A 230686-nucleotide genomic window follows, 5' to 3' on the forward strand; every position below is an offset into this window, starting at 1 on the left:
GTTGGCATCACAGAGCTCCAAACTTGTTTCAAAATTAAGCGAATCCAACCAGCTCCTGATATCAGTTGGATTGGATGTGGCCTTTTCATCCAGCTTTCTTGCTGAATCGTAAGATGTCCAGATGGTGGCTACCGGTACGTTTATGACATATTTACTCAATGCTGACTCCTCCTTTGACTTGTACATTACTGATTCCTAATCCATGGGCATCCGGGAAGCTTATAATACGTCCGTTATAAATGATTCCGCCTTTTACGATATCCTCGGCCAGCATGAGTGGGGCATCGAAATCATATCGTGTGATATTGCTTTTACTGGCGGCAAAATGTGCTGCAGCCGTGATGCCAAGCCTTGTTTCAATCATGCTTCCTACCATGCATTCGACTCCGAAGGCTTCCGCGATACTATTAATCTTCTCCGCCTGGAAAATGCCCCCTGACTTCATAAGCTTGATATTGATCAGGTCTGCACTGCGCGTTTTGAGCACCTGAAGTGCCTGTTCGGCTGTAAAGACACTCTCATCCGCCATGATTGGGGTCTCCACTTCATCTGTTACTTGTTTCAAACCTTCCATATCGTGCGCGATAACCGGCTGTTCCACAAGTTCAATGTTCAATCCCAAGTCTTCCATCTTACGAATGCCACGTATTGCTTCCTTGGCGGTCCAACCCTGGTTGGCATCAAGTCGAATTTCTACAGAATCTCCCACCCGGTTCCTGATTTCTCTTATTCTAGCAATATCATTTGCCATATCGTCTTTTCCGACTTTTACCTTGAGTACTTGGAAACCTCTTTCTAGATAAAGCAATGCGTCCTCCCCCATTTCCTTCGGGGAATTGACACTGACCGTGAAGTCGGTTTCAAGCTGGCTTTTGGCCCCTCCCAAATATTGATAAAGAGGAAGCCTACTTTGCTGGGCCAAACAGTCATAGATTGCCATATCCACCGCAGCCTTTGCACTGAAATTGCGTACAAGGGATTTATGTAATTTTTGCATTAGAGGCTCATAGTTCAGAAGATTTTCGTTTAGTAGAATTGGTTTGAAAATTTGTTGAATGGCGTATTCCACACTATCCAGGCTGTCACCCGTGATCACATGGGTTGGTGGCGCTTCTCCCCATCCTATCATTCCATTGTCACAGGTGATTTTCACTACTATCGCTTCTGCAACATACACCGTACGCAACGCCGTCTTAAATGGTTTGGTAAGAGGCACTGTGGTACGAAAAGTTTCGACTTGTTGTATGTTCATGCTTCCCGCTCCTTTCATTCCACTCCGGCTTGAATGGTTAATTTCTTGTTGTAAGTATTGAGTTCCGCTTTCGCTCCATGCGGAATGGCGATGTTTGGAGAGCAGTGCCCGAATTGGAAGCCGCTCATGGTCGGTTTGCCTGCATCTTTTACATGCTGAGTGATGACCTCCTCCAAGGTCAATGAGGCTTTCCCTTCATCCGGTACACAGTTATGGAAATTGCCGATGACAATTCCTTCTGCATCCGCGAATTTCCCTGCCATTTTCAGCTGGTTGAGCATTCTGTCCACTTTGTAAGGTTGTTCGTCAATGTCTTCAAAAAAGAGGATCTTTCCTTTGGTCTGCAATTCAAAAGGGGTACCAAGCGAACTCACAAGCAAGGTTAGGTTTCCGCCAACCAACTCTCCGGTTGCAACGCCCTCGTTCATCACACCAAGTTGGGAAAGTTCTTCTGTATAAACTATTTCAGTTGGGTAAAACAGCTGCTGAAAATAGGCTTTTGATAGAGGGTGGATGCTATCAAGTCCGATATCCGAGCTCAGCATCGGACCATGGAAAGAAGTTAAATCAGCCTGTTGATAGAATGCCTGATGTAAAAAAGTGATATCGCTGTACCCCCAAAAGATCTTGGGGTTATTTTTAATAATGTCATAATCTATGGCGGAGGCGATTCTTGCTGTTCCAAATCCGCCACACGCACAGAAAATTGCCTTTACTTCTTTATCAAGAAACATCGCATGAAGATCTTCCAGTTTCTCCTCATCCTTGGACGCAAGGTAGCCGTATGGAGCATCCACATACTTGCCCATCTTAATTTTCAAGCCTAGTTCTTCTTCTAAAAAAGGTAATGCTAGTTTCAGCTTTTCCTGTTTAGGGGGACTTGCAGGTGCGATGACGCCAACCGTGTCTCCTTTTTTCAAACGTAGTGGCTTCATTCTTCGCCACTCCTCTCCTGTAAAGTTTCCGTCAAAATATGTATATGTATGGTCATGCTTGCTCAATATGTATTCTATTTCAATGAAAAGGGTGTTCAGTGAACACCCTTCTCCAGTTCAAGCTCTATTGTTCTATTACTCTTTGTCCGCCCATTTAAGCTCGATGTAGCCAACCGGGTGACGGACGATTCCTTTTACCGCTTCATTTTGAAGGTAAACGTGGTTGTAGAAATACAATGGAATGATCGGCATTTCTTCAAATAATACCTTTTCCGCATCATACATGTACTCAAATCGTTTTGCTTCATCTGCCTCGTTAAGAGCATTTTGGATCAGTTCATCATATTTGGAATTTGTCCAGCCAGTACGGTTCATAGAATGACCAGTCTGGAAATTCTCCAGGAAGTTAATTGGATCTGCATAGTCAGCCAAGAAAGAGCTGCGGGAGAATTGGAATTCAAGGTTTCTCTGCGCATCAAGGAATACGTTCCATTCCATGTTTGCAAGCTTCACATCTACTCCCAAATTGTCTTTAAACATTTGTTGAAGTGTTTCAGCAATACGCTTATGCTCATCACTTGTGTTATACGTCAACGTTACTTCAGGTAATGTTTCATACCCTTCTTCTTCCATCCCTTTTTCCAGTAGCGTTTTTGCTTCTTCTGCATTAAAAGTTACAAGGTCTCCGTTTGTTTCGCGGAAGTCATTGCCGGATGGATCAGTAAATCCAGCGGAAACAAAACCTTTTGCAGGTTCTTCATCTCTTTTTGTAATATAGTCGACAATATCTTGCTGGTTTACAGCCATTGCGAATGCTTTACGGATGTTGGCATTTTGGAATGGCTCTTGATCCACACCGAAACGGAAGAAGTATGTTCCCGCTTGCTCCCCAACATTTACTTTCCCTTCGTCGAATAACTTCTCACTAACATCAGCAGGAACTCCTGAAGTATCCAGGTCCCCTGTTTGGTACATTTGGTATTCCGTATTGGAATCATTCACCATTGCCCAGTGAACTTTATCAAGTTTCACTGCGTCAGCATCCCAATATTGGTCGTTCTTTGCCATAACAAAGTGGCTTTCATGCTCCCACTCATCCAGGTTGAATGGTCCATTACCTACAAAGGACTCTGCTTCTGTAAACCATTCAGGATTTTCTGTAGCTACCTTCTCATTGATCGGGAAGAAGGCCGGGTTTGTGATAACACTCAAGAAATATGTTTGTGGAGCTACAAGTGTAACTTCCAACGTTTTTTCGTCAACTGCCGTTACCTTCACGTCATCAGCAGAGCCTTCACCGTTGTTAAATGCTTCTCCACCCTCGATAAAGTAACCAAGGAATGCAGCAGGAGATGCTGTGTCAGGGTTTAAAAGACGCTTCCAGGCAAATTCGAAGTCACCTGCAGTTACAGCATCCCCATTGGACCATTTTGCATTGTCACGAATGTAGAACGTGTACGTTTTTCCATCTTCGGAAACATCCCATTTCTCAGCAGTAGCTTCTTGAGGCAGGTGCTCGTCATTCAAGCGAGTCAATCCTTCCATCAGGTTGTTTAAGGCGTTCCAGGAATAAGAGTCAAAGCCGATTGGCGGATCTAATGAAGTCGGTTCAGATCCGTTGTTCAGTCGAAGGACCTTTTCTCCTGATGCGTTATCGTTGTTGTTTGAGCCTTCGCTCGTGTCGGTGCCTGCATTGTTGCTTGCCGTACATGCTGCAAGTACAAATATTAGCATTGCCGCCATTAGTAATGACATTACCTTTTTCATGTGTTACTCCCCCTTTTTCATATTTGAAATTGTAAGACGCCGCTGTTGATTTCCGCACTGGGCTTCTATCAACAGCTAGGGCATCTGTATACAAACTCTATTTCACTATAAGTCTTACCTTATAGTAGAAATCACTGTTTTTACTGGTTTAGGGGCTCTTGGGTCCTGAAGCCAGCAATCTACATGATGTTCCTCAGACAAGGTCGTCTTCATCGGATATACGCGCTCACAAACCTCCATGGCATAATCGCATCTTGCTGCAAATGCACATCCTATCGGTGGCGAAAACAGATCGGGAGGAGAGCCGACAATAGGTACTAGCTCTTCATCTTCCAAATCAAGACGCGGGACAGAATTTAATAATCCCTTCGTATATGGGTGCTCTCCCCTGTAGAAGATTTCTCTTCTGTTTCCGGATTCCACGATTCTTCCCGCATACATAACAGCGACACGATCCGCCACTTGTGCTACCACTCCAAGGTCATGCGTGATAATGATGATGGAAACCCCTGTTTTCTTTTGAATATCTTTGAAAAGATTTAAGATCTGAGCTTGAATCGTCACATCGAGTGCTGTTGTCGGTTCGTCTGCAATCAACACTTCCGGCTGGCAGACAAGGGACATCGCAATGACAATACGTTGCCTCATGCCTCCACTGAACTGGTGCGGATATTGCTTCAGACGTTCTGTCGGACTTGGAATCCCCACAAGGTTCAGCATTTCAATAGCCTGTTTTTTCGCTTCCGCTTTGGATACCTTCTTATGTTGGATAATCCCCTCCATAATCTGATCCCCGACTGTTAGCGTAGGATTCAACGCTGTCATCGGATCTTGGAAAATCATTGAAATATCCGCACCACGAATTTTTCTCATTTCCGGCTCGGACACTTTCGTGAGATCTTTGCCTTTAAAAAGGACCGACCCTTGGGTAATACGGCCTGGCGGTTCTGGAATCAAACGCATGATACTTTGGGACGTTACACTTTTCCCGCAACCTGACTCCCCTACGATTGCAAGCGTTTCCCCTTTATGAAGGTCAAAACTTACGCCGCGGACAGCCTTTACTTCCCCTCCGTATGTTGTAAAGGAAACATGTAAGTCTTTTACTTGTAGTACTTTTTCCATGATGTCACTTACCTCCTCAGCTTTGGATCTAGTGCGTCTTGTAAGCCGTCTCCAAGCACGTTAAACGCAAACATGGTCATGGAGATGAAGAATGCCGGGAAGAATAAGCGCCACCAATGACCGGAAATGATTGTAGACAATCCATCATTGGCCATTACACCCCAACTAGCATAAGGAGCTTGTACCCCTAGACCCAGAAAGCTTAAAAATGCTTCCGCAAAGATTGCTGCTGGAACCGTCAATGTCATTTGAACAATAATGGGTCCCATCGTATTTGGAAGGAGATTTTTTCTGATAATCCGAGCTGTCTTCGTTCCAAATGTTTTGGATGCAAGCACAAACTCATAATTTTTTATTTGCAATACTTGTCCCCTTACTATCCTGGCCATACCGACCCATCCGGTTACGGTAAGGGCAATGATGATGGTCAGTAAGCCAGGTCCCATTACTACCATTAATAAAATCACGACTAGTAGATAAGGAAGGCCGTATAATACTTCCACCACACGCATCATCGCATTATCAGTTCTGCCGCCTTTATAGCCGGCAATCCCCCCGTAGATAACACCGATGATAAAATCAATCAATGCGGCCATTAAACCGACAAATAAGGAGATTCTTGCACCATACCAGGTACGCGTGAAAACATCTCTCCCCAGCTCATCCGTACCGAAAAGATGGGTCGATGACGGCGACTGGTTCTGATTGGGCAGATTTGTCTGCGTTACACTGTGTGAGGAAAAGATCGGACCGAAGATGGCCATGATGGTCAAGAAGATCAGAAAGACCAGCCCTGCCATTGCCAATTTATTCTTAACGAGCCTGCGCCAAGCATCCTGCCAATAGGAAAGGCTCGGTCGAACAACAGCTTCTGCCTCTCCCTTATTTTTATCAACGGGGGTGAACCATTCATCAGGGACAGTGTTCGACTGATTTTCTTGAAGTTTACGATGTGCCATATCAGTTCCCCTCCTTTTTATAAAGCTTGATCCGAGGGTCTAATATCCCATAAGCAATATCTACAAGAAAAAGCATCATGATCAAGAAAGCACTATAAAATACCGTCGTACCCATTATGACCGGATAATCACGAGTATTGATGCTTTCTACGAAGTATTTCCCCATGCCTGGAATGGCAAAGATCTTCTCGATAACAAACGTCCCGGTCAAAATTCCTGCGGCAAGAGTCCCCAAGATTGTGACTACCGGCAGCAACGCATTTCTAAGCGCGTGCTTAAATACTATTTTCACAGGGGATAACCCCTTTGCTTTCGCAGTTCGTATGTAATCTTGCGTCAGTACTTCCATCATGCTTGACCTTGTTAATCTCGCAATGATCGCCATCGGTCCGGTTGCAAGTGCTAATGTAGGCAAAATCATATGCTTCCAGCTCGACCAAGTGGCAGGCGGGAGCAAGCCCCAAGTAACTGCAATCTGCTGTATGAGCATTGTTGCAAGGACAAAGTTCGGAATGGATATCCCGAACACAGCAAATGTCATGGCCATATAATCAATAACACCGTTTCGTTTCAGTGCAGCAATCACTCCTAAAAAGATTCCTGAAATAACTGCAATCGCCAAGGTAATCATGCCTAGTTCGAACGAAATCGGAAAGCCTCGCCCCAACATATCATTTACCGTCTGGGACGGCTGTTTGATAGATGGTCCAAAGTCCAATGTGGCTAATGTCTTTAAATACATCACATATTGCACAGGTATCGGCTTGTCCAAATGATAGTGCGCTTCCAGGTTACGCTGTACCACATCACTTGTGGAGCGCTCTTCATTAAGTGGTGAACCCGGTATGGCATGCATCAAGAAGAAGGTCAATGTGATGATGACCCATAAAGTTATGAGCATTGCTAGTAATCGTTTTGCTATAAAAGTTCCCATTCTCCCACTCACACTTTCTTCACTATAGGGTTTTTATGTAAGGCTGTTTTCTAAAAGATTGTTGTTATTGACTATAAAGTTTGACCGTTCCTTTTCGCTGCAGTCACTCGCTTTCCGCGGGGCGATGCTTGAGCCTCCTCACAACGCTTCAGGGGTCTCAAGTCTACCGCTACCTCCCGCCGGAGTCGAGTGCCTTCCGCTCCAATCCACTCGTTTTTTATATTTTTCTAAAAGGAACAAACTTTGTTAAACAGCCTTATGTAATTTCCAAAAAAATTTATCAGCAAAAAGTCGTTCTCATCGCCAATTCTGTCATCACAAGCATAGCTTGATAGGCTTCTTTGATATCTTTGGCCTGAAACCTGACAATGGTTGTCCCAGGCTCTATTTCCGTTCCGGGCATAAGGTTTGCATATTCCGCTTGGCCGTAATTAGCAAACTCAATGCGAAGCGTCGGGTGATCAGGTGGTACTAACGGTTTAACAGTATGTATGTCATCCAATGCCTTGGAGGTCTGTTCTTTAATAAGCTCTTGCGCTTTGATCGGAGTCAATGATTTCGCAGCGGACCGTGATGCTGCCTCCTTTACCACCGCACAATGTATGCCAGGAATGAGACTTTCCGCCTCCAATGCTGTCTGGTCATCTCCAGCCACCATGATTACAGGTACTCCATAATAACCTGCTACATAGGCATTAAACCCTAATTCTCCAACTTGCACATCATTAATGTACATATTTCTCACACCGAAAATCATAGAGTGGGTCATGACTCCTTTCATGGAAGCCCTAGCATGATATCCGACAAAAATAGCAGCATCAAAGCTTTCATCCAATCCCTGCACCATGGAGAACGGTTTCACATCACCTGTGATTAACTTGGTATCGGGATGCAGGTCCTCAATCAGTATGTTATTCATTTTTGAATGGCTGTCATTTACAACAACCTCCTTGAATCCTTTTTCAAAAGCTGTGGTCACGACCGCATTCGCTTCCTGTGTCATTATTTTACGACCACGCTCATAGTTATGTAGTCTTGAATCGACATGGGTATGATCTACCAGACCACTAATCCCTTCCATATCCACCGAAATATATAAATTCATCCATTTCCCTCCTTTCGTGTTACAATTTTCTTAATATTATAACAGTATTATGTTTATGATTCAATCAAACTAGGAAAATATGAGTCTAATTATTCACACTATTTATATATATGTAAAAAACCCTAATGAAACCAAGTATTATTCGAAATAGTCAACTATTTTTATACGAAATTATGGATAAATATTATAAATTGGCCTATAGAAAAAACGTATTCCAATAAAACTTTTTAGTATATTTTGGAATTTTGTTTCACAAAAAAAGATCCAGGTTGGAGTTTTACTCCTTTACTGGATCTTTCAACTTATTATTATTGGTTGTTTTCGTAAACTTTGTTGCTTTTTTGAGAAAAGAGCCTTATTATTACATTTCTATTTCAAAAGTTTCAGCGACTCTCTGATAAATGCTGGAATGTCATCTGGGGTTCTACTAGAAACCAGTTGGTCATGGCATACCACCACTTCCTTGTCGTGGAAATGTGCCCCTGCATTTTGCAGATCGACCTTGATGGATGTAAATCCTGTAATATCTCGTCCTTTAAGAGCTTCTGCCGTGATAAGTAATTGGGGACCATGGCAGATGGCAAAAACCGGTTTCCTGTCATCCATGAATGCTTTCGTAAACGAAACAAATCGGTCGTCCGCTCTGAGAATATCAGGTGAGAATCCTCCCGGAATCAGTAATGCGTCGAAATCCTTAGGGCTGACATCATCAATTCCTGCGTCAGTGGTAACCTGCACTCCATCTGTTTTTCCTTTGACGGTTTCCCCCTTGGACTTCTCAATCACCGTCAGCTGGTGACCGGCCTCCTCAAAGGCTTTGGCAGGCTCCGTGTACTCTGAGTCTTCAAATTCATTGGTTAATAGTACTGCGATTTTTTTACTCATTATAGAACGACTCCTTCTTTATATTTGTTGAAGTTACATAAATTAAAATACCCGTCATCAGACAAACTAAACGTCCCGTTAAACATCGGGCATGAATTGCTGAAAAATGGTATCCTTCTGAATAGGATAAACCTCCCTACCTGCCAAATCATTGATAATCGTTTGATTTCGCATGACTGCCAAGCTTAAATTGGTGGCTGCGGTACCATGTGAATGTTCCAGGTTGGTGGAGATATAAAGGTGATTCTTCTTTTCTTCCTTCCAGACCAACCTAAACTTCTCATCAACTTTAAATTCTTTTTCACTCTCCCATACGATTTCATCTTTTTTATCCCAGATCCACTGGGGAATATGAGGCTTGTAGCCAGTTGCGAGCACCACTTTATCCGCATGGACCTTAAACTCCTCTTCTTTTTCCCATTGCTTACAGGACACGATCAAGGAGCCGTTTTCCTCCTTTATGGAATTCACTTCAGTTAGGGGCTGGATGGTAATTTTTCTGTCTCGCCCTTCGACAGAACGGTTATATAGAAGGTCATAGATCTTGATTAACGTTTCTTTATCCACTCCATTGCGGACCGAATCCAATCTTTCCAAGGCTTCTTTACGCTTTTCGTATGAAAGTCCATGAAAATAGTGTACATAATCTGGTGAAAACACTTCCTGACCAAGTTTCGCACTTTCTAGTTGAGAAAAAATGGCGGACCGTGTGTACCATGTAAGGGAATATTGATTGTGTTTCTGGTCTTCCAGTAGTTCATAGAATACCTCTGCCGCACTCTGACCGGAGCCTACGACAATGACTGATGTGGAATCTTTGATAGTTTTTGCATCTCGCAAATATTCACTCGTATGCACCACGTGTTCACTTTTTTCAATGCTATCTGGTATAAACGGGACACTTCCCGTCCCAACAACAAGATGCTTTGCAAGATAAGTAAAGACTTCCTTTGTCGCTGTTTGCTTCACCTTTACTTCATAGGTATCGCCATCATAGGAAACTGCCACTACCTCTGATTGAAATCGGCAGTTCCGAAGTTTCTCTGAGACCCACTTTGCATATAGGTTATATTCTCTTCTCGGAATATCAAAGCGACGATAAAAGAAAAATTGGAACAATCTGTTCTGTTTATGTACATAGTTCAGAAAACTGTATTTGCTTGTCGGGTCTGCAAATGTAACCAAATCTGCGATGAAGGGAACTTGCAAATCGGACTGTTCAATAAGCATACCGGGATGCCAATTGAATTCTTCCTCTTTATCAAAGAAGATGGACGTAATATTCGGCTGATCATCCATCAATGCCGCCAATCCTAAATTAAAAGGGCCAACCCCTATTCCAATAAGGTCAAACATTCTACTTTCTGACATCTTACTCCCCCATTTATATCTATAATGTCTTATTTATACCCTTATTACCCTTATTTCCGAAAATTACTTCCCCATTTTATAAAGGCTGTCATGAAATCTATCATCTTTGATCAACTGTTGATTATATAGAACGCACGAAAAAAGGACAGAGAAGAATCTCTGTCCAAATTATCCCGTGTGTACGAAAGGAGAAGGAAGCTGTACACGATATATTTTATGCATAAATCTATGAACTGCTTGGACATCCATCTTCTATCAAACGCACATTTTTACTGAGTTGGTAAGACGATAGTGACCGTTGTTCCGTTGCCTTCTTCACTTTCAATTTTCAGCTGCCCTTTATGTTCCTGTATAATTTTTTTGGTAATTGTCAAGCCAAGCCCCATCCCTTTTTCCTTTGATGTAAAGAAGGGATCTCCAAGTTTTTCAAGATTGGAATAGCTGATACCAGTTCCGCCATCTTTGATTTTGACATTCACACCTTCAACAGGATCATGCCCTCCGCTTATTTCTATTTTTCCACCTGCTGGCATTGCCTCCATCGAATTTTTGATAAGGTTTATGAATACCTGCTTAAGATTGTTTTTATCCCCTCTTATCAACATATCCTCTTCCATATTGTTTATTACTATGGTGATATTATTACTACGGGCTTCGTTACCTACCAGGTTAATAACATATTGAACGATGTCCAAAATTGGAATAAGAGTGAGTTCTTTATTTTGTGGCTTGGAGAGCACCAGCAGTTCCGTGACGATTTCATTGATTCTATCAATTTCGGACAGCACCAACTCTACATGATGCTGGTTTGTTTTTCCGGTCTTTTGAATTAGTTGAATAAAACCTTTAATTGAAGTCAATGGATTTTTTATTTCATGGGCAATACCTGCGGATAATTCCCCTACAACTGATAGCTTTTCTTTGGTGACCAGCAGCTGTTCCGTCTTTTTCAAGGAGGAAATATCCCTACCAATAGTAACAAGCGCTCTCCTGCGCCCATCCACTTGGAATAACGGTACTTTAATTACATCAAACGTCTTCCATTCTCCATCCGCCAAACAGAATGACTCTTCCGCACGGGTGGACTTACCTTCCTCCCATGTCTGTCTGTCAGTTTCTGTACAGTATTCAAATGCTTCTTTAAAATAAGGCGAGTACTCAGCCAGCTCCAGATCCGTCTTTCCTTTATAATCGACCGCCTGTAAATCATAGAGTGCCAGGCCATAGTCATTAGTCTGAAGCCACCTGCCCTCTCCATCCTTGAAACAGACAAAATCAGGCATGTTATTTATCAGTGTGGAAAGTTCCTGTTCCTTTTGTTCCAGTTCTTTCAGTGCCTCGTGTTTCTTCAGCATCATATACAACAATATTGTTGTAATGAGAATAAACAGCCAGCCTTTCAGTAAATTGATATATTCCGCTATAACGAAATAGTTATTTTGTTTTAAGACATATAACCAATAATCCGTAAGGGCTACCCATACAATTCCAAATAACAGATAGATTAAAGGTATTAACTTAAGCCATTTCTTTTTCATAAAAATACCTCATACATCTTTAAAAATCATTTTTTCATTGAGAAATTAAACATCACTTTGTTTGTTTATAATTAGGCTGTTTTCGTAAACTTTGTTGCTTTATCGTATTTATAAACCAACCGTTATATTCCTTGCTATCGTGCTCTTTTCTTGGCTATACGGGATAGACTGCATGCCTAGTTTAGAGTAGATAAGCGTTAAAAAGTCCAATTGCCGACTTTTTACTGGTGAATAGCAACATTCTTTCAGAAAAGAGCCTTATATTATTATATCTTTTTATTCTTGATATAGATACAAAGTCCCACTTGGGAAAGTTGTTCATGTTTTTACTGAATTATACCGTTTTTCCATTATACACTTTCCTGAACCAAGATTTCTACTTACTTTTGTAGTATAGCGCTTTCTTTTCACAAGAATGAATTATGTTTATGCCGCAATCAAAAGGGTATATATTCGGTAAATAAAGAAATCTCCAGGAGGTATTAACATGGAAGATAAGGATGTTAGAGTAGAAAAAAGGGAGACAAAAGAAGATAGAGGAATGGTTGCATCCACTTTTATTAAATATACTGCTTATCTGATCATATTTTTTGGAATTATCTGGTTCATCATTAGCTACTTACTGCCAATGCTTCAATAAAAGGTAGTTTCTCTAAAAAGGAAGCTGGGCCCTTGTCAAATGGACTTGGGCCCAGCTTTTTATTTTAGTTCGACTGTTCCTCCATTTAGAGAATTGTCCCGGAGAATTGTGGCATCTGTAAAGTAATTGACTGAATCTGTTCCCCGTCAATGTCCACCGCCCACAGCTTATAATTCGGCTTGCCTCTAAGCCAGCTCTGATCTTGAATAAACAATACCCGGTTCTTTTCACGGAAAAATACCGGTTCTGTAATCAATGTGCGAAAGCTTGTTAGTGGTTGCACTTCTTTTCCAGCCGTGTCCATCTTGTACATTTCGTAAATAAATTGAGATTTCTTACGAGGATTTTCACTTGCTGCTGAGAAAGCTACAATGTCACCTTCAGGCGATAATTTTGCACTATAGATTATATTTTTTTCAAACTCGAAGTTTGGGTTAATGTACTCTTTTTCAATTGATTTGGTATCCATTATGACAAATGAAGAAGTCAGACCATCCTCTTCATCCAAGCTCCATTCCACAAAACCAAGCTTAGTGCCATCTTCGGCAAGGGAAAGACTTCTCTTCTTTATACTTTCATCGTGAGTAAGCCGTTCTTTATTTTCTCCTGTAGCAGAAATGGAATATAGATCGATGTTAGCCGGTCCAGCATCCAAGTCGTCCCCTTCTAAGTAGTTTTGCGCTGCGAAATAGTAGATAGATTGGTCATCTTCGGAAAATACTGCGTCAGTAATAAGCTCATCATCTTCTGATAGCCTGACCAGATTACTTCCATCACTCTTCATGATATATAAGGATTGCTTTAATGTTCCTTCCCCTTTTTCTTGTGAAAGAAAGAGTATTTTCTCTCCATTTGAAGAGTATCTTGGATGCACATGACTCTCCGCCTGTCTTGGAAACGTCAATTGATTTACATCGCTTCCATCTACATTGGCCTTATAAAGTGCTCCGTCCCCACTTTGATAGAACGGGAATACAATAGATTGGTCATCCGGCGACAAAGTGACAGTCTCTCCAAATCCATTATCAATTGGCAGCCAAGAGCGGGTAAATCGTTCAGAAAAGAAATATAAAAGGACTGATATGATGATGACAAATCCTATGAGTGTTATGGTGAACAATTTTAATGTTTGTTTTTTCATCGTATTCGGCCTCTTTCTTTCGTTTTGATAGGAATCATTATTACTTTAGTTTACCCCAAATGGGAAATTTTACTTACAAAAAAGTCCCTTTTGATGGCACTTGAGATGATTATGGAAAACAGAAAAAGCAACCTAGTCAAATAGATTGCTTTCTTTGAACTATTTTGTAGCTTTCATGATTTCTTGCAGAATGATATCCAATGTGTTTGGCGCACTATCTTGAGACATCTTACTTTTAAGTTGTTCTTTATCCGCTTTTAGAGATTCCAGTTGATTACGCAATGTTTCACTTGTTAATTCTTCCTCAAATAAAACCTTAGCAAATCCTTTTTTCTCGAAGGACTGTGCATTCAAAATCTGGTCTCCCCTACTAGCATTGCGGGAAAGTGGAATCAACAACATCGGCTTGCGCAATGCAAGAAATTCAAATATAGAGTTAGCTCCTGCCCGCGAGATAATATATTCTGATGCGGCAAGCACATCCGGAAGTTGTTGATTGATATATTCAAACTGTTTATAGCCTTTTACACCTTGAAGAGAACTGTCCACATTCCCTTTGCCACAAATATGAACAATCTGGAACTGCTCCGTTAATTCATTCAAGATCTGACGTAGGGTTTCATTGATTTTTTTTGCACCGAGGCTTCCACCCATAATTGTCAGAATCGGTTTTTTCTCATGAAATCCGAGCAAAGCCCTACCTTCCTGCTCTTTTCCAGCAAACAACTCTTCTCTGATAGGAGATCCTGTAAAAAGGACTTTATCCGCTGGAAAGTGCTTTAAGGTTTCATCAAATGTAACAAAAACTTTTGTCGCAAACTTTGTGGCGATTTTATTTGCAAGCCCAGGTGTTATATCCGATTCATGAATGATAACCGGTATTTTCAGCATTTTGGCAGCCATCACAACAGGTACCGTAACAAATCCACCTTTGGAGAAAACGACGCTCGGCTTTTCTTTTTTTAAGATAAACAATGCCTCCATTGCACCCTTAATGATGCGCAAAGGATCAGAGAAGTTCTTCCAGTCAAAATATCGACGTAGCTTTCCACTAGATATTCCACGGAAAGGTATCTTCTCATTACCTATAATTTCTTCCTCAATTCCATTTCTGGAACCGATATATGTAATATCCCAACCTGTCGCCTTCAATTTGTTCATGATTGCGATATTTGGTGTGACGTGGCCTGCGGAGCCTCCGCCTGTGAACACGATCTTTTTGTTAGTCATGGTATCATCATCCTTCATGTCATTCTCTCTACTCTATATTATTATCGAAATATGGTAGAAAGGCAAAAATTTTATTGTTACCTTTAATTTTTGGCAGCTTGGTACAACCAAATGTATTCATTCTTTGACGTTAACACAACCAACCTATAAAAAAACAGGCTAATGAACTATTTTCCTGTTCATTAGCCCTCCCTCTTCCTATATTTTCATTTGTAAAAGATAAAATATATGTGTTAATTCCACAATTATTTTATTCCCCTTGAAGGCAGTGACTGTTTAGATAATTGATAGGGAAGCTGTTGCAACGATTTAGTTACATTCTCCAACTTTTGTTCGATGCGATGCAACAAGTAAAACGTGACCACAATCGGGAACCCTACTTCGCTTATCCATGTCCACCACTGGTCCATATGCTATTCCTCCTTTCTATTGAAAAAAAGGTCTACCACGATAAGTAGACCTTTCCTGAGTGCTTTAAGCTATTTCAAAATCTGTTACGTTCCGTTCAATGATTCTTGCACCATCTTTTTCGACAAAGTTTCCACCTTTGGATGTGAAGACATCCGCAGCAATGATAGTATCCATCGCCTGTTCGATCTCCACAGGTGTTAGATCCGTTTTTGGATCATCTACAGAAATCTTCACGGTTGACCCTTCTTCATTCAAGAACAGCAATTCCAATGTAAACATGCATTTTCCTCCTTTCTAATGGATTTTACCAGTCAGCTTCTGTTATCCCAGGAAGTGCAACTCACTGCGTCTAACATTCGATACTGGTGTGGTTTGTAAACCCGAAATTGCCCCCGCTGCTTGTAAAAGTTCTGCTGCCTCTGCATCCACCTTTACGTTGTTATAGTTTTTCGTACGGTACATCAACTTCCCCTTGTCATCCTCTCCAAGTTCATACATAAGACGGAGTTGGACATTTTCCACTGCGTAATCTGCCATGTTCTCACCCCCTTTCACCTTCTATATAAAGAAAATAAGGAAAAAGGTAGTGAAGAGTTTGAAAAAAATAAAAAAACATTTCAGCCATTGATTCTTGCCGAAATGTTCTTGAGATTACTATGATTATTATTTTATTATGAAACGGATTTCTTTAAATCCAGCGCTGGTTTTTGTCTGGATAATTTCTGTAATGAGGATTCGTTATAGCCAACAATCAGTTTTTTTCCACTTGTAATAATTGGTCTTCTTAACAGTTTTGGCTCTTCAATGATGAGCTTAATCAGTTCGGACAGGGTCAGTTCGTTTACATCGATTCCAAGGTCCTTGAATGTCTGGCTTCTTGTTGCCAAAATTTCATCTATTCCCTCTGTAGTTAAGGATAGAATCTTCATCATTTCATCATGGTTCGGAGTTTCTCTAAAAATATGCTTTTCCCGGAACTTGATGTTATTGCTCTTTAACCACTTTTTTGTTTTTCTACATGAAGTACAACTTGGGTAACTGTAAAAAATGATTTCATTCATCATGCTTACCTCCCCGTTCATATTAGGTTTTTAACTCAGGTTATTTGATATTTTTATTGTACATTATTTGTATAACTTTTGTATAGTCAAATGATATTTATTTTTTGACAAAAAAACGACAACTTTTTGTTTCATGTCAAAAATGGAGGACGGATGTTTAACATTGCATTATAATGGAAATATGTATGATAGAAAAATAGCTGTATAATCTGCATGCAGCTGGAGAAAAATGTACTTATCATGCAATCGTCACAAACTAGAAACAAACGCTTATTTACAAGTAAAGTATTGGTACATTATAATAGGAAAGTGACATGCATAAGGATTAGTGCGTAAGGAGGGGATACATATGGATCGTATGTACCGTGTAATGGGTTTCTGGACTGGGATTTTTGCAGTTATGTTCTATCTTGGCCACATGACTCAAACGTCTTTACTTTTCTTCGGACAAACGGTATTCTTCATTTTATTAAGTTATCTTAAGTTATCTGAACGTATGTACATCTATATTTTCGGAGCATATTTAACAGTTTTCTTTGTTGCCTTTTCGTATTGGACAACATTCATGATGGTGCCTGGATCTGGTGGTCATTAAACATACGTGGATACACAATAAAAAGCGATGACATTTGTCATCGCTTTTTATTGTTGGTTCAAAACAATAAATGGGGTTGTCTAAATAACTCCCTGTTTCCTTTCGTTTCAGGTGTTCGCTTTCCGCGGGGCGGTGCTTGAGCCTCCTCACTCCGTTGCGGGGTCTCAAGTCTACCGCTACCTTCCGCTGGAGTTCTCACCTTGCACTTCAGTCAACAGGGGAGATTCTGTTATATATACCTGTTCAGCCTCCCTGTTTCCTTTCTTTCCAGGTGTTCGCTTTCCGCGGGATTAAAACTTGTCACCTATTAATTTATGCCACACTTTTGTCTGCTTTTCATGTACTATTACATGGAATGAGTTGCTCCAGCTACTGTCCATAATAAGAGTTCTGATTGCTCTGTTCTGTTTACTTTTCTCAGAGAAAGGATTCGGGTCCTGGTTTTCCTGCAGGTAATCAAGTATTCCAGCTTCCACAAGGAATTCCCCTTGTCTCATCGTACAAATGTGGTTGAACCCCTTAGCGTTGAAGCTCTCTTCTAAGGAGTCGAGATGTACATGTGCCGTTAAATCCATCTTGGCAGGATATTTCAACGGGTCCGTCACCATTTGATGCTGATAATACCCTCTTATACTGCCATCTTTTAGCTCCTGATTGATTAATTCGGAAAACCGGTATCCATAATCAACCGTTAAGATTGCACCTGAGAGCAGCCACTCTGCAAGTATTTCGGCATAGTCCATCATAGCTAATGGCACTTCCATTCGTTGACCTTCAGTAAAGGTCAACTTGTTGTCCGATATGTACGCAAGAATGTCTGGATTTTCAAGAGGACAGACTCGTTCTGTCAGATTTCCGTTCACATCTAAGGCAATAAATATTTCATGGAAGGTCCCTTTAGAATATTCAATAACATGGACAGGCAGTGCATCAAACAATTCATTAGAGAAAAGGACACCATTCCTAAGGTTCTTAGGCACATCTTCCATTGAAGTGAAATAATACATTTGTGGCCTATTTCCAAGCGTGCTTTTTTGAAGTTCAATATGATAAGGGCTCATTTCCACCATTATGTATTTGATTGTATCGTAAAGTGTTTTATCCAAAGTTTCCACTTCTGCCAATAGCTGTTTTGCAAAGCGGCCGTTTCCGCCACCTATCTCGATAAATACGGGCGAGATTCCAGATTCATAAAAGTAGTGAACTAATAATTTTGCGAAGAGCTTTCCGTATATAGTGTGGACGTTACTCGATGTTAGGAAATCACCTCTCTGTCCCACCTTTTCCCTTGCTTTCATGTAATATCCTTCTGAAGGGTGATAGAGCACCGACGTCATGTATTCGGAGAAATCAATTTTCCCTCCTGGAGCATTCTCTATTTTTTCTTGTAGAAACGTAGGAATCATTCATTAAAACCCGGTAAGAAACGGATTGCTGTCCATTTCCTTTTCAATGGTTGTCGTCATTCCATGTCCTGATAGGACGGTCGTTTCTTCTGGCAGAACAAGAAGCTTGTTGTGTATGCTTTGTATAAGTTGGTCGTGATTCCCTCCTGGCAGATCTGTTCTTCCGATGCTTCCTGCAAATAGTGCATCTCCAGAAAAAACCACTTTGCTCGGTTCATGATAAAAGCTTACACTTCCTGGTGAGTGGCCTGGTGTAAACAGCACATCAAGCTTAAAGTTAGAGATGACGATTTTTTCTTCTGATTGTATAAGTCGGTCTGCCTGGTTAGCTGTAATAGGTCCAAGTTGAAAAAATTGAGAACCATTTAGGCTTGGGTCAGTTAACCAATTCTTTTCTTTCTTATGTACATAAACAGGTATATTCCAATGACTACGTACCGAATCAACTGCACCGATATGATCAAAATGAGCATGTGTTAATAAAATAGCCAAAGGTTTAAGGCCTTTCTCTTCCAGATAGGAATTAAAAGCATCCCCTTCACTACCCGGGTCGAAAATGATACATTCTTTTTTGTCATTAATAAGCAGGTAAGCATTTGTTTGTAATGGTCCTAGAGGCAATTGAGTCCATTTCATTTTCTTTCCACACCTTCCTTGAAGTATCTATCCATCTATTTTACACTAAGAAAGAGAACTTGAGAAACGAAAGGAAACTGCCGATGAAGTCGATGTTTGGTTTAGAAATACAATGTGCCGATGACAAACCGCAATACTTTCAAAATCTCTTGCTGCAGTTAAAAGAGATAACAAGTGTTTTTGACGTGGATGATAATCTTCTTATTGCCGATTCCGCCCTAGAAGCGAAAGTTGTTAAAAACATGCTTGCCAATCGTTATATCCTTGAGGAAACATACACCCTGTCTTTACTGGAAAGTCCGATAGCCAGTCCCCTATTCACCGATTATGGCTTTGTAACTAAAAAGAACAATCATTTTCTATATCAGGATATGGTCTCTATTTTCCGAATTGAAAGCGGTAAACAGGAAGATATTCATATGTTTCTTTTCCAGTTGGAGGAATCCATCATTGCAATTGAAGAACAATACAAAAAGTCGTATATTATTGATAAAGAAAATAAAGAATATATTATAAAAGTGGCCAAGGCATATGACATAGAAGTGTCATTTTTTGACCTCGACAAATAGTGCGAAAACATTTAAAATGTAATTGGAGTGTAATGTGCAATTACATACTTTATTTTTCGGGATTTCTTTCAATTAGTAATGATCTCTGAAAGGGGCGTTAACCTTGCCATTAGTTATTATCTTTGGACTCGTAACAATTTTATGTGTACTAGGACTTGTCCGTTCCCTGAAAGAAAAAAACTTCCTAGGAGTTCTTTTCGCTTTCGGAACAGTTGCGGTATTCGGTTGGTTTACAGTAATGACTTTAATCCGTTCCGGCTTCCCGGTAGCACACTAACTTAAACATGGAGCGCCCTGCGCTTGCACAAAAAAGTATTCCTTCCCAAGTGGAAGGAATACTTTTTTTGTGTTTGTAGGGAAACAGTCTTTTGTAATAATAAGCAAATTGGCACATCGGGGAATATACTGAATTAAATCAATGGTTAGGATGTTATTTGCAGATAGATTTGGTGATAATAAAGCTAGTATCCATTTGCTTGGAGGTTGATATGGAATGGCACTAAAAACTTTATGCGGCACTTGCAATGGTTCAGGGAGAAAAAAGCTCTTCATCCTCCCCTTCTACAAAAAGTGTACAAAGTGTAATGGGCAAGGAAGGATTACGAAAGGATTTTTCATGTAAGCTCTTTTCTCACTGAATGTTGCTATTCGTTAGTGTCTTTTACAAAACACCTTCATGTAAAGCAAATGCCAAGCAACTGGTTGCTTGGCATACTTTATCTCATAGTGAATTTGACCGTTTGGACTCCACAGCACGTAACTTATCATCCATCTGGACACTCTTGTCCCGACGATCATCTATTCTGATATTGGTTGCCACCCGATGCAAGCCCTTTTGAAAAGGTGCTTCATGGATGACCTGAATTACATGCATCAGGGTTGGAAGTTCCCCTTCAATGATCGTACTCATCGGAGTTAATTGATAGTTGATTTTCCCTTCTTCTTTAAATCCCTCTAAAATTTCCTGGATATCTGCTACGTAGTCACTTACACTTGGTCCGTTTGTTCCAATCGGAATCACAGTAACATCGACAATCGCCATTTCTATCGCTCCTCACCCTAGAATAGATCTACAAGATCCAATTTTTCTTCCGTTGATGGTATTATTATTTGCTCTAACTGGTATCCATATAAACTTAAAAGTCCATTCGGGGAAAATTTTAACGGTTTATTTTCCACATTTTCAAAGATGACTTTTTTCGTTCCATCTTCAACATCGATCATTATAAATTGAAAACCAGCTGAGTATGAATCGATACTTCCTCCATTTAATGCTTCAAAAATATAAAATTTTTCTGCGCTATTTACGTAAGCAAAGTATGGAATGAAGTAATTGGAATACATTGTTAAAAGCGGCGCTTCGTATGAATGGACTTCCTTCAAATCTGGAAGACGACGAAAAGAAAAGACAGCCATATCTTCATCCTTAATATTTCCTACCGTAAATAGTAGGTTGTGATAGGTTTGGAACGTTACTACACTATCCAATAACTCCACGGTTTCATTTGTTGCAAGATCAAATGTGTACAACGGTGCTTCCAATATAGGCATTTCTTGATTCCAATTAATATACCCCAGCTTTTCTTCAGATAGCCATTGGACAAATGGGTCGTCCACATCTTGTTTTACCATATTCTTTGTTGGTACATCAAGGAGAAAGCTATCGTAGGACCAATCCTCCTTGAAAGAAGAAACCATAAGCTGATTCCCGGTGAATGGATTCCAGGTAGAGACAAGATCAATGGAGTCATCAAATTTCCACTCCGCTTTTAATTCTCCACTTTCAGAAAGAACACTCAACTTCCCCTCTGTGTAAGATGGTGCTGAACGAACTAAAAAGAGATCAAAATCCTTATTGGCAGTTACAGAAATAACAGGTTCCTCTGATTCAAAAAATATTTCCGTTACACCAGTAAACAGATCAAAAGAAAGTACTTTTGAACCATCTCCATCATTTGCTATATATAAAATGGTTTCGTCATTCAACCATTCAGCGACAGTGCTAAATTGCTCAGCAGGAATCGAAAGCTTTTCATACGATTCATTATGAAAGAATAAGGGATTGAAAGGTTTTGGTTTAGCATGATTAGATAGTAAAGGTGCATTGCTAACTTCCTTGGGGGTTGGAGGAGATTGACATCCAGACAACAAGCAAAAAATTATCGTACCTATAAAAAAGATTTTCTTCATTGCACCCCTCCTTTTTGCCTATCTTAATAACGATTATGAGGCAGGAAAGGTTTCAATACAAGCAAAAAAAAATAAATATTCCTAAAGTAATATTTATCTATTCAAACAGTATGGATATGTTACCTTTCAAAAGAGACCAACACTTAAAGTAATTGGATTTACAGGGCGACAGGAGGGCTATCCTAGGCATTTACACCTCGGTGCCCCACTGTACCCATTCCCACTAGAAATCTTATGGTTGTTTCACCTTCCAAAGATTTCATTACATATAAAGGGATGCCAAAAAGATGCCCAATGTTTTTGGGTAAATCGTATCATATTGTGATAATGGCAGAGGATTGATTCCTTTTCCCAGTTCAAGAGTAAATCCCGGTTTATTAAATTCTTGGATGAACCAATCTTTGAACCCTGCATGGCTATCTATATATTGCACATTTTTATAGGTACTGACTCTTTCGAATTCGAGGGCTATTCTCTTACTCTCTAAAGGTTCCAGTCCTTCATAGCCCCAATAGAATTCTTCTCCTTGGGTATGAACGGCAATCACCCTGTCAAAGTGCTTTCCTGCTGCAAGTTTACTCATTGCAAGTGCTTCAGGCTCCGTTAGAGGAGTATCACCAGGGTAGTCGCGAGGTGAAGGGACCTTTTCCTCTTTACGGGTTTTTTCCACCATCCAATTAGCAGGAAAATGCTTGTTCAGGTCCACTCCCCTAATGTTCGCTTTCCATCCCATGAAATCTGCCCGTTCTTGATTTATCTTCACTACCGTTTGTCTAAACGGCTCTAAATTAGGTGGCCCATTAAGCACCAGATCTACACCATCCGGATTTACCATAGGTACGATGGACAGTTCCGTTTGTTCATACAATGGCAAGCATGGTAAGCCTCTCAGTTGGTTACCATTTGTAAGGGCAAGTAGATAATCATTAAGTAAATTCATAATTACAGCACTAGTTATCCATTCATTAGCATGGAAGCTTCCGTTCCAGTGGATCTTTTTGGGGCCATTTCCTATTCTTACATGATGGAGTGGTTTGCCCATTACGGATTGTCCAATAGAGGTGCAGTCCATAAACGGATAGATCACTTTCAATCTGTTAAGGTCATGAACCAATGTATGGTAATCATACTTTTTCTTTGGGGTCACTATCTTATTTAGGACTTTATCTGGTAATCGGATTACCTCTCCTACTTTCAATCGGGAAAGTTTCTTCTCTTGATTCATCAAGGAAATACAGTCCATCGGGATCCTTCTTTGATGAATAATTGATTGAAGCGTGTCACCGTTTTTAACTTCATATGAAGATTGGATATAACCTGGTATGAATATTGTTTTTCCTTTATTTAGAATGTGTCCATTTGATAGATCCTTATTTGAATCAACAACCAATTGAAGAGGAATATCGAATATTTGACTGAAATACCATAACGTATCCCCTCTCCTGCTCACTACCTTCAAAGTATAACCACCACCCAGTAAACGCGTCTATACATAAAACTTATGGTTGTTAAGAAAGTTTTAGAACGTTTGTCAGGGAGGTGTGGTGGAAATGAATAAGATAAACCGGGCAGAAACCGCCCGCTCCCTTTTAAAGCTAAAAATTTTAGTTGTTCGGTTAATCACCGCTGTTCCTTTACGCAAATGGCTGCGCTTTCCACGGGGCGACCTTGAGCCTCCTCACAACGCTTGCGGGTCTCAAGATTGTCGCTTCTCCCCCGTAGGACAAGGAAGGCTACGGCAGCGATACATCACACGCAGAAAATGCTCGCATTTTCAAGGAGTCTCCGCCATTTGCTCCAATCCAAAGCTAAGTAAGTTCGGTTAATGGCTACTTTTGTCACTTAGTAGAGAGGATTTTCGTTCTTCTAACGGTGAATGAAATTACATAGTTGATTGAAGTGGAAGGTGCGCAGACTCCCGCGGGAGGAAGGGACAGGTAAGACCCCGCAACGGAGTGAGGAGGCTTACGGACCGCCCGCAGGAAAGCGAAGCGCCTGAAACGGAAATCAACAGAATTATATACTTTCTTGTTCTTCCACAGAAAAAAGCTGCCATAAAGATCTTTGGGATCCTCATGACAGCTTTACATTAATTACTCATCAAGTTTGCTTTCGTCAACTTGAATGGATGTTCCATCATAAAAGCGAAGCAAGTCTCCGTACACAATTTTATCAGAGTACTGCAGCTCTTTCTTAGCTTTTTCCATATATGGTTCACACGCTTCTTGCTCTACTTCTTCTTTTGTTTCTTTGTCAAAGCAAGCATTTTTTGTATAAACTACTTCTTCTGTTACAAAGCTACCATCACGGAATACAACAAAATCATTTCGTTCCTCGGAGAATAAATCTTCACCAAATTGAATGTCATTCTTTGTTTCCATGCCAAGCAAATGCTTGATGGTAGGCTTAAGGTCGATCTGACCTCCAACTGTATCAAATTCCTTAGGGTTTTTATCTGTTACACCAGGAATATGAACGATCATTGGAACACGTTGAAGCTGTGCGTTTTCAAATGGAGTGATCTCTTTACCTAAATACTGGCTCATCGCTTCGTTATGGTTTTCTGAAATACCATAATGGTCACCATAAAGGATGATGATGGAATCTTCATATAGACCTGATTTTTTCAGTTCGTCAAATAATACTTTTACAGATTCATCACTATATCTTGCTGTTGGGAAGTAACGGTTTAATGTACGACTATTGGAGTCGAACTCTTCCACAAACTTATCTTCTTCATCCAGCACGAATGGGAAGTGGTTGGTTAATGTGATGAATTTAGCATAAAAAGGTTTTTCTAATTCTTGCATATAAGGGATGGATTGCTCGAAGAATTCAATATCTTTCAAGCCCCAACCTACAGAATTTTCTTCATTTACGTCATAGCTCTCAATATCAAAGAACTTATCATATCCCAATGATTTATACATTACATCACGGTTCCAGAAACTCTTGTTGTTTGCATGGAATGTGACAGGTGTGTAACCTTCTTCTTTGACTGCATTAGGGGTAGCCGTATGGAAGTCGTTAGTTCCATGCGTAAAGAACACGGCACCCCGACCAACAGGATAAAGAGAATTATCTAATAAGAACTCAGAGTCGGACGTCTTCCCTTGCCCGGTCTGGTGGTAGAAATTACTGAAATAGTAACTTTGGTCTTTCAATTCGTTCAGGAATGGGGTAATAGGCTCTCCATTAATTTCATTGTCGATTACAAAGCTTTGCATCGATTCGAGTTTCACTACTATGACATTCTTACCTTTTGCAACGCCATATAAGTCATCATTCGGAGCTTTATAGCTGGCATTAATGTAGTTCTGAATCTCGGCAAGTTCACTTCCGTCTGCCATTGCACGCTGAGCACGTGTTTTGGATTGCAGTACTGCATCGTACACGTGATAGTTATAAGTCCCTAAATTTTTCACAAGAATTTCCCGGTCAAAAGTTCGGGTCAATAATTGCGGTCTTTCTGTTTCCGCTAATCCCAAGTTGAATAGGAATATACCTATGATGGACAAGAAGTACATTTTACGTACTTTAGGTCTCCAAGTAGACATACTAACAAATGCAGGTGTCCACTTAGCTATTGCAATAAGGATTACTACGTCGGTAAACATCAATAAATCCATCGGAGACATTAGCTCTGTGATACTTCCGCCAAGATCACTCATGTTACCTGATTGGAAAAGTAACGGGATCGTGATGAAATCATTGAAGAAACGGTAGTACACCGCGTTTGCATAAAGCACAAAAGAAACGATAAAACTTGTAATGATTAAATATCGTTTCATGCCCTTTTCCTTAAAGAATAGGGCCAACCCGGCAATAAGCAATATAAAACTCAACGGGTTAATGAAAAGGATAAATTCTTGTTTTACTGATTCAATTGTAATGTTAAAACTTGTTTTATAAACAATGTAGGTTTTTACCCAAAGCAGTACCACTGCTATAAGGATAAAAGGCACTTTTGATTTAAAGGCTTGCTTCATCTTTTTAACCTCCTTAAAGCGAAAGACAGGGAAGCTCTTTATTTTATTTATTATTATTGATAAATATCCTGATTAGATGTATCCACAACCTAAATTTAGCATTCAAAAATTTCGGCTACGACATATCTTAAAACTTTTTTTACAAAAAATCAATGGATAATTAATACTGCATTTACAACGAAGAAGTAGAATAGTAGTCTTGGGTGCTTTGTGCAACTATATATAATAGACGATGTACAAGCAAAAAAGTTTCATAAAAATAAGAAGTTGTTAAATTTTGAATAGTCAAACAAAAAGAGACTCCCGTGTAAGAAGCCTCCATTACGCACTATGTTGCTTCTTTCTACCTTTTTACCCCAGTGGCAGAAAGAATAAACCATACACTTTTTTACAATTTTGTTTTTGCGAGATATGCAGCCCCAATAACGCCAGCATCATTCCCGAGTGTAGCTTCTGCAATTTTCACTCCAACCTTTGTTCTAGGGAAGAGATGCTTAACAAAATGTTCACGAACAGGATTTAATAGTTTGTCCCCCGCTTTGGAAACTCCTCCGCCAATAACGATCTTCTCCGGGTTCATTGCATTAGCCAGATTGGCAAGTGCAATCCCCAGGTATGACGAAACTTTGTTCACCACATATAGAGACACTTCTTCACCTGCATCGGCCTGTTCAAAAACCAGTTTTGCAGTCAATCCTTCTATTTGAGCCACTTCTTCCAACCTGCTACCTGGATTCTCCTCCATTGCTTCCTTGGCAAGTCGAACAATCCCAGTAGCAGATGCAATCGTTTCCAGACAGCCCGTTTTTCCACAATTGCACTGCGCGCCGCCTTCCGCGAGTACAGTAATATGTCCAATTTCTCCTCCGGCACCATTTATACCGTGGACAATTTCCCCATTTGTGATAATGCCACCACCGACTCCTGTTCCAAGTGTTACGCAGATCAGATCCTTGGACCCCTCTCCTGCACCTTTCCACATCTCGCCAATAGCAGCAAGGTTCGCATCGTTATCCACTACTACAGGTAGTCTTGTTTCTACTTCCAGCAGATCCTTTAGAGGATAGTTTTCCCATCCAAGATTGACTGCTTCATATATTAATCCTGTTGCCATATTGACCGGACCTGGCGCACCCATGCCGAGCGCTTTCAATTTGGACTTTGTTTCCCCAAGTTCCTCCAATTTTCTATCGATAGCTTTGGCAATATCGGTTGTAATATATTTTCCCTTTTCACTTATATTTGTAACGATTTCCCACTTGTGAGCGATTTCACCATACTGTGTAATGAACGCCATTTTTATTGTGGTACCGCCTAGATCAACACCAACTAACCATTTGTTTTCCATTTCCATTCACCTTTTCTTTATCTAAATTTGGACAGCTCTCCTCGTAAAATAATCATGGCAGACTGGAAAAGTCCAGCATCCAAAACGCCTGAGCGGTAAAGCTCCCTTATCTCATCTTCCATCATTTCGATGTCCGCTATCTTGTCACCTGTATAGATGAAGGTCCCATAATTCTTCAGTAGCTGTCTTACATCATACATTGTTTTCATAACTTCACCTTTTCTTCATTACTACGTAAAAGGGTATGTACTTCATTTTTAGTATAAAGGAATCACTTGCAACGTCAAGCAAGAAAAATACGTATAAAAAACGGATGAGAAAAAGTCCCATCCGTTTTTTAAATTCTCTATATAAATCAAACTCATCTGTCTGGGTCTTCCGGATGCAAAATCGTCGGCCTTCTATTTTTCAAAGGGATTGGTGATCGTATCAATACGTCACGGAATCCACGGTAATTGAATGGAATGAACGGCCATAGATATGGTACGTTATACGATTTCATCATCATCAGGAAGAGAATGAGCAGAAGAAGTCCTGCCATAAATCCTACCACGCCAAACATAAAGGTTAATAACAGCAGGACAATCCTGATCAGTCTGTTTGCAAGGCTTAGCTCATAACTCGGAGTCGAAAATGTTCCGATGGCGGCAATCGCCAGATATAGGATTATTTCCGGAACAAACAAGCCTACCTTTACAGCTACATCCCCAATAAGGATAGCTGCTACAAGCCCAAGAGCAGTACCTAGTGAGGTTGGTGTATGTATGGCTGCCATCCTCAGCATATCCATTCCTACCTCAATAATGAGGATTTGGGCAATCAATGGAACAGCACCTGGTTCGCTCGGACCGATGTAGGATAACTGCTCAGGCAAAAGCTGTGTATTGGTAGCAAGCAGATACCATAATGGCAGTATAAAAATGGATGCCCATACTGCAAGAAATCTTACTAGCCTCAAGTAGGCCCCGACAACCGGCTTGTTTCTGTACTCCTCGGCATGTTGCAAATGATGCCAAAATGTAGCCGGAGTTATGATGACACTTGGTGAGTTATCCACAATCACCAATACATGCCCTTCATATAAATGTGCGGCCGCAGTGTCCGGCCTTTCTGTGTACCTTACAGTCGGATAGGGGTTCCAATGCCTGCCTCCGACAAATTCCTCCAAGGTCTTCTCTGCCATAGGTAAACCGTCTGTATCGATTTTCTCCAGGGACTCCTTTATTTCCTTTACTAGATCGGGATCTGCCAATTCGTCTAGGTAACATAAACTGATATCCGTCTTTGACCTTCTTCCTACCTGCATATATTCCATTCTGAGTGAGCTGTCTCTCACTCTTCGACGAATCAATGCACAGTTAAAGATCAATGTCTCGACAAACCCATCTCTCGACCCCCGGACAACCCTTTCCATATCCGGTTCTTCCGGCCCTCGGACAGGGTATGTTCTTGAGTCGATGATGACGGCTTCCTGAAGGCCTTCCACAATCATGACTGTAGGTCCGGCAAGCACCTGATCGACGACTGTTTCTAAATCATCCGTTTTATCAATTTCTACATAAGGTATGTAAGTTTTTAAAAGCTTTTCCAGCGGTTGCTCCTCAAGGTCCTCCGGTACCAGATCGGATAGGAACTTCATCAGGAACAGCATGATATCATCTTTACCGAACCCGTCCACCAGGAACATTGCTATTCTTCTCCCAGCATATTGGAGGTCAAGGAATATCAGATCAAAGCTCTTGTCCACGGCCATTCTTTCTTTTAAATACTTAACATCCTTTTCAAAATCTCCTGACATTATTTTCGTCGGTTTATGCCAAGTCAAAGTTCCTTCCTCCTAAAGAGTGACTTGTTGATATCTTCACTATCCATCTTTTCATTTTTTGCCAATACCTTAAAAAAAATTCAGTATATCTTTCTTGGAAATAAAAAAACAGCAGTAGGAACAATAATTCCTCTAGTCAAGGAATGTCGTTACCGCTGCTATTTGTTATAGATTATAGTTAAATTTTACTCATCTTCTAAAAGGCGATTGATTTCGGTTCGTAAATTGATATAGTTCTCTCCTGTGGAATCTAGCTCAACCGCTTTATTAATAGAAGCGGATGCTTTTTCCGTTTCATCAAGTTCCAAATAGACAAGTGCAAGATTATAATGTGCTTCATGGAATTCCGGGGCAATGGAAGTCAGTTTTTCCAATTGTTCTCTTGCTTCCTCTATTCTACCTTCCTTTATATTGATAAAAGAAAGGTAGAAAAGCACTTCGGGAAATTCTCTTTCCCTATCTTCCAACTTAGTGAGCAGACTGCGTGCATCCTCAAACTCTTCTTGTTGAATCATCGTTTCCGCTTGATTCAGGAGCATATGTGGGTTATCACTGTTAAACCCTTGAACGAGCAGAAAATATGTCAGACCTACAGCAGCCCCAAAACCCAATATCCTTGGAATAGGTTTTGTGTGCTTTGGCAAATGGACAATTGCCGATGCCAGGAACCCACCTATCAACCCTCCAATATGCCCGGCGTTATCAATTCCGGGAATTGTAAATCCAATAGCCAGGTTAATACCGATTAGCACGAGGATGTTCATACCCATCGTACGGAAAAACAATTTTGGATAGGTAATACCTACAAACAAAAGAGCACCAAAACAACCAAATATCGCTCCTGATGCTCCTGCTGAAAGGGAGGATGTGAACACAAAGCTTGCAAGGGAGCCAGCAAAACCGGCAAATAAATAGATAAGCAGGAAGCGTGCATTTCCGTAGATCCTCTCTACCGCGGTACCTAAGTAAAATAAAGCCATCGTGTTAAGTAGAAGATGCAAAAAACCAATATGGAGAACAATCGGTGTGAAAAAACGCCACCATTCCCCCTCCAATATAGCCGGATTATACTTTGCTCCATATTGCATCAGTGTCTCCGGATTCTGACTTCCCCCGTTTGTTTCTAGTAAATAAAACATGACAAGATGCAGAATGATAAACAGATACGTAAAGAAAGGTTTTCCATGCTGAAAGATGGACCTTTCCATGTTCACTCTTTGGGAAGAGGCATTCAGTACACTTTGTTTAAGATGATAAAGTCCCAAGTCATCCATTACTATGTTCTCGTCTACCGGTACTTCATAACCCGTGAAATTTGATATTGTTTCAATTGCTACATGTAGATTCCCCTCATGAACCACTACTGAATGAAGCTCAGCCTTTTTATTTACCAAGGGTTCTTCAATTCGGAACTCCCAATCATCTACTGGAGGATAGGAGGAGACGTATATGTTTAAAGCACGTAAACTGCGTTTTCGTAATTGATTTTTAAAATTCACTACATGATGAGAGGCATTCTCCATATCCCGCTGGAGCCAGGTGCTCCAATCAAGATCATGCCGATAAAGCCTGATGATTGGTGCCTTTTTATGAATCAACCCTTCAAGCCAAACCTCCATCTGATCTGGAGATATATGTAATATTCTATACTCTTTTTTTACAACAAAGTGTTGTACGAGCTGCCAAAAAACGATATCCTGCTTCAATTCCTCACCTCCTCGTTCTTTTATTTTATATGGTAGGTCCAGAAAAGTAAAAATATAACTGTGAGGCTCAATTTTCAAATTACGAAAACAGCAACTATAAAGACTATAAAAAGACAGCACCAGAAACCGGTACTGTCTAATAAAATGACTTTCCTATCAAAAGCGGTGAGTTCTCCCGTTTTCATCCACGGAAAACGGTCTGCAAGAAGCGGTCTCGGACAAATGGTAAATCCATCCCGAATGCCACTACAAACCTTCTGATACTACTTATTCCCAGAACATAGTTCAGAATTTTATAGCGACTTTGATAAATCGCATATGTACCGACAACAATCAGAAAAATCCTTAGTAAGAATCCCATCTTCATCCCTCCTACTCTTATTTTGCTTAAAAATAGAAAAAACATGCCTCATAAGAGACATGTTTTCGTGGTTTAATGATAAGTAATTATTAAAATACTTTATCCTTTATTTCTGTCAGCACTTTAACAGAGTGTCGGAACTGCTCGTTCTCTTTTTCACTCAGATCCAGCTGACGAATCTCTCTGATGCCATTCCGGTTTACTATGGCAGGTACACCAATGTAAATATCTTCACTGTCATATTCTCCATCCAAATAGGCAGAAACCGTCAAAATAGAGTTTTCATTCTGGAGAATGGCTTTAGTAAGCCTCACCAACCCCATGGCTATCCCGTAATAAGTTGCACCCTTCCTTTCAATAATATGATAGGCTGCATCTCTTACACTCACAAACAATTCATTCAAATCTTCCTCTTTGTACTTTTCCTGTTTCGCCATCAGCTCAAGAATCGGCTTTCCGCCTATATCCGCTTTACTCCAAACAGGCAATTCCGTATCTCCGTGCTCTCCTATTATATAGGCGTGTACATTACGTGCATCCACTTGAAAGTAATCACCAAGAACATAACGGAATCTCGCAGTATCCAGAATTGTTCCCGATCCAATCACCCGCTCTTTCGGCAACCCTGAGAATTTCCAAGTAGCATATGTTAATATATCAACCGGATTTGTAGCAACCAGGAAAATGCCATCAAATCCATTGCCCATAACTTCATCCACAATACTCTTGAATATTTTTGTATTCTTTTCCACCAGATCCAGTCTTGTTTCACCAGGCTTCTGGTTGGCACCTGCACATATCACCACAATGTCCGCATCCTGACAATCCTTGTAATCGCCATACCAGATCTTTGTTGGTGTTGGCGCAAATGCAATTCCATGATTAAGATCCATTGCATCGCCTTCTGATTTTTCCTTGTTCAAATCAATCAATACGAGCTCTTCTGTTACTCCTTGATTCAATAAGGCAAAGGCATAACTCGAACCGACAAACCCTGTTCCTATTAAAGCAACACGACTAATTCCGTTTCTCATGGTATCTCCTCTTTTCACCTTGGTTACTGTTACAGTATTAGTATATCAGAAAAGATTGTGAAATATTGAGCAATATTCGTATATATTGTTACATCACAAAACGCTTATAAGGAAGATTAACACCGTGGCAATGACGATGGATGAAATATTCACCACATCATTGTTTACGAAAGCCATACCTTTCACTAATGTAGTAGGCTGATGACAGTGGACCTTTTTTTCCACCAGTTTGCCGCACACTTTACAGCGAAAGGCTGACTGTATAGTTGCTCCCAAAATGGTATCTATAAAACAGCCAACCACACCCATTGTAATAATCAATAAAACTGGCATTATCGTTAATTCTTCCCATAAAAAATAGGAAGCAACTCCAATTAAAGCCGATCCGGCAATTGCTGCAAGGGTTCCTAAGAAGGATATCGCCCCTGATGTTCCCGGCTCCACTTTTTCCATCCGAAAGACGGAAAACGGCCGTTTTCTGCTAAGCGTCCCTATTTCCGATGCCCACGTATCGGAATTCGCTACAGCGATAGATGTAACAAACCCATAAATCCAATATTCTGCGGGGAACAAGTAGGCAATCATCCCTATTAGTGCTGGCACCCCACCATTTGAAAGTACCTGCACAATATCACGTTGTGAACCTTTTTCATGCATATCGTTTAAGTTTTCTTTTTTCTTCCGGTTGTATTTACTCCAGAAGCTAGAGGTTACAAAGAACAAGCCTATCAGTAAAAGTCCATACCCTTTAAATCCCAAAGCGATGAGAATACCAACCAAAAACGTACCCACAGCTCCTGAGAAGGTCAATGACTTCAGCTTAAATCCTCCCCAAGCTAATACTATAATTCCTACTATTAATAAAATTTCATTTTCTAATAGTGTCGACATACTCATCCTCATTTGTCACTATTTTATGTACCGGTATATCAAAACTATCCGTCGGGACCTTATTAACTAGTTGCTGTGAAAATGCCAAAGATAACTTTTCCCCCAGAAAATCTACTAGATAACGGTCGTAATATCCTCCACCAAATCCAATCCTGTAACCCTTCTTATCAAAAAGCAAACCCGGAACCAGCATCAAATCCATTTCTTGCTTTGGACAAGGGGTAACTATTGAAACAATCGGCTCTTTCAACCCGAAATACACGGTTTCAAGTTGGTCGAAGTCTTCAAGAAAATAGAATTGCATACTTTTATCCTTCGGGAAACATTTAGGCACTGCTACTTTTTTCCCCTCATTCCACGCACGGGTAATGAGGGCTTCTGTGTCCACTTCCGGAAAACGGGAAATGGTAGCTCCGATGGTTTGTGCCTTTTTCCATTCCGTTGAAGCGAACAGCTTTTCATGAATCAGCGTGCACCATGTTTCATAGCTGGAGCGATCCAGTCCACCTAATAACGTTTTCATCTCATCCCTTAACATACCCTTATCCTTCACACTCTCCACTCCTATCCATCCTTCTCTACTATTACCATACCAAATTACTTGCTTTTCAACACAGAGAAAAATCTCAAAATGGCAATTTTCCCGTATGAAGGAAGAAAGATATACCTTGAAGTGGCAAACATATCAGTCAAACCTATCTCCCCTGTTGTCTGCAGTGCAGGGTGTGAGACTCCAGCGGGAGGTAGCGGTAGACTTGAGACCCCCGAGCGTTGTGAGGAGGCTCAAGCACCGCCCCGCGGAAAGCGAACACCCGGAACGGAAGACAACAGGGAGTTCACAACAGACCAAAACTATATTTCCCTCTAACCCGAAAAAAAACTGGCATTCTAAAAAAAATAGTGATATTATAGTAAGGTCTGAATTGAATGCACTATATGTTTGGAGGGATAACGATGCGCGTAAACGTAACTTTAGCTTGTACTGAAACTGGTGATCGTAACTATATCACTACTAAAAATAAACGTAACAACCCAGATCGTCTTGAGCTTAAAAAATACAGCCCAAGATTGAAAAAAGTAACTGTACACCGTGAAACAAAATAAGCAGCAGGATTTTCCTGTCTGCTTATTTTTTTTGCCATTATCCTGCTTCCACAGGGCTGATATTCTTTTTATTTTTCACCTTCACCGATGTGCCTACCTTATATCCCTCACTAATCTGGTATCTTGGAGCAACGGTAACATTTCTTATGGCAGATTGAGGGGTATGGTCAATCGTCACATCATCCCAGACAATGCTCCTGCTTAATTTACAGTCCTTTGTAATTCTGGAGCTTTTACCGATAATCGTATATTTACCTATCACAACCTGGTCCCCAAGATAAGAGTCGTTACCGATATACGCTGGTCGATTGATGGTCACATTGCTCTCCATTTTGACATTAGAGCCCACCCACAAATTCGGAAGCACTTCTTCCCCTGGAATGTTGACCTGCACTTTTTTATCGAGCATATCGTACTGGGCTTGACGGTAATCTTCGTGACTGCCTATGTCCTTCCAATAACCATTTGCGTGAAATCCATAGAGACTCATGCCGTTTTTGATCAGTCTTGGGAAAATGTCTTTGCTGAAATCATACTCTTTTCCTTTTTCCATCATACATAGAACAAACGGGTCCACCACGTATATCCCCGTATTCACCACTTTACTGAATTCCTGGTCCTTCATTGGTTTTTCCACGAACCTTCTGATGTGCCCTTCCTCATCCGTATCAATAATTCCGAACTTGTTCGGCTTCTTTACTTCTTTCATAAAGATAGTGAATAAGGAGTGTTTTTGCACATGGTAGTCGACTCCAGCTAACAAGTTGAAATCTGTTAGTGCATCTCCACTTATGACCAGGAAAGGTTCATCTAGTAAATGTTCGGCATTTTTTACACTTCCCGCAGTGCCGAGTGGGATATTTTCCTGTAGATATGTTATCTGAACTCCCCATTGAGATCCATCTCCGAAGTAGTTTCTGATTTTATCGCTCAAATATTGGAGAGTGATGATGATTTCTGTAATCCCATGCTCCTTCAAGAGTTCAATACTGTATTCCATTACAGGTTTATTTAGAAGTGGTACAAGTGGCTTCGGGAGTTTTTGGGTTAAGGGCAACAGCCGGGTACCTTTCCCCCCTGCTAAAATGACCGCTTTCATATGCTTTATCCCTCCTACTGGACGGAAGAAGTAGTAACTGTTGTCTCATAAACCGCCTCTGTCTGATCTCTTACATCTTCCCAGTTGTATTTTTGCTTCACTTCTTTCATTGCTTTTTCTCCTAGGGTTGCACAAACAGATGGATTTCCAAGCGAAAATTTAATCTTTTCACTCAGATCCAATCCATCTCCCGGGTTAAACAACAACCCAGTTTCTTCATCCTCAATAATAGAAGAAAGCCCTCCTGTCATCGCAGCAATAACAGGTTTTCCGGCTGCCATTCCTTCTATGGCCACTATTCCGAATGGCTCATAAAGGCTTGGTACCACCAATATGTCACACTGTTGTAGCATCGTCGCTTTTTCAACTTCATTCAAGAAACCGATAAATAAAATGTTTTCTTCAAGCCCCAAGTTCAGAACCTTCGCTTTGTACTCCGACAAGAAGGGGCCTTTCCCTCCTATGACAAATAGACATTCAGGGTGCTTTTCAAGTATTTTCCTTGCAGCCTCGATCAAAGTGGTGATTCCTTTTTCAGGTACCATTCTCCCTAAAAATAGAACAAGATGGGAATATGATTTTCTGTTTAAAAAGTCCATTATACTTTCACTAGTTCCATGGGAAAGTTGGACACCATTCGGGATTATATGAATCGCTTTTTTGTCGCGAATTTTCTTTTCTACTTCCTTCTTCATAAAAGGGCTACAAACAATTAGTACATCCGAATCATTAATCAGTGCCACTTCCCATTTATTTGTTCGTTGTTGTATGGATAATTCAAGATTGCTTCTACCTTCTTCTAGTGCATGAATGGTTGATACAATAGGAATGGCTAAGCTTTTTTTTAGAGCCCTTGCTGCAAACCCCACAAGCCAATCATGAGCATGGATAATGTCCAGCCTATACTGATCAGATAGTGCTCGCACTCTTTCCGCCAAGTTCATATTAGTTTGTGCGACAAAGAGGTGAAAATCATCATAGGAGCTTTCCACTTCCTTGGCCCGATATACCGTAACACCTTCCACCGTTTCCATCTGAGGAGCCCCCAAGGTATGTGGCGTCACCACCATTACTTGATGACCGACCTGAGCCAGTTGTCTGGACAATTCCCAAACATGCTGCCCAAGCCCTCCAATTATAGCTGGAGGAAACTCCCAAGCTAACATGACAATATGATATTTACGTTTATTTTCTTCTTGTAACAAATGATTATGTGATTGATTTACAGAATAGAATACATCAGAAGTAACTGTTTGCTGAAATGGACCAGAAACTAACTGGTATAATGTTTGTTGCGAAGAATGAGAGCTGCGGCTGTTTGTGGTTGGATCATTTACAGTGCCTTTTGAGAAGATGGTGTGATTTATATCCTTTTCAACTATTCCTTTCACCTTCCCGTCACTCCCGTTTTTTCATAATATGTGTATGAGGCAGACAAGGATTGCCACTTTCGCTTGTCAATCAGGTTTAATGGTGTCCATTCAACAGATGAAGACCCTACATGATGTTGATGACTCCACTCCACTCTCATATCGTTACTTAGAAAGAAAGGGAAAAATGCACTTCCTGCTCCCACCCCGATTTCCGCACGAATGATAGTATATTCACTGACTTCCGGGAGTACCAGGCTACCACGATCTTTGTCTGTCATTATATCCAAGAAGTAGGCTTCTTTTCTACGAGGTTGTAAGCTTGTTTTCCAACCTATCAGTCTGAGTATCAGAGTTTCCGCTGCAATTTGCTGATACACTTTAACAAAATCTTTCCTCCATTGATGAACTTGCCATTCGGCTTGCAGTTTTCCATTATCGTTCAAAACAAGATGAAGAAATTCCTTTTTTAGTTCTTTGTTGCTCATGTTTCAAACCTCTTCCCCCATAAATCTATCTTTGTTTCAATTTTATCATGTGAAAATTCTTTTCCACAACAGCCGGTTTTTGTCGTCTTTTGTGAAAAAGTGTTAAATTTTTATGTCCGTTGCCATAAAACGTTCACAAAACTGTCAAATGTTTCTGAGGAATTTGTCGAAAGGCTATTTTTCCATCTCTACACCTGTGATATAAAAAAGAGAGAAACTTTTATTGAGGTGACAAAATGTTAATTGCAAGTATAATTTTGATCGTTATTGCAGTCGCAGTGATTGTGATTTCCTTTTTTGTGGATGATAAATTTTCCAATCTTGAAAAGGAAATGGAACAATTATCTTTCGATGTTGTTCAGGACAAGTATAAGCTTGAAAGAAAGATGAAGGTATTAGAAGAAGAGTTGCTAGGCGGATCCACTCCTATACATAAGAGCAAGACAAAAAAGGTATCCAGCCATCAGAACGTCAGCGAGGAAGATGTCACTATCTCCCTTTACCAAAAAGGGTACACCCCTTCACAAATCTCTCAATTCACTTCCACCTCTATGGATAAAGTGGAAAAGATTCTCCAATCTGCAAACCTTAAAGGGAATGTAGCCAATGAAAACTAATTTAAGGGCTTTCGCAATCGGGATACTATTTGCTACAGGAGTTATGGGAGTTGCCTATTCAGTCGTAAGTGCTGGAGCGACTAGCTTAAATGAAGAGTCGATAAAGGCTTATGCAGAGGAAAATGAACTGTACCTGTTAACTAAAACAGAATATAACGAGTTATTGCCCGCTATAGAGCCAGCTGAAGACTTAAAAGAAGAGCCTAAAGAAGAAGTGACGGAAGAGACCAAAGACGAAGATGGTAAAAAAGAAGAAGTGGAAGAAAAAGAAAAAGAAGAATCCAACGAGCCATTCGAGATTGTGATTCCTGATGGAATGGCAACCTACGAGATTACAGCTCTACTAGCAAGAGAAGGCATCATTGAGGATGACAAGGAATTCGATGAGTACCTTGAAGACCGTAACATTGCAACAAAGGTGCGTTCCGGTACCTTCACCATGAAAAAAGGCATGAGCTATAAAGAAGCAGCAGAAGTCTTGATAAGATAGGCTGTTTTCGTTGAAAAAGCACCACCCGCATGGGTAGTGCTTTTTTTAAGTCAATTTCTGTATTTTTCTATTCCTGCTTATCTTTAACTTTTAAAAGTCTCAAACTATTTAAGGTTACGAGCAATGTCGCTCCCATATCGGCAAATATGGCAATCCATAAGGTAAGCCAACCTGGAATGACCAGTAGAAGCGCCAATATCTTCAGACCCAATGAAAAAGCGATGTTTTGCTTGATGATGGTTAATGCTTTGCGGCTCAGTCTGATGGTAAATGGAAGCTTCCGGAGGTCATCTCCCATCAACGCCACATCCGCCGTTTCCAGCGCGGTATCCGTTCCCGCTCCTCCCATCGCCACACCGACAGAGGAGGCTGCAAGGGCAGGGGCGTCATTGATGCCATCCCCGACCATCATCATAGCACCATGTTTATCTCTGAGTTCTTTTATATAACGAAGCTTATCCTCTGGAAGTAGGCTCGATTTGACATGATCGATTTCCACCTCGTGTCCGATAGCTTCGGCAGTCCTTCCGTTGTCCCCTGTCAGCATATATAAATGAGGGATTCCCATCTCTTTCAATTCTTTTACACTTGCAGAACTACTTTCTCTAATTTCATCACGGATACCAAGAAAACCTATAATCTTATCCGAGGTCCCAATTACTATAACGGTTTTCCCTGTATTCTGAAGTTGATGAATCTTTTCAGCAAAATTCTCCATATCAGGATGCTTTTCATTCAAGAACCAATTCGGACTTCCCGCTTTATAAACGATACCTTCGATGGAAGCCTTTATTCCTTTCCCGGCAACAGATTCAAAATCCTCCATGGTATAGACACTGTCGGCTACTCCAACTTCCTCTGCTTTTTGGAGGATTGCAGACGCTAACGGATGGGTGGATCCACCTTCTAGCGTTGCAATGATTCTTAGCAACTCTTCCTCTGTATGCTGAAATGTCTGAACATCCGTCACTTCCGGTGCTCCCCGAGTGAGGGTTCCCGTCTTGTCGAAGGCAATCGCCTTGATCCGCCCTACTTCCTCTAAGAAGACACCACCTTTGATAAGTACGCCATTCCGTGCAGCATTTCCGATTGCAGTAACGATGGCAATAGGAGTGGAGATGACGAGCGCACATGGACATCCGACCACAAGTACGGCAAGCCCCTGATAAATCCAAGTGTTCCAACCCAAGCCAAGAAACAATGGAGGAACGGTGGCAACAAGAAATGCTATGATGACGATAAGCGGCGTATAATATTTCGCAAACTTATCTACAAATGCCTGGGAAGGTGCCCTTTCCGCCTGGGCCTCTTCGACGAGATGAATAATTTTGGCAATAGTCGTGTCCTCTATCCTCTTGGTAACCTCCACTTCCAACAGTCCATCTTCATTGAATGTACCGGCAAACACTTCATCATGTACACTTCTGGCAACAGGAATGCTTTCACCTGTAATCGCAGCTTCACTGATTGATGCAGCACCTTTCAATATCGTACCGTCCATTGCTATCTTCTGGCCTGGCTTTACAAGCATCCTGTCTCCAATCTGTATATCCTTAACAGCTAATTGCTGTTCTTTTCCTTCTATTAATATAGTCGCTTGTTTAGGTGATACATTCATGAGTGACCGGATCGAGGCTCTCGCTTTCTCCATGGAGTAAGATTCCAATGCTTCACTTATGGCAAAAAGGATGACAACAGTGGCACCTTCTCCCCATTCTCCAATTATCGCAGCTCCGATAATCGCGATGGTCATCAATGTCTTCATGTCAAATTGCAGTCGGACCAGATTATTTAATCCGGTGAAAAATAACCTGTATCCCCCTACCACAATAGAGGTTGCAAAAAGGAATGTGGTGAAAATATGATTTTCTCCCTGCTGAAAGAATGCTACCCAACCTGCTATCAAGAAAACAAACGATAGTAAAACTGTCGCATGTTTTTTATAAAATGGCACTGGAATTTCGTCAGGTATCTCCTCTTGTTCAGGGAAAACCTTTATTTTATCGAAAGCTCCAGCTTTCTCAATATCACTTATACTCGCAGCACCAGATACAGAAACTTTTGATGCACCGAAATTCACTTTTGCATCGGTAACTCCACTAATCTTTTTAACATTATTTTCGAATTTTTGTGCGCAATTGGCGCAAGTTAATCCTTGAATACGGTAAACATAATCCTCTTGGTTATTTTTCTTCACGATGCTTCACCTCTTTTTGATGGGTAAAGGCGATGTCTATCAATTGCCTGACGTGATTATCATCCAATGAATAATAGACAAGCTTACCTTCTTTTCTGAATTTTGCCAGTCCCAGGTCCCGCAATAGCCTTAAATGGTGGGAGGCTGTTGCAACAGTCGATTCGGTAATGGTGGCAACATCATGAACACAAAGCTCATCCGCAAGATTCAGAGCCTGAGCTATTTTCAACCTAGTCGGGTCGGATAAGGCACGATATATTCTAGCAACGTCATTTGTCATCAAATCATCTATCTGCTCTTTTACTTCATTTACTTTTATTTCATCTGAACAATCTTCCAGACACTTTACTATATTTGATTTTGTCGACACGGAAAGCTCCCCTTTACATTCAAACGTTCATTTGAATATTAGTATATGCTATGCTCCAGAGAATAGTCAACACATCAGAGCTAATTCATACGAAAAACCGGGCAGAAACCGCCCGGGCAATTAATGCTAAATATAGAGTTAGCCTCCGCTGTTCCTTTCCGCAAATGGCTGCGCTTTCCACGGGGCGACCTTGAGCCTCCTCACAACGTTTGAGGGGTCTCAAGATTGTCGCTTCTCCCCCGTAGGAGTCTCCGCCATTTGCTCCAATCCACAGCTATAAATCTTAATTAGTTTGGTTAATGGCTACTTCAGTCACTTTTTTAGTAGAGATGATTTTCGTTCTTCTAACGGGGAATGAAACCACCTAGTTGATTGTAGTGGAGGCGCGCAGACTCCCGCGGGAGGAAAGCGAAGCGCCTGGAACGGAAATCAACCGAATTATATACTTATTCATTTTAAAAAAGCAAATCGGCAAATCTAAGCCAACCTGCTTTTCCTCTTCTTTAAACTTGCATTAAATAAGATAAAACAGGAACCCTGAAATCGTGGACATACATATAACCGAAACAACAAAAGCCGCCACAAGTTTTTTCTTAAATATACTATTCAATAATGCGACCTCTGGAAGGCTCGCACCAGCAGAACTGATAAGCAACGCCATGACCGGTCCCAAGGCCATTCCTTTAGCAATCATCATCTGGGAAATCGGAATCATGGTAGAAAGTCGAATATATAAAGGAATCCCGATGATTGCTGCAATTGGAACGAGCCACCAATTGTCTCCTCCAAGGTACTGTGTGATAAAGGATGTTGGTACAGCTCCGTGAATTAGCGCACCGATAGCGGCGCCGATTAATAAGAAAGGATAAACGGTTTTCATAAGCGTAAGCGTTTCTACTACTGATCTTTTTACATTAATCCCTTTAGTCTCCGGCTGATAGTTTTTCAGCAATACATTTTTCAATTGCTTCTCAAAACCTAATTTACCTAGCGACAACCCAATTAGAATAGATAGAACAGTCGTGGTAACTGTATAGATAAGCGCCACCTTCCACCCAAGCAAAGCTGTCATGATAGTTAGAATGGTCGGGTCCAGTACAGGTGATGCAAAAAGGAAAACCATCACAATCCCAAAAGGTATCTTCTTTCTCAATAATGTGACCACCATCGGTATGGTGGAACAGGAACAGAACGGTGTAATAAAAGCGAACACGACAGCCAATAAAGCGCTAAGAAGCGTATTGCCCTGGTTGAGCCACTTCTCCATTTTATGAAACGGGACCACTGATTGGATGATGGAAACCAGAAAGGTAATGAGGACAAACAGGACCGTTAACTCCATGGCGATGTACAAAAAGCTTGTGATTATTTCTTTCCACATAAAGATCACTCCTATTATTTATTTGTATTTTGCAAGTATTAATTCTAGAAAAAAGCAAGCTTTGAAACTTGCTCAATATAATGGCTTACAGCACATACTACTTTTGCTCATCGCACCATTCAATACCTTTAAAGACTCTACCACTTCAACGCTCTCTTTTTCACTTAAATTAGAAAAAACGTTTGTTAAGTAATGAAGCATCTGTTGATGGATTTCATCTTCCAATTTCTTGCCTTTTTCAGTGAGGTATAAGTGGTACATTCGTTTGTCTTCACTGGATTGTCTTTTTTCCACCAGTTCCATTTTTACCAATGTTTGAATCTGCCTGCTGAATGTTGTAATATCCATCCCGATTGTTTCAGCCACTTGCTGCATGGAAGGACCTTCCGTTCTTGCCAGTTCATACAGAATATGGCTTTGTACCTGTGAAATATCATGATTATCTACAGAGCAGCAGTTCTTATTCAACATACCAAATCGTCGCATTGTAATCTGAAGTATTCCTCTTACATCTTCCATTATTTTCACCTCTTACTTCTATTATAGTATTTTATTTGCATTTTGCAACTATTATACAAAAAATTTTTCCTAATCAGCGCCAATCGCTTAGATTAGCGCTGTCAGGATTGATTATTCTTCTTCCGGCAATAACACAATTTTCCCTAACTTTCGTTTTCACTTATTACCATAAATTTAGTTAGCAAATTTAAAAATTTATATTGGATGAACGACTTATTAATGATTTTTGTTGCAACTATGTTACACTATTTTTATATCACTGATCGGAGAGAATTTATAATGAAAAAAATTACAGGAACCAACATTTCCATCTTTGCTCTTGGAGGATTAGGGGAAATAGGTAAAAACACGTATGTTATAGAATATCAGGATGAAATTATACTCATTGATGCTGGTATTAAATTCCCCACTGATGAGCTTTTTGGAATAGATTATGTAATACCAGATTATACATATCTCATACAAAACAAGGAAAAGATCAAAGGGGTGTTTATTACCCACGGACATGAAGATCATATTGGTGGCATCCCCTACTTACTGAAAGAAATAGATGCCCCCATCTATGCGGGAAGACTTGCATTGGAACTTATCAAAGAACGATTGAAAGAGCACGGTCTATTAAAACAAGCAAAATTAATTGAAATTGAAGAGGACAAAATTGTTTCCTTCGAACATTTAGCCGTGGATTTTTTCCGGACCACTCACAGCATTCCAGACTCTTATGGAATTTGTGTAAAAACACCATATGGTAATATTGTTCATACAGGGGATTTCAAATTCGACCTGACACCGATTGGCCCGATTTCGAATATGTCAAAGATAGCGGATATAGGTAAAGAGGGCGTATTATGTCTTCTATCTGATAGTACAAATAGTGAGATTCCAGGTTATTCTCTTTCCGAAAATAAGATAAGCAGAACGATTCATGACTTATTTGGTCAAATTAAAGGAAGAATTATTTTTGCTACATTCGCATCTAACATGTATCGATTTAAACAGGCCATTGAAGCGGCTGCTTTACATAACAGGAAGATTGTTGTACTTGGAAGAAGTCTTCTAAGAGCAGTAAGAATTGGCTCTGAGCTTGGCTACTTGAAAATTCCTAAGGAGTCACTCATAGACGCTTCAGCTGTAAATGATTATCCGGATGATCAAATACTAGTAATATGTACCGGAAGCCAAGGCGAACCATTTGCAGCATTATCTAGGATTGCTTATAACAAGCATCCTCAACTTTCCATTCAGAAAAAGGATACCGTTATCTTTTCTTCCTCTCCTATTCCGGGAAATACCTTAAGTATCAATCGGATTATTGACCAGCTTAGTCGTGCTGGGGCAAACGTGTTACATCACAAACTTAAGAAAATTCACACATCCGGTCACGGGGCACAGGAAGAACTGAAGCTGATGATCAGTTTATTGAAACCTAAATATTTTGTACCGATTCACGGAGAATATAAAATGCTGAAAAAGCATGTGAGCTTAGCAGAAGAATGCGGTGTACCTCTTGACCACTCCTTCATCATGGATAATGGTACTATCTTAGAAGTTAATGAGGATGAAGCAAGTATTACAGGGAATGTTCCCGCTAATGCAGTTTATGTGGATGGAGAAGGTATTGGGGACATCGGAACAATTGTATTAAGGGATAGAAAAATATTTTCTGAATCCGGTATTTTACTTGTAGTAGTGGCGATTGATTTCCGGGCAAAGAAAATAATTTCAGGTCCTCAGATTATTTCAAGAGGCTTTGTTTTCATCCGAGAATCCGAACAGCTGATGGGCAAGTTAAGAGAAATTGCATACACAGCAACGACACAATCACTTGAATCCGGGAACAGAAGATGGAATGACGTCCGATCCGATATACTAGACCAGGTGGAACCATACATTTATAAAATAACTAAACGACGTCCAATGATCCTCCCAATTTTAATGGACGTGTCTAAAAGGTAATAGTACAAGCAAAAGAAGCTCCCATTTCAAGGGAGCTTCTTTTTATTTCAATTTCTAAAAGGAGGATACCTTCTTTTGTACTATATCCATTTCTTTTTTTGGCTTTTGGGAAATTAAAGCAAAAAACATTCCGATTAACGGGAAAATCATCATCATTACTAAAATTTCTTGATAGCTTCCAAATTGATCATATGCCAGTGCAAATGGGAGGGGGCCAAAAGCAGATCCCACTACCATAACTGTAGAAGAAACTCCTTTAATACTACCTATATTAGCCCTTCCAAAATAGTTCGGCCAAATGATTCCTAAACTGATGGCCTCAAATCCCCCCACTATCCCTCTGGCAACTCCAAAAAGAATAGCAGCAGAGTAAGAGTCTGTCACCACGAGCATTCCCATTATTCCAATCTGCCCAAGAAAAGCAATAGCAATAATGTAGTTAACCTTTATTCTCTCCACAATAAACCCTGCTATAAATGTTATTGGAAAAGAAACAATGGCCATGATGCTTAATATGAACGCCGCTTCGGTTATCCCTATGTCACTTTCAGCCATAATCGGTACAAAGTGAAAGACTATTCCAGTGTTGACCATGGCTGGTACAGCCACACAAAATAACAATAACCAGAATTGTTTCGTTTTCATTGCTTCTTTAACTGTCCACGCTTCTTCATGAATGGACGTTTTACTTACATCATTTCTTTTAAGATCTTCTTTCGACAAGTTGTCCGGGAGAAGCCCCACATCTTCTGGTCTGTTTCTAACTAAAACGAACGCAGTGGGCAAAAATATAACAAGCAATAACCCTGCCCATATTAGCCAGGACGCCTGCCACCCCATCTGATCAATTAACCAAGCATTAAATGGTGGTAATGCAGCGGCACTCATAAAGCTTCCAAATGCCAAGAGACTCATCGCCCTCCCCCTCTTCCCCACAAACCATTGAGGAATCAGGGTTCCAGGTATCAAAGTCAAAGACCCTTGGCCAAATAACCGTAGCATAAAGAATCCGATAAACAGCATAGTTGGTCCTATTAGAAATGCATTAAATATACAAGCTACCCCAAGTAGAGCTGCGACTGTAACTGTCATACGCCTTTGCCCATATTTATCAACCAGTCTGCCGACCAGAAATAGAAGCAGCCCTGCAAATAACGTTGCAAATAAATACATCGTGGATACGAGCGTACTACTCCATCCAAAATGATCTAAATATGCAGCGATAAAAATGGAAATGGAATAGGTCTGACCTGGTCCGGAAAAGAAAACAGACATTGCAGCTATCGCAACAATGACCCAGCCGTAAAAAAATGGAGGTTTAAACGGAAGTCGATTCTTATTATTTTCTCTCATAGATGTACTCCTTAAAAACACTTTTATTTCGCCAGTCTAAATATCCATGTCTTACTATACCAAATTTAAATAAATGCGTAAACAAGGTTGCAAACTAAAGTTGGATAACATGAATTAAAAGATTTAGACCATTCTAAATAGCAAAGGAGGAAATCCAATGGAACAGACAAACTATTACTCATCCTGGTTCAGCAATATAAAAGGAGACGTTCTCTCAGGTATCGTTGTTGCACTTGCTTTAATACCTGAAGCCATCGCTTTTTCAATTATCGCAGGTGTCGATCCGATGGTAGGATTATATGCGTCTTTCACCATATGTGTAGTAATCGCATTTATCGGTGGAAGACCAGGAATGATTTCCGGTGCGACCGGAGCAATGGCATTATTATTTATTCATTTAGTTGCTGAGCACGGATACCATTATCTATTAGCGGCAACGATACTTACTGGAATTCTTCAAATTGTCTTCGGGCTCTTAAAGCTATCCAGATATATGAAATTCATACCAAGATCCGTGATGGTGGGCTTCGTAAATGCCTTGGCGGTCTTGATCTTCACTTCGCAACTGGATCATTTTGTTGGGGAATCCTGGATTATGTACGGACTTGTAGCTTTAACTTTACTAATCATTTACCTGTTTCCATATCTGAACAAAGCCATTCCCTCAACACTGGTTGCGATTGTCATTGTCACTGCAATAGCAATCATTTATAACACTGGAGTCAGAAACGTGGGAAGCATGGGAAACATTGCTCGATCATTGCCTTCTTTCTTCTTTCCCGACATCCCCCTGAATATGGAAACATTGCTTATTATTTTGCCATATTCCTTCGCTTTGACTATTGTAGGAATATTGGAGTCTTTACTTACAGCATCCATTGTTGATGATATGACAGATACACCAAGTAACAAAGATACGGAAAGCAAGGGGCAGGGAATAGCCAATATCGTGACAGGTTTCTTTGGAGGCATGGCTGGATGTGCCATGATTGGACAATCCATCATCAATGTCAGTTCAGGAGGACGTGGAAGATTATCCTCTCTAGTAGCTGGAGTATTTCTCATCTTTCTGATTGTGGTTCTTGGCGATATTGTAATACAAATCCCTATGGCCGCTTTAGCAGGTGTAATGATTATGGTTGCAATCAGTACTTTTGACTGGAATTCAATCAAAACATTACACATTATTCCAAAAACGGATGCAGTCGTAATGATTGTGACCGTTCTGACCGTTGTGTTCACACATAACTTAGCTATAGGTGTATTTACAGGCATACTTCTCAGTGCAATATTCTTTGTTTCCAAAATATCAAAAGTGAGTGTAGAATCCAGGAGGGAAGGACATAAAAGGATATATAAGTTAAGAGGCCAACTTTTCTTCGCCTCTGTAACAGAACTGATTCCAAAATTCGATTATAAAGAGGATATTGGTGCCGTTGAAATTAACCTGAGCAGGGCACATTTATGGGATGATTCAGCAGTTGCTGCCATCGATAGAATTGTCCACAAATTCGAAGAGAATGGAAAAACTGTGACATTAAATGGGTTAAACGAGGTTAGCTCAGAATTAATAGATAAATTAGCGAACAAATTAGGCTCACATTAAAGAAGGAGGATGAAGTATGTTTCAAAGAATCCTGCTTGCTTCAGATGGTTCGGACCATTCCAAACGAGCTGCTGAGAAAGCAATCGAAATAGCGAAATGCAACAAAGATTCCATCCTAGAAATTGTATATGTAATTGATGGCGACCAGGCAAAATCTGATGTACTCCAGAACTGGAATAAAGCAGATCTTGATGAAAAGAGAAAAAACAAGATGCAATGGGTGGAAGCAAGAGCGAAAGAGGCACAAATATCCTTTGGATTCAAAACCCTTACAGGCGACCCAGGCCCATCCATCGTAAAGTATGCAAACGAACAGGATTTTGATCTGGTGGTTATCGGTAGCAGAGGGCTCAATACTCTTCAAGAGTTCGTGCTAGGAAGTGTAAGTCATAAAATAGCAAAAAGAGCCAGTTGCCCTGTGATGATTGTAAAATAATGAGAATGAGCCCATTCGCTCATTCTCGTTTAAAACTCCCCTGTGCACTTCCCCCAAAAATTATTACCAGCATTCCCCCAACTATTCCTTTTAACCAGATTATAAATGGTTATATTTAAAGGTATAAAAAAGAGCCTATTTTATACTAAATTATAACTTGTCATAATAAATATATATATGGATGACATGGAGGGATATAAGGAAATGACCCCAGAGATTATGACCATTTCACAAGTGGCAGAATATCTTCAAATAAGTGAAATAACGACCTATAAATTAGTACAAGAAGGAAAAATACCGGGATTTAAGATTCAGAATATTGTTATTGAAAACCCAATCAATGGGGAAATCAGAATCGCTGTCGTAATAGACGGCAGACTTTATACGCTAGCATTTAAGAAGCGAGAAGAGAACTGGTATCTTTTTGTCAGCAATCTCGAGCTCATTTCCTTTCCACAACACACCAAAGGTATACTTAATCTAGTATGTACACAGCTGGAGGTACAGAAATTCATGGCAAAGCATGGGATTAAGCATACCGATCTGGAAAAAATGCCAACCATACATGATCCGCATTTTTTCACTCATTATTCTTTACTAATTGACTCCTGACCAACTAAAGGAGTGACAACATGGCAATCAAGACAGTGTGTGTCCGCAATCAATTTGATTATAGGCAGAGTGAAGAAACAAAAGAATAATGATAAAAACAGCAAATCCCCACTCTTACGGGATTTGCTGTTTTTATTTTTTTCAATTGTTAACAACAATCGCTATCCTTCATCCCCAACAATACAAGGCCTTTTCCTTGCGGAGTTTCCTGAACATCTAGGACAAGATCCGTTGTCATGCTTTCGATTTTCGGATCGATTGCTACTTTTATTGTATTTAATGTTTCCACTTTATCTTCTGCTTTTGCCTCATCCAGAGACAATCCTAATTGTGGGCTTCCTCAGCCCCAGCCTGCAAAGTGTACACGGATGTTGTTTGCCCCGTTTTCACGCAGTACATCTGTCAGAACGTCTCTTGCTTCGTTTGAAACCTTCACGGCCAGTCACCTACCTTTTTAACTTATTTTAGATTTGCTATTAGTTTTTTTCGTACATGTTTTGTAGCACTTCTTTTAATTCCGGTTTCACATTAATGACAGGACGGATGGAAGTTGCAAGCCTTTCCGCTTCTTCCACAGTAGTAGCTTTCCCCATGTGAAGGAGGGTACCCATTGCAACCGTTCCTGTTCTGTTCCGCCCACCGGAGCAATGGAAGTACACTTTCTTTCCTTCCTGTTGAGCCTTCACCACGTACTCGATGGCAGCTTTCACTGATTCATCCTGTTTTGCTGCATCGTCAACGATTGGCATATGGATTCTAGGAAGATTGTCTTCCACGTTTTCTGTTTCAGCACGCAAGTCTATGATAACATCCAGGTCTTCATTTGTGTGTGCTTCTTTTACCTGATCCGCTCCTCCGATAAAAACGTTTTCTATTAATGATTGATAGCTTTTCTCGTTTTTCATGGTATTTCACTCCTTATAGCAGGTTCTCTTTTTCCCATGGTAGAATGGCGCACTTCTCTTTCGTAGTCTTTACTCGCTCTATCCATGGCAGCTCATGTTTCCCTCTACCTGATAACAATTGGTCTTTTGTTTTTGTAAGAGCAAAGCTCTGATTGATGATCCACCAACGTGGAGTTATGGATGCACGATCCAGGTCAGCATGTAATCTTTCCGCCTCGAGTACCGGGGTTGCTTCCGGGAGTGTCACAATGAGCACCGCTGTCTCTTCGGGATTTCTGAGGCGTGGAAGAAGGTTTGAAACTTCTTTTGAAACTTCACCAGTGGAACGAAGTAATTCCTTTTGATACGATTGAGCCGCGTCCAGGAGTAACAATGTGTGACCTGTCGGCGCTGTATCGATGATAACCACTTCCTCGTCCGCCTGGCCAACTATCCTCGCAAACTTCTGGAATACCGCTATTTCCTCGGTACATGGTGAATTGAGGTCTTCCTCCAGGTATGCAAGTTGCTCCTCACTGAGACCGTCTCCAGCCTGTTTTAGCACGTTGTTTTTATATGATTCCACTTCTGCCTTGGGATCCACTTTACTGACCGTTAAATGGTCCTTGAACGTTCTGTCTTTAAGAGCATGCTCCAAATGGGCTGCAGGGTCAGTCGTAGTGAGATGAACCTTTATGCCTTTGTCTGCAAGCTTCATCGCTAATTTGGCTGCCAGTGTTGTTTTCCCTACGCCTCCTTTCCCCATTGTAAATATCACACGAAGATTCTGGTTTACAATTTCCTCAGCTACTTGATTAAAATCAGCTAGTTCAGTAAGTATTTCAGGGTTTACTTTACCAGGTTCCTCAACTTGTACCGTTTCCCCTTTTAACCATGCCTTTAAAGGTTTGATTCCCGTTAATGAATACGATATAAATGGGAGATATGTCATCGGTATATCATTAAATACATTCATGGAAATACTCATGGCTTTCTGCTGCTTTTCAAAAAATGCCAAGGATACTTCATCGTCCATAACAGGCTTTTCCATTAAACCATTCACAATAAGTTGTTGGTTATGGAGCCCTATTTCTCGCAATTCCTTAGAAGCTCGTGCGGCTTCCAGAATAGGTGATTCATCAGGACGCGTTACGAGAAACAATTGAGTCTGTGATGGATCTGACAGTGCCTTCACGGTCCGTTCATACAGCTCCTTTTTGGCACCAAGCCCTGAAAGCGGTCCTAAGCAGGAAGCTCCATGAGTACTCTCCTCCAGAAAATTGTTCCACGCTGACGGCAAGGAAAGCAACCTGAGTGTATGACCAGTTGGAGCTGTATCAAACACAATCACATCATACTGCCCGGTTATCTCTTTTTGTGTAAGTAATGTGGAAAATTGATCAAAGGCAGCGATTTCAACCGTGCATGCCCCTGATAACTGTTCCTCCATCGTTGCTAATACCGATTCAGGAAGTTTTCCTTTATAAGGACCAATTACACTTTCGCGATATTCTCTTGCCGCTTCCTCAGGGTCGAGATTGCAAGCATAAAGCCCTTTGACACCTGGTATTTCGGAGATATCATTCGTCAGTTCAGTCTCAAACACATCCTGCAGATTGGATGCAGGATCGGTGCTTACAATCAGCACCCGCTTGCCTTCTTCTGCAAGTGCGATGGAAGTGGCACATGCTGTGGACGTCTTACCTACTCCACCTTTACCTGTAAAAAATAGATATGGGGTTTGGATGTCTGTACTGGGTTGGAATGTTGGGAGCATAAAGCCACCCTCCTAATTAATTGAGTTTAATGTGATATTAAGCTTTTTCTTCGGTTTTTCATGCGCCAGTTCCTCTTCTTTCACACCGGTCCATTCAGCAAATTCTTCATTTGTAGGATACTCTGCCATCTTCTTCACTTCACCATCCACCATTACAACCGGAAGGCATTCTGGTCCTTTTTCCATCAATAGCCCATTCACCTTTTGATTCGTTACAAACGGTTCAGGTTCCGAGCCTAAATTGTAGCGAGAGATTTCCATCCCTTTTTGTTGCAAGGAAAATACAGCACTTGCCACTCTTGTAAGTTCTGGGTCTACACTTGGTCCACATACTCCTGTTGCACAGCACATTGCCGGATCAAAAATTTCAATTTTAGCCATCCTTTATCTCTCCTTTCGGTATAGAAAAAATAGCCGAGTTATATCGCTCGGCCATCTTTGATATTTTTACTTTCCTGTCTCAGCAAATGTTTTGATTCGGCCGCCAATTTCGTCACGGACACGTTGGAAAAACTTCCACTTTTCTTCTTCCGTTCCTTCCGCCTTGGCAGGATCATCAAATCCCCAGTGTACTCTCTCTTTGTTCGGAGGTGTTGCCGGGCAAACATCTGCAGCATGTCCGCAAAGCGTTACGACAAGGTCTGCTTTTTTCAGGATTTCAGTATCAATTGTGTCAGAAGTTTGGTTGGTGATGTCCACGTCCACTTCATTCATTGCTTTTACTGCATTTGGGTTTACACCGTGTGCTTCTATACCTGCTGAGTACACGTCCCACTCGTCGCTTAAGTATTTTTTCCCCCAGCCTTCTGCCATTTGGCTGCGGCAAGAGTTACCTGTGCATAGGAAGTAGATTGTTTTTTTAGTCATGTTGAAAACTCCTTTATATTATATTTATTAACCAATAATGAGTAGCCAGAAATAGAGGCCAAGTAAAGTGATGAATAGGGTTGGGATAGTTAAGATGATACCTACTTTGAAGTAGTATCCCCAACTGATCTTTACACCTTTCAGGCTTAATACATGGAGCCATAGAAGCGTTGCCAAGGAACCGATTGGCGTTATCTTTGGACCAAGGTCGGATCCGATGATATTGGCATAGATTAAGGCTTCCCTGATGGTTCCGGTTGTTGCTGTATCTTTGATTGCAATTGCATCAATCATGACAGTCGGCATGTTGTTCATAAAGGATGAAAGAATTGCTGCAATAAAGCCCATGGAGATGGTTGCAACGAAAAGTCCTTCATCAGCTGCCATTTGGATGACGTCTGTTAACACACTCGTCAATCCTACATTTCTTAGGCCATATACCACCACATACATTCCAATCGAGAAGAATACGATTGCCCATGGTGCGCCTTTCAAAATTTGTTTCGTGTGAATGACCGGGCTGTTTCTGCTTATTAAAAGAAAAATGATAGCTACAGATGCTGCTACGAACGAAACAGGAATACCGGCAAATTCACTTGCAAAGTACCCTACAAGAAGGACCGCTAGTACAATCCATGATAAGTTGAAAAGCTTCACATCTTTAATTGCTTCTCTTGGCTTCTTTAATACAGACATATCATAGTTCTCCGGAATGCTCTTTCGGAAGAACAAGTAAAGCACTACAATACTTGCGCCAAGAGCGAAGAAGTTCGGAACAATCATTCGTGAAGCATATTCTACGAAACCAATGTCAAAAAAGTCAGCCGACACGATGTTCACCAGGTTACTTACTACCAGTGGTAGCGAAGTGGTGTCCGCAATGAACCCACTAGCCATGATAAACGGCAAGATCATCTTCTCTTTGAACTGCAGGTTCCTCACCATTGCTAGCACAATAGGTGTCAGGATAAGTGCCGCACCGTCATTTGCGAAGAATGCAGCAACCAATGCACCAAGTAAAGTAATATAGATGAACATTCTTACTCCGCTTCCTTTAGCGAATCGGGCCATGTGCAGTGCCGACCATTCAAAGAAACCTACTTCATCTAATATGAGGGAGATGATGATTAAAGCTACAAACGTCAATGTTGCATTCCATACGATGCTTGTAACGTCAATAACGTCGGTAAAGGTGACAACACCAAAGAGTAATGCTAGTAGCGCCCCTCCACATGCTGACCAGCCGATGGATAATCCTTTAGGCTGCCAGATAACAAAAACTAAAGTAAGTAAAAAAATCACAGATGCCAAAATAATATCCAGCAAAAATATCCCCCCTTAACAACAAGTAATTCTAAGTCCTTTTTCCTCTAGCTCTTTCATCTTCTCTTCGAGTGAAGGAACATGCACCAGAATAGATGTGATCAAACCATAGTGTGGATGTTCTGTATTTATGGAATACATAATCCACTGACCTTTTCTCGATTCTTTTACAAGGCCTACTTCTTTCAGCTTTTTCACATGCTGACTGATGGAAGGTTGACTCATCTGAAAGATTTCAACAAACTCACAAACGCAGCAATCATGATCCTGCAGGAGAGCCACCATAGCCAATCTTGTTTTATCTCCTAAGATCTTCAATGTGACTGCTGCTTCATCCATTTTCAATAACTGTTGCATACCAACACCTGCCTTTGGAAAAGATAACTAATATAATCAAACACTTATATAACAATCTGCTTATATAATAAAACACTTATATATTTGGTGCAACCATTCTTTTGTAAAGAAATTGTGAAGATTAATTGCAGAATTATCTGCCAATTGGTATAATAATCTCAAGAAAGCGCTTCCAATATCATATGAGTGGGAAAGGTGATGCTGTGTTATGATGGACTATCAGTACAGACGACGAGCTTTTCAAAACCTACATGTGGAAAAAGAAGAAGCAATAACAGATATTAAAGATAAAGTTAAAAAATCCAAATCAATGATGGCTTCTATAGCCGCATTCTTTTCATTTTTTCATCACACTTCTTAGGGGCCTTAATGGTCCCTTTTTATTATGTCTTGAATTTTCAAAAGATAGTATAATGACTGTAGGGAGTGATTTGTTTGATAAAAAAGATCTTAATAGCACTTGATGGTTCCAAGCACGCCCAACATGCTGCAAGAAAGGCAGCCGAATTAGCTATGCAGTTGAAGGAAATAACCTTAACTATTATCCATGTAGTTGAGGAAGCCCCTCCAAAGAGCAAACTTGTTTTAGCGAACTTTGACGTTGAGAAAGTTCTGAGAAATGATGCTTACGAAAAGCTCATACATACTATTCGTGCTTTTACGGAGAAAAATTTAGAATTCGAGCTTGAAGTTGCTATCGGTGAACCCGCTGAGGAGATAGTCCGGGTTTCAAAAGAAAAACAGATGGATTTGATTATCATTGGTAGCAGGGGGCTGACAACGTTTGGGGAGGTCATCTTCGGGAGCGTCAGTCACCAGGTTCTTCATGACGCTAAGTGCCCTGTAATGGTGGTAAAATAAAAAAAAGTCTAAGACGATAAGTCTCAGACTTTTTTATATTAATGTCCTGACGGAGCAGATAATCCAACTCTATTTACGAGTGCTTCACTTTCTTCATTTAACCCAACTATGGTAACTTTTTTACCTAGTCGCTGGTATTTCAGAACAGTCTTGGCAATTGCAGTAACTGCCGATTGATCCCAAACATGAGTGTTGCTGAAGTCAATGACTACTTCTTTCGGGTCGTTGTTATAGTCGAACAAGTCAACAAAGTGACTCATAGTTCCAAAAAACATTTGACCGGAAATTCTGTAGTGCATTGCATCTTCTTTCAATGTCATTGTGGCTTTGATTTTGGCCATCTTCCATCCAAAAATTAGTGCGCTTAGTACAACCCCTGCCGCTACACCTTTTGCAAGGTCATGTGTGTAAACAACAATCACAACTGTTACAATCATGACAACTGCATCGGCGCGAGGGATTTTGTGAATTTCACGTAATGACTGCCAATCAAATGTGCCAATTGCAACCATGAACATAACTCCCACTAGAGCTGCCATTGGAATTTGGACAACAACATCTCCAAGTACCATGATAAGGAATAATAAGAATACACCTGCTACAAATGCCGAAAGCCTGCCACGTCCACCTGATTTTACATTGATAACCGACTGTCCGATCATCGCACAACCAGCCATACCACCGAAGAAACCAGTTACGACGTTTGCAATACCCTGACCCTTCATTTCACGGTTTTTGTTACTTTTTGTATCTGTCATCTCATCAACGATTGTTGCAGTTAATAGTGACTCGAGGTTACCTACGATTGCAAGTGTGAATGCATAAGGCAGGATGATCATGAATGTTTCCCAGGATAACTCAACCATAGGTATATTGAAGATCGGTAAAGCTCTTGTAATCTCCCCTTGATCCCCAACAGTTGCAAGTCCAAATCCTCCACCAAATACAACAACAGCAGTTATAACGACAATTGCAAATAATGCGGAAGGAATTGCTTTAGTAAAACGAGGTAAAATATATATAATAGCTAGTGTTGCTGCTACAAAAGCATACATTACCCATGTTACTCCAATGAATTGCTCTAACTGAGCCGTGAAAATCAAAATTGCTAAAGCATTAACAAATCCGATAATTACCGCTTGAGGTAAGAAGGATAAATATTTACCCAGCTTAAAGATACCCATCAATATTTGAATGATACCGGTAAGAATGGTGGCAGCGAATAGATACTGCACCCCATGATCGGCAACCAATGTAATCATCAGTAAAGCCATCGCTCCGGTTGCAGCTGAAATCATTCCTGGTCGTCCACCAGTGAAAGCGATAACCACCGCAATACAGAAGGACGCATATAAACCTACCATCGGATCAACACCCGCAATGATAGAGAATGCGATAGCTTCTGGAATGAGGGCTAATGCTACGGTCATACCGGCAAGTACGTCACCACGCACGTTACCAAACCATTCTTGTTTTAAGTTTGCTACGTTCATAGCACACCTCTTTCTTTTTTATTTAGTTTTGTGACTCTCTACTCTCAAGAAAGTCGGGTCCGTTTGCAACAGAAAGAATCATACCATATATTTCGAAACCTGAAAATTAGCTTGAAAACGGAAACATACGAATTTATCTCTCTCAATCTCTTATTTTCTCTACTTATCTATTATTTTCGTATATTCTTCAAAAAATAGACATATTCTTGAAGTCTTTTTATTCTGACAATACACCCTTAAGATTCTTGTACATCCGAGCATTAAAGAGAGCTCTGTTCACTAAGAACAAAGCTCACTTCATCAGTCATTCAATTCATAGTGTCTACCTTTCACAAGATAGAGGATATTCTCTGAGATATTAGTCGTGTGGTCAGCCATCCGTTCAATATAACGGCAGATGAAGCTTAGTTGTGTGATTTCAGGAATCATATCCGGGTAATCCTTTGTAATCTGCAACAGTTCACGGATGTTTTTACCGTACAGCTCGTCCACCTGGTCATCCATGTCAGCTACCTGTTTAGCTAATACAATATCCTCATCATAATAAGCTTTTAAAGACAGTGATAGCATTTCGGTAGCAATGCTGTGCATTTTCTCGATTTTCTCAATCGGTAAAAGAGACTGATCACTTTTTCCGATACGGATGGTGGACTTAGCAATGTTCACGGCAAAGTCAGCTATTCTTTCCACATCTGTTGAAATTTTTATGGCAACAAATATTCTTCTTAAATCAATCGCTACAGGCTGCTGCTTGGCAATTAACAGGATGGCAAAATCATTGATTTCCTCATCCAGCCGATCCGCTTTGTTATCTTCTTCAATGATTTGAAGCGCAAGGTCTATATCCTTGTTGGTTAAGGCTGTGATGGATTTACCCATTGCCACTTCCGCCAAGCTCCCTAATTCGAGTAATTTATCTCTTAACGTTTCTAAGTCTACATGAAATTGACGTAATACCACCTAACTCTTCCTCTCTGTCTTTAGATTAACCGAAACGTCCAGTGATATAGTCTTCCGTCCGCTTGTCCGTTGGGTTGGAGAACAGCTTGTCTGTTGCGCTATATTCCACTACTTCCCCATTTAAGAAAAAGGCCGTTCTGTCTGAAATACGGGCAGCTTGTTGCATGTTGTGTGTAACAATGACGATGCTGTAGTCTTTTTTTAATTCCTGTACTAATTCTTCCACCTTCAATGTTGAAATCGGATCAAGCGCGGAAGTTGGTTCGTCCATAAGAATAACGTCCGGTTCAATCGCTAGGCATCTTGCAATACATAAACGTTGTTGCTGTCCACCAGAAAGTCCATAGGCATTTTCCTTCAAGCGGTCCTTGACCTCATCCCAGATAGCAGCACCCCGCAAGCTTTTTTCTACGATTTCATCAAGTATTTTCTTGTTACGGATTCCGTGGATTCTAGGTCCGTAAGCAATATTGTCATAGATGGACTTTGGGAACGGGTTAGGCTTTTGGAATACCATGCCTACACTTGTTCTTAACTCTTCCACTTTAAAAGATTTTGCAAGGATGTTTTTCTCCCGATAAAGAATATCTCCTGACACTTTAACACTTGGTACCATCTCTACCATACGGTTCAATGTTTTGATATAAGTGGACTTACCGCAACCGGATGGACCAATGATTGCCGTCACTTCATTCTCATAAATCGGCAGGTTAATGTTTTTCAATGCCAGGTTTTCTCCGTACCACAGGTTTAAATCTTTTGTATGATAAACTATATTCTTTTCAGTTGGATTGATGGTTATAGAAGAAGGATTGTTCTTCGTTTCACGTTCAGGTATCGCAATTTGCATAGATGATTCCTCCTATGATTAAAATCTTCTTTGGAATTTATTTCGAATGATAACCGCAATGGAATTCATGACAAGTAATATGAAAAGTAGTACCACAATAGTAGCTGCTGCAAGGTTCGCGTATTCTGCCACAAGAGCTGCATCAATGGTCCAGTAGTAAATTTGCATTGGAAGCACCGTGAATTTGTCAAAAATCCCTTCAGGTAACGGGATCAATAATGCCGGAATACCCAATACAACTAGTGGAGCAGTTTCCCCGATAGCACGGGATAACGCAAGGATGACGCCTGTTAAAATTCCTGGTAATGATGCTGGCAACACAATATTCTTGATTGTCTGCCATTTCGTCGCACCCATTCCGTAGGATGCTTCTCTCAAATAGCCAGGCACAGATCGAATCGCTTCTTGACTTGCTACTACAACAATAGGAAGAACTAATAGTGCCATTGTAAGACCACCGGCTAAAACAATGTTTCCAAGTCCAGCTGCTCTTACAAAAATAGTTAGTCCCAAGATACCGAATACAATGGAAGGTACACCAGCCAAGTTAGAGATGTTCATTTGTAAAAAACGTTGCAGGCGTCCTTTTTTTGCATACTCTTCTAAATAGATAGCCGTTCCAACTCCCAGAAATAGGGTGATAGGTGCTACCACCAGCATCAGCCACAGCGTCCCCATGATGGCACCCATGATTCCGGCTCTATCGGCCATGGTAGACAGCTTATTCGTAATAAATTGAAGGTCAATCCAGCCCATACTCTGGGAAATAACACGGTAAAATAATATGACAAGAACTACAAGACCGATTAATGTAGCTATTAAGAATAATGATTTCGCTATGTTATTGACGGTCAATCTTGAGTTCATTTTCTTTTGTACTTGCACTGCATCAACATACTTCATCTTAATATTCCTCCCTATATTTGCGAGAGATATACTGAGCGATCAGGTTCATGATGAGTGTGAATACGAACAACGTCATCGCTACAGCATACAAACTATAATATAAAGTTGAACCAGCTGGTGCATCTCCACCGGTTACTTCCACAATGTATGCAGTCATCGTTTGCATAGATTGCGTTACATCAAACGTGAAATTCTTTGTACTTCCGCTTGCAATCGTAACAATCATTGTTTCACCGATTGCACGGGAAATCCCTAGAACAAAGGAAGCGATAATTCCCGACATAGCTGCTGGAACAACAACCTTCCAAGCTACCTCCAACTTGGTAGACCCTAGTGCTAATGCTCCTTCTCTCATTGCATTAGGAACAGAACTCATTGCATCTTCCGATAAGGAGGCAACCATTGGAATAATCATGATTCCCATCACTATCCCGGGACTGAGGATATTGGTTGGTTCCAATCCAGGAATGATGGCTCTTAATATTGGTGTTACAAAGGTAAATGCAAAGAATCCATATACAATTGTAGGGATACCAGCAAGAACCTCTAAGATTGGTTTTAATATTCTTCTAACTCTATCAGAAGCATATTCACTTAAGAAAATGGCAGACATCAATCCGATTGGAATAGCAACAGCCATTGCAATCAAAGAGGAAATCAGTGTACCAGTCAACAACGGGAGCACGCCGAATTGAGCATTTTCCCCTAATGGTTTTAATACTGTGCCTGTAAAGAATTCTACAAAAGGTACCCTTTTAAAGAACTCCACTGTTTCAAATAATAAAGTAAAAATAATGCCAAGCGTTGTAAAAATCGATATTGTAGCTATTACCAGCAAAAACTTTGGCACGAAAGCTTCAATAAATCTATTTATGTTAAGAGTGGTTTTTTTCTCATTGATCAACTCTCTTACATTGATGCTGTCTTTCTGATTAGCCAATTTGAAATCCCCTTTCATCCTTCACCCTATAACAAGGACCATCCAAGACCTATTAGTTGATATACATAGAGGAAGATGAGCAGCCATCAGCTCCTCATCTTCTGCTAGTTACTTACTTTAATCCTTCAAGCTCTTCTACTGCCGTTTTGATTTCTTCATCTGTCAAAGGAGCAAATCCTGTTTCACTCGCAATAGTTTGGGCATTTTGCATGGTGAAGATTGCATAGTCCAAAACTTGTGGCTTTTCTTTTGCCATGTCTTTATTCAAATATGTGAATACTGGACGAGTGAAGTTTGCATAGTCGCCATCTTCAGCAATTGTGTCAAGTGATGGTTCTACAGATCCGTTACCAAAGTCAACATTCACAGCAGTCAATTTGTCCGTGTTGCTTGCATAATAACCGTAACCGAAGAATCCGATTGCGTTTTTATCTTTAGAAACAAGATCTACAAGTGTAGAGTATTCTTGTTGTAAATTTGTACCTTCTGCTAAATCTTTTTCTTCAAGGATAGTTTCCCAGAAGAATTCATATGTTCCGTGGTTTTCGTTTGGTCCGTAAGTTTTGATTTCTTCATCCGGGAATTCAGGACGTACGTCAGACCATTTTTTCTTATTTCCTTCTGCTAAGAAGATATCGATGATTTCTTGTTCTGTAAGTTCTTTAGCCCAGTCGTTTTCTGGGTTGATTACAATTGTTAATCCATCAAGAGCGACTTTCATTTCATGAACATCAAGGCCAAGTTCATCCGCTTGTGCTTTCTCTTCGTCCTTGATGTGGCGAGAAGCATTGTTAAAGTCTGTACCATTTTCCGCTAGGAATTTTTTGAATCCTGCAGATGTACCAGCTCGACTTACTTCAACAGAAACACCTTCTTGAGCTTCTGTCATGTATTTCTCCGCCATAACGGACATGAAAGGATATACCGTACCAGATCCATCAATAACTACACTACCTTCAAGTTCTTCTCCACCTTCAGCTGATGCTCCGTCTGAAGATCCGTTGTTTGAGCTCCCACAAGCTGCAGCGAATACTGCAAGTGATGCAACGATAGATAGTAATAAAAAACGTTTGAAGCTTTTCATTTCTTAATTCCCCCTAAGGTTTCTGTTTTGTTGATGTTTCTGTTTGTCTTGCCCTACGAGTAATAGAATATAACTTGTGTGTTAACTGGGTATGAATCATGTGTAAAGGTTTTGTAAATGTCGATTTTTGCGGGTGTTTTTGGGGAAAGATAGGGGTTTTTAGTTGTTGTTTCCTATAGCATATTCAGAATAATGTCTTTTAGACACGAAAAAGCACTCCATTCTGGAGTGCTTTTTTACTATTATTCTGTTTCTTCTTCGTTTTCCTGTTGATTCTCTTCTTCTTCCGTCTGCTCCTCAAGTGTCGGTTGTCCCTGAGCACGCTTTTGCTTAAGATCAAAATAAGCTTCCATTACGGCATCGCCTATTTCAGTAGTAACACCACCGGTTACACTGAAGTTTGTGGATGCCTTTGGAACGACGATGGCAAAAGCCATTTCCGGATTGTCATATGGTGCATATCCAACAAGATTGAAGTTCAAGGTTTCAACTTTATCATAAATCGGATTACCATCTGCATCTTGACCAACTATATTAAAAATTGGGGATTCGGCTGTACCGGATTTACCTGCAGGTTTATATTCTTTAACCTTTGAGCCTTTGGCAGTTCCGGCTATACCGTGGTAAACACGAATAAATCCTTCCTGCACCCGTTTGATCTGGTCATCCGTCATTTCAAGTCGGTTCAACACTTCAGGCTTGAATCCTCTTGCAACAGCACCAAGTCCTTCTTCCTGAGAAGGTTCACGGATCTCTCTTACAAGCTGAGGCTTCATTCGGTATCCTCCATTAGCTATAGTCGATACATATTGAGCCAATTGGAGGGTGGTATAGTTATCGTACTGACCAATCGATAAATCCAAGTATTTACCAGGCAGGCTTATGTCAGTACCTATTACACCTGCTGATTCCCTTGGAAGATCTATTCCGGTTTCCACACCAAGCCCGAACTGTGCTAGTGATTTTCTGAACACATCATAGGCAGCAGGGTCAATGAATAATGGATTGTATGGTCTGTATTTTGCTTTCGCTATGTCCAAAGCAATATTGAACATGTATACGTTGGAGGACCTTTCTAGAGCAGTAAGCTCATTGATTGTTCCCATATTGACATAGGAGGCTTTACGAGTGAAATTTTCCCGTGACCCGATATACACAGGAGCATCATGGTAGTACTTGTTATTATGCACTACTCCATGTTCCATACCTGCAAGAACACTCGCTCCCTTGACAGTGGAACCTGGTTCGTATGCTTCCTGGAATGTTCCAAGCGCATTATCCAGCACTTCATACTTTCCATCTTCCAGGACTATTTGCTTCCCGGCAAGGGAGAGGACTTCTCCGGTTTTCGGGTTCATGACAACCACAAACGCCCTGTCCAGATATTTCGCTTCCGCCTTCGGTTTCGTTCTTAACAATGCATCTGTTAAAATCTCCTCCACTTTTTGCTGAAATTCCATATCAATGGATAGAACAAGATCTTTTCCTCTTGAACCATCAAATACTTTCTCTTGATGAAGAAGATTTCCTGCAGTATCTGTTACATTACGGACTCGGGCTTTTTGTCCCTGCAATACACTTTCATATTGTGCTTCAATTTGACTTATGCCGATACGGTCATTCCTACTATAGCCTTTAGCAAGGAATTCGTCGATCCGTTCACTTGGGATTCCGGTTTCCGAAGTGGATACTTTTCCGAAAATGGATCTTAACGTGTTGCCGTACACATGATCTCTGACAAAGTCTGTCGTAATATCCACACCAGGAAGACTGGAGAGCATTTCACTAACCATAGCAAATTCTTTTGCCGTCACATCCTGATTTTTAACAATTTGTGGAGTGAGTGAATATCCTTTGTTAAATTCGCGGAAGATGGCCAGTACCTCTTCATCTTCCTGGGTGAGCTCCGCTAATTGACTTTTTGATATCCTATCCAATTGAAGTTTGTATAGGTCACTTTCTTCCATTTCTCCATCTGCAACCTTTTTACGATCTTCATCTGTGATAAGCGCAGCCGCTTCATCAGGACGGGTAAGGATCCAATAATCCTTCCTGTCACGCTCCTGAATTTTCTTCTTATCCATTGTGATGATTTCGGAGAGCTTCTTTGCAACTTCCAGCTGTTCCTTTGCACTGGTTGATTGCATTCTTGTATATGTAATGGCATTCAGCGGGGTGTTGTCAACCACCACATTTTCATAGCGATCAAATATTTTACCTCTTGGGGCTAGCGTGTTAACAGTAACATTTTCCGTTCGATCCACTTCTTTGCGATAATCCTCACCGAATACGATCTGTACGAATCCCAGTCTTAGGATCAAAGCTGAGAAAAGTATGAATACCGCAAAAAACAAAAGGTTCAATCGGGATGGGACATAATTCTTCTTTTTCTTTTTTTGTTTTTGATTGGTCATTCCCTACACCTTTTCGTTTTATTTTTAATGGCTCTTTTTAGGTTTTGCTTTATAGATAGACCGTTACTTTCCGCTGCAGGCACTCGCTTTCCGCGGGGAGGGCCGGGAGCCTCCTCGGCAAGCCTGCGGGGTCTCCCGTTTCCCTCTACCTCCCGCCTGAGTCGAGTGCCTTTCGCTTCAATCCACTCTATAGCTAAACTTAAGAGCCTTTTCATAAAAAATCAAGAGACACCTATCTTTTGCTTGGCTAGGTGTCTGGGTCTCTTCTTATTGTATAGGAAATTGCATGGAATTTCTATTAATAAATATTCTTAGGGTGTCGATTCTCCTTCTCCGTCTCGCAAAGTTGTCACAATTGGATGAGGCTCTTCTTCCGAAGACGGAGGATCCAGTTCCACTTTACGGACAAACGGATAGATTAGTGCATGCCCAGCCCCAAGAATACACAATAGCACAGGAATACTTTTGTCTGTATCGAAAAAAATTACGGCAATCAAAAAAAGAATGATAGAGGCAGCTCGTCCCATGTTCAGAAAGACTTCTCTAACGACAATATACTCAATGCGCATTTCCCCCGCTTTCCATCCACGTCCAATTACATCATAGGTTAACGAAACATACGGCACCAGAAGAAGTGGGTAAGCGATGGCAATTGTCACTGCATAAAATAGAAGCTTCGTATAGGTTAAATCAAAAATGAGAAAGAAAATCGCTCCGTACAGAATCAGTCCTCCAACCAAAATCGCTTTTTTTCTGTACTCTTTTTTGATCAGCCTTGTTGCTAGGTAATAGCATACAAAGGCAACCGCTGAATTAAGAAGTCCGAACGTTCCGAGTGCCATCTCACTGTTCGTCGTAATAAACACCAGAACAGATACTGCAAAGAGAAATGTCCCTTCCCGTAATCCTTGAAAAAAATGTGCATTTGTTATGTATCTCCAATTATCATTGTTCTTTCTTTCTTGAAAAATGCGGCGAAGTTCATATCTCCCTTCTGCTCCACGCCTTTTCAGAAATAGGCTTAAAATTACTGCCACAAAGAACAGAAAAAGAGAAATGGTGAAAATAACCGTGTACCCTGTGAACTTTTCCAAGGTGGAAATGATATAACCTGCAGCAAACGGACCGATCATTCCCCCTACTGAAGTTAAAATACCTAGAAAGCCATTAAAGAAATCCCTTGTTTCAGGTTCTGTAATTTCAAAGGTCAACACATTAAAAGCCAGCCAGTAAAATCCATATCCTATTCCGAGTAACGCCCCGAGCATCAGTAGGTATGTCGATGCCTTGTCGGCGATAAATAAAACAAACAAATAAAAAAGTGCTAAGAATACAACACCTAAACGTAGCACAATGACTCGATCGATTTTTTTCGCCCATCTTCCCGCAAGAATAAATGTCAATGGCTGGAACACAACAATTGCTAAATTGTAGAAGCCCAGATCACTGAATTCCCCTGACTGCTTCCATAAGTAAACATTTACAAATGTATTGGATAAGGCGATGCTCAGCGAATAAAGTCCGCCAATGATTAAGAGTAACAACAGATCTTTGTTGACTTCTACATCACCAATTAGTTTTTTTAAAGCTGCCATCATTACCCCGCTCCTTTATCTACGTTTATTGTGGCTTAAAGGAGTGGGAGTTATGTACTTTGATTTTTTGGTTGGGTGAATCCACATGAAAGGGACTGCAGTACACCGCTGATGCTTTCCGCAAAAGGCTTCGCTTTCCGCGGGACGATGCTTGAGCCTCCTCACAACGCTTGCGGGTCTCAAGCAACCGTTACTCCCCCGCAGGAGTCTTCGCCTTTTGCTCCAATCATCAGCTATAAATCAATTTAAAAATAAAAACTCCCATCCATTTAAGGATGAGAGTTTTGGTTAAATTATTTAGCTTCGTTGTAAAGCTTTCCAACTACATCCCAGTTAATTACGTTAAAGAATGCGTTGATGTAGTCAGGGCGACGGTTTTGGTAGTTTAGGTAGTAAGCATGCTCCCAAACATCAAGGCCAAGAACCGGAGTCTTACCTTCCATTAATGGAGAGTCCTGGTTTGGTGTGCTTGTGATTTCAAGTTCACCGTTGTTTACAACTAACCAAGCCCAACCGGATCCGAAACGAGTAGCTGCAGCTTTTGCAAACTCATCTTTGAAGTTGTCAAAGCTTCCAAACTTGCTTGTTAAAGCGTCAGCCAATTCGCCGTTTGGAGAAGTAGCGCCACCTGGAGTCAGAATGTTCCAGAATAGGCTGTGATTCGCGTGGCCACCACCGTGGTTGCGAACTGGAGTTTTGATGTTTTCAGGAACAGCGTCCATGTTGGATATTAACTCTTCAACACTTTTGCCTTGAAGTTCCGCTTGACCTTCCAAAGCAGCGTTGATACCTGTAACGTAAGTATTGTGGTGCTTCGTGTGGTGAATGTTCATTGTTTCTTTGTCGATGTGAGGCTCCAATGCGTCGTATGCATAAGGTAATTGTGGTAGTTCGTATGCCATAATTATCTCCTCCTAATTTTTATGTATTAAAATTGAACCAAAAAAGTTGTACCTTTTTGATCCGTTAGTTTCAGATTACCAAAACTTGTACAATCTTTCAATTAATCTGCTTGCACTGTTGCAAATATTTATACTACTCATCAAATAATAATTCGTCTGATGAAATTATATGGATAGCTCCTGCGACAATCTGTACATACTCTCATCAATCTTATGCGGCATCGAAAAGACCTCATCAAAGGAATAGTCCACAATCTGATTCTTCTCCATTCCCACAGCTCTTCCAGCTTTCCCCTCCATCAGCAGTTCAACAGCACGGCCACCTAGCCGGCTTGAAAGGACACGGTCGAATGCAGTTGGTGTTCCGCCTCTTTGTATATGACCAAGTACAGATACTCGTGTTTCCAATTGTGTTTCTTTTTCAATCAGTTTGGCAAAATCCATTCCGCTGCTTACGCCTTCCGCCAACACGATGATGGTATGCTTTTTCCCACGCTTTTGACCGCTCTTAATTCGACCAACCACGTCTTCGAGCTTGAAGTCGATCTCCGGAATGAGGATGGTTTCCGCTCCACCTGCAAGCCCTGCCCATAATGCGATATCACCAGCATGGCGCCCCATTACTTCTATAATAAAGGTACGTTCATGAGAGGTTGCTGTGTCTCTTATTTTATCGATTGCGTCAATAACCGTATGAAGCGCTGTATTAAAACCTATAGTATAGTCAGTTCCGGCAATATCATTATCAATGGTGCCCGGAAGCCCGATGCAAGGAAAACCATGTTCTGTCAGCTTCTGTGCCCCACGGTAAGAGCCATCTCCTCCGATAATAACCAGACCTTCAATACCATGTTTTTTCAGCTGTTCAATACCTTGTTTCTGACCCTCAATCGTCTTGAACTCTTCACTTCTGGCAGTATATAGGACAGTTCCTCCACGGTGAATGATATCACCTACAGAGCCAAGCTCCAATTTTTTAATATTACCTGCCATGAGACCTGCGTACCCCTGGTAGATACCATAGACATTCAAATTGTGATAAATCGCCTTTCTTACGACTGCACGAACAGCTGCATTCATTCCAGGCGAGTCGCCTCCACTAGTTAAGACACCAATCGTTTTCAATCAAAGCCCTCCTTTTTATGTATCAATCATTGCTATTTCACTCAAACACCCATTTGAAACACTTTTAGTATATCCTTATTAAACCATTCCATTACCGCTCTAATCCAATGATATGCAAAAATGATCAGATGAAAATAAAGAAAACGATAATCATAACGGCCTGGATGATACCTTTCACAAGCGCACTGCTAAATAAACCTACTACCGAGCCGAAACCTGCTTTCACCGAAGCTTTCCAATTATTTCTTTTAAACAGAAGCTCTCCAATGATAGCACCCAGAAACGGACCAAGGATGATACCTGCTACCGGAATGACAAAAGGACCTATCAATAATCCTATTGTGCTTCCCCAGATGGAGGCATTGCTACCTCCAAATTTTTTCACCCCTAAGAGATTGGCAAAATAATCGGCTAAAAACAACAATATGACAAATAGGATGGTAATGGCCCAAAATAGAAAAGTTAGTTCTTCAAAAGAGAAAAATACACCATATAACAAAAATCCTCCTACGAGAAACAGAACACTAGGGATAATCGGATAGACGAGTCCTACAAATGAAATGACAAATAATGCAATGATAATAATCCAATAAACTATTTCCATCAGTTAACCTCCCTATTTCAAAAAAACCAGACCCTTAAAGAGTCTGGTTCTAATTATACGCTGTTCTTTCTTATAAAGTTCCGTGATCTTCGCCCAATACCGCTTCTGCAATATTTACTGCGTGGTCACCAATACGCTCCAGGTTACTTACAATATCGACAAATACGATACCTGCTTGACCTGTACATAACCCTTCATTTAATCGAAGGATATGTTTTTTGCGTAGGGTACGTTCCATCTTATCGATACGGTCCTCTTTAAGTTTTACGTCATTTGCAAGCTCTTTATTGTTTGTTCGTAAAGATTCAATCGCTTCTTTTACAGCAGTAACTGTGAGTGTGTACATTTCATCCAGATCTTCATCTGCGGAATCAGTCAGCTTTACTTTATTGGAGATTTGATAGTCCACCAATTCAACAATATTTTCGAAGTGGTCTCCAATTCTCTCGATATCCCTTACAGAATCCATCAAGGATGAATGTTCTTCCGACTCATTATCGGATAAGGAACTTGAAGATAGTTTCACTAAGTAGTCTGTAATTTTTCGATCCAGGTTATTTACAGCATCTTCTAGTTGATAAGCAACTTCCGAATGCTTTGGTGTTCCGGTCTTCAAATATTTATGTGTTTCCTCAAGTCCAACAATAGCAAGTTCACCCATTCTGAGTACTTCTTCTTTCGCTTGGCTTAGTGCCAGAGAAGGAGATTGTTGGATGAATATAGGGTCTAGATGTTTTGCTTTGTATTCAATTGCACTATCATTACCCGGAATTAGCTTGGTAACAATTATCGCTAACAAGGCAATGAACGGAAATTGGATAAACACGTTGGAAACGTTGAATATACCATGTGCGAAGGCAATCGTCATTTCCGGATTCAAACCTAGAGAGTCCTGAATGTATGCAATCAAATTTGTAAAAGGTACGATAATAATCAAAATTATTGTTGCACCAATCAGGTTGAAGATTACATGTGTTAGTGCTGCTCTTCTTGCTGCTACTGACGCACCAATGGACGCAAGGACGGCCGTAATCGTTGTTCCAATATTATCGCCAAACAATACTGGTAATGCTGCCTTTAAAGATAGTGCCCCTTGCCCAAACAGTTCCTGAAGCACCCCTATAGTTGCACTTGAACTCTGTACTACCACTGTAAATACTGTTCCGATAACTACCCCAAGAATTGGATTTTCACTCATAGATACTGTCAGATCATAAAACGCTTGTAAACCTGTTAATGGTTTCAAGCCATCACCCATGATTTTTAGTCCTAAGAACAAAGCACCGAAACCAAAGATAACCTGTCCTATATAATATGCCTTTTTACTCTTAAAGAAGAACAAGAGCACTGCACCGACCGCTATGATGGGAAGTGCATAATCGGAAATCTTAATTCCGATAATAAAGGCTGTAACTGTTGTACCAATATTTGCTCCCATGATAACTCCGATAGCCTGGCGAAGGGTCATGAAACCTGCATTTACAAGGCCAATTGTTAGAACCGTCGTTCCTGTACTGGTTTGTAAAAGTATCGTAACAAATATACCTGCCAAAACACCCATAAATGGATTCGTTGTAAATCTATCCAAGATATCCCTCAGCTTTTCACCAGCTGATTTTTGCAGTCCGTCACCCATGTATTTAATCCCGAAAAGGAAAATACCCAGACCACCTATAAATTCAAATATGACCTTTTGAACATCCAAGTCCAATACTTCCAACCCCTTAATCAAAAGACTTAATAATATCGACAAAAATCTACAAAACCAAGTACAATTATTAACCTAAAAGCGTTCTATTGTAAATAGTCTTTCTGATAAATTTACATTATCTTTACAAACTGTAACTTGAAATTTACAAACACATCTATTAGGTAACTTAATATTGTTTACATACCCAAAATAAGGTAACATGAAATTGGCATATTACATCAATAAAAGGACTGATAGGATTGAACATTTTCTCACAATTTGTAAAAAGCCTTTACTCCCCGAAAGCTATGGCCTCCTTCCGCTTTCAAGGAATAGGTAAAACCATCCTGTACGTATTTTTGCTCGTTCTCATTACTTCTATTCCCTTGTTTGTCACTTTTGGAACAAGTGCAGTGAATTTAGTGAAAAGTACGGATGAATTCCTGCAGAACGAAACTCCGGACTTCTATATTCAAAACGGCGAATTCTTTGCAGATATAGAAGACCCATTTATTTCAGAAGAGGGTGGCTTTACCATCATTTTGGACCCGGACAACGAATTGTCTTTGAATGAGATCAGTTCCTATGAAGAAGTTATCGCGATCCAATCAAAAGAGATCATCTTCAAAGGAGCAGGTACAACAGACTTTGTCCCATTAAGTGATTTCCAAGGAACGGAAGTAACAAAAGATGACCTGATTTCATTCATGGATTCAGTTGGCACTTCGTTTCCGATTATCATTACCATTCTCCTTCTATTAGGATATTTGTTCTTCACTGCTACCAAGTTTATTCAAATTACCATATTGGCCTTATTCGGATTGTTTCTCAAAAACACACTTAAACGAAACAAATTACAATATCGTCATACTTGGATTTTATCGGCCTATGCTGTTACCCTTCCAACTTTAATATTTGCGATTTTACAAGCATCTAGAATCACTTTGCCTTTATCAACATTGTTAAGTTTTGGAGTTAGCCTCTTTATGCTCTACCTGATCATCAAGGAAGTGAAAGTGAAGAAACCTGTACCTCCACAAACAGATAATTAATCTTACTAAAACACCGACACCCTTTTGCAAATATTGTCGGTGTTTTTTTGTCATACTCTTCTTGAACAGTCATATAGTGATAGAAAGCTTGGACATATCAAGGAGGAAGAAAAATGATCCGTCTATTCGTTGTAGCATTAATCTTCATCACCATATACAGCATCTATTACGACTTATCCGCAGGCACCATTCCAGAACCTGCCACTCCTGCAACAGCAGTTGTTCCTACAACGGACCATACAGAAACCGAAACGGAAACCTTTAATCAAAGTTCCAGTGACAAAATGTACATAGAAGTGGAAGTCAAGGCCGGCGATACCGTTTTGACGATAGCAGAGAAAATTGCCAATAAGCCAATACCTGTTTCCATTACACAGCTGGTGGTGGACTTCGAGCAAATGAATGAAGGAATGAAACCGGAGAAAATTCAAATAGGTAAAACCTACAAGTTTCCTGTCTACTGAGTAACAGGAAACTTTTTCACTTGTCAGAAGTAGTGACGATTGTTAAAATATGTTGGGAGTTAGTGGATAATGCTAGCTTTTTCTTTGATTTAAAGTTAATCTGATGAAAGAAAGATGTTTTGATCTGTAGATCATTCCTAAAGGAGCGATTCACTCGTGAATGAAATTATACATCGTACAAAAACTCGTCCTGTAAAGGTTGGAGAACTGACTATCGGCGGAAGCAATGAATTATTTATCCAAAGTATGACTACCACGAAGACTCATGATGTGGAGGCAACAGTTGCAGAGATCAAACGTTTGGAAGAGGCCGGATGCCAGGTTATCCGTGTTGCATGTCCTGACGAACGTGCTGCTAATGCCATCGCTGATATAAAACGACAAATCAATATCCCACTTGTAGTGGACATTCATTTTGACTATAAGTTAGCTTTGAAGGCTATTGAAGGTGGAGCTGACAAAATCCGAATCAATCCGGGGAATATCGGTCGCCGCGAGAAAGTGGAAGCGGTGGTTAGAGCGTGTAAGGAAAAAGGCATTCCGATCCGTATTGGAGTGAACGCTGGCTCCCTTGAGAAGCGAATTATCGAGAAATACGGCTATCCAACAGCTGATGGAATGGTGGAAAGTGCACTTCACCATATTAAAATATTGGAGGACCTTGATTTCCACGATATTATCGTGTCGATGAAGGCATCTGATGTAAATTTAGCCATTGAAGCATATGAAAAAGCGGCAAAAGCTTTTGATTATCCATTACATTTAGGCATTACCGAGTCAGGTACCCTTTTCGCCGGTACGGTTAAAAGTGCTGCAGGTTTAGGAGCGGTTTTAAGCAAAGGAATCGGAAATACACTGCGTATTTCCTTAAGTGCCGACCCTGTTGAGGAAGTGAAAGTCGCACGTGAGCTACTGAAATCATTCGGTTTATCTTCAAATGCGGCAACGTTGATTTCCTGCCCTACATGTGGACGTATTGAAATCGACCTGATTAGTATTGCTAATGAAGTGGAAGAATACATTTCCACCATAAAAGCACCAATCAAAGTAGCTGTACTTGGTTGTGCGGTAAACGGTCCGGGAGAAGCTCGTGAAGCGGATATCGGTATCGCCGGTGCCCGAAATGAAGGATTGCTATTCCGAAAAGGTGAAATTGTACGTAAAGTACCGGAAGCAACCATGGTTGAAGAATTAAAAAAAGAAATTGATAAGATTGCAGAAGAATACTTTGCAAATCAAGCAGCAGAAGCAGAAAAAGCAAAGGCTTGACACCAATTGGTGCCAAGCTTTTTTCTTTTCACTTTGCTTTGTTAATGTTGGTTTTTGATTATGACTAGTTTCTAGCTGCTGATTGTAGCAAAAGGCGTAGACTCCAGCGGGGGGGGTAGCGACAATCTTGAGACCCCGCAGTGAAACGAGGAGGCTCAAGGTCGCCCTCTGGATAAGCGAAGCCTATTGCGGAAATCAGCAGCGGCGTTTAAAAGAGCCTTTTCAAACAATGAAACTGGTGAGGTTGCCCTCACCAGTCCTTGGTGGTGTTAAAACAATGGAAGAACAAAAATCCCAACAACGATGGAAACGATACCGATTCCGATCGCCCATGCTCCTAACCCTGCTGCCCCACGTTTACGGGCAATAAAACCGACGATAATACCGGCAGCTCCCATAATGATTGGCAGAAAGAACAAGGAAAGGATGGATAAGGCTAACCCCAGAATCCCTAATCCTCGTCCACTCATACCCATTACGTCACTGCGCTCTTCTTCAAAAATCGCTTCTCTTTCCCTGCTTCTATCCGATTTTACAACAGGAGGCACTGCAGCCACTTCAGCAGCATGCTCTTCTAAAAAGTCCCGATGTCCCTTCGCTCTAGAAACATGAGGTTCTTCATAAGCCAAGTCTGAATCAAAACGGTCAAGTTTCTCTTCGTTTTTCTCAAATTCACTTGCCATTCGTATCCCTCGCTTTCGTAGGAAGTTAGGAGCATTTATTAGTATGAACAAGCAAACCGAAAATAATGGGTGTCAAACTTTGTTAAGTTTTGCCCCCCATTTCCCAAAAACTAGCTCCAAAAATATCTGAAATCTGGACAAAATATGATAAAATGAAACAATGACTCGGACGACTGGAGGCAATTATGCGAAAAAGATTTGGAATCGACATTGACGGGACATTAACTTGCCCCACAACTTTTGTACCTTTTATTAACAAGACGTTAAATAAAAACATTACGCTCGAAGATATGACGCAATATGACCTTACCCCTTTAATGGGATTGGATGAAGATGGTTTCTGGAAATGGATGGACGAAATGGAACCCATCATCTACAAAGATGCACCTCTTGCAAAAGGGGCCAAAGAGGTTGTCCAGAGGTGGAAAAATGAATTTGACCTCTACTTTATCAGCGCACGCAGAAATCACCTTATGGATGTAACCAGTAACTGGTTTGCACAGCAGAAAATTGACTATGACCATCTCGAATTGATTGGAACCCATAATAAAATTGCCGCAGTCAAAAAACATGAAATTGAGCTGTTTTTCGAAGACAAGCACGATAACGCCTGTGATATCAGCGAAGAATGTGGGATTCCCGTTATTTTGTTTGATACACCATATAACAGAGAACCTGTCCCTTCCAATGTACACAGAGTTTCCAACTGGTTGGAAGCAGACCACAAAGTGCAATTATTGCTTCAAAAAATAAGTGTTACATAGATGAATAAGAAAGAGGCTGCCCGGAAATCTATGGTTCATGATTCCGGACAGCCTCTTTTTCTATTTAGATCTTGCCATTGCACGCAACAGATGCAACTCAATAGCCTTCACAAAGTCCTCTGTGCTGATATCTTTCTTGTTTGTTCCCATATCTTTGACCAGTTTCATTATGTCTACAAGTTCTTCTCTTCTTAACGTGGAAAGCTGTTCACTCTCTGCTGTCATCTCATACACCCTTACGCAACTTTTAGAACATGGTTCGTGTACAACCATCCATTTTCAGAGGGCACACAAAGAAAATAGGTGGTAATACCTATATATATGGGATAATCAGAAAATTGTTACTTAGACACACTCCGGACATTTGCCATAGATTTCAAACTTGTGTCCTGTTACGTCATAACCTTTCAAGTCTTCTTCCAAATTCTGCATTGGACAAGTCTCTATTTCCTTTGTCTTTCCGCACAGCATGCAAATGAAATGATGATGGTGGTGCTTGGTTGAACATGTAAAGCGGAAGTGCTTTTCACCGGATAGTTCTGTACTTTCCAATATACCCAAATCCACAAACACGGCAAGATTACGGTAAATAGTATCAAAGCTTAACCCAGGATAGTTATCCTTCATCGAGTCCAAAACGTCTTTTGCCGTCAAATACTTATCCTCAGTAGCGAACAGCTCGAGCATTTCCTGCCTTTTACCTGTGTACTTATACCCCTTGTTTTTCATTAGAGTCAATGCCTGTGAAACATTCATTTATTTCCACCCCTAACTTTATTCCAAAGAATGGTGATGACCAAAATCAGCACCGAGATGATGACAATTGTTCCTCCCGGAGCCAGATCCAGATAGAACGAGGAAATCAAACCTCCAATCACGGCTATTTCTCCGAACAGAATCGCTAATAGAATGGTTTGTTTGAATCCCCTGCTCAATCTCATGCTAGCTGCAACCGGCAGAGTCATAAGAGAAGAAACGAGAAGAATTCCCACAATTCGCATCGATGCTGCAATGACGAGGGCCACCATGACGATAAATATCAAATGAAACAAACGTGCATTCACACCTGAAACCTTTGCATGTTCTTCATCAAAAGACAGAACGAATAACTCCTTATAAAAAATTACTATTGTGATGATCACTCCGACCGAGACAATTAGCACAGTCCAGAAATCAGCTCTTGTAACGGCACTGACACTTCCGAAAAGGAAATTGAATAAGTCTGTATTAAATCCATCCGCCAATGAAATGAAAATTACCCCTAACCCAATCCCGGAGGAAAGGATTATCGGTATCGCCAATTCTTGATAGTGTTTATAGACACCGCGCAACTTTTCAATAAAAAGGGCACCTGTCACAGAAAAGGCCATCCCGAAATAAATCGGGCTCACACCGACCATCAAACCGAACCTCTTCTCAACAAGCAGGCTCGCCGCTATCCCCGCCAAAGTGACATGGCTTAAAGCATCTGCAATAAGGGAAAGTCTTCTTACCACGACAAATACTCCTAGCAAAGGTGCAAGAAATCCGATAAGAATTCCTGTATAAAACGCATTTCTTAAAAACTCGAATTGCATAAAAGCTGAAATCATCACATATGCCCTCCATCATGGTGATGGTGATCATGACTTAAAACGTGCACATCATGTCCGTAAAATTGGGAAAGGTCATTTGTACGCAACTTTTCAAATTCATCTGTCACACCGTGGAAATGTAGATTTTTATTCAAGCAAGCTACATGTGTCACTTTTTCGGTAATTGTCCCAACATCATGGGTAACCAATATCAGGGTGATACCTAGCCTTTTATTTAAGTGAGCCAGCATCGAATAGAAATTCTGTACATTCTTGATATCCACTCCTACAGTTGGCTCATCCAGGATAAGAAGTTGAGGTTCACTGACTAGAGCACGTGCAATAAAGACACGCTGCTGTTGTCCACCGGATAGGTCCCCAATATTCCTATCCGTGAAATCCTCCATTCCTACCGACTTGATCGCTTCCAATACCTGCATTTTATGCTGTTTATTGAAGAATCGGAACAAGCCTACCTTTGAAACAAGTCCTGTTGATACAACTTCAAAGACTGTAGCAGGAAAGCCGGAATTGAAGCTATTGGCTTTTTGTGAGACAAATCCGATTTTATTCCTCTCCTTAAACTTTCGAATATCTTTACCGAAAAGCTCAATGGTTCCCCTTTGTGGACGCAAAAGCCCAAGAATACACTTCAATAGTGTAGACTTGCCTGAGCCATTCGGTCCTACCAGTCCTAGGAACGCACCTTTTGGGATGACCAAATTAATATTTTCGATAACATTTTCTTTTTCATATTTAAACGAAAGACCTTTGATTTCCAATACATTTTCCATGTTCATCACACCTTAAAAGATAAGAATCATTACGATTTTATAACAATAGATTAGTATACATCAGCCTGGAGCAAAAGTAAATATAAGCGCACTGTCTGAAGGTAGTGTTTCATACGGAAATCAACGGCTTTTTAAAACAAAAAAGCCCTATTCAGGCTTTTCCTCAAGTAGTGGTAATCGATAACAAAAGGTCGACCCTTCTCCCACTTTACTATCAATAAATAATTCCCCATCATGGTCTTCAATGATTTTTTTACAAAGCGGAATCCCAAGGCCATTCCCTTTCTCCTTAGTCGTAAAGAAAGGTTTTCCTACACGTTCTAATATATCCTCAGCCATCCCCTTCCCGTTATCAATGACCGTTATTTCATAAAAAGAATCAACTTTCTTGGCTCGTAGCAGAAACAGCTTGTTCCTCTGTTCTGCATGATAAGCCTCGATAGCATTACGCAGGAAGTTTAGCATGACCTGTTTGATCATGGCTTCATTGACGTTTACATATTTATCTACATCATCAATTTCAAAGTCAAAATCTATATTATGTAAGAGACATTCGGATTGAAAAATATATACCAATGATTGCAAAATGGCTTGTGGCTGTATGAGCTGTTTTTTCACTTTTTTTCTGGAAACAGATAAAAAATCCTCAATGATGGAATTCATCCGATTTATTTCCGCCATAATCGTATCGTAGTATTTGCTCCAGTTGTTTGTAATTTGGGAAAGCTGAATGAAACCCTTGATGACAGACAATGGATTCCTTAACTCATGTGCCATCCCAGCAGAAATCTGGGAAACGGACTCCATCTGTTGTTTGTAGATGAGAAGGTTCTCAAACTTCTGTTGATAGGAACGGTCATGGATAATAAAGAATACCTTCTCAGAACGTTCAAAATGAATTCCTTGGATCTGATAAAGCATTTCATCATCATAGCAGATACGCTCTTTGAACTTTTTGTTGGCCAATACCTCTTCATAAATTTCAAATAATTTTTCCTTCAAGAAGACGGGAGTAATTATTTCATCGAAATCAAGATTTAGGTAGTCTTCATCCACATCCAACTCCAATAAAGTCAAGCAGCGCTTATTGATATACTCTATTTTCCCACCCTTTGTTATTACTAATATGGCAATGTCCAATGAATGGGTCATAAATTCATTGACCTTTAAGGATTGTTCAATGGTCCCATAATGCAGTGGGAGGACAACGGAAGTGTCGTTGTTTTCAATGACATGACCTAATAGGTAGATTCGCTCTCCAGAAAGTACACCGGTATAAACCACTTCAAAGTAGCTGCCATTTATTCGATGAAAGAGTATTCTCTTTACAATTTTCCCTTCTGCTTCCGTAATATCCTGCAGATATGTATAAACCTCATGGCGATAGCTCGATGAAAAACCAAGAAAAAAAGAACGGTCTTCCTCCAGTGATGAAAGAAACGTGCTTGCCCTTTCATTCCATTCTTCAATAAAACCATTCGCATTAACTATAATCCTTAGATCTGAATTTAAATGTTGAAAAATATCCTGTTCTTTCTCATCTATTATAAACGACAAGGTGACTCCCCCTTGTTACCCCTTTGAATATCATTCGTTTATGGAATATTTCAATTATACAATAATTTCCCAACCTTTGTCATATTATTTCGTAAAGGTAGCCTTTTTGTTTTTTTATCATAGGCTACTATGGGAGGGATAATATGATGAATATCTATCAGCAAATCGTCAATAAAAAGCTCCATAACATTTCAGCAGATGAGTTAATGAAGTACAGTGGGGAGTATAATATTTCATTGACACCCGATCAAGCAAAAAAAATCTCTACACTGTTGCAATCCAAAAAAGTGAATGTATTCAACACATCCGAAAGGATCCAGTTGATGAAGGAAGTCGCAAAGATTACTGGACATGAAACGGCCAAAAAAGTGAATCAGCTCTTTTTGGAATTTACCAAGTAAAAAAAAGAAGTCAGGAGCCTGCTTCCTGGCTTCTGACTTTTAGTCGTTCGTAATCTTATTTAACAATTCCTCATCAAACTGCTTGCTTTTTAGCATGGAAATTTCGTGCTTATATGGCGGCTTTCGATCTTTTTTATCTTCCCCGACATAAGGCGTCTCCAATATTTTAGGAATATGCTTTAGTTGATCATGATGGATAATGTAATTGATGGCATCAAATCCGATATGACCAAATCCGATGTTCTCGTGACGGTCTTTACCAGCACCGCATACGTTTTTACTGTCATTGATATGAAGGACTTTCAGACGATCCAATCCGATGATGTCATCAAACTGTTTCAGTACCCCATCAAAATCATTCACAATATCATACCCTGCATCATGAACGTGACATGTATCCAAGCATATTGAAAGCTTTTCGTTCAGGTGTACCCCATCAATGATAGCAGCCAACTCTTCAAAGGTACGGCCACATTCCGAACCCTTCCCTGCCATTGTTTCCAATGCAATCTGGACATTCTGCTCTTTCGTCAGCGCTTCGTTCAATCCTTTGATGATTTGCGGTATGCCGACTTCCGTACCAGCACCTACATGGGCACCAGGATGCAAGACAATCTGCTTTGCACCTATCGCCTCTGTCCTTCTGACTTCTTCAGCCAGGAAATTCACACCAAGCTCGAATGTTTCCGGCTTTTGTGAATTGCCTATGTTGATGATATATGGAGCGTGTACAATTATTTCCTTTAGTCCATGCTCTTTCATATGTGCAAGGCCCGCTTCGATATTCAGGTCTTCGATTTTTTTTCTTCGTGTATTCTGAGGGGCACCTGTGTAGATCATGAATACGTTCGATCCGTAAGATGCCGCCTCTTCACTCGCTGCCAATAGCATCTTTTTTCCACTCATTGATACATGAGAGCCAATCAGTAAGTTTTCCACAACATCACCTCTTTTAAAATCAGTCTTTATTTTAACATAAGGATGCCGTGAAAGGTTATCCAAGTGCTCTTATTATCTCTTTTTCAGGCGGCGTTGTCTTTTCTTGAATTGCTCTACCTCGTATTTGTGTTTCTTTTTATATCCAGGCTTTACTTTTGATGATTTTTTAACGGACGTTTTTGCTGCTACATCAATCTCGTTGATCTGTTTTTTGCGGTTTTGACGTTTGTTACGCGGACCAATTTCCACGAGTTCACCGTTCTTCAGATCCATTTGAGTGAATTCAATGCCTAATTTTTCAATCTGAGCCAAAGCATTTTCGTCTGTTGGTTCATATAGTGTAATGGCATTTCCTGAATAATCAGCACGGGCTGTACGCCCTACACGGTGAACATAGAAGTCCAGGTCTGACGGAAGCTCGTAGTTGATGACATGGCTTACCCCTTCAATATCAATCCCTCTGGAAGCCAAATCAGTTGCTACAACGTATTGATACTCCAATTCGTTGATCTGCTTCATCATCTTTTTACGGTCACGAGGAGTAAGGTCCCCATGAATTCTTCCAACTTTAAGCCCCTGCTCCAATAAGCTGTCTGCCACTTCATCCGCTTTTTTCTTTGTGTTTGTAAACACAATAGCTAAAAACGGATTGTATCTTACGAGTACATCATGCAAAAGTTTTGTCTTGGCTTTTGATTTAATCGGAATCAATAGATGCTTGATTTTAGCTGCTGTTACCTGTTTAGGGGCAACATGTGTATATCTCGGATTTTCCATATATTTGCGTAAGAATGGCTTCAATTTTTCCGGAATTGTCGCAGAAAATACCATTATCTGCAAATTTTTCGGCATTGCTGCTGCAACCTTATCAATATCCTCAATGAATCCCATATCAAGCATAAGATCCGCTTCATCCACGACAATTGTTTTTGCTGTATGAACCAATAGTGCATTTTCCACCATTAAGTCTTTGATACGCCCTGGTGTACCAACAACGATATGTGGTTGCTGCTTCAAACGATCAATGGTTCGTTGCTTGTCAGTTCCCCCGATATAGCAGCGTGCTGTAATCATCTCTTCCTCTGTACAGAATTTAGTGATCTTCAGTACTTCTTGATAGATCTGATTTGCAAGCTCTCTTGTTGGCGCTGTGATGACCGCTTGTACTTCCTGCACGGATGGATCTATTTTGCTTAGAATCGGAATCAGGTAGGCATGGGTTTTCCCAGTCCCTGTTTGTGACTGCCCAATGGCACTTTCTCCATTCAATAGAGATGGAATCATTCTCTCTTGAACTTCTGTCGGTTTTTGAAAACGAAGTTCTTTTACCGCTTCCAAAATAAACGGTTTTACTTTGAATTTTTCAAACGTTGTATTCATCTATTTACCTCCACATTTAAAATCATGCATGGAATATGAATCTATGTCATTATTTTAAAGTTTCTATTTTATATTGATGAGTTATGTGTGTCCTATACGTTCATTTTAACCCCAAACCACTATTATAAAGCAGTTTTCCCATTTTGGCTACACTACGGTTGTGCCCATTCTTTTCAGACAATAAACATGCCAAGCACTATTCGCATAAATTATAGGAGACCAGAAAAGATTAGGCGCTTTTCCATCTTGTTTATCCCTTGGTAAGTGACCGAAATTGATTACAAAAGCTTTTAATAAAGCGATTACTGATACGGAAGAAAGGAGGATTACCATGTTTTTTGGACCAAATCGATCTATGTCACCTATGCATCAGCCTATGCGACAATCACCTTTCCACATGGGCCCCTCTCCATTTAGGCAGCAACCACCGAATAATATGTTCAATATGTTTAATATGCCCAATCCGAACATGAGAAATATGTCCAACATGCCCAATTCCATGATGATGAGAAACCCTTCTCCATTTATGGGTGGAGCAGGCAGAGGAATAGGTATGGGGATGGGTGGAAATAATGGAGGCGGCGGAGGGCTGCTTGCCAGACTTTTAGGAAGAACAGGGGCTAGGGGCATTGGAAATATGGGTGGCGGCCTTGGACAGATGGCAGCTAATACAGGAGCAAGAGGAGGGCTTGGACAGCTGGCCAATGCCGGTACTCTTCAACAGCTCATTAATCCCAATAATTTGACAGGCATGCTGGGTAATGTTCAAAAAGCTTTAAAAATGGCTGAAGGTGTCATGCCGATGGTTCAGCAATATGGACCTCTTGTGAGAAATGTACCTGCCATGATCAAGCTTTATAGTGAATTAAAAAATGTGGATGATACAGACGATGACACACAAGACACTTCCACGGAGGAAACAACAGATGAGGGTACCGAAGTAAAGGTGTCAAAAGTTTCAAACGACCTTGGTGAAGATGTGATAAAAATAAAAAAAATGGGAAAGAAACCCAAAGCTGAAACAGCAGAGGTCGAAGAAAAACCTAAAGGAAGTTCCGCTCCAAAGCTTTATATCTGAAGTTCCTAATATCTTCTTTTGTACTAACCCTCCATTCTATATTATAATAAGTGGTAAGTAGTGAGAGAGTGTTTATCACTCTCTCAATTGATTTAAGGAGGGTTATCCCTATATGGAGCTTATTAAAATCGCCCCTCGTGGCTACTGCTATGGTGTAGTTGATGCTATGGTGATTGCCAGAAATGCAGCATTAGATAAGACATTACCACGCCCAATCTACATTTTAGGTATGATTGTTCATAATAAACATGTAACGGACGCTTTTGAAGAGGAAGGAATTATTACACTGGACGGTGCGAATCGACTGGAGATTCTCGACCAGATCCATGAAGGTACCGTCATTTTCACTGCCCATGGTGTATCACCTGAAGTAAAGGTGCGAGCCAAGGAAAAAGGATTGACTACCATTGACGCGACATGCCCGGATGTGACACGTACACATGATCTAATTCGCATGAAAGAAGCTCAAGGGTATGAAGTGATCTATATCGGTAAAAAAGGGCATCCAGAGCCTGAGGGTGCTGTTGGTGTCGCCCCTTCCATCGTTCATCTGGTGGAAACGGCTGAAGATGTGGAGTCACTTTCCATTAAGAGTGAAAAAATCATTGTCACAAACCAGACGACCATGAGTCAATGGGATGTTGTTGACATCATGGTGAAGGTACAGGAAAAGTACCCACACGTGGAACAGCACAAGGAAATATGCCTTGCCACCCAGGTCAGACAGGAAGCAGTTGCCGAGCAGGCCGGACAGGCTGATGTGACGATAGTAGTTGGTGACCCTAAAAGTAATAACTCCAATCGTTTAGCACAGGTATCACAGGAGATTGCAGGAACCCCTGCTTATCGTATTTCCGATATTAGTGAGCTGAACGTGGAGTGGTTGATGGGTGCCAGCACAGTGGCCGTTACAGCCGGAGCATCGACTCCAACCCCTATTACGAAAGAAGTTATCCGCTTTGTGGAGCAGTTCGATCCACTGAATAAGGATACGTGGAACACGACGAAAAATGTTCCATTGCAAAAGATCCTGCCAAAAGTGAAAAGGGCGAAAACCTCATAAAGATTTGCACCCTCCGGATTTGGAGGGTGTTTTTTTGAGTTTAGGAGTTGGATCGGATTGAGCGGGGGGGGGGTGAATCTAACTCCTATGAGGACTAACTCCGACCTTTTGGGACTCCTCCAGGGGTCATACAATAGCAACAATCCTTGAAAATAGAGCCATCATTAAAAAAAACGCCCCTCAGGAGGAGCGTTTCTCTAAAGATCACATAAACGTAAATGGGTCTGTGTTCGTCTCTGAAACCAAGACGTCTAGCTCCCATTTCTTCTCTTGCACAGCTGCGGATAATCTCTCAGCCACACCCTTTTTCATAATCTTCTCCGCATAATGGCCCGGATCAATCACATTTAATCCAAGTGCCATGGCGTCGTGTGCGGTATGGAAATAAAGGTCCCCTGTCACATACACATCCGCACCGGCGAATTTTGCTGCATGGATATATTTATTTCCGTCTCCTCCCAACACTGCAACTTTCTTAATCTCGCTGTTTAGATCCCCGACCACTCTTACATTTTTGACATCCAGGCCTTTTTTTACATGGGACGCAAAGTCGGCTAAGGTCATGCCCGCCTTCAATTTCCCTACACGTCCCAATCCTAGAGATTCCCCTTCATTTTCAAGCTTATAAACATCATAGGCAACCTCTTCATAAGGGTGGGCTTTAAACAAAGCATTCAGGACACGCCTTTCAGAACTTACAGGGTAAACTGTCTCTACCCTTACCTCGTCTACTGTTTCAAGCTGTCCCTTTTTTCCGATAAAAGGCTCCGTCCCATCAAGAGGAAGAAAACGCCCTTCACCTTCCACACTAAAGGAACAATGACTATAGTTTCCGATATGTCCTGCACCTGCCTCACCGAGTGCCTCCCTAACCCCTTCTGCATGAGACACTGGAACAAACACACTCAGCTTTCGAAGTTCCTCTCTATAAGTCGGAACAAGCACTTTCACGTCTTCCAACCCCAAAGCCTCTGCAAGCAGATCATTCACACCACCAGTTGCCACATCAAGGTTCGTATGTGCCACATAGACACTGATGTCGTGTTTGATGCATTTGGTAACAATCTTTCCTGCTGCAGAGTTGTCGGTGACATTTGGAAGGGCTCTGAAGATCGGTGGATGATGAGCGATAATCAAATCCACATTTAGGGCAATCGCTTCATCCACGACCTCTTCAAGCACATCCAATGTCACCATCACTTTATGAATGGGCTTATTCAATGAACCAATCTGAAGACCGATTTTATCCCCCTCGACTGCGTACTTCTTCGGGGAAAACTGCTCAAACCATTCTATTATCTGTAAGCCATTAGCTGTTTTCAACACCCAATACCTCCTCTACAAGTCGAATCTTCTCTCCGAGTTCTATCATCTTCTGTTCATTTGCCTCTGTTTTTGCTGCTATTTCTAGCTGTGAGACGATTTTCTTCCAATGTGCAAGCTCATGGGTCCATTTTTGGACAAACACATCATTTTTTTCATTGGCAAGAAACGGTCCTACCAGTAAATACGCATCCTTTTTAAAAGCATATGGCTTTTCACTATCCCCACGCTCTGCCACCAGAATCTCATAAATTCTTCCGTCATCAAGTAAAATCTGCTCTGCTACAAGCTCCCACCCATTATCAAGCAGCCATTCCCTGATTTTCTGTGCGCCGATGTTCGGCTGAAGAATTAGCGTTTGAACTCCTGCCAATTTCTCTTTTCCCTTTTCCAGGATGGATTGAATCAGTGTTCCACCCATTCCGGCAATGGTAATACAAGTCACTTCATTTGGAGATATGACTTCCAGCCCATCTCCTTTTCTCACTTCAATGATGTGATCGATTTCCGTCTTTTGAACCTGTTGTACGGCAGATTGAAAAGGACCTTCCACCACTTCACCCGCTATCCCCTTTTTAATAAACCCTTGCAGATAGGCATAACAAGGTAAATAGGCGTGATCTGAGCCGATATCCGCCAATACACTGCCTTTCGGTATATATGAAGCAACTGCTTCCAAACGTTTTGAGAGCTTTAATTCATTCATGTCTGTATCCTCTTTGCTTATGTATTTTAAATGCTTACTACCAAGTATAAAAAAAAACCCTTCACAATTGCAAAGGATCTTTTATATGTGTAACATTTTGCTAATAAAACAAATCTTACTCTTCGCCTTCTTCTTGACCTTCTTCACTTTCAGCACCATTAGCAAGCCACTCAGCAAGAACTTCAGCTTCTTGAGGTGTAGCTAGGTTAGCTGGCATTGATCCTTGTCCATTCACGATAACGTCTTTAATCTCATCTTGGGAAAGACGTTCGCCAACATCGGTCAATGCCGGAGCAGCCCCTGCCCCCTCCAAGTTGCCGCCGTGACAGCCGATACAAGAGTTTTGTTGGTAAAGTTCTTCCGCAGTCAATTCTACTGTTTCATCTTCGCCTGATGCGATCTTGTCTGCTTGATCAAGTCCAACGAAAGATAGTAAGAACATTAGTCCGAGACCTAATACCGCAATAAATGCAAAAGGAATAAGCGGATTACGATTCATGCTATTCAAACCTCCTTATGTACATGTACGTGAGTCTTATCTTATACAAGCACTCTCTATTTTACTTTATATTTTACTATAGGAAAAGACTTAAATGCCAACTTCTATGGTAAATTCACAGTTTAGACAAAAACCTTCATCATGAAAGATGAAGGTTTTTAAGTTTCTTGACTATATTGTACCTCAAAAAGAGGCAACTGATGTGCGATTCGGGAATTTTTTATACACCCCTGTTAATTTCCGCAAACGGCTCCGCTTTCCGCTGGGCGACAATCTTGAGCCTTTTGCTCCAATCAACAGCTAGAAACCTAAATAGTACAATTAGTTGTCCTACTTATTAAATCCCAAGTGATCTAGCAATTACCATTCTTTGTACTTCGGAGGTACCTTCCCCGATTTCTAAGAGTTTTCCATCACGCATGAAGCGTTCGACTTGATACTCTTTCATATATCCGTAACCGCCGTGAAGCTGGACAGCCTGGTCTGCAATTTCCATGCATACCTCCGATGCGTAGAGTTTACACATGGAAGCTTCCCTTGAGAACGGTCTGCCTTGATCCTTCAGCCAAGCCGCTTTATAGACCATATTTCTGGCAAGTTCCAATTTCATTGCCATATCGGCAAGTTTGAATTGATTTACCTGGAAGCTTGAGAGAGAACGACCGAATTGTTTTCTTTCCTTAGAGTAAGCGAGCGCTCGCTCAAAAGCTGCCTGTGCAATACCAACAGCCATCGCACCGATACCGATACGCCCTCCATCAAGGGTGACGAGAAATTGCCTGAAGCCTTCTCCACGTTTACCTAATAGGTTCTCTTGAGGTACGCGTACATCTTCTAATACCAATTCCGTCGTGTTGGATGCGTTCAGACCCATTTTTTCATAGTTATCAATTACTTGGAACCCTTTGGCGTCTGTTGGTACGATTACAGCTGATATTTCCTTTTCGTTCCCTTTTTTATCTGTAATTGCCGTCAATGCCAAATGCTTGGCGTATGTTGCATTGGTGATGAAGCATTTATTTCCGTTAATGATGAAGTCATCTCCATCTTCCACAGCAGTAGTCTGTGTTCCACCTGCATCAGATCCGGCATTCGGTTCGGTCAACCCGAACGCACCAAGTGATTCGCCCGTGCAAATTGGCACTAAATACTTGCGCTTTTGTTCCTCTGTACCAAACAAATTCAGTGGTGCCCCACCAAGTGAAACGTGTGCAGAGTAAGTAATACCCGTTGATCCACAAGCACGGCTCAGCTCTTCTACCACAATTGCAAAACTTACTGTATCTGCGCCTGCACCTTCATATTCCTCTGGAAAAGGTAATCCCATCATCCCCAGTTGTGATAACTGTTGAAAAACCTCAACAGGAAATTTCTTATCGCGATCTCGTTGTAGTGCTCCAGGAGCTACCACTTCATCGGAAAACTCTCTAATTGTTTTCTTAATCATCGTTTGTTCTGACGTTAAATCAAAATTCAAAATCTTTCCCCCCTTGTTGTTTGGAAAACCTTAGCCGCAATTTCTACCATTCGTAAAATTCTGAATGCGCTTTCATTTGTATTATAATAGATATGAGGGAATTTTCACAACTTTTTAAAATAATTAAATTGTGCGTATATTACATTACAATAATATTCACCACAAGTAACAACAAAGTTATAATAGCTGCAATGTTTAAATAGTACCATCTCTTCAAGTAACCGAGAATAAACCAGATCAATGCCTGAAATGTAATGATAATAAAGGTTGCCGGCAATTGGAAAGTATCCGTTTCCAACAGTTTGATGGATAGGATAAGAATAAGTAGTGCACTTGCAATGACAGGGATATGTATCAAAAAATGCTCTCTTCGAAAAGTAAAATATCCGATTAAAGAAAGCAGAATAAAAAAAGTTACCAGGACCATTTGCAAATGATCTGGCATTTCAGTAAAATAAATGACAAGAAATGTTATTGGAATCAGCAAGGGTATCAGGCATGCATAAAGGATGAAGAAAATCTTTTTCTTTTGCTTTTCTGGTTGATCAACGCCTTCTCCCTCGGTATATAAAGCCATTAAATAATCACAATATTGTTCCGGCAGCATACGATTCTTCTTCCAGTACTCAATTTCTTGTACGATTGTTTGTTTCCTTTGTTTGTTCACGGATTAACACTCCAATTACAGGTCCAGATATAGATAACTGAATATTATAAAATTAAGGAATTGCAAAAAAAGGGAAATAGCTTACTCTTTTTAAGAAAAGCAAACTATTTCCATATATGATTCTATTCAAGAAAATCTTTTAGACGTTTGCTGCGACTCGGGTGTCTCAGTTTACGAAGTGCTTTGGCTTCAATCTGTCGGATACGTTCTCTTGTAACTCCAAAGACTTTACCAACTTCTTCAAGAGTCCGTGTACGGCCGTCATCCAACCCGAAACGTAGTCTCAATACATTCTCTTCACGATCTGTAAGTGTATCCAGAACATCTTCCAATTGTTCCTTCAACAGTTCATATGCAGCGTGATCAGACGGAGAAGTTGCATCCTGATCTTCAATGAAGTCTCCTAGGTGGGAGTCATCCTCTTCCCCTATCGGTGTTTCAAGTGACACAGGTTCCTGGGCGATTTTGAGGATCTCCCGGACCTTATCAGGTGTTAAGTCCATGTCTTCTGCAATTTCTTCCGGACTTGGTTCACGTCCAAGATCCTGGAGCAACTGGCGTTGAACACGGATTAGCTTGTTGATTGTCTCCACCATATGAACAGGAATACGTATGGTTCTTGCCTGGTCAGCGATTGCACGCGTGATAGCTTGACGAATCCACCATGTTGCATATGTAGAAAATTTGAATCCTTTACGATAGTCAAACTTTTCTACTGCTTTGATCAGACCCATGTTTCCTTCCTGAATTAAATCAAGGAATAGCATCCCACGGCCCACATAGCGTTTGGCAATACTAACAACAAGACGTAGATTCGCTTCAGCAAGACGGCGTTTCGCTTCTTCGTCGCCTTCTTCGATACGATTCGCCAGACTGATTTCTTCTTCTGCCGATAGAAGGTCAACACGCCCAATTTCCTTTAAGTACATTCTTACCGGGTCATTAATTTTCACGCCAGGTGGCACAGTCAAATCATTTAGGTCAAATTCTTCTTCTTTGGCAAGTTGTTGAGTGTTCGGATCATCATCGGATTCTGCTTCACCGATGATTTCCACTCCTTGTTCACCAAGGTATTCGTAGTATTCATCCATCTGATCGGACTCTATCTCAAATCCAGCCATTTTTTCGGCTATCTCTTCATAGGTTAGGACACCACGTTTTTTACCCACTTCTGTTAATTGTTCTTTTACTTGATCGATGGTCAATTCTGTTTCCATCTCTTTTGATTGTGCTGATTTTTCAGCCATCAACTGTCCCCTCCTTCCAACATTGAACGCGATAAAGAGGTATATTTATTGTTTTAACTCTTTTTTCATTTGGATTATTTCCATCGCGATTTGTGCAGCACCCATAAAGTCACTTTGTGCCTCTGCCTGTTTTTTTTCTTGTTCTTTTTCTTTTATTGTTAACAATTTTGGATAATTAAACACCTGTTTCATATAATCATGTAATACCGCATCACTTAATTCCTCTTCAACAGTAAGCATACCGAGCTCGGATATAATTTTCTTAAGCTCCTGTTCGGGGATGCGTTCCATGAATATGCTGATATTCGGTTCGTAGCCTTCTTCGTAAAAGGCATACAGATAAGTGGCAATAGCCCGGTGTTCCTCCACAATAAAGGACCCTTCAATGGCAGCCTGCACCTTTTCGGAAACGGACCTATCCTTCAGCATATGTGCCAGCAAATAGCGTTCAGCATTCAAATAAGCCGGTTTTAATGCTTGTGAGAAGATTTTTGGCTTGTTAGGTATATTTATTCTATTCTGCTCGTTATAATCCTTTTTTTGCACTAAAGATTTATACACTTGGAACTGTTGCTGTTTCAAAGCATCCAAGGAGATCGAAAATTCATCAGATAACTGGCGAAGATAATGATCCCGCTCAACCGCTTTGGTCAGCATACTAATCTCTTTCAGAACATCTTCCACATACCGCATCCGTTCGCCTTCATCATTCATATTTCTGCCACTACGCAAATACCTGAGCTTGAATGCCATGAACGTTAAACTTGCCCCTATTACATCCTGTTTGAATGAGTCTGATCCTTTTTTACGGATATAGTCATCAGGGTCCATTTTATCGGGTATCATAGCAATTCTTACATAGCAACCATGCTGTAATAATATATTTGCTGCCCTATATGCAGCTTCTATACCAGCGTTATCTCCATCGTAGCAGATGATGACACTCTCCACATGCCTGCGAATGATACGGGCCTGATCTTCTGTCAAAGACGTCCCCATTGTCGCTATGGCATTTGGAAAACCGGCCCCATCAGCTGCAATGACATCGGCAAAGCCCTCAAAGAGGATAACCTGTTCCTGCTTTCTGATATGAGGTCGTGCCTGATGGAAATTGTAGAGAATCTTACTTTTATTGAAAAGTGGAGTCTCTGGTGAGTTCAAGTATTTTGGCTCTCCCTCTCCAAGTACACGCCCGGAAAAAGCAATAACATTCCCTTTATGATCATGGATGGGAAACATGATCCGATTTCTGAAACGATCGAAGTATTCGGCCGTGTGTTCCTTCTCAATCAAAAGGCCTGCTTTTTCTAAAAGCTGTTGATTATAACCTCTTTTGGTCAAGAACTTCAATGCAAAGTCCCAGCTGTTAAGAGCATAGCCGACACCGAATCTCTTTAAGGTTTCATCGGTGAAGCCCCTGCCGGTCACATAATCGTATGCTTCTTGACCTTCTTTTGTATTTAATAACAAATGATGGTAAAATTTATGCAAAAGGAGATGTGCATCCATCATCCATTTTGTTTCTTTGGGCTGTCCTGATTGCTCCGTGTTCGAAAATTCGGGTACTTCCACATCCACATTGGATGACTTTGCAAGCTTCTGTGCAGCCTCTACAAAACTTACCCCATCAATTTCCATAATAAAGTTAAAGGCGTTTCCACCAGCTCCGCAGCCGAAGCAATGATAGATCTGTTTGTCTGGTGAGACAGAAAAAGATGGAGTACTTTCCCCATGGAACGGACATAGTCCGAAATAATTGCGACCTTGCTTTTTCAATTGCACGTATTCACTTATCACATCAACAATGTCGGTAGACTGCCTTATCTGATCGATTGTCTGTTCAGGAATTCGATAATTCATAACAACACTCCGTGACTAACTATTTCTCTCTCTATTCGAGAATTCCTGCAATTTTCGACAAAGTTTTTTTAAGTGAGTGGACAAATCTTTCCCTGTCTTTGGAAGTGAAAGCTTTTGGCCCCTTTGAATAGTTCCCTTTACGGCGCTCTTTCGCGGATAAAAATCTCATATGCAGGCTCAGTTCCATTTCACTCTCTTCATACTGTTTTCCACGAGGAGTGAGAACATAAACGTTACGCGATACCAACATACTTGCTAGACCAATATCTTGAGTGACGACTACATCATTCTTTTTGGCATGATTCAAAATATATAGATCTGCAGATTCCTTTTCATCATCCACATGAACCCACGTACCTTCTGTTTTTTTGGTCATGACATGGGAATAAGAAGCAACGTAGCACACATCAATTTTATATGTATGACTAATATTACTTATTTCTTCTTTAACAGGACAAGCATCGGCGTCTACCAAAATAATAGGTTTACGATTATTTTGCATGTTAAATGGTTTCTACATCCCTTCCCAAAAACCTCTTTTTTTCGCTAGTTTTTTTGCGGTTGTCGAACGAAACTATATTAATGCCCTTGACTTATAGCTAGTTTTAGTTTATTCGATAATCAGTCACTCTAAACCTTATCAAGTAATTTTTTATCACAATTTTTTATTATAGTATAAAGTTTATGAAATGACTACTGTTTCGCACCGATAACTACGGATAATAAGTCCAAGAAAAAGAGCCCTTCGAAAAGCGCTCCAATATTTCTATCGTTTATTATATATATTAGCAATCAGGTTGGCCGTTTCCTCCACCGCTTTATTGGTGACGTCGATAACCTCACAACCTATTTTATTTACAACGGATTCGAAAAATGACAATTCTTCCTTAATTCTTTCCAGATTGGCATAAGCAGCTTTATCATTCAGACCTAAGGCTTTCAATCTTTCTTTTCGGATATCATTCAGTTTCTCCGGGCTGATTTTAAGTCCGAAGCATTTTTCGGGATTCACTTTGAATAGTTCTTCCGGTGGATCCACTTCCGGAACAATTGGCACGTTCGCCACTTTCAGACGCTTGTGGGCAAGATATTGGGATAATGGTGTCTTGGACGTTCTTGATACCCCAACCAGCACGATATCCGCTTTGATAATACCCCTAGGATCCCTTCCATCATCGTATTTCACGGCAAACTCGACCGCTTCTATTTTCTTGAAATAATCATCATCCAATTGACGGACGAGGCCAGGTTGGTACTTTGGTTTAACTCCGTACTCCTGTTCCATCAAATCAACTAAAGGTCCAATGATATCATACACTTTGACCCCTTCTTTTTGTGCCATAGACACAAGGTGCTTTCTCATTTCCGGAACAACAAGTGTAAATGCGATGAGAGCATGGTTTAGTTTTGCAATGGATATCACTTCCGTCAATGTAGCGATATCCTCTACATAAGGTATTCTTTTCAGATGGAAGTTTGCTCCATTAAATTGGCTTATTGCCGCTTTTACTGCCAGTTCTGCTGTTTCCCCAACAGAATCAGATACGATATACACGATACGCTTTTCCATGATTTTCCTCCAATCTAGATAATGTCATCGTGTGCTAAGGCAACCAGCACTTTCGTAATATTTGTTTTTGTGATTCTACCGATTACTTCATAGCCTTTGTCCGTTTTCTTGACGACCGGAAGAGCATCTATTTGTTTTTCAATTAGTTTTTGAGCCACATCAATGATGAGGTCCTCTTTGAAACAAAACGTGATATTGGGCATTCTCGTCATGATGATATTGACCGGGATAGATGTAAGCTCCTGTTTCCCGATACTTGCCCGCAACAGATCTTTTCGTGAAAGCACACCTACTATGATAGAGAAATTGTCCACTACAAACAGGGTCCCTACGTCTTCGAGGAACATCGTGCAGATAGCGTCATAGACGGAAACACTTTCAAGTACAACGACCGGTATGGATTGATGATTATGCACCTGAATTTTACTTATTTTATCAGATAATAGTTGCGACCCCGTTTTACCGGTATAGAAGTAGCCCACTCGTGGCCTTGCATCCAAATAACCTGCCATTGTCAAAATCGCAAGATCTGGACGGAGAGTAGCCCTCGTTAGGTTTAATTGATCTGCTATTGCCTCTCCGGTAACCGGTCCTTGTTCTTTTACAATTTGCAAAATAGTTTCTTGCCGTTTATTCAGTTCGATTGTCGTTCACCACCTATTGGGTTATGGAGTGCTGGATACCCTCCGCTTTTCTATTGTCCAGCTCCAGGCACCCAGCGTCTATCAAACTTCCCTCGCCTTCTTACGATAAGCTCAACATCCGAATCGCTATCGCTCTTCCGTGTTTCCTTTATCTCAGACGGCTCAGTCCAGTTTGTACGCCGCTGAACGGGTGCCTTCCGCTTTTCTATTTGTGACATACTGTATATGTAATTGATATATACTAATTATACTGATAAACAGAAGAATTGGAAAGAGGCTGACTAAATATTGTGAGGTAATGCCTTTAGTCAGCCTCTTTCGCGTGTTTAACTATTTTACCATAGGGTTATGGCTTTGTCCTTTTTACTGCTTTACGATAATTCCATTTACATTTCCGAAAATGGAAATGACTTTAGAAAGGTTATCCATCAATGCAAGACGATTTGTTTTAATCGCCTCATCATCTGTCATTACCATAATGTTCTCAAAGAATGTATCAATAGCCGGCTTCAACGAAGCAAGCTCGTCGTAAGCAACTACAAAATCCTGCACTGCAGCCGCCTGTAACACACGTTCCCTTTTGTTATTAAATTGTCTATAAAGCTCTTGCTCTTCCTCTTGTTTTAAAAGCTCTTCCTTCACATCGACAGAGAGTATCGCTTTTTTGGCAATGTTGCAAACACGACTCAACGATTCCATTGTTTCTTTAAAGTCCGCTTCATTCTTTTTCTCATTGAGTGTCTCAGCCTTTTTAACAGTTGAACAGATATTTTCCAATGGCAACTCAAGGGTCGCATCCACGATATCGTAACGTATTCCACGCTCGGATAAATTGTTTTTAAGCCGCAATTTGAAGAATGCTATTAGGTCATCAAGAATTGCTTGTGAGTTCTTTTTCGCAATCCCTTTCTCAGCATAACGCTCAACTACTGACAGAATAAATTCTTCTAGAGAGAGAGTCCACTTTTTATTGAGGATTGTTTGAATGATTCCGGATGCCTGGCGTCTTAATGCATAAGGATCCTGTGAACCTGTAGGAATTACACCGATTGCAAAGAATCCGACGATAGTATCCATTTTTTCTGCGATGCCAAGGATCGCTCCAACATCAGAAGCTGGTGTCTGGTCTTCGGCAGAACGCGGCATATAGTGTTCATTAATAGCCTTCGCAACTATTGGACTTTCCCCTTTCGCCACTGCATATTTTTCACCCATAACCCCTTGCAGTTCCGGGAATTCATAGACCATGTGCGACACAAGGTCAAATTTATAGATAGAAGCTGCACGCTTCACGTGGTCCACTGTTACACTGTCCACATTCAAAAGCTCTGCTAGACCTGTTGCAATGGTTTGGACACGCCTTACTTTATCACCGGTTGTCCCGATCTCTTCATGGAACACGATTTTATCCAACTTTTTAATAGCATCTTCAATTACAAGTTTTTCATCTTCTTTGGAAAAGAATGCGGCATCCGATAGTCTTGCACGCAAAACTTTTTCATTCCCTCTCGCAACAATATCAAGGTTCTCATGATTTCCATTACGAACCGTTACGAAATAAGGTAGAAGTGTTCCATCTTCGCTTTTAACTGGAAAATAACGCTGATGCTCTTTCATAGACGTAATCAGTACTTCTTCAGGCAGGGACAGGTATTCCGACTCGAAAGTCCCAAACAACGCAGTAGGATATTCCACAAGATTGTTTACTTCTTCAAGAAGGTCTTCCTCTACAGGAATGTTCCAGCCATTTTCTTCTCCGATGATGGACAACTGTTTCCTGATTGCTTCTTTTCTTTCTACAGCATTGACGATTACATAGTTAGAAAGCATCGCTTCCACGTAACTTCCAGCATCCTTCAGTTCTACCTGACTTCCGAGGAAACGGTGTCCGGATGACACACGGTCTGATTTCACTTTTGCAATTTCAACGGGAATTACTTCTTCACCAAATAAAGCAATCAACCATTTTATTGGACGCACATACCTGAGATCCTCATCACCCCAACGCATGTTTTTAGGGAAGTGCAGACTTGTTGCAACAGAAGCTAAGGAGCTAAGGAGTTCTTTTGTGTCTTTTCCTTCTACGTGCTTTTGTACATGTACATATTCTACACCGTTAATCTCTTTAAAATATATATCATCTACCGTCAGGCCTTGGCCTCTGGTAAAGCCTTGAGCTGCTTTCGACCATTCGCCTTCCGCTGTTAAAGCGACCTTCTTGGCTGGCCCTTTCGCTTCCAAGGTAACGTCCTCTTGCTTTTCCACAAGGCCATCTACCACCACTGCAAGTCTTCTAGGAGTAGAATACGCATGAATGTTTTCGTAAGAAAGCTGGTTTGTATCAAGCCAGCTTTTCACTTTATCCTGAAGCTGGTTCATGGAATCCGTTACAAACCGCGCCGGCATCTCTTCTAATCCGATTTCAAATAAAAAATCTCTCTTATTCATGGGTACTCTCCTCCTTTTTCAAAATAGGGAAACCTAGCTTTTCTCTTTCCTCATAGAAGGTTCTTGCCACTTTACGAGCCAGGTTTCTGACCCTACCGATATAACCAGTTCTCTCTGTAACGGAAATGGCACCGCGTGCGTCCAACTGATTGAACGTATGAGAGCATTTAAGTACATAATCATAGGCAGGGTGAACCAGTCCGTAATCCATCTGACGGTGCGCCTCTTTCTCATAGATATCAAATAAAGAGAATAGCATATCAGGATCAGATGTTTCAAATGTATATTTGGAATGCTCGTATTCCGGCTGCAAGAAGATATCACGAACTGTGAATCCTTCCGTCCATTCTAGGTCAAATACATTTTCCTTATCCTGGATGTAGGAAGCGAGACGCTCAATTCCGTATGTGATTTCTACAGAAACTGGTTTACACTCGATTCCGCCAACCTGTTGGAAGTAGGTGAATTGGGTAATTTCCATTCCATCCAACCAAACCTCCCAACCGAGTCCTGCTGCGCCAAGGGTTGGCGCTTCCCAGTTGTCTTCAACAAATCGGATATCGTGTTTCAGGGGATCGATTCCTAGCTTCTTTAATGATTCGAGATAAAGCTCCTGGATGTTGTCGGGTGACGGCTTCATGATGACTTGGAATTGGTGATGCTGGTATAGACGGTTCGGGTTTTCCCCGTAACGGCCGTCGACTGGTCTTCTGGATGGTTCCACGTATGCGACATTCCATGGCTCAGGGCCGATGCTTCTTAGGAATGTATAGGGGCTCATTGTTCCTGCGCCTTTTTCTACGTCGTATGCTTGCATAAGGATGCAGCCTTGTTCTGACCAGTGGTTTTGCAGGGTCAGGATCATGTTTTGGATGTTCATTTTGACACCTTCCTATCTTTTCTTATTGGTTGCTGATGAAAACTCCTGTTAATTTCCGTTCCAGGTGTTCGCTTTCCGCGGGACGGAGCTTGAGCCTCCTCACTTCGTTGCGGGGTCTCAACCAACCGTTACTCCCCCGCTGGAGTCTCACACCTTGCACTCCAATTAATAGGGAAACATAATCAACATTCAGAAAATCAATACCTCAATTACAATTCGTTGGCTTTAGGACAAAAAAGGAGAACCTCTTGTCTCTATGCCAACAGTTGTTGTCAGCATAGGGACGAGAGGTTCTCCCGCGGTTCCACCCTATTTGTAAAAGGATTAACGACCCCTTTTACCACTTTATCCGTATCGCTCCAGAACGCCTTCCTTATCTCTTGATTCCCTAGCTCACACCACCCTAGGTTCGCTTAAATCGAGTTTGATAAGTACTATTTTCCTTCAACGCAATCTTAATGAATGTAATTGGATAATAAATGATTTCTTTTGTAAAGTCAATCAGGTTTAGACTTTTTTTCAGGAAGAGTCGCTTTTAATGAACCAATTTGTTTAAGAAAGCGTTTGGATTTTAACATTATCCCTGAATAAGCTTCATAATATTCATCTATGATAAAACGAAGTTCTTTTCTTGTCTCTTCTTTTAATGATAGGTTACCGATTCGATTCAAATCATAATAATAAAACGTACGTAACAGTCTCAAAGTTGCTGGTGATACTTTGATAAGATACGGGTCCTTATGGAAGCATCTGTTGCAAAGGAAACCGCCTTCTTTTATGGAAAAGGCAAAGGTCCCTTCCGTTGCTCCGCAAGATGCACAACGACTAAGTTCTGGTGTTATTCCGATTACATCGCACATCTTCATTTCAAAGATGAATGTCAATATCTCAGCATCAATGCCTTCGTTGATATAATGCAACACCAGATATAGCAGTTCATAAAGGGCTGGATTACGTTTCCCTTCATCAGTTGTCTTGTCCATCATTTCCACGATAAACGAGGCATAGGCTGTGAGGAAGATATCCTCTCTGATAGATCTCATGGATTCCATGATTTCGCCTTGTTGGAGACTTCCAAGACCTGTCCCCCTTTGGAAGACAAAGGTTGCATGAGAAAACAGTTGGGAGACAGCGGTAAAGCGGCTGCTTGGTTTGTTCGCCCCCCTGGCCATCACCCCCACCTTCCCAAGCTCTTTTGAATAGATCGTAACAATTTTATTATTTTCTCCATAGGCATTCGTTCGAATGACAATACCTTCACATTTATGTAGCAAATCGTACACCGTCCATTTTTATCAGGCTTTTACATCATTGTAAAGTCTGCAAAATAAAAAGGCAATCCGCAACATCCATGTGTGCAAATTGCCTTAACTATTTGATCATCTGTCATTATGAAATTGGTAAGTCATGATTTGCCAGCTCTTCTGTCTGTTCGGGTATATCGCCATTCTCTTTCTCAAGCTCTTTAAAAAGAAGATAGGTATCAATATTACCTGTTTCCTTAAAGACCTTCCAGGTAAAATCCAACATTGTAAACCCCACCCTTTCTGTAGTAAAGACCAGCATGCTTATTCCAATTCCTATATGACTATGATGACCTCAGAAGGGTCAAAACATGTTAGATAAATATTGTAAATTTCCTGTTATGATTTGACTGCGTCCGCTCGTCTTCCCAATTAATATTCGTTTTCATTAAAACCAAAATCCCTAAGCTGCGACTGCTTATTACGCCAATCTTTCTGAACTTTTACCCACAGTTCGAGAAATACTTTGGAGCCTAGTAATGCTTCAATGTCCACTCTGGCTTTTTGTCCCACTTCTTTCAGGACTTTTCCTTGCTTGCCTATGACTATACCCTTTTGAGAATCACGCTCTACTACAACGGTGGCTTGAATATCAACCATGTCCTTGTTTTCCCGTTTTTTCATCGAGTCGATTGCCACAGCAATGGAGTGCGGTACTTCTTCTCTTGTCAGATGCAGCACTTTCTCTCTGATAAGTTCTGCAACGATGAAACGTTCCGGATGGTCTGTCACTTGATCTGCAGGGTAATACTGTGGTCCTTCCGGGAGGAATTTCTTTATCTGGTCCAGCAGAACTTCAATGTTGTTACCTTGCAAAGCCGAAATGGGTACTATTTCTTTGAATGGAAATAAAGCTTTATAAATATCCATTAATGGGAGGAGTTCATCCGGATGGACTTCATCAATTTTGTTAATTACCAAATAGACTGGAGTTGAAGTTTCCTTTAGCTTCTCGATGATAAATTCATCGCCTTTTCCTAAGCCCTCTTTCGCATTGATCATGAATAGGACAAGATCAACCTCTTTTAACGTGTTTTGCGCCACCTTCATCATAAAGTCGCCAAGCTTATGCTTCGGCTTATGAATGCCTGGTGTGTCAATGAATACAATTTGAGCGTCATCTTGTGTATATACACCCTGAATTTTATTACGAGTCGTTTGTGGCTTGTCACTCATTATCGCAATTTTTTGGCCGATTACTCTATTTAGAAAGGTGGATTTCCCAACATTCGGCCTGCCAATGATGGAGACAAACCCTGATTTATAGTTTGTAGTTGAATTGTTATGCATCTAAATCCTCCGGTGAAAAGGCTCCTGGTAGCAATTCTCCCACTGTCAATTCCTGTATATCACCGTGAAGGTTCGTCAGGATCACTTTCATTTCAGGTGCACATAGCTCCGAGATGACTTGACGGCAAGCACCACAAGGTGGAACAGGTCGTTTTGTATCGGCTACAACAGCAATGGCATCATATTCCCTCATGCCATCTGAATACGCCTTGAACAGCGCTGTTCTCTCTGCGCAGTTACACATACTATATGCAGCGTTTTCAATGTTGCATCCGCGATAGACCTTTCCGTCTTTTCCTAATAATGCTGCTCCTACTTTAAATTTTGAGTAGGGCACATATGCCATTTCTCTTGCTGCTTTTGCTTCTTCGATTAAAGCTTCGATGTTCACAGTTGTTTCTTCCTTTCTTCTGTAAGCTTCAGGTACGCGTTACTTATATTTTACCTTAAATTCCATTGTAAATCACCCTTAAATTAAACAAAAATATAAAAAATTTTAAATTTTCAATTTATTTAAAGGTGGACCATTATATAAGGGCCAAATAAGATTACACCAATTATAACAGAGATACAAGCAAAAACTAAGGCAGCAGAAGCCGCCACATCTTTCGCCGTTTTCGCAAGCGGATGGAACTCCTCCGTAACAAGATCCACCACGTTCTCAATCGCTGTATTAATGATTTCAATCACAAACATCCCACCGATTACCAGGAAGAGAACGAGCCACTCCACCTTGGTAATATCAAAATATATGGACAAAGCAATCATCATCACAGCTGTAAACAAGTGAAATTTAATGTTTCTTTCTGTTCGAAGTACAAATAGCAATCCTTCAAAAGCATAGGAAAAACTGCGAGTGAAGGAACCTCGGTATCCCTTATTGTTACGATCGCGAGAGTCCATATGCATCCAAAATTTCCTTTTGTTTATCAAACATCACTTTTTCATCCGTTTCGTTTTCATGGTCATATCCTAGCAGATGCAATAGTCCATGAAGTGCAAGAAATCCAAGTTCCCGCTTAACAGAATGTCCGTATTCTTCGGCTTGTACTTCCGCTCTTTGAATAGAAATGATGATATCGCCGAGCATCCGTGGCGCTTCCTCATCATAATGAATTTCTATTTCACCCTCGCCCATTTCCTCCATGGGGAAAGAAATGACATCTGTAGGGCGGTCCTTTTCGCGGTATTCTCGGTTGATTTCCTGGATTTTCTCATCATCCACAAAGGTTACAGACAATTCAGCCCCTGATTGAATCGATTCTTTATCAGCAGCAAAGATCAGTAAGTCTTTGATATCCTTCCATTGCTCATCAGTCAGTCTTGAAGTTTCATCTAGCATATCAATTTCCATCATGATTCTTCGTCTCCTTTCGGGTACTCGATTCTTGAGTGAAATATTCCTTGTAACGTTTCACAGAAGGATCGGCCGATTTCCTCGAGCTCTTTAAATGTCAAAGCGCAATCACTAAACTGGCCATCCTGGAGTCGGTCTTTGATAATAGCTTTTACAATACTCTCAATTTTATCGGGAGTAGGGTTATTCAATGACCTTACCGCTGCTTCAATGCTATCGGCAGTCCCCACTATCGCCGCCTCCTTGGTGGAAGCTTTCGGCCCAGGATATCGGTACTCCTCTTCCGGGGTTTGTTCATTCTGTTCTTTCGCTTTAAAATAAAAGAATTTCAACAGTGATGTTCCATGATGTTGGGCTGCAATGTCCACAATTTCTTTTGGCATATTATGATCACGTAGAATTTGAGCCCCGTCCGTAGCATGGGCGACAATGATATTCCTGCTCGTCTGAGGAGGAAGCTTGTCATGGGGGTTGGATCTCCCCATCTGGTTTTCTATGAAATAATGCGGCCTTTTTGTTTTGCCTATATCATGATAATAAGAAGCCACCCTAGCAAGCAATCCGTTTGCGCCCACGGCTTCACAGGCCGATTCGGACAGATTTGCCACCATTACGCTATGATGGTACGTACCCGGCGTTTCCATCAGGATTTTCCTTAATAAAGGATGGTTCGGATTGGAAAGCTCCAACAATTTCATCGTAGAAAGCATTCCGAATCCCACCTCGAAGAATGGTAAAATCCCGATGGTAAGAACAGCTGATACGACTCCGGAGCCTATAGCCATGGTTCCGTTGATCCCAAGCTCCAACAGTTCCGTCATTCCAGATAGATCCCTGTTTGTGAGAAGAACCATCGCAATGACCGTTACCACGTTAATAAAGGACACAAATAGACCCGTCTGGAGAATGGTAAGACGCCTGTTATGTTGATTCAAAAAAAGAACAGATGCCACTGCGGAGATTATAAGGTAGGAACCTACCGTATAGTTCATCGCCCCAGGTACCATATTAAAAATGAAGCTCCCGCATATTCCGAAAATAATACTGGAAATTATTGCGATACGGTCATTTATCAACATTTTTATTAGCATGGCTCCCATTGCAACTGGTGCAATATAGCCTATTTCAGTCGTATTCAACGTTTGGAAGAAACTGAAGATTTTCAACAAAATCAGCGTGATGGAAAATATCAATAGATACATGGTCAAATACGTATTTTTGCTATGAATGGTCGTATCGATGTTTTTAAACAAATAAATCAGTGCACAAATCATTAATCCGATAATAATTAATAATCCCATAAATGGAGCAATACTGTTCGATTGGTCAACAAATCCCGCGACAGTAAGAAGTCTATATACATCACGATCTATAAATTGACCTGCCTTCACTAACGTATCTCCTTGTGAAATTCTTACAGGTTCAACGGAATCAATTGCCTGTTGCCTCTTTTCCTGTGTTTGAGCTGAATCATAGATGACATTGTGCACGACAGAAAGGCTGGAAAGATTAATAATTACACTTGGAACATTGCCAGATACGGAAAGTTCGGTTCTCGCACTGTTTCTTGCCTCAGTCAGATTTTCAGGTGTATGTATATCTCTGGACATAGCATTATTGATGGCAGTCACAGCTGCATTTTTGTATCTGATCAGATCGGTTTCCTTAGAAGCGAGTAAAAACAATAAGGCTTCATCATCGAGTTCTTCGTTCCATTGTTCAGGAACCTGTCCGTCAAGAGACGTCTCTAGTAGCTCCAGTTTCTCTGTATCTGTAAGCTGAACAGGTTCTGGCTCTTCTTGGGTCGCAGAAGCATCTCCCTCTTCTTCAGAAGGAGGGGTGGATGGTACTGGTGCCTTCTCTAGTTCTGCCACCTGTTTCTTGGTATCTATCAATACGTCAAAGAAGTTCTCTACCCTAGCAACCTGCTGATAAGCTTGATCTTTGTCTCGGTTGTACTGGTCAGGGATTTTATCTTCTGCTTCTTTTCTAAGGGCTTCTGTCGCTTCCCTGTCCTCGAAGCTATGTGGTGCCACAATCGTCTTTTCTGCATTGGTAAACAGCTGTACATTTATTTTCTCCGGTTTCACGTTACTGAACATGGTTCCGAACATGATAAGCCCTAATAACATGTAGATGATGACATGGTAAAACTTAAAGGTCCTCAAGTGCTGAAAAGAAATTCTCCGACGGTTCGATTTCTTTTTCACTTTTTTTATCCCCTTCCATAAACGACGCGCTTTAAAAATAGGATTTGATAAGATTAATAGATACTACAGCTGGTGATTGGAGCACGGGGCGGTGACTCCTACGGGAGGTAGCACTTAGCGGAGACCCCGCAGGCGAAGCCGAGACCACTGAAAAAGTACTGAATTTTAGTTCTTGAGTAAACACCGCTGTTGATTTCCGCGGGGCGACCTTGAGCCTCCTCGGGCTACGCCCTGCGGGGTCTCAAGATTGTCGCTACTCCCCTGCAGGACAAGGAAGGCTACGGCAGCGATACATCGCACGCAGAAAATGCTCGCATTTTTAAGGATTCTACGCTATTTGCTCCAATCCACAGCTAGAAACCATTAAAAACAATTCGTTTTCATTTTTTCAGTGCCCTCAGGCTTGTTGAGGAGGCTCCGCAAGTGCCCCGTGGAAAGCGAAGCCCAGTGCGTAAACCAACAGCGGCGTTAAACATAACCTAAAAATTCTATCCGCTACACGCGAAAGAGCCCCATTAAAGGGGCCTTATTTTGATTCCAACTTATCATATGCTTCAATAATTCGAGCAACCAATGGGTGACGAACAACATCAGACTGTTCCAATTCAATAAACTGGATACCTGACGTGTTCTTTAGTATATCTCTTACAACCCTAAGTCCAGACTTCATTCCTTTAGGAAGATCCACTTGAGAGATATCTCCCGTAATGACCATTTTGGAACCGAAGCCAAGTCTTGTAAGGAACATTTTCATCTGGGCTGCAGTAGTGTTCTGCGCTTCATCCAGTATGACAAATGCATCATCAAGTGTCCGGCCCCTCATATATGCCAAAGGAGCGATTTCGATTGTTCCTCTTTCAATCAGTCTTTGTGTGTGCTCAGAACCAAAGACATCGTGCAGAGCATCATATAACGGTCGCAAGTATGGATCAACTTTCTCCTTCAGATCTCCCGGAAGGAATCCTAAGCTCTCTCCTGCTTCCACCGCAGGGCGCGTCAGGATGATCCGCTTCACTTGTCCATTTTTCAATGCAGTAACTGCCATCACGACAGCCAGGTAGGTTTTCCCTGTTCCCGCTGGACCAATACCGAATACAAGATCTTTTTTACGGATGGCTGCTACATACTGTCTTTGTCCCAAAGTTTTTACGCGAATGGATTTTCCCTTTACATTCTTGGTCAATTCTTCATCATAAAGCTCCAAGAATGAGTCCATTTTGCCCTCTTTTGCAAGCTGTATGGCGTAAATAACATCCCTCTCACTGATGGAAACACCCTTACGGATAACCAGCAGCAGATTTTGAATTACGGTGTCCACTAGCTCCACCTGATTGGCATCACCTGAAACATTTACTGTTTCACCGCGTGTAACAATGGATACATTCAACTCTTCTTCAATTCTCTTCAGATTTATATCCTGATTCCCGAAAAGAGCAATTGCTTCGTTTGGATTATTTAGTTGTTGGTTCATCATCACTAGTTCTTCTGACATTCATTAGTCTCCTTGAATAATTGGTTCGATTTTTACAATATTTTCAATGACTTGGTAATGTATATCTACACTTACTTTACCATTCTCCTTATGAGTGCGCAAAACTTTTTCACCTTTTATCTCTGCTTCTTCATCCAAATCGGAAAGAACCTGATCTCTTCCGATTTTAAGTGCCTGCTCGATTACTTCCTCATCATCATAGATTCTCTCAACGATTTCCTGTTCATGTACAGTATTCCCTACATATGAAAAGGGGAGCTTCCATTTCCAGAAATAGAAAGGGCGTTCCGCATCGTATTCTTCCTGCCGTTCAAATTCTGGTGTAAAGAATCCCCATACCGGCACCTTCAGACTGCCTACTTTAACATAGTGCCTATTGTATGCTTCTCCAGTTAAAACGGGGAGTTTCGTCTTAATTGGCACATCCACTTTCGTCAAATACCACGTTTCCCCCAGCACCTCTCCAACTGCTGCAATGGATCTTTTGTTATCTTCTTTTCCAATCAATCCGGACACAAGTACCTGCCCCTTCTCAACATAATCATCCACCTGTACCATTGATTGTCCTTTTTCAACATAGATTTTTGCTATCATTGCCTTTTTCTTTGCAACAAGGCTTCTAGGGTTTAATGTTTCAATTTTTTCTGGTTCATTTTTTTCTACCACTTCAAAATGATAGGATGTCCCATTCAGAACCACGCCTATCCAAGTAATTTCACTTATTGTGTCCGTTAAAGAGCGTTGAATACTCTCGACATCTTGAATAAAAAATTGAAACTTTCCCTTTTTCAAGCCAAGCTTGTCCAGCTCCTGCATAATCTTATGCTCCGTAGCAGGTTCTGCACCCTTGATTTCAATACTCCAAACCATATTTGATAACAAAAAGACAGTAATGAAGCAAACGATAACCCCGACAATCAAGCCACTATTTTTGAGTGAATACTGCGTCAGGAAAGGAAGGCCTTTTCGTGTCAGAAACCTGAATTTACAATCCTGCTTCTTAATAAGTGACCTCAGCTTCCTTACATCTTTTAAGAGGACATGGCAGGTATAAGCCTCTTGTCCCATTTTTTTCACATTCCATATCTGTATCCCGCTCCGAGTTAAATCATTGAGAAACCTTTCCACTCCCTTGCCATGAATAATTATTTTAACGGTTCCTGAAAAAAAGTTCATCCATTGATTTTTCATGTGTATCCTCCTAAATTATTCTTCCAAATACATCACTTGACTGATTTTCCCTTCCAACAGGATCTCTTCTGGTAGGATGGTTCTGATCACAAAGGAATCTCCCTTGACCAGAAGCTGTCCCTGTTTAAGCAACAACCGGATTTCCGTATCGCTGAACGTTATTAAACCCCGGTGATTTTCAATATATATATGTAATTGTCCTATCATCGTTATTCGTGGCAGATCCATCATGACATCTGCGGGTAATTCCATATTGTTGGTGATCCAATTGTTCATTCGAGAACGAAACTTTTTCAGCATGGAAAAACCCCCTTTCCTTTCATATGTATGAAGGGAGAAGCGGGTTTAATACAGAATTTTTCGGGTGTTAATGGTGTTAGGAGTTATATTGCGAATGGTGGTGTTGATTAAAAATGTGGGTAGTCCGTTGTTCGGATTGGACTCAACTCAAAAGAAAACCCCCTGTATGAAGTATCCTTCATTTACAGGGGGTTAACTGTTTATTTTCTTTTTGAGAAATGTTCTGTATAAACAGGACGATGAGGATTTCTGGAACGTGGCTGGCCTAATATCTCAGACCACATCACACCTTCCACCACACGGTTCGGTTTAATACGATATCGGGAATTTACAACTTTCCCTTCTGAAAGTTGAAGCTCCTGTTTTAAGATAGGACTGTCCTTCGAGATTTCCTGACCTTTGATGGACAGTTCTCTCACCTCTTGGGAAACCTTCTCTCTTATCGGGGTAACTTTCTCTTTATTCTTTTCCATCTTTTCGAGGTAAGGGTTCACTTTTTCTCGAACTTTCTGTTCCAGTTCTTCAAGCTTCCCTTCCCCGTAAATATCTATATCCCAATCAAAACGAGGCTTTTCTTCCCGCTGAGGGGTCGAGGCGCTTTCGCGTCTGTAATCCTCATAGTCATCTTGCCTTCTTTGGGATGCCTGCGTAGCAGCCTGTTGGCGCTGTTGGCGCTGCTGTTGCTGACGATTTTGTTGCTGTTGCTGTTGTTCCTCTCCTTTTTTACCTCTAAACAAGCTTGAGATAATACCAAGAAGCACAATCAACAGCCAGGGAGCATTCTGAAATATTTCAAAAATAGCTTCCAATTGAACATCATCCTCCCTTCCTTAAAGGAGTTGCAGGAAAAGCCATGTCACTCTTCCCGCTTTATCATCTAACTTATTTCTCTCCGTCTTCCGGCTGATCTGTAAGCTTACCAATAGAGTCTCTCATATCAGTATCAGCTGTAATGTTTTGAATGTTCATGTAGTCCATTACACCAATGTTGCCAGAACGTAATGCTTCTGCCATTGCAAGTGGAACTTCCGCTTCCGCTTCCACAACTTTCGCACGCATTTCTTCTACGCGAGCGCGCATTTCTTGCTCTTGCGCAACGGCCATTGCACGGCGTTCTTCCGCTTTCGCTTGTGCAATTTTCTTATCTGCTTCTGCTTGGTCCGTTTGAAGTTCTGCACCTATGTTTTTACCGATATCAATATCCGCAATATCAATAGATAAGATTTCAAATGCAGTACCTGCGTCCAAACCTTTGGAAAGTACTGTTTGAGAAATCAAATCAGGATTTTCCAATACCTTTTTATGTCCAGTTGCAGAACCGATTGTACTTACGATACCCTCACCAACACGGGCGATTACTGTATCCTCACCAGCTCCACCGACTAAACGCTCGATGTTCGCACGAACTGTAATACGAGCTTTTGCTTTCACTTCAATTCCGTCCATCGCAACACCAGCGATGAATGGAGTTTCAATTACTTTCGGGTTAACGGACATTTGCACCGCTTCTAAAACGTCACGACCTGCTAAATCAATTGCAGCAGCACGCTCAAATGTTAATTCAATGTTCGCACGTTGAGCTGCGATAAGTGCATTTACCACACGGTCAACATTACCACCAGCTAAGTAGTGACTTTCTAATTGGTTCGTTGTAACATCTACCCCTGCTTTATGAGCTTTAATTAATGGGTTTATTACACGACTTGGGATAACCCTTCTTAATCTCATCCCTACCAGCGTGAAAATACTAACTCTTACACCTGCTGCTAATGCAGAAATCCACAGCATTACCGGGACAAATGTAAGTAAAACAGATAAAAAGATGATTCCCAGTACAACAGCTAACAATATTATTAATACACTTGGATCCATATTCTAATTCCTCCTAAATATTATTCAACAGAATGGATTTCCCGTACAACAATGCGAGATCCTTCCGCTTTTACAATCCTCACTCGTTTATCCGAGCCAATAAAATTCCCCTCTGTGACAACGTCGATTCGCTCTTCGTTGATAACAGCGGTTCCTGCAGGCCGTAATGGAGTTAATGTAACCCCTTCCTGGCCTACCAATTCAATTCTTGATACATTTGATACATAACCCTGCTCAGTATTGGTTGAATCCCGAAGTACTATCCGGTCGAACAACCGAATTTTCTTACCAAATACCGTAAAGAGTAATACCATTGCAATTATAGTTACCAACATAGCAATCAATAAGGATAACCCCATTCCTGCAATATCATCTGTTGCTAAAAAGAAGCTTGTAATTACTGCGCCCAGTCCGATAACACCAAGTATCCCACCAGGCACGAAGAGCTCCAGAACAATTAATACCACACCTACTACAAAAAGGATAATTGTTTCCATTCCAGCAAGACCAGCTACCATATGGCCGTAAAAGAACAATAACAATGCGCTGATTCCCATTGCACCAGGAATTCCAAAGCCTGGGGAGTACAATTCAAGTACTAAACCGAGAGAACCGATGGATAATAAGATTGGAACAACAATAGGATCAGTCAAGAATCGTGCTATCTTCTCTGCGAATGTCACTTCAGCAGTAACAACTTCTGCATCCTCATAACCTAAATTGACGAGCAGCTCATCCAGACTGGAAACTGTTCCTTCTGAATATTCAACTTCCAAAGCATTTTTGGGACCTAATGTAAGCAAAGAGCCTTTTGCAGCCCCTACTTCCGGCAGGTCAATCTCTTTATCCGCCATAGCCAATGCGTATTTCGGATCACGATCATTTGACTCGGCAGCATTTTTCATTTCATTAAGCCAATATGACTGTGCTTTATCCTCGGCAGCATTGCCATCTCCTGTAATGACTGCAGCTGCACCCATGCTTGCATTTGGAGTCATATAAATTTCATCTGCATATAAGGCTAAATATGCTCCTGCAGATAAAGCCCGATTGTTCACAAAGGCGACTGTGGGTATGGAAGTGCCTTGAAAACTGTCTGCAATTTCACTCGCTGCATCTACAGCCCCACCAGGTGTATTGATATCAAAGACTATTAGGTCGGCCCCCGATTTCTCTGCAGTTTCGATGGACCTATTGATAAATGCAAGCAACCCCTTCTCCACCGTACCATTCACCGGTATCACGTGTACCAGCTTATCTGCACTGCTTGTGTGGGCTGGAAAAAGCGGTAAAGCGGATAAAATAAGTGCAAGCACAAAAGCGCTAACATAACTAATACGAAGAACTTTTTTCATCATGTCCTCCTCTCCAGAAACCTTTTCATTTTATTTTCACCCTAACCAGTATGTAATACGCATAGAAAACCACAAAGTTTCATTGCTGCAGATTTTTTTATGAAATAAAAACTGAATGTGGCGGTTATGTGAACAACCAATAAGAAAGGGATTTTTATTCAGGAGATTGATAAACCCGTGCAGTAAGTCAGACTATATAACATCATATTGGCGGACTTGTCTATCACAGCTTAAAAAATAGCACCTTACATGGGTAAGGTGCTATTTTGGGTTTTTATGAAAGATGTTGTTGTACAAGTTTGTTAACAAGGCTACCGTCCGCTTTGCCTTTAACTTTAGGCATTAGTGCTCCCATTACTTTACCCATGTCAGCTTTCGAAGTAGCATTCACATCCGCAATCGTCTGTTGGACGATGGCAGACAGTTCCTCTTCAGATAACTGCTCAGGCATATAATGTTCAACTATTGCAATTTCACCCTGTAATTTATGAACCAAGTCTTCACGACCGGCTTTATCAAATTCTTGGAGGGAGTCTTTACGTTGCTTTAATTCACGAGACAATACGGTAAGTTCTTCCTCCTCGGATAAGTCTCTGCCGTGCTTGATCGATTCATTTTGAATCGAAGACTTAACCATTCGGAGTACGGAAAGCTTCTCTTTGTCCTTATCCTTCATAGCTTGCTTAATATCGGTATTTAAACGCTCGAGAAGACTCATTCTTACACCCTCTTGTTAAAATTTACGCTTTCTAGCAGCCTCAGACTTTTTCTTTCGTTTTACGCTTGGCTTATCATAGAATTCACGCTTTCTTGCTTCTTGCAACGTCCCAGTCTTTGAAACTGTACGTTTGAAACGGCGAAGAGCATCTTCAAGCGATTCGTTTTTACGAACAACTGTTTTTGACATTCTAATTCCCTCCCTCCAGAACAACCACTAACATTTTCAGAAAATACATGATCCCATAAATGCAAAAAAGCATGTATAGAACATGTACTTACCAATTATAATATATTCACTATTGCTGGTCAACAATTATAAGGAAATGCTTTAAAACAATCTGGACTAACTATTATTCCGATATAAGTTTAATACCTTGGAATCCTTGTCTGCCAACATATATTGGGACCTCCCCAAATAAAGAGGGATCGAGAGCTTACCCCAATCTGGCAGGCCGTTTTCAGCAAATAGCTCTTTTTCTTTATAGAATCCAGTCATCTCCCCTACAAACCAGTCATGGTCCCCGTACGTCCGCTGGTCCATCACTTTGCATTCATAGGCAATGTAAGCCTCTTTGAGAATTGGCGCAAAAACTGTTCTACCTTGGTCATATTCAATGTTCAGTTCTTCAAATTTATTATGCGTTTTTCCGGTAATCATGCCGGACTGCTGTATGTAATGGGCGAATTTTTCTGGCACGAAATTTATCGCAAATTCTTTTGAGTTTTCCATTAAATGATGAGTGTACCTTTCCTTCGCTATTGCAACCCCATAGATCGGAGGTTCATATGAAATATAGCTGTGCCAGCCGGCAGCCATGATGTTCTGTTCTCCGTTCCACTTTGCTGTCACCAGGGCAACCATACCCGGATAGCTGTGCATGACTGTATTGGTCGTCCATTCCCGCACTTCCTCACTCCCCTTTTCTTGTCATTCTTGTCCACCACTCGCCATATATTGAAAGTGAGGTGATGGGCTTGTTTTCTATTATAACGTTATTATCTGTTTATTTAGCGATTTTTTTAATTGGAATGACCGTTATGCGTTCCGGTCTCTTGCAATTATCCGAAGAGAGGACAAAAGGGTATCTGACCAAATTTACGGACCTCCCTTGGAAAGGTTTGGTGATTGGGATAATGATTACCGGCCTATTGCAAAGCAGTTCTGCTGTCATGGTCATCACCGTCGGGTTGGTGGCGGCAGGTTATCTGACCTTTTACCAATCAATCGGCATCATGCTTGGCAGTAATATTGGATCGACATTTATTACAGAGCTTATCACCATAGATATATCACAGTTGATTTTTCCGATGTTGATCATAGGTTTTCTTTTCTTGTTTTCCAAAAAAAAATTGCCCTTCAGTTTCGGGTCGACTCTGTTCGGTCTTGGATGCTTATTTGTCGCAATGAATGGATTTGAATCGCTCGCTGTTCCACTTGCCGGTTTCCCGAAAGTTCAGGACATGCTTGCAATGACAAATGATCACCACCTGTTTGGTGTTGGAATCGGGACACTCCTTACTGCCATCATTCAATCGAGCTCTGCCACAACCGGAATCAGCATGAGCTTTTTGAGTAATGGTCTATTGTCCCTTCCTGCAGGAATCGCGATTATGCTAGGTTCGAACATCGGGACATGCGTTACTGCCTACTTGGCAAGTCTTGGTTCCATACGGGAAGCCAAGTTAACTGCTTATGCGCATATATGGTTGAATGTTATAGGGGTGGCGGTTTTCTTCCCTTTGATTCCATGGTTAGGTAGTTTGGTGGCGATGCTTGCTTCGAGTGCCGATGTCCAGTTAGCCCATTCGAGCTTGATATTTAATGTGATAAGTTCAGCGGCGGCTTTGCCGTTTGTACGACCTTTTGCGAGGTTTGTGGAAAAGTTGCATGGGTGATTTTCTTGGACCAAAAACAAAACACTCTCTAAAGCAAAAATGCCTAGAGAGTGTTTTTCTATTTCACCTTAATAATCTGTATCAGCCGTTAAACCTTTTACGATAGCAATACCGGAACTAGCTCCTATACGTGTTGCGCCTGCTGCGATCATTTCTTCCGCACCTTTTGCATCACGAACTCCACCAGAAGCTTTCACTCCAATTTCAGGTCCTACTGTTTTTCTCATCAGTGTGATGTCAGCAACTGTTGCTCCACCTGTAGAGAAACCAGTGGATGTTTTCACGTAGTCCGTTCCAGCTTTTACAGCCAATTTACATGCTCTTACTTTTTCTTCGTTTGTAAGTAGGCAGCTTTCAATGATTACTTTTGTCAGAGCGCGACCTTTTGCAGCTTCTACCACTGCACGGATGTCTCTTTCTACTAACTCATCGTCACCGTCTTTTAGTGCACTAATGTTGATAACCATGTCCACTTCAGTTGCACCGTTTTCGATAGCGTTAGTTGTTTCAAACGCTTTCACTTCAGGAGTGTTTGCTCCAAGAGGGAATCCAATTACAGTACACACCTTCACGTTGCTACCTTCTAAAAGCTCTGCAGATGTTTTCACCCAAGTCGGGTTAACACAGACAGATGCAAAGTTATATTCTCTCGCTTCTTGGCAAAGTACTTCTATTTGTTCTTTTTTTGTATCGGCTTTCAATAATGTATGATCAATCATTTCTCCAATATTTGTATGCATGTTCATACTCCTTTCAAGTTAAGAGGTCTGACCTCTAACATCATAACATGGTTCATAAATTTTAGCGAGTACAATGTTAGTATTGCCCTCAACTTTTTCTTCACGACAAAAAAGTGACCCCATAAAAATGGAATCACTCTCATTATTTTCTTAGGCTCTTTTCTCAAAGGTTGTTGCTATTCGCATGTTACGAAAACAGCCTTTTCTTATGAACTTAACCTAACATCTTCTTTTTCCAACCGTGTTGCATCTTCTAGCACGCGAACAAATTGCCCTTCGTTGTAAGGATAACCGGCTTTAGTGATTTTTACCTTCACAAGCTTACCGACCATCTCTTCCGTTGCAGGAAAAACGACTTTCAAGTAGTTGTCTGTGTAACCAACATAAAGTCCTTGATCTGGTGCATCTTTAAAGATTTCTTCCGGAATGACTTCCAATACTTCGTTTTCAAAAAGGGAAGCATATTCTTTTGCCAGTTGATTGGAAAGTTCAATCAGGCGGTGAACACGCTCATTTTTCACTTCTTCGTCTACTTGATCGGTCATTCTTGCTGCCGGTGTACCTGTACGTTTGGAGTACGGGAATACATGCAATTCGGAAAATTTTTGTTCTTTGATGAAATTATATGTTTCCATGAACTCTTCTTCAGTTTCCCCCGGGAATCCGACAATAACATCTGATGTAATCGCAAGACCAGGTAACGCTTCTTTTAATCGCTCCAGGCGCTCTGCGAAGAATTCCATCGTGTATTTACGACGCATTCTTTTCAAAACAGTATTGGAAGCGGATTGAATCGGAATATGCAAGTGACGGACTATTTTATCGGAATTGTTTAGCACTTCAATTACTTCGTCCGTAATCTGACTTGCTTCAATGGAAGAAATACGTATGCGCTTTAAGCCCACGACTTTTTCATCCAGCTCACGAAGCAGCATTGCAAAGTTGTAGTCCTTCATGTCCTCTCCATAACCACCAGTGTGTATTCCGGTCAGGACGATTTCCTTGTAACCTGCGTCAACCAATTGCTGCGCTTGTGTGACAACCTCTTGAGGGTCACGTGAACGCATAAGACCGCGAGCCCAAGGGATGATACAGAACGTACAGAAGTTGTTACAGCCCTCTTGGATTTTCAGGGAAGCACGAGTTCTGTCAGTGAATGCAGGTACGTCCAACTCTTCATATACACGTGCCTTCATGATGTTGCCGACGCCATTGATTGGCTGGCGTTCCTGTTTGAACTGCTCGATATAATCAAGCATTTTCACACGGTCTTGTGTTCCAACGACCACATCCACTCCAGGAATCGCCATGATTTCTGCAGGTGATGTTTGTGCGTAACAGCCTGTAACACAGATAACGGCATCCGGGTTTTTACGGATTGCACGACGGATTACTTGACGGCTCTTTTTATCCCCGGTATTGGTGACGGTACAGGTATTGATGACATACACATCTGCCGTACCTTCAAATTCAGTACGTTCATAATTATTTGCTTTGAAAAGCTGCCAAATAGCTTCTGTTTCATAATGGTTCACTTTACACCCTAGTGTGTGAAAGGCAACAGTTGACATGTTTTCCACCTCACATTAATTCAAAATGATACGAAATCGCAGCAAGCGCATAAAGCGGTGCCGTTTCCGTTCTTAAAATTCTTGGTCCAAGCGCACAAGGAACAAAATCATGTTCCACCAGTTTTGCGATTTCTTTTTCGGTGAGGCCCCCTTCAGGACCGAATACACATAGAATCGATTCACCGTGTTTCATGTTTTGAAGGGTTGTCGCAAATCCTGCCCGTTCCCCTTCCTTTGCACTCTCTTCATAGGCAACAATTTTATACGTATAATCTTTGCTTTTATCTAAAAGATTGGCTAATGATGCAGGCTCCTCCACTTTGGGAACCATAGAACGGTGTGATTGCTCTGCTGCTTCCTTGGCAATCTTGTTCCAGCGCTCCACTTTCTTTTTGCCTTTCTTTTCATCCAATTTGACAATCGAACGAGCAGCATTAAAAGGGATAAACGACTCTGCTCCGAGTTCTGTACCCTTTTGTATTACTAGTTCCAATTTATCCCCTTTAGGCAACCCGTTCGCAATGGTGACACGAACCGGAATTTCTGTTTCAGCCTTTTTCCATTCTACAATATGCGTAACCACCATATCATTGGTAATTTCAGCAATTTGGCAAAGGGCTGTCTGCTTCGTTTCCGAACAGCTGCATAAAAGTTGATCGTCCACGTTCATCCTCATAACCCGTACTATATGATGAACATCATCACCAGTAATTGTAATGGAGGTTTCATCTATTTGATTGGAGTCGATAAAATAACGTTGCACGATCATCACGCTCGCTTATTCTTCTTTTTTGGCAATAAAAGCCACCCAGTCTTCCATCATCATGGTTTCTTCAATTTTAAAACCTGATTTGATAAGGGCGTCTTTCACTTCTTGTTTTTTCATGCTAATAATGCCTGAGGAAATGAATGTTCCGCCGTTTTCCAATACGCGGTACACATCATCTGTAAAGCGGACAATCACTTCCGCCAAAATGTTTGCCACGACAACATTCACCGGACCTTCGACATTTTTCAAAAGGTTATTCTGTTTTACAGAGACGGTAGAATGCACCTTGTTCAGCTTAATGTTCAGTTTCGCTGAATCCACTGCCACTTCATCCAAATCAAGGGCGAGAACTTCCTCTGCACCCATCATCGCTGCAGCAATACTTAACACACCTGAACCCGTGCCTACATCAATCACTTTATCCTGAGTCTTGACTGTTCTCTCGATTGCTTGGATACAGAGTACTGTAGTGGGGTGTGTTCCTGTCCCGAAAGCCATTCCCGGGTCAAGCTCGATGATTTTCTCGTCGGAGCTTACAGGTTCATATGTCTCCCATGTAGGTACGATGGTGAACTTCTCGGAAATTTTCACGGGATTATAGTATTTTTTCCAGGCAGTCGCCCACTCTTCTTCGTTCACTTCACTGATGGAAATATTGTTTAATCCAAGGTCAATATCATAGACCAAAAGGTTATTTATCGCATCTTTTATTCCTTCTACTGTTTCGCCTAAAAAGCTATTAACAGGAAGGTATGCTTTCATCACGACACCCTCATCAGGGTAATCATCTGGATTGAGTTGGTATATTTCTCCGAATTGATCTTCTCTTTCTTTTGTGAGTTCAAATGGGTCCTCAATAACCACTCCACTGGCGCCTGCCTCGTGAAGAATGTGTGATATCGGTTCCACCGCCTCATTTGTTGTATGGATACTAATCTCTGACCATTTCACATATACCAACTCCAATCCTAGCTTATTGAAAGCTATTGATACTTGTTTTATTCACCTTTTAGGACACGCTTTACTTTAGAGAAGAAACTGTCTTCTTGTTCATCAGGGGCTTGACCACTTGTTTCAGCAAATTCCCGGATCAATTGTTTTTGTTTTTCCGACAGTTTCGTTGGAGTGATTACTCTGATCTTAATATGCTGATCACCTTGACCATAACCACGAACATTTGCAATTCCCTTGCCTTTTAGTCGGAAGTTTGTGCCTGTCTGGGTTCCAGCCGGCACCTTAAGCTTCACTTTTCCCTGTAATGTAGGCACTTCTACCTCATCACCAAGTGCAGCTTGAGCAAAGGTGATTGGCATTTCGCAGTACACATCATCCCCATCGCGCTCGAAGAATTCGTGTCTGCGGACATGGAAGACTACATACAAGTCGCCAGCCGGTCCACCGTTGACGCCTGCCTCACCTTTTCCTGCCACTCGTAGTTGTTGGCCTTCATCCACACCTGCAGGGATATTCACTTTAATAGTATTGCGTTTCTTCACACGGCCTGCACCATGACATGTCGTACATTTATTAGGGATGGATTTCCCGGAACCATTACATTTAGAGCAGGTTCTTCTGTTGACAATTCGTCCGAATGGCGTGTTCTGTTCCACGCTTTCCTGACCGGATCCACGACATTGAGAACAGGTTTCCACTTTTGTACCAGGCTTTGCACCTGTTCCTGAACATGTGTTACACGTTTCTTCTAAAGGGATTTCAACGGTTGTTTCTTTCCCGAATGCTGCGTCTTCAAAAGATAGAGTCATTGTGTATTGAAGATCTGCTCCTTGTCTTGGTGCATTTGGATCACGGCGTCTTCTTCCGCCACCTTGACCACCAAAGAACGTTTCAAAGATATCTTCAAACCCAAAGCCACCGCCAAAGTCAGCTCCGCCACCGAAGCCTTGGTTAGGATCAGTGTGCCCGAATTGGTCATAGTGTGCTTTCTTTTGATCGTCACTTAGAATTTCATAAGCTTCTTTGATTTCTTTAAATTTGTCCGCTGCATCTGCTTCTTTATTGATGTCCGGATGGTATTGTTTCGATAGCTTTCTGTAAGCCTTCTTTATTTCTTCTTTCGACGCGCTTTTACTGACGCCAAGCACTTCATAGTAATCGCGTTTACTCATTAAATACCCACTCCCGTTTCATTCACATAAAGGTTATTGTATCACCTGAAAGAGGGAAAAAGCAATAAAAGTTATATGCTTAAACCCTGCGTCTGGTTAACTCCTTGGTACCTTCCGTTTCAGGTGGTCGCTTTCCGCGGGGCGGTGCTTGAGCCTCCTCACAACGCTTCAGGGGTCTCAAGCTACCGCTACCTCCCCGCAGGAGTCGACCACCTTCCACTCCAGGAACCAAGGGAAGCTTCTTTCTCCTACTTACATAAAAAGAAAGCCAAAGCCATGGCTTCGACTTTCTTTTATCTTTATCGGAAAAGCTCTAGGACTTATCTTACTTTTTATCGTCGTTTACTTCTTCGTACTCTGCGTCGACTACATCGTCGTTGTTTGTAGTGCCTTCAGCACCTTCTGCTCCTTGAGCTTCCTGTTGTGCTTGTGCAGCTTGCTCATAAAGCTTCATGGAAAGCTGATGTACGATTTCCTGAAGAGCGTCTTTCTTCGTGCGAATTTCAGCTAAGTCGTTCTTCTCGATAGCTGCTTTCAGTTCTTCTTTCGCGTCTTCCGCTTTCTTCACTTCTGCTTCTTCCACTTTGCCTTCAACTTCTTTAAGTGTTTTTTCAGTAGTGAATACTAACTGATCTGCTTCGTTACGAAGTTCAACTTCTTCTTTACGTTGCTTATCTGCATCTGCGTTTTCTTCCGCTTCTTTCACCATGCGTTGGATTTCGTCCTCAGATAAACCAGAAGAAGATTTGATTGTGATAGTTTGCTCTTTATTTGTACCAAGGTCTTTCGCACGAACATTAACAATACCGTTTTTGTCGATGTCAAAAGAAACTTCAATTTGTGGTACGCCACGTGGTGCCGGTGGAATGTCCGTCAGTTGGAAACGACCTAATGTTTTGTTGTCGCTTGCCATAGGGCGCTCCCCTTGAAGTACGTGAATGTCTACCGCTGTTTGGTTGTCAGCAGCTGTAGAGAATACTTGGGACTTACTTGTAGGAATGGTAGTGTTTCTTTCAATAAGCTTCGTGAACACGCTGCCCATTGTTTCAATTCCTAAAGAAAGTGGTGTTACGTCAAGAAGTACTACGTCTTTTACGTCTCCAGTCAATACTCCACCTTGGATTGCAGCACCAAGTGCGACAACCTCATCCGGATTAACTCCTTTATGTGGGTCTTTCCCAGTTTCTTTCTTGATAGCATCTTGAACTGCAGGGATACGAGTAGAACCACCTACAAGGATTACTTTGTCAAGCTCGGAAGAAGAGATACCAGCATCTTGTAATGCTTGACGAACAGGTCCCATTGTACGTTCTACAAGGCCTGAAGTAAGGTCATCGAATTTCGCACGAGACATACTTACTTCCAAGTGAAGAGGTCCAGCTTCACCTGCAGTGATGAATGGTAGGGAGATTTGTGTATTAGTAACACCAGAAAGATCTTTCTTCGCTTTTTCTGCTGCGTCTTTCAAGCGTTGAAGAGCCATTTTATCTTTAGAAAGGTCAATGCCGTTCTCTTTTTTGAATTCAGCTACAAGGTAGTCGATGATCACTTGGTCAAAGTCGTCTCCACCAAGGCGGTTGTCACCAGCTGTAGAACGAACTTCGAATACCCCATCGCCAAGCTCTAGTACAGAAACGTCAAACGTTCCGCCACCAAGGTCATATACAAGGATTGTTTGGTCTTCGTCCATTTTGTCAAGACCGTATGCTAATGCTGCAGCAGTCGGCTCGTTGATGATACGCTCTACTTCAAGACCTGCAATTTTACCAGCATCTTTTGTAGCTTGACGCTCTGCATCATTGAAGTAAGCAGGAACTGTGATAACCGCTTTTGTTACAGGCTCTCCAAGATACTCTTCCGCATAAGCTTTTATGTGTTGAAGGATGATTGCAGAAACCTCTTGTGGAGAGTATTCTTTTCCTTCTACTTCTACTTTATAGTCTGTTCCCATGTGACGCTTAACAGACATAATCGTGTTAGGGTTTGTGATGGATTGACGCTTTGCCACTTCCCCTACTTGACGTTCGCCATTTTTGAAAGCAACAACGGATGGAGTTGTTCTGTTACCTTCTGGATTTGGAATTACTTTTGGTTCGCCGCCTTCTAGAACAGCTACACATGAGTTTGTTGTACCTAAGTCAATACCGATGATTTTACTCATTTTGTTTTTCCTCCTATTGCAACTTACATTAATATGTAGTTTTTTTGTTTTTCGCGTTAACAGTTGATTTACGTTGCAGGCACTCGCTTTCCACGGGGCGACCTTGAGCCTCCTCGTAACACTTGCGGGTCTCAACATTGTCGCTACTCCCCCGCAGGAGTCTCGTGCCTTCCACTACAATCAACTAGGTTTGTTTTTATTGCTTTACTTTTACCATAGATGGTCGGATGACACGATCTTTCAGCTTATACCCTTTTTGGAACTCTTCCAAAACAGTGTTGGATTCCTCTTCTCCTTCTTCCACCTGCATGACTGCTTGGTGTAGATGTGGGTCGAATGACTGTCCAACCGCTTCGATAGCTTCAAGCCCTTCTGATTTAAGAGCCTCCACTAACTGACGGTGCACCATTTCCATGCCTTGTAAAAATGTCTTGATTTTTTCATCCTCTGAATTCACTTTAAGCGCACGCTCAAAGTTATCAAGGGCAGGAAGTATATCTGTAACAAGATTTTGAGCACGGTATTTCTGTGCAGCATCTTGGTCAAGTCTCACACGACGACGGTAGTTATCGAAGTCTGCCTGTAAGCGAAGCAGGCGGTTTTCCGACTCCTCAAGCTTTGCTTCCAGCTCGGAGATTTTCTCCTGTTCTGCGGAAACTTCCACTTCTTTTACCTTTTGGGTCGTTTCTTCATTTTCTTCTGTTGATACTTCTTCATTTTCAACTGTTGCTTGTTCGTTCTCGTTTACCAATGGTTTCACCTCCCTTAAAGTGTGAAAATCTTGATGTTTTTCCATCGATTTAGGACGGAGCAGCAACTCCATCCTCTAACAATATTTCCATGCTCAGTCCTTTTGATACAGTTTATTGACAGCATGCGAAAGATCGGAACTAACAAGCTGCAAGAGACTGATTACACGGGAATATTCCATTCTGGTCGGACCGAGTAAAGCAATGGTTCCAAGCTGTTCAGGTCCGATGGAATAGCTTGCAGAAATAATGCTGCAGCCCTCCATGCCCGGAATGTTATTCTCACTGCCGATCTTGATATGGATACCTGCTTCTTTTGCACGAATATGCTGGGACAGGTCCTTCCCCTGGTCAATCAACAGCATGAGTGAACGAATTTTATTGATGTCATTAAACTCAGGTTGGGCAAGCATATTGGTTTTGCCTCCAAAAAACACCCTATCCTTTTCTTCCATATACAGTGTGGAGCTCAAGGACTGCAGAATGTTTTCGTAGTTCCCGATATGAGATTTTAAGAGTGTTGCCACTTCCTTATAAAGCTTATTAATCAGTTCCGAAAGTGGTACCCCTACTAACCGTTCATTTAAGATATTGACCATTTTCTGAATGTCGGATGAATCCATACTGGACGGAAATGAAAACATGCGGTTTTCTACATGTCCCGTATCGGTCACAATAATTGCCACCGCCTGTTCCGGACTGATGGGAATAATCTGCAGGTTTTTAAGCCTGTGATCCCTTACTCCGGGCCCAAGAACAATCGATGTGTACTTGGTCAAATCAGAAAGTATCTGTGCTGATTTTTGAACAGTTTTTTCCAACTCATATATTTGCTCCCGAAAGATGGATTTGATTTCAAACATATCCTGTTTCGTAAGCCTTTCCGGGGAAAGAAGGTGGTCCACATAATAGCGGTACCCTTTTTCCGATGGAACTCTTCCTGATGACGTATGTGTTTTTTCTATGAATCCCAATTCTTCGAGATCTGCCATCTCATTTCTGATGGTGGCAGAGCTGAACGAGATTTCATCTTTCTTGGAAAGCGTTCTGGAGCCAACAGGTTGTGCAGATCGGATAAAGTCGTCAATTATGACTTGCAATACTAACAACTGTCGTTCTGTAAGCACTCAGCATCACCTCTGTTAGCACTCCTATTCATCGAGTGCTAATTCTATAAATAAATTACCAAATACCCATTCACATGTCAATCAGATCGCACTAATAAAAGCCTGAAAAACTTCATTACCGAGAAATTTTCCTTTTTTTGTTAAACAAATAAAGTCTCCTTGCTGTTCCAAAAGCCCTTTTTGAATGTTTTCTTCAATCGGCCCTTTAAGAATATTTAGCATCTCTGCGTCGAATTTTCGTTCAAATCTAGAGATAGAAACTCCTTGTGTCTTGCGCAAGCCTAAGAACATCTCTTCTTCGATTCTTTCTTCTCTTGTCACCACATGTTCCTCTTTATAAGGAAATCCAGTCTCACTGATGGAATCCATATATTTCTTCAGTGGTCCATGGTTTGCTCGGCGAACACCTTCTGTATAACCGTGAGCACCCGCTCCGATTCCGTAATAGGACTCATTATCCCAGTATGTGAGATTGTGCTTGCTCTCATAACCTTCCTTGGCAAAATTTGATATTTCATACTGGTGGTACCCATGCTTTTCCATTTCATTCAAAAGAACATCATACATGCTGGTTTCTTCCTCTTGAGTCGGAAGCGGGAGTTTCCCCTTACTCATCAGATTATAGAACACCGTTTTCGGTTCAATAATCAATGAGTAGGCAGAGTAGTGTTCCATTCCAAGGGAAAATGCCGTATGAAGGGTATCCTGAAAATCCTCCACCGTTTGATCGGGAAGGCTGTATATGAGATCCACACTAATATTATCAAAGCCAACTTCTCTGGCATGCTCGATCGATTTAAAAACATCCGTTTTACGATGAGATCTTCCTATTCTTTTCAAGAGGTCATCATTAAAGCTTTGAACGCCGAAACTTAGGCGATTTACCCCGCCCTCTTTTAATAACCGCAGCTTCTCAAGAGATAAATCTCCAGGATTTGCTTCAAAGGTATATTCTATGTCAGGCACCACATCAAAGTTTCGTTGAATGGATTCCAATAGGTAGGATAACTGCTTTTGGTTTAAAGCCGTCGGAGTTCCACCTCCAACAAAGATGGTTTCCAAATTTTGAGTCGGAAAACGATCTATTGTATTTTTCATTTCCACATCCATGAACTCCAAATAGGCATCCACTGGCTGGTTTTTTAGAAAAACTTTATTAAAATCGCAATAATGACAAATATGCTCACAAAATGGAATATGGATATAGGCTGATTTAATCACAACAATCACACTTTCATTAAATAGTATCTAAACTATAGCACAGGCATTTCTATTATGAAAAAATACCGCATCTCTGCGGTATTTTTCGACTATAGCTTAATTAATCTATCACTTTTTCTTCGTTGCATCGTCCATTTTCAGAACCGCCATGAACGCTTCTTGTGGCACTTCAACAGAACCAACCTGTTTCATACGTTTTTTACCTTCTTTTTGCTTATCTAAAAGCTTACGTTTACGTGAAATATCTCCACCGTAACATTTGGCAAGAACGTTTTTCCCCATCGATTTAATCGTTGACCTAGCGATAATCTTTTGACCTACTGCAGCTTGGATTGGAACCTCAAACTGTTGTCTTGGAATAAGTTCCTTTAATTTCTCCACGATTATTTTTCCGCGGTCGTAGGCAGAATCGTTATGAACAATAAAGGATAGTGCATCCACTTTTTCTGCATTTAGGAGAATATCCATCTTCACAAGTTTGGAAGGCTTGTACCCAATCAACTCATAATCAAAGGAGGCATACCCTTTTGTATTCGATTTTAATTGGTCAAAAAAGTCATATACGATTTCAGCTAATGGAATTTCATAAACGATACTCACTCGAATATCATCGAGATATTGCATATCAATAAAGTTTCCACGCTTATCCTGGCAAAGCTCCATAACTGCTCCAACATATTCGTTTGGAACCATCACTGTTGCTTTCACATAAGGCTCTTCCACACGATCAATCGTTTGTGGATCAGGCATATTTGATGGATTATCTACACTCAGCTCTGTTCCATCCGTTAAATGTACCTGGTAAATAACAGACGGGGCTGTCGTAATTAAATCAATATTAAATTCTCGCTCGATACGTTCCTGAATGATTTCCATATGAAGCAATCCCAAGAAGCCACAACGGAAACCAAAGCCTAAAGCTTGAGATGTTTCAGGTTCGTATTGTAGTGCAGAATCATTAAGTTCCAGTTTTTCCAATGCATCACGAAGATCATTGAATTTAGCTGAATCAATTGGGTAAAGTCCGCAGTATACCATCGGATTTAATTTTCGGTAACCTGGAAGCGGCGTAACAGCACCATTCTTCGCACTCGTGATTGTATCACCAACACGAGTATCGCCAACGTTTTTGATAGCAGCAGTTAAGAAGCCTACATCACCGACTGTCAGTTCATCCAGCATCAACGCTTTCGGTGTGAATACACCTACTTCGTTAACCTCGAACTCTTTTCCCGTTGCCATCATTTTGATTTTATCGCCAACCTTAACTGTACCATGCATTACCCTAATGTAAGCGACAACTCCACGGTATGGGTCAAATAAACTATCAAAAATAAGTGCTTGCAAAGGTGCATCAGGATCACCTTGTGGCGCAGGAATCCTCTCGACAGCCTGCTCTAAAATATCTTCAATACCAATGCCTGCCTTCGCACTAGCTAAAACTGCATCAGATGCATCCAAGCCAATAACATCCTCTATTTCTTGGCGAACACGCTCTGGCTCTGCACTAGGCAAGTCTATCTTATTAATAACTGGCATAATTTCCAGATTGTTGTCTAATGCCAAATAAACGTTTGCAAGCGTTTGGGCTTCAATACCTTGCGCTGCATCTACCACTAGAATGGCACCCTCACATGCGGCTAAACTACGGGAAACCTCATATGTAAAATCGACATGTCCCGGTGTATCAATAAGATGGAAAATGTATTCTTCCCCATCGTTTGCTTTATATCGTAATTGAACGGCATTTAATTTGATAGTTATTCCGCGCTCACGTTCGAGATCCATGGAATCGAGCAATTGATTCTTCATTTCCCTTTGTGTCAATGCAGATGTTTTTTCCAAAATACGGTCTGCAAGCGTTGATTTCCCATGATCAATATGGGCAATGATTGAAAAGTTTCTTATCTTTGATTGTCTTTTTAACCGATCTTCTCTGTTCATTATCTGTTTCACTCCTACACTTTCGGCAACGTACACTATTTCTGATTATATCAATTCGAAGAAGAAGATTCAATGAAATTTGGAGGGTTTGATTTTCTCTGCATAAAAAGTTCTGTTAACACAGCTGATGATTTCCGTGAAAGGCTTCGCTTTCCGCGGGGCGCTGCTGGAGCCTCCTCGGCAAGCCTGCGGGGTCTCCACCAAGCGCTACCTCCCGCCGGAGTCTATGCCTTTCACTCCAATCATCAGCTAAGTTGTCCAAATATCAACAAGATACATTGAGCATAAAAAAGAAAGCTCAAGCCATGAATTAGAATCTTAATACCCCATGGCTCCCGCTCTCTATTTAGGTCATTCTTCCGTTTTTTCATCTATCGTATCCTGCACCTTATTAAATATTCCGCTCATCATTCCGGACATGCCATCCGCCAGCTTTTTCCCTGCAGAAGAGAATACGTTATAAGCTTTAATCCCTTCCAGCTTCTCCTGCTTCTCTTTTATATCCTGAGAATTGATTTGGCGTCCTAGAATTGTGCCATTTATTCCATCCGTCGTCTCTGCCACATGAAATGCCTGGCCACTGAAGGCCGGATCATCGTACCCTTTCATTTTACGCATTCCCTCATTTGCCTGTTGCATCCCCAAAAGCACTCCAAGAAACAGCACCAGAGAAATGAATAAACATTTGACCATAAATCTTTTCATCGTACTTTCAGCTCCTTTTCTGCTTACTGTGCTTCACCATCAGGAGTTCCGTCCACTTTTTCTGCCTGCCAGTAAATTTCACTGAACACATCTGCAAAGATCTCCAGTGTACGGTTCATCTCTTCGAACGTATTATCGACTCCTCCTACTTCAACCAACATCGAATTTGGAGAAAGGTCTTGATTATAGATACCATTACGAGTCTCGACAGCAGGTGGGACAAATATACCTTTGCTTAACCCCGGATATATCTGCTCCAATTTTTTATGAATCTGCTCGGCCAAATACTGGTTCTTTTCATAGTTTTGGTTTTTCTTTCCTATTACAAAATAAAGCCTTGCATGCGGAACACCGTTTATGTCCATTGTAGTGCTTTTCCTTCTGCCCGAATCACGATGAACATCAATTAGGTAATTCAGGTGCTGATTCCCCGCCAACGCCTCTTCTACTATCGGCCTTGTCACATCATAGGATTGACCGTACACCCAGCCCCTGTTCTTTAGGGCTAAAGCAGTATCGGTTGTATCTATATCGGTTCCGATTCCCCTTTGAACCAATTCTTCTTGAAGCTTTTTCCCAAGCCTGGTTACGTTGACTTCCGGGTGACTGGCAGCATTAGGACTAGTTACACCTTTGAGATATGGAAGGAACGACTCACGTGAATGGGAGTGATAGATTAAAACCGTGCGCTTAACTCCTGTTGTCTGGGCGGGAGGTGTAGCATTCTCGTTATTTTCTTCTTCCTCCTCTAGATCAATAATGGAGGCTTGTCTTTCTTCCAACAGCACTTCCATCGGTGGAGAGGACTCTACCGGCATATCTGTATAGTTCACTCCTGATCCTGCTAATAGGATCTCTCCATCATAATAGGCAAAACCAGGAATCTCATTTCGAATTAGACTACGCGGATCATCGAGATTTAGACTTGTCGTCAATTCAAATAAAGCGGAAGCGTAGTTAGGCGCCTTCGCTTCATTTGATAAGCCTTGTGTAAAATAGGCATTTGTATAGCCGAGAATATATAACAGCGACTCCCCCGAAAATCTTTTGGAAAACTCATTGATGGAACTCGAGGTGACTCGGTATTCTGGCTTTAAAGATGTCATAATACCGGATACCGCAAATACGAGAATGAATCCTAAGATCACTGCTACGACTGATTTTTTAATGCTTGTCCCATTTATTACGACGACGTGTGAGGAGCGGTAGCCCTTCATTTTCTCACCCTTTCACATACTTGTTGCTACTATATGTATGCAAAAGGACAAAAAGTAGAACTATGTCACCTAGTGTGTATATGCATCTACATTATCCTGGTTCACATGGAAGTGTAGTGCAGAGTTCAACCCTTCCGCCACAACATTTGCCATATCTTCTATAAAATCATCCACTTCTTTCGGTGTTACCATCAGGTTATGACCAAGAGGGGAAAGGACCTCGTGAATCAGCTTGCGTTTCTCCTCTTCAGGCAAAGTCCCAACAATACCTAGGAAATTCTTCCGATGTTCTTCGCCCGGAAGGTCCTCTTCTGTCAGCTTCCGCTTCTCCCCAAATGTCATTCCGGCAGGTGCAAGCGACCTTGATGGGCTATCCCCTTCTCTCATCTCTTTTCCAAAATGCTTCAGGATGAAGTCGATGGTGTCGCTTGCCATGGAAACTGCATCTACCACAGTTGGAATACCGATGGCAATTACCGGGATTCCGAGCGTTTCCTGACTCAGCTCTTTTCGCTTGTTCCCTACACCAGAGCCAGGATGAATGCCTGTATCGGATATTTGAATCGTTGCATTCACACGCTCGATGGAACGGGCAGCCAACGCATCAATGGCGATGACAAAATCAGGCTTTGTTTTTTCCACTACCCCTACAATGATGTCACTTGTTTCAATCCCCGTAATCCCCATAACGCCAGGGATAATCGCACTTACCGGTCTGAATCCGTCCTGGACAGATTCAGGCTGCAATGTGAAAAGGTGCCTGGTAATCAGCAGGTTTTCACATACTAATGGTCCAAGTGCATCTGGTGTTACGTTTGTATTGCCAAGCCCTACCACCAAGCAACTGGCATCCTTGGAGATATTAAGGGAGGTGAGAAATGCGCTGAACTCCTTTGCAAAGACTGTTTCAACTTTTTTCTGCAAGTCCGTATCCTTCTGACGGATTCCCACCGCTTCCAATGTGAGGTAGTTTCCTGGTTTCTTCCCGGTCATTTCTGCTCCTTTTTCGGAAATGGTCACTGTCGTTATATTTATTCCATCCGTCTGCCTGTCTTTAACAACAACACCTTCTATTGCCGAAGCCGAATGCTGGGATGTCTGGTTGTTTTCTTTATTCTGATCCTGATTGGTCTGTTGGGTTGTTTGGGACTGCCTGTTTTGTTTTTCGACAGCAATCTCATTTGCTTCTACCGCTAAGTCCGTTCTCACTTCATATTTACTTAAATCCAATGGTTGTGATTGGTTCATGTATTTCCGCCTCCAGCATTGCCAAATTTTAGTTTTATTGTGACCTTACAGCCTTTTTTCATGCATAAGAAAATAGTTGTTACTCACATTAAAGAAAATTCCCTTGACTCCCTATTGCATAATCATGATGGATTTGATAAAATATCACTTGTTCTCATAAGTAAAGAAATGTCGAGTTTATATAATCTCGATCGTTGAATTGTATGGAGGTGAAAGATATGCCAAACATTAAATCTGCTATCAAACGTGTAAAAACTAACGATGTACGTCGTGCTCATAACGCTACTATCAAGTCTTCTATGCGTACTGCTGTGAAGAAAGTAGAAGCTTTTGTTGCTAACAACGATGTTGAAGGTGCAAAAACTGCTTACCTAGAAGCTGCTAAACGTTTAGACAAAGCTGCGCAAAACGGTATCATCCACAAAAATGCAGCAAACCGTCAAAAATCTCGCCTAGCGAAAAAAGTAAACGGAGCAACTGCATAATAAAAGGGCGATCCGGTAGGGTCGTTTTTTTATTTTTGTCCTTTGGGGGTCAGACCCCCAAAGGATTTTTTTGATTTATGTCGAATTTATAAGGATACTGCGCTTTTTCAACAAACAAAAGCCCACTAAAACGTTTATACGTCCTAGCAGGCTAGATTTTCTCCACATTTAGTTTTTCCTTTAATTTCTACTTATCATCACTTCACCGGCGCGAGCCTGATCAGCAACATCTCCATCGCCAACTGTTTATCAATCTTTCCGCTCTTCATCAAATAATCTGCTTCGGCGAGCTCGTCCACCATTTTCATCAACTCGGATCGTGTGAAATAGCGGCCTTGCTGTGCAGCCAATTTCACACGGTATGGATGAACCTTTAAAATACCTGCCATTTTCTGCTGGCTGTACCCCTGCTCGCTCAAATCCATCACCTGATACAGTAGCCGGAATTGGTTGGCAATCAACGCGTGAAGCTTTATCGGCTCCTCATTATTTCGAACCAGGTCATAAAACAGCTCTAGTGCCTCATCGATCCGCCTATGTACCATCTTTTCAATAAGTTCAAATACAGAATGTTCAATGGACTTGGCTGCCAGCTTCTTAACGGTATCTACGGTGATTTCTTGTTCCGAAACACCAATATACATGGCCATCTTGTTGATTTCCTGAGCGAGAACGGAGAGGTTGACTCCAGCAATCTTCAACAATTCCTCGGACGCCGCATCACTCAATTCCGCTCCGTTTTGCATTGCTTTCTCTTTCATCCAGAGCTTGAGTTCACGCTCCACGAGAGGCTGAGCTTCAATGACTTCCGCCTGTTTTTTTAGCTGCTTAACAATCTTTTTCCGCTCATCCAGCTTCTCGTAGGAAGCCTGTATGACTAAAATGGTATATGGTGCCGCTTCTTGTATGTAGGAAAGAAATCGATCTGTATTGTGTTCGACCTTACTTTTACTTTTTTCCGCTGTCAGAAAAAAAGGATTAGTCAGTACCACCACTCTTCGCTCTCCCATGAAGGGCAGGGTTTCCGCATCCTCGATGGCAGCATCTACAGGCTGTTCTGCCATATCGTAATAGGAAAGGTTGAAATCCTGTTCTTCCTCATCAAGTGCATGCTCTATAATGGCGTCTCTGATTTCCCTCATTAAAAATGCTTCCGTACCTAATAATAAATAGATCGGCGCAAAATGTTTGGCCTTTATTTTCTTCAATCCTTCGAATCCCATTTTTCTGCTCCCGTCATCTGTTTCTATTCCCTCTTATCGTACATGAGAGGTGAGCGGATTGACAAGCATGAATAACCTTGGCAACAATGAACAAAAACAAAATAAAATGTCAAAGGAGATTAGTTTTCACCTACAAAAACTAATCTCCATTTTATATAAACGTCAACGATGCAAGCCCCAGGTAACTCACTCGTTAACGATTGCCCCGCTTGGGTGTAATACTATGTTCTCCTTGAATTTCCGAACTATTTGTGACAACTCTTGTCAAAGGTGGAAAAGCAAAAATGACTGGTGGATTTTTTTTGTTGTATAGCTTATACTATTGATGTGATAGGAGGGATACTTATGAACGAATTTGAGAAAAGCGTCCAAAGTAAACGTAACGATGCAGTAGATTCTGGTGTCGGTTTTGTCGTATCCTTCGGTTTTTTCGCAACAATCTTTGTGATGGCAACGTTGATTCATTACCTAGGATCTTAATGGCGGCATAGAAATACATACCGTCGTGATTCTTTTCCAAAGCAGTTGTGAAAAGAATGAGGATATCTCTGAAAGCTTCGCTATAAAAGAGACTGCGTCTAAATGGTGCAGTCTCTTTTTCATTTTCGATACTGTATCCTATGGTAGTACCGTGGAAAACGTTCCTCCACGATGTGTAAAATCAAAGATTATTGCTCCTTGCACATCAGTACGGTAGACTTTTGCCCCTACACTTTCCAGCCTCTCGAGCACTTCATGATGAGGATGCCCAAAACGATTATTTCTTCCTGCGGAAATGATGGCGATACTCGGTTGCAGCTTATCCACGAATAGCTGGCCTGAAGAGGTCTTACTCCCATGATGACCAGCTTTTAATACATCCACTTCAAGATTCGGGTAGCGTAATAATACCTCCTTCTCTCCTTCCGCTTCAATATCTCCTGTAAAAAGCCAACTCCTGCCACTTAAAAAGGCATAAAGAACGACGGAACCTTCATTTTTGTTTTCATAAGGTACTGCTGGATGCAGGTATAAAAAACTGGCACCACCTGCCTCCCATCCTGTTTTTGGAATGGCAGTTTGTACAATTGCTCCTCTAAGCACGGCTTCCCTCAAAATATCTTCTTCGAGCTCACTCCCGCCAAATCCGGAAGGGATTACCACTTCCTTTACCTTTACATGCTTCCAGAGACTCCCGACATTTCCAATATGATCATAATCACCGTGGGACAATATTAATTTATCCAGTTTTCTAACCCCTTCCGCCTTCAAAAAAGGCACCAATACATCTGCACCACTGTCGAATTCTCTTCTTCTCTCTTTCCATTCTTCTTTCGGAAAAGGGAAAGTTCCCCCAGTATCTACCAGATATGTCCCTTTATTGAATGGCAACTGAATAAATATGGCATCCCCCTGTCCAATATCCAATACCACCACTTTTCCTGCTGGATTAAAGGATTGAATGTTCCATTGGATACATAAACAGCTTACGAGAACAGCCAACGCAACCAACCATTTCCCCCTATCCCACATACAAAAAAATAAAACGGTTGCTGACACAAGTAACCACATCACCGAACTGAATGGTTTTCCAAACACCAAAGTTCCAATTGGAAGACCAGCAAACCAGACTGCAAGAGAATTCATGAGTTGGAGGGGAAAAGAAAATATAAGAACAAACAGAGGGAGCATTCCCGGATAAAATAACAGGACAAAAAAGAGCAAAAAAACGGAGGGAAGGACAAATAGCGAGAAAAAAGGAACAAATAATATATTCAGAAATAGACTCCAGATGGAAAATTGGTAAAAGTGGAACAACAGTAATGGAAGGGATGCCACCTGGGCAAAAAATGAAACATAAAAAATTTGGAGGACTCCATTTTTCAACAAGCTGATTTTTCTAGAAGATAACAACAAAGCCAAACTGACTGAAAAAGATAGCTGGAATCCAATATGATATAAGAAATAAGGATTAACGAGCAATACAAAGATGCAGGCAAGGCCTATTGTATCAATAGAGAAAATCCTTTTTTTCATAATCAACAGTACAAGGGCAACCCCTGTCATCGTGGCTGCCCTCATTACAGAAGGTGCTCCACCTGCAAGAATGACATACACAGGTAATAGTAGTATTAAAAGCATGTTAACCAATTGCCTTGTCAGCCCTATTCGAATACCTGCATAAAAAGCGGCAGCGGTAATAATTCCTACATGCAAGCCAGATATAGCCAATAGATGAACAAGTCCTAGCTGCTGATAAGCATCCAACAGACTCCTTTCAAGAAAACTACGGTCTCCGAAAATAAGCGAAATCATGAAACCCGCGACTACAGGATCAACATGTTGGACAATTGTTTTGATCCCCTTGTCCCGATATTTTTGGAGACCATTCAACACAGAAAGATTTTCGCTGGGTTTACACGATTGAGGTAGCTTTTCCAATGAAAATATCCAATGAATACTCTGTTCGTAGAGGTAATTTTTGTAGTCAAAAGTATGGGGATTGGTGGCTGGCTGGGGATGTTTCAGAACTCCGTGCCATTCACAAAGTTCACCTATTTCTAAAGATCTAAGATGGAGAACCTCTTCTTGCTCATTGAGATAATATTCCACAAGAATTGTTTCTTTTCGGTCACTCATTATTTCAAATCCGGCTTTGTTGCCGTCAATATCAATGGTCGTGTTGATGGATCCAACGATACGTGTTTCATTTTCTTGATGTAAGGATTCATTATGGAAGTCGATAAAGGTCATATAGCCATAGAATCCGGCACTGATGAGGAGACTTAGAAAAAATAATCTTCGAGGTTTTTGATCGTGAAGAAAAATCCAACTAAAATAAACAATTAGCAAGGAAAGCAGTCCCAAGTGAAAACCAGACCTAGAGACTGCAATTCCCAAACAGCTTGCAATGGCCAAATAGGCGTAGAAGCCCGTCCTACTTTTCATCCAGAACTATCCTTGCTTACTGAACAACTCAGTGGATTGTTCGTACCAGCGCTTTAATTCTTCGTCATTGGCTCCAGATTCCTCCAACCTTTCAATCAAACTGTTGATGAAGCCAATTTTCTCGGGATCGTTCAGACTGACTGCCATTTCAGCAAGTTCCACCTGTTCCACCCGGACATCGGCCTGTTCAAACATTTCAAGCGCGTATGGATGGTTCTTATATGCCATTGCATAATAGACCGTTCTGATTCCTGCCTGAATAATGGCTTTACAGCAATGAAGACACGGAAAATGTGTTACATAAATTTCGGCGCCACTTGTAGGCACACCAAACTTGGAGCATTGAAGCAGTGCATTCATTTCGGCATGTATCGTACGGACGCAATGATTATCAATGACATAACAGCCCTCATCTATGCAATGAACACCACCCGCGATGGATCCGTTGTAGCCACCTGCAATGATTCGTTTATCGCGGACAATTGTTGCACCAACTGCTAGTCTTGTGCAGGTACTTCTCAGTGCTAATAAATGGCTTTGAGCCATAAAATATTGATCCCAGGAAATCCTTGTCATCTTGCATCATGCCCCCTAATCAAATAAACAATATCACTAGTGTATCGGCTGAACTTATCTTTCGTCAATTGGCTACAGTAATTTCATCACGGATCTTTTCAAAGGATTTCTCTCCGATACCGGTTACATTGACAATATCCTCGACTTGTTTGAACATGCCGTGTTCCGTTCTGTAATCGATAATGGCCTTCGCTTTTGCGGGTCCAACACCTGTGAGTGTTGTCAGCTCCTCCAGTGATGCTGTATTAATATTTACTTTCCCTTCTTTATGAGCAGTGGGATCATTCCCATTATTCTCAGACTGCAAAATGACCGCTTCTTCCAAGTCCTCACCTTCACGCGGGACTAGAATGACCATTTCATCAGTCAGTAGCGCCGCCAGATTCACTTTTCTCGTATCCGCATCCTCCAAGAAACCACCAGCCTGCTCCACAGCATCAATGATCCGTTCACCTGACTTCATTCTATACACACCAGGATGCAAAACAGCACCTTTAATATCTATAAGCAATTCAATATCCACCGGCTTTTCTCCTGTCATTTCCTTTTCTGTCTCATCCATATTCTCATCGTTGATATCAAATTCAAGAGGTGGTTCCACCAGAAAGCTAACCTGCTTTTCTGCCTGGGTTTCCACGGAATCGTATAATTTCGACCAGATCAGGAAGCAGAATAGCACAAAAAAAACTACAACAACCAGGACTTTTGTTTTATGGACATACCACAATTCTTTCATTGCAATTCACCTTCTATTCATAATAGTGATCCTAAATACATATAGTGTATGAGAAACTTTTTTGGATGGAGGAGGGAAAGTATCATGAAGATTGGAATGATCGGCACAGGCAACATGGGGAAAATCTTGGTTGAATCATTTGTCGACTCGAAGGCAGTACCTCCTGAAAATATTACGATTACAAATCGTTCGATAGAGAAGGCATTTAAGATACAGAACAAGTACCCTGACATACATGTGGCGGAGACCGCTGAAGAGTTGGTTCAGGCTTCTGATATCATTTTTTTATGTGTCAAACCATTGGACATTCACCCCCTTTTAACAAAAACCAATCATCATCTTACGTCTGATAAATGTGTCATATCCATTACCAGCCCTGTATCCGTTGCACAGCTAGAAACATTGGTCAGTTGCCAGGTGGCACGTATAATTCCGAGTATTACAAACCGGGCACTCTCCGGCGTCACATTAGTGACATTCGGCGATAATGTGTGTGAAAGTTATCAAGAATTTCTATTAAGCGTATGTTCTAAGATCTCAACACCGATTCATATTAAGGAAAATGTCACAAGAGTGGCATCAGATATTGTCAGCTGCGGACCAGCATTCTTTAGTTATATTTTACAGAGGTTCATTGACGGAGCAGTTAGTGAAACGTCTATCACAAAGGAACAGGCTACAGACCTGGCAAGCCAGATGATTATCGGAATGGGAAAATTGATTGAAAAAGACATTTATACACTTCAGACTTTACAGGAAAAGGTTTGCGTAAAGGGCGGTGTCACTGGAGAAGGAATCAAGGTGCTTGAAAATGAGTTGGGTGATGTGTTTCATCATGTAATCCAAAAAACGCATGAGAAGTTTGACGAAGATTTAATGGAGGTAAAAAAACAGTTTCATTGATTTTTCACTAACTTCACTATTCGCCATCAGCCGACAAATACCTTTAAGTTTTTTAAAAAATATTTTAGTTTGTGTCATAATTGCAAACGCAAGAAATAGGCTTCCCATCCGGGAGGCCTATTTCTTCGCGGCGAAAAATACTCTTTCTGCATTCTCCGCTAAATTTTCTAAGGAGTAATCCCCTGTTACCGATAATATGGTGAAGCCCACTTCCTCCAACCATTTTCTATAGGTTTCCACACTGAAGGTGCGCTGGAAATGGAGCTCATCAAACCGGGTATATCTATCCGTTTTCTCCTCTTGCACAAAAAAAGAAAGTTCATGTTCCACACTGTTTGGATGCTCTCCAGGAAAGCTGTTCCATATGTATGCCACATCTTCCTCTACGCTTGTGAATGTGTTGTTCATGAAGACCTGTGTGATCTTGTATAGGGAGTGAACGTCAAATAATAGAAGTCCCCCATCTTTCAACTGCTTATAGGCAGATGAGAAGGTCCTTTTAACGTCATCTTTTGACTCCAGATAATTTAAAGAATCACAGAAGATGGTGATGCAATCGGCGCCTTGGAATCCATCAAGCTCTGCCATGTTCTGTTCATAAAACGGAATGGACACTCCGGCATTGCCGGCCTTTTCATGAGCAATTACTAGCATACTCTCAGACAGGTCCACCCCAGCCACTTCCCATCCTTCTTTTGCAAATCGAATGACAAGTTCGCCTGTCCCACACCCGACATCCACCACAAAAAACTTTTCGGAATCACTTTCAAGGTGACGTTCTTTGGCACCCTGAACAAAGGAGACCCACTTTTCGTAAGGTACATCCTGCATCAATTGGTCATAAATGTAGGCAAATTGACCGTAAGCCATGTTACGTTAACTCGATTTGAACATCTTCACGAGGAGCGTCTCCCCAAAGACGTTCTAAATTGTAATAACCACGTTCATCTTTATGGAACACATGGGCTACGACATCCCCTAAATCCACTAGGACCCAGCGAGCTTCATCAAAGCCTTCCATTCTGCGGACATTTTGGCCGCTCTTCTCTGCCACTTCCTTGATCGCACGGGCAATCGCCTGCACTTGTTTGTCCGAGTTACCGTGGCATATCAGGAAATAATCCGAAACTAAAGAGATTCCCTGCATATTCAAAGCAACCAATTCTTCTGCACGTTTATCATCTGCAGCCTTTGCTGCAAGCTGTAATAATTCTTTTGACATTTATGTTAACTTCCTTTCTTTTACCTTCATAGTCATATCGTTATATGCGTGAAATGTATCAGGGTAAATCGGCTGATTACGTTTCAGTAAAAAAGAGATCGTATTCTTCATGGCCTGTATGACTGCTATATCAAGTGAGCTCTCGGCAGATTCCCTAACCTGTTCCACTCCTGGAAAATCCCTTCCTGGCTCAATATAATCCGCTACATACAGTACCTTGTCCAGAAGGCTCATGTTTATTTTTCCCGATGTATGGCATCTTATAGCTTCCAACACTTCCTCATCGGTAATACTGGCCTCTTTTTCCACCAAGTAAGCTCCTACCGGTGCGTGCCATAGTTCGTCATGGTGCTTAAGAAGATCCTGAGGCATTTTTTGATCGATGATGATCTGGCGCATTTCCTCTTTGTCCCGGAATTTGGCGTAGTCATGAAAGATGGCGGCAAGCTCTGCTTTTTCCACATCTACCTGATAAAGCTCTGCCAGTTTAATCGCTGTTTCCATTACTCCAAGTGTATGCACATATCTCCGCTCAGTTAGTTGATCTTTTACCAACCTTAATGCTTTTTCTCTATTCATATAGGCGTTTCTCCTCTATTATTTCTTTTACCCTCTCAGGCACTAGATATTGAGAAGTCCATCCTTCTTGAATCCGCTTCCGTATCATCGTGGAACTGATGGCCATTTGTGGTGTTTCCACTTCAAGTACTTGATATTCCGTAGAAAAAGAGTATCCAGGACGTTTTACGCCGACAAAAGTGACAATTTCAAGCAGTTCCTTTATGTTGTGCCATTTTGGTAAGTACTCCACCATATCCGCCCCTATAATAAAATAGAAGCTTGTATCCGGATTTCTTTCCCTTAATAACAACATTGTATCATATGTATAGGAGGGACCCTCCCGCTGAAGCTCAATGGTTTCCACCCGGAAACTTTCGTTTGATTCCACAGCGGCCTTAAGCATTCCAACCCTTATTTCAGTTGGTGTAATGGCATCACTCTGCTTATGGGGAGGTATGTGATTAGGCATGAACCAGATTTCATCCAAATCCAACTTCTGTCTCACATCATTTGCTATGAGAAGATGACCTAGGTGAGGCGGATCGAATGTACCGCCAATAATGCCTACTTTGTTCATCATAATCCCTCCATCCATTTATCTTGGTAAAACGATCTGTTTGTTTTCCCTGGATTCTTTGTACAGAACGATGGTGCTCCCGATTACTTGGACAAGTTCCGCCTTTGTTCCCGCTACAAGCTCTTGGGCTACCACTTTACGGTCCTCATCGTTATTTTGAAGCACACTGACCTTCAATAGCTCTCTCACTTCCAAAGCCTCTGAGATCTGCTTCGTCATATTTTCATTTACTCCACCTTTTCCCACTTGGAAAATCGGATCTAAATGATGCGCCTCTGCGCGTAGAAATCTTTTTTGTTTACCTGTTAACATGATAATCCTCCTAGTTGTTCTTTTACTAAATTTTTCATTCTATCGGTATCAGGTAAATGGCCTGTCCAATGTTCAAATGCAAGTGCAGCCTGATAGGCAAACATGTGCACACCATTCTGTGTCACTGCTCCAAGAGCTTTTGCATCTTTTAAAAGTTTTGTTTCATACGGGTTATAAATGATATCACTGAAGATAGCCCCATGCTTGATTGACTTCAATGGCAACGGGGTATCTTCGGTATGTGGAAACATCCCGACAGAAGTAGTCTGTACCACAAGGTCATAGTCTTCAAGCTTTTCTAAAGCCTTGTCGATTGATATGCTCTGGGCAAGATGATTCAGTGAAAATTCATGTATTAAATCAGCCGACTTGGATGAAGTTCGGTTATACAGATCAATTTGGACGCCTTGCTCTTGAGCCAAGGTATAGAAAATCGCCCTTGCAGCTCCACCTGCCCCTATAATAAGGATGTTCTTATTTTCCAAAGGGGTTATTTCTTTCAATGCTTCCACATATCCCCTACCGTCCGTATTATATCCGACGAGTACACCATTTTTGTTTACTACCGTATTGACAGCACCAATCCTGCAGGCTGCTTCATCCACTTCGTCAAGCAGAGGAATGATCGCTCCTTTGTGGGGAATGGTGACATTAAAGCCACTCACTCCAAGTGCCCGCATACCATCCACTGCCGCATTAAGCTTATTCGGTTCAATATGAAAGGCATGGTAATCGGCGTTATAGCCCAATTGCTGAAAAGCATCATTATGGATTAGCGGAGACATGGATTGCGCAATGGGAGCACCAATCACACCGTATAGTTTTCTCATCACTGTCTCCCTCCCTTTAGATCAAAGATTTACGAACCATCACTCCTACGCCTTTCGGTACATGTGCGACCACCTTAATTCCAGGTTCATTGATGGTGACCCATCCTAGACCGGAAAAAACAATGTCCGTTTTTTCATCTTTTATCGTAAATTCATGGGCTACAAGCTCAGGGAAAGTTTCTGCAAAGTCCTCACCAGGAGGCTGTAAAAGTTCGCCCAGGTGCTCCTTGTACACATGCTCCGCATTCTCAAGTTTCGTCCGGTGAATATATAGATCGTTGGATACATAGCATGTAAAGGAGTTGCGGCCACCTTTTACATAATCAAACCGCGCCAATCCACCAAAAAATAAGGTTTGTCCTTCATTCAGCTGGAAAATTCTTGGCTTGATTTCCTTTTTAGGGGAAATGACTTTCAATTCCTTTTTATCTACAAAATGTGCCATCTGGTGGCGGTTGATGATTCCCGGTGTATCATACAGAGATGTTCCGTTATCAAGCGCAATATCGATGAGATCAAGTGTGGTCCCTGGAAACTGGGAGGTTGTAATAACATCCTTCTCACCTGAGAACTCCCGTATAATGCGATTGATAAAGGTCGATTTACCAACGTTCGTACAGCCGACCACATAAACATCCTCACCTGCGCGGTAGTCCTCAATGGCCTGGGCCAATTCCTTAACACCGGTTCCTTTATCTGCACTGATAAGAAAAACATCTTCCGGTTTAAGGCCAAACTCTTTTGCTGCCTGCTTCATCCAGTTGATCACCTTATTCGGCTTGACGGACTTAGGAAGAAGATCCACCTTGTTCCCTACCAGTAACACTTTATTGTTTCCTACAAAACGATGCAAACCTGGTAACCAGCTTCCGTCAAAATCAAAGATATCAACAATTTTCACTACGAGGCCTTTCGAGTGTCCAATCGAATTTAATATCCTAATAAAGTCATCATCCGTCAAAGAAACATCCTGTATTTCATTGTAATGTTTTAGGCGAAAGCATCTTTTACAAATGACCGCTTCCTTATCCAATGAAGAAGGAGGGGCATACCCCAACTCTTTGGGGTGTTCCGTCTGAATGGCAACTCCGCACCCAATACATACTACTTGTTCTTCCATATCTGTTAGTCCTCCCAATTAATCATACCTTTTCGTTTCATCCAGGAAAGGATACGCCTTTCCACTCGGCGATTGAACTTTGTTATAAAACCGTCCGTCTGGGCAACCGGAACAACAAGGATTGTGTGTAACCCTAGACGGTTCCCTCCCAATACGTCTGTCAGAAGCTGGTCACCGATTACTACCACTTCTTCTTTTTGGAGCTTCATATCTTTAAGCGCTCTTCTGAAAGCTCTTCTCATCGGCTTTCTTGCATCATAAATATAGTTGATACCAAGTGGGTCTGAAAACAATTTCACACGTTTCAGCTTATTATTGGAAACAACCGTCACTAAAATGCCGACCTCTTGCATTTCCTTGAACCATTCAATCAACGCAGGCGTCGCTTCTGGTCTATCCCATTCCACTAGCGTATTGTCGAGGTCCGTAATGATTCCTTTAATTCCTTTTTCCTTCAACTCTTGCGGCTTTATCTCAAACACGCTCTTTACGTGCTGTGCAGGCAGAAAATATTTGATCATTCTAATCACCCTTTATTTGTTTCTATTCAGCTCTGAAAACGCCGTTTATCTCTCGTGGGGGTTTCAACTGTATTGTTTAACATAACCCTAAATTCAAATGAACGTACCCTTATACATTTAAACACTTTACCATCTTACCTAAATTCCGTGTCCGTGTTAAGCAAATTATAGATATTTCTAGTGTTTGCATGCATCAAAATTATAATAAAAAGTGTAGAAAATAAAAATTTTTCGACAATTCCCTTTCGGTTTCAACACCTGTGGATAAACTTATCTACATTATACAGTGTGTCCTACCTCGATTATTGGTAATTATAAACAAATTACCCACATGTTATCCACTGTTAGCTGTGGATAACAGAACGGTTGTTCTACGAAAAAATACGTGATAGAGTTATCATACACACAAAATGAACTTACAATTATATGATCATCTTATAGAGATTAGAACTGATATTTACACATATTGAATTCGACTATACATAGTGACGGACCACTAGGAGGTGTAGGGCAGAGGCCAAACCGATGAGAAAACTTTCTGATGAACTTTTACTGGAATCCTATCACAAAGCGACGGAATTGAAATTAAGCAACGACTTTATTCTACTGATCGAATTAGAGATTAAACGCCGTTCCCTCAGCTATAAAATTAAAGCAACTTCCTAAAAGAGCCGGTATCCGGTTCTTTTTATTTAATTTAGGATTTAATTTAAGGATGTAAAAGGACTCAGACATTGAGTATCATGGCTGGTGATTGTAGCTCAGGGCGAAGACTCCAGCGGGAGGTAGCGCTTAGTGGAAACCCCGCTGGCTTGCCGAGGAGGCTACACAAGTGCCCCGCGGAAAGCGAAGCCCAGTGCGGAAATCACCAGCGGTGTTTTCCAGTACCCTAAAAAAAAGAAAAGCTAGTGCCTCCACTAGCTTAGCCACGTTCCAATTTTTTGCCCTACCTTGACCTCTTCTTTTTCCTTTATCATTTCATCCATCACAAAACCGTTCTTTTCAAACAATAGGATAACAGTTGAACCGAACGAGAAGTACGCCATTTCTTCCCCTTTGACAAGCTGCTCGCTTTCGTGAGTCAATTCTATACTGTTAACAAACATTGCCCCTACCTTTACGACAACTACATGCTTCCCGCTATTTTCAATTTCTGTTAATCGGCGATAATTTTTAGCAAGAGGTTCCTTGCCATACTTCAATCCCATCTGATTAACAGGATAGGATTTTCCTCCAAGTGTCCATTGTTTCGTGACATTCCCTGTAATAGGGGTGTGGATTTTATGGTAATGACTTGGACTCAGGTAAAGTACCATGTAAGAGCCACCCATATATTTACTTGCAATTTCCGGGTCCGAGAGCATTTCCCCTACAGAATAGTCTATTCCTTTTGCTGTGAGCAGAAGGTCATCGGTAATGGCACCAGTCTTTTCAACCACTGCATCCACCGGGCTTACAACAGAATTCTTTCCTGAATCGATTGGTCGAACAGTCGGCTTCAGGCTCCGGATGAAAAATTGCTGCAGGGTTGGGAACGTATCGATCTTTTCCTGCATTTCTTCGATGTTAATATTATATACCTTCGCGAACGACGGGATAAACCGTTTGCTCAGCTTTGAACTGGCAAAACGCTTTACTGCCATGGATGACAGTTTATGATTCGTCAATTCAATGGACAGTCTATACACATTTTTCAACAATTCGCATTCCTCCATGTAAAAATATCTATATATTAGGTGGATTTTTTTGTTTTAATTTACGGTCAGCGTGACTCCATGAGTGATATTATAACATTTGGACCGCAACTACACTAATAGTTTTTAATTGGCGATACTGCCAATAAAGAAAGAGGAATTTCCGGTGAACGGAAATCCCTCTTTCTTCTATTTATTATTTATTTGTCAGTTGCAAGAACTCTTCCACATCTTCAAGTGATTTCTTTACTGCCTTTTCCCAGAAGTCGCGTTGTGTCAGATCGACGCCAAGGTGCTTCATGGCTAGATCCTCCACCGTCATGGACGCGGTATCTTTTAACAAGGCAATATATTTCTCTTCGTAATTTGTCCCTTCCTCCAACGCTTGTGTATAGATACCTAATGAGAACAAGTATCCAAATGTGTACGGGAAGTTGTAAAAAGGCACCTGTGTAATAAAGAAGTGCATTTTGGAAGCCCAGAACGTTGAATCGTATTCACCTAAAGAATCACAATACGCCTCTTTCTGTGCCTCTACCATCAATTCATTCAACCTTTCCACACTTACCAGTCCATTTTTACGCTCGTCATAGAATCTGGTTTCAAACAGGAAGCGAGCATGGATATTCATGTAGAATGCTACACTGCGCTGAATCTTATCTTCAAGGAGGGATATCTTCTCCTGTTCATCCTTTGCATACTTCACGGCCGCATCAGCCACAATCATCTCAGCGAATGTGGACGCCGTTTCAGCAACATTGCTTGCGTAGAAACGGTTTAATGTCGGAACACCATGCATCGCATGCTGGTGGAATGCGTGACCAAGTTCATGAGCCAGTGTGGATACATTGGACAACGTACCTGAATACGTCATAAAGATTCTGGACTGGCCGGAAACTGGAAAACTTGTACAGAAGCCGCCTGGACGTTTTCCTGCTCTGTCTTCTGCCTCAATCCAACTGTCCTCAAATGATTGTTTCGTAAACTCTGTAAGCTCCGGACCGAACTTGGAGAATTGCTCTATGATAAATTCTGCACCCTCCTGATAGGACAGGATGGTTTCTTCTGAGGATAAAGGAGCGGACACATCATACATATTCAATTTCTCAAGTCCTAAAAGCTCCGCCTTGCGCTCAAGATATTTCTTGAGTGTACCTTTATGGTCAGTTATCACCTGCCACATCATATCAAGCGTCTCTTGCTTCATCCGATTGTTTTCAAGTGGCTCTTTCAGAACGGAGTCCCATCCGCGTTGCTCATATACCTGTAGACGGAAGCCACCAAGGTGGTTCAATGCAGCTCCGATAGTTTCCGCTTGGCCTTCCCACGCTTTCTTCCACGCATCTGAGACTTTTTTTCGGACTTCACGATCACCATTGGAGAATCGGTTTTGTGCTTGCCCAACCGAAAGCTCTTTCACTTCCCCGTTCTCTTCCACCGGAATTTTAATGGTCCCAACGATGGAATTGTATAACTTACCCCAGGCATGATAGCCATCAACAGCAAGAGATGTCACCAATTTTTCCTGTGCAGCCGGCAACTTGTCACCCGCTCTACGTCTTCTTTCATTCAATACATATTCCAAAGGCTGGAAGGCATCCTTCTGTATGAGCTTAGCCCATTCCGCTTCATCTATTTCCACTAGTTTCTCATCCAAAGCACCCAATTGCACTTGTAACTTAGCGTGCAGTTGCGCGATTTTCCCTTGAAGCTGGGAAGCAGTCTTGTCCTTTACGTCTTGAGCAAGCAGACAGCCGATGAACGCTGATGCCTGTACCACTTTTTTGACAACATTCTCATAGGAATTCAATACTTCATCAAGAGTGTCTGTTGAGAATGCTTGAATCTGTTGCTCGAACTGATTTAGTTCCTTTTGGATTTCTGTTAAATATGTATGAAATTCTTCAGAATTACTTCCTCCTTGGAAAAATACATCCAAGTCCCAAGTTTCACTGTATGTTTTAGTTGTCACGTTGTAATGTCCCCCTTTTTGCATTATAAGACCATTATAACCGAAAAGCGGAAATATTTCTATAATTCTAAACTATTTGATATACGTAAATTTCGTATTTCGAAATTATTTAGACAAATGGATCAAAAAATTAAAATGTCTTCAAATTAGGCTCTTTTCTCAAAGATTGTTGCTATTCACTAGTAAAAAGTCGGCTATTGGACTTTTTACAGCTTATCTACTCTAAAATAGGCATGTAGTTTACTCTGGATATCCGGGAAAAGAGCACGACAGTAACTAATATAACGGTTGGTTGATAAATAAAGAAAAAGTAACAACGTTTACGAAAACAGCCTTAAATTAAAAAGCCTATGCCCGAAAGCATAAGCCTATCTGTAAAGGTGATGTTTACAATAAAATGCGCCGCCAATTAGCAACAGAATAAACAGAATGACCAGAAGTCCGTACAACCATCCACCATAAAAACCAGGTCCATATGGTCCAGGATATGGGGGAGGACAACATCCAAACCCAGGATACCCGTACATACCAACAACCCCTTTCTCCATCTAGGTATCTACACTATTACCATATGCACATCCCACAAAAGAGACAGGGCAAACGCGGAGAAAACGGGAATTAATTTGAGATTGTTCATTACATTTTGGTTACTTCGGGATTAAATTCCTGGGGAGGGGTCAGACCCCGGCAGGAATTTCTCTCCTCACGTCGAAACCCCTTGGACCATATGGTACCCAAGGGGTTGGTTAGTACAATATCAATGATATTTTTCATGTTATTGTTTTTTCTTTTCTTTTTCTGCACGGTAGAATTCGTGGAACATTTTCATGAGGGCTCGCTTTTCGATACGTGAGACGTAGCTTCTGGAAATACCGAGTTCTTTGGCGATTTCCCTCTGGGTCTTTTCATCTTTCAAGTCCAGACCGAAACGGCCAACAATTACTTCCCGTTCCCGTTCATCAAGTACATCGATATACACCTTTATCTTTTCAAGCTCCATATTAAGTTGAATGGTATCTATAACGTCCTCGGATTCAGACTTCAGGACGTCTATCAGGCTGATTTCATTTCCTTCTTTATCCTGTCCGATCGGATCATGAAGCGAGACATCTTTTTTCGTTTTTTTCAAGGCTCTGAGATGCATCAAAATTTCGTTTTCTATACAACGAGCCGCATAGGTCGCTAGCTTTGTCCCCTTGCCAGAGTGGAAACTTTCAATTGCTTTGATGAGACCGATTGTCCCGATGGAAATCAAATCTTCCGAATCTTCCCCGGTATTTTCGAATTTTTTTACTATATGTGCCACAAGTCTCAGATTGTGTTCAATAAGTAGATTCCTTGCCTCTTCATTTCCCTCTGCCATCAATTTCAGGTATTTCGCTTCATCCCCGGATGACAATGGTTGTGGAAATGCATTGTTCTTGACGTAAGAAACTAGAAAAACAAGTTCTTTGATTAAGTATCCTACCGATGCTAATATGCTTGACACACTTTCACCTCCATAGAAATGTTTAGGCAAGAGCCCAGTAGTAATTCTTATGTAGAAAAAGGCTTTAGTGTGCAAGTACACTGCAAAATAAATCAAAAATTAAGTGTCATACTGACTTATCCTAGAAAAGATTAATTTATGTGCCAATTCTGACGATTAATGGTACAATTTCTATAAGAAGAACAGATGTTCAACCCACAGAACAAAAAATCTTCCTATTTGAATAGGAAGATCTTAGTATTGAATATAAGGATATTTTTTTAATTTAGAAGGAATGGTACCTTTGCCGACTTTCACCACACTGTACTCTTGAAACAATGTTTCAAACCACTTAGAGACTTCTGCATATGTTTTATTCTTGTAATCTACAAGCTGGGCAACACGGTAACGCCTACGTGCCTTTTGCTCACGATCGACAACGATAAACCAAAAGCATGTAAGCTCAAAAGTGTTCGTACTTGTCGCTGACATGGTATCAACCTTCCTTTTTTAGATTTAAAATTTCTTCATTTACATATGGATAGGTGGTAATTCCATATGAATTGGTGGTAATTCGCTAACTAGCTCACCCATGTGAATTGGTGGTAATTCCATATGGATTGATGGTAACTCGCTAACTAGCTTACCCATGTGAATCGGTGGTAGTTCCATATGGATTGGTGGTAACTCACTCATATGGATCGGTGGTAGTTCCATATGAATTGGTGGTAATTCTTTACTAACAGAAGTTTTCGCATGAGAAGTAACTGCATTTGCCCCTAAGCTGATTAAAGAGACTGCTAACAAGGATAGAAAATACTTTTTCATCTTCATTACCTCTTTCTAATTTTATTTAAGCAGGTTTTAAATTTTTACTTGTACATATTGTTGACAGAACATCGATACTAGAGTTTAAAATTAATGTATAGATGGTAGTTCATTTGTTTTGACATCATCTAAAGTGGTTACTTGAGAAGAAACTGCACTGGCTCCAAATAAAGTAATAGTAACGACTAGAAATGTTATTAAAAACCTTTTCATCATCATAACCTCTTTCTCTTATTTTTTCTGTTATTATCAAACTATGTTTATATAAGTATTTTACACTATTTAAAAAAATCATTATTTCTTCATTATTTAAGGTTTACTAAAAGAAAATCATGTTTTCCTTCTGTTTTCTACGTTTTTCAATTCAAATTATAACTCTAGGAATATTTTATTAGATAGGATGTGATATATTGTGGATTTTTCGTTAATTGGAAAAGAGATAAAAATCCTACGATCTGCACTAAACTTATCACAAGCGGAACTGAGCGAAGGGATTTGTACACAATCACAAATCAGTAAAATTGAAAAAGGGGAAGTGTTTCCTCTTGCTAATACTTTATATTATATAGCAGAACGGCTTGGGGTGGATATAAATTATTTTTATGATTTAGCAACTAACCCACAATTATCCTATATCGAAGAGGTCTTCACACAAGTTAGAGAACTTCTCCACCGCAATGAATATGAGGAAGTTTATACTATTGTAGAAAACGAAAAGAAAAACCCTTTGTTTATTAATAATCGAAAGAATAAGCAATTCCTCCTATGGACAGAAGGAATATGCGTGTACCATTTAAAACGAAATAAACGAGAAGCAATAAAGCTTTTACAAAGTGCTCTTGATTTGACGAAAATGACGTCTAAACTTATGGGAGAGAGAGAAATTGAAATACTTAACAGTCTCGCAATTATTCATTTTGAGACGAAATCTTATGAAGAAGCATTAAAAATATACAATTACACAATCGAAAGTTATATGAAAATCCCTTATCATCACGATCCAACAATTAAAATTAAAATTTTATACAATAAATCGAAGACCTTAACTCGACTCAATATGTTAGAAGAATCTACAAAGTCTTGTAAAGAGGCAATAAAGTGGTGTGTAAAACATAATAGCATGTATGCACTTGGTAGCCTCTACTACCATATCGGCTACAATTTCAGCCTTTTACTTAACCATGACATTGCTATAGAATATTATAATAAGTCCATTCAGATTTTTATCATTCAGGAAAACAAGGTATTTGTTAAACATATCAAAGAAAAAATAGACGAATTATCCATATTAATCGATTAAAAACAAAAAAACTAGGCCTCCCAGCCTAGTTTTTTACGTTTATTCCCCTAACAAACCTTTACTTTCCAAAAATTCTTTAGCCACTTCATAGGTTGTCTTACCCTCTACGGTTACCTGGTAGTTCATATCTCGCATTTCATCATCATTGATTTGATTTTCCAGCTTATTCAGGATATCTTCCAGTTCAGGATGTTTGTCCAGAGTCTCTTTTCTCAGCAATGCCGCTCCTTGGTATGGAGGGAAGAGGTTTTTATCATCCTCCAGAACCCGAAGATCAAACTGTTTAATTTCAGCATCAGTGGAGTATGCATCAACAAGGTTGACATCTCCGCTTTCCACTGCCTGGTATCTAAGTTTCGCCTGCATCGTAGTCAGGTTCGGAAAGGTGATGCCGTACTCTTCCTGAATTCCAATATAACCATCTTCACGGTCAGAGAATTCCAAAGTGAACCCTGCCTTGATTTCATTTTTTGCACCGTTCAAGTCTGATATTGTATTAATATCATTCTGTTCCGCAAAATCTACTGGAATAGCTAATGCGTAGGTGTTGTTAAAGCCCATCGGCTGCAGATACACTAGTCCATCCTGTTCCAACAATCCTTGTTTTGCCTGTTCAAACACTTCTTCGTCGTCAATACTTACAGGTTCTTGCTCCAACAGGGTGACGATGGCTGTTCCAGAATACTCAGGATAGATGTCGATGTCTTCATTTTTCAATGCTCTATAAACAAAGCTTGTATTACCAAGCGATGGACGTAACTCGACACTCAAGTCTGTCTCTTCTTCAATCAATAATTTATACATGTTGATGATAATATCCGGTTCAGCTCCGATTTTCCCACTAATGACAAGATTCGCTTTAGTTGCTTTCATTATCGCAAACGGTGATAGGAAAAGAAGAACAACAACGACACCAATAATCAATGCCTTTTTGCCCGATCCTTTTTTCGCCGCCCTTTCAATCATCCGCAATACGATATCAAACAGAATTGCCAGAAGCGCTGCAGGAATTGCTCCCAACAAAATCAATGCATTGTCGTTTCGATCAATTCCAAGAAGGATGAGACTTCCTAATCCTCCAGCGCCAATCAGTGCGACAATGGTCGCGGTTCCGATAATCAGTACCATTGCAGTACGGATTCCTGCCATGATAACCGGTAACGCAAGCGGAAGCTCCACTCGAAACAGCCTTTTCATAGATGTCATCCCCATCGCTTTCGCAGCTTCGCGTAACGATGGATCCACTTCCTTTATCCCGGTATAGGTATTTCTTAGGATTGGTAGCAATGCATAAAGAAATAATGCAATGATCGCTGGTACAAACCCGATTCCCACCAGAGGGATGAGCAGTCCCAATAAAGCTAGGGAAGGAATGGTCTGCAGAACTGCTGTCACTCCGATAACAGGTTCTGCAATACGTTCTCTTCTCGTTAAAAATACACCAAGTGGAACAGAAATGAAAACTGCAATAGCAAGGGCTATGACTGATATTTGAATATGTTCAAGCAATGCGGTCCAAAGCTGGTCTCCGCGGGCAGCGTATAAGTCTTGAAGAAATTTCATTACAATAGCCCTCCTTGCTGACTATGAACATGCAGGAATTGAAGCGCCTTTTCACTTGTCAGTATTCCAATTGGTTCATTTTCACGCATTACCGTGAGGGCTTTTTCTTCACTCAATACTGCCAACGCTTCACCAAGAGTAACGCTGCTATCCACTTCACGAGCAGGGACTACTGGCGGGTCAAGTTGCAGGTCCTCTAATAATTCTTCGATGGGGTGATGAAGAACACTTCGTCTATCGCCAATAAATGACTTTACAAAATCATTTTTTGGATGATTGATAAACTCTTCCGGGGTTCCCACTTGGACAGTCTCTCCGTCCTTCATCAGGCAAATCCGGTCACCAAGGGTGAGCGCTTCGTTCATATCATGCGTAACAAAGACAATGGTTTTTTGGATTTTTTCCTTCAAGCGCAGAAAGTCCTGTTGCAGCTGCTCCCGGCTTAGAGGGTCGAGTGCACTGAATGGCTCATCCATCAAAATGATTGGTGGATTTGCCGCCAGAGCTCTTGCGACGCCGACACGTTGCTGCTGTCCTCCTGATAATTCAGATGGCTTCCGCTTCTTATATGTAGATGGTTCCAAACCTACAAGGTCGAGAAGTTCATCCACCCGTTTGGAGATATCTCCTTTTTTCCAGGATTTAAGTTCCGGTACAATGGAAATGTTCTCTTCAATCGTCATATGCGGAAACAGGGCAATCTGCTGCAAAACATAGCCGATATTCCAGCGCAGTTCATGAATATTATGTTCTGAAATGCTTTTCCCATCAATCAGGATGTCTCCAGTTGTTACATTATGTAGTCGATTGATCATTTTTAATGTGGTTGTTTTTCCACATCCACTCGGGCCTATTAATACGAAAAACTCTCCCTCTTTTATCTCGAGGTCAAAGGATTGGACTGCCGTCGTTCCATCCTCATACGTTTTCGTTACATCTTGAAAGGTTATCAAACCCTGCTCACTCCCCAAACAATTTATTATTCTCTCTACAGTATTTCCTAAAAGCACAAACTATAAATACCCTACTTTTCCCCCTGCTAAACAACGCACTATAAATCACCCCTAGGGACGGACTTTCCGTGGTATAATTGGGAAAGATTTTTCGGACAGAAAGGTGACAGCTATGAAAGCAATATTGAATATATGGTTTTTGAGTGCGATATTGGTATTAACAGGTTGTACTGCAGAGGAGAGCATCACAGAGTCGGTTGCCAATAACTCAGCTAACGAAGAACAAGTGGAAACACAGGTTTCAGAGGAACTTGAATCAGAAGAAACTGAAATTGCCCCCCTTGAAGATGAAGAACACGAATATCCACGAATCGAGGTTCCACTCGTACGTGTAATTGATGGTGACACTATAAAGGTGAAGGTAAATGGAAAAGAAGAAAATATTCGATTTCTGTTGGTAGACACCCCTGAAACCAATCACCCTAGAATGAACGGACCACAGCCATTCGGACCGGAAGCGAAAAAATTTATGGAAGAGTTTGCTGAAGGCGAAAAGTTGGAAATTGAACTGGATGTCAGCGAACGAGATCATTATGGGAGAATATTGGCCTATGTCTATGTGGATGGTGTGTCCGCCCAGGAGGAGCTTTTGCGGAGAGGCTTAGCGCGCGTTGCCTATATATACCCGCCAAATACACGCTATGTTGACCAGTACCAGGCCATTCAGGAAAAGGCGCAAGTGGAAGGCGTCGGCATATGGAGTGTAGAGAACTATGCTCAAGAGGACGGGTTTTACCCTGAATATGTGGATGACCCGGAAAAGGATGCTCCACAGGAGGAAAACCCTGTCACTAAAAACTGTACGGTCAAAGGAAATATCAGTTCCAGCGGAGAAAAAATTTATCATGTCAAGACTGGTGCATTCTATGAAAGAACCATCCCCGAAGAATGCTTTGATACAGAAAAAGAGGCAGAAGCAGCCGGATTCCGCAAATCGAAAAGATGACAACCATAAGTAAAAGGAGCCCAAGCAGGCTCCTTTTTTATCGTTTTTTTAATCGTCTTGTTCCTGCATCAGTTTCTTCAACTTTCTTGCTCTTAATACGAAAAATACAGCTCCACTAAGCATTATGACGGTCGTCCCCATCATCGTATAAATCTGCAACGCTTCTTTTCCTGCATGCTGAAAGGCGACTCCTATATATAAAAAAGCACTGACGGTCGTTAATATCATGGCATATCTAGTATAATCCTGAATCTTTGCTTGTAACTCTTTCGCATCCATCTAGACTCCCCCCATCTATTACCACTTTAACATAGTTTACTAGTCTTTCCAGCTTGTAATTTTTTCCGAACGGGGAGAAAAGTTCGTGGTTTTTTCCGTATTCTCCCTTAAAAAGAAACGTTTTTCCTACTCTTTACTTAATTCTATTTAGGAATTTCCTATCAATCTGCTTTTTTACAGAGACAAAACTGTTTTCAACTGGTAAATCCCGTTATAATGGAACAATAAAAATTGGGGAGGAGGAACGAAAATGAAAAAACTATTCGTCGTTTTTTGCCTTTTATCCTTGTTGACAGCCTGTTCCTCTGCAAGTGATACTACGGAAGAAATCATTATTGTCGATCCCCCGAATTCGGAAAGTGAATCAAGGGACAATGCTAAAGACGGTACTCTTTATACTAAAAAGAATGAGGAAAATAAGAATGAAAATTGAACATAAAAAAGTCCTTCTGCTATATGGCAGAAGGACTTTTTCCGTTTAACGCCGCTGTTGATTTCCGCACAGAGCTTCGCTTTCCGCGGGGCGACCTTGAGCCTTCTCAGGCTTTGCCCTGCGGGGTCTCAAGATTGTCGCTACTCCCCCGCTGGAGTCTTCGCGCTGTGCTCCAATCAGCAGCTATAATATCTAAAAAATTCAACATTCTACTATAACCTTATATTAAAATTGATATATCGCAGAATATTTTTCTTCTAGGTATTGAACAAGGTATTTTGCATCTAGTTCTTCCCCTGTCACTTTGACTATCAACTCGTTCGGAGAATAGAGCTTACCATGTTGATGGATGTTTTCTCTTAACCATCCTCGGATGGCCATGAAATCCCCCTGCTCAATTTTATCGTAGAAATCAGGCATTTCTTTGTTAAAGGTATAAAGAATCTGGGCAGCATATAGGTTCCCTAGTGAATAGGAAGGGAAATAACCGAATCCGCCGAAGGACCAGTGCACATCCTGCAGAACTCCTAATGTGTCTGTAGGAGGAGTAATACCAAGGTATTCCTCCATCTTTTCATTCCAAACCTCCGGAAGATCCTTCACTTCATATTCTCCGGAAAATAGTCCCTTTTCAATTTCATAACGGATCATGATGTGAAGATTATACGTCAGTTCATCCGCTTCAACACGGATATAGGATGGGTCCACACGGTTTGTCGCTGCATAGAAATCTTCCAGGGAAACTTCCTTCAGCTGTTCAGGAAAATGTTCCTGAAGGTCCTTGTAGAAGAAGGTCCAGAATTCTTTACTGCGTCCCACCATATTTTCAAGGAAACGTGATTGGGATTCGTGGATTCCAAAGGAGGTTCCTCTGCGGATGACTCTTCCTTCGAATTCAGGGTTCACGCCTTGCTCATACATACCATGACCCGCTTCATGAATCGTACCAAAAATGGCAGAACGGACATTGTCCTTCAGGTATCGCGTAGTAATACGGACATCTCCTGTGTTGACGGAAGAAGCAAATGGATGAACTGTTTCATCAAGACGCCCGCCATCCATATCAAACCCGATTAGCGGAAGTATGTATTGATTGAATTTCTTTTGTGCTTCAATATCGTAATCTTGTGCAAAAATGTCTTCGCGCGGCTGAGACTTTGAAGCTTTGATCTTATTTAAAATCTCCACGCTTTTTTCACGAAGTTCTTTGAACAGCACATCCAGCTTTTCCACGGTAAGTCCTGGCTCGAACTCATTCAGCATTGCGTTATACGGGTGACCCTCATAGCCATAATACTCGCCAAATTTCTTTTTAAAGGTCAACACCTTTTCAAGTACTGGAGCATAGGATGCGAAGTCATTTTTTTCACGAGCTTCTTCCCACGTCTCGTTGGCATCATTGACCAAGATTACATACTCCTGATATTCCTCCGTCGGGATTTTGCTTGACTTTTCAAAATTCTTTTTACGTTCACCCACACAAGCCTTTGTCGCTTCATCCAACTGTTCCCAAACATTCTTATCTGTTAAAAAAGCGAGCAACTCGCCCATTTCTTCTGAGATGGATAGCTTAAATGCTTCTGTTGATAGTGTTCCACGCGCTTTTCCAAATAGGGACCTACCCTTCTTCGGTGCTTTCGTTTTGGAGTCCCAACTAAGCAGTCCTAATACATCACTATAATGACAAAGCTTTTCATCAAGCTTGTTGAATGCATCTACTTTTTCTTGAACATTCTTTTCTAAAACCGGTACTGTTGACATTTATTATCCCCCTATTAAAAATAGTATGAAAATTATGTATTCTTTTCCTATTATAACAGATTTTTGTCGGAGAATAAAAATTTAATCACAATAAAACCCTATAAGAGTCTCGCTCCTATAGGGCTTGCAATTCATCTATTAACCTTCAATAGCCTGCTTCAAATCAGCGATCAGATCTTCCACATCTTCAATACCCACTGAAATACGGACTAGGCCATCTACAATCCCAAGCTCCGCACGACGTTCAGCAGGGATGGACGCATGAGTCATGCGAGCAGGCACAGAGATAAGACTCTCCACCGCTCCAAGACTTTCCGCCAATGTGAAGTACTTGATTCTTGCCAACAGCTGATCGGCTTTCTCTGCACTTCCGATATCAAACGATACCATTCCGCCAAATCCTCCTGCCTGTTGCTTAGCAACATCGTGGTTCGGATGGTCTTCCAACCCAGGATAGTAAACATTCCCTACAAATGGGTGGCTTTCAAGAAACTCTACAATACGGCGTGTATTCTTCTCTGTCGCTTCCATACGTAATCCCAGCGTTTTGATTCCACGCATCAATAACCAGGAATCCTGAGGTCCCAAGATACCACCTGTCGAGTTTTGAACGAAGTGTAGCTCTTCTGCCAGCTTCTCGGAATTAACGACAACCAGACCTGCTACCACATCACTGTGCCCACCGATATATTTGGTCGCACTGTGAAGGACAATATCCGCTCCAAGGTTGATTGGTGTCTGCCAGTAAGGCGTACTGAACGTATTATCGACAATCGTCAATAAGTTATGTTTTTTAGCAACCAGGCTTGCTTTCTGGATGTCTGTCACTTTTAGTAATGGATTAGTGGGCGTTTCAATGAATACTGCTTTTGTATTTTCTTTAATAGCCGCTTCAATATTTTCCACTTTACTCGTATCAACAAAAGTGGAACTGATTCCCATTCGGTTTAATACCTTCGTCATGACACGATAGGTTCCACCGTAGACATCATCCGTCAGCACTACGTGGTCACCACTGTCAAACAGCATCATGACAGCTGTTATTGCCGCCATACCTGAACCAAATGCAAAGCCGGCTTTACCGTTCTCTAGGTCGTTAATCAGCTCTTCTAGCGCATGACGTGTTGGGTTTCCTGTTCTGGAATATTCATATCCCTTGAAATTCCCTACACTCTCCTGTTTATATGTGCTCACCTGGTAGATTGGAGTGGATACAGCGCCCGTATGTGGATCTCCGAAGATTCCACCATGTATCAATTTCGTTTTCTTATGCATATCAAATGCCTCCTTCATAAATCTTTTTGCTTAGATAACGTTCACTGCTGTCAGCAAAAATCATAACTATGTTGGTTCCCGCTTCTGCCAATTTTGCTTCTTCCAAGGCTGCATGCAATGCTGCACCCGAAGAGCTGCCAACCAACAAGCCTTCTTTTTGTGCCAATTCCTTGACGCGGTGGAACGCATCCACATCAAATACCGTGTGAATGGCGTCGAAATATGTCTCATCCATATAGCCCGGGAGAAATTCCATCCCAATGCCTTCGGTTTTATGCGGACCTGTTTCCCCGCCATTCAATATTGATCCTTCCGGTTCCACGATTACTGTCTTCACATCATGATTCTTTTCTTTCAAATATTTTGCCGTACCCATGAAGGTCCCACCGGTTCCAGCACCCGCAACGAACACATCCACATTTCCGTCCAGCTGCTCCCATAGCTCAGGACCAAGCGTCTTGTAGTAAGTTTCGGGATTTGCCGGGTTGCCGAACTGTTGCGGACAATAGGAATTTGGAATCTCCTTGATAAGCTCCTGAGCTTTTTCAATCGCACCCTTCATTCCAAGTGGCGTCGGCGTATGGACAATGGTTGCACCAAGAGCTTTCATAAGCTCCTGCTTTTCCACACTGAACTTCTCAGGCATACATACCATCACCTTATAACTTGTTCCAACAGCTGCCAAGGCCAGGCCTATTCCTGTATTTCCTGCTGTCGGCTCAATGATGGTTCCGCCTTCCTTCAGCTTTCCGGAACGAATTGCATCCTCCAAAAGCTCTTTTCCAAGACGATCCTTGATACTACCACCAGGGTTATAGAATTCAAGTTTGGCAAAAAGGCGCACTCCTTCCGGCACATCAAATTTGCTCAGCTCCACAACCGGGGTGTTGCCTATCAGGCCGTGGACATTTTTAAAAACATTCATCATGTATCCCCCCGCACACATTACAACTGTGTGTTACGCGTTTTTCAGCTCGCTTAGCATATTTTCAATCAGCATGGAAGAATGCAATGCCGCTTTGCTTAAAAATTGATCAAAGCTGATATTGGATTCTTTCCCTGCGATATCAGATAAGGCTCGAATTACCACAAACGGAACTTCAAAGGAATGGCATACCTGTGCAATTGCTGCTGCTTCCATTTCCGCCGCCTGCAGTTCAGGCATCTTTTCACGAACAGCCTCCACACGTACCGGGTCATTCATGAAGGAATCACCTGTCGCAATTAGCCCTTCCACAACTTGCATACCGCTTACGTTTTCAGCTGCTTTTTTTGCAACAGCCATAAGATTTGCATCCGCCACAAAGGCTGCAGGCAAGCCCGGAACTTGTCCATACTCATATCCAAATGCCGTCACGTCCACATCGTGGTGACGAACTTCGGTTGAAATAACAACATCCCCAACGTTCAACGCTGGTGAGAACCCACCAGCAGAACCAGTGTTGATGACAGCCTCCGGTTTGAAACGTTCGAGAAGCAATGCCGTGCTGAGCGCCGCATTCACTTTTCCGATTCCAGATTTCGAAAGGATGATATCAACGCCATTTAGTGTTCCTGTATAATATTCACAACCTGCAACGGTCGTTGTCTCCATACCTTCAATCTTTTCACGCATTATTGTTACTTCTTCTTCCATTGCTCCGATGATTGCTACTTTCATTATGAGAATCCCTCTTTTCATAGAATTAGCGGATGGGCCGACTCACTTTTGAAAAGAGAGAAAGTAAATGCCCATCTGCTATTGTTTAATCGCTTCCATTACCCAGACAAAATGATTAAAACGTTGGAACTCCACTTTGAAACCATTTTTTTTGAAAATATTGGTGAGGATGTCCATCGTTGTATAGTATTCCGTTTTCAAATCGTTCGCTAAATTCAGAAACGTATGCTTTTCTGCCTGTTCAATTGTCGCTCTGTACGCTTCTTTATTTTCAAAGACCGTATCAGCAAATACTATTTTACCACCTTTATCGAGTAACTTTCCATAGTGCGCCACCGCTTCTTCTTTTTCTGCATCTGTCAGGTGATGAAAAGCATAGGTACTGACGATGGATTGGATCTGTTCAGGTGGTTCAGGAAAGCTCAAAAAGTCTCCATCCTCGAGGCTGACAGTCTGTGGAAGCTTTTCAGCCGCCTTCTCCCTCATCGTTTGTGATGGCTCAATAGCATACACTTTGTGCCCATTGTTCAGAAGCTCCTTTGTCAGATTACCAGTACCTACTCCAAATTCTACGACAGGACTCAATGCCTTAGACGCCACGTCCTTTAATATGTCCTCATAACCACGGAAAACCTCCGCATACTCCTGGTCCTTCCCGCTGACCGTTGCATCATAATAGTTTGCCCAATCATTAAACAGTTCGACGAATTCACGTCCCATTGATGATCACTCCATGATTAATTTATATAATTCCTATAAGTATAGTATGCTTTTAAAAAATAACTGTTCTTAATCTATCACATCTCACTATTTTCTTCAACGATATTGTTTGGTAAGATGTACACAGAAAGCTGGTAATAGAAGGATTAGAACGGTTACAAAGGTTCGGATTTTTCTGTAAATCAAACCCGATGAAAGGACTTGGAATTATGAACTTTGAATTTAGTTTACTGGAAGATAAAGTTGAATTCTTTGAAGCGCTTGATTTGAAGACTCTGGAGAAGAAAATTAACGAGCAAATTGATCATAATCGCGCCATCATGCTAGGTGTCCACTCCGTATCCCATCAGATGCATCTTGACGAGGAAGGCAGACGGTTTTATAGTGCCGTGGTGCATTTTAAGTTGCGTGCGAAATAGGGGTTCGGCATCACTGTAATTTTTTGGCAGATTGGGACGTCTAGAGGAGAACCCATTAACGGTGTCGTTTTTTTGATAGAGGTCGACGAAAGCGCTCGGGAGTGAGCGCTTTTTTCGTTTTCACTTCCCTCTACTTCTAATGTCATTTTTAGTAGCAACTATAAAAAATACCTCCGACCTTTATAGTTACCTTCAAATTTGAGGTTCAGAGAGGATAAGTATTTGGAAGTGACAGTTGGGGATGGTAATTGGAGAAACCATCGTATTTCTTTGTTTGTAACGGTCTCCCCTAGCAATAATTTATGATCAAATATCCCTTCCAAATGTGCGGTTTTAGAATATGCTCCACATGTAAGACAAAACCATGTTGACCTCCTTTTATGCATTGGGGTACATGTACATGCAGGACAGATCACTCCAGTAATTAATTCATGAGGTTCTAACTTATAATAGGCAAGAAGATTAAACTTATCAGGAGTATGCTTTTTTATCATTAATTTGGAGAGTTTATGAAGTTCTTTCATACTTAGTTGTTCAACAGTATGTTTGTCTTTAATCTCTTTTATTCTTTTTGGAAGGTTCGTATGGAAAGTGACTTTTTTTCTAATGGAGGGTGTTGTTTTGATAAGAGTGGCACTAGTATGAGTTAAGACTATGAGACTTGCGATTGGAATTGGGGGGAAATTATGTTTTTCTAACCAAAGAGCAAGCTGGTGTCTTTGACGTGCTATTTGCGAAACAGGATCTCCTAGCTTTTCTATCCCGCCATTATCAGGTGAGTGTCTTAATAGTTGATTTGTTTGTTCATCAAACTCCAATACTCCAGTAATATATTTTGCGTCAATGATAACACAGTGTGTTGGTGAGAGGAGTACCGTATCCAACTGAAAATATCTACCTTTTGGATCTTCAAGCCTCAGACTATGAAGAATTAAGTAATTATCGTCAGGAAGAAAGGTTAGAAAGTAATCCATTGCCTCTTCTCCTTTATGACCGTAAAACAACCTACCGTGTTCTTTTTCCAAAAATGGATATTTTGGATGGTTTTTTGGCACTCTCCGCATTCCTGCCTCATGAGTTAGAAGCCTATGCGACTTTTCTCTCTGCTTTTTAATCATTTAATACCTCCTTTTTTTGATTCTTAACTATAATTCTCTTCATTTCGGCTAATTTCCTGCTTTTAGATCAGCTTTTTTTAGGCATTTGTGATTGCCTGCCATTCTCAAAATACCTCTTGAATACTTATTTTCCAAACTCCTTATATTATTTTCCATTCGGAGAAAATACGAGCCGAAACTCACAATTTATTTTCCAATAAACAAATTTTCGATCCAAAACACAACATTTTCGTACCTTTCGACAAAATGCTTCATAAAAAGACAAAACGAAACTCGCATCCCGCTGCTCCCCTTCACCCCAAAACAAAAACCCAATTACCTATTTCCAGCAACCCCAAACACCATCCCACCCTCAACCTCGCTACAGCTCTCCCGTTTAAAGCCCTTCCACACTTCAATCCCTTGACCCAAAGCTTTTAACATGCAGCACTACGGGTACATCTCACCCCCAATAAAAAAGACCCACCCCAAACGGATAGGCCCAACACTCACACTTATATTACAACGACTTAACTTGCTCCACCTTGGTAGGTTTCCAACCTTTGTTTTTCACCCATTCCAAATACACTTTGTAGTTTTCACCGGTGGATTTGTTTTTTATGGATGCTACGGCAAGGTGCTCACTACCACCATTCCCTAAGAAGTATAAGGTGTAGTCACCACTATTCAAGCCGGTTGCTGCATGAACGGCATCCAGCTTTTCCTTCCAGTCCACATGGCCTTCATCATAGATGGAAGTATGCGGTTCGGATTGAGAAGTTCCCACTGGTCCCCAACCTGGATTTGTCATTGTTTTGATGACATTCGGGTCATCGGAGTTTTCGGAAACTTCGGTTTCGGAATCGTCAGACTCATTGGACTCATCCTCTTTTTCCTTCTCCTTTTTTTCCTTTTCTTCTTTCTCTTTTTCTTCTTTCTCTTTCTCAGCCTCTTCAGCTTTTTCCTCTTCTTCAGAATTGGATTTTTCCTCTTCTTCAGGAGGAGCGGCTTCCTCGGACTCTTCTTCCGCTTCGTTCTCTTGTGTTTCGCTCAGTTCCTGTTCCTCTGTAGACATTTGATTTTCGCTATCAGTAGCAGGATCATTTTTCCCGAAGAACAAGGAAGAAACCAGGACAATAATAAATATGAATACAACACCAATCAGGATATTCAAGATCATGTTTGTTTTTTTGCGTTTGGTTGTTCGGCCGTAACGTGAGCCACCTTTGTTAAAGTTTAAAGACAAGACAGTCCCTCCTAGTCAGAGCCAATAATAGTATTATTACAATAGCTTATTGTAACATCAATACTATAAAAAGCACAGTGAAAAGGATTGGCATTATCTTTCCGGATTTTCCCTGTCGTACAACTGCTGAACCATGTCCGCATAGACAGATGAGACATTGTTCTCATCCAATACATCCAGTTCCACCATGACCATAGCATATTTAGGGCTCTGGATAGGAAAGTATCCCGCGAACCACCTATTAAGCAATTCCCTGTTACCTTCCACAAGTTTTCCCGTCTGGGCAGTACCGCTTTTGCCTGCCACTTCATAGGGAAGCCCACGCATCCTCCAGCCAGTGCCTGTATCCGCTGCCACAACTTCCCTCAGAAGATGTTGAAGTTGCATGACCGTATAAGGAGAAAGCTTGTCTACTTCTCTGTCATGGTCTGGAAAAGTATAGAGAGATGTGCCGTTTTTATAAAGGATATCACTGACAAGCTTTACTTCCTTTGATTTCCCGCCACGGGCTATCGTTGCCATCATGTTGGCAACGGCAAGCGGAGTCACCTTTACATCCTTTTGTCCAATGGAAGTTTGAGCAACAGCGAGTGGGACGCTTTTTTCTTTATCATTTGTCCAGACGACATTCTCTTTTTCAGAGGGGATCTGAATGAAATCTTCGAAGCCGAACACGTCTCCCCTCCACCCGACTATTCCTGTCAATCCTAATATTTCTGCATATTTATTCAGCACATTCTTGTCCTTTTCCATAAGCTGTTTCCCTATTTCTCCGAAGGTATGGTTGCAACTTTGTGCAAAACTTGTTTCTAGATTAAGGGTACCCATACGTTTTTTGTCGTCCGTCAGCAGTTCGCCTCTAATATCCAAATCACAATTATATGTCATTTCTTTATCTACGATGTTTTCTTCAATCGCAGCAGCTGTTACGACAGTCTTAAAGACAGATCCAGGGAAATGTGGCTCCAGCATCAGGTTATGGGCCCCTGGACCCTTTATGGGATTCTCAGGGTCAAGGGAAGGCTTTGACACCATTGCGACCACTTCATTTGTCGCAATATCCAAAATAACCAGACCACCTTTCTTTACTTGGTATTCATCCAACACTTTTTCCGCCATCTGCTGGATGTCCTTATCAAGTGTGGTCTTGATTGATAAAGGATAATACGGATTGGACGGTGACATATAGCGGACATCAATGCCGAATAGTGGACCACCGAATCGGTCTACGTGATATAAAAGTTTGGTGGACCCTTCCGGTAGGATGATTTCATCAAATGCCTCTTCCAAACCGGAAACTCCGATTGGCGTATGTGGGGAATAGTTCTCTTTTGTCACTTTTTCCGGATAGCGTTTTTCAAACGTAGCTGCGTCCTCTCCCGTTACACCAATTACATGTTCAGCAATAGGATCATCGAGCTCGAACTGCCGATACAACGCCACCACACCTGGATAGTCAAGTTCATTAATTTTCTCCATCTTCTCTTCCGTCAGGCTTTCTGAAAGCACTACCGGTTTTTCTGCATCAGCAAGCAAACTGTCAATCTTCATCGAACTCATTCCAAGTATGCTTGCAAGTTCATCTTTGGGCCAATCAAGACCGTTAAGAAAAGGAAACAATATGACACTTGGAAAATAATCGTGGGTAAGCGGCAGCCCGTTACGATCGATGAACCGGCCACGTCCTTCATCAATCACCAAAGATTGTGTCCGTTGCTTGACACTGGCTTCAATTAGATTAATATGATCAGCCGTAAAGGATTCTGTACTAATGAGTTGTACTTGAACAAGCCTGCCGATTAGCAGACTTAAAAGCAGTATGACACAGATTCCAAGTTTATTGATTCTCCCTTTAATTAACCGTTGCATAAAAAAACACCTCATCAACATTGTTGACGAGGTGCAATCTTTTTAATCAAAACCTTATTTAACTGAAACGATTTTCACGTTCATTTCTCCGCCTGGAGTCTGTATTGTTACTTCATCGTTTACACGTTTGCCCATCAAGGAGCTTCCCATAGGTGATTCGTTGGAGATGTTTCCTTCGAACGGATCAGCCTCTGCACTTCCTACGATTGTGTATGTTTCTTCTTCGCCTTCTGGAAGCTCAACAAATGTTACTGTTTTACCTAGAACTACAGCATCTGTTTCCTTGTCTTCCTGAATGATTTTCGCGTTGCGTACCATTTGCTCAAGAAGCGTGATACGGCCTTCCACGAATGCCTGCTCTTCTTTTGCAGAATCATACTCGGAGTTCTCGGAAAGGTCTCCGAAGCTACGTGCTATTTTAATACGTTCTACTACTTCTTTACGTCTTACGGATTTCAGGTTCTCTAATTCTTGTACAAGCTTGTCTTTCCCTGCTTGTGTCATTGGATATACTTTCTCTTGTGCCATGACTATTCACTCCTTCAAGTAATTGCATTCCCCAATTTACGTGTATCTATATGACAGCTTAGTCAAAAGCTTATGTAAATGTGGAAAAAGATGTACCCATTAATGGAATACATCGGCGTTCCTTCCACAATTGGAAAATTCTCTAGCTTCTCATATGTTATTACAAAATCTCTTTTTGTTCAAGAATTGTTTGAATTTTTGTTACCATCAGGTCGATGGCAACGTGATTTTGTCCACCTTCAGGGATAATGATATCTGCATATCTCTTCGTCGGTTCGATAAATTGATTATGCATCGGACGAACTACAGTTACATATTGTTCGATGACAGAATCAATGGTACGACCGCGTTCCTTGATATCTCGAAGCATGCGACGAATGATGCGGATATCGGCATCCGTGTCCACAAAAAGCTTTATATCCATTAAGTTACGCAAACGCTCGTCTTCTAATACCAAAATTCCTTCTACAATTATAACATCCTTTGGTTCTACTTCTATCACCTGGGATGATCTTGTATGAAGTGTGTAATCATAAACCGGTTTATTCACGGTATCATATTGTAATAAATTCTCAATATGTTCGATAAGCAGATCATTGTCGAATGCAAGTGGATGATCATAATTGGTTTTCAATCTCTCTTCCATTGGAACCTCTGCTTGATCTTTATAATAATAATCCTGTTCAAGCATCAGGATGGATTTCTCTGTAAAATGATCAAAAATTGCTTTTGTTACACTTGTTTTTCCCGAGCCAGAACCTCCGGCTACCCCGATTACGATCGGTTTCTTCCCCATTTTCTTACTGCCCCTTTCGCATCATGTTATTCTGATAGACCGGCTTTTTCACTTTGAATGTAACGATTTGTAAAGGGTGACGTGCTGCATCCAACTCATTGCCCTTTTCATCCCATATTTTCTCTATTTTTTGAGTGAAGTTTTCAATTTCTGGACCGAAAAACTCGACATCTTCACCAGGCTTGAAAAAGTTTCTCTGTTGCAATGTTACCATTTGCGTCTCCGTGTCGTAATCAAGTACTTGTCCTATAAAATCAAAGGCAGTCTTCTTGCTATGGTTACCAAACATCTGCTCTTTATACCCTGGAACACCTTCAAAGAACGCTGGTGCCGTTTCACGGTTTGCGCATTTATCAAGCTCTTCCAGCCATTCTTGCTTGATAACAAAGTTCTCTGGATCTGCACAATATGCATCTATCACTTTGCGGTAAACACTGACCACTGTTGCCACATAGTGGATCGATTTCATGCGTCCTTCAATTTTCAAGCTATCAATCCCAAGCTCTATCATTCTTGGAATAGATTCAATCAGCTTCAAATCCTTAGGGCTCATGGCGAATGGTGCATCTTTCTCAGCGAACAACGCCTTCTCTTCTCCATCTTTGAGTTCATACAGATCATAATCCCAACGACAGGATTGGCAGCAGCCACCCCGGTTGGAGTCCCTCGCTGTCATATGGTTACTTAATGTACAACGTCCGGAATAGGCGATACACATGGCACCATGGATGAACGTTTCAATCTCAATGTCCACCTTCTCTTTCATTTCACGGATCTCTTCTGCACTTGTTTCCCGTGCAAGGACGACACGTTCTAGTCCTTCCTCTTTCCAGAACTGAACAGCTTTCCAGTTGGACAAGGATTGCTGGGTGCTCAGGTGGACTTCAAGTTTCGGTGCCACTCTGCGGCAGGTCTCAATGATGAGCGGGTCGGCTACAATGATTCCGTGCACCCCTGCACCTTCAATACCGCGAAGATAATCATCAAGTCCGTCCATGTTTTCATTGTGAGCAAAAATATTGGTAGTAACATAAATTCGAGCTCCAAATTTATCTGCAAATTGTACACCTTCAGCCATTTCTTCGAAGGTAAAATTCCCAGCGTTTGAGCGAAGTCCGTATTCTTGGCCACCGATGAAAACTGCGTCTGCACCATATTGAACGGCAATCTTCAACTTTTCCAGATTACCAGCTGGAGCTAGCAACTCAGGCTTTTTCACGATAACACGTTTTCCATCAACAATTTTTGAAATCTTATCATTTACGTAGGTTGTCATTTAGGCTACCTCCTTTTCTGCTTAATAGACTGTTTCCTTAAAGAAGAATCCTGTATCCAACGGACGGTGTTCCTGTTGAAGTTCTTCCAGTTCAGCAAGAAGATCGTCTTTGATATCTTCATATTGCTCTCTATCTTTCACGCACAAATCTATCGCTTTACGATAACGCTTCGTCACTTCCACCATGTAACCTGGAGTTTGAAGAACTCCATCGATTTTGAAGCAATCCACTTCTGCATCAATCATCTCTTCCAACTCATCGATGATGCACATGTCATTCGGACTCATGATATGGGTCCCGTTTTCATCTTCATAGACCGGGTATTTGTTGTTCCGCTCTTTATCATGAAGAAGCATCGCTCTTTCTTTACCTTTTTCCACTTCCATCGTTTTCCCTTGATATTCGAAGTAATGGCCGATCAAGGAACGTTTGGACTGGAACATACAGGTCATGCCGTGGACCTGCACCTCAATTTCCACTTCCGCATTTCCCTTGATTTCCACAATGGAATCCATATTCAACTCACGGGCAAGAACGGCACGCTTTGAACCTTTTCTGCCCCAATAGTTACAGGTGTAATAATTGGTCGCGGTCGTTTCCGTGTTCCAGTGAAGCTTCATCTCAGGCGCCACTTCTTTTGCTGCCATCAATACGGCAGGATCTCCAAAGATTACGGCATCTGCTTTCACTTCCACCAGGAATTGCAGATAGTCTGACAGCTCTTCCACTTTTTCGTTATGAAAAAGGGCATTCATTGCCACATAGACTTTTTTATTCTGACCATGTGCAAGAGCAATCGCCTCTTTCACTTCATCTCTGCCAAACTCTCCTGCTAGACGCAGTCCATAACGTTGTTCGCCGATTACGAATGCGTCTGCACCAGCAGCAATCAGATCCTTCATATTTTCTATATTAATTGGAGTCACTAACAGTTCCGGTTTCTTCATCTTGTTTCACCTCTTTTTTTACTGATGGCAATTCCATCTCCGACCGGCATGATGGTGGTAATATAATTTGGGTGTTCCATCAACCATCTGTTATAGCAGTCGATTTTTTTCACCAGATTTCTTATTCTTTTCGGTTCAATCGCTTCATGGTTCTCAGCAACCAGTCCACGGAACAGTACATTATCTGTAATGATGACGCCTGCATCATCTAAAAGAGTCTCATACATCGTAAAAAAGCGCTCGTACTGCCCTTTAGCTGCATCAATGAAAATCAGATCGAACCGTCCTCGCTGTTGTACTTGCTCAAACACCTCAAGAGCATCCCCGAATATCAAATCAATCCGATTGTCCAGACTAGCTTCTGCAATATGCTGCTTTGCTTGCATATATCTATGTTCATCACGCTCGATTGTTACGATGGTCACATCCGGTATGGCCTGTGCCATGCGAATGGCAGAATAACCGATTGCTGCACCAATTTCAAGGATCCTCTTGGGTTGTGCCAGTCTTAAGAGCTGGAGCAATGTCTCCATTCCGACAAGGTCCATGATTGGAACATTATCCTCTTGTGCTAGCTTTTCCATTTTTGCAGTAATTTCGTTTCTTGGGGAGACGAGGGAATCAAGATAGGTAATCACTTTATTTTCATTGGCTTCCAAGGTAGGCAGCCTCCTTCTTCTAATTAAACAGGGGTAACCTGAATAACACCTCTAGATTTCCGTTCCAGGTGTTCGCTTTCCGCGGGACGGTGCTTGAGCCTCCTCGCTTCGCTGTGGGGTCTCAACCAACCGTTACACCCCCGCTGGAGTCTCACACCTTGCACTACAATCTTGAGGGGGAACGTTTACATATATCGACATACACATTTTAAGATAATTCATGCTCTCCATAAACAAAGAAAATAGAGGTGACCTCACAGGAGGAACCCTCTTTTTATGTTAATACTTTCAGTTCAAAACAACTCGATATATTTTATCACAAAAAAATGGGGAATGCGAATTAATTTCGCACCTCCCCTACAGCCACTAGCTGTTGTCTTGGTTCGTGATATATTGATTCTTATCGTTATTATGCTGTTCCAACGTTTCATTGAAGATTACTTTCCCGTCCGGAGTCGCCAAGAAATAGTAGTACTCCGTTTCTGCAGGGTGCATTGCCGCTTGCAAGGAGGATACTCCTGCATTGGCAATCGGACCAGGAGGGAGACCTTGATGCTTATAAGTATTATACGGAGAATCCACTTCCAGATGTTCATATAAAGTTCTCTCTTTATGTTCCCCTAGAGCATATAGAACTGTCGGATCGGTTTGAAGCGGCATTCCTACATCCATACGATTGTAAAAGACACTTGAGATGCTTTCACGATCCATTTGAACTGTGGCCTCCGCCTCAATTAGACTAGCCATTGTCAGCAATTGGTGTGGTGTAAAATCCCTGTTTGCCATACCGATTCGAACTTCATCGTCTTCTAAGATTTCCCCGGTTTTCTGGAGCATAACATCGACGACTTCTTCGGCAGTGGGATTTTCCACATAGAATGGATATGTTGCAGGGAACAGATAACCCTCCAATGCATACTTGATATCCTCATCCAGCACCTCTTCTGTCAAGACATTAGGATACTTTTCCATCATGCTTTCAATGAACTCCTTATCATTGACTGTTTCAAGGAAATCTTCTTCTTTTAAGCCGATTCTGTTCTCAAGGATAATAGCAATCTGTTCCAACTGTCGTCCTTCAGGGATGGTAATAGTGAATAGGACATCCTGTTGTACTTTCCCTTCCTTCAAGAAGCCGATGATTTCATCAAGATTCATGGAAGGGCTGAGTTCATACTCCCCTGCTTGAAATCCAGATTCATTTTTGAATTTCACATAGTAGCGGAAAGCTTTTCCGTTATGAATAATCCCGTTTTCTTCAAGGATACTTCCTATCGTGGTTGGAGATGATCCTATTGGGATATCTACCATTTTGGTTTCTGTTGCATCCTCACTTACAGGCTTTAACGCATTTTTTATATAGAAATATCCGCCACCGATAATGCCAGTCAAGGCAAGCATAAGAATGACAAACACGGTAAACACGATGCGGCGAACTATCTTCGCTTCAAAATGCTTCTCTTTCAACTTTTCTTGAATACTGTCTTTATTATTTTTCTCTGACAAAAAAAGCCCCCCTCTCGCACACCAATTAATTATACAACAAATCCATTGCGTTTTTGACAAAAAAACAAGCGATTTTGCTTTTCCGACACATTCCTACATCATATTTTACCATTTTTCACGAATAGCGCATTACTTTTGTCCTAATATTTTTGAATTTATTAGGTTATTTCACGTGATTTCATTTAGTAGTTTTACCATTTTCATCTATAATAGTAGTTATGGTATTATAAATTGTGGAGGTAGAATATGAAACTTACACTTTATACAGATTACTCGTTGAGAGTTTTATTATATTTAGCAAGTGCACCTGATGAAAACAGGCTGGTACAGATCAAGGATATTGCTGAGTCATATGGCATCTCCAAGAATCACCTGATGAAAGTTACGTTCCATCTAGGAAAACTCGGCTATGTAGATACAATACGAGGACGGAATGGTGGATTGAAGATGGCAGTACTGCCGGAAGAAGTAAACATAGGTAAATTAGTGCGACAGACTGAGGAAGACTTTCATATGGTCGAATGTTTCCAGGAGCATTCCTCCTGTGTCATCTCCCCTACTTGTAGACTGAAAGGGATCCTATATCAGGCACTTCAAGCATTCATTTCAGTGTTAGACCAATATACCTTGCAAGACTTGATTACAAACAGAGAACAGTTGACCTCCCTATTATTTCCTGAACAGGAGCATGGCGAGAAAAGCACATAAAAAAGGCTGTTTTCGCAAACTTTGTTGCTTTTTCGTATTTATAAACAAACCGCTATAATCCTTGCTGTCGTGCTCTTTTCCTGGCTATACAAGGTAGCTTGCATGCTAATTTTAGAGTTTGTAAGCTGTAAAAAGTCCAATTGACGACTTTTTACTCAGTGATAGCAACAATCTTTGAGAAAATAGCCTAAAAAAAGAGCAAACAGAATTTTTCTGCTTGCTCTCTTTTTTTACTCTTCTTCTTCCGCTAAGAAAGTGTTCAACATTTCTTCAATCATGTCCCACTCTTCATCCGTTTCAACAGGCTGAAGGTCGCCACCTTCTTCTGATTCGCTAGGCACGAAGCTTGATGCATGGATTTCAATGTCATCCTGGTCATCATTTTCTGCTCCTACCGGATAGTATAGTACATATGACTTTCCAAACTCTTCTGAGTCAAATGTGAAAAGCACTTCACATAACTGTTCGTTCCCGTTTTCGTCTACTACTGTAATATTTTGTTCTCCGTGTTCCATTTTGCTCACCTCTAATTTATTGTTGGCTGTCTAAATACCCTTGTAAAATAACAGCTGCAGCCATTTTGTCGATTACTAGCTTTCTCTTTTTTCTACTTACGTCAGCAGAGAGGAGAATCCTTTCTGCTGCTACAGTAGAAAGTCGTTCATCCCAATAGATGACAGGCAGTCCCGTTTTGGCAGTCAGCTTTTCACCGTAGTGCTTGCTTGCTTCTCCCCTTGGACCTATGGAACCGTTCATGTTCTTGGGTAATCCAATTACCACTTTTTCAGGCTTGTATTCTGCGATAATTTGCTTCAATCGCTTAAAGCCCAGATTTTTTACTGCTTCATCAATTTTTATCGTTTCCAAACCTTGTGCCGTCCATCCCATTTCATCACTGACGGCGACACCGACAGTTTTGGATCCGACGTCTAAGCCCAAAATGCGCATGTACTACTCCTTGCGGTGCTGTTCTAAGTAAGACTTCACCAATTCTTCAATTAGCTCGTCCCTTTCAATTTTCCGAATAAGCGTTCTTGCGTCTTTATGACGAGGAATATATGCCGGGTCGCCGGACAGCAGGTAACCGACAATCTGATTGATCGGATTGTACCCTTTTTCCTGCAGTGCTTCATATACCGTTATTAATACGTCATCAACATTAGCATCCAATGCATCTTCCGCAAAGTTAAACTTCATTGTTTTGTCAAAGGAGCTCATCATTTGCACCTCTCTCTTAGACTTCATTTTTTCTATCTGCTTGTAAATTGTTACCTTTATTGTACACCAAATGTCGGCAATGTTAAACGGATTTTATCCAATCTTCAACAGATTGTAATGCAGAATCGACCTGTTCCGGGTTTTTTCCGCCCGCTTGTGCCATATCAGGTCGACCACCGCCGCCGCCACCGCAGCGTGTAGCCACTTCTTTGACAACCTTGCCGGCATGGTAACCTTTTTCAATCAAATCTTTTGTTACACCTGCAGAAATGTTCACTTTCCCATCTTGGACACTTGCAAGTACTATGATACCAGAACCAAGCTTATTTTTTAAATCATCCACCATGGTACGCAGGTTATTCATGTCCGTACCTGCCACTTTGCTCACAAGCATTGTCACACCGTTCACTTCTTTTGCTTTGGATGATAAGCTGGATGCTTCGATATTACCTAGCTTGGAAGCTAGGGATTGGTTTTCCCTTTGCAACTCTTTAATGTCTGCCAAAAGGACATCAATTCGTGAACCAATTTCCTGAGGTTTTGTTTTAAGTTTAGCGGCAGCTTCTTTCAATAACTGCACCTGATCGTTCAGCAGACGGTATGCCCCTTCACCAGTCACTGCTTCCATTCTGCGGGTTCCTGCACCAATACCTGACTCGGAGACGATTTTGAACAGTCCAATTTCAGACGTATTAGGTACATGACAGCCCCCACAAAGCTCCAGGCTGTAATCGGCAACTTGAACGACGCGAACAATATCCCCGTACTTTTCACCGAATAGTGCCATTGCACCCATCGCTTTTGCTTCTGTAATAGATTTGTTTTCAATGATCACATTCAAACTCGCCCAAATCTTTTCGTTGACGATCGCTTCGATTTTTTCGATTTCTTCCTGGGTCACCTGACCAAAGTGGGAGAAGTCGAAACGAAGGCGGTCGGCAGTAACCTGGGAGCCGGCTTGGTTGACATGTGTTCCAAGTACATCCTTTAATGCTTGATGCAGAATATGTGTAGCAGTGTGATTTTTGATGATCTGAGCGCGGTTTTTTGCATGTACTTCTGCTTTAACCGTTTGTTCCCTGTTCAGCACACCTTCTTCCACAACAATAGTGTGTAAATTTTGGCCGTTAGGAGCTTTTTGAACATCCTTCACAAATCCTCTGCCGGATTCAGTCACAATATACCCGTGATCTGCAATCTGTCCACCGCTCTCGGCATAAAAAGGTGTCTCTGCCAAAATGACCTGAACCTCATCACCGGTTACGGCTGAATCTGCCAACTCCCCTTTTTTTACAATAACAGAAAGGGTCGTTTCTGCAGTTAGCTGGTCATACCCGATAAAGCTGCTTTCAGAACGGATCTCACCAAGTACTCCGGATTGCACCTGCATGGAGCTTGAATCCTGACGAGCGGAACGAGCGCGATCACGCTGTTCTTCCATCTCTTTTTCAAAACCTTCGTGATCAAGAGACATGCCCTGTTCTTCCACATACTCTTCTGTTAGTTCGACCGGAAATCCGTACGTATCATAAAGACGGAATGCGTCTGCACCGGAAACCACTGTTTTGCCTTCTTCTTTCGCTTTTGCAATAACGGTGGAAAGGATAGCTAAGCCATCATTCAGAGTTTCATGGAAACGCTCTTCTTCTGTTTTCATTACACGCTGGATGAAATCCTGCTTTTCTTTTACCTCCGGATAGAAATCGATCATGATTTCAGCTACAACTGGTACTAGCTCGTACATAAATGGACGGTTGATACCAAGTTGTTTTGCATAGCGGACCGCTCTTCTCAATAGACGGCGCAATACATAGCCACGACCTTCATTGGAAGGAAGAGCTCCGTCACCGACTGCAAATGTGACAGTACGGATATGGTCTGCAACCACTTTAAATGCAACATCCTTTTCTATGTCTGTTCTGTATTTTTCACCAGAAACATTTTCAGTCGCCTCGATAATTGGAATGAACAGGTCCGTATCAAAGTTAGTCGGCACATCCTGGATGACGGAGACCATGCGCTCTAAGCCCATTCCTGTATCTATATTTTTCTTCGGAAGTGGAGTGTAGGTATGATCAGGATTATGGTTGAACTCGGAGAATACCAGGTTCCAAATTTCGAGGTAGCGTTCGTTTTCGCCTCCAGGATATAGTTCCGGATCATTCTCGTCGTTACCGTAGCTTTCACCGCGGTCATAGAAAATCTCGGTATTTGGTCCACTTGGGCCTTCTCCTATATCCCAGAAGTTACCCTCAAGACGGATGATTCTTTCTGCCGGAACACCAATCACTTCATTCCAATACTGATAAGCCTCTTCATCTTCAGGATGGATGGTGACAGAAAGTTTTTCCGGATCAAAGCCAATCCATTTTTCACTTGTAAGAAACTCCCAAGCCCAGTCGATTGCTTCTTTCTTGAAGTATTCTCCAATGGAGAAGTTACCGAGCATTTCAAAAAAAGTGTGATGACGGGCAGTTTTGCCGACGTTTTCGATATCATTTGTACGTATGGATTTTTGTGCGTTGCAAATTCGAGGATTTGCCGGGATGACACGTCCATCAAAGTATTTTTTCAATGTCGCCACACCACTATTGATCCATAAAAGGGATGGATCTTCGTGTGGGACAAGCGATGCGCTAGGCTCTACTGCATGTCCTTTTTCTTTAAAGAAGTCTAGGAACATTTGGCGCACTTGAGCGGATGTTAGGTGTTTCATGTGATTTTCCTCCTTTAAATGTTACTGTCAATACTCCTGTTTCCTTTCGTTCCAGGAAAACAAAAAACTCCCGTCCCTAAAAACAGGGACGAGAGTGTTCTCGCGGTACCACCCTGATTATGACAGAAAAACTCCATCATCTCTCAGATTGCATTAACGGTGCAAACCGGCAGGATTTTACCCTGCTCTCCGGATTAGCTTTCCCTTATCCTTCACCCTGGAATTCTTTCAGCCATGGAATTCCTCTCTATCCGAGCAATGCTCATCAGGATGGACTATAAGGTACTCAGATCCTTCTTTGAATTAATGTATGTAGCTATTATGCTTCGATTATATGCAACAGAAAGACCGTTGTCAATGTTTGATGAAATGGGCGGTTAGATGAGTCAACGTAACTTTTAAAACGGCAAATACCGGCACCGCCAAAATCAATCCTACAACCCCCGCCACCTCTCCTCCAATCAAGAGTGCCAAAATGATGAATACCGGATGGATATGCAGACTCTTACCAACAATTAGTGGAGATAAAATGTTCCCTTCTACAAACTGTAAGCCGAATATAATAATGATGACGAGAAAGACCATTTTCATTGAAATAGTTGCAGCGATGATTACTGCGGGAAATGCACCGATAATCGGTCCAAAATAAGGGATGATATTGGTGATCCCGATAATCACACCAAGCACCAAGGGATATTTCATTCCACTCAACCAAAGACAAGCCGTTGCCAAAAAACCAATGATTAAACAGACAGTCAGCTGCCCTCTTATATAGCTGCCCAGAGAGATATCGACATCTTTTAAAAATGCCAATCCTGGTTCACGCCATTTTCTCGGGGTAAGATACCAGACCGTTTTCTTCACCTGATCATAATCCTTCAACAGGTAAAACACAATGAAAGGGATGACAATCAAGATGAAAAAGGAATTTAACAGCCCCTTCAATCCCGCTACGACCCTTGTCATAAGGTTAGAAAGCATCTCTTCGAATTCACTAAAGGTCTTATCCACCCTTTCATGAATCCCCTCCGGCCAACTGGAAGTGGAGCTATGAATCTGCTTAATCCAACCACTATAAGTTTGAGCCAGACGTGGAAAATTATCTGAAAGCTCCCACATCTGGTCAATGATGACAGGTATCCCTTTATAGGATATGAAACCGATTCCACCAAAAAACAGAAGGTATATCAGAAGAATGGCGATAGGTCTAGGCATTCCCCTGTTATGTGTGTATTCTACAACCGGGTGCAAAAGATATGTAATAAAAATACTGATAAAAAATGGGATACTTATAATAAACAAAACCCTCAGAACCGGTCCCCATAACGGGCTCAGCTTCATGAAGACATACAAAATGATCATAACGAGTAGAAGTGTACCTAGGCGTAACAGCCATTTCTTCTGATTTTCCAAGGGAAACGCCTCCTACTCGTTATTCTCTATATAGTTATACGTATTTATACGGGCATTTTACTTCAAGTCAGAAATAGAATCCACAACCGTCATAATGATAAACTGAAGGTCTTCATCACTAATCGACAGGGGTGGTGAAAGGGTCAGCACATTATTGAATCCAGCTACAGTCGCCCCGTTTTTTCCCACTATCAGGCCTTTCTTTTTACATGAAGCAATGACCTCATTTATTTTCTCGATTTCGATTGGTTCTTTCGTATCCTTATTTTTAACAAGTTCCAATCCGACAAGCAGCCCTTTTCCACGCACATCACCCACATATGGATTAGCTGATAATCGTGATCTGAGCTCACTCAAAAGGACTGCTCCTTTTTCTGCCGAACGCTCTATCAGCTTTTCATTCTCCATGATTTCAAGATTTTTTAATGCAAGTGCACAAGAAGCAGGGCTACCACCGAAAGTGTTGACATGGCGCAGATAGTCGTACTCTTCCGACCCTTTGAATTGTTCATAGATTTCCTTTTTTACCGCTGTGACTGATAGCGGAAGGTATGCGCTAGTGATACCTTTAGCCATTGTTATGATGTCAGGTTTTACGCCATAATTCATGAACCCGAATGGCTTCCCTGTTCTTCCGAAACCACAGATTACTTCATCAACAATCAAAAGTGCCCCATGTTTTTTGCAAATTTCAGCGACAGCCCCCATATAATTTTCAGGCGGGGTTAATATTCCTCCTCCTGTTATAATAGGTTCCATTATCATCGCAGCAATCGTTTCACTGAGCTCCCAGGTCATGACCTGATCTACATCTTTTACGCATCGCATTTTCATGGGATCTTCCGTTTGGGCATCCTCCATTCTATATGTGTCAGGTGGTGGAATGTGCACAAAACCAGGTGCCAATGGCTCATATTTGTATTTGCGTTGCGCCTGTCCTGTGGCGGCAAGGGACCCCATTGTATTTCCGTGATACGAACGGTATCTTGAAACGATTTTATAGCGGTTGGCATCACCACGCTGGGCATGGTACTGCCTCGCTATCTTAAAGGCTGTTTCATTCGCTTCCGATCCACTGTTGGAAAAAAAGATTACATATTCCTCCCCTAGCCACTCGTTCAGCTTTTCGGCAAGCTTGATGGCAGGAACATGGCTTTGTGTTAAAGGAAAGTAAGCTAGTTCTTTCAGCTGTTCATACGCCGCTTCTGCAAGTTCTGTTCTTCCATAACCGACATTCACACACCAAAGGCCTGACATGCCATCCAAATAACGGTTCCCGTCAATATCTGTCACCCACGCCCCTTTGGCCTCTTTTACCACCATCGTGGAAGTTGGGCTGTAAGGCTTCATGGAGTGCCACACATAGCGATCATCCAGACCCAACAAGTTGTGTTCTTGCGTTTGATTTATTTTCGCCATCCGATACACCCTTTCCATCTTAAAGGATTTTGGAAAACGCTAATGCCGCTGTTGATTTCCGCACAGGGCTTCGCTTTCCACGGGGCGCTTGCGGAGCCTCCTCGGCAAGCCTGCGGGGTCTCCTCTAAGCGCTACCTCCCGTAGGAGTCTTCGCCCTGTGCTCCAATCAACAGCTGGGATATCCTATTAACTAATCCTTATTTCAAAAATCGAATCTTGATGTAATCATTTTTTTACGGGTGAAGAAATTCACTCCGTCTTTTCCGTTTACATGGAGATCTCCGTAGAAGGAATCCTTCCAACCCGAAAATGGGAAGAATGCCATGGTTGCAGGCACACCTACATTCACACCGATCATGCCAGCGTCAGCCTCTTCCCTGAACTGGCGAACAGCTTTGGCGTCTTTGGTGTAGATGGTGGCACCATTTCCGAAACGTGATTTCTCTATATGGGACAATGCCTCATCAAGATCTTTTGCCCGCAAAAGGCTAAGGACAGGTGCGAAGATCTCTTCCTTGGCGATTGTCATTTCTGGCGTCACATGGTCAAATATGGTTGGGCCAAGATAATTCCCTTCTGTCATCTCCTCCATTTCCTTCCGTCCATCCCTGATCAGGGAAGCTCCTTCTGTAACACCCTGCTTGATATATCCCAGCACTTTTTCACGATGGCTTTCACGAATGACAGGCGTCAGCAATACTTCCTCGTCCATTCCGTTTCCGATTGTCAAAGAGTTTGCCTTATTTTTCAATTCTTCTACAAATTGGTCATTATCACCGACAACTACCACTGCGCTGCATGCCATACAGCGTTGTCCTGCGCTTCCGAAAGCCGAAGTCAGGATATGCTGGGCTGCTTTCTCCAGGTTTGCATCCTGCATGACCACATGGTGGTTTTTCGCTCCAGATAGCGCCTGGACACGCTTGCCATTTTTCGCCGCTGTCTCATACACGTATTTAGCAACAGGCTGGGAACCCACAAATGAGATTGCTTTGACATCCTCATGATCTAGCAGGCCATTTACCACATCATGCGCCCCATGAACGATATTCAACACCCCATCAGGCGCTCCGGCTTCTGAAAACAGCTCCACCAAACGATTAGCCAGCATAGGAGTGCGTTCTGAAGGCTTCAGGACAAATGTATTTCCGCACGCAATTGCAAGAGGGAACATCCATAGCGGAACCATCATCGGAAAGTTGAACGGCGTAATGCCCCCCACCACTCCCAGTGGATAACGGTACATGCTGGAGTCAATATCTTCTGCAATGTTGGATAAGGTTTCCCCCATCATCAATGTTGGGGCCCCAGCTGCAAACTCCACACATTCCAAGCCTCTTTGAACTTCTCCATGTGCTTCTTTGAAGGCTTTTCCGTTTTCGAGCACGATGAGTTTTGCCAATTCATCATGATTTTCCGTCAGCAGGTGGTGGTAGGCATACATAATGCGAGCGCGCTTTGGGACGGGAGTATTTTTCCACGTTTGAAAAGCGGACTTTGCTGCCTTAACCGCTTCCTGTACATCTTCTTTTGTAGAGATTGGGACCTTCGCCAAGCATTCCTTTGTCGCAGGGTTGATTACTTCCATCTGTTCCGACCCTTTGGAATTCACCCATTTTCCATCTATAAAATTCTGCAAAACTGCTGTTTCTTTTGAAGTGACTGTCATGTTTTTGTCCTCCTCATTCATTTAAAGAATTTTTAGAACTTATGACTATTATCTGACAAAATAGAAAGGCTTTCATTAGACAAAATGTAAAATGGATAAGGTGTTGGCCATGACATTATGGAAGAACGAAAAAATGGCAGGAACTCCATATGGAACTCCTGCCTCTTTGCAAATCATTTATAATGAGAATGTTTTGCTATCACCGTCCAAGTATGCATTCGTTGTATTGAGATACTCATAGATCATGACCATAAATTCAATTACAAGCCTTTTTTCAGAGATCATAAAATCCTCTCCAAGTAAGTTCTCAAGCTTTTGAATGCGGTGATAGAGAGTTTGTCTAACAATGTAGAGCCTGCTTGCCGTCTCTTTCTTGGACCCGTTGCAGGCTAAATAGATTTTCAAGGTCTCTAGCAATTTGCCATTATGCTTTTCATCATAGTCAATGACTGGCTGCAAATACTCCATGACAAAATCACGAAGATCATGATGCTTTTGCATAAACGAAATCAATCGGTAGATGTGAAGATCTTCAAATAAGGAGAAGTGCTCACCTTTTAACAACTGTTCCTGTATTTGCATTGCCTCTCGGGAAGATTGATAGCTTCTGGATATCTGATCTAGCGGCTGAACATATTTTCCTACTGCGAATCTGAGCGAAGGGAGACCTTTTTTGTCCTTTTGTTTGTCCATTAGAACCGATGCGCCCTCTGTCAGACGTTCCTTCCACCCTCTCTCCTCACGTCTGTTGATCAATATGACGGTCAACGTATTTTTCATTTCTGTAAAAAACACAGAAAACCCCTGTTGTTCAAAAACGGAGCGAAATAAAAGGGTAAGATACGTTTTATCCAAGGTCGGGGCTTGCTGGTTCCTCTTTTTACATAAAAGGACGACTCCTCCTTTATGAAAAACCGCCTCGTTCCTTCCCAGGAAATCCCTGATGGACTCCTTGCTTTGTCCGCCTTCTAGCCAGCTACGCAGCCACTCACTTTCTTCCAATCTTCTCTTTTCCTCCACATAAAGCCCTCTTAAGATATGTTGGGCAAGAGCTGTAACAGTACGGTCCAAAAGAAGATGATCGAACTCGCTCAAGGTACGATCCTTTGAAAGGATGTGTATGACTCCATGCTGTTTATCCAAAACCTGCACGGACTCCTGCAGACATTTTTCCGTTTGCTGAGGGGATTTCAGTGAGCAAAGGACGGCTTTCCTTTCATGTATGGGGACATCAGGAATAAAGAACTTTTCCTGATTGCCATTCTCGTATATGATCTGAGTCTCCAAATGTTCTTGAAGATAGGCCAGTATTTCTAGTTCATGGGTAATGGTCAATAGTTTCTTGTTCAAGGTCTGAGAGTAGCTTTCCAGTTGAGAAATCATCTGATATTGTTGATTGATTAACACAGAGTGAATATCTTGCGTAATATCTACAAATGACACTTCTTGATGAAAGAGGATGAGAGGGAATTGTTGTGTATCGGCTAAATCTATAATTTCCTGTGGGATGGTGGGGATGTAGGTTCCTTTTTCAATACATAATCCTGCAGCTTGGCAGTTTATAAGCTGTTGGACGAAAGAACGGAATTTATCAATCTCCCCTCCAAAGGATACGCCGGTTGAGAGAATGAGTTCTTGTCCGTTCAGCAGCTTTTCAATATTAGTTATTTCCACAACATGAACCCACTTCACTTGGCGGTGCATCCCTTGCTTACCCGCCATTACTTCCGCCTTTTCAAACTGTTTACGGTTCATGATTTCCTGTAAGGATAACATTGTCTTCATTCATTCACCTCTTTATTGGCCTAAAATAAGACTAGATCCTAATCTCATACTTTATTATAACCTAAGAACACCGTCTATTTAACTAAAAATTCTGACAAAATAAAACAAAAGGTGACATGTTCAGCTGTAGCCAACATGTCACCTTATCACTTTGGGATTTCGAACCTAGTTATTAATCGGAAAATTAAGTTGAATTTCTTGAACCATTTCCTGGAACTCACCTTCATCATTAAAGTCACTTGAATCCCAGTTCTCCAGAATCCAATTTACCAGTTCTTCCGGGGAATTAAAAAATTCTCCACTTGAATCCGCTTTGCGGATCGTGAACCTGTTATTGTCCTCGTCAATGGTCACCTCGCAAGGGTAGGCACTTGCTTTACATTTCAATTGATATTCCATAAATAGAAAACTCCTTTCACAATGCAGTTTACATGATTTTATTCTAACCATATTCAAACTATGAGGGTTTTGTTAATTTTCCTGCCGCTGCTGTTTGATTAAAAGGGAAGCAAAATACTTCCTTGAATCTGCATGTTTTATGTGTAGAGTTTCTTCATGAGGAATGTCTTTATTTTCAGCGTCCATTTCCAGAACAAGAAATGCCCCCTCTAAGTTCTCTTCTACATTCTTGATTCGGAACCCTTTATTTATAAAAAAATCTATCTTATCTTTTTCAGCAATATATTGTTGATAATCACTCAAAAATATTCCTCCTCTCTATTATCAACTCGAAAGCTCTTTTGGTTCTTCGTACGCTTCGGCCTCATCCTTAATGATCCAATCCCTTCCGACCGTTATTCCTAAATACTTCTCATCATCAGGGTCTTCGATTTCAGCCTGTTGATACTTTTTGAAATACCAATATTTTGCTAGGATGTAATACAATCCTCCACCTACAACAAATCCGACAATAAAAGAATAGTTGGCCAGAAAATATGCTGCCCCTCCACCGACGAACCAGGCGATGAATCCTGCGACATTAAACCCCTTCGTGTATTTGAACTGGCCATTGTCCTCATACAGATCGTGTACATTCACTCTTCGTTTCCTCAATAAATAATAATCTGCAAACAATATCCCTACAATGGCAGATAGGATTCCACCTACAATCAATAGGATCGGAATCAATATGTCAAACAGGTTCCACGGTTGAACCACCGACCCAACAATCCCTGCAATCACAACCCCAGCCCAGAATGGCACCTTTGGCCCTCCCACATTCGAGAAAATCGTCGCAGCGGGAATGAGGTTCGCCGATGCATTGGTAGACCACTGCGCAAAAATGATCATCAGTAGTAAAACTCCAAGAATGATACCGGATGATGCTGCTTGCTGCAAGGCCACAACTGGATCATAGTTTGATACCGCGATATAGGAAACGCCCCCGATAGCTACCATAAATGTTTGAGTAAGCGGCAAGGCGATTACACTTCCTACAATGCTTGATTTGTTGCGTTTCAACCAATTCCTTTCGTACTTAGGAGCCTTGATGAATCGGGAAATAGAAGGAATGTCAGCAGCCAATGTTGCCCAGAACCCCATATTACTGAAGATGACGATAAGAAAAGCCGTTACCGCCGCTCCACCTGTTACAGGACTTTCAATCCACGACCATACATCTCTACCCTGCTCCAACGCTTTTTCCGAAAGCGTCGTGTACATCCAGGCAGAAATGATGATGATGATCGGTGCAGCAAGATCTGCAAACCGTTCAACTGCTTTGATTCCAAGTGCCGTATTTAAGAGCTGAACTGCCGCAAAAATCAGGAAGCAGACAAACCAGTTGTCAAAACCGGTCAATGTAAAAAGGATGGCATTCATTGCAGTGGCACCGAAGAACGTATTGATACCAAACCAGAAAGAAGCAGCCAATCCACGGATAATGGAAGGGATATGGGTCCCTATCGTACCGAATGGCGCACGCATATATACAGGAAAAGAGAGCCCGTGTTCAATGCCTATGTCCCCTGTAATGGTCATGAACAAACCAATGGCTATACTTCCAATAATGGTCGCAACAATAACCCAACCTAAGGATAAACTCTGAACACCTGCTCCTCCAATAGCAAATGCGGCAAGTACTACTGCCATTCCAACCCACATGACTGCAAAACCTAATGTGCCAATTTTTCTGTTTGAATGTGAAATCGGCAAAAGGTCAGGTGATTTTAAATAGCTTTCTTTCTTCTTCATCTCAACACCCCCAATAATTTAATATAAGAAGGCAAGCTTAAAAATAGTTTAGGGTTTCGTTTAACTCCTATAGATTTCCGTTCCGGGTGTTCGCTTTCCGCGGGGCGGTGCTTGAGCCTCCTCGGCTGCGCCTGCGGGGTCTCAAGTCTACCGCTACCTCCCGCCGGAGTCTCTCACCTGCACTGCAATCTATAGGGGGATTAACACTAGAATTAAAGTTTGGGTTAAAAATGCTTTTTGATACAACAAATGCTTGACCTAAAGAGATTATGTAGGTCAAGCATACGGAGGTTGGCAGAATGCAGTACTTTAAGATTGGTAGTTTAAATGGACAGCGTCTCGTTCTGTTTTAATTGGGTTGTCGCTCCATACTTATTTCGTTTGATGTATTGACCACTTCCTGCCTTGCCGACAAATTGCTTATCACGGACGACAAATTCCCCTCGAACCAATACGGATACTGGCTCGCCAGTTACTTTCATTCCTTCAAAGGCATTATAATCAACGGCCATGTGGTGGGTAGATGCTGAGATGGTGCGCTCTTGGTTCGGGTCAAATATGACTATGTCCGCATCTGCACCAACAGATATGGTTCCTTTCTTCGGAAACATCCCGAAGAGTTTCGCTACACGAGTGGATACAATATCCACGAATTGATTGATGGATATGCGTCCCTTTTTAACCCCCTCCGAGAACAGGATGCTTACCCTGTCTTCAATCATCGGCCCACCATTCGGTATCTTCGTAAAGTCCCCTTTTCCAAGACTTTTTTGACCGTTAAAGTCAAATGAGCATTGATCAGATCCGAGTGTTTGAAGCTGACCGCTTTTTAGTGCATTCCATAATACTTCCTGGTGCCACTTTTCACGCAATGGCGGCGACCAGACATATTTCGCACCTTCGAAGTTCGGTTTTTCCAAATAGCTTTGATCCAAGGCCAGGTATTGAGGGCAGGTTTCTCCCCAGATCTCAACCCCTTTGTTTCTTGCCTCTGCAATCTTTTCTACCGCCTCTGCACAGGATACGTGGACTACATAGAGCTGGGAATCAGCAAGGGAGGTGAGCTGTGCAGCCCTTCCAGTTGCTTCCCCTTCCACCTCTGGAGGTCTTGTAAGCGCATGGTAAATCGGATCAGTATTGCCTTTTTCCAAAGCTTCCTTCGTGAGATAATCAATTACATCCCCGTTTTCTGCATGAACCATGACAAGGGCACCAAGCTCCTTGGCAGCCTTTAGTGTATGGAACAATGTAGCATCGTCCGCCTGGAATACATTTTTATAGGCCATGAACACTTTAAAAGAGGTGATACCTTCCTTTTCTATGACTTTTGGAAGCTCATTCAGAACGTTTTCATTCATTTCTCCGATCATCAAATGGAAGCTGTAATCAATGACCGCTTTGTCTTTCGACTTGTCGTGCCATGTCTGAATGGCATTTTGGAGAGGCTTGCCTTTATCCGTCAGGCAGAAATCGATAACAGTAGTCGTTCCGCCAAAAGCGGCCGCCATTGTTCCACTTTCGAAATCATCCTTTGTAACGGTTCCTCCAAATGGCATATCCAAATGAGTGTGCGGATCGATAGCGCCAGGGAAGATGTAGCACCCTTTCGCATCAATTACTTCTGCATCAGTCGATGAAAGATTGAGGCCTATAGAGGAAATTGTTTCGCCATCAATCAATATATCCGCTTCGTACTGGTCGCTTGCCGTCACGATTATTCCATTCTTTATTAGCTTTTTTATTGCCATTTTTATTACTTCCCCCTTTATTTAACCGTATCCACTTCACATTGCTTCAATAATCCAAGTGCGGTCTGTCGGTCATTCCATGTCATCGGCGGCTGTTCATGCGGAGGTTCTACCATGGTAATGGCATCTTCCACCGGACATACAATGGAGCACAAGTTACAGCCTACACAATCCTCTTCTCTTACCTGTAAATAGGATTTTCCTGAAGAGTCCTTCAGCATATCGATACATTGGTGAGATGTATCTTCACAGGCGATATGGCACTTATTACAGTTGATACAGGTATCCTGATTGATTCTTGCCACAATCTTGTAGTTCAGATCGAGATTGCCCCAATCGGAATATTTAGGGACTGATTTTCCAACAAGGTCCATGACTCTTGCAATCCCTTTTTCATCCAGGTAATTGTTCAGTCCATCGAGCATATCTTCCACAATGCGGAAACCATGGTGCATGGCTGCTGTACAGATTTGAACACCTGTCGCACCCATCAGCATAAATTCCACTGCATTCTGCCAGTTCGATACTCCACCCATTCCTGAAATAGGAACATTGACTCTAGGGTTTCTTGCGCATTCCCCGACCATGTTTAGTGCTATCGGTTTTACAGCAGGTCCACAATACCCGCCATGTGCGCCTTTTCCGCCAACATGCGGAACTGTATTCCAGCTATCGAGATCAACACCAGCCAGACTGTTGATGGTATTGATCATACTGACAGCATCTGCTCCACCTCTTACAGCAGCCTCAGCTGTCACAGTGATATCCGTAATATTAGGAGTAAGCTTTACAATAACTGGGGTTTTTGCTGCTTCTTTTGCCCAATATGTCTGCTTTTCGACAAGGTCTGGAACTTGGCCTGAAGCGGATCCCATCCCGCGTTCTGCCATTCCATGTGGACAGCCGAAATTCAATTCCAGTCCATCGACTCCCACCGCTTCCACTTTTTTGACAATTTCATGCCATTTCTCCTGTTTCGGTTCCACCATCAAAGACGCAATTACCGCTCTATCCGGAAATCTCTTTTTGGTTTCCTCGATTTCCCTTAGGTTTACTTCCAAGGGTCTGTCCGTAATAAGCTCAATATTATTGAAACCTGCTACTCGCTGCCCGTTGAAACTAACAGCAGCAAACCGGGATGATACATTGATGATTGGATCTCCAAGCGTTTTCCAAACAGCCCCTCCCCAGCCTGCTTCAAATGCCCGTTGCACCTGATACCCGGAGTTGGTCGGTGGTGCGGAAGCCAGCCAAAACGGGTTTGGAGCTTTTATACCTGCCAAATTTATCGAAAGATCTGCCAATGCTTTCCCCCCTCACAAAGTTTGTTATGCCGTTTCTATTCTGCTTTTTACCAATTTTTCATAAAGTGCATAGGCAGTTAACTTGCCTTGTTCAGCGGCGGTTACCACCATCGCCTCGCCCTGACCTTTTCCGAACACGACATCTCCACATGCAAACACCTTTTCATGTGATGTCTGATGTGTGGTCGGGTCTATTTTTACAACCCCTCCATCATGGAAAAGGCCGAACTGTTCAATCAGATTTGTGTATCTCGTCTGCCCGATAGCTTTAATGACTGCATCCACCTGTAATGTGAATTCTGAACCTTCCACCTTTACAGGTCTTCTTCTGCCATCCGCATCAGGACTGGCAAGCTCCATCTTCACACATTCAATGGCCGTGACCTCGCCCTTTTCATTTCCAATAATTCGGTTTGGTGCAGTCAGCCAACGGAATTCAACCCCATCCTGTTTGGCGAACTCATACTCAAAATCGTAAGCTGTCATCTCTTCCTGCGTTCTGCGATAAAGAATTTTCACATTCTCTGCACCAAGCCTCACAGAACAGGTTGCACCATCTATCGCGGTATTTCCTGCGCCAATCACCACCACATTTTTTCCAAGGAATTTATCTGTAATGGCATTCGTTTTGGTTTCTTTGACGAATTCGATTGCGTCATAGACTCCATTCAGGTCCTCCCCATCTATTCCAAGCATCGGTACACTTGCCATTCCAATTGCTAAAATGACCCCGTCGTAATGGGAAAGAATCTCCTCTACGGATATGTCCTCTCCTACTCTTGTACTTGTACGGATTTCCACATCCAAGCTTCTTACCTGGTCCACTTCCCAATAGGAAACACGTTTTGGAAGACGAAATGACACAATACCATACGTATTCAGCCCACCGGCTTCCTTCTCGGCTTCAAAGATCGTTACTTGAAATCCGAGCAGCGCAAGTTCCCTCGCTGCAGAAAGTCCTGCTGGTCCACCACCCACAATCGCCACTTTTTTACCATTGGATTTACCTTTTTCGAAAAGTGTCTGGTCGTTCCGGATAGCCCAATCAGTTGCATATCTCTGGAGATCGCCAATGACAATCGGTTTTGTATGATGATTCAGGACGCATGCTCCTTCACACAACTCCTCTGTTGGACACACACGTGAACAGCTTGCACCTACCGGATTGGCGCTCATTATCGTTTTCGCGGAGCCCTTCAGATTTCCTGATGCTATCTTTTTGATAAAAGAAGGAATGTCTATACTTGTTGGACATGCCACAATGCATGGTGCATCATAGCAGTATAAACATCGGTTCGCCTCTTCCACCGCTTCCCTGTCTGTCAATCCTGGCTTGGTTTCAAAAAAGTTCACTGCCAAATTTTCAAAATCGATTCGTTTCGTTGCCCCTTTCACATACCCACTCTCCTTTTTTGCAGACTCGCAAGAAAAAAGGTAACCCAAATCGACGGATGTGCCCAATATTCTATACAGGAATCAGGTTCACAAACTACGAATGAGTTACCCTTGACCTTTACGGTAGGCTCTTTTCTCAAAGATTGTTGCTATTCACTAGAAAAATGTCGGCAATTGGACTTTTTACCAAGAAAAGTCGGCCTTTGGATTTTTCACAGCTTATCTAATCTAAAATAAGCTTGCAGTCTATTCCTTACAGCCGGGAAAAGAGCACGACAGCAAGGAATAAAACGGTTGGTTTATTAATACGAAAAGGAATAAAGTTTACGAAAACAGCCTTAAGGTAAAAGTGCTGTCATTTCTTCATATGTTTCAGGTCTTCTGTCACGGTAAAACTGCCATACATCTCTCACTTCACGGATTAATTTCTTGTTCATCTCACCAATGATAACTTCATCTTGATCTCTGCTTCCGATGGAAACGAAAGATCCTCTCGGGTCCACAAGATAGGACTGTCCATAAAATTCCCCCATTTTCCAAGGGCCTTCGACACCAACCCTGTTGATGGCTCCAACGTAATATCCGTTTGCTACTGCATGTGCAGGCTGTTCAAGCTTCCACAGATATTCGGAAAGTCCAGCCACCGTTGCGGAAGGATTAAATACAATCTCCGCACCTTTTAGTCCCAGCAAACGTGCCCCTTCCGGAAAATGGCGGTCATAACATATGTACACGCCAACTTTTGCATAAGCTGTATCAAAAATCGGATAGCCAAGGTTACCTGGCTTAAAGTAGAACTTCTCCCAAAAACCATGTCCCTGATCTCCTACGCCCACTTGAGGAATATGTTGCTTTCGGTACTTGCCAAGATATTTTCCGTCCGCATCAATAACCGCGGCCGTATTATAATACGTTGCAATGCCTTCCCGCTCATAGATAGGTAAGACAATAACCACTTCCAGTTCCTTTGCAAGATCTTGAAACAGCTTTGTTGTCGGGCCATTAGGTATTTCTTCTGCTGCCTCGTACCATTTTGCATTCTGTTCACTGCAAAAGTACGGACCATAGAATATTTCTTGCAGACAAATAATCTGCGCACCTTTTGATTTTGCTTCACGTACCAAATTAATGTGTTTTTCAATAGCCGCCTTCTTGTGGACCTCAACAGCTTCCTTGCCATCCACATCATTCGACGCCTGAATTAAACCAATCATCACTTTATCGGACATGTATTAACCTCCTTTTGATGAATATAAATAAAATAAATTAAATTATTAGAATAATTAGAACTTTATGTATATTCTACTGCCTTTAGGCTCGCATTTCACTATACATAATGTTAAATGATAATGGGTCAGGACTGTCCAAAGTGTAAAGTGGTGGCGGGATGAGCACGAAAAGAAAAGCCCGCTCCTATAAAAGGAACGGGCTCTCATCAAGAAAACAAACGCTTGGCTTGTTTTCTCATCTTTTTCATATTACGTTTGGAAGTCATGTCCCCCAAAAAGTTTTGCACATCGTTGTTTCGGCTAAGTCGAGTGGCAGCGGCTCCAAGGCCAATCATTAACAAGGATGTCATAGCTCTGTTCATGCGACTCACTCCCAAGTTTTAGTTACATACTAATTTGTCGATCGTCTTCATGAAACAAATCATCCAAAGAACTTAACGTTCCATCTTCCTCCACTTGATGAGTATGGACCATGCCTTTGGATACGGAAAGTTCAATAAAACAACCCCAACAATAATACTGATTCACACCGATTTTGCCGATATCTTTGCTTTTGCAGTTAGGACAACAAAGGACCATCTTAGACACCTCGCGTTAGGTTAATACAGAAACGACGACGGTATCTTTCCCAATGACAAGATCTGAAGGATTCTTTACAATCTTCTTCCCTTCTGACAAGTCTGCAAAAAAACCGTCCGTTACCTCATATCCTACGATTGTGCCCGTTTCATCCTCGAAATATACATCGTCAAGAAGGCCAAGCTTATCTCCCTCTCCTGTGATAAAGGACTTCCCTTTTATACCATGGAAGTGGTGATAATACACTTGCCCATCCACTTTGGTAATCGGTGTGAGCTCATGCTCTCCAACCATGATTCCTTCATCACCAAATGACTGAATGAATTCAAAAGGGAGAAACTTTGCTCGACGGAAAATGCCTTTTCCATCGATAATCAGCCCTTTGACAATCCCCGGCTCCTCAATACAAAGATCCATCACTCGGCCAAGTTTATTGCCAGATGCCATATCATAAATTAGCATCCCAATCACTCGAGAAAATGTTCTCAAAGAATCCACCTCTTTTCGAACATTACTAGCTTTTGTCTGGATGGTTCACCTCATACTGCGAAAGGTTTTCCATTTGAATAAATAGGTGTTAAAAAACAAAAACAGGCTGAAATTCTCCACCATTGACCAAGCAGTATTTCGCAAGTCGAATAATATGTAAAGAATCCATTGGAGGGAGGTGATATGAATGGCAAAATACTATTACTACATGAATGAAAAGAAAGAAATCAGGGACAATAACGCAGCAGAATATGATTATAAAAAACATGACAAAAAAGATCATTGTAAAAAGCACGATACCGATCATGATAAAAAGCATGATAAGAAATGTGAAAAGGATCATGATAAAAAAGAAAAGAAAAAGCATGGTTCAAAACTAGTGGAATTTGCATATCAAACATTTGATCCAATTACACCATTATCACTACCTCTAAACTTCCCTCTAAGCACCCAGCCGCAAGTCGTTGCTACAGCCACTCTGAAAAATGTAGAAAAGGGCAATGTCGTATGGTTAAATGGACTATACCATGTGAACAACAACTCTCCAGAATTTGCAGACTTAATTACAAGAATTTACCGTGGCAACATCTCCCCTGCAAACCTGATTTATCAGAGCATCGTTGAAATTGATGCGGAAGGAAACGATGACGCAACAGAATCTGTAACTCAGTTCGTTGACGTTATCAAAGCAGACGGAAAAGACGTGACCTATTTTCTGACTGCTCAAAAAGGACAGTTTTCTGAGGACTTGAATGTCTTCGCTTACGGCCCTATCACATTCACTGCTGCAGAAATCAAACAGGAAGACTGATTTCCTAAAGTCAAAAGAGGCTTGCCCATAGGTGGACAGGCCTCTTTCTCATTGGTACTTACTCGATTCAAAAAGTGTACTACTCTTCATCCATAAAATCATAAGGACTGACATTTTCCATGCCGATATTCGCATCTCTCCAGAAAGGAACCTCCTCTAAAACAGGATCACCCGCAGCCTCTACCGGTCCATCTCCTGATTGCTTCACTTGAAGACGTTCCCTTAAAGATGTCTGCCTTGCCTGCTCATCCGCACGCTGAACGCCAAGCCTCAGTGCATCCTCTTCTCCACAAAGAATCAAAAAACGCTTGGCACGGGTTACTGCAGTGTATAACAAGTTCCGCCGCAACATCCTATAATAGCTTTTCACTACAGGCAACACCACAATCGGGAATTCGCTCCCCTGAGACTTATGAATGGAACAGCAATATGCATGTGTGATCTGACCGAGATCTTGTTTTGTGTATGTCACCTCATTGCCATCAAAGGATACTATAACCATGTCCTGTTTTTCCGTATTCTCTTTTGCATAAAAGATGGAAACAACTTCGCCAATGTCGCCGTTGAACACGTGACTTTCCGGCTGATTGACAAGCTGCAGTACCTTATCGCCTGTCCTATAGACTATATTACCGAAGTTTAGTTCCCTGCGCTGTTCACTTTTAGGGTTGAAAAGCTCCTGAAGCATTTCATTGAGTTTATCTATCCCTGCATTTCCCCTGTACATGGGAGCCAAGACTTGGATATCACGTGCTGTATATCCTTTGCTCTGCGCATTAGCACAGACTTTTTTCACAACATCCAATATGTGCGCCTGACCGCATTTAATGAATGAACGGTCTTTTTTCCCTAAAGAAATATCAGCCGGAACGACTCCATCCTTCATATCATGAGCGAGCTCAATAATGGAGGAACCATCCGCTTGCCTGTAGATATCAGTCAACTGCACGGTAGGGATGACCTTTGAAGCCAAAAGGTCCTTTAACACCTGTCCTGGACCGACGGAAGGAAGCTGATCCTCATCCCCCACCAATACGACTTGAATGTCATCAGGAAGGGATTTAAACAGCTGATTGGCAAGCCAAATATCCACCATCGACACTTCGTCGACAATCAAAAGCTTACCCGCTATAGGGTTTTCTTCATCGTGCTGGAAACCCTCCGAACCATTCCAACCAAGCAGCCTATGTATAGTAAGGGATGGCAATCCTGTCGCTTCACTCATCCGTTTGGCAGCACGTCCTGTCGGGGCGACAAGCATAATCGGAAACGGATCATCCTTGCTATAATCCTCAGGTTGCAAGGAACAGCCATGAAGGTCTGCGTACAATTCCACAATCCCTTTAATAACAGTTGTTTTACCTGTACCTGGACCACCTGTTAAAAGAAGCATCGGAGTCATTAACGCCTGCTGAATAGCTTCCTTTTGCGAAGGGGCATATTGCACTTTCAGCCTGTCCTCCAATTCACCTAAAGCAAGCAGAAACTCTGACTCCGGAAACTGATCGGCATATTGCGTCTGCTCAAGCACACGGTTAATATTTGTAACAACACCCTGTTCAGAAAAATAGAGACTCGGTAAGTACACTCTTCCTTCTTCCGCCTTAAGTTTCCCCTCTTCTGTCAGTTGCAAAATTTCCCGAGAAATGTCAGAGTCTGCAACTAGGCCTTGCTGTTTTTCATTTAAAAGTCTTACTACCGCTTCCGCCAACCGGTTTTCTTTTACAAAGCAATGACCTTCTTGCATAGAATGCTGCTCTAACATGTATAGGCATCCTGCTCTGATACGATCAGGATGATTCCCAGAGATTCCAAAGTGATTTCCGAGCTCGTCTGCTCTTGCAAACCCTATCCCTTCCACGGACTCTACCAATTGATATGGATTTTTTTGGAGTGTTTCAATAGTCTGGTCTTTGTAGGCTTGATATATTTTCATGGAAAGCTGCGGACCAAAGCCGAACTGAGATAGGGCAATCATGACCTGTTCCAATCCCTGATGCTCCATCAATGTGTCGTATAGGAGCTTTGCTTTATCTCCTGCAAGTTTCGGTATGGAGTCCAACACAGAGGGGTTTTCGAGAATTTTCGAGATGGCATTTTCCCCGAGTGCATCCGCAATTTTCTCGGCTGTCTTTCTTCCGATTCCTGAGAAGAGATCACTTGAAAGATATTGGACGATTCCCTGTTTTGTCTGTGGAATATCCTTGCGGAAGTGTTCAACATGAAACTGAAGGCCGAAACGGGGATGTTCTTTCATCTGTCCGAAAAATATATAGGTCTCGTCTTCATGGATGCGAGGGAAATAACCAGTGACGACCGCCTCTTTTTCCTCATAAGCAACATTCGTTTCTGTCACTCTGATCCGCACTACCGAATACATATTGGATTCATTATGGAAAATCGTGACTAGATGCGATCCCTTAATAAATTTTTCATGTTCCTCGAATAGATCGAGGGAGGATTGTTGCTTTTGGTCCTTCATGGGAATTTCCCTCCGTTCCCTAGTTTTCTGTCAGAATTTTTTTTGCGTGAGCTGCAAGCATATGATCCGCTTGGACATCCAATGCTTTATCGAGATTCTTCAACGCTTTTTCTCTATTCTCCTGATAGGCATATGCAACACCTAAGTTGTAGAAAGCATCTGCATGCATTTCATCCGCTTCCACCACTTTTTCAAACTCGGCTGTTGCTTCTTTAATCAAACCTTGACCCGCTAGGCAAAGACCATATTGGAATCTTGCTTCCGCATCTTCCGGTTTCATTTCTACTGCGCGCTGAAAATAAGGCAGAGCAAGTTTCGGCTGGTCAAACTGCAATAATGTCATGCCTAACATGAAGAAGATATCGCTGTCGTTTACACCTTTTTTCATAGCAAGCTCGAATTGGACTTTTGCTTCATTCCATTTTTCAAGCTGATAATATACATTACCTAACCCGTAATGGGCTGTTCCAATTGTTTCGTTTTTCTCTAATGCTCGTTCAAAAAACTTCATGGCTTTTTCAAGCTCCCCTACAGCACTAAGGACATTTCCGAAGTTCACATACGCTACAGCGTTATCTGGATTCTGTTCTATTTCTTCTGAAAAAGCGGCAAGTGCTTCTTCGTATTTACCTTCTTGCAGGAATTTGATACCTAATGCATTGTTGTCTTTCATCTATCGGTACACCTCATTTAATATCAGTTCTTGACTGTAATTTTTCCACTTAGTGTTGCATCATATATTTTAGCCCTATTAGTATAACACAGGAAAAACCTCCATTCCCATTAGAGAATAGAGGTTTTCACTTTTACCCTACATACCAGAGCTTTTCGTTGTTTCTGAACACATGATCAATGGTTCCGCCTCCTAGACACTCATCTCCATTGTAGAAAACAACTGCTTGTCCAGGAGTCACTGCGCGAACCGGCTCATCAAAGATAACCTTGACTTTGTTATCTTCAAGGTGCTGGATGGTAACCTTGTTGTCTGCTTGACGATAGCGGAACTTTGCGGTGCAAGCAGTACCGTCTGCTGGTGCATTATCGGAAACCCAACTGATATCCACAGCAGTAATGGAATCAGAGTAAAGCAGTTCGTTGTGGAAGCTTTGTCCCACATATAGAACGTTTTTTTCCAAGTCTTTGCCGATTACAAACCAAGGATCACCGCTTCCACCGATTCCAAGGCCATGACGTTGACCGATGGTATAGTACATCAGTCCATCATGTTTCCCTTTCACTTCTCCATCCATCGTCAACATGTTTCCAGGTTGCGCCGGAAGGTATCCGCTTAAGAATTCTTTAAAATTGCGTTCGCCGATAAAGCAGATTCCCGTGCTGTCTTTCTTTGTTGCTGTCGCTAACCCAGCACGCATTGCAATTTCACGCACTTCCGACTTTTCGATGTTGCCGATCGGGAACATTACTTTAGAAAGTTGTTCCTGACCCAATTGATTCAAGAAATATGTTTGGTCTTTGTTATCGTCCAGGCCGCGAAGCATTTTGTATTCTCCATCGCGGAATGCCACCTGTGCGTAATGACCTGTTGCCAAATAGTCCGCTCCTAGGTCTAAGGCATGCTCAAGGAAAGCCTTAAACTTGATTTCCTTGTTGCACATGACATCAGGATTTGGTGTGCGTCCTGCTTTGTATTCATCTAAAAAGTATTGGAACACTTTGTCCCAGTATTGTTTTTCGAAATTTACCGCGTAATAAGGGATTCCGATCTGGTTGCAGACCCGGATGACATCGTTGTAGTCCTCCGTTGCCGTACAAACTCCGAATTCATCCGTGTCGTCCCAGTTTTTCATGAAAATGCCGATTACATCGTAGCCTTGTTCTTTGAGAAGAAGGGCAGCTACGGATGAATCTACTCCACCAGACATTCCTATTACTACACGGGTATCTTTTGGTGCTTTTGTCATCTTGATCACCCCGTATTAATTTTGTATTCTGTATAACTCCTGTAACTTTGACTCTGATGTTACTTTTTTCTCGTTAACCGTTTTACGACTTTTGCTGTTGCTTGGGCAGCGTATGTGATATCGTCCATATTGTTGCCCAGTCCGAAACTGAAACGGATGGAAGATGCAATTCTATCTGAATTTTTCCTGAACAGTGCTACAAGGACATGGGAAGGATCAATGGAACCTGCCGTGCACGCTGAACCGCTTGATACGGCAATTCCCGCTAAATCAAGGTTTACCAGCAAGGATTCCACATTCGTCCCGGGAAAATAAACATTCAGTACATGTGGTAACGTTTCTTCCGCACTACTGTTTATTTCAAAAGGGACTTCTTCCTCCTGCCATACCCGGATCATCGTTTCTTTGAAGCTGTTATATAACGACACCTTATTTTTCGTTTGCTCCATGCTTAATTCAATGGCTGTTTTCAGTCCGACTATGCCTGCCACATTTTCTGTACCTGCACGGCGTTTTCTTTCCTGTTCCCCGCCAAAGGTGAGTGTAGAAAAGTTTGTGCCGGTTCTGGCATATAAGAAGCCTACTCCCTTTGGTCCGTTGATTTTGTGGGAGGACATGGATAGGAAATCGATTCCCTGTTCTTCCACGTCGATCGGAAGGAGGCCGAAAGCTTGAACTGCATCTGTATGGAAATAGGCTCCATGTTCCTTCAACAACTCTCCTATTTCGGTGATGGGTTGAACAGTTCCGACCTCGTTGTTTCCATACATGATGGTGACTAAAATGGTCTGGTCTTTTAAGGCTTCTTTGAGGTCATTGATGCTTATTTGCCCTTTTTCATCTACAGGCAAATACGTCACTTCAAATCCTTCTTTTTCTAGTTGCTCACAAGTATGAAGAACCGCGTGGTGTTCGATCTGCGTAGAAATGATATGCTTTCCGCGGGATTTGTTGGCACGGGCGACACCGATAATTGCCAGGTTGTCTGCTTCTGTCCCACCGCTTGTGAAAATGATTTCCGTTTCTTTTGCCCCTATCGCTTTGGCAGCAACATATCTCGCCTCATCCACCAGGTGTCTGGTTTTTCTGCCAAAGCCATGAATGCTGGAGGGATTGCCGAAATCTTCTCTCATGACAGGAAGCATGCTATCGAGGACAGCCGGATGCAATGGTGCCGTTGCTGCATGGTCTAAATAGATCTGTTTCAATGAGAACGCCTCCTTTCATCATAAATAATGTTCCCCTATTCCACTCCTTGCATAACGATCTGCAAGGAAGGCTGGTTGGATAAATCTATATCTTAGATATAGAACATGTATGCTTCTTGATCTCCACCTTCATAATTCGCCAGGTCGTCAAGTGTTGTGCTGTCAAGTACGTCTTTTACCGCATCACGAATCCGAATCCAAAGTTCTCGTTTTGCCGGCTCTTCGTCATCAATAACTTCAACCGGGCTAATTGGACCTTCAAGAACACGAATAATGTCTCCAGCCGTAATTTTAGTAGGCTCGTCTGCTAAAATATATCCACCGTATGCACCTCTTATACTTTTTACCAGTCCTGCGTTACGTAATGGAGCGATAAGTTGCTCAAGATAGTGCTCTGACAGATCATGCGTCTGTGCAATCGTTTTTAAGGAAAGCGGGCCTTCCCCCACGTTTTTTGCTAGTTCGATCATAATTGTCAATCCGTAACGTCCTTTAGTTGATATTTTCATTTCCGAACACCTCTACTCTTTCTATTCAGTTTCTATATTTGAAAAGTTACCTTTTTATCGTTTCTATGTTGAATTTTATTAAGTATTGAGTCCGTTGTTTTCTGGCAGGCCGGAAGTGTCAGGCCGACGATGCTTCCGATAGTAAGACTGAAGAGTATGGTTCCGATAAATATCGGTCCACCTAATAGCCAACCTAAACATAATACTACTAATTCCATTCCTAATCTAATATGTTGCACTTTCCATCCTGTCACTTCCGTCAGGGCGATCATCAGGCTATCTCTTGGCCCTGCACCACAACGCGATGAAATGTATATGCCTATTCCTAAACCTATAATCACGATCCCAAGCACAAGCATTGTCATTTTCCCCATAATTGAGGCGGGAGTGTGCAATTGAGGAATCATCAAGTACAGATCAATAAAGATTCCGACCATCAGCATATTCAAAAAAGCTCCTATTGGCGGAAGCTTTTTAACAATGAGAGAAGAAATCACCAAAATAAAAAAGCCCACAATGATGGACCATGTACCAATCGTCAGTCCGATCTGGTAGAAAAGCCCGATATGAAAGACATCCCATGGCGCACTGCCAAGATCTGCACGTATCATCAGTACGATACCAAAAGCCATGATAAACAATCCAATAAAATAGACGCACCACTTTGCAAAAAACACTCTTCTGACTATACTCCGCTCTCCTTGCATGCCGTCTCTACCCTTCTGTTTAGCTAATTTCTGTCTCTACTTAAAATCTATCCTATTATAGCATAATTCCAAAGGTTTTACATTTTAAACCATGGTGATAATTGTGGTAAAGTGGGTATGGGACATTAGATGTCATTGTATGCAGGAAGGTGTTTATTTCAATGAATAACAAACCACTAGCTTTTCGGATGAGGCCGCGCACGATAGAAGAAATGGTTGGTCAGGAACATCTAGTAGGGGAAGGCAAAATCATTCAAAGAATGGTAAAAGCAAGGCACCTCTCCTCCATGATTCTTTACGGGCCACCGGGAATAGGTAAAACGTCGATCGCAACAGCAATTGCCGGAAGCACGCAATATGCATTCCGGACATTGAATGCGGTGGTTCATAATAAAAAAGATATGGAAATAGTCGTGGAAGAAGCGAAAATGTCAGGGAAGGTCATCCTTATTTTGGATGAGGTGCATCGATTGGATAAGGCAAAACAGGATTTTCTATTGCCTCACCTTGAAAATGGAAGAATCGTGCTTATTGGGGCAACTACGAGCAACCCTTATCATGCCATCAATCCTGCCATTCGGAGCAGATGCCAAATTTTCGAGCTTCATCCTCTGTCTGTGGGCGAAATCAAGCATGTTATCACGCAGGCAATGGATGACAAGGAACGAGGTCTTGGAGAAAAACAGGTAAAACTTGATGATGGAGCTTTGGAGCATTTTGCAAATGGATGCGGCGGGGATGTCCGTTCAGCGTTGAATGCGTTGGAACTTGCGGTACTTTCCACAAGTCCAAATGAAGATGGGGAAATTTTCATAGGATTGGAAACGGCCGAAGAATGCCTGCAGAAAAAAAGCTTTTATCATGATAAGGATGGAGATGGACACTATGACGTTCTCTCTGCTTTCCAAAAGTCCATTCGGGGCAGTGATGTAGATGCGGCACTGCATTATTTGGGAAGATTAATTGAAGCGGGAGATCTGGTGAGCATCGGAAGGCGTCTCCTTGTCATTGCCTATGAAGATATCAGTTTGGCCAACCCGCAGGCCGGGGCACGAACATTGTCTGCAATTGAGACTGCTGAACGTCTAGGCTTTCCGGAAGCCCGTATTCCACTGGCAAACGCCGTCATCGAACTTTGCCTATCTCCTAAATCCAACTCTGCCTATAAAGCGTTAGATGAAGCTTTGGCGGATATCCGAAAAGGGCTGGTCGGCGAAGTGCCCGCCCACTTGAATGATGCGCATTACAAGGGCGCTGCCAGCCTAGGACGTGGAGTCGAATATAAATACCCTCATGATTATCCAAGCGGATGGGTTGCCCAGCAATATCTACCGGACAAGTTAAAGCATAAATCTTATTACAAACCGAAAGATACGAGCAAGTTCGAGACCGCACTTGCGCAGATATATGAAAATACGAAGAAGAAGAAAAAATAAGGGGGACGAGTTCCCCCCCTTTTGGCTATTAATCTCGAATCCTGCCACTTTTCCCACTCCAATTTCCTCCTAATAAATCAACTTCCATACACTCCTTCTCGTAAACTAACGGGTTTCCCTACTTTTCCTAGTAAACTCCCGTATATATTTTCACTTTTGTGGAAAGAATAGATAAAAAAAGACCGTTTCAAGGAGTGGATTAGAATGAAAGTAAGACAGGATGCATGGTCTCATGAAGATGATCTTTTACTTGCAGAGACTGTTCTAAGATACATAAGAGATGGTGGCACGCAACTTGCCGCTTTTGAAGATGTTGGTGATGCGTTAAACCGTACATCAGCCGCTTGTGGATTCAGATGGAATGCTGAGGTTAGAAAAAAATTTGAACCTGCAGTTGCCATAGCAAAGAAGCAACGAAAAGAGAAGAAGCGAGCGCAAGAAAAACAGACAAAGCTACAAGAAAAACAAAAAAGCGAGTCAGTTCCTACGAAAAGAGTAATCAATAAACCTCTGGAAATGGAGTGGCTGCCTGCTCCTAAAACAATTTCAAGCGAAAATGAAAACAAGCTTCCATTTGAATATGATATGGAAGACGAAGAGTTTGCACCACTTCCAGTAAGAAACGCGGCTGTTGCATCCTCTATAACCCTGGATGACTGCATACAATTCCTGCAAAACTTCCAACAGAACCAGAACTCTGATTATCGCTTGCAGTTGGAAAGTGAAAGATTGCAAAGGGAAAATCAATTGTTGAAACAGAAAAATCAGTCACTTGAGAAACAGCTTAAGAATCTAGAAGAACAACAAGTTGCAATTAACGAAGATTACGAAATGCTTGTCCAGATCATGGACCGTGCAAGAAGAATGACCGGTGTAGTTCAGGATGAAGTGATGTAATAAGTAAAAAAAGGTCTCGTCAGAATCGACGAGACCTTCTTTTTAATTATTGCTGACCACCAACACGCTGGATTTTTACATCTTTCAGGATATCGTTGATCACATATCCTCCAAGGATAAGCCCTGCAACAGAAGGGACGAATGCATTAGAGGAAGGTGGCATTTTCGCTTTACGTATTTCCGCATTATCATTACCGACCGTTTTACGAACATCCTCACGAATGACAATTGGGCTCTCGTCCGAGAAAACCACTTTGACACCTCGATGAATTCCCTCTTTGCGAAGTCGTGTGCGAATAACCTTCGCAATTGGATCTGTGTGCGTTTTCGAGATGTCGGCCATCTTGAAGCGTGTAGGATCCATTTTATTAGCAGCTCCCATACTGGAAACCAGCGGTATTTTCCGCTTTAGGCACTCTTTAATCAAGTGGATTTTGTACGAAATCGTATCAGATGCATCGATCACATAATCAAGATTGTAGCTGAAGAACTCTTCGTAAGTCTCTTCCGTATAGAACATTTTTAGTGCTATCACTTCACAATCAGGATTGATGTCTTCGATTCGCGCTTTCATCAGATCAGCTTTCGGCTGCCCTACTGTGGACATAAGTGCGTGAATCTGACGGTTTACGTTTGTAATATCCACATCATCTTTATCCACTAAAATAAGGCGTCCAACTCCGGAACGTGCTAACGCTTCCGCTGAGAAAGATCCGACCCCGCCTATTCCTAATACTGCAACCGTACTATTTTTCAGGGTTTCTAAACCTTCTTTACCTATTGCCAATTCGTTTCTTGAAAATTGGTGTAGCATTGCATATCAACTCCATTTATCGCTTGTTTCATTTCATTCGTCTTTTAAAGATTGTACCCGAAATCGAATATAACATACTTTGAATGAAAAGCAAGTAGTCGGATAGGAATTTTTCTTTTTTACTAAATTGGTTTCAATGCCTTATAATAAAGGGAATAGTAACTGGATATTTATTTTTATTGAAGGCGGGGAGTTTGCAATGAAAAATCTGTTGAAGGCCTTATCTTTCTTCTTAGTGATTGGCAGTGGGTTAGTAACAATCTTTCGCTTGAACAAAACAAATAAGCAGTTGATGGCAAGAGAGACGACTTCCTTCCAGGTGAAGCAGACGTTGGAGGCGATTGCTGCGACTTTGGAGAAAACAATGGAAAATGAGCGTTTATCGCAAGTTGAAGCTATTAACGCGGGTCCGTTTGTCCAAAACTCTAAAGCGTTAGAAACACCAAATGAAAAAGTAGAAAACTTGGACTTGGAACATCAAGAGAATCCCCCTTTGATAAAAGCAAACAAGAATGCGCGTGGCGAATACATCTATCATGTTCCGGGAGGCGTTTTCTATAATAGGACAACTCCTGTGGAATGGTTTCATACAGAAGAAGAGGCGCAGGCAAAGGGGTATCGGAAGTCTGCGAGATAATAGTGTTTTTTGAAATTAGACAACCTTCATTTTGAGTGAGGGTTGTTTTTTTGTGGTTCAAATGAGGACAGCGTTGGGAGGATTTTGGCGGCGCAGGGCGTCATAGAACGGCTATGAGGACAATCTTGGCAAGCTTTTTCACTCCCTGGGGTTCATTGAGTAGGAAGCAGGAATAAGTTCCCAATAACAAAAAAACCGGCACCCGCATAGAGCGAAGTACCAGTTTTTGATCCGTATGTAGGCAAGTCCCAATCGTGCCGTCGTTGATGCCTTCGTTTTGATCCCCGCTCACAGCAGGTGGGTGCTCTGTTTCATGCATATAGTAAGTCCTCACGAGGAAGGCATGTACGCAGCAACGAAAACTCTGAGCTCCCGTATAATCTATTGTTCGGTCAAAACAATAGGTTATACGACGAACACATCAGGACTTGCAACTTCTTGAAATTATCTTAACACACGTGTTTGCTATTTTCAAGCTATCACCGTATGGGAAAATCTACTCTTTTTTGACAGCTAGCGACAAATGTAACTCGTCTAATTGCCCACCTTCAACAGGACTTGGCGCTTCTGTCAGGATGCAGCTTGCACTTGCCGTTTTAGGGAATGCAATGGTGTCACGTAGGTTCGTTCTACCTGCCAACAACATGACTAGGCGGTCCAATCCAAGGGCGATTCCGCCATGTGGAGGTGTTCCATATTCAAATGCCTCAAGCAGGAATCCAAATTGCTCTGTTGCCTCTTCTTTAGTAAATCCAAGTACTTCAAACATTTTTTCCTGGATGTCACGTTCATAAATACGAAGGGATCCTCCACCAAGCTCATACCCGTTCAAGACCAAATCATAAGCTTGGGCACGAACTTCACCTGGGTTCGTTTCAAGCAAAGGCAGGTCTTCACGTACCGGCATCGTGAATGGATGGTGAGCGGCGAAGTAGCGGCCGGCTTCTTCGTCATACTCCAGTAACGGCCAGTCTGTTACCCATAAGAAGTTGAACTTGCTTTCGTCAATCAGACCTAGCTCTTTCCCTAGTTTCATGCGTAATGCTCCAAGAGCATCTGCCACAACTGATTTCTTGTCCGCCACAAACAGGATCAAGTCACCTTCAGTAGCGTCAAGGGTTTGGATGAATCCTTGCTGTTCCTCTTCATTGAAGAATTTTGCGATAGGTCCTTTTAACCCTTCTGCTTCTACCTTTAACCATGCTAGCCCTTTTGCTCCATATACGCTAACAAATTCAGTCAGGGCATCAATGTCTTTACGGGAGTACTTGCCTGCCGCGCCTTTTACATTGAGCGCTTTTACTTGCCCACCGTTTGTTACAGCTGCGCTGAATACTTTAAACCCGCAGTCAACCACCTGTTCGGACAGGTCAACCAGTTCCATGTCAAAACGGGTGTCTGGCTTGTCGGAACCGTATCTGCTCATAGCATCCTGATAGGTGATACGAGGGAAGTTTTCTGGCACTTCAACGTCCTTCGTATTCTTCATTACCATTCTCATCATATCTTCCATCATACCGATGATCTCTTCTTGTGACAGGAAAGAAGTTTCGATGTCGACTTGCGTGAACTCAGGCTGTCTGTCTGCACGAAGATCCTCATCTCGGAAACAGCGGGCAATCTGGTAATAGCGTTCCACGCCGGAAACCATCAACAATTGCTTGAAAATTTGCGGTGATTGCGGCAACGCGTAAAACTCACCTGGGTGTACACGGCTTGGTACTAGATAATCACGTGCTCCTTCTGGCGTGCTTTTGGTTAAAATAGGTGTTTCCACTTCCATGAATTGCTGGTCGTTCAGGAATTCACGGATAGAGCGTGTCACGTCGTGGCGCATTTTCAATGTGTCGAACATAACTGGACGACGAAGATCTAGATAACGGTATTTCAATCGGATATCTTCGTTCACTTCCGTTTTGTTGTCCAATACGAATGGCGGTGTTTTTGCTGCATTCAACACTTCGATCGCTTCCGCTTGGACTTCGATGGCACCTGTTTTCAAGTTAGGGTTCACGGTCGCTTCGTCACGCGCAACCACTTTCCCTTTTATATATAATACGTATTCGTTACGTACATTTTCTGCAGTCTGAAGAGCTTCTGCTGATACGTCCGGATTGAACACGATTTGAACAATTCCAGTACGGTCACGAAGGTCAAGGAAAATCAGCCCTCCAAGGTCACGGCGCTTTTGCACCCACCCTTTTAATTCGATTTGTTCTCCGATGGATGATTGTGGAACTTCGCCACAGCTATATGTTCTTCCTTGCATCATTTATCTCTCCCCACTTTTCTTTTCAGCGATGTATGCTACAGCATCTTTAAAAGAAACTTCCTGTTGCTCGCCTGTTTCCATTTCTTTTATGGATACAACGCCTTTATCCAGCTCGTCATCACCAAATACGATGGTGTATTTTGCTTGCAGGCGATCTGCCGCTTTAAATTGTCCTTTTAGTTTTTTGTCCTGATAGTCCTTTTCCGCGACAATTCCTGCTTTTCTTAAGTCAAACAGTAGCTTTACTGCTGTTTCCTTCGCTTTGTCTCCTAGTGCAACAACATAGCAATCGATGGACTCTTCGAACGGGAACTTCACATTTTCTGCTTCCATTGCAGAGATAAGACGCTCGATACTCAGTGCAAAACCGATTCCTGGTGTTTCCGGTCCGCCGATTTCTTGAACGAGTCCGTTGTATCGTCCTCCACCACATAGAGTTGTGATGGCACCGAAGCCTTCTGAAGTGCTCATGATTTCAAACGCTGTGTGGTAATAGTAATCGAGTCCGCGTACTAGGTTTGGATCGATTTCATATTGGATACCAAGAGCGGTAAGGTACGCTACCACTTTATCAAAATAAACCTTTGATTCTTCATTCAAGTAATCAAGGATGGATGGTGCTGTTGCCATCAACTCGTGATCACGGTCTTTCTTGCAATCAAGGATTCTTAATGGATTTTTCTCGAGGCGGCCCTGGCAATCGCCACAGAACTCATCGATTCTTGGTTTGAAGTGGTTAATCAGTGCATCTCTGTGAGCTTGACGACTTTCTTTGTCACCTAAGCTATTGATTACAACCTTCAAGTTGTTTAGACCTAAACTCTTATATAATTCCACTGCCAATGCAATTACTTCGGCATCAATGGATGGATCATTGCTTCCTAGTGCTTCAATTCCGAACTGTACAAACTGACGGAAACGCCCTGCCTGCGGACGTTCGTAGCGGAACATCTGGCCGATATAGTATAGTTTCGTCGGCTGCGTAGGAGAACCGAACATTTTGTTGTTTACATAAGAACGCGCTACTGAAGCCGTTCCTTCTGGACGAAGTGTAAGGCTTCTGCCACCTCGGTCTTCGAATGTGTACATCTCCTTCTGCACAACATCTGTCGTATCCCCAACACCTCTTAAGAACAACTCAGTGCTCTCAAAAATCGGCGTCCTGATTTCCTTATAATTATAAAGCTCGCAAATCTCCTTTGCCTTCGCCTCAATATACTGCCACTTCTCCACCGTACCAGGTAAAATATCCTGCGTACCACGCGGTATCTGAATCGCCATTCGCGGTTCCTCCTTTAAGGGGTCAGACCCCTTTTAATTGTTTAAATTGCTAAAGGGGGTCTGACCCCCTTTACGTTAATTCATTAAAGGATTACTTTAAAAACACAAAAAACTCCCGTCCCTTGTTTATTATCTAAACAAGGGACGGGAGTTGTATATCCCGTGGTGCCACCCTAATTGAAGTTTAAAGGCATTGTAGCATGATGCTCGGTGCCTTTGGTTACTTCCACTCAAGCAGTTAACGCCTGCAACGTCCATCTCCTAGTAGAACCGTACTTTGCATAGTCTGCGGCAATATCTGCGGCAGCTGCCTGGCATGGCTTTTTCAGAGCGGATCCTACGGAGTGTTCATTCATTGAGTCATCAAGGGGAAATGCTTTCAGCCCAGGGCATTTCTTCTCTTTCCATGTGGTTCCCAACTACTGTTCTCCATCATCGGTATCAAATATTTTAGTCCATTAACGCGACTGGTTGTTATGTAAGATACTTGCTAGTATATATACTTTCAATTCCAATTGTCAAGGCTTTATTGAATTCGGTTCAATTGTTTTTTTAACGACTTTACATCACGCATCGTAATTCCGAACTCTGATGCCAGTTCTACGTAGGTGGAATCCTTTTCTTTTTCAATAAAATCATGAAAACTCACGCCAAATACATCTCTACTGCCATATGCACGGTTATGTTTATCACTGAATTTCATCTTTTTCGGCTCCTTTTTTGCTACACTAATATATATCCTGTCCCTTTTTTCCTATTTCTTTCAGGTTTAGCAGGAATTTTTTCCACTTTTGTAGAAAAAGAAAGTTTAAACTTTCTTTAAGGAGGCCGAGAATTGCGTCATAAATTACATATTTTTCTTACAGCACTATTATTATTTACTACCATCTTTTCATTTATGGATGCTTCAACAGCAGAGGCCAATAGGACCGTCGTAGTTGCAACAGATGTATTGAATGTACGTGAAACACCTGATGCGGACGGGGTGATTATATCCAAAGTCCAAAGAGGGGAATCTTACCCTGTTGTAGATACCCAAGGGGAATGGCTGAAAATACAAGTCACTTCGACTAAAGCTGGCTGGGTGGCATCGTTCCTTGTTACTGAGAGCAGCCACGGTGGACGTTCCACTGCATCAAGAGCCTCAAGTGATGCTGCCGTGCAAATCCTGACAGACGATCTCCGGGTGAGGTCAGGTCCCGGCACGAACTTTTCCGTGGTAGGGTCTCTCCATTCATCCGCTACAGCAGTTCAGTATCTTGATGAGAATGAAAACTGGGTAAAGGTTCATTCTGACGGTGTGGAAGGATGGGTTGCCAAAGAGTTCGTCACCATTCTTGCCAAAAAGAAGGAAGAGCTACCAGATGAAACACCGGAAAGTACAGAGCAGATTGCCACCATTACAACAGACGGTTTGAACATTCGAAGCGAGCCTTCCACACAAAGTGAGGTGCTAGGCTCCTTATCTAGTGGACAACAAGTTGAAGTTCTCGCGGTTCGAGGAAATTGGTTGAACATTTCTATTAACGGTACTATAGGATGGATTCACAGTGATTATGCAAACATCGGAGCAACCGACTCCGGAGATCAAGGCGTACGCACTCCAAAAACAGAAGCGACCATTAAAGTGGCCGGACTTAATGTGCGGAGCGAGCCGACTCTTAACAGTAAGGTATTAGATCAGCTTCCACAAGGGGCGACTGTCACCATCATCCGTGAGAGGAATAATTGGTGTGAGATTGAATATGACAACGGAAAAAAAGGTTGGATAGCTGGCTGGTTCCTTGAAAAAAATGGTGTCCCATCCGCTCCCCCTTCCACGGAAAGTGGCGGTAAAATTGTCATTGTAGATGACGCCACCAATATTCGAAACGCACCTTCTACAAATGCCAAGGTCATCCTCCGTGCAAACGAAGGGGAAGAATTCACCATCATAGGCGTGGAGGACAGCTGGTATAAAATACAGCTTACAGATGGTACGGAAGCCTATGTTGCCGGTTGGATTGTGGCTGCAAAAGGAAACACTCCAAGTATTTCAAGGGCTGGAGCTGAACAATACCTATCCAATAAAGTGATTGTAATTGATCCAGGACATGGAGGAAGAGATGTCGGAGCTATTGGAGTTCAGGGCACCTATGAGAAGGATTTGACCTTAAGGACCTCATTGTTATTGCAGGATAAGCTAAAAGCTGCTGGTGCGACAGTGTACATGACACGTCATGGTGATACATCAGTATCCTTGCAAGCACGCCCTCAGATGGCCAACTATCATGGTGCGGATGCTTTCATAAGTGTGCATTACGATAGCATCGATGATTCAAGTGTCACAGGAACCACAACATTCTACTATAGCCCAACTGACAAAGGACTGGCTGACAGTGTACATTCCTCTCTCATTCAGTTCACGAATCTGCGGGACCGGAATGTCCGTCAAGAAAATTACCTTATTTTGAGAGAAAGCATGCAACCATCATTACTTCTCGAACTGGGGTATATCAGTAACCGCGGGGAAGAGATTACCGTGCTCTCCGGTGATTTCCAGGAAAGAGCTTCCACTGCCATCTATCAGGGATTGGCACAGTATTTTAGGGGGAACTAACAGGGTTTTGTCATAAAACCTGTGAATAACAGGGAGATGTAGAGTAAAGTAGAGGACCTTGTAATTGGAGGTCCTCTTTTCTGTTGATTATGGCAGGTGTTTCTGGTTTTTGCGGTGCTTAAAGTAGATTGCTTGTTCTTCAGTCTGTGCATTTTTTGTGATTGTGACTTTTATGAAGGTTATTGTGACTTTTTCAGAGCGGATTGTAATTTTTCAGGGGCTTATTGTAACAATGGTACAATTTGACCAATCAACAAAACGTCCGAATGAATTCTTACGATTCCCCAGTGTCCCCTATTATCTATTCTTCTATCACCAACAAAAAAGCCGCTGGCCATCCACCTCCTTTAGAAGGCTTCTGACCAGCGACGAACTCCAACAATACAATTATTTACTCTCCACAATCAACGTCACAGGTCCATCATTCACAAAATCCACGTCCATCATAGCACCGAACTGACCGGTTTCCACGGTCACGCCTTTGCTGCGCAACGCTTCATTAAAAGCTTCGTAGATGGTTTCTGCATGATCCGGCTTAGCTGCATCCATGAAGTTCGGACGGCGACCTTTTCGGCAGTCGCCATACAAGGTAAATTGCGATACAGAAAGAATCTGACCTTTCACATCCAGCAATGACAGATTCATTTTGTCATGATCATCCTCGAAAATACGCAGGTTGGCCACCTTTTCGGCAACATAGGCTGCATCCTCATGGGAATCTTCATGCGTGACACCAACAAGAAGCATCAAACCGCGATCTATCTTCCCGACGACTTCACCATTTACACGGACTTCCGCATTTTTGGCTCTTTGCAAAACAACTCTCATTTCAATTAAACCTCACTTACTGCATGGCTATTTTCGTAAACTTTGTTGCTTTTTCGTATTTTTACATAACCGTTATTCTCTTTGCTGTCGTGCTCTTTTCCTGGCTGTACAGAAAAACTGCAGGCTTATTCTAAGAGTAGATAAGCGAAAAAGTCCAATTGCTGACTTTTTACTAGCGGATAGCAATAATCTTTGAGAAAAGAGCTTACTGGATAATTCTTCGTACGGCATAAATATCGGAAATCTGTTTGATCCGCTCCACCACTTTGTGCAGGTGGTTGATATTATGGATGGCAATTGCCATATGGATCGTTGCCATCTTATTTCTATCAGATCGACCAGACACAGCTGTAATATCGGTTTTCGTTTCATTGACAGCCTGTAGCACCTCATTCAGGAGACCACGGCGATCATAGCCGGTGATTTCAATTTCGACATTGTACTCACGGTTATCTTTTACATCACTTTCCCAATCAACTTCGATAAGACGGTCGTTCGTCCCTTCCGCTTCCACGTTCGCACAATCCGCACGATGGACAGAAACCCCGCGGCCTCTTGTGATGAAACCAACAATTTCATCACCAGGTACCGGATTACAGCACTTTGAAAGACGGACAAGCAAGCTATCAATACCTTGTACTACCACACCTGCGTCTTTGCGCTTCTTTACCGGAGCTGTCTTCTTTTTCTCAGCATTTTCGGTAATATCTGAAATCTGCTGTTCCTTGTCACGCTGACGTCGCTGTTTTTCCGTCAGACGATTTGCAACTTGGAGAGCGGTGATTCCGCTATAACCAACCGCAGCAAACATGTCTTCTGCTGTCATGAAATTGAATTTTTCGGACACACGGTTGATATTTTCAGCATTCAGAATTTCTTTCAGGTCGAAGTCCAATCCCTTGATTTCTTTTTCAACAAGGTCACGGCCTTTTTCGACATTCTCTTCCCGGCGCTGCTTCTTGAAGAACTGACGGATTCTATTTTTCGCCTGGGATGTTTGAGCAAGTTTCAGCCAGTCCTGGCTCGGTCCATAGGAATGCTTGGACGTCAGGATCTCGATGATGTCACCTGTCTTCAATTTATAATCCAGGGTGACCATTTTACCGTTCACTTTGGCCCCAATTGTTTTGTTCCCGATTTCCGAGTGGATACGATAGGAAAAGTCGATAGGAACAGATCCGGAAGGCAGTTCGATTACGTCTCCCTTAGGTGTAAACACGAAAACCATATCCGAGAATAGATCGATTTTCAGGGATTCCATGAACTCTTCCGCGTTGGTAGCATCATTCTGCCACTCCAGAATTTCACGGAACCATGTCAACTTCTCTTCAAAGGAAGCACGGTCATCTGCCTCTTTGTCCTCTTTGTATGCCCAGTGTGCAGCAATCCCGTACTCTGCAATCTGGTGCATATCGCTTGTACGAATCTGTACTTCCAATGGATCGCCCTTTGGTCCGATGACGGTTGTATGCAGGGACTGATACATATTCGGTTTTGGCATGGCGATATAGTCTTTGAAGCGGCCAGGCATCGGTTTCCAGCAGGTGTGAATGATTCCAAGCACCGCATAGCAATCTTTTATACTGTTAACGATAATGCGTACAGCTAACAGATCGTAAATCTCGCTAAACTGCTTGTTTTGCTTAGCCATTTTACGATAGATGCTATAAATGTGCTTGGGACGTCCGGACAGCTCAGCAGTTATTTCCACTTCTTCGAGACGGTCGTTTACTTCATTCATTACTTCTGAGATATACTCCTCACGCTCGGCACGCTTGCGTTTCATCAGGTTGACGATACGGTAATATTGCTGTGGGTTTAGATACCGTAAGGCAGTATCCTCCAGCTCCCATTTGATTTTACTGATACCCAGTCGATGGGCAAGTGGCGCGAAAATCTCAAGGGTTTCGTTAGAGATACGGCGCTGCTTTTCTTGCGGAAGATGCTTCAAGGTTCTCATATTATGAAGTCGATCAGCCAGTTTGATCAAGATGACACGGATATCCTGGGCCATTGCTACAAACATTTTACGGTGGTTTTCTGCTTGCTGTTCTTCTTGGGACTTATACTTGATTTTCCCGAGCTTTGTTACGCCGTCAACTAGCATTGCCACTTCCGCATTGAAGGCTTCCTTGATCTCCTCCAAAGAAATGGACGTATCCTCTACGACATCATGAAGAAATCCAGCCGCAATGGTGGATGGATCTAGATCAAGGTCCACAAGGATTCCTGCGACCTGTATTGGATGTATAATATAAGGCTCACCGGATTTGCGATACTGTTCTGCATGAGCATTTTTAGCAAACTCATACGCTCTTTCCAAAAAGGCGATATCCTTACCTTTTAGATAGCGCCTCGCATTATCTATCACCTGGTCTGCAGTTAATACTTGCTCATTTGCCATATTTCTACTCACCTTTTTGACTTTCTTATTTTTATTTGGCTTTGTTAGACGCCGCTGTTGATTTCCGCGGGGCACTTGTGGAGCCTCCTCGGCAAGCCTGCGGGGTCTCCACTAAGCGCTACCTCCCGTCGGAGTCTTCGCCCTGTGCTCCAATCAACAGCTAAAAATATCCATAAATCATATACGTTAACATAGCATTTTATTTAACAAAACCTATTAAAAAAGCGCACGCGCTAGTGTATTCTCATTAATTCTTACCATTATGGTCAAGATTCTTTCGTTCATTACTTGGATATCACAAAAAAGTATATTGTTTCTATTATCGTGAAATTTTATGTGGATGTAAAGAGATTATGAGGGAAAAATAAAGATTTGTCGACAGATTTTTCAGGAATTGGTGTAAAAAATATACTTTTCTAATAAAAGAAGCCTTTTTACCTATTATTCCACTCTATTGATAATAGCTAGAAAAAGTATTGAGTATTTTTAATCATATATAAAAAACTAGAGCAACCTAATTGCCCTAGTTCTTATAAAAAGTCTTAATATTTCATCAATGTCAGGATATCGAATCCGTCCAGCTTGTCACGGCCATCCAGGTAGGATAGCTCAATCAGGAAGGCAATACCCGCAACTACTCCACCAAGCTCTTGTACAAGTTTGATTGTCGCTTCAATCGTTCCGCCTGTTGCAAGAAGATCATCCGTTATCAATACACGTTGTCCCGGCTTGATTGCATCTTTATGGATTGTCAGTACATCTTTCCCGTACTCCAAACCATATTCCACACGTGCCACTTCACGTGGAAGCTTACCTTCTTTACGAACTGGTGCAAAACCTACTCCAAGAGAATACGCTACCGGGCAGCCGATGATGAAACCACGAGCTTCCGGTCCAACGATCAAGTCCACTTCTTTATCACGAGCATATTCAACGATCTGGTCGGTTGCATAGCGGTATGCATCACCATTGTCCATCAGCGTTGTTATATCCTTAAATTGAATTCCAGGTTTTGGCCAATCAGGAACGATTGTTATGAATTTCTTTAAATCCATCTTCTATTTTCCTCCTATGAATGAACAGTGCATTGCTTGGTTAGATGCTGATCAAACCACGCTTTCAATTGTTTATATGATGAGTATAAAAACAAGTTTTCAAGCATCACTTGCTGTTGCTTTTTACGATAACTTGGAGACTCCTCGAAGTCACGTTTTTTCGCTGCATGGTTTAAAGCGATAAAACCCTTGTCTATTGTAACAAATTCTAAGTCAAAAAACACCTGTGATATAAAATCTATTGTTTCTTTTGACCAGCCACGGTGTTTGGCAATATCTTCTGCATGCTTGTTCAGGTCAAACGACCCTTTTTTGGATAGCAGTGCATAGAACCACTTAAAGTGCTCCCTTGTTGGGATAGTGGAAAAGAAATGATTTTCTTTTTGATAGAACGACGCATAGATTCTCTCAGGATTTGCGTTCTCCAACATGGTTGAAAGCAATGTCTCTTCATCAGGGATATCCAAAATAACAACATATTTCCCTGTGATGTCAAGTGTAGCCTCACCATTTATATGAGTAGCAAAAGGACGTAGTTCCTCCTGAAGCCTCACGTCATCCACCGTATTTTCATGAAAATAGATGATGTGAAGTTTCTCCCTATCTATGCCAGCAAGTGCCTGATTCAGCTGTTTAATAGAGCGGATGTCAAATAGCTGCCAATCTGTCACCCTGATATCCTTCAAAAATACCTGAGGCTTTCTGAAATTGTTCCATTCGTTGATGGAAAGCTCTCCAAGGATATCAAGGGATGCTCCCGGCGATACGTGATGGTATATTTCCCCGAACCCGAATCCTACACAATCCAAAGAGCTTCCTTCCTGTTCAATCACCAATTTCAGGTGATTGCTTTTGTTACCAATCTGACGGATCTGTTGTGGAAGCACATCTTTTACAAGCACTTTTGGTTTCGGGTTTGCAACACCGAATGGAGCAAGCATTTCCAGCTGCTCAATCGTTTCGAGAGTAACCTCTTCCACCCTGCACTCCATATCCACATTGGTAATAGATGTATAATCTTCTTCCGTTAAAATTTCAGATGCTTTTAGATTCATTCTTTGTCTGAGTTCTTCTACATCTTCCATTTTAAGAGTCATACCAGCTGCCATTGGGTGACCCCCAAAATGAGGCAGGATATCGCGACATTCCGATAGGTTCTCAAAAAGATCAAAGCCTGCAATGGAACGTGCGGATCCCTTCGCCAGTCCTTTTTCTTCATCCAGACTTAGAACGATAGTCGGTCGGTAGAAGCGATCAACGAGACGTGATGCCACAATCCCAATAACTCCTGCGTTCCAATTATGTCCCTCTACGATGATGAAGCTGTTTTCCTGTGGAGAATACTTCTCTTCCACCTGTTTGATGGCTTCTTCCGTAATCTGTGTGACAATCTGCTGCCGCTCTTTATTGTAACTTTCCATTTCTTCGGCAAGCATTTTCGCTTCTTCCACATCATCTGTCATGAGAAGGTGTACAGCAGGATCGGCATTATCCAGACGGCCAACTGCGTTGATTCTTGGCCCGATGGAAAATCCGACTGTTTCTTCCGTTATCGTATGCAGCTCCACTCCACATTTTTGCAGAAGCGCTTTGAGTCCGACACGGGTGGTCTGCTGCATTTTTTTGATTCCCTTGGAAGCCAACAACCTGTTTTCCCCCACTAAAGGTACAAGGTCAGCAATGGTTCCGATTGCCGCAATCTCCAAAAGGTGCTCCGGATTTTTTCCTAAAAGCGCATGAGCCACCTTGTAGGCAACCCCCACACCAGCCAGGTCATCAAACGGATAGGAGCACGTTTCCTTTTTTGGATGAATAATGGCAAAAGCATCAGGCAGCACAGGTCCCGGCTCATGGTGGTCGGTGATGATAAGATCAATGTCCAACTCTTTTGCCACTTTTGCTTCATGAAGAGCTGAGATACCTGTGTCAACTGTAATAATTACAGAATATCCGTTTTCTTTTGCCTGTCTGAAGGCATTTTCGTTTGGACCGTATCCTTCTGTAAAGCGGTTGGGGATATAAAAATCAACAAGCGCGCCAATTTCACGAAGAGCAGTAACCATTACGGTCGTACTGCTGACTCCATCGGCATCATAGTCACCGAACACAAGGATTTTCTCCCCATTCTCCATCGCTTGATTTACACGTTTAACAAGCTTGTCCATATCCTCCAAAAGAAAAGGATCGTGAAATTCTTGGTCATTTGTATATAGAAATTCTCTTGCTGCATCTATCGTTTCAAATCCTCTATTTGCTAAAAGGGAAGCAATAAGAGGGGCAATTTCCAGTGATTGTGCTAGTTGTTCGACTTGCTCTCTATTCGTTTCATTTACAGTCCATCTTGATTTAGAAGCTAACAATCTGATTCCTCCCTTAGCTTTCCTAATTATACTAGAGAGTGGAGGTTGCTTCAATAACCCCAGGTACCGCAACAAAAAAACACAGGCCATTATTTCGACCTGCGTCTCTCCCCTACTGTTTCTATCGTAGTTTCGTTATTCGTTTTTGTTTCTGCAGTTTCAGCTTCAGCGGTCTTTCCTGCATCCTCTAACTTATGTTGCAGTCTCCGCTTAACCATAATCACCTGGTAGATTCCTATTGATCCCGCAATCACGATACCCATCAACGTAGAAAATAAAATGACGAGTACTAAGGGCCATTCAGCGGTACCAAATAGGAAGTTCACCTCTACAGGTGCCACATTGAGTACGGCAAAAATAGCGACAACAATTGTGAACAGCACTCCAGCCAACAAGTACCATTGAGTTTTCAACTTTATCTCCCCCCCTCTAATTTTTATTATTCAGAGTATGGATTTATGTGCACAAAAACATCCTGCACCTCTTTGTTTTCCATCAATTTCGCTTTGACCTTCTTGCCGATATGATGGCCATCTTCCACCGTCATAAATGGATCTACTGAAATTTTTAAATCAATGATGACATAGTGTCCATGTTCCCTAGCGTGCAGGCTGTCAAGCTTCATAACACCTGGAACGGTTACGACCACATCACGAAACTCTTCTGTGTCTTCTTCATGCATAACATGATCCATTGTGTTATGGATGGACTCTGATCCCAGTTGCCATGCTATTTTAATAATAAGGAGAGCAACCACTATTCCCGCTACAGGGTCAAGGTAGACAAGCCAGTCCACTCCGATATAACCCCCCAATACGGCCCCGGCAATTCCGAACAGAGCCGCAATGGAGGAAAACACATCCGAGCGGTGTTCGTACGCATTAACGATAATGGCATCACTTTTAATTCTTTTTCCCAATTTGTACTTATATCGAAACATCGCCTCTTTTACAATGATGGATATGACCACTGCATAGATGGCTAACGCCTTTGGTGCTTCAATTGGTTCAAAGAAGGCCTGGAACGACGATTTGCCAATTTCAAATCCTACAATCAGTAAAAGTACCGCAACAATAATTGCTGCAATATTTTCAGCCTTTCCATGACCATACGGATGGTCCTTGTCAGGGGGTTGCTTAGCCGCTTTGAGCCCTATGTACACTGCCATTGAACCCGCTACATCAGACGCTGAGTGCACCGCGTCTGCGACAAGTGCGCGACTGTTGGCCACAACACCTACCCATCCTTTCAAAACTGCCAAAACGATATTTCCCACCACACCTACCAAGGCGGCAAATTCGGCTTTCTTAAAACGCTCATTATGGTCCATACCGCACACCTCTTTCTAATCTCTTCTTCTATTGTACCCGAACACAAGCAAAACCTCCGAAAAATAAGCTTAAAAAAATGTCGCAAAGCAACAATATGCTCCGCGACATTCCATTTATACTTCCGGCTCCGGATCTTCCACTGGTGCCTTTTTAGGCTTACTTAACTGTTTGTGCTTCCAGATCAACCAAAGCTGTGCTGCGATGAACAAAGAAGAGTAAGTACCGACTACCAACCCTACCAATAACGCAACCGAGAAGTTTGTAATCGACTCGCTTCCGAATATCAACAAGGCGATTACGGCAACCATGACCGTCGCTACCGTATTAATGGATCGGACGAAAGTCTGCTGGAGACTTCGGTTCACCACTTCTGCAAGGTCTTCAAATGTTTTGACACGCTTTTTCCGCTTCAGGTTTTCACGTATCCTGTCAAAGGTGACTATCGTATCATTTATCGAATACCCGACAATCGTCAGGACGGCGGCAATGAAGGTGATATCGACCTCCAAGCGAACAAGGCTGAAGAACGCAACGATAAAGAATGCATCATGGAACAATGCTACAATGGCTGCTACAGCAAAGAGCCATTCAAAACGGATTGTTACATAGATGATGATTCCGATAGCCGCTATCAGCACTGCAAAGAATGCGTTGCGTGCAAGCTCCTGTCCAACTGTTGGAGAAACGGTGCTGACACTTGGTTCAGAGCCGTACTTCCCTTCTATATACTGCTTGATCTCTGCAATTTCAGTTTGCGAGAAGTCATCCACATAACGGGCAACTGCAATTTCATTGTTCGTACCAGCTAAGACAACGTCTTTCGGCTCATAGTCGATGGATGCCAGTTCCTCAGTGATCTCCTCTGCTGTTAGACGAGAGTCACTCATGATTTCCACACGCGTTCCAGCAGCAAAATCAATACCAAGATTCAAACGGAAAGCTGCCAGAAGGATTATTCCTATTACAATCATGGCACCTGAGAAAATAAAGAACTTTTTACGGTGCTTTACAAAATCCCAATGGGAGAAACGGTTCGGTGGCTCCGTATTCTCATCCGTCTTGTTAATATCAAGTATATCCTTTTTCTTCACACCGAACAGGTGAGGCTTGTTATTCATGAACTTGCTGCTTACCCACAGGCCGAGCAGTAAACGAGTACCAAGTACCGCCGTCAGGAAGCTCAGAAGGATACTAACAATCAACATGGTAGCAAATCCTTTTACTGAACTTGTCCCATAGACGAACATGACACCTGCTGCAAGCAATGTCGTAATGTTCGCATCTAATATGGTGGATAGAGAATTACGGTTTCCTGCACGGAAAGCGGACATCGCCGATCTTCCTAGTTTCAATTCCTCTTTTATCCGTTCATAGGTTATGATATTGGCATCTACGGCCATCCCCACCCCTAAAATAAGGGCTGCAATTCCTGGCAGTGTAAGGACCCCGTTCATCAATTCGAATACTAAAAGAATCAAGAATATATAAGCACTTAATGTCAGAACAGCCACTAAGCCTGGTAAACGGTATCCCACAAGCATGAACAGCAGGATGGCACTGATACCAATCATCCCTGCCAACACCGTTTTCTGAAGTGCTGTTTCCCCGAATTTGGCTCCAACAGATGTGGAGTATATTTCTTCTAGTTCTACAGGAAGTGAACCGGCATTGAGCAACTCCGCAAGCTCCTTTGCCTCTTCAATGGAGAAGTTACCTGTAATCTGAACATTTGTATCATTAAAAACGCGATCTACACCTGCAGCAGAAAGGTATTTCGGGTCAGCCTTCCCTGCTTCTGCCTCGTATGAATCGACACCTTCTTCAAAATCCAGCCAGATGACCATTAGGTTGCGACCTGAATTGTCGAGTCCCATATCACGTACTTGACGAGTTACTTCCGCAAATTCGGAAGCATCTCTCAATGTAAGTGCAACACTTGGCCTGTTACTCGGATCAAAGGATTGAGAAGCCCCGTTCTCAGCCAGAGAAGAACCGTCCATCAACAATTTGTCGTCGACATCACGGAACGTCAGCTTAGCTTCTGTTGATAAGAGCTCCCTTGCTCTTGACTGGTCATCCACTCCGGCAAGCTGGACGCGGATCCTGTCATCCCCTTCAATCTGAATATTCGGTTCACTTACACCAAGCACGTTGACACGTTTATTCAACGCGCTCACCGTACTCAGAAGTACGTCCCTATTAATTTCACTATTTTCATTGATTGGCGTTACTTCATAAAGGACCTCAAATCCTCCTTGAAGATCAAGACCAAGTTTAATATCTTTTGTAATTGGGTTCGTAAACACTCCGATTGTGCTTCCGATTAAAATAAGAAGTAAAAAGAATGCAACGATCCTTCCTCTTTTGACCATGCGTAAAAAATCCTCCTTCTGCTCTTACAATCGATGAAATGAAATTGTAATATGGATACTTGGGCAGCCTACATGCTTCACATTTCCTGTATGTATAATTATGTAAAAATGTTCAATAAAAGCCGTTTTCATGCCATCATGTACCATTATGATTCATCCATTAATGCCTGTCAATTTTTGCTGAAAATTTAATCTTTTTGGTTTGTGAAGTAGTTCGGTGCCTTATATGCTTCAATTGTGATATAGCTCATATAATCTGTCGCAGACAAACTGTACACATCGTTGACCAGTTCATATAGCCTCTTCGTTTCAGGGCGCTTCCATTTCTTTTTTGTCAAGCACTCCCACAACGCATCCTCTGTTACAGTATCATATCCGAATAACTCGAACTCCTCCAGCTTGCTTTGTAGAACAGGACCCAGTTCGTATCGGAAAAGATCATAAGCGTGGTCGTTGGTTTCCTTTTTCATTGTTTATTGAACCCCCATTCAATTCACTCTCTATTCAAAATGCTTATTTCGGATACCCTTCTTTCGCTATCACCTGCACCTTAATAATACTTGTCATGCTTGGCCCACTAACTAGCATATAGATAATTGTATATGAAATCTCAGTAATTGAGAAGGCAGGGAATCGCATGACAAAGCAAACATTTCTAAAAGGGACCTTAATACTGATTGTTGCAGGACTTATTACGAGGGTGCTAGGTTTTGTGAATCGGATTGTGGTGGCAAGGTTTATAGGGGAAGAGGGCGTGGGACTGTATATGATGGCCGTTCCTACTCTTGTACTGACAATAACCATTACCCAACTCGGGTTACCTGTTGCAATTTCCAAGTTGGTAGCAGAGGCTGAAGCCCAAGGTAATCACCGTAAAATCAAAAAAATACTGGTAGTTTCCCTTGCAACAACCGGAGCACTCAGCCTTGTTTTCACACCTGCCATGATTCTCCTCGCTCCGTACCTTTCCAATAACCTGTTTACAGACCCTAGAACCTATTATCCATTAATGGCCATAGCACCTGTCGTTCCAATCATCGCCATCTCCTCCGTCCTGCGCGGGTACTTCCAGGGTAGGCAAAATATGAAACCGTCTGCCATTTCACAAGTCATCGAGCAGGTTGTAAGAATCTCGCTTGTTGCAGCCTGTACAAAAGCATTGCTTCCATATGGCATAGAATATGCAGCAGCAGGAGCCATGCTTTCTGCAGTCGTGGGTGAACTGATGTCCTTGTTGTACATGCTATTCGTTTTCAAAAACAAAAAGAAATTCCGCTTACGCAGAAAATTTTTTAATTATGTTGGAGAAGGTAAGGAAACGTTCCGTGATTTGATGCGCATCGCCATTCCAACTACCGGAAGCAGAATGATTGGTTCCATCGCCTGGTTTTTTGAACCGATTGTCGTAGCCCAGAGCTTGGCTATCGCCGGTGTTGCTACTGCTATGGCCACCAAACAATACGGAGAACTGGTTGGCTTTGCCCTTCCACTCATGATGCTGCCATCCTTTATTACTTATTCCTTATCCACAGCCCTTGTTCCTGCAATAAGTGAAGCGGCAGCCAAAAAAAATAATATCCTAATCGAGCATCGCCTCCAACAGGCTTTAAGACTGTCTTTTGCAACAGGTGGAATTGCGGTTGTGCTTCTCTTTGTGTACGCAGAACCCATCATGCTATTGATGTATGGCAGTAGCAAGGCAGCTATCTATATCAAAGTAATGGCACCATTCTTTCTATTCTACTATTTTCAAGGACCACTTCAGGCAACCCTGCAAGCTTTAGATCTCGCTAAGGCTGCCATGATTAACAGCTTTATCGGGGCAGCGGTAAAGACGGCCGTCATCTTTGTTCTGGCAAGTAAGCCTGCATTTGGAATAATGGGGGCTGCTCTTGGGATTGTCATCGGGATGATGCTTGTTACCTTGTTGCATATGGCAACAATTATGAAAATATTATCTTACTCCCTTTATGTGAGGGATTATGTAAAAAGCTTTATTACTATGGGAGTTTGCGTACTGTTCGGAATGTGGATGGTTGACAATCTCTGGCTCGGGCTTGGTGTCGGTCCAAGGAGCGGTTTGATGATTTTGCTGACCTGCCTATTGTATATGGTGTTATTGCTGATTTTTGGATTAGTTAAGAGAGAAGAACTTGCAAGGCTGCCATTTTTGAAGAAGTGGTTGGCAAGGTGAATAGGAATTAACTTGAGGATCCTGCTGCCTGTTTTCTCTGCGGCAGGGTTCCTTTTTCTATCCAGAAAAGGCGGTCAGCCCACTGGGCCCTCCACCTTCCCCTACTCATCTTTTAAATCAATAAAAAACACACCTTTATTATAGCTACAGAAGGATATGTTCTTAAAATTCTTGTACCCTAAGGACCTTAATTGCTGCCGGAGCCATAGATTGGTTTTGTTGATCTTTTTGAGATGTTCCTCTTGTATCGCACCGTCCATTATCAAAGGAAGATTTAAAGTACCTTCTTCCTCTTGGTGCTCATCCGGGGACGTTCCTTCATCCTGCTTTTTCTCGAACACCGAGAGTTTTCCTGAAGGTTCAAGAATGGCGAACTCTACATCTGCTACATTTTTTACATTTTTATCTCTAAGTTGGATAAGAAGGTCGTCAAAGTTATAGCGTTGTTTTTTCATAACCTTCTCATCAATTTTGCCATTGTTTATGATGACACTGGGTTTTCCGTCAATGACATTCCTGAACCGCCGACTTTTTAAGGAAACGTAAGCGAGGAGTATTTGTATTCCCATCAATAAAAACATCGGTACCATTGTATGTATTAAAGGATCCTTCGGGTTCTCTATTGCCATCACTGCCATTTCCGCAATCATGATGAAGACGACAAGATCGAGGACACTAAGTTCACCAATTTCCCGTTTACCCATGACACGGAAGATAAAGAGGATGACAATATAAAGAAAAATGGTCCTGGCTATCATCAGCACGTACTCTTCCATCATAAGTCCGCCCCCCTAACAACATTTAAGCACAAAAGTAAACACGATTATGTTTAGTTTTAAACGAAGAAGCGGTTTTCATGACATGAAGTATATACCAAATTCTCCCTAATGGATTCCCCATCCTAGACATTGATGAGACATAACCTAAAAAAAATTTTTATTCTATTTGGTTTAACTTGTGAATATGCTTGTATTACTTAGCATGTACCACGAAAGGGGAAGAGTAAGCATGGAGTCAAAACGACTTGGATTGGCCATCATGTATGGCCTGATCACCGTTTTTATGTTCGCAATAGCAATTAGTCTTATATTTTCATTACTCTTACGTTTCACCTCTCTGCAGGAAACCAGTGTCGCCTGGATCATTGTGACATTATCTTTTATAACTCTATTCATTGGCGGCTTCATATCTGGTGGAAAAGGGAAGGAAAAGGGTTGGTTACTTGGAGGAGCTACAGGTGGAGCATATACGCTTATCATCTTCCTATTTCAATATTTAGGGAACGACTCCCTGTTTAGCCTTCACCAGATGATGTTCCATCTTGGATTTATCGGAATAGCAGCTCTCGGCGGGATCATTGGAGTGAATCTGAGCGGCGGAAATATATCAAAGGCATAGAAAAAAGCTGTTTTCGTAAACTTTGTTGCTTTTTCGTATTTTTAAAACAACCGTAATAATTGTTACTGGCGTGCTCTTTTCCTGGTTATTCAGGAGAAACTGCATGATATTTTGAAAGTAGATACACTGTAAAAAGTCCAAATGCCGACTATTTCCTAGTAAAAAGTCCAATTGCCGACTTTTTACTAGTAAATACCAACAATCTATTAGAAAAGAGCCTAGAAAAAAGAGCATGACCCAGTGGGTGCATGCTCCTTTTCGTTGTAGAATCAGTCTTGGTTTACATCTCTAACCGCTTGACGGTCAAATGTAAGACGAGCTCCGTCGCCTGCTTTAACGACAATCTTGTTTTCATCCAATGCATCCACGATACCGTGTAATCCACCGATTGTTACGACCTTGTCCCCTTTTTGCAGGTTAGTCTGCATTTCACGAACTTGCTTTTGACGCTTTTGTTGCGGGCGAATTAACAAGAAGTAGAAAATAGCAAACATTAATACTAAAGGTAAAATAGCACCAGCCATTCCTTCCATGTTGTAACGCCTCCTTTCTCTTAAGTCATGTATGTGAAGAGATTTTAGAAGTTCTTTGCATTCGGTTTATTGAATCCATATTTCTCAAAAAACTCTTCTTTGAAGTCTCCAAGTCGGTCTTCACGGATCGCTTGTCTGACATTCTCCATTAATTTTACCAGAAAATATAGGTTATGGTAAGTTGTAAGTCGAATTCCCAAAGTTTCGTCACATTTGATTAGGTGACGAATGTAAGCTCTGGAATAATTTGTACAAGTATAACAGTCACACTCAGGGTCTAAAGGTCCAAAGTCGCGTGCAAACTTCGCATTCTTCACTACCAATCGGCCTTCACTAGTCATTAATGTCCCATTACGGGCAATTCTAGTCGGTAATACGCAGTCAAACATATCGATTCCACGAATCGCTCCATCAATAAGGGAATCTGGTGACCCTACCCCCATCAAATAACGTGGTTTGTCTGTCGGCAACCAAGGTGTTGTAAACTCCAGTGTACGGTTCATCACGTCTTTCGGTTCTCCTACTGAAAGTCCTCCGACCGCATAGCCTGGGAAGTCCATGGATACAAGGTCCTGGGCACTCAATTTACGAAGGTCCTCATATTCTCCACCTTGTACAATTCCGAATAACCCTTGATCTTGTGGGCGTTGATGCGCTTCAAGACAGCGCTCTGCCCAGCGGGATGTACGCTCGACCGATTTTTTCATGTATTCATGTGTGGCAGGGTATGGTGGACATTCGTCAAATGCCATCATGATGTCAGAGCCAAGGTCGTTCTGGATGTGCATCGCTTTTTCTGGCGATAGGAAAAGTTTATCCCCATTCATATGGTTACGGAAGTGAACTCCCTCTTCTTCAATTTTGCGAAGGTCACTCAGACTGAAGACTTGGAAACCGCCGGAATCGGTCAGAATGGCACGATCCCAGTTCATGAACTTATGGAGTCCACCTGCTTCTTTGACGATTTCGTTACCTGGACGCAGCCATAGGTGGTAGGTGTTGCTCAGGATGATTCCTGCCCCCATCGCTTTGACGTCTTCTGGTGACATTGTTTTTACGGTGGCAAGGGTTCCTACCGGCATGAAGACCGGTGTTTCAAAGCTTCCGTGTGGTGTGTGGACGATTCCCAGACGGGCACCTGTCTGTTTACATGTTTTGATTAGTTCGTATCTGATTGCTGTCATTGTATTCTCCTTAGGATTTCTATAAAGCATTTCGTTTGTTTGGGTAACTCCTGTAGATTTCCGTTCCGGGTGTTCGCTTTCCGCGGGCGGTCCGGAAGCCTCCTCACTTCGTTGCGGGGTCTTCCCTGTCCCTTCCTCCCGCAGGAGTCTCACACCCTGCACTTCAATCTACAGGGGGTGCTAGTTTCACAACGCTTTTCTTTGCATTTAAAGTATTAGCATTGCATCCCCGAAGCTGAAGAAGCGGTATTTCTGTTTGACGGCTTCTTCGTATGCACTCATCACGTGGTCACGTCCTGCTAGTGCACTGACAAGCATGATCAAGGTCGATTTCGGCAGGTGAAAGTTTGTAATCATGCCGTCAATGGCAGCAAACTCATAACCTGGGTATATAAATATGTTTGTCCATCCGCTCGCCTCTTTAAACTCGCCATGGTCACGAGCAATTGTTTCAAGAGTTCTCGTTGACGTTGTTCCTACTGTAATAATTCTTCCACCTTTACTGCGGACATCATTCAGCAGGCGTGCGGTCCCTTCTGACACCTGGTAGAACTCTGCGTGCATATCATGCTCTTCTACTGTATCTACGCTAACTGGGCGGAATGTGCCAAGCCCAACGTGCAGCGTGATGAATGCCGTATGGACACCTTTGTCCTTCAATGCACCAAGCAATTCTTCCGTAAAGTGAAGACCGGCAGTCGGAGCTGCAGCTGATCCTGTTTCCCTTGCGAAAACGGTCTGATAGCGATTACGATCCTCTAGTTGTTCCTTGATATAAGGAGGAAGCGGCATTTCTCCCAAGCTATCTAGCACTTCGTAAAAGATTCCCTCATAGCGGAAAGCGAGCTGTCTTCCACCATGCTCGCTTTCTCCTACACATACTGCCGTGAGTCTGCCATCACCAAATGATACTACCGTACCTTCTTTCACTCGTTTAGCAGGTTTAATGAGCGTCTCCCAAGTGTCGCCTTCTAGTTGTTTCAACAAGAGGACTTCTATTTTAGCGCCTGTTTCACTCTTTACGCCAAAAAGGCGTGCGGGCAGTACTCTTGTGTCATTTAATACAAGACAGTCACCTTCGTTAACGTAGTCCAATATTGAACGGAAGCTTTGCTCATGCGTCAGTTCTCCGGTTTCCTTATTCAGCACCAACAATCGCGATGCTTCCCTTTGTTCCAGTGGAGTTTGCGCAATGAGTTCCTCCGGTAAATGGAAATCAAATAAATCTATCTTCATTTCTGTCACCTTTTCTTGTTTGCTTCCCTGAAAATAGGGTGTTCTTTATCTGAAACGGCCTATAAAATAAAAGACCAAGCTTAATACGATACTTATAATAATGGATGTAACAATCGGGAAGAAAAAGGTCATGTTCCCTTTTTTCACGACAATGTCACCTGGTATTTTCCCGACCACTTGCCATAACAGTCCTACAATTAGCAGAACCGCTCCAAGTACCATCAGCATTTTAGGCAGTTCCATTATTCTTTTGGCACCTCCATATTGAAATGACGATACACTAGATCTGTTACAACCCGACCACGAGGAGTCCGTTGCAGGAACCCTATCTGTAATAGGTATGGTTCATAGACATCTTCAATAGTGTGCGATTCTTCTCCGATGGTAGCAGCAATCGTATCAACGCCGACAGGTCCTCCGCGAAACTTTTCGATGATGCCCATCAACAGTTTATGATCGATGTGATCTAATCCGAGCTTGTCCACTTGCAAGCGGTCCAACGCTTCTGTTGCCAAAGAAGCACTTATGGTGTCTTTTCCTAATACTTGGGCAAAATCCCTGACCCGACGCAAAAGTCGATTGGCGATACGAGGGGTGCCCCTTGCTCTTCTGCTTATTTCCGTAGCTGCATCCTGTTCGAGTCCTATCTCAAGGATCTGTGCGGTCCGTAGGCAGATTTCGGTAAGCTGTGCTTCGTTATAGTATTCCAGTCGGCTGAGAACCCCGAAACGGTCCCTGAGAGGTGCTGTCAGCAATCCCACTCTTGTTGTCGCGCCAACGAGTGTGAAAGGAGGAAGATCCAAACGGACGGATTTGGAAGTTGGTCCTTTTCCTATCACAATATCTAGGCAGTAATCCTCCATGGCAGGATAAAGGACTTCTTCAATGGAACGGTGAAGACGGTGGATTTCGTCAATAAATAGGACATCCCCCGGTTCGAGAGCGGACAGTATCGCTGCCAAATCCCCTGGCCGTTCAATGGCAGGTCCCGCGGTTGTGCGGAGCTGCACTCCCATCTCATTTGCAATGATTGCTGCCAATGTCGTTTTTCCAAGTCCAGGCGGTCCGTAAAGCAAAACATGATCCAATGTTTCCTGCCGCATTTTCGCTGCTTGAATAAACACCTCCAGATTTTCCTTCACTTTATCTTGGCCAATATATTGCTGTAATCTCTGCGGTCGTAAACTATATTCCAAAGAATGCTCCTCCAAGGTCGCATCCTGAGATACCATGCGGTCATCCATCATTTGGTTCCCCCCTTCTGGGACTCTGTCCGGTCCCTCATTATTTCAAGAGCAACTGCAACGCTCTTTTTACATATTGGTCGGTTGTTAAGTCTTCTTTCTGCAAGGCAGGGACGATTTTCTTGATTTCGCGTTCTCCATAGCCAAGTACCTTCAGTGCTTCCAAAGCCTCATCCAATGCTGAGCTGCTGGAACCCGGTACTGCTATTTCCACATCCGGTTGAAACAGATCTGGAAAAGCACTTGGAACCAAATCGTTCAGCTTTCCTTTAAGGTCAAGAATGATTTGCCTTGCTGTTTTCTTCCCGACTCCAGGGAATTTCACCAGGAATTTTTCATCTTCGTTCTCAATGGCATGTACGACCTGGGCTGGTTGTCCTGATGCCAAAATGGCAAGTGCCCCTTTTGGTCCGATGCCTGTCACGTTCAACAGCTTCATGAACAGATTTTTATCTTCTCTTGTTTTAAAGCCATACAAGGCCAATATATCTTCTCTCACGTGCTGGTATGTATAGATTGTCACTTCTTTATCCTTGTCCACCCTGTAGATGAAAGGGTTCGGGGTGTAAACCTGATATCCCACTCCCATCACTTCCACAACGACATATTCCGGTGACACATATTCCACAAAACCTCTAATAAAATCGATCAACGTCCAAATACTCCCCTTTATGTTTAACTTCTATTCTCCATTTTACCATGAATAGAACAAACAATCGGCTCAAAAGAAAAAGATAGCATATTTTAGTGTAATTGTTAAGATACAAACACTAGTAAGATAGAATTCCCAAAAATTAAAAAACAGACCAGCATAAATGCCGGTCTGCCTATTGTTTTTTGGTAGTATAAGGCTTGAAGGTTTCTAGCACTTGTACATAGTCATCTTTTGATACCACTCTAATTCCACCCTTTAATTGTTCGTGCTGGTGGCTTTCCAGCTTTCCAACATCAATTTGGAAAAAGGATTGGATGATTTTTGATGCTTCCGTCGGCTTTCCTTCATAGATGGTCAGAATCCCTTCTTTGGAGATGCCAAAATAGCCATTGGATTTCAATAGTGGTGATATATCGTCAATGTATTGTTGAAATACTACCTGTTCTCCATCCAAATCGATAACCTGCCACTCATCATACTGAGCCCAGAAATCCTCCATCGCCCAAACGGTTTCATCCAGAATTTCCTCACTTACTTCTCCATCGAGATAGATTCGCTCCAGTACAACCTTCAGTGTCAAGGGACCGCTGACCTCAAACGCATCCTCAAGAATCTCTTCATCTACATATTGATTCTCATCTGCTGCACCTTCAAAAGTGGCAAACGTATAAAACAATCCAAACGCGGTTGCAAACGCTGTGACAAGTAAAATCCACTTTTTTAGTATGATGGGTTTCATTGTTACATTGCCCCCTCACATTCTGTTTAGTTTAATTTCTAAGTAATTTGCTAGTCTTATCTTTTTTAGTTTGACCATATTTAGGAATATTAACCATGCTTAGTGGGGAATTTTTCTAATGAAAAGTTTCTGTTAATCAACGCTGTTTATTTCCGCCCTGGGCTTCGCTTTCCGCGGGGCGCTGCTGGAGCCTCCTCGGCAAGCCTGCGGGGTCTCCACCAACCGCTACCTCCCGCTGGAGTCTTCGCCCCGGGCTCCAATAAACAGCTGAGATATCCAAAACTTCAACACGTTGCTTGTCAAATTAAGAAAATGTAGAGAAATACGAAAAAACAGCCCCCAATAGCAGAGGCTGTTTTATAGGCGGTTTATCTTGTCATCGTTCGATAAATTCCACGCATTGTATGATCAAGGTCTTTCAGATGCCACTCACCTTTTCGCAAGTCGTTATCCACAGTGAGAACGGTGTTATAGACACTTTCCTCTGTAGATATACGCAATTCTTTATTTTCCACTAGAGGTTCTACAGCACTTCGCACCTCTCGCTTCAGCTTACGGGTGTCTGCATCCTTTTCAGGGTTTACTGCGACTATGATCTCATCCCCATTTATAAGGGCACGGGCACCGTTCACTCCATCGACCTTGTCTGCTCGCTTTGACAAGCGATCGGCCAATTTGCCATCATAGTTATTATAATATGACGGGTTGCCGACATTTTCGATACCATTCAGGCTGCCGTGGTAATTTTTATCTGTACGGCTGAAACGTGGAGTATCATTTCCGATGTTCATAATACCGCCGTAATCGGTTCTGTTTCTTGTCTGTCTGACTCCCTCGTCCTTGTTGCGTCTTACTCTTTTTTCGTCATAGATAACAGAGCGGTCCAGAATTTCGTTCAGTGGACCATCATTATCTTCCAGAAGACGGGCATTCCCTCTTTCTTCCGGTTCACGACGTGTACGGTCATTGTTTACATAAGGATTGTGTTCGCTTGTGTAATATCCAATAGGTCTTGTTTCCTCATAATACCTATTGTCTGTTGCACTTTCCTTTTGGCCGCAGCCGGCTAGACCGCCAAGTAAAAGTGCCGCAGAGGTTACAGTGAATAGTGACTTCCTCAATGTAAAAACCCCCTAACGAGTCAGTTGAGTACTATAGATGTACTCTCCATTAGGGTGACAAGTTAAGGGGTGTTTTATTTTGTTAGTTCTCTCCAAGTTCTTAAAATTTTGGAGGTCCGTAGGCCAATTGTCTTTTATGCTCCGTGCGTTTGTGCATTCTATCAATGATTTGCTTGTCTTTTTCGGGAACTTCCTCGCCTTTGAGAAAGCTGTCTATCATGTTGTAAGTTGTTCCCATTTCATTTTCATCCGTCTGACCTTCCCATAGTCCTGCGCTCGGAGCCTTATTGACAATGCTATCCGGTACTCCAAGCACCTTTGCCATATCTCGGACTTCCCCTTTTGTAAAATGTACAAGAGGTACAAGATCGACTCCTCCATCACCATATTTGGTGAAATACCCTGTGTGCCATTCCGCTGCATTGTCTGTCCCTACAACCAAATAGCCATAGTTGTTCGCCACTGCATAGAGGGTGGTCATGCGAAGACGTGCACGGGTATTTGCATCTCCTAGACGGGAAGTTTCTTCGTTCCATTCGCCTTTTTCCTTCAGTTGCTTTTCCATCGCAGAAAAAAGCACGGTATGTGTATCGGAAAGATCGATTGTCGTGTGGGAGATTCCACAGCTTTCAATTACTTCAAGTGCATGTTCCTGGTCCTTTGGGTCACTTTTACATGGCATAATCACACCTAGGGAATCTTCGGGGAATGCTCTTTTGATCAGGTGGGCGACAACTGCGGAATCGATTCCTCCACTAACACCGACAATTGCTCCGTTTAATCCTGCATCCTTCACTTTTTCTTGAATCCATTGTACTAACTTGGCAATTTTTTCTTCCATTACGTATTCTTCCCTCCATTTGGCATTATTGATTATTGTATCAGATTGTTGTAATTCGTCAAAAATTGTTTGCGTAGGTTCCAGGTAGAAATGAAAAAGGAGAGATTGGCATAACTGCTTGGCACTGCTTCATCATCCATGGTTTGGGAGAACCGGTTTCCCTCTCTCAGGATGTCCATCGGAAAAGAAAGTGCTGCACAGAACCACGGAAGCCTTTTGAGTTTGTCCTCTAGAAAAGAATGCGACTCAAACTGGGCCCTGTTCCATTTGAGGAAAGGCAGAATCCGACTGGCATACTGAACGTAGTCCCATTCCCCATTACCAATTGAAAGCAGGTCAAAGTCGATTAAATACACTTTATTATCTGTACTTCGGATAAAATTATGACTTGCCACATCCCCATGCAAAACAACATTTTCCGAATTGGTTACATTCGCGGTCAACTCTTTAAGTGAAAGGTGACTATAATATACAATTTCACTAATTACTCCGGGATTAAACCATTTTGCCAAAAAAGGTGCATTTTGATCAAACAATTCGAGACGATTTCTCCACTTTTGTATCGTCGTTTCAAGTGGAATATCCAGGGGAAGAGAAGGAATGATTTTTTTGGAATGGTGGTGAAAATCTTGGAGAACAAGCAATCCAGCCACCCTGTCCTCTTCTTTTAGGAAAGAAAATCTCCTTTTTGCGGGGATGAAACGTGTGAGAACCCAATAATACCCTTGGTCAGCTATGACATACCGTCCATCGCTGAATTTCTCATACATAGCCCCTACACTGAATCCGTTAATATGTAGGAGATGGCTGAATTGAATGATGGAATCAAGGTTTCCGAGTTCTGCATATCCTTTTAAAATATAGATACCCTCGTCTGTATGAATTTTAAATAGGTTGTTTTTTATTTTACTGTAACTTTGAATTTGCAGGTCCGTTTCATAAATTAAACGGAAGAAAAGACGATTTCGATTGAAATCGTCTCTACAGTTCGGTTGATCAGCTTTCATCATCGTTATCCGGACCTTCAAAATCTGACCCTTCATTCCGCTCGTCATTGGCGTAGCCGTAACCATATCCTTGTGGGTTATAATACCCTGGAGGTGCCATAGGATAGCCGTATGGGGCGTAACCATATGTTCCATCGCTACGATAGCCTTGCGGTGCTCCACACCCGCAATCCCCACCGGAACTTGCTCCTGCTACTTGTTGCTGGTCGCCACCCATTGGCCCGAATCCTGAACCTGGTGAAACTGGTCCCATTGGATAACATGGATATCCGCCCATTCCGCCCATCGGACCCATAGGCATTCCTTGTGGCATCATTTGCGGCATTCCCATTCCCTGCATTCCAGGCATCATCCCTGGCATCATTTGTGGCATTCCCATTCCTTGCATACCGTTTTGACCCATCTGATCCTGAACGCCCATCACGGCATTTTCCATCTCTTCATGGCTCATATTCGGCATTTGTCCCATCTGTTGCAACTGTTGCATCTGTTGCATCATTTGTTGTTGCATTTGCCCGTAATCAACATCGGGAGATTCTTCGCCTTGCTCCACTCCCATTACTTGCGATCCATCCATTCCTTGCATTCCAGGCATCATCCCCGGCATTCCCATTTCTTGCATTCCAGGCATCATTCCTGGCATTCCCATTTCTTGCATTCCAGGCATCATTCCTGGCATTCCCATTCCTTGCATTCCAGGCATCATCCCTGGCATTCCCATTCCTTGCATACCAGGCATCATTCCTGGCATTCCCATTCCTTGCATTCCAGGCATCATTCCTGGCATTCCCATTCCTTGCATTCCGGGCATCATTCCTGGCATTCCCATTCCTTGCATTCCGGGCATCATTCCTGGCATTCCCATTCCTGGAGCTCCCCATCCTGGACCCCAACCATGGTGATGATGGTGTTTCGGAGGACATGGAGGAGGACATAAACCGCTACCAGGTAAAACCGGAGATACAGGATAGCACTCTTCCATCTGTGGAGCAGGTTGCTGGACACCCATCACTTGCTCCGGACTTTCCGGACTCTCCTCTTTTGGTTTAGGTATGTTCACGGGCATGTTCACGTTAGGCATGTTTATGTTAGGCATCTTCATATTCGGCATTTTGACATTAGGCATTTTCATGTTAGGCATCTTCTCGTTCGGCATTTTTTCGTTAGGCATTTTCACATTTGTCGGCTGTTTTTGGGTAAAATAGTTATTCACTTCCACCTCTGGGAAGTATGGCTTCAATTGGGGCATCTTTGGTGTGTATGGTGTTTTCTGCGCCTCTTTAACCGGTTGCTCTTTTACCGCAGGCTTCTTCGGCATCTCCTTATAAGGATGCTGTGCTTTCGGCGCCTGTACGCCCATCACTTGTTTTGGTGCTTCTTTCGTCACACCCATCACTTGGCTTTCTTTCTTGACTGGCACACCAGCCATCGGCACTTTTATTTTCATTCCAGGCATAATCATGTCAGGATTGCTTAATTGTGAATTCGATTTCTTTAACTCTTCGAAGTTCACGTTATATTTCTGGGCAATCTTCCACAATGTATCCCCTTTTTGGACAATATGGATTTTCAAGGATTTTCCCTCCTTAGCAAAGTCTCTACAGTCTATGAGTCGTGTAGGCATTTTGCCACTATTCTTCACATCAACATATGCGTGAAAAAGGGAATTTATGATAAAAAACATGGACACCACAGGGAAAAAGTTTATTTTTCCGTTGGCGCCCATTTTTATTGTGATTATAGATTTGGTGATAGCTTTATCTCCCTGTAGTCTTTCGTTCCAGGTGTTCGCTTCCCGCGGGGCGGTGCTTGAGCCTCCCACACTTCGTTGTGGGGTCTCAAGTCTACCGCTACCTCCCGCTGGAGTCTCTCACCTTGCACTTCAGGCTACAGGGGAAATCTGTGAGCTTCATGATCCTCGCTCATCTCCCTATTCCCTTTCAATCCGGCTACAAGGGGAGCATGCAAACAACATGATCCTATTTTTGGAAGGTGCTTTCTATTTAGCCCCCTAACTCATTTGGACACCTACTTCAAAAGATATTATCATAGAAGTATCAAAGGAGGAGTCCAAATGAGTAAACGCAATGGACCAATGGAAGATGTAAAAAAGCAATACGTAAGAATGGCACTTGAATCTGGAAATACTGCTTTTATAGCTAGGAAAACAGGAGTGAGTAGTTCTACCTTAGGTAATTGGATAAAACAGTACCGTGATGAAATAGAAGCAGAAATGGAAACAGATGGTGTTACCCCTCTTTCAGAGTCTCCTTCTACTCAAGAACTGCAAAAGAAGTATGACCATGCCATGAAACTTTTAGGCGAGAAAGAACTAGAGGTAGCGATGCTTCGTGAGATGGTAAAAAAAAACTTACCGACCTTTCGGAACAAATAGCTTTTGCCAAAGAGTGGATCGATGAGGGATTTCCGGCCAGTCGTGTATTAAAGTATGCTTCCATTACCCGTTCTACTTACTATTATCGTTTGGCTAATCCACCAATAGCTAAGGTAGCTACGGGGGGAAGGCCTATACCAGGATACTCTCTGAATAGAAAAACGAAGAAGAAGGTCAAAGATAAAACCATCAAGGTTTATTTAATGCAGCTCATAGAAGGCGAAGAGGAGATATACGGATATAGGAAATTAACAAAAGTCTTAAGAAAGATGTATCATCTCATTATCAACAAGAAGAAAGTGTATCGACTATGTAAGGAGCTTGATATCTTGATGCCTCAACGGCAAACGAAACAAAAGCACCCACGTAAGCTCGCCAAGAATCGTAAGATTACAGGTCCTAATCAGTTGTGGCAGGTTGATATTAAGTATGGATATGTGATGAATTCTCGACGTTTCTTCTATCTTGTGAGCGCCATAGATGTGTATGATCGAAAGATTGTAGGGTACTATCTTGGGAAGACTTGCGAAGCGCCAAAAATTACGAAAATGTTGATGAAAGCTATGATGAAGCGCGGTATTAAAATGACAAAAGCCGTTGAAGACGAGAGTAGACTTATTATCCGTTCAGATAATGGTCCACAGTTCATAAGTAATCATTTTCAACAGTTCAGTATAGATAAGTTTGAACATGAAAGGATCCCACCAAAATCACCAAATATGAATGCTTATATAGAGTCTTTTCATAGTGTGCTTGAGAGAGAATGTTATCAGAAAAACGAATTTATTACTTTTGATCATGCGTTTGATACAGTAGATACTTATATTGAATTTTATAATAATAGAAGGTATCACGGCAGTCTAAACGACTACAGTCCAAGCGAATATTATGCCAAATGGTTAGCTAAAACGGTGAATCCAGTAGAATTAACGATGTAATGTTTACCCCGAGAAGAAAGGTTAAAGCGATTCTCTTTAACCTTTCTTCTCGGGGCAACCAAGCGGAAGCGCGGTAGGAAATTGAAATCTTGAGATAACCCTAGAAAAATGGAGTATGTGTCCAAACTTAGGGGGTTGAACCGCTTTTATTCAAGAGTAATGTTATTTGCTAATAAAAAGTCAAAAATAAGGTTGTTACTAATCATCTATGAAAAATTTCATACGTTTTTATAAAAACAAAGTAAAAAGCCGAAAAATCATACTTTTTTCTTGGTAAATCCACACTAACCAAGTACTTTCTTTAAAGTTCGTGCCAAGCGGAGGTGAGTTGATGCCAAACTGCCTCGAGTTCGTGCCAAAACAGCACTAGTTCATGCCAAAACACACCGAGTTGATGCCAAACCCATTTTCTCAGCTGTCATGCCCCTTTTATTCGTCCTCTGCGTCAAGGTTCACCTATTGGATCCCACCACCTAAGCTACGTGCATCTAGGCTGGTACAATAATATCAGGCATGTTCTAACATTTTGTCTAGGGCGGAAATTGCTTGTTCTGCTACTTCATCTTCAACTGTTATCCTATTGATGATTTCTCCGTTTTCAATGGACTCAAGGGCCCATAATAGGTGCGGAAGATCGATACGGTTCATTGTGAGGCATGGGCACATGTTCGGATTGAGCGAAACAATTTCCTTGTCGGGATGCTGTTGAATGATTCTGTTGACAAGGTTCATTTCCGTTCCGATTGCCCACTTGCTTCCGGCTGTTGCACCTTTAATTGTTTCAATTATATATTTTGTACTTCCTGCTTGGTCACTTTGTTGCACGACTTCCCATGTGCATTCAGGATGGACAATGATTTTCATTTCCGGCTTTTCTGTTCTCAGCTGGGCAATGTTTCCGAGCGTGAATTTTTCATGGACGGAACAATGTCCTTTCCATAAAATAACCTTTACATTAGAAGGGTCACCATCATATTCCAACTCGTCTGTGATAGGGTTCCAAACAGCCATTTCCTCTAGAGGTATTCCTAGATCATAGGCTGTATTTCTCCCGAGGTGTTGATCTGGCAAAAATAAGATTCTTTCTTTCTGAGTAAATGCCCATTCCACCATTTTGTGCGCGTTGGAGGAAGTTACTGTTGCCCCTCCTCTTTTTCCGCAAAAGGCTTTGATAGCAGCGGTCGAATTCACATAGGTAAGCGGCAGCATCGTCTCTCCAAAGACCTGTTCCAGCTTTGTCCATGCACGCTCCGTTTGATGGATATCTGCCATGTCAGCCATGGAACAGCCTGCTCGCATATCCGGCAGCACCACTACCTGGTTTGGATTTGTCAGAATATCTGCTGTTTCCGCCATAAAGTGAACACCACAGAAAACTATATAGGAAGCGGTCGTCTCTGCCGCAGCTTGGGCAAGCTGAAGGGAATCCCCAGTCGCATCGGCAAACTCTATCACTTCATCTTTTTGATAATGGTGTCCCGGGATAAATAGGTCGGATCCCAGTTTCGCCTTTATTTCCTTAACTCTCACTTTCATTTCGTCTGTTGTCATGTCACGATATTTGGAAGGCAGCATCCCATTGTCTTTTTTCACTAAGTCTAAAATATTCATGTTGTTAAACTCCTTTCGTTCCAACATTAAAACTTATATCCAGCGCCTTAGCTGAATGGGTGAGGAAACCTAAAGATATATAATCGACTCCTGTTTCCCGGAAGGAAGCGATATTGGTGAGGTTGATCCCCCCGGAAGCTTCTGTGATCACATTCTTCGGTACATGCTGGATGTAGTCTCTGATTTCATCAGGAGTCCTGTTATCAAACATGATGACATCCGCACCTGCTTCCACAGCTTCCTGCACCTGAGCCAGGGATTCCGTTTCCACCTCGATTTTTACCATGTGCCCTATTTTCTCGCGTACTCGTTTTACAGCTTCTGTAATGGATCCGGCGAATTCAATATGGTTGTCCTTGATCATCACTCCGTCATATAATCCAAAACGGTGGTTGTATCCGCCGCCGCAAGTGACTGCATACTTTTCCAACATGCGCAATCCCGGAGTGGTTTTTCTTGTATCACACACTTTTGTATGCTCACTTCTCAGGTTGGATACGGCTTCAGATGTC

At 41.9% G+C, this 230686-nt stretch carries 230 protein-coding genes, 1 other RNA gene, 1 pseudogene and 2 other annotated features (2 of these 234 running past the window's edge); of the genes and pseudogenes, 39 read left to right on the forward strand and 193 right to left on the reverse strand.

Translation table 11 applies throughout. The features are described 5' to 3' along the window. The 11 genes from AB685_RS04400 to AB685_RS04450 all read right to left on the reverse strand — a co-directional run. Positions 1-159 carry the start of a C40 family peptidase gene (locus AB685_RS04400; RefSeq protein WP_277814268.1) on the reverse strand. 771 nt of this gene lie to the left of the window's left edge, so only the first 159 of its 930 coding nucleotides appear in the window; its start codon is at positions 157-159; its stop codon lies beyond the left edge, outside the window. Beyond that, a complete protein-coding gene (locus AB685_RS04405; RefSeq protein ID WP_047969288.1) occupies positions 152-1252 on the reverse strand; it encodes a dipeptide epimerase in 1101 nt (366 codons plus the stop codon). The genes AB685_RS04400 and AB685_RS04405 overlap by 8 nt, the downstream gene beginning before the upstream one ends. Positions 1253-1266: 14 nt before the next feature. After that, positions 1267-2187 (reverse strand): LD-carboxypeptidase, encoded by a 921-nt coding sequence (locus AB685_RS04410; RefSeq protein WP_047969289.1) that lies wholly within the window; start codon positions 2185-2187, stop codon positions 1267-1269. Between the two features lie 135 nt (positions 2188-2322). Continuing rightward, on the reverse strand, positions 2323-3954 hold the full coding sequence (locus tag AB685_RS04415; protein ID WP_047969290.1) for a peptide ABC transporter substrate-binding protein: 1632 nt from the start codon (positions 3952-3954) through the stop codon (positions 2323-2325). Between the two features lie 114 nt (positions 3955-4068). Next, positions 4069-5079: an ABC transporter ATP-binding protein gene (locus AB685_RS04420; protein ID WP_047969291.1), complete on the reverse strand. Its 1011-nt coding sequence runs from the start codon at positions 5077-5079 to the stop codon at positions 4069-4071. An 8-nt stretch (positions 5080-5087) separates the two neighbouring features. Further along, positions 5088-6038, reverse strand: a complete 951-nt coding sequence (locus tag AB685_RS04425) for an ABC transporter permease (RefSeq protein WP_047969292.1) — start codon at positions 6036-6038, stop codon at positions 5088-5090. 1 nt (position 6039) lies between these two features. Next, the gene (locus tag AB685_RS04430; RefSeq protein ID WP_047969293.1) at positions 6040-6972 is read right to left on the reverse strand and encodes an ABC transporter permease; all 933 of its coding nucleotides are present in this window, start codon (positions 6970-6972) and stop codon (positions 6040-6042) included. 280 nt (positions 6973-7252) lie between these two features. Next, positions 7253-8077 carry a M55 family metallopeptidase gene (locus tag AB685_RS04435; protein WP_047969294.1) on the reverse strand — a complete coding sequence of 275 codons (825 nt, stop codon included), beginning with the start codon at positions 8075-8077 and terminating at the stop codon, positions 7253-7255. Positions 8078-8446: 369 nt separating this feature from the next. Further along, positions 8447-8962 (reverse strand): type 1 glutamine amidotransferase domain-containing protein, encoded by a 516-nt coding sequence (locus AB685_RS04440; protein ID WP_047969295.1) that lies wholly within the window; start codon positions 8960-8962, stop codon positions 8447-8449. A 78-nt stretch (positions 8963-9040) separates the two neighbouring features. After that, the gene (locus tag AB685_RS04445) at positions 9041-10333 is read right to left on the reverse strand and encodes a SidA/IucD/PvdA family monooxygenase (RefSeq protein ID WP_047969296.1); all 1293 of its coding nucleotides are present in this window, start codon (positions 10331-10333) and stop codon (positions 9041-9043) included. Positions 10334-10602: 269 nt separating this feature from the next. Then, positions 10603-11871: an ATP-binding protein gene (locus tag AB685_RS04450; protein ID WP_047969297.1), complete on the reverse strand. Its 1269-nt coding sequence runs from the start codon at positions 11869-11871 to the stop codon at positions 10603-10605. 487 nt (positions 11872-12358) lie between these two features. Between AB685_RS04450 and AB685_RS31660 the strand changes: the two genes are divergently transcribed. Further along, positions 12359-12511 carry a hypothetical protein gene (locus AB685_RS31660; RefSeq protein ID WP_198530451.1) on the forward strand — a complete coding sequence of 51 codons (153 nt, stop codon included), beginning with the start codon at positions 12359-12361 and terminating at the stop codon, positions 12509-12511. Positions 12512-12596: 85 nt separating this feature from the next. Here the strand turns inward: AB685_RS31660 and AB685_RS04455 are convergent, their stop codons facing one another. The 6 genes from AB685_RS04455 to AB685_RS04475 form a co-directional block, all read right to left on the reverse strand. Next, positions 12597-13652 carry a hypothetical protein gene (locus AB685_RS04455; protein ID WP_047969298.1) on the reverse strand — a complete coding sequence of 352 codons (1056 nt, stop codon included), beginning with the start codon at positions 13650-13652 and terminating at the stop codon, positions 12597-12599. 159 nt (positions 13653-13811) lie between these two features. Further along, positions 13812-14882 carry an undecaprenyldiphospho-muramoylpentapeptide beta-N-acetylglucosaminyltransferase gene (locus tag AB685_RS04460; protein WP_047969744.1) on the reverse strand — a complete coding sequence of 357 codons (1071 nt, stop codon included), beginning with the start codon at positions 14880-14882 and terminating at the stop codon, positions 13812-13814. Positions 14883-15127: 245 nt separating this feature from the next. Further along, the gene (locus AB685_RS30135; RefSeq protein WP_082153495.1) at positions 15128-15292 is read right to left on the reverse strand and encodes a YvrJ family protein; all 165 of its coding nucleotides are present in this window, start codon (positions 15290-15292) and stop codon (positions 15128-15130) included. Positions 15293-15356: 64 nt separating this feature from the next. Next, the gene (locus AB685_RS04465; protein ID WP_047969299.1) at positions 15357-15572 is read right to left on the reverse strand and encodes a DUF2922 domain-containing protein; all 216 of its coding nucleotides are present in this window, start codon (positions 15570-15572) and stop codon (positions 15357-15359) included. Between the two features lie 42 nt (positions 15573-15614). Continuing rightward, positions 15615-15830, reverse strand: coding sequence for a DUF1659 domain-containing protein (locus AB685_RS04470; RefSeq protein WP_047969300.1), 216 nt, complete (start codon positions 15828-15830; stop codon positions 15615-15617). Between the two features lie 134 nt (positions 15831-15964). Next, complete coding sequence (locus AB685_RS04475; RefSeq protein WP_082153496.1) at positions 15965-16354, reverse strand: Spx/MgsR family RNA polymerase-binding regulatory protein; 390 nt, start codon at positions 16352-16354, stop codon at positions 15965-15967. A gap of 349 nt (positions 16355-16703) precedes the next feature. Here AB685_RS04475 and AB685_RS04480 point away from each other — a divergent pair, with 349 nt between their 5' ends. Further along, on the forward strand, positions 16704-16949 hold the full coding sequence (locus AB685_RS04480; protein WP_047969302.1) for a DUF2626 domain-containing protein: 246 nt from the start codon (positions 16704-16706) through the stop codon (positions 16947-16949). 290 nt (positions 16950-17239) lie between these two features. Here the strand turns inward: AB685_RS04480 and AB685_RS04485 are convergent, their stop codons facing one another. Both AB685_RS04485 and AB685_RS04490 read right to left on the reverse strand, forming a co-directional pair. Further along, a complete protein-coding gene (locus AB685_RS04485; protein WP_047969303.1) occupies positions 17240-18355 on the reverse strand; it encodes an SAM-dependent methyltransferase in 1116 nt (371 codons plus the stop codon). Between the two features lie 3 nt (positions 18356-18358). Continuing rightward, complete coding sequence (locus AB685_RS04490) at positions 18359-18991, reverse strand: MBL fold metallo-hydrolase (RefSeq protein ID WP_047969304.1); 633 nt, start codon at positions 18989-18991, stop codon at positions 18359-18361. Between the two features lie 59 nt (positions 18992-19050). Between AB685_RS04490 and AB685_RS04495 the strand changes: the two genes are divergently transcribed. Next, entirely contained in the window at positions 19051-19560 is a 510-nt protein-coding gene (locus AB685_RS04495; RefSeq protein ID WP_198530452.1) for a hypothetical protein, read from the forward strand. Positions 19561-19663: 103 nt separating this feature from the next. Next, positions 19664-19837 (forward strand): DUF2759 domain-containing protein, encoded by a 174-nt coding sequence (locus tag AB685_RS30140; protein ID WP_047969306.1) that lies wholly within the window; start codon positions 19664-19666, stop codon positions 19835-19837. Between the two features lie 444 nt (positions 19838-20281). On the opposite strand, the gene AB685_RS04510 is transcribed toward AB685_RS30140, so the two are convergent. From AB685_RS04510 to AB685_RS04565, 12 genes are all read right to left on the reverse strand, one after another. Further along, a complete protein-coding gene (locus AB685_RS04510; protein WP_047969308.1) occupies positions 20282-20602 on the reverse strand; it encodes an MTH1187 family thiamine-binding protein in 321 nt (106 codons plus the stop codon). 17 nt (positions 20603-20619) lie between these two features. Further along, the gene (locus AB685_RS04515; protein ID WP_047969309.1) at positions 20620-21750 is read right to left on the reverse strand and encodes a hypothetical protein; all 1131 of its coding nucleotides are present in this window, start codon (positions 21748-21750) and stop codon (positions 20620-20622) included. Positions 21751-22012: 262 nt separating this feature from the next. Further along, entirely contained in the window at positions 22013-23209 is a 1197-nt protein-coding gene (locus tag AB685_RS04520; protein WP_047969310.1) for a M14 family metallopeptidase, read from the reverse strand. A 634-nt stretch (positions 23210-23843) separates the two neighbouring features. Beyond that, positions 23844-25739 carry an LTA synthase family protein gene (locus tag AB685_RS04525; RefSeq protein WP_047969311.1) on the reverse strand — a complete coding sequence of 632 codons (1896 nt, stop codon included), beginning with the start codon at positions 25737-25739 and terminating at the stop codon, positions 23844-23846. A 388-nt stretch (positions 25740-26127) separates the two neighbouring features. Then, a complete protein-coding gene (locus tag AB685_RS04530; RefSeq protein ID WP_047969745.1) occupies positions 26128-27087 on the reverse strand; it encodes an ROK family glucokinase in 960 nt (319 codons plus the stop codon). A 17-nt stretch (positions 27088-27104) separates the two neighbouring features. Next, positions 27105-27296, reverse strand: coding sequence for a YqgQ family protein (locus AB685_RS04535; protein ID WP_047969312.1), 192 nt, complete (start codon positions 27294-27296; stop codon positions 27105-27107). Between the two features lie 152 nt (positions 27297-27448). After that, positions 27449-28885, reverse strand: coding sequence for a spore germination protein (locus tag AB685_RS04540; RefSeq protein WP_047969746.1), 1437 nt, complete (start codon positions 28883-28885; stop codon positions 27449-27451). 212 nt (positions 28886-29097) lie between these two features. Further along, a complete protein-coding gene (locus tag AB685_RS04545; protein ID WP_047969313.1) occupies positions 29098-30618 on the reverse strand; it encodes a rhomboid family intramembrane serine protease in 1521 nt (506 codons plus the stop codon). Between the two features lie 181 nt (positions 30619-30799). Then, complete coding sequence (locus tag AB685_RS04550; protein ID WP_047969314.1) at positions 30800-30979, reverse strand: hypothetical protein; 180 nt, start codon at positions 30977-30979, stop codon at positions 30800-30802. 89 nt (positions 30980-31068) lie between these two features. Then, a complete protein-coding gene (locus tag AB685_RS04555; RefSeq protein WP_047969315.1) occupies positions 31069-32013 on the reverse strand; it encodes an L-lactate dehydrogenase in 945 nt (314 codons plus the stop codon). A gap of 93 nt (positions 32014-32106) precedes the next feature. Then, the gene (locus AB685_RS04560; RefSeq protein WP_047969316.1) at positions 32107-32904 is read right to left on the reverse strand and encodes a DUF92 domain-containing protein; all 798 of its coding nucleotides are present in this window, start codon (positions 32902-32904) and stop codon (positions 32107-32109) included. Next, entirely contained in the window at positions 32882-33457 is a 576-nt protein-coding gene (locus AB685_RS04565; RefSeq protein ID WP_241773239.1) for a 5-formyltetrahydrofolate cyclo-ligase, read from the reverse strand. Before AB685_RS04565 ends, AB685_RS04560 begins: the two co-directional genes overlap by 23 nt. A gap of 401 nt (positions 33458-33858) precedes the next feature. Between AB685_RS04565 and rpmG the strand changes: the two genes are divergently transcribed. Next, positions 33859-34008, forward strand: coding sequence for a 50S ribosomal protein L33 (gene rpmG / locus AB685_RS04575; RefSeq protein WP_010194590.1), 150 nt, complete (start codon positions 33859-33861; stop codon positions 34006-34008). Between the two features lie 37 nt (positions 34009-34045). Here the strand turns inward: rpmG and AB685_RS04580 are convergent, their stop codons facing one another. The 3 genes from AB685_RS04580 to AB685_RS04590 are packed head-to-tail and all read right to left on the reverse strand — an operon-like array spanning position 34046 to position 36965. Next, positions 34046-35107 (reverse strand): NDP-sugar synthase, encoded by a 1062-nt coding sequence (locus AB685_RS04580; RefSeq protein WP_047969748.1) that lies wholly within the window; start codon positions 35105-35107, stop codon positions 34046-34048. A 14-nt stretch (positions 35108-35121) separates the two neighbouring features. After that, positions 35122-36498 (reverse strand): glycosyltransferase family 4 protein, encoded by a 1377-nt coding sequence (locus AB685_RS04585; RefSeq protein WP_053073723.1) that lies wholly within the window; start codon positions 36496-36498, stop codon positions 35122-35124. Continuing rightward, complete coding sequence (locus AB685_RS04590; protein ID WP_047969318.1) at positions 36495-36965, reverse strand: hypothetical protein; 471 nt, start codon at positions 36963-36965, stop codon at positions 36495-36497. Before AB685_RS04590 ends, AB685_RS04585 begins: the two co-directional genes overlap by 4 nt. Before the next feature lie 236 nt (positions 36966-37201). Here AB685_RS04590 and AB685_RS04595 point away from each other — a divergent pair, with 236 nt between their 5' ends. Both AB685_RS04595 and AB685_RS04600 read left to right on the forward strand, forming a co-directional pair. Continuing rightward, complete coding sequence (locus AB685_RS04595) at positions 37202-37582, forward strand: hypothetical protein (RefSeq protein ID WP_047969319.1); 381 nt, start codon at positions 37202-37204, stop codon at positions 37580-37582. Next, entirely contained in the window at positions 37572-38072 is a 501-nt protein-coding gene (locus AB685_RS04600; protein ID WP_047969320.1) for a hypothetical protein, read from the forward strand. The genes AB685_RS04595 and AB685_RS04600 overlap by 11 nt, the downstream gene beginning before the upstream one ends. A gap of 67 nt (positions 38073-38139) precedes the next feature. On the opposite strand, the gene AB685_RS04605 is transcribed toward AB685_RS04600, so the two are convergent. From AB685_RS04605 to AB685_RS04620, 4 genes are all read right to left on the reverse strand, one after another. Further along, on the reverse strand, positions 38140-40269 hold the full coding sequence (locus AB685_RS04605; RefSeq protein ID WP_241773240.1) for a heavy metal translocating P-type ATPase: 2130 nt from the start codon (positions 40267-40269) through the stop codon (positions 38140-38142). Beyond that, complete coding sequence (locus tag AB685_RS04610) at positions 40256-40639, reverse strand: metalloregulator ArsR/SmtB family transcription factor (protein ID WP_241773241.1); 384 nt, start codon at positions 40637-40639, stop codon at positions 40256-40258. The genes AB685_RS04605 and AB685_RS04610 overlap by 14 nt, the downstream gene beginning before the upstream one ends. Before the next feature lie 514 nt (positions 40640-41153). Then, positions 41154-42020 (reverse strand): permease, encoded by an 867-nt coding sequence (locus tag AB685_RS04615; protein WP_047969322.1) that lies wholly within the window; start codon positions 42018-42020, stop codon positions 41154-41156. Between the two features lie 72 nt (positions 42021-42092). Further along, complete coding sequence (locus AB685_RS04620; RefSeq protein WP_047969323.1) at positions 42093-42539, reverse strand: MarR family transcriptional regulator; 447 nt, start codon at positions 42537-42539, stop codon at positions 42093-42095. 279 nt (positions 42540-42818) lie between these two features. Here AB685_RS04620 and AB685_RS04625 point away from each other — a divergent pair, with 279 nt between their 5' ends. Further along, the gene (locus tag AB685_RS04625; protein WP_047969324.1) at positions 42819-44495 is read left to right on the forward strand and encodes a ribonuclease J; all 1677 of its coding nucleotides are present in this window, start codon (positions 42819-42821) and stop codon (positions 44493-44495) included. A gap of 54 nt (positions 44496-44549) precedes the next feature. Here the strand turns inward: AB685_RS04625 and AB685_RS04630 are convergent, their stop codons facing one another. Next, a complete protein-coding gene (locus tag AB685_RS04630; RefSeq protein ID WP_047969325.1) occupies positions 44550-45848 on the reverse strand; it encodes an MFS transporter in 1299 nt (432 codons plus the stop codon). A 157-nt stretch (positions 45849-46005) separates the two neighbouring features. On the opposite strand from AB685_RS04630, the gene AB685_RS04635 reads away from it, so the two are divergent. The 3 genes and pseudogenes from AB685_RS04635 to AB685_RS04645 form a co-directional block, all read left to right on the forward strand. Further along, a complete protein-coding gene (locus AB685_RS04635) occupies positions 46006-47454 on the forward strand; it encodes a SulP family inorganic anion transporter (RefSeq protein ID WP_047969326.1) in 1449 nt (482 codons plus the stop codon). A gap of 16 nt (positions 47455-47470) precedes the next feature. Next, positions 47471-47890, forward strand: coding sequence for a universal stress protein (locus AB685_RS04640; RefSeq protein ID WP_047969327.1), 420 nt, complete (start codon positions 47471-47473; stop codon positions 47888-47890). A gap of 204 nt (positions 47891-48094) precedes the next feature. Beyond that, positions 48095-48202 (forward strand): annotated as a pseudogene (locus tag AB685_RS04645) (helix-turn-helix domain-containing protein); the annotation flags it as partial. Positions 48203-48650: 448 nt separating this feature from the next. Here the strand turns inward: AB685_RS04645 and AB685_RS31195 are convergent. The 7 genes from AB685_RS31195 to AB685_RS04680 form a co-directional block, all read right to left on the reverse strand. Further along, positions 48651-48824 (reverse strand): hypothetical protein, encoded by a 174-nt coding sequence (locus tag AB685_RS31195; RefSeq protein ID WP_047969328.1) that lies wholly within the window; start codon positions 48822-48824, stop codon positions 48651-48653. A gap of 154 nt (positions 48825-48978) precedes the next feature. Beyond that, on the reverse strand, positions 48979-49407 hold the full coding sequence (locus tag AB685_RS04655; RefSeq protein WP_047969329.1) for a dual specificity protein phosphatase family protein: 429 nt from the start codon (positions 49405-49407) through the stop codon (positions 48979-48981). 13 nt (positions 49408-49420) lie between these two features. Then, positions 49421-51163, reverse strand: coding sequence for an arsenical pump-driving ATPase (gene arsA, locus AB685_RS04660; protein ID WP_047969330.1), 1743 nt, complete (start codon positions 51161-51163; stop codon positions 49421-49423). A gap of 12 nt (positions 51164-51175) precedes the next feature. Next, positions 51176-51544 (reverse strand): arsenite efflux transporter metallochaperone ArsD, encoded by a 369-nt coding sequence (gene arsD / locus AB685_RS04665; RefSeq protein ID WP_047969331.1) that lies wholly within the window; start codon positions 51542-51544, stop codon positions 51176-51178. Between the two features lie 66 nt (positions 51545-51610). Then, the gene (gene arsC, locus AB685_RS04670) at positions 51611-52030 is read right to left on the reverse strand and encodes an arsenate reductase (thioredoxin) (protein ID WP_047969332.1); all 420 of its coding nucleotides are present in this window, start codon (positions 52028-52030) and stop codon (positions 51611-51613) included. Between the two features lie 27 nt (positions 52031-52057). Beyond that, positions 52058-53356, reverse strand: coding sequence for an arsenic transporter (locus AB685_RS04675; protein WP_047969333.1), 1299 nt, complete (start codon positions 53354-53356; stop codon positions 52058-52060). Between the two features lie 12 nt (positions 53357-53368). Continuing rightward, the gene (locus AB685_RS04680) at positions 53369-53710 is read right to left on the reverse strand and encodes a metalloregulator ArsR/SmtB family transcription factor (protein ID WP_047969334.1); all 342 of its coding nucleotides are present in this window, start codon (positions 53708-53710) and stop codon (positions 53369-53371) included. 208 nt (positions 53711-53918) lie between these two features. Between AB685_RS04680 and AB685_RS31200 the strand changes: the two genes are divergently transcribed. After that, a complete protein-coding gene (locus tag AB685_RS31200; RefSeq protein WP_157860698.1) occupies positions 53919-54071 on the forward strand; it encodes a hypothetical protein in 153 nt (50 codons plus the stop codon). 74 nt (positions 54072-54145) lie between these two features. Further along, complete coding sequence (locus AB685_RS04685) at positions 54146-54571, forward strand: universal stress protein (protein WP_047969335.1); 426 nt, start codon at positions 54146-54148, stop codon at positions 54569-54571. A gap of 38 nt (positions 54572-54609) precedes the next feature. On the opposite strand, the gene AB685_RS04690 is transcribed toward AB685_RS04685, so the two are convergent. The 12 genes from AB685_RS04690 to AB685_RS04750 form a co-directional block, all read right to left on the reverse strand. Next, positions 54610-56064 (reverse strand): SulP family inorganic anion transporter, encoded by a 1455-nt coding sequence (locus AB685_RS04690; protein WP_047969336.1) that lies wholly within the window; start codon positions 56062-56064, stop codon positions 54610-54612. Between the two features lie 300 nt (positions 56065-56364). Further along, positions 56365-57024: a phosphate signaling complex protein PhoU gene (phoU, locus tag AB685_RS04695; protein ID WP_047969337.1), complete on the reverse strand. Its 660-nt coding sequence runs from the start codon at positions 57022-57024 to the stop codon at positions 56365-56367. Positions 57025-57049: 25 nt separating this feature from the next. Then, positions 57050-57874: a phosphate ABC transporter ATP-binding protein PstB gene (gene pstB, locus AB685_RS04700; protein WP_047969338.1), complete on the reverse strand. Its 825-nt coding sequence runs from the start codon at positions 57872-57874 to the stop codon at positions 57050-57052. Between the two features lie 18 nt (positions 57875-57892). Then, positions 57893-58777, reverse strand: coding sequence for a phosphate ABC transporter permease PstA (gene pstA, locus AB685_RS04705; protein ID WP_047969339.1), 885 nt, complete (start codon positions 58775-58777; stop codon positions 57893-57895). Between the two features lies 1 nt (position 58778). Continuing rightward, positions 58779-59738 (reverse strand): phosphate ABC transporter permease subunit PstC, encoded by a 960-nt coding sequence (gene pstC, locus AB685_RS04710; protein WP_047969340.1) that lies wholly within the window; start codon positions 59736-59738, stop codon positions 58779-58781. Positions 59739-59832: 94 nt separating this feature from the next. Beyond that, positions 59833-60804, reverse strand: coding sequence for a PstS family phosphate ABC transporter substrate-binding protein (locus AB685_RS04715; protein WP_047969341.1), 972 nt, complete (start codon positions 60802-60804; stop codon positions 59833-59835). 242 nt (positions 60805-61046) lie between these two features. Continuing rightward, positions 61047-63218, reverse strand: a complete 2172-nt coding sequence (locus tag AB685_RS04720) for a penicillin-binding protein 2 (RefSeq protein ID WP_047969342.1) — start codon at positions 63216-63218, stop codon at positions 61047-61049. Positions 63219-63529: 311 nt separating this feature from the next. Further along, entirely contained in the window at positions 63530-64813 is a 1284-nt protein-coding gene (locus tag AB685_RS04730) for an MFS transporter (protein ID WP_047969752.1), read from the reverse strand. Between the two features lie 293 nt (positions 64814-65106). Beyond that, entirely contained in the window at positions 65107-65715 is a 609-nt protein-coding gene (locus AB685_RS04735) for a superoxide dismutase (RefSeq protein WP_047969344.1), read from the reverse strand. Between the two features lie 165 nt (positions 65716-65880). Further along, positions 65881-66840: a 6-phosphofructokinase gene (pfkA, locus tag AB685_RS04740; RefSeq protein WP_047969345.1), complete on the reverse strand. Its 960-nt coding sequence runs from the start codon at positions 66838-66840 to the stop codon at positions 65881-65883. A gap of 124 nt (positions 66841-66964) precedes the next feature. Continuing rightward, positions 66965-67444, reverse strand: coding sequence for a DUF456 family protein (locus AB685_RS04745; RefSeq protein WP_047969346.1), 480 nt, complete (start codon positions 67442-67444; stop codon positions 66965-66967). Between the two features lie 70 nt (positions 67445-67514). Further along, positions 67515-69155, reverse strand: a complete 1641-nt coding sequence (locus tag AB685_RS04750) for a Na/Pi cotransporter family protein (protein ID WP_082153498.1) — start codon at positions 69153-69155, stop codon at positions 67515-67517. A gap of 239 nt (positions 69156-69394) precedes the next feature. Here AB685_RS04750 and AB685_RS04755 point away from each other — a divergent pair, with 239 nt between their 5' ends. The 3 genes from AB685_RS04755 to ispG all read left to right on the forward strand — a co-directional run bounded on the left by AB685_RS04755 (position 69395) and on the right by ispG (position 71919). After that, on the forward strand, positions 69395-70186 hold the full coding sequence (locus AB685_RS04755) for a DUF1189 domain-containing protein (protein WP_047969348.1): 792 nt from the start codon (positions 69395-69397) through the stop codon (positions 70184-70186). Between the two features lie 113 nt (positions 70187-70299). After that, positions 70300-70650 (forward strand): hypothetical protein, encoded by a 351-nt coding sequence (locus tag AB685_RS04760; RefSeq protein WP_047969349.1) that lies wholly within the window; start codon positions 70300-70302, stop codon positions 70648-70650. 156 nt (positions 70651-70806) lie between these two features. Continuing rightward, positions 70807-71919: a flavodoxin-dependent (E)-4-hydroxy-3-methylbut-2-enyl-diphosphate synthase gene (ispG, locus tag AB685_RS04765; protein ID WP_047969350.1), complete on the forward strand. Its 1113-nt coding sequence runs from the start codon at positions 70807-70809 to the stop codon at positions 71917-71919. 269 nt (positions 71920-72188) lie between these two features. On the opposite strand, the gene AB685_RS04770 is transcribed toward ispG, so the two are convergent. Further along, on the reverse strand, positions 72189-72602 hold the full coding sequence (locus AB685_RS04770) for a DUF4190 domain-containing protein (protein WP_047969351.1): 414 nt from the start codon (positions 72600-72602) through the stop codon (positions 72189-72191). Positions 72603-72787: 185 nt separating this feature from the next. On the opposite strand from AB685_RS04770, the gene AB685_RS04775 reads away from it, so the two are divergent. Beyond that, positions 72788-73366 carry a hypothetical protein gene (locus AB685_RS04775; protein WP_198530453.1) on the forward strand — a complete coding sequence of 193 codons (579 nt, stop codon included), beginning with the start codon at positions 72788-72790 and terminating at the stop codon, positions 73364-73366. Between the two features lie 60 nt (positions 73367-73426). On the opposite strand, the gene AB685_RS31205 is transcribed toward AB685_RS04775, so the two are convergent. From AB685_RS31205 to AB685_RS29665, 5 genes are all read right to left on the reverse strand, one after another. Then, positions 73427-73591 (reverse strand): hypothetical protein, encoded by a 165-nt coding sequence (locus AB685_RS31205; protein WP_157860699.1) that lies wholly within the window; start codon positions 73589-73591, stop codon positions 73427-73429. A 120-nt stretch (positions 73592-73711) separates the two neighbouring features. Continuing rightward, positions 73712-74122 carry a Fur family transcriptional regulator gene (locus tag AB685_RS04780; protein ID WP_047969353.1) on the reverse strand — a complete coding sequence of 137 codons (411 nt, stop codon included), beginning with the start codon at positions 74120-74122 and terminating at the stop codon, positions 73712-73714. After that, positions 74119-74958, reverse strand: a complete 840-nt coding sequence (locus AB685_RS04785) for a metal ABC transporter permease (protein ID WP_047969354.1) — start codon at positions 74956-74958, stop codon at positions 74119-74121. The genes AB685_RS04780 and AB685_RS04785 overlap by 4 nt, the downstream gene beginning before the upstream one ends. Continuing rightward, a complete protein-coding gene (locus AB685_RS04790; RefSeq protein ID WP_047969355.1) occupies positions 74958-75734 on the reverse strand; it encodes a metal ABC transporter ATP-binding protein in 777 nt (258 codons plus the stop codon). Before AB685_RS04790 ends, AB685_RS04785 begins: the two co-directional genes overlap by 1 nt. 147 nt (positions 75735-75881) lie before the next feature. Further along, positions 75882-77291, reverse strand: a complete 1410-nt coding sequence (locus AB685_RS29665; protein WP_053073724.1) for an ATP-binding protein — start codon at positions 77289-77291, stop codon at positions 75882-75884. Between the two features lie 143 nt (positions 77292-77434). Here AB685_RS29665 and AB685_RS04800 point away from each other — a divergent pair, with 143 nt between their 5' ends. After that, positions 77435-77692 carry a DUF2624 domain-containing protein gene (locus tag AB685_RS04800; RefSeq protein ID WP_241773242.1) on the forward strand — a complete coding sequence of 86 codons (258 nt, stop codon included), beginning with the start codon at positions 77435-77437 and terminating at the stop codon, positions 77690-77692. A 39-nt stretch (positions 77693-77731) separates the two neighbouring features. On the opposite strand, the gene AB685_RS04805 is transcribed toward AB685_RS04800, so the two are convergent. Together AB685_RS04805 and AB685_RS04810 are read right to left on the reverse strand one after the other, a co-directional pair. Beyond that, positions 77732-78619, reverse strand: coding sequence for a deoxyribonuclease IV (locus AB685_RS04805; RefSeq protein WP_277814274.1), 888 nt, complete (start codon positions 78617-78619; stop codon positions 77732-77734). Positions 78620-78703: 84 nt separating this feature from the next. Then, on the reverse strand, positions 78704-80011 hold the full coding sequence (locus AB685_RS04810; RefSeq protein ID WP_047969356.1) for a DEAD/DEAH box helicase: 1308 nt from the start codon (positions 80009-80011) through the stop codon (positions 78704-78706). A gap of 331 nt (positions 80012-80342) precedes the next feature. Here AB685_RS04810 and vrrA point away from each other — a divergent pair, with 331 nt between their 5' ends. Continuing rightward, a complete protein-coding gene (vrrA, locus tag AB685_RS04815) occupies positions 80343-81089 on the forward strand; it encodes a VrrA/YqfQ family protein (RefSeq protein ID WP_053073725.1) in 747 nt (248 codons plus the stop codon). A 112-nt stretch (positions 81090-81201) separates the two neighbouring features. Then, positions 81202-82152, forward strand: a complete 951-nt coding sequence (locus AB685_RS04820; RefSeq protein WP_047969357.1) for a 4-hydroxy-3-methylbut-2-enyl diphosphate reductase — start codon at positions 81202-81204, stop codon at positions 82150-82152. 204 nt (positions 82153-82356) lie between these two features. Here the strand turns inward: AB685_RS04820 and AB685_RS04825 are convergent, their stop codons facing one another. The 28 genes from AB685_RS04825 to AB685_RS04955 all read right to left on the reverse strand — a co-directional run bounded on the left by AB685_RS04825 (position 82357) and on the right by AB685_RS04955 (position 109471). Beyond that, positions 82357-83478 (reverse strand): Nif3-like dinuclear metal center hexameric protein, encoded by a 1122-nt coding sequence (locus AB685_RS04825; protein WP_047969358.1) that lies wholly within the window; start codon positions 83476-83478, stop codon positions 82357-82359. Further along, positions 83462-84181: a tRNA (adenine(22)-N(1))-methyltransferase TrmK gene (locus AB685_RS04830; protein ID WP_047969359.1), complete on the reverse strand. Its 720-nt coding sequence runs from the start codon at positions 84179-84181 to the stop codon at positions 83462-83464. Before AB685_RS04830 ends, AB685_RS04825 begins: the two co-directional genes overlap by 17 nt. 115 nt (positions 84182-84296) lie before the next feature. Further along, positions 84297-84680 carry a cytochrome c550 gene (gene cccA, locus AB685_RS04835; protein ID WP_047969360.1) on the reverse strand — a complete coding sequence of 128 codons (384 nt, stop codon included), beginning with the start codon at positions 84678-84680 and terminating at the stop codon, positions 84297-84299. 337 nt (positions 84681-85017) lie between these two features. Next, positions 85018-86157, reverse strand: a complete 1140-nt coding sequence (locus AB685_RS04840) for an acyl-CoA dehydrogenase family protein (RefSeq protein ID WP_047969361.1) — start codon at positions 86155-86157, stop codon at positions 85018-85020. A gap of 139 nt (positions 86158-86296) precedes the next feature. Next, positions 86297-86824: a hypothetical protein gene (locus AB685_RS04845; protein WP_047969362.1), complete on the reverse strand. Its 528-nt coding sequence runs from the start codon at positions 86822-86824 to the stop codon at positions 86297-86299. 122 nt (positions 86825-86946) lie between these two features. Beyond that, a complete protein-coding gene (rpoD, locus tag AB685_RS04850) occupies positions 86947-88071 on the reverse strand; it encodes an RNA polymerase sigma factor RpoD (protein ID WP_047969363.1) in 1125 nt (374 codons plus the stop codon). Between the two features lie 45 nt (positions 88072-88116). After that, positions 88117-89931, reverse strand: coding sequence for a DNA primase (dnaG, locus tag AB685_RS04855; RefSeq protein WP_047969364.1), 1815 nt, complete (start codon positions 89929-89931; stop codon positions 88117-88119). Positions 89932-89962: 31 nt separating this feature from the next. After that, the gene (locus AB685_RS04860) at positions 89963-90433 is read right to left on the reverse strand and encodes a YaiI/YqxD family protein (RefSeq protein WP_047969365.1); all 471 of its coding nucleotides are present in this window, start codon (positions 90431-90433) and stop codon (positions 89963-89965) included. 264 nt (positions 90434-90697) lie between these two features. Then, positions 90698-91501 (reverse strand): pyruvate, water dikinase regulatory protein, encoded by an 804-nt coding sequence (locus tag AB685_RS04865; RefSeq protein ID WP_047969366.1) that lies wholly within the window; start codon positions 91499-91501, stop codon positions 90698-90700. Between the two features lie 14 nt (positions 91502-91515). Then, positions 91516-92145 (reverse strand): helix-turn-helix transcriptional regulator, encoded by a 630-nt coding sequence (locus tag AB685_RS04870; protein WP_082153500.1) that lies wholly within the window; start codon positions 92143-92145, stop codon positions 91516-91518. A gap of 363 nt (positions 92146-92508) precedes the next feature. Further along, a complete protein-coding gene (gene glyS / locus AB685_RS04875) occupies positions 92509-94593 on the reverse strand; it encodes a glycine--tRNA ligase subunit beta (RefSeq protein WP_047969368.1) in 2085 nt (694 codons plus the stop codon). Next, on the reverse strand, positions 94586-95473 hold the full coding sequence (gene glyQ, locus AB685_RS04880) for a glycine--tRNA ligase subunit alpha (protein WP_047969369.1): 888 nt from the start codon (positions 95471-95473) through the stop codon (positions 94586-94588). The genes glyS and glyQ overlap by 8 nt, the downstream gene beginning before the upstream one ends. Before the next feature lie 276 nt (positions 95474-95749). Next, positions 95750-95930, reverse strand: a binding site (T-box leader). 40 nt (positions 95931-95970) lie between these two features. Continuing rightward, positions 95971-96747, reverse strand: a complete 777-nt coding sequence (gene recO / locus AB685_RS04885; RefSeq protein WP_047969370.1) for a DNA repair protein RecO — start codon at positions 96745-96747, stop codon at positions 95971-95973. A 115-nt stretch (positions 96748-96862) separates the two neighbouring features. Continuing rightward, positions 96863-97003, reverse strand: a complete 141-nt coding sequence (locus AB685_RS30145; protein WP_082153501.1) for a YqzL family protein — start codon at positions 97001-97003, stop codon at positions 96863-96865. Positions 97004-97149: 146 nt separating this feature from the next. Next, on the reverse strand, positions 97150-98067 hold the full coding sequence (gene era / locus AB685_RS04890) for a GTPase Era (protein WP_047969371.1): 918 nt from the start codon (positions 98065-98067) through the stop codon (positions 97150-97152). Next, complete coding sequence (locus AB685_RS04895) at positions 98060-98458, reverse strand: cytidine deaminase (protein ID WP_082153502.1); 399 nt, start codon at positions 98456-98458, stop codon at positions 98060-98062. Before AB685_RS04895 ends, era begins: the two co-directional genes overlap by 8 nt. Positions 98459-98580: 122 nt before the next feature. After that, the gene (locus AB685_RS04900; protein WP_082153503.1) at positions 98581-98976 is read right to left on the reverse strand and encodes a diacylglycerol kinase family protein; all 396 of its coding nucleotides are present in this window, start codon (positions 98974-98976) and stop codon (positions 98581-98583) included. Further along, positions 98951-99424, reverse strand: coding sequence for an rRNA maturation RNase YbeY (gene ybeY / locus AB685_RS04905; protein WP_277814269.1), 474 nt, complete (start codon positions 99422-99424; stop codon positions 98951-98953). The genes AB685_RS04900 and ybeY overlap by 26 nt, the downstream gene beginning before the upstream one ends. Then, entirely contained in the window at positions 99421-101634 is a 2214-nt protein-coding gene (locus AB685_RS04910; protein WP_053073726.1) for an HD family phosphohydrolase, read from the reverse strand. Before AB685_RS04910 ends, ybeY begins: the two co-directional genes overlap by 4 nt. A gap of 526 nt (positions 101635-102160) precedes the next feature. Beyond that, on the reverse strand, positions 102161-103126 hold the full coding sequence (locus AB685_RS04915; protein WP_047969373.1) for a PhoH family protein: 966 nt from the start codon (positions 103124-103126) through the stop codon (positions 102161-102163). Positions 103127-103129: 3 nt separating this feature from the next. Next, the gene (gene yqfD, locus AB685_RS04920) at positions 103130-104317 is read right to left on the reverse strand and encodes a sporulation protein YqfD (protein ID WP_047969374.1); all 1188 of its coding nucleotides are present in this window, start codon (positions 104315-104317) and stop codon (positions 103130-103132) included. 15 nt (positions 104318-104332) lie between these two features. Next, positions 104333-104617: a sporulation protein YqfC gene (gene yqfC, locus AB685_RS04925; RefSeq protein WP_047969375.1), complete on the reverse strand. Its 285-nt coding sequence runs from the start codon at positions 104615-104617 to the stop codon at positions 104333-104335. A 200-nt stretch (positions 104618-104817) separates the two neighbouring features. After that, entirely contained in the window at positions 104818-105426 is a 609-nt protein-coding gene (locus AB685_RS04930; RefSeq protein ID WP_047969376.1) for a hypothetical protein, read from the reverse strand. Between the two features lie 73 nt (positions 105427-105499). Continuing rightward, complete coding sequence (gene floA, locus AB685_RS04935) at positions 105500-106489, reverse strand: flotillin-like protein FloA (RefSeq protein ID WP_047969377.1); 990 nt, start codon at positions 106487-106489, stop codon at positions 105500-105502. A 20-nt stretch (positions 106490-106509) separates the two neighbouring features. After that, complete coding sequence (locus tag AB685_RS04940) at positions 106510-107844, reverse strand: nodulation protein NfeD (protein WP_128755813.1); 1335 nt, start codon at positions 107842-107844, stop codon at positions 106510-106512. Positions 107845-108118: 274 nt separating this feature from the next. Next, a complete protein-coding gene (locus AB685_RS04945; RefSeq protein ID WP_047969379.1) occupies positions 108119-108562 on the reverse strand; it encodes a GatB/YqeY domain-containing protein in 444 nt (147 codons plus the stop codon). 15 nt (positions 108563-108577) lie between these two features. Continuing rightward, positions 108578-108751: a 30S ribosomal protein S21 gene (rpsU, locus tag AB685_RS04950; RefSeq protein WP_047969380.1), complete on the reverse strand. Its 174-nt coding sequence runs from the start codon at positions 108749-108751 to the stop codon at positions 108578-108580. A 156-nt stretch (positions 108752-108907) separates the two neighbouring features. Beyond that, positions 108908-109471 (reverse strand): flavin reductase family protein, encoded by a 564-nt coding sequence (locus tag AB685_RS04955; protein WP_047969381.1) that lies wholly within the window; start codon positions 109469-109471, stop codon positions 108908-108910. Between the two features lie 62 nt (positions 109472-109533). Here AB685_RS04955 and AB685_RS04960 point away from each other — a divergent pair, with 62 nt between their 5' ends. Next, positions 109534-110460 (forward strand): Na/Pi symporter, encoded by a 927-nt coding sequence (locus AB685_RS04960; protein ID WP_047969382.1) that lies wholly within the window; start codon positions 109534-109536, stop codon positions 110458-110460. A gap of 68 nt (positions 110461-110528) precedes the next feature. Here AB685_RS04960 and deoC read toward each other — a convergent pair whose 3' ends face one another. The 13 genes from deoC to gpr form a co-directional block, all read right to left on the reverse strand. Then, a complete protein-coding gene (gene deoC / locus AB685_RS04965) occupies positions 110529-111200 on the reverse strand; it encodes a deoxyribose-phosphate aldolase (RefSeq protein ID WP_047969383.1) in 672 nt (223 codons plus the stop codon). A gap of 206 nt (positions 111201-111406) precedes the next feature. Then, entirely contained in the window at positions 111407-112771 is a 1365-nt protein-coding gene (gene mtaB / locus AB685_RS04970) for a tRNA (N(6)-L-threonylcarbamoyladenosine(37)-C(2))-methylthiotransferase MtaB (protein ID WP_047969384.1), read from the reverse strand. 10 nt (positions 112772-112781) lie between these two features. After that, complete coding sequence (locus AB685_RS04975; protein ID WP_047969760.1) at positions 112782-113534, reverse strand: 16S rRNA (uracil(1498)-N(3))-methyltransferase; 753 nt, start codon at positions 113532-113534, stop codon at positions 112782-112784. A gap of 15 nt (positions 113535-113549) precedes the next feature. Beyond that, entirely contained in the window at positions 113550-114491 is a 942-nt protein-coding gene (gene prmA, locus AB685_RS04980) for a 50S ribosomal protein L11 methyltransferase (protein ID WP_047969385.1), read from the reverse strand. A 47-nt stretch (positions 114492-114538) separates the two neighbouring features. Next, positions 114539-115666: a molecular chaperone DnaJ gene (gene dnaJ, locus AB685_RS04985; RefSeq protein ID WP_047969386.1), complete on the reverse strand. Its 1128-nt coding sequence runs from the start codon at positions 115664-115666 to the stop codon at positions 114539-114541. 325 nt (positions 115667-115991) lie between these two features. Continuing rightward, complete coding sequence (gene dnaK / locus AB685_RS04990; protein ID WP_047969387.1) at positions 115992-117827, reverse strand: molecular chaperone DnaK; 1836 nt, start codon at positions 117825-117827, stop codon at positions 115992-115994. Between the two features lie 196 nt (positions 117828-118023). After that, positions 118024-118623, reverse strand: a complete 600-nt coding sequence (gene grpE, locus AB685_RS04995; protein ID WP_047969761.1) for a nucleotide exchange factor GrpE — start codon at positions 118621-118623, stop codon at positions 118024-118026. 48 nt (positions 118624-118671) lie between these two features. Further along, positions 118672-119703, reverse strand: coding sequence for a heat-inducible transcriptional repressor HrcA (gene hrcA / locus AB685_RS05000; RefSeq protein ID WP_047969388.1), 1032 nt, complete (start codon positions 119701-119703; stop codon positions 118672-118674). A gap of 81 nt (positions 119704-119784) precedes the next feature. Then, positions 119785-120924, reverse strand: coding sequence for a radical SAM family heme chaperone HemW (gene hemW, locus AB685_RS05005; protein WP_047969389.1), 1140 nt, complete (start codon positions 120922-120924; stop codon positions 119785-119787). A 108-nt stretch (positions 120925-121032) separates the two neighbouring features. Next, entirely contained in the window at positions 121033-122871 is a 1839-nt protein-coding gene (gene lepA, locus AB685_RS05010) for a translation elongation factor 4 (RefSeq protein WP_198530464.1), read from the reverse strand. Between the two features lie 348 nt (positions 122872-123219). Then, complete coding sequence (locus AB685_RS05015; RefSeq protein ID WP_047969391.1) at positions 123220-123573, reverse strand: DUF3679 domain-containing protein; 354 nt, start codon at positions 123571-123573, stop codon at positions 123220-123222. Positions 123574-123596: 23 nt separating this feature from the next. Beyond that, the gene (locus AB685_RS05020) at positions 123597-124790 is read right to left on the reverse strand and encodes a stage II sporulation protein P (protein ID WP_047969392.1); all 1194 of its coding nucleotides are present in this window, start codon (positions 124788-124790) and stop codon (positions 123597-123599) included. A 69-nt stretch (positions 124791-124859) separates the two neighbouring features. Beyond that, a complete protein-coding gene (gene gpr, locus AB685_RS05025; protein ID WP_047969393.1) occupies positions 124860-126038 on the reverse strand; it encodes a GPR endopeptidase in 1179 nt (392 codons plus the stop codon). Between the two features lie 218 nt (positions 126039-126256). On the opposite strand from gpr, the gene rpsT reads away from it, so the two are divergent. Beyond that, positions 126257-126523, forward strand: coding sequence for a 30S ribosomal protein S20 (rpsT, locus tag AB685_RS05030; RefSeq protein WP_010196181.1), 267 nt, complete (start codon positions 126257-126259; stop codon positions 126521-126523). 197 nt (positions 126524-126720) lie between these two features. On the opposite strand, the gene holA is transcribed toward rpsT, so the two are convergent. After that, positions 126721-127746: a DNA polymerase III subunit delta gene (gene holA / locus AB685_RS05035; RefSeq protein WP_047969394.1), complete on the reverse strand. Its 1026-nt coding sequence runs from the start codon at positions 127744-127746 to the stop codon at positions 126721-126723. A 345-nt stretch (positions 127747-128091) separates the two neighbouring features. On the opposite strand from holA, the gene AB685_RS30150 reads away from it, so the two are divergent. Next, the gene (locus AB685_RS30150; RefSeq protein WP_047969395.1) at positions 128092-128226 is read left to right on the forward strand and encodes a YqzM family protein; all 135 of its coding nucleotides are present in this window, start codon (positions 128092-128094) and stop codon (positions 128224-128226) included. 138 nt (positions 128227-128364) lie between these two features. On the opposite strand, the gene AB685_RS05045 is transcribed toward AB685_RS30150, so the two are convergent. The 3 genes from AB685_RS05045 to AB685_RS05055 all read right to left on the reverse strand — a co-directional run bounded on the left by AB685_RS05045 (position 128365) and on the right by AB685_RS05055 (position 131986). After that, positions 128365-130674 carry a DNA internalization-related competence protein ComEC/Rec2 gene (locus AB685_RS05045; RefSeq protein WP_047969396.1) on the reverse strand — a complete coding sequence of 770 codons (2310 nt, stop codon included), beginning with the start codon at positions 130672-130674 and terminating at the stop codon, positions 128365-128367. Positions 130675-130680: 6 nt separating this feature from the next. Beyond that, entirely contained in the window at positions 130681-131250 is a 570-nt protein-coding gene (locus AB685_RS05050; protein WP_047969397.1) for a ComE operon protein 2, read from the reverse strand. Positions 131251-131314: 64 nt separating this feature from the next. Continuing rightward, positions 131315-131986, reverse strand: a complete 672-nt coding sequence (locus tag AB685_RS05055) for a helix-hairpin-helix domain-containing protein (protein ID WP_053073727.1) — start codon at positions 131984-131986, stop codon at positions 131315-131317. Positions 131987-132070: 84 nt separating this feature from the next. Here AB685_RS05055 and comER point away from each other — a divergent pair, with 84 nt between their 5' ends. Then, positions 132071-132889, forward strand: a complete 819-nt coding sequence (gene comER, locus AB685_RS05060; protein WP_047969398.1) for a late competence protein ComER — start codon at positions 132071-132073, stop codon at positions 132887-132889. Between the two features lie 117 nt (positions 132890-133006). Here comER and AB685_RS05065 read toward each other — a convergent pair whose 3' ends face one another. From AB685_RS05065 to AB685_RS05100, 8 genes are read right to left on the reverse strand one after another with little or no spacing between them, the layout of a single operon-like run. After that, a complete protein-coding gene (locus tag AB685_RS05065; protein WP_047969399.1) occupies positions 133007-133759 on the reverse strand; it encodes a class I SAM-dependent methyltransferase in 753 nt (250 codons plus the stop codon). A gap of 1 nt (position 133760) precedes the next feature. Continuing rightward, entirely contained in the window at positions 133761-134111 is a 351-nt protein-coding gene (gene rsfS / locus AB685_RS05070) for a ribosome silencing factor (protein ID WP_047969400.1), read from the reverse strand. Next, complete coding sequence (gene yqeK, locus AB685_RS05075) at positions 134112-134690, reverse strand: bis(5'-nucleosyl)-tetraphosphatase (symmetrical) YqeK (RefSeq protein WP_047969401.1); 579 nt, start codon at positions 134688-134690, stop codon at positions 134112-134114. Next, positions 134683-135249: a nicotinate-nucleotide adenylyltransferase gene (locus AB685_RS05080; RefSeq protein ID WP_047969402.1), complete on the reverse strand. Its 567-nt coding sequence runs from the start codon at positions 135247-135249 to the stop codon at positions 134683-134685. The genes yqeK and AB685_RS05080 overlap by 8 nt, the downstream gene beginning before the upstream one ends. A gap of 18 nt (positions 135250-135267) precedes the next feature. Beyond that, complete coding sequence (gene yhbY, locus AB685_RS05085; protein WP_047969403.1) at positions 135268-135561, reverse strand: ribosome assembly RNA-binding protein YhbY; 294 nt, start codon at positions 135559-135561, stop codon at positions 135268-135270. Continuing rightward, positions 135555-136391 carry a shikimate dehydrogenase gene (gene aroE / locus AB685_RS05090; protein WP_047969404.1) on the reverse strand — a complete coding sequence of 279 codons (837 nt, stop codon included), beginning with the start codon at positions 136389-136391 and terminating at the stop codon, positions 135555-135557. The genes yhbY and aroE overlap by 7 nt, the downstream gene beginning before the upstream one ends. Positions 136392-136407: 16 nt before the next feature. Further along, entirely contained in the window at positions 136408-137511 is a 1104-nt protein-coding gene (yqeH, locus tag AB685_RS05095) for a ribosome biogenesis GTPase YqeH (protein ID WP_047969405.1), read from the reverse strand. Between the two features lie 5 nt (positions 137512-137516). Continuing rightward, positions 137517-138032 (reverse strand): YqeG family HAD IIIA-type phosphatase, encoded by a 516-nt coding sequence (locus AB685_RS05100; protein WP_047969406.1) that lies wholly within the window; start codon positions 138030-138032, stop codon positions 137517-137519. Positions 138033-138557: 525 nt separating this feature from the next. Here AB685_RS05100 and AB685_RS05105 point away from each other — a divergent pair. Then, on the forward strand, positions 138558-138698 hold the full coding sequence (locus AB685_RS05105; protein ID WP_047969407.1) for a sporulation histidine kinase inhibitor Sda: 141 nt from the start codon (positions 138558-138560) through the stop codon (positions 138696-138698). A gap of 251 nt (positions 138699-138949) precedes the next feature. Here the strand turns inward: AB685_RS05105 and AB685_RS05110 are convergent, their stop codons facing one another. From AB685_RS05110 to AB685_RS05130, 5 genes are all read right to left on the reverse strand, one after another. After that, a complete protein-coding gene (locus AB685_RS05110) occupies positions 138950-139732 on the reverse strand; it encodes a phosphatidylserine decarboxylase (RefSeq protein WP_047969408.1) in 783 nt (260 codons plus the stop codon). 190 nt (positions 139733-139922) lie between these two features. Beyond that, positions 139923-141698: a M3 family oligoendopeptidase gene (locus AB685_RS05115; RefSeq protein ID WP_082153504.1), complete on the reverse strand. Its 1776-nt coding sequence runs from the start codon at positions 141696-141698 to the stop codon at positions 139923-139925. 775 nt (positions 141699-142473) lie between these two features. Continuing rightward, the gene (sigK, locus tag AB685_RS05120) at positions 142474-143187 is read right to left on the reverse strand and encodes an RNA polymerase sporulation sigma factor SigK (RefSeq protein ID WP_010196129.1); all 714 of its coding nucleotides are present in this window, start codon (positions 143185-143187) and stop codon (positions 142474-142476) included. Between the two features lie 234 nt (positions 143188-143421). Further along, the gene (locus AB685_RS05125) at positions 143422-143658 is read right to left on the reverse strand and encodes a hypothetical protein (protein ID WP_047969410.1); all 237 of its coding nucleotides are present in this window, start codon (positions 143656-143658) and stop codon (positions 143422-143424) included. Positions 143659-143697: 39 nt separating this feature from the next. Beyond that, a complete protein-coding gene (locus AB685_RS05130) occupies positions 143698-143973 on the reverse strand; it encodes a hypothetical protein (RefSeq protein ID WP_198530454.1) in 276 nt (91 codons plus the stop codon). Positions 143974-144406: 433 nt separating this feature from the next. On the opposite strand from AB685_RS05130, the gene AB685_RS05135 reads away from it, so the two are divergent. Beyond that, positions 144407-145294 carry a helix-turn-helix domain-containing protein gene (locus AB685_RS05135; protein WP_047969412.1) on the forward strand — a complete coding sequence of 296 codons (888 nt, stop codon included), beginning with the start codon at positions 144407-144409 and terminating at the stop codon, positions 145292-145294. A gap of 39 nt (positions 145295-145333) precedes the next feature. Here AB685_RS05135 and AB685_RS05140 read toward each other — a convergent pair whose 3' ends face one another. After that, positions 145334-146857 carry an ABC transporter permease/substrate-binding protein gene (locus AB685_RS05140; protein ID WP_047969413.1) on the reverse strand — a complete coding sequence of 508 codons (1524 nt, stop codon included), beginning with the start codon at positions 146855-146857 and terminating at the stop codon, positions 145334-145336. Next, entirely contained in the window at positions 146857-147810 is a 954-nt protein-coding gene (locus tag AB685_RS05145; protein ID WP_047969414.1) for an ABC transporter ATP-binding protein, read from the reverse strand. Before AB685_RS05145 ends, AB685_RS05140 begins: the two co-directional genes overlap by 1 nt. Positions 147811-147982: 172 nt before the next feature. Here AB685_RS05145 and AB685_RS05150 point away from each other — a divergent pair, with 172 nt between their 5' ends. Next, the gene (locus AB685_RS05150; protein WP_047969415.1) at positions 147983-148816 is read left to right on the forward strand and encodes a thermonuclease family protein; all 834 of its coding nucleotides are present in this window, start codon (positions 147983-147985) and stop codon (positions 148814-148816) included. Between the two features lie 48 nt (positions 148817-148864). Here the strand turns inward: AB685_RS05150 and AB685_RS05155 are convergent, their stop codons facing one another. After that, positions 148865-149095: a YrhC family protein gene (locus AB685_RS05155; protein ID WP_047969416.1), complete on the reverse strand. Its 231-nt coding sequence runs from the start codon at positions 149093-149095 to the stop codon at positions 148865-148867. 250 nt (positions 149096-149345) lie between these two features. Between AB685_RS05155 and AB685_RS05160 the strand changes: the two genes are divergently transcribed. Further along, a complete protein-coding gene (locus AB685_RS05160) occupies positions 149346-149528 on the forward strand; it encodes a hypothetical protein (RefSeq protein ID WP_047969417.1) in 183 nt (60 codons plus the stop codon). Positions 149529-149753: 225 nt separating this feature from the next. Here AB685_RS05160 and AB685_RS05165 read toward each other — a convergent pair whose 3' ends face one another. From AB685_RS05165 to AB685_RS05185, 5 genes are all read right to left on the reverse strand, one after another. After that, entirely contained in the window at positions 149754-151289 is a 1536-nt protein-coding gene (locus tag AB685_RS05165) for a carboxypeptidase M32 (RefSeq protein WP_047969418.1), read from the reverse strand. A gap of 138 nt (positions 151290-151427) precedes the next feature. Further along, positions 151428-152564, reverse strand: coding sequence for a bifunctional cystathionine gamma-lyase/homocysteine desulfhydrase (locus AB685_RS05170; protein WP_047969419.1), 1137 nt, complete (start codon positions 152562-152564; stop codon positions 151428-151430). A 1-nt stretch (position 152565) separates the two neighbouring features. Continuing rightward, positions 152566-153489, reverse strand: coding sequence for a cysteine synthase family protein (locus AB685_RS05175; RefSeq protein ID WP_047969420.1), 924 nt, complete (start codon positions 153487-153489; stop codon positions 152566-152568). 33 nt (positions 153490-153522) lie between these two features. Beyond that, complete coding sequence (gene mtnN, locus AB685_RS05180) at positions 153523-154224, reverse strand: 5'-methylthioadenosine/S-adenosylhomocysteine nucleosidase (protein WP_047969421.1); 702 nt, start codon at positions 154222-154224, stop codon at positions 153523-153525. A 78-nt stretch (positions 154225-154302) separates the two neighbouring features. Continuing rightward, positions 154303-154944: a class I SAM-dependent methyltransferase gene (locus AB685_RS05185; RefSeq protein ID WP_047969422.1), complete on the reverse strand. Its 642-nt coding sequence runs from the start codon at positions 154942-154944 to the stop codon at positions 154303-154305. 209 nt (positions 154945-155153) lie between these two features. On the opposite strand from AB685_RS05185, the gene AB685_RS05190 reads away from it, so the two are divergent. Further along, positions 155154-155363, forward strand: coding sequence for a YrzA family protein (locus AB685_RS05190; RefSeq protein ID WP_047969423.1), 210 nt, complete (start codon positions 155154-155156; stop codon positions 155361-155363). 158 nt (positions 155364-155521) lie between these two features. Here AB685_RS05190 and AB685_RS05195 read toward each other — a convergent pair whose 3' ends face one another. The 9 genes from AB685_RS05195 to mltG form a co-directional block, all read right to left on the reverse strand. Then, positions 155522-156481 (reverse strand): nuclease-related domain-containing protein, encoded by a 960-nt coding sequence (locus AB685_RS05195; RefSeq protein ID WP_047969424.1) that lies wholly within the window; start codon positions 156479-156481, stop codon positions 155522-155524. 499 nt (positions 156482-156980) lie between these two features. After that, entirely contained in the window at positions 156981-157706 is a 726-nt protein-coding gene (locus tag AB685_RS05200) for a YrrS family protein (protein WP_047969425.1), read from the reverse strand. A 93-nt stretch (positions 157707-157799) separates the two neighbouring features. Beyond that, the gene (locus AB685_RS05205) at positions 157800-159575 is read right to left on the reverse strand and encodes a penicillin-binding protein 2 (protein WP_047969426.1); all 1776 of its coding nucleotides are present in this window, start codon (positions 159573-159575) and stop codon (positions 157800-157802) included. Between the two features lie 54 nt (positions 159576-159629). Then, complete coding sequence (greA, locus tag AB685_RS05210; RefSeq protein ID WP_047969427.1) at positions 159630-160103, reverse strand: transcription elongation factor GreA; 474 nt, start codon at positions 160101-160103, stop codon at positions 159630-159632. 160 nt (positions 160104-160263) lie between these two features. Beyond that, positions 160264-160899: a uridine kinase gene (udk, locus tag AB685_RS05215; protein WP_047969428.1), complete on the reverse strand. Its 636-nt coding sequence runs from the start codon at positions 160897-160899 to the stop codon at positions 160264-160266. Positions 160900-160903: 4 nt separating this feature from the next. Beyond that, positions 160904-162175, reverse strand: coding sequence for a U32 family peptidase (locus AB685_RS05220; RefSeq protein WP_047969429.1), 1272 nt, complete (start codon positions 162173-162175; stop codon positions 160904-160906). A 21-nt stretch (positions 162176-162196) separates the two neighbouring features. Then, positions 162197-163123 carry a peptidase U32 family protein gene (locus tag AB685_RS05225; protein ID WP_047969430.1) on the reverse strand — a complete coding sequence of 309 codons (927 nt, stop codon included), beginning with the start codon at positions 163121-163123 and terminating at the stop codon, positions 162197-162199. Next, positions 163120-163782 carry an O-methyltransferase gene (locus AB685_RS05230; RefSeq protein WP_047969431.1) on the reverse strand — a complete coding sequence of 221 codons (663 nt, stop codon included), beginning with the start codon at positions 163780-163782 and terminating at the stop codon, positions 163120-163122. The genes AB685_RS05225 and AB685_RS05230 overlap by 4 nt, the downstream gene beginning before the upstream one ends. Positions 163783-164148: 366 nt before the next feature. Next, positions 164149-165288, reverse strand: coding sequence for an endolytic transglycosylase MltG (gene mltG, locus AB685_RS05235; RefSeq protein WP_047969432.1), 1140 nt, complete (start codon positions 165286-165288; stop codon positions 164149-164151). Positions 165289-165534: 246 nt separating this feature from the next. Between mltG and AB685_RS05240 the strand changes: the two genes are divergently transcribed. Then, positions 165535-165996: an Rrf2 family transcriptional regulator gene (locus AB685_RS05240; RefSeq protein WP_047969433.1), complete on the forward strand. Its 462-nt coding sequence runs from the start codon at positions 165535-165537 to the stop codon at positions 165994-165996. Positions 165997-166226: 230 nt separating this feature from the next. Here AB685_RS05240 and AB685_RS05245 read toward each other — a convergent pair whose 3' ends face one another. From AB685_RS05245 to AB685_RS05325, 18 genes are all read right to left on the reverse strand, one after another. After that, complete coding sequence (locus AB685_RS05245) at positions 166227-166511, reverse strand: DUF1292 domain-containing protein (RefSeq protein WP_010196082.1); 285 nt, start codon at positions 166509-166511, stop codon at positions 166227-166229. Positions 166512-166527: 16 nt separating this feature from the next. Further along, positions 166528-166944, reverse strand: coding sequence for a Holliday junction resolvase RuvX (gene ruvX / locus AB685_RS05250; protein WP_047969434.1), 417 nt, complete (start codon positions 166942-166944; stop codon positions 166528-166530). Positions 166945-166947: 3 nt separating this feature from the next. After that, a complete protein-coding gene (locus tag AB685_RS05255; protein ID WP_047969435.1) occupies positions 166948-167214 on the reverse strand; it encodes an IreB family regulatory phosphoprotein in 267 nt (88 codons plus the stop codon). Positions 167215-167296: 82 nt separating this feature from the next. Further along, on the reverse strand, positions 167297-169930 hold the full coding sequence (gene alaS, locus AB685_RS05260) for an alanine--tRNA ligase (protein WP_047969436.1): 2634 nt from the start codon (positions 169928-169930) through the stop codon (positions 167297-167299). Between the two features lie 81 nt (positions 169931-170011). Beyond that, positions 170012-170238: a binding site (T-box leader), on the reverse strand. 46 nt (positions 170239-170284) lie between these two features. Next, entirely contained in the window at positions 170285-171343 is a 1059-nt protein-coding gene (locus AB685_RS05265) for an AI-2E family transporter (RefSeq protein WP_082153506.1), read from the reverse strand. A gap of 57 nt (positions 171344-171400) precedes the next feature. Further along, positions 171401-172762 carry an aspartate aminotransferase family protein gene (locus AB685_RS05270; protein ID WP_047969437.1) on the reverse strand — a complete coding sequence of 454 codons (1362 nt, stop codon included), beginning with the start codon at positions 172760-172762 and terminating at the stop codon, positions 171401-171403. A 202-nt stretch (positions 172763-172964) separates the two neighbouring features. Beyond that, complete coding sequence (locus AB685_RS05275) at positions 172965-174431, reverse strand: CoA-acylating methylmalonate-semialdehyde dehydrogenase (RefSeq protein ID WP_047969438.1); 1467 nt, start codon at positions 174429-174431, stop codon at positions 172965-172967. Positions 174432-174608: 177 nt separating this feature from the next. Next, complete coding sequence (locus tag AB685_RS05280; RefSeq protein ID WP_047969439.1) at positions 174609-176216, reverse strand: PucR family transcriptional regulator; 1608 nt, start codon at positions 176214-176216, stop codon at positions 174609-174611. A 165-nt stretch (positions 176217-176381) separates the two neighbouring features. Beyond that, positions 176382-176615, reverse strand: a complete 234-nt coding sequence (locus AB685_RS05285) for a hypothetical protein (protein WP_047969440.1) — start codon at positions 176613-176615, stop codon at positions 176382-176384. Positions 176616-176687: 72 nt separating this feature from the next. Then, positions 176688-176918: a hypothetical protein gene (locus AB685_RS05290; protein WP_047969441.1), complete on the reverse strand. Its 231-nt coding sequence runs from the start codon at positions 176916-176918 to the stop codon at positions 176688-176690. Between the two features lie 21 nt (positions 176919-176939). Further along, positions 176940-178409 carry an NCS1 family transporter gene (locus AB685_RS05295; protein ID WP_047969442.1) on the reverse strand — a complete coding sequence of 490 codons (1470 nt, stop codon included), beginning with the start codon at positions 178407-178409 and terminating at the stop codon, positions 176940-176942. A gap of 323 nt (positions 178410-178732) precedes the next feature. Beyond that, positions 178733-180151 carry a dihydropyrimidinase gene (gene hydA / locus AB685_RS05300; protein WP_047969764.1) on the reverse strand — a complete coding sequence of 473 codons (1419 nt, stop codon included), beginning with the start codon at positions 180149-180151 and terminating at the stop codon, positions 178733-178735. 23 nt (positions 180152-180174) lie between these two features. Further along, positions 180175-181461, reverse strand: coding sequence for an NAD-dependent dihydropyrimidine dehydrogenase subunit PreA (gene preA / locus AB685_RS05305; RefSeq protein WP_047969443.1), 1287 nt, complete (start codon positions 181459-181461; stop codon positions 180175-180177). 24 nt (positions 181462-181485) lie between these two features. Continuing rightward, a complete protein-coding gene (locus AB685_RS05310) occupies positions 181486-182856 on the reverse strand; it encodes an NAD(P)-dependent oxidoreductase (RefSeq protein WP_047969444.1) in 1371 nt (456 codons plus the stop codon). Positions 182857-183194: 338 nt separating this feature from the next. After that, positions 183195-184085 carry a nitrilase-related carbon-nitrogen hydrolase gene (locus tag AB685_RS05315; RefSeq protein WP_047969445.1) on the reverse strand — a complete coding sequence of 297 codons (891 nt, stop codon included), beginning with the start codon at positions 184083-184085 and terminating at the stop codon, positions 183195-183197. Between the two features lie 206 nt (positions 184086-184291). Beyond that, positions 184292-184447, reverse strand: coding sequence for a YrzQ family protein (locus tag AB685_RS30155; RefSeq protein ID WP_082153507.1), 156 nt, complete (start codon positions 184445-184447; stop codon positions 184292-184294). 22 nt (positions 184448-184469) lie between these two features. Then, a complete protein-coding gene (locus tag AB685_RS05320; RefSeq protein ID WP_047969446.1) occupies positions 184470-184664 on the reverse strand; it encodes a hypothetical protein in 195 nt (64 codons plus the stop codon). Between the two features lie 15 nt (positions 184665-184679). Continuing rightward, positions 184680-185153, reverse strand: a complete 474-nt coding sequence (locus AB685_RS05325; RefSeq protein ID WP_047969447.1) for a PRC-barrel domain-containing protein — start codon at positions 185151-185153, stop codon at positions 184680-184682. A 187-nt stretch (positions 185154-185340) separates the two neighbouring features. On the opposite strand from AB685_RS05325, the gene AB685_RS05330 reads away from it, so the two are divergent. After that, the gene (locus tag AB685_RS05330) at positions 185341-185964 is read left to right on the forward strand and encodes a hypothetical protein (RefSeq protein ID WP_053073728.1); all 624 of its coding nucleotides are present in this window, start codon (positions 185341-185343) and stop codon (positions 185962-185964) included. Positions 185965-186043: 79 nt separating this feature from the next. Here AB685_RS05330 and AB685_RS05335 read toward each other — a convergent pair whose 3' ends face one another. The 6 genes from AB685_RS05335 to AB685_RS05360 form a co-directional block, all read right to left on the reverse strand. After that, positions 186044-188446 (reverse strand): ATP-dependent RecD-like DNA helicase, encoded by a 2403-nt coding sequence (locus AB685_RS05335; RefSeq protein WP_047969448.1) that lies wholly within the window; start codon positions 188444-188446, stop codon positions 186044-186046. Positions 188447-188465: 19 nt separating this feature from the next. Beyond that, positions 188466-189119: a tetratricopeptide repeat protein gene (locus tag AB685_RS05340; protein WP_047969449.1), complete on the reverse strand. Its 654-nt coding sequence runs from the start codon at positions 189117-189119 to the stop codon at positions 188466-188468. A gap of 133 nt (positions 189120-189252) precedes the next feature. Then, on the reverse strand, positions 189253-190368 hold the full coding sequence (mnmA, locus tag AB685_RS05345; protein WP_047969450.1) for a tRNA 2-thiouridine(34) synthase MnmA: 1116 nt from the start codon (positions 190366-190368) through the stop codon (positions 189253-189255). A gap of 59 nt (positions 190369-190427) precedes the next feature. Beyond that, complete coding sequence (locus tag AB685_RS05350) at positions 190428-191576, reverse strand: cysteine desulfurase family protein (RefSeq protein ID WP_047969451.1); 1149 nt, start codon at positions 191574-191576, stop codon at positions 190428-190430. A gap of 92 nt (positions 191577-191668) precedes the next feature. Beyond that, a complete protein-coding gene (locus AB685_RS05355; protein WP_047969452.1) occupies positions 191669-192085 on the reverse strand; it encodes an Rrf2 family transcriptional regulator in 417 nt (138 codons plus the stop codon). A gap of 32 nt (positions 192086-192117) precedes the next feature. Next, the gene (locus AB685_RS05360; RefSeq protein WP_047969453.1) at positions 192118-192792 is read right to left on the reverse strand and encodes a membrane protein; all 675 of its coding nucleotides are present in this window, start codon (positions 192790-192792) and stop codon (positions 192118-192120) included. 161 nt (positions 192793-192953) lie between these two features. On the opposite strand from AB685_RS05360, the gene AB685_RS05365 reads away from it, so the two are divergent. Next, a complete protein-coding gene (locus tag AB685_RS05365) occupies positions 192954-194228 on the forward strand; it encodes a replication-associated recombination protein A (protein ID WP_047969454.1) in 1275 nt (424 codons plus the stop codon). Between the two features lie 204 nt (positions 194229-194432). Beyond that, on the forward strand, positions 194433-195125 hold the full coding sequence (locus AB685_RS05370; protein ID WP_047969455.1) for an RsfA family transcriptional regulator: 693 nt from the start codon (positions 194433-194435) through the stop codon (positions 195123-195125). 46 nt (positions 195126-195171) lie between these two features. Here AB685_RS05370 and AB685_RS05375 read toward each other — a convergent pair whose 3' ends face one another. After that, the gene (locus AB685_RS05375) at positions 195172-195939 is read right to left on the reverse strand and encodes a tRNA threonylcarbamoyladenosine dehydratase (protein WP_047969456.1); all 768 of its coding nucleotides are present in this window, start codon (positions 195937-195939) and stop codon (positions 195172-195174) included. A 136-nt stretch (positions 195940-196075) separates the two neighbouring features. Between AB685_RS05375 and AB685_RS05380 the strand changes: the two genes are divergently transcribed. Continuing rightward, positions 196076-196576 carry a hypothetical protein gene (locus AB685_RS05380; protein ID WP_047969457.1) on the forward strand — a complete coding sequence of 167 codons (501 nt, stop codon included), beginning with the start codon at positions 196076-196078 and terminating at the stop codon, positions 196574-196576. Positions 196577-196817: 241 nt separating this feature from the next. On the opposite strand, the gene ssrS is transcribed toward AB685_RS05380, so the two are convergent. The 5 genes from ssrS to AB685_RS05405 all read right to left on the reverse strand — a co-directional run bounded on the left by ssrS (position 196818) and on the right by AB685_RS05405 (position 200832). Then, positions 196818-197007, reverse strand: a non-coding RNA gene (ssrS, locus tag AB685_RS30160) — 6S RNA. Positions 197008-197072: 65 nt separating this feature from the next. Then, positions 197073-198845, reverse strand: coding sequence for an aspartate--tRNA ligase (gene aspS / locus AB685_RS05390; protein WP_047969766.1), 1773 nt, complete (start codon positions 198843-198845; stop codon positions 197073-197075). 3 nt (positions 198846-198848) lie between these two features. After that, on the reverse strand, positions 198849-200129 hold the full coding sequence (gene hisS / locus AB685_RS05395; RefSeq protein WP_047969459.1) for a histidine--tRNA ligase: 1281 nt from the start codon (positions 200127-200129) through the stop codon (positions 198849-198851). A 230-nt stretch (positions 200130-200359) separates the two neighbouring features. Beyond that, the gene (locus AB685_RS05400; protein ID WP_047969460.1) at positions 200360-200548 is read right to left on the reverse strand and encodes a hypothetical protein; all 189 of its coding nucleotides are present in this window, start codon (positions 200546-200548) and stop codon (positions 200360-200362) included. Positions 200549-200655: 107 nt separating this feature from the next. Next, entirely contained in the window at positions 200656-200832 is a 177-nt protein-coding gene (locus AB685_RS05405) for a hypothetical protein (RefSeq protein ID WP_010196002.1), read from the reverse strand. 132 nt (positions 200833-200964) lie between these two features. On the opposite strand from AB685_RS05405, the gene AB685_RS05410 reads away from it, so the two are divergent. Further along, positions 200965-202728, forward strand: a complete 1764-nt coding sequence (locus AB685_RS05410) for an SH3 domain-containing protein (protein ID WP_053073729.1) — start codon at positions 200965-200967, stop codon at positions 202726-202728. 387 nt (positions 202729-203115) lie between these two features. On the opposite strand, the gene dtd is transcribed toward AB685_RS05410, so the two are convergent. From dtd to AB685_RS05450, 8 genes are all read right to left on the reverse strand, one after another. Then, positions 203116-203556 carry a D-aminoacyl-tRNA deacylase gene (dtd, locus tag AB685_RS05415; RefSeq protein WP_047969461.1) on the reverse strand — a complete coding sequence of 147 codons (441 nt, stop codon included), beginning with the start codon at positions 203554-203556 and terminating at the stop codon, positions 203116-203118. Positions 203557-203761: 205 nt separating this feature from the next. Beyond that, positions 203762-205960 carry a bifunctional (p)ppGpp synthetase/guanosine-3',5'-bis(diphosphate) 3'-pyrophosphohydrolase gene (locus AB685_RS05420; protein WP_047969768.1) on the reverse strand — a complete coding sequence of 733 codons (2199 nt, stop codon included), beginning with the start codon at positions 205958-205960 and terminating at the stop codon, positions 203762-203764. A 542-nt stretch (positions 205961-206502) separates the two neighbouring features. Next, on the reverse strand, positions 206503-207015 hold the full coding sequence (locus tag AB685_RS05425; protein ID WP_047969462.1) for an adenine phosphoribosyltransferase: 513 nt from the start codon (positions 207013-207015) through the stop codon (positions 206503-206505). A gap of 14 nt (positions 207016-207029) precedes the next feature. Continuing rightward, on the reverse strand, positions 207030-209375 hold the full coding sequence (gene recJ, locus AB685_RS05430) for a single-stranded-DNA-specific exonuclease RecJ (protein ID WP_047969463.1): 2346 nt from the start codon (positions 209373-209375) through the stop codon (positions 207030-207032). A gap of 89 nt (positions 209376-209464) precedes the next feature. Continuing rightward, positions 209465-209788 (reverse strand): lipopolysaccharide assembly protein LapA domain-containing protein, encoded by a 324-nt coding sequence (locus tag AB685_RS05435; RefSeq protein ID WP_047969464.1) that lies wholly within the window; start codon positions 209786-209788, stop codon positions 209465-209467. Between the two features lie 26 nt (positions 209789-209814). Then, positions 209815-210705 (reverse strand): cation diffusion facilitator family transporter, encoded by an 891-nt coding sequence (locus AB685_RS05440; RefSeq protein WP_047969465.1) that lies wholly within the window; start codon positions 210703-210705, stop codon positions 209815-209817. Positions 210706-210819: 114 nt separating this feature from the next. Further along, positions 210820-213078 (reverse strand): protein translocase subunit SecDF, encoded by a 2259-nt coding sequence (gene secDF / locus AB685_RS05445; RefSeq protein ID WP_047969466.1) that lies wholly within the window; start codon positions 213076-213078, stop codon positions 210820-210822. Between the two features lie 188 nt (positions 213079-213266). Then, complete coding sequence (locus AB685_RS05450) at positions 213267-213548, reverse strand: post-transcriptional regulator (protein WP_047969467.1); 282 nt, start codon at positions 213546-213548, stop codon at positions 213267-213269. A 167-nt stretch (positions 213549-213715) separates the two neighbouring features. On the opposite strand from AB685_RS05450, the gene spoVB reads away from it, so the two are divergent. Continuing rightward, a complete protein-coding gene (spoVB, locus tag AB685_RS05455) occupies positions 213716-215272 on the forward strand; it encodes a stage V sporulation protein B (RefSeq protein WP_047969468.1) in 1557 nt (518 codons plus the stop codon). 101 nt (positions 215273-215373) lie between these two features. On the opposite strand, the gene AB685_RS05460 is transcribed toward spoVB, so the two are convergent. After that, positions 215374-216048 (reverse strand): DUF421 domain-containing protein, encoded by a 675-nt coding sequence (locus AB685_RS05460; RefSeq protein WP_198530465.1) that lies wholly within the window; start codon positions 216046-216048, stop codon positions 215374-215376. A 232-nt stretch (positions 216049-216280) separates the two neighbouring features. Here AB685_RS05460 and AB685_RS05465 point away from each other — a divergent pair, with 232 nt between their 5' ends. Continuing rightward, positions 216281-216670, forward strand: a complete 390-nt coding sequence (locus AB685_RS05465) for a TIGR04086 family membrane protein (protein ID WP_047969469.1) — start codon at positions 216281-216283, stop codon at positions 216668-216670. A gap of 269 nt (positions 216671-216939) precedes the next feature. Here AB685_RS05465 and yajC read toward each other — a convergent pair whose 3' ends face one another. The 11 genes from yajC to safA form a co-directional block, all read right to left on the reverse strand. Then, positions 216940-217203: a preprotein translocase subunit YajC gene (yajC, locus tag AB685_RS05470; protein WP_047969470.1), complete on the reverse strand. Its 264-nt coding sequence runs from the start codon at positions 217201-217203 to the stop codon at positions 216940-216942. Positions 217204-217247: 44 nt separating this feature from the next. Next, positions 217248-218387 (reverse strand): tRNA guanosine(34) transglycosylase Tgt, encoded by a 1140-nt coding sequence (gene tgt, locus AB685_RS05475; RefSeq protein ID WP_047969770.1) that lies wholly within the window; start codon positions 218385-218387, stop codon positions 217248-217250. A gap of 207 nt (positions 218388-218594) precedes the next feature. After that, entirely contained in the window at positions 218595-219623 is a 1029-nt protein-coding gene (gene queA / locus AB685_RS05480) for a tRNA preQ1(34) S-adenosylmethionine ribosyltransferase-isomerase QueA (RefSeq protein WP_047969471.1), read from the reverse strand. A 45-nt stretch (positions 219624-219668) separates the two neighbouring features. Further along, a complete protein-coding gene (locus AB685_RS05485) occupies positions 219669-219869 on the reverse strand; it encodes a DUF2905 domain-containing protein (RefSeq protein WP_198530466.1) in 201 nt (66 codons plus the stop codon). Next, positions 219866-220867, reverse strand: coding sequence for a Holliday junction branch migration DNA helicase RuvB (gene ruvB / locus AB685_RS05490; protein ID WP_047969771.1), 1002 nt, complete (start codon positions 220865-220867; stop codon positions 219866-219868). Before ruvB ends, AB685_RS05485 begins: the two co-directional genes overlap by 4 nt. A gap of 40 nt (positions 220868-220907) precedes the next feature. After that, positions 220908-221519 (reverse strand): Holliday junction branch migration protein RuvA, encoded by a 612-nt coding sequence (ruvA, locus tag AB685_RS05495; protein ID WP_047969473.1) that lies wholly within the window; start codon positions 221517-221519, stop codon positions 220908-220910. Positions 221520-221694: 175 nt separating this feature from the next. Continuing rightward, a complete protein-coding gene (locus AB685_RS05500) occupies positions 221695-222261 on the reverse strand; it encodes an intercompartmental signaling factor BofC (RefSeq protein ID WP_047969474.1) in 567 nt (188 codons plus the stop codon). 368 nt (positions 222262-222629) lie between these two features. Then, a complete protein-coding gene (locus AB685_RS29670) occupies positions 222630-223382 on the reverse strand; it encodes a YhcN/YlaJ family sporulation lipoprotein (RefSeq protein ID WP_053073730.1) in 753 nt (250 codons plus the stop codon). Positions 223383-223482: 100 nt separating this feature from the next. Beyond that, positions 223483-224223: an NAD(+) synthase gene (nadE, locus tag AB685_RS05510; protein WP_047969475.1), complete on the reverse strand. Its 741-nt coding sequence runs from the start codon at positions 224221-224223 to the stop codon at positions 223483-223485. Positions 224224-224255: 32 nt separating this feature from the next. Beyond that, positions 224256-225233, reverse strand: a complete 978-nt coding sequence (locus AB685_RS05515; RefSeq protein ID WP_047969476.1) for a phosphotransferase — start codon at positions 225231-225233, stop codon at positions 224256-224258. Continuing rightward, on the reverse strand, positions 225220-226803 hold the full coding sequence (gene safA, locus AB685_RS29675; RefSeq protein ID WP_053073731.1) for a SafA/ExsA family spore coat assembly protein: 1584 nt from the start codon (positions 226801-226803) through the stop codon (positions 225220-225222). The genes AB685_RS05515 and safA overlap by 14 nt, the downstream gene beginning before the upstream one ends. Positions 226804-227304: 501 nt before the next feature. Between safA and AB685_RS05530 the strand changes: the two genes are divergently transcribed. Both AB685_RS05530 and AB685_RS05535 read left to right on the forward strand, forming a co-directional pair. Continuing rightward, positions 227305-227625 (forward strand): transposase, encoded by a 321-nt coding sequence (locus AB685_RS05530; protein ID WP_053073732.1) that lies wholly within the window; start codon positions 227305-227307, stop codon positions 227623-227625. Positions 227626-227642: 17 nt separating this feature from the next. Further along, on the forward strand, positions 227643-228563 hold the full coding sequence (locus AB685_RS05535) for an IS3 family transposase (protein ID WP_241773257.1): 921 nt from the start codon (positions 227643-227645) through the stop codon (positions 228561-228563). Positions 228564-229070: 507 nt separating this feature from the next. On the opposite strand, the gene nadA is transcribed toward AB685_RS05535, so the two are convergent. Both nadA and nadC read right to left on the reverse strand, forming a co-directional pair. After that, complete coding sequence (gene nadA, locus AB685_RS05540) at positions 229071-230174, reverse strand: quinolinate synthase NadA (protein ID WP_047969479.1); 1104 nt, start codon at positions 230172-230174, stop codon at positions 229071-229073. 4 nt (positions 230175-230178) lie between these two features. Beyond that, positions 230179-230686, reverse strand: partial view of a carboxylating nicotinate-nucleotide diphosphorylase gene (gene nadC / locus AB685_RS05545; protein ID WP_047969480.1) — the 3' portion only. 335 nt of this gene lie beyond the right edge of the window; only the last 508 of its 843 coding nucleotides appear in the window; the start codon falls outside the window, past its right edge; its stop codon occupies positions 230179-230181.

This window comes from Bacillus sp. LL01, assembly GCF_001037965.1.

What these genes read in the sequence shown, in the direction of transcription:
- AB685_RS04405 (WP_047969288.1), bottom strand. Translation starts at nt 1,252, where the DNA reads ATGAACATACAACAAGTCGAAACTTTTCGTACCACAGTGCCTCTTACC.
- AB685_RS04410 (WP_047969289.1), bottom strand. Translation starts at nt 2,187, where the DNA reads ATGAAGCCACTACGTTTGAAAAAAGGAGACACGGTTGGCGTCATCGCA.
- AB685_RS04415 (WP_047969290.1), bottom strand. Translation starts at nt 3,954, where the DNA reads ATGAAAAAGGTAATGTCATTACTAATGGCGGCAATGCTAATATTTGTA.
- AB685_RS04420 (WP_047969291.1), bottom strand. Translation starts at nt 5,079, where the DNA reads ATGGAAAAAGTACTACAAGTAAAAGACTTACATGTTTCCTTTACAACA.
- AB685_RS04425 (WP_047969292.1), bottom strand. Translation starts at nt 6,038, where the DNA reads ATGGCACATCGTAAACTTCAAGAAAATCAGTCGAACACTGTCCCTGAT.
- AB685_RS04430 (WP_047969293.1), bottom strand. Translation starts at nt 6,972, where the DNA reads ATGGGAACTTTTATAGCAAAACGATTACTAGCAATGCTCATAACTTTA.
- AB685_RS04435 (WP_047969294.1), bottom strand. Translation starts at nt 8,077, where the DNA reads ATGAATTTATATATTTCGGTGGATATGGAAGGGATTAGTGGTCTGGTA.
- AB685_RS04440 (WP_047969295.1), bottom strand. Translation starts at nt 8,962, where the DNA reads ATGAGTAAAAAAATCGCAGTACTATTAACCAATGAATTTGAAGACTCA.
- AB685_RS04445 (WP_047969296.1), bottom strand. Translation starts at nt 10,333, where the DNA reads ATGTCAGAAAGTAGAATGTTTGACCTTATTGGAATAGGGGTTGGCCCT.
- AB685_RS04450 (WP_047969297.1), bottom strand. Translation starts at nt 11,871, where the DNA reads ATGAAAAAGAAATGGCTTAAGTTAATACCTTTAATCTATCTGTTATTT.
- AB685_RS31660 (WP_198530451.1), top strand. Translation starts at nt 12,359, where the DNA reads ATGGAAGATAAGGATGTTAGAGTAGAAAAAAGGGAGACAAAAGAAGAT.
- AB685_RS04455 (WP_047969298.1), bottom strand. Translation starts at nt 13,652, where the DNA reads ATGAAAAAACAAACATTAAAATTGTTCACCATAACACTCATAGGATTT.
- AB685_RS04460 (WP_047969744.1), bottom strand. Translation starts at nt 14,882, where the DNA reads ATGACTAACAAAAAGATCGTGTTCACAGGCGGAGGCTCCGCAGGCCAC.
- AB685_RS30135 (WP_082153495.1), bottom strand. Translation starts at nt 15,292, where the DNA reads ATGGACCAGTGGTGGACATGGATAAGCGAAGTAGGGTTCCCGATTGTG.
- AB685_RS04465 (WP_047969299.1), bottom strand. Translation starts at nt 15,572, where the DNA reads ATGTTTACATTGGAATTGCTGTTCTTGAATGAAGAAGGGTCAACCGTG.
- AB685_RS04470 (WP_047969300.1), bottom strand. Translation starts at nt 15,830, where the DNA reads ATGGCAGATTACGCAGTGGAAAATGTCCAACTCCGTCTTATGTATGAA.
- AB685_RS04475 (WP_082153496.1), bottom strand. Translation starts at nt 16,354, where the DNA reads ATGAATGAAATCATTTTTTACAGTTACCCAAGTTGTACTTCATGTAGA.
- AB685_RS04480 (WP_047969302.1), top strand. Translation starts at nt 16,704, where the DNA reads ATGGATCGTATGTACCGTGTAATGGGTTTCTGGACTGGGATTTTTGCA.
- AB685_RS04485 (WP_047969303.1), bottom strand. Translation starts at nt 18,355, where the DNA reads ATGATTCCTACGTTTCTACAAGAAAAAATAGAGAATGCTCCAGGAGGG.
- AB685_RS04490 (WP_047969304.1), bottom strand. Translation starts at nt 18,991, where the DNA reads ATGAAATGGACTCAATTGCCTCTAGGACCATTACAAACAAATGCTTAC.
- AB685_RS04510 (WP_047969308.1), bottom strand. Translation starts at nt 20,602, where the DNA reads ATGGCGATTGTCGATGTTACTGTGATTCCGATTGGAACAAACGGACCA.
- AB685_RS04515 (WP_047969309.1), bottom strand. Translation starts at nt 21,750, where the DNA reads ATGAAGAAAATCTTTTTTATAGGTACGATAATTTTTTGCTTGTTGTCT.
- AB685_RS04525 (WP_047969311.1), bottom strand. Translation starts at nt 25,739, where the DNA reads ATGAAGCAAGCCTTTAAATCAAAAGTGCCTTTTATCCTTATAGCAGTG.
- AB685_RS04530 (WP_047969745.1), bottom strand. Translation starts at nt 27,087, where the DNA reads ATGGAAAACAAATGGTTAGTTGGTGTTGATCTAGGCGGTACCACAATA.
- AB685_RS04535 (WP_047969312.1), bottom strand. Translation starts at nt 27,296, where the DNA reads ATGAAAACAATGTATGATGTAAGACAGCTACTGAAGAATTATGGGACC.
- AB685_RS04540 (WP_047969746.1), bottom strand. Translation starts at nt 28,885, where the DNA reads ATGTCAGGAGATTTTGAAAAGGATGTTAAGTATTTAAAAGAAAGAATG.
- AB685_RS04550 (WP_047969314.1), bottom strand. Translation starts at nt 30,979, where the DNA reads ATGGGATTCTTACTAAGGATTTTTCTGATTGTTGTCGGTACATATGCG.
- AB685_RS04555 (WP_047969315.1), bottom strand. Translation starts at nt 32,013, where the DNA reads ATGAGAAACGGAATTAGTCGTGTTGCTTTAATAGGAACAGGGTTTGTC.
- AB685_RS04560 (WP_047969316.1), bottom strand. Translation starts at nt 32,904, where the DNA reads ATGTCGACACTATTAGAAAATGAAATTTTATTAATAGTAGGAATTATA.
- rpmG (WP_010194590.1), top strand. Translation starts at nt 33,859, where the DNA reads ATGCGCGTAAACGTAACTTTAGCTTGTACTGAAACTGGTGATCGTAAC.
- AB685_RS04580 (WP_047969748.1), bottom strand. Translation starts at nt 35,107, where the DNA reads ATGAAAGCGGTCATTTTAGCAGGGGGGAAAGGTACCCGGCTGTTGCCC.
- AB685_RS04590 (WP_047969318.1), bottom strand. Translation starts at nt 36,965, where the DNA reads ATGAGCAACAAAGAACTAAAAAAGGAATTTCTTCATCTTGTTTTGAAC.
- AB685_RS04595 (WP_047969319.1), top strand. Translation starts at nt 37,202, where the DNA reads ATGTTAATTGCAAGTATAATTTTGATCGTTATTGCAGTCGCAGTGATT.
- AB685_RS04600 (WP_047969320.1), top strand. Translation starts at nt 37,572, where the DNA reads ATGAAAACTAATTTAAGGGCTTTCGCAATCGGGATACTATTTGCTACA.
- AB685_RS04615 (WP_047969322.1), bottom strand. Translation starts at nt 42,020, where the DNA reads ATGTGGAAAGAAATAATCACAAGCTTTTTGTACATCGCCATGGAGTTA.
- AB685_RS04620 (WP_047969323.1), bottom strand. Translation starts at nt 42,539, where the DNA reads ATGGAAGATGTAAGAGGAATACTTCAGATTACAATGCGACGATTTGGT.
- AB685_RS04625 (WP_047969324.1), top strand. Translation starts at nt 42,819, where the DNA reads ATGAAAAAAATTACAGGAACCAACATTTCCATCTTTGCTCTTGGAGGA.
- AB685_RS04630 (WP_047969325.1), bottom strand. Translation starts at nt 45,848, where the DNA reads ATGAGAGAAAATAATAAGAATCGACTTCCGTTTAAACCTCCATTTTTT.
- AB685_RS04635 (WP_047969326.1), top strand. Translation starts at nt 46,006, where the DNA reads ATGGAACAGACAAACTATTACTCATCCTGGTTCAGCAATATAAAAGGA.
- AB685_RS04640 (WP_047969327.1), top strand. Translation starts at nt 47,471, where the DNA reads ATGTTTCAAAGAATCCTGCTTGCTTCAGATGGTTCGGACCATTCCAAA.
- AB685_RS04655 (WP_047969329.1), bottom strand. Translation starts at nt 49,407, where the DNA reads ATGAAAAACGAGAAAAGCTATCAATCATTAATAGAAAACGTTTTTATC.
- arsA (WP_047969330.1), bottom strand. Translation starts at nt 51,163, where the DNA reads ATGCTCCCAACATTCCAACCCAGTACAGACATCCAAACCCCATATCTA.
- arsD (WP_047969331.1), bottom strand. Translation starts at nt 51,544, where the DNA reads ATGGCTAAAATTGAAATTTTTGATCCGGCAATGTGCTGTGCAACAGGA.
- arsC (WP_047969332.1), bottom strand. Translation starts at nt 52,030, where the DNA reads ATGACTAAAAAAACAATCTACTTCCTATGCACAGGTAACTCTTGCCGC.
- AB685_RS04680 (WP_047969334.1), bottom strand. Translation starts at nt 53,710, where the DNA reads ATGCAACAGTTATTGAAAATGGATGAAGCAGCAGTCACATTGAAGATC.
- AB685_RS31200 (WP_157860698.1), top strand. Translation starts at nt 53,919, where the DNA reads ATGATGGACTATCAGTACAGACGACGAGCTTTTCAAAACCTACATGTG.
- AB685_RS04690 (WP_047969336.1), bottom strand. Translation starts at nt 56,064, where the DNA reads ATGAACGTAGCAAACTTAAAACAAGAATGGTTTGGTAACGTGCGTGGT.
- pstB (WP_047969338.1), bottom strand. Translation starts at nt 57,874, where the DNA reads ATGCAAATTGCGATACCTGAACGTGAAACGAAGAACAATCCTTCTTCT.
- pstA (WP_047969339.1), bottom strand. Translation starts at nt 58,777, where the DNA reads ATGAAGTATGTTGATGCAGTGCAAGTACAAAAGAAAATGAACTCAAGA.
- pstC (WP_047969340.1), bottom strand. Translation starts at nt 59,738, where the DNA reads ATGAAAGGGGATTTCAAATTGGCTAATCAGAAAGACAGCATCAATGTA.
- AB685_RS04715 (WP_047969341.1), bottom strand. Translation starts at nt 60,804, where the DNA reads ATGAAAAGCTTCAAACGTTTTTTATTACTATCTATCGTTGCATCACTT.
- AB685_RS04720 (WP_047969342.1), bottom strand. Translation starts at nt 63,218, where the DNA reads ATGACCAATCAAAAACAAAAAAAGAAAAAGAAGAATTATGTCCCATCC.
- AB685_RS04730 (WP_047969752.1), bottom strand. Translation starts at nt 64,813, where the DNA reads ATGGCAGCTTTAAAAAAACTAATTGGTGATGTAGAAGTCAACAAAGAT.
- AB685_RS04735 (WP_047969344.1), bottom strand. Translation starts at nt 65,715, where the DNA reads ATGGCATACGAACTACCACAATTACCTTATGCATACGACGCATTGGAG.
- AB685_RS04745 (WP_047969346.1), bottom strand. Translation starts at nt 67,444, where the DNA reads ATGGAAATAGTTTATTGGATTATTATCATTGCATTATTTGTCATTTCA.
- AB685_RS04760 (WP_047969349.1), top strand. Translation starts at nt 70,300, where the DNA reads ATGATCCGTCTATTCGTTGTAGCATTAATCTTCATCACCATATACAGC.
- AB685_RS04770 (WP_047969351.1), bottom strand. Translation starts at nt 72,602, where the DNA reads ATGGCAAGTGAATTTGAGAAAAACGAAGAGAAACTTGACCGTTTTGAT.
- AB685_RS04775 (WP_198530453.1), top strand. Translation starts at nt 72,788, where the DNA reads ATGCGAAAAAGATTTGGAATCGACATTGACGGGACATTAACTTGCCCC.
- AB685_RS31205 (WP_157860699.1), bottom strand. Translation starts at nt 73,591, where the DNA reads ATGACAGCAGAGAGTGAACAGCTTTCCACGTTAAGAAGAGAAGAACTT.
- AB685_RS04780 (WP_047969353.1), bottom strand. Translation starts at nt 74,122, where the DNA reads ATGAATGTTTCACAGGCATTGACTCTAATGAAAAACAAGGGGTATAAG.
- AB685_RS04785 (WP_047969354.1), bottom strand. Translation starts at nt 74,958, where the DNA reads ATGATTTCAGCTTTTATGCAATTCGAGTTTTTAAGAAATGCGTTTTAT.
- AB685_RS04790 (WP_047969355.1), bottom strand. Translation starts at nt 75,734, where the DNA reads ATGGAAAATGTATTGGAAATCAAAGGTCTTTCGTTTAAATATGAAAAA.
- AB685_RS04800 (WP_241773242.1), top strand. Translation starts at nt 77,435, where the DNA reads ATGATGAATATCTATCAGCAAATCGTCAATAAAAAGCTCCATAACATT.
- AB685_RS04810 (WP_047969356.1), bottom strand. Translation starts at nt 80,011, where the DNA reads ATGAATACAACGTTTGAAAAATTCAAAGTAAAACCGTTTATTTTGGAA.
- vrrA (WP_053073725.1), top strand. Translation starts at nt 80,343, where the DNA reads ATGTTTTTTGGACCAAATCGATCTATGTCACCTATGCATCAGCCTATG.
- AB685_RS04820 (WP_047969357.1), top strand. Translation starts at nt 81,202, where the DNA reads ATGGAGCTTATTAAAATCGCCCCTCGTGGCTACTGCTATGGTGTAGTT.
- AB685_RS04830 (WP_047969359.1), bottom strand. Translation starts at nt 84,181, where the DNA reads ATGAATGAATTAAAGCTCTCAAAACGTTTGGAAGCAGTTGCTTCATAT.
- cccA (WP_047969360.1), bottom strand. Translation starts at nt 84,680, where the DNA reads ATGAATCGTAATCCGCTTATTCCTTTTGCATTTATTGCGGTATTAGGT.
- rpoD (WP_047969363.1), bottom strand. Translation starts at nt 88,071, where the DNA reads ATGGCTGAAAAATCAGCACAATCAAAAGAGATGGAAACAGAATTGACC.
- dnaG (WP_047969364.1), bottom strand. Translation starts at nt 89,931, where the DNA reads ATGAATTATCGAATTCCTGAACAGACAATCGATCAGATAAGGCAGTCT.
- AB685_RS04860 (WP_047969365.1), bottom strand. Translation starts at nt 90,433, where the DNA reads ATGCAAAATAATCGTAAACCTATTATTTTGGTAGACGCCGATGCTTGT.
- AB685_RS04865 (WP_047969366.1), bottom strand. Translation starts at nt 91,501, where the DNA reads ATGGAAAAGCGTATCGTGTATATCGTATCTGATTCTGTTGGGGAAACA.
- glyS (WP_047969368.1), bottom strand. Translation starts at nt 94,593, where the DNA reads ATGAATAAGAGAGATTTTTTATTTGAAATCGGATTAGAAGAGATGCCG.
- glyQ (WP_047969369.1), bottom strand. Translation starts at nt 95,473, where the DNA reads ATGAACATCCAAAACATGATCCTGACCCTGCAAAACCACTGGTCAGAA.
- AB685_RS30145 (WP_082153501.1), bottom strand. Translation starts at nt 97,003, where the DNA reads ATGTTGGATTTTACCTGGAAGGTCTTTAAGGAAACAGGTAATATTGAT.
- era (WP_047969371.1), bottom strand. Translation starts at nt 98,067, where the DNA reads ATGCATAACAATTCAACTACAAACTATAAATCAGGGTTTGTCTCCATC.
- AB685_RS04900 (WP_082153503.1), bottom strand. Translation starts at nt 98,976, where the DNA reads ATGCATATGGACTCTCGCGATCGTAACAATAAGGGATACCGAGGTTCC.
- ybeY (WP_277814269.1), bottom strand. Translation starts at nt 99,424, where the DNA reads ATGATGGAAATTGATATGCTAGATGAAACTTCAAGACTGACTGATGAG.
- AB685_RS04915 (WP_047969373.1), bottom strand. Translation starts at nt 103,126, where the DNA reads ATGTCAGAAGAACTAGTGATGATGAACCAACAACTAAATAATCCAAAC.
- yqfD (WP_047969374.1), bottom strand. Translation starts at nt 104,317, where the DNA reads ATGAAAAATCAATGGATGAACTTTTTTTCAGGAACCGTTAAAATAATT.
- yqfC (WP_047969375.1), bottom strand. Translation starts at nt 104,617, where the DNA reads ATGCTGAAAAAGTTTCGTTCTCGAATGAACAATTGGATCACCAACAAT.
- floA (WP_047969377.1), bottom strand. Translation starts at nt 106,489, where the DNA reads ATGGATCCAAGTGTATTAATAATATTGTTAGCTGTTGTACTGGGAATC.
- AB685_RS04940 (WP_128755813.1), bottom strand. Translation starts at nt 107,844, where the DNA reads ATGAAAAAAGTTCTTCGTATTAGTTATGTTAGCGCTTTTGTGCTTGCA.
- AB685_RS04945 (WP_047969379.1), bottom strand. Translation starts at nt 108,562, where the DNA reads ATGAGTCTTCTCGAGCGTTTAAATACCGATATTAAGCAAGCTATGAAG.
- rpsU (WP_047969380.1), bottom strand. Translation starts at nt 108,751, where the DNA reads ATGTCAAAAACAGTTGTTCGTAAAAACGAATCGCTTGAAGATGCTCTT.
- AB685_RS04960 (WP_047969382.1), top strand. Translation starts at nt 109,534, where the DNA reads ATGGGCTTGTTTTCTATTATAACGTTATTATCTGTTTATTTAGCGATT.
- deoC (WP_047969383.1), bottom strand. Translation starts at nt 111,200, where the DNA reads ATGCATACAAATATTGGAGAAATGATTGATCATACATTATTGAAAGCC.
- mtaB (WP_047969384.1), bottom strand. Translation starts at nt 112,771, where the DNA reads ATGTCAACTGTTGCCTTTCACACACTAGGGTGTAAAGTGAACCATTAT.
- dnaJ (WP_047969386.1), bottom strand. Translation starts at nt 115,666, where the DNA reads ATGAGTAAACGCGATTACTATGAAGTGCTTGGCGTCAGTAAAAGCGCG.
- dnaK (WP_047969387.1), bottom strand. Translation starts at nt 117,827, where the DNA reads ATGAGTAAAATCATCGGTATTGACTTAGGTACAACAAACTCATGTGTA.
- grpE (WP_047969761.1), bottom strand. Translation starts at nt 118,623, where the DNA reads ATGGAAAAACATCAAGATTTTCACACTTTAAGGGAGGTGAAACCATTG.
- AB685_RS05015 (WP_047969391.1), bottom strand. Translation starts at nt 123,573, where the DNA reads ATGAAAAGATTTATGGTCAAATGTTTATTCATTTCTCTGGTGCTGTTT.
- AB685_RS05020 (WP_047969392.1), bottom strand. Translation starts at nt 124,790, where the DNA reads ATGAAGGGCTACCGCTCCTCACACGTCGTCGTAATAAATGGGACAAGC.
- gpr (WP_047969393.1), bottom strand. Translation starts at nt 126,038, where the DNA reads ATGAACCAATCACAACCATTGGATTTAAGTAAATATGAAGTGAGAACG.
- rpsT (WP_010196181.1), top strand. Translation starts at nt 126,257, where the DNA reads ATGCCAAACATTAAATCTGCTATCAAACGTGTAAAAACTAACGATGTA.
- holA (WP_047969394.1), bottom strand. Translation starts at nt 127,746, where the DNA reads ATGGGATTCGAAGGATTGAAGAAAATAAAGGCCAAACATTTTGCGCCG.
- AB685_RS30150 (WP_047969395.1), top strand. Translation starts at nt 128,092, where the DNA reads ATGAACGAATTTGAGAAAAGCGTCCAAAGTAAACGTAACGATGCAGTA.
- AB685_RS05045 (WP_047969396.1), bottom strand. Translation starts at nt 130,674, where the DNA reads ATGAAAAGTAGGACGGGCTTCTACGCCTATTTGGCCATTGCAAGCTGT.
- AB685_RS05050 (WP_047969397.1), bottom strand. Translation starts at nt 131,250, where the DNA reads ATGACAAGGATTTCCTGGGATCAATATTTTATGGCTCAAAGCCATTTA.
- AB685_RS05055 (WP_053073727.1), bottom strand. Translation starts at nt 131,986, where the DNA reads ATGAAAGAATTGTGGTATGTCCATAAAACAAAAGTCCTGGTTGTTGTA.
- comER (WP_047969398.1), top strand. Translation starts at nt 132,071, where the DNA reads ATGAAGATTGGAATGATCGGCACAGGCAACATGGGGAAAATCTTGGTT.
- AB685_RS05065 (WP_047969399.1), bottom strand. Translation starts at nt 133,759, where the DNA reads ATGGCTTACGGTCAATTTGCCTACATTTATGACCAATTGATGCAGGAT.
- rsfS (WP_047969400.1), bottom strand. Translation starts at nt 134,111, where the DNA reads ATGTCAAAAGAATTATTACAGCTTGCAGCAAAGGCTGCAGATGATAAA.
- yqeK (WP_047969401.1), bottom strand. Translation starts at nt 134,690, where the DNA reads ATGAATAGAGAAAAAGCATTAAGGTTGGTAAAAGATCAACTAACTGAG.
- AB685_RS05080 (WP_047969402.1), bottom strand. Translation starts at nt 135,249, where the DNA reads ATGAACAAAGTAGGCATTATTGGCGGTACATTCGATCCGCCTCACCTA.
- yhbY (WP_047969403.1), bottom strand. Translation starts at nt 135,561, where the DNA reads ATGTTAACAGGTAAACAAAAAAGATTTCTACGCGCAGAGGCGCATCAT.
- aroE (WP_047969404.1), bottom strand. Translation starts at nt 136,391, where the DNA reads ATGAGAAAACTATACGGTGTGATTGGTGCTCCCATTGCGCAATCCATG.
- yqeH (WP_047969405.1), bottom strand. Translation starts at nt 137,511, where the DNA reads ATGGAAGAACAAGTAGTATGTATTGGGTGCGGAGTTGCCATTCAGACG.
- AB685_RS05100 (WP_047969406.1), bottom strand. Translation starts at nt 138,032, where the DNA reads ATGATCAAATATTTTCTGCCTGCACAGCACGTAAAGAGCGTGTTTGAG.
- AB685_RS05105 (WP_047969407.1), top strand. Translation starts at nt 138,558, where the DNA reads ATGAGAAAACTTTCTGATGAACTTTTACTGGAATCCTATCACAAAGCG.
- AB685_RS05125 (WP_047969410.1), bottom strand. Translation starts at nt 143,658, where the DNA reads ATGTCAGCGACAAGTACGAACACTTTTGAGCTTACATGCTTTTGGTTT.
- AB685_RS05140 (WP_047969413.1), bottom strand. Translation starts at nt 146,857, where the DNA reads ATGAAATTTCTTCAAGACTTATACGCTGCCCGCGGAGACCAGCTTTGG.
- AB685_RS05150 (WP_047969415.1), top strand. Translation starts at nt 147,983, where the DNA reads ATGAAAGCAATATTGAATATATGGTTTTTGAGTGCGATATTGGTATTA.
- AB685_RS05155 (WP_047969416.1), bottom strand. Translation starts at nt 149,095, where the DNA reads ATGGATGCGAAAGAGTTACAAGCAAAGATTCAGGATTATACTAGATAT.
- AB685_RS05160 (WP_047969417.1), top strand. Translation starts at nt 149,346, where the DNA reads ATGAAAAAACTATTCGTCGTTTTTTGCCTTTTATCCTTGTTGACAGCC.
- AB685_RS05165 (WP_047969418.1), bottom strand. Translation starts at nt 151,289, where the DNA reads ATGTCAACAGTACCGGTTTTAGAAAAGAATGTTCAAGAAAAAGTAGAT.
- AB685_RS05170 (WP_047969419.1), bottom strand. Translation starts at nt 152,564, where the DNA reads ATGCATAAGAAAACGAAATTGATACATGGTGGAATCTTCGGAGATCCA.
- AB685_RS05175 (WP_047969420.1), bottom strand. Translation starts at nt 153,489, where the DNA reads ATGAATGTTTTTAAAAATGTCCACGGCCTGATAGGCAACACCCCGGTT.
- mtnN (WP_047969421.1), bottom strand. Translation starts at nt 154,224, where the DNA reads ATGAAAGTAGCAATCATCGGAGCAATGGAAGAAGAAGTAACAATAATG.
- AB685_RS05185 (WP_047969422.1), bottom strand. Translation starts at nt 154,944, where the DNA reads ATGGGACGTGAATTCGTCGAACTGTTTAATGATTGGGCAAACTATTAT.
- AB685_RS05190 (WP_047969423.1), top strand. Translation starts at nt 155,154, where the DNA reads ATGAACTTTGAATTTAGTTTACTGGAAGATAAAGTTGAATTCTTTGAA.
- AB685_RS05195 (WP_047969424.1), bottom strand. Translation starts at nt 156,481, where the DNA reads ATGATTAAAAAGCAGAGAGAAAAGTCGCATAGGCTTCTAACTCATGAG.
- AB685_RS05205 (WP_047969426.1), bottom strand. Translation starts at nt 159,575, where the DNA reads ATGCAACGGTTAATTAAAGGGAGAATCAATAAACTTGGAATCTGTGTC.
- greA (WP_047969427.1), bottom strand. Translation starts at nt 160,103, where the DNA reads ATGGCACAAGAGAAAGTATATCCAATGACACAAGCAGGGAAAGACAAG.
- udk (WP_047969428.1), bottom strand. Translation starts at nt 160,899, where the DNA reads ATGGGGAAGAAACCGATCGTAATCGGGGTAGCCGGAGGTTCTGGCTCG.
- AB685_RS05220 (WP_047969429.1), bottom strand. Translation starts at nt 162,175, where the DNA reads ATGACAACCTACGTAAATGATAAGATTTCAAAAATTGTTGATGGAAAA.
- AB685_RS05225 (WP_047969430.1), bottom strand. Translation starts at nt 163,123, where the DNA reads ATGAAGAAACCGGAACTGTTAGTGACTCCAATTAATATAGAAAATATG.
- AB685_RS05240 (WP_047969433.1), top strand. Translation starts at nt 165,535, where the DNA reads ATGAAACTTACACTTTATACAGATTACTCGTTGAGAGTTTTATTATAT.
- AB685_RS05245 (WP_010196082.1), bottom strand. Translation starts at nt 166,511, where the DNA reads ATGGAACACGGAGAACAAAATATTACAGTAGTAGACGAAAACGGGAAC.
- ruvX (WP_047969434.1), bottom strand. Translation starts at nt 166,944, where the DNA reads ATGCGCATTTTGGGCTTAGACGTCGGATCCAAAACTGTCGGTGTCGCC.
- AB685_RS05255 (WP_047969435.1), bottom strand. Translation starts at nt 167,214, where the DNA reads ATGAGCTCCTTTGACAAAACAATGAAGTTTAACTTTGCGGAAGATGCA.
- alaS (WP_047969436.1), bottom strand. Translation starts at nt 169,930, where the DNA reads ATGAAACACCTAACATCCGCTCAAGTGCGCCAAATGTTCCTAGACTTC.
- AB685_RS05270 (WP_047969437.1), bottom strand. Translation starts at nt 172,762, where the DNA reads ATGGCGAAAATAAATCAAACGCAAGAACACAACTTGTTGGGTCTGGAT.
- AB685_RS05275 (WP_047969438.1), bottom strand. Translation starts at nt 174,431, where the DNA reads ATGACAGTCACTTCAAAAGAAACAGCAGTTTTGCAGAATTTTATAGAT.
- AB685_RS05280 (WP_047969439.1), bottom strand. Translation starts at nt 176,216, where the DNA reads ATGAAGACAATGTTATCCTTACAGGAAATCATGAACCGTAAACAGTTT.
- AB685_RS05285 (WP_047969440.1), bottom strand. Translation starts at nt 176,615, where the DNA reads ATGGAATATCAATTGAAATGTAAAGCAAGTGCCTACCCTTGCGAGGTG.
- AB685_RS05295 (WP_047969442.1), bottom strand. Translation starts at nt 178,409, where the DNA reads ATGAAGAAGAAAGAAAGCTATTTAAAATCACCTGACCTTTTGCCGATT.
- AB685_RS05315 (WP_047969445.1), bottom strand. Translation starts at nt 184,085, where the DNA reads ATGTCCGATAAAGTGATGATTGGTTTAATTCAGGCGTCGAATGATGTG.
- AB685_RS30155 (WP_082153507.1), bottom strand. Translation starts at nt 184,447, where the DNA reads ATGAACAGAGCTATGACATCCTTGTTAATGATTGGCCTTGGAGCCGCT.
- AB685_RS05320 (WP_047969446.1), bottom strand. Translation starts at nt 184,664, where the DNA reads ATGGTCCTTTGTTGTCCTAACTGCAAAAGCAAAGATATCGGCAAAATC.
- AB685_RS05330 (WP_053073728.1), top strand. Translation starts at nt 185,341, where the DNA reads ATGGCAAAATACTATTACTACATGAATGAAAAGAAAGAAATCAGGGAC.
- AB685_RS05335 (WP_047969448.1), bottom strand. Translation starts at nt 188,446, where the DNA reads ATGAAGGACCAAAAGCAACAATCCTCCCTCGATCTATTCGAGGAACAT.
- AB685_RS05340 (WP_047969449.1), bottom strand. Translation starts at nt 189,119, where the DNA reads ATGAAAGACAACAATGCATTAGGTATCAAATTCCTGCAAGAAGGTAAA.
- mnmA (WP_047969450.1), bottom strand. Translation starts at nt 190,368, where the DNA reads ATGACAAAAGCACCAAAAGATACCCGTGTAGTAATAGGAATGTCTGGT.
- AB685_RS05355 (WP_047969452.1), bottom strand. Translation starts at nt 192,085, where the DNA reads ATGAAAATATCAACTAAAGGACGTTACGGATTGACAATTATGATCGAA.
- AB685_RS05360 (WP_047969453.1), bottom strand. Translation starts at nt 192,792, where the DNA reads ATGCAAGGAGAGCGGAGTATAGTCAGAAGAGTGTTTTTTGCAAAGTGG.
- AB685_RS05365 (WP_047969454.1), top strand. Translation starts at nt 192,954, where the DNA reads ATGAATAACAAACCACTAGCTTTTCGGATGAGGCCGCGCACGATAGAA.
- AB685_RS05370 (WP_047969455.1), top strand. Translation starts at nt 194,433, where the DNA reads ATGAAAGTAAGACAGGATGCATGGTCTCATGAAGATGATCTTTTACTT.
- AB685_RS05375 (WP_047969456.1), bottom strand. Translation starts at nt 195,939, where the DNA reads ATGCTACACCAATTTTCAAGAAACGAATTGGCAATAGGTAAAGAAGGT.
- AB685_RS05380 (WP_047969457.1), top strand. Translation starts at nt 196,076, where the DNA reads ATGCCTTATAATAAAGGGAATAGTAACTGGATATTTATTTTTATTGAA.
- aspS (WP_047969766.1), bottom strand. Translation starts at nt 198,845, where the DNA reads ATGCAAGGAAGAACATATAGCTGTGGCGAAGTTCCACAATCATCCATC.
- hisS (WP_047969459.1), bottom strand. Translation starts at nt 200,129, where the DNA reads ATGGCGATTCAGATACCGCGTGGTACGCAGGATATTTTACCTGGTACG.
- AB685_RS05405 (WP_010196002.1), bottom strand. Translation starts at nt 200,832, where the DNA reads ATGAAATTCAGTGATAAACATAACCGTGCATATGGCAGTAGAGATGTA.
- dtd (WP_047969461.1), bottom strand. Translation starts at nt 203,556, where the DNA reads ATGAGAGTTGTTTTGCAAAGAGCCAAAAATGCGGAAGTCCGTGTAAAT.
- AB685_RS05420 (WP_047969768.1), bottom strand. Translation starts at nt 205,960, where the DNA reads ATGGCAAATGAGCAAGTATTAACTGCAGACCAGGTGATAGATAATGCG.
- AB685_RS05425 (WP_047969462.1), bottom strand. Translation starts at nt 207,015, where the DNA reads ATGGATTTAAAGAAATTCATAACAATCGTTCCTGATTGGCCAAAACCT.
- AB685_RS05440 (WP_047969465.1), bottom strand. Translation starts at nt 210,705, where the DNA reads ATGGACCATAATGAGCGTTTTAAGAAAGCCGAATTTGCCGCCTTGGTA.
- secDF (WP_047969466.1), bottom strand. Translation starts at nt 213,078, where the DNA reads ATGGTCAAAAGAGGAAGGATCGTTGCATTCTTTTTACTTCTTATTTTA.
- AB685_RS05450 (WP_047969467.1), bottom strand. Translation starts at nt 213,548, where the DNA reads ATGAAAAAGGAAACCAACGACCACGCTTATGATCTTTTCCGATACGAA.
- spoVB (WP_047969468.1), top strand. Translation starts at nt 213,716, where the DNA reads ATGACAAAGCAAACATTTCTAAAAGGGACCTTAATACTGATTGTTGCA.
- AB685_RS05460 (WP_198530465.1), bottom strand. Translation starts at nt 216,048, where the DNA reads ATGGAAGAGTACGTGCTGATGATAGCCAGGACCATTTTTCTTTATATT.
- AB685_RS05465 (WP_047969469.1), top strand. Translation starts at nt 216,281, where the DNA reads ATGGAGTCAAAACGACTTGGATTGGCCATCATGTATGGCCTGATCACC.
- yajC (WP_047969470.1), bottom strand. Translation starts at nt 217,203, where the DNA reads ATGGAAGGAATGGCTGGTGCTATTTTACCTTTAGTATTAATGTTTGCT.
- tgt (WP_047969770.1), bottom strand. Translation starts at nt 218,387, where the DNA reads ATGACAGCAATCAGATACGAACTAATCAAAACATGTAAACAGACAGGT.
- queA (WP_047969471.1), bottom strand. Translation starts at nt 219,623, where the DNA reads ATGAAGATAGATTTATTTGATTTCCATTTACCGGAGGAACTCATTGCG.
- ruvB (WP_047969771.1), bottom strand. Translation starts at nt 220,867, where the DNA reads ATGGATGACCGCATGGTATCTCAGGATGCGACCTTGGAGGAGCATTCT.
- AB685_RS05500 (WP_047969474.1), bottom strand. Translation starts at nt 222,261, where the DNA reads ATGAAACCCATCATACTAAAAAAGTGGATTTTACTTGTCACAGCGTTT.
- nadE (WP_047969475.1), bottom strand. Translation starts at nt 224,223, where the DNA reads ATGGAAGAAAAAATTGCCAAGTTAGTACAATGGATTCAAGAAAAAGTG.
- AB685_RS05515 (WP_047969476.1), bottom strand. Translation starts at nt 225,233, where the DNA reads ATGATGAAAGCTGATCAACCGAACTGTAGAGACGATTTCAATCGAAAT.
- AB685_RS05530 (WP_053073732.1), top strand. Translation starts at nt 227,305, where the DNA reads ATGAGTAAACGCAATGGACCAATGGAAGATGTAAAAAAGCAATACGTA.
- nadA (WP_047969479.1), bottom strand. Translation starts at nt 230,174, where the DNA reads ATGAATATTTTAGACTTAGTGAAAAAAGACAATGGGATGCTGCCTTCC.